We start from the raw sequence: 224,116 nt of genomic DNA, 5'->3' as shown, positions 1-224,116 counted from the left end.
GCGGTCGTCGCGGGTCGAATGGAAGACGCCAGCACCGCCATTGCCGTAGAGCGGCTTCAGGATGATATCGCCCATCTCGTCGCGGAAGCGGCGGATTTCGGCCGGATCCTTGGTGATCAGCGTCTTCGGCATCAGGTCGGCAAATTCGGTGACGAAGATCTTCTCCGGCGAATTGCGCACCCAGGCCGGATCGTTGACGACGAGCGTCTTCGGGTGGATACGCTCAAGCAGGTGCGTCGAGGTGATGTAGGCCATGTCGAAGGGCGGATCCTGGCGCAGCAGCACCACATCCATGGTCGAGAGATCGATGCGCTCGGGGGCACCGAGCTCGAAGTGATCGCCCTTGACGTCGCGCAGAACCATCGGCTCGACGCTGGCGAAGAGCTTGCCGTCGCGGAAGCTCAGGCGCTCGGGCGTGTAATGGAAAAGCCTGTAGCCGCGCGCCTGCGCCTCCAGGCTCATGGCGAAGGTGGAATCGCCTGCGATATTGATGCCGGCGACATGGTCCATCTGGACCGCTACATTGGTGATCTTGGCCATTTCCGTCCCTCGCTGAATGCCGGACAGATGTAGGTCGACCCGATATCAAACGCAACGGCCAATCGGGCTTCCGATCGGCCGTTGCCTACGCTCGCTCCCGCTGATCAACGCGTTTCGAGGATCCGCATCAACCGGCCGCGATAGCTGTCGAGAATGACGGCGAGCACGATGACGGCGCCGATGACGATCGGCTTGATGTTGTCGTCGGCGCCAAGCAGTTGCAGTCCCGTCGACAGCACCTGCAGAATGCAGGCGCCGACCAGCGTGCCAACGATCGAGCCCTTACCGCCAGAGAGGCTGGTGCCACCGATGATGACGGCGGCGATGGCATTCAGCTCGTAGCCGATGCCGGCGACCGGGCTGCCGACGTTGAGACGCAGCAGATAGACCATGGCGGCAATGCCTGCCGTCAGGCCGGAGATCGTGAAGACCGCGATCTTGTATCTCTTCGGCTGATGCCCCGACAGCCGGACAGCCTCTTCATTGGTGCCGATGGCGAAGACGAAGCGGCCGAAGACGGTATAGCGCAGCACGAACCAGCCGATGAGCACGACAACGATCGCGATCAGGAAGATCGAGGGAAATATGCCCCAGAAGATCAGGTTGCCGAAATCGACGAAAGGCTGCGGCAGGCCTGTGATCGTGGAATTGTCGCTGACGACGCGCGCCAGGCCGCTCGCAACGTTCAGCATGCCAAGGGTGACGATGAAGGAAGGCAGCTTCCACTTTTCGCAGATCCAGCCGTTGATGGCGCCAAGGGCAGCCCCCGTACCCATCGACGCCAGGCAGGCCAGAACGATCGCCTGCCAGGGGGAAAACTGCGGATCGATCATGATCGTCGCGCCGATGACCGTGCAAAGGGCAAGCAGCGATCCGACCGAAAGATCAATGCCGCCGATGAGGATGACGAAGGTCATGCCCGCAGCAAGCACGGTGTTTATGGCAATCTGCACGAAGATCTTGAGGAAGTTCTCCGGCGTTGCGAAGTACGGCGCGGTCGCCGAGAAAAACGCCAGGATCAGAACGAGGGCGATAGCCACGCCCGCTTCCTTCATCGAGATCCGGATAAGCTTGTCCCAGAAGCTCACCTCTTTCGCCTCGGTCTGTTTTTCAATGTTGGCGGACACGGCTATACTCCTTGTAGGCGAGCGAAAGGATCCTGCTCTCGTCGAATTGGTCCCGATGTATTTCACCAGCTATCTTGCCGTCGGAAAAGACGACGATGCGATGGCAGATGCCGATGAGTTCCGGCAGATCCGAAGAGACGACCAGAACACCTTTTCCTTCGGCCGCAAACTTCCACAGAAGCTCATAAATCTCGGCCTTCGCACCCACGTCGATCCCGCGCGTCGGCTCATCGAAAATCAAGACCTTCGGACCGCGGAACAGCCATTTTGCAATGACCACCTTCTGCTGGTTGCCGCCGGAAAAGGTCCTGACGGCCTGACGGATGGAGGGCGTCTTGATCCTGAGCTCACGCACGAGGCGCTGCGCGTGATCATCCTCGGTTTTGCCCATGATCAGGCCGTTGCGGGAAATCTTGGCGAGGTCGGTGATGGTGGTGTTTTCAGCGCAGCTCATGTCGAGCATCAAGCCCTGCATCTTGCGGTCTTCGGTCGCCAGGCACAGGCCGGCAGCAACCGCATCGCTGGGCGAACTGATCTCGACCGGCGCACCATCCACACGGATTTCGCCGGCAGCCTTGGCGTCGGCGCCGAATATGGCGCGGACCGCCTCCGTCCGGCCGCTGCCTACAAGGCCGGCAATACCGACGATTTCCCCCTTGGCGACGGAGAATGACAGTTCCGGGCTATTGCGCGTCACCTTCAGGCCGGAAACGCCGAGCGCCTCTCCCGACACTGCGCTGTCGCCACGGAAGTGGCCATGATCCGAAAGCTTTCGACCGACCATGAGTTCGACGATATCGGGAATAGCCAGTCCGGCCAGCGGACGGGTGATCACATGCTGGCCGTCGCGCAGCACGGTCACATCGTCACCGACCTCGAAGATCTCCTCCAGCCTGTGAGAGATATAGAGCGTGGTGACGCCGCGCCGCTTCAGCCGCTTCAGAATTTCAAATAGGCGATCGACCTCCTTGGAGGTCAGGGTCGCCGTCGGTTCGTCGAGAACAAGGAGCTTGCTTTCGTAGCAGAGCGCCTTGGCGATCTCGACCAGCTGAAGCTGGGCGACGCTGAGGCGGCTCGCCAGCATCGTCGGCGGTACGTCAAGGCCGACCTCTTCGAGGAGCTCGGCCGCCCTCTTATTCATTTCCTTATAGTTCACCAGGCCGTATCGGCGCGGCAGATGCTCAAAAAGGAGGTTTTCGGCAACCGTCAGATTGGAAAGCGGATGCAGTTCCTGGTGAATGACGCGGATGCCGGCCCTGAAAGCCTCCAACGGGGAACCCGGATGGTAAGGCTGGCCATCAAACAGGATGTGACCGTCATCCGGCCTGAAGACGCCGCCAAGCAGATTGATCAGGGTCGACTTTCCCGCACCGTTCTCACCAAGAAGAATATGCCCCTTGCCGCGGCCGATCCGCATGGACACATCCTTGAGTGCCACGACGCCGGGGAAGCGCTTGCCGATCCCTTCCAGTCTCAGGATGTCGTCATCTGGTGCGTCTGACACGTCAGCCTCATGCATCTGTTTAATTCGAAGTATTGCAGCGTTCTTTGCGCGCCTGAAAAGATGCGCGGCGAGAGCGCTCATCCGGCGCAATCAACGCTTAAAGCGATTGGCGCCGGCCGAAGCCGGCGCCTCCGTTACCTTGCGGTCGGTACCCGCGACTACTTGAGGTCGGCAGCCGTGACGAGCTTGACGTCGGTCTTGACCCAGCCGGTGAATTTTTCGCCGGCAAGTTCACGCAGGCCATAGTCGATGCCCATGACCGCCATCTGCGCGCCGTACTGCTCGACTGTCGCAAGCATCTTACCGTCCTTGATCAGCGGCTGCACCGGCGGAATGTTGTCGAAGCCCACGACCTTGATCTTGCCGGCCTGGCCGGCCGCATCGAGAGCCTTGACGACGCCGAGGGCCATGGAGTCGTTGGCGGCCATGACGCCCTGAATATCCTTATACTTGGTCAGGAAATTCGTCATGACGGTATTGGCTTCTTCCGTCTCCCAATGGGCCGTCTTGCTGTCGAGAAGCTCAAGCTTGCCCGACTTGACGGAATCCATGAAGCCTTCCTTGCGCTCCTTGGCATTGTCGGCCTCGGGGTTGCCCTCGAGGATGACGACCTTGGCGCCGGGGCCGAGATCCTTGGCCAGCGCATCGCCGGCAAGCTTCGCCCCTTCCTTATTGTCGGGACCGAAGAAAGCGAGATCGATCCCGGCCTTCTTCTTGGCGTCGGCATCGAGCGGCACGTCGATGTTGATGACCTTGACGCCTGCCTTCACGGCCTTTGCCAGCGGGGTCGCCATCGCCTTGGAATCGGCGGGCGCCACGACGATGATATCGTATTTCTGGGTGACGAAGTTTTCGACGGCGTCGACCTGCGCAGCGAAATCACGCTCGTCCTTCATGCCGACGGCCTTGAAGTCGAACTTGTCCTTGTTTTCGGCCGCATACTTATCAGCGCCAGCCTTCATCTGCTTGAAGAACTCATTGGACAGAGACTTCATGATCAGGCCGACCTTCGGCTTGCCGGCCGCAAAGGCAGGCGATACGCCGCAGGACAGCGCCAGCACCAACGTGCCGGCAAGCCCGAGCTTCAATGCAGCGCGACGGGGCGCACTGATGACGGATTCATGCTTCACAGAATTGGACATTTTTTCCTCCCGAACGGCTCTGGGCTCAGTTGCATCTGAGTTGCCCTCGGCAATGAACCGTTTCCAACACCATCTGGGTAGCACGCCGTCAGAAATTGTCAAGCAGCCAAAAACCTGCCAGACTGCATCCGGATTGACAGTGGTCGACGCATCGGAGAGGATTCATGATGAACCGTTTCCATCGCATATTTGCTGCGCTCATGTTGTGGAAGATGACCGTCTCCCTTGAAATGCAGCCCTTTGACTAGGGCCGTAAAGACCATTAGCTGGACGCCTCGATCGGACCTCGTCCGAAGGCGAAGATGAAGGGCCACTGTTTCTGTTATGTCAAAGGTCGGAATTAGAGACGTTGCCAAGCTCGCGGGCGTTTCCACAGGGACCGTTTCGAGAGTTCTGAACGATCATCCCTCCGTGACGAAGGAATTGCGGGCACGTGTCGGCGAGATCATCAGGGAACTCGGCTATATGCCCGATCCGTCCGCGAGAAGCATGCGCAGCAAGGTCAGCCGCCTCATCGGCATCGTCATTCCGGATCTCACCAATCCGTTCTTTGCGGAACTGGTCCAATCCGCGGAGCAGGCGGCGGCAAATCACGGATATAATATCATCGTCATGACCTCCTTCGATCATGCGGCCAAGGAGGCTGACCGCATCCGACAGCTGACGAGCCGGAAGGTGGACGGCATCATTCTCGTTCCCAGCAATGATTTTCACACGCTCAAGCTGCCGAAAGGACTGCCGATCGTTGTGGTCGACCGCCTCATGCCGGGATATTCCGGCATTGCCGCCGATCACCGCCATGGCGTTCGCCTTGGCGTCGAGCATCTCCTGAAGCTCGGGCACCGCCGCATCGGCTTCATCTCGGGGCCTGGACATTCCGTCCCCGCCAATGATCGTCTCCGGGGCTATCTTGACGCGATGGAGCAGGCGGGCGCCGACGCGGCAATGGCAGGATCGCCGCTGATCGCCGAGGCGGCTTTCGACTATGAGAGCGGCCGTTGGGCGGGCAACTATCTTCTGGCCCGTGCCCGCAACGAGCGACCAACGGCGATCTTTGCAAGTTCGGACCAGCAGGCGATCGGCTGCATGCGGGCGGCGCATGATCTGGGAATCCCGGTGCCGGCAGCCCTTTCCGTCGTCGGCTTCGACGGTATTCCGCTCGCAAGCATGACGACGCCACGCCTGACGACGGTGAAGCAGCCGATTCAGGACGTGGCGGCTGCGGCGGTGGCCGTTCTCTTGAACAAGCGAGCCGCCCCCGACCTCGACAATCCGATCCTGTTTGCCTGCGAGGTTTTAACCGGAGAAACGACCGCCCCGCCGCAGCCCGACTAAGCACATAGCAGCACTATCGGCAGCGAAAATCAGGCGGCGATGCCCTGGTTGGCGCCATTGCGCAGCATGTTGCGGAGACGATAGGCGATCGCCAAAGGCTTCGGGAAAGGCTTGCGCAGGAAGGCGACCTTGCGGACGTAGTTGTCGACTCGCCAGTTCGCCCAGGTTCCGCCCGCAAAAAAGGCGACGTCGCCCACGGCAAGGGTTCGCTGCGTACCGTCCTCGGCGGTGATATGCACCTCGCCTTCGAGGATCATCACGGTCTCGTCCCAGCCGAAATACCAGCGGAATTCGCCCGCCGTGCAATCCCAGATCGCCGTCAGCGATGCTTCGTCATGACCGCGCGAATGTTCGGCGGTACGCGCCTGTGGGTTACCTGCGACAATCCAATCCGGGTTGATCGGCGTTGATTTCAGCGGCAGGTGGTCGCTTGCATGCGCCACAAAGGATTTTCCGGCCGGCTTCTGCGCGATATAAGGCACAGAACGCGCAGCCATGGCGACCGCGCTTGCAAGCATCAGGTTCCAGGCCATGAAACAACCCCCAATTGTTATCCCTACCAAGGCCGTGGATAGCAGAGAGTCGTAAGGAGCTCGTTCAAGCCGGGACTAAAATTTTAACGATCCGAAAGCCGTGAAAAGCAGAGAGATATCAGAAGGCGTCGGGAAAGTGCCGGGGCAGCCGGCCCGGCATGACCGCCACGATATCATAACGCTGGGAAAGGCGGGGGTAGTCAGCCTGACGCGCAAGCCAGAGATCGCTTGCCGCCCTTATCCGCTTTTGCGCGACAACAGAGACAGCATCGACGGCCGCGCCCTCGTCATGACGTGCTTTGACTTCGACGAAGATGGCGAGATCGCCCTTGCGAGCGACGATATCGATTTCGCCGAGCCTGGTGCGGTGGCGCAGCGCCAGGATGCGATAGCCCTTCAGCATCAGGAAGACGGCCGCGACATATTCCGACACGCGACCCCAGCGCTGGGCCTTCCTCCTGATGGCGGTGAGATCGCTATCGGCCATCGGCGCCCTTCATCTCCAGCAGGCGCTGGTAGAGCACCTTGCGTGGCAGGCCGGTGAGCCGGGCCGCCTCGGTCGCGGCCTTGGCCGTCGGCATAGTTTTCGACAGATCCGCGAGCACGGCCTCGACATCGGCCTCATCAGTCTCGACCGGTTCCGGCGGACCGACGACGAGGACGATCTCGCCCTTGACGTTTTCCACCTGCTGATAATGGGCGGCAAGCTCTGCCAGCGTGCCGCGGCGGAACTCCTCATAGGTCTTGGTCAGTTCGCGGCAGACGGAGGCTTGGCGTGTGCCACCGAGCACATCGGCGGCGGCGAGAAGCGTTGCGCCGATGCGATGCGGCGATTCAAAGAAGATCAGCGTCGCCGATGCCGCGGCAAATTCACCCAGCCGGTCGCGGCGGGCCTTGTCCTTGACCGGCAGGAAACCGGCAAAGAGGAAGGCATCATTCGGCAGGCCGGAACCGACAAGAGCTGCGAGCGGCGCCGACGCCCCGGGGATGGGAACGACGCGATAACCCGCCGCGATCGCCTGCTGCGCCAGCCGGTAGCCGGGATCGGAAACGAGCGGTGTGCCGGCATCGGAAACCAGCGCCACCGACCGGCCCGCCTCCAGCGCCTGTAAAAGCCGGGGACCGGCCTCATCGGCATTGTGCTCGTGATAGGAAAAGGGACGGTTCTGGATACCGTAGCGATCGAGCAGCACGCGGGTGACGCGGGTATCCTCACAGGCGAGCACATCGGCGCCGGCGAGCGTTTCCAGCGCGCGCAGCGTGATGTCGCCGAGATTGCCGATAGGGGTCGCGACCAGATAGAGCGCCGGTTCCAGCGGCCGTGCCGGCACCGTTGCATTGTGCAGGCGGAAGCTTCGCCGGCCGGCGGTTTCCGCTGTCGTTTCCTCAGTCATGCCATTTGCTTTCGTCCCGCCGGCGCCGCGCCGGTTCATCGGCCTTTATGGGCGAGCGGCCCCGCTTCGGCAAGGGTTCGGATTTCTGTGAGGATTGCTCTGGAAAACCTGAAATGCACGCGCCCGGTCCTCCATGCCTCTTGCAATCCGATGCTGAAGTCTGCCATTTTGCCCGTCCACTCCCTCGATCTCACGGTCGGGAAAGCATTTCTTCGGGTGCTCGACGCGCCCGGACAGTCACGGTCGAAAGCGGTAGCATCCCATGCGTATTACTATTGAGCGGTCAAACCTGTTGAAATCGCTGAACCACGTCCACCGCGTGGTCGAACGTCGCAACACGATCCCGATCCTGTCCAACGTACTGCTCAAGGCCGACGGCCAGAACCTCGACATGAAGGCGACCGACCTCGACCTCGAAATTACCGAGGCGACGCCGGCAAGCGTCGAGCAGGCCGGCGCCACCACCGTTCCCGCCCATCTTCTCTACGACATCGTGCGCAAGCTTCCCGACGGTTCGGAAGTGCTGCTTGCCACCAGCACCGACGGCGGCTCGATGACCGTGCAGTCCGGCCGCTCGAAATTCTCGCTGCAGTGCCTGCCGGAATCCGACTTTCCGGATCTGACCGCCGGCACCTTCACGCATTCGTTCAAGCTGAAGGCGACCGATCTGAAGATGCTGATCGACCGCACGCAGTTTGCAATCTCGACGGAAGAGACGCGCTATTATCTCAACGGCATCTTCTTCCACACGATCGAAAGCAAGGGCGACCTGAAATTGCGGGCCGTTGCGACCGACGGCCACCGCCTGGCGCGCGCCGACGTCGATGCGCCTGCCGGCTCCGAGGGCATGCCCGGCATCATCATTCCGCGCAAGACGGTCGGCGAGCTGCAGAAGCTGGTCGACAATCCCGAGGCGGTCGTGACCGTCGAGGTTTCCGATGCCAAGATCCGCATGACGATCGGCTCGATCGTCCTGACCTCGAAGCTGATCGACGGCACTTTCCCGGATTACCAGCGCGTCATTCCCACAGGCAATGACAAGGAAATGCGCGTCGACTGCACGACCTTCGCGCAAGCCGTCGACCGCGTCTCCACGATCTCCTCCGAACGCGGCCGCGCCGTGAAGCTCGCGCTTTCCGAAGGGCAGCTGATGCTGACCGTCAACAATCCGGATTCCGGCAGTGCGACCGAGGAAGTCGCCGTCGGCTACGATACGGACGCAATGGAAATCGGCTTCAATGCCAAATACCTGCTCGACATCACCGCGCAGCTTTCCGGCGAGGAGGCGATCTTCCTGCTGGCCGATGCCGGCTCGCCGACGCTGATCCGCGATACGGCCGGCGACGACGCCCTCTACGTGCTGATGCCGATGCGCGTCTGACGGGAACGAAGGCGCCCGTTTCCGGTTTCCTCCCGTCAGGCCGGAGGAATTCAGGATGAAAAAGACGGGAGCGGTGCGCATTGGCATTTCAGGCTGGACCTATGCGCCTTGGCGCGGGCAATTCTATCCGGAGGATCTGCCGCAGAAGCAGGAGCTTTCCTACGCCGCCCGGCACTTCCGCTCGATCGAGATCAACGGCACTTTCTACGGCTTGCAGCGGCCTGAAAGCTTCGGCCGCTGGCGGGACGAAACGCCGGATGATTTCGTCTTCGCGGTCAAAGGGCCGCGCTTCCTTACGCATGTGCGGCGGCTGCAGGAGATCGTGGCGCCACTTGCCAATTTTTTCGGCTCCGGCCTGCTCAGGCTCGGCCCCAAACTCGGGCCGATCCTCTGGCAATTTCCGCCGAATATGGCCTTCGATCCGGCTCGTTACGAAAATTTCCTGTCACTGCTGCCGCATGATCACGATGCGGCGATAGCGCTTGCCAAGCGCCACGACGCGCGCCTCAAACACGCTTGGCTGAGAAGCGACGGGCATCAACCGATCCGCCATGCGCTGGAAATCCGCAACGACAGCTTCCGCTCAGCTGAATTCATCGAGATGCTTCGGCGACACAAGGTCGCTCTTGTCTGCGCCGATACGGTGAAATGGCCGCTATTGATGGATATCACCGCTGACTTTATCTATTGCCGCCTGCATGGTTCGGAGCAGCTTTATGTCAGCGGCTATGAGGACGAAGCGCTCGATCTATGGGCCGAACGCATTCGCGCCTGGGCAACGGGCGGAGAACCCGACGATGCGATGCGGGTGCTTGAACCCGTGCCGGCGCGCGCCACAGGCCGCGATGTCTATCTCTATTTCGACAACACGGATAAGAAGCTGCGCGCGCCTGTCGACGCCGAGCATCTGGCCGAAAGGCTTTCCGATCTCCCGCCTCGCTCCACCCGAAAGGCTGCATGAGCTGTTGATGCCGATGTTCCTGTTGCGAAAAACCTTGTCCCGGCAGCGACAACGCGCATATTAGAGCGTCAGGTCAATATGCAAATGGGTGGAGAATGAGCTTACGTGTCAGAGTGAAAGAGCGGCTGGGCAAGAGGTTCGACGACGAGATCCGCTTCTTCAGAGGCATGATGCAGGGACCAAAGACGGTCGGCTCCATCGTGCCGACCTCCTCGATCACCGCCAAACGCATGGCAAGCGTCATCAACCTCAATTCAGGGCTGCCGGTGCTGGAGCTCGGACCGGGCACAGGCGCCGTCACCAAGGCCATCCTCGGCCGCGGCGTGAAGCCGGAAAACCTCGTCGCGATCGAATATTCGACGGATTTCCATGAGCATCTGAAGCGGGCCTATCCCGGCGTACGCTTCATCAACGGCGACGCCTTCGATCTTCAGGCGACGCTCGGCGATTTCGGCGACCGGACATTCGATTCTGTCGTCTCGTGCATTCCGCTTCTGAACTTCCCGATGGCGATGCGCGTCTCGCTGCTCGAAAGCCTGCTCGATCGCCTGCCCGCCGGACGGCCGGTGGTGCAGATCTCGTATGGCGCGATCTCGCCGATCGCTGCCAATCCGGACCGCTACCACATCCAGCATTTCGATTTCGTGGTCCGCAACATTCCGCCGGCGCAGCTCTGGATCTACCGGCGCGGCTGAGATGTTCGGACTTTATATCACTCATCCGCAAGTCAAGATTGATGCGAATGTTCCCGTGCCGAAATGGGGGCTTTCCGATGTCGGCGCCGCGCGCGCCCTCAAAGCCGCCGAGAGCGGCTGGGCCAAGCAGCTGCGGCGCATCATCTCCAGCGACGAGACGAAGGCGATCGAGACGGCCGAGATCCTGGCCGAAGCCTCCGGCGCCAGGATAGAGATCGTCCATGGCATGCATGAGAACGATCGCTCGGCTACTGGCTTCCTGCCACCGCCACAGTTCGAAGAAGCCGCCAACTGGTTCTTTGCCAACCCGGAGGAAAGCTTCAAAGGTTGGGAACGGGCCATCGACGCCCAACGCCGCATCGTCGAGGCGGTGAATAGCGTTCTTGCGACGCATGATGCGGCAGCGCCGATCGCCTTCGTCGGCCATGGCGGCGTCGGCACGCTGCTCAAATGCCATTTGGCAGGCAGGCCGATCTCGCGCGACCGCGACCAGCCGGGCGGGGGCGGCAATCTCTATGCTTTCGACCTTGCGGATCGCCGCTTATCATGCGACTGGACACCCATCGAAGACTGGCGGGGGTGACTTCACATGGACGCACGCGAGCGGCTGATCGTCGGCCTGGATGTTCCAACGATCGGCGAGGCCGAAAGATTGGTTTCCACGCTCGGCGACGACGTTCTCTTCTATAAGATCGGCTACCAGCTGGTCTTCGCCGGCGGGCTGGAATTCGCCCGCGAACTCGCCGCAAGCGGCAAGAAGATCTTTCTCGACATGAAGCTACTCGACATCGACAACACGGTCGCCTCGGGCGTCGAGAACATCGCCAAGATGGGCATGTCGATGCTGACGCTGCATGCCTATCCCAAAGCAATGAAGGCTGCGGTCGCGGCCGCTGCCGGCTCCGGCCTCTGCCTTCTGGGTGTCACCGTGCTCACCTCGATGGATGCCGAAGACCTTGCCGAGGCCGGCTACAGCCAAGATCCGCATAGCCTAGTGCTGCGCCGCGCCGAACAGGCGCGCACGGCCGGCATGGGCGGCATTGTCTGCTCTGCGGCGGAAGCGGCCGAGGTGCGCGAGATCATCGGGCCCGACATGGCGATCGTGACACCCGGTATCCGCCCGACAGGCAGCGACAAGGGCGACCAGAAGCGGGTGATGACCCCGTTCGACGCGCTGAAGGCGGGAGCTACGCATCTCGTCGTTGCCCGGCCGATCGTCAAGGCGCCCGATCCGAAGGAGGCCGCCCGCGCCGTCCTCAACGAGATGGTGACGGCGCTCTGGCCGGCAAACCGCTGAGATTTAACGGCAAAAGGGAGAAGACCATGGCCAAGGGATACTGGATCGCCCGCGTCGACGTTCGCGATGCCGAGCGCTACAAGGATTATGTGGCGGCGGCCAAGCCGGCCTTCGAAAAATACGGCGCGAATTTCCTGGCGCGCGGCGGCGCCTTCACCGAACTCGAAGGCAAGGCGCGCGCCCGCAACGTCGTGATCGAATTCCCCTCGATGCAGCACGCCGTCGATTGCTACAATTCGCCGGAATACCAGATCGCCGCGAAAATCCGCCAGGAAGTGGCGGATGCGGAAATGGTCGTCGTCGAGGGCATCTGACCACCTTCGCATCCGCAAAACTCGCGGCGCGATAGGCCTTCCCGTCGCGCCGGGATTCGGCTAAGACGGAGCCGATACAGCATCCCGCACAGCCTTTCGAGGAGCCTGCCATGACCCTTGCCAACCTGCCCCCGCTCGTCACCGTGTTCGGAGGGTCCGGCTTCGTGGGCAGGCACGTGGTTCGCGCGCTTGCCAAGCGTGGCTATCGCATCCGCGTTGCCGTGCGCCGCCCCGATCTCGCCGGCTTCCTGCAGCCGCTCGGCAATGTTGGCCAGATCTCTTTCGTGCAAGCGAACCTGCGTTATCGCAATTCGATCGACCGCGCCGTCGAGGGTGCAAGCCATGTCATCAACTGCGTCGGCATTCTGCACGAAACCGGCCGCAATACCTTCGACGCAGTGCAGGAATTCGGCGGCCGCGCGGTCGCTGAAGCGGCACGCAACGCCGGCGCCGGCCTCGTCCATATTTCGGCGATCGGCGCCGACGCCAAATCCGTTTCGGATTATGGCCGCACCAAGGGCCGCGCCGAAGCCGCCATCCACTCCATCAAGCCCGATGCGGTGATCTTCCGCCCGTCGATCGTCTTCGGACCGGAGGACAGCTTCTTCAACAAGTTCGCCGACATGGCGCGCATGTCGCCGGTTCTGCCGCTGGTCGGCGGCGGCAAGACGAAATTCCAGCCTGTCTATGTCGAAGATATCGCCGAGGCCGTTGCCCGCGCCGTTGATGGCAAGGTGGCCGGCGGCAAGATCTATGAACTCGGCGGGCCCGAGGTACTGACCTTCCGCGAATGTCTCGAGATGATGCTGAAGGTGACGAACCGCAAGAACCCGCTGGTATCCCTGCCCTTCGGCATCGCCTCGATGATCGGCAGCATCGCTTCGATGATCCCCTTCATAACGCCGCCGATCACGCCGGATCAGGTGCGCCTGCTCAAGCACGACAATATCGTCTCCAGAGAAGCCGAGGCGGAAGGCCGCACGCTGAAAGGCCTCGGCATCACGCCCACCATGCCGGCATCGGTGCTCGGTTCCTACCTCGTGCAGTATCGCCCGCACGGCCAGTATACCGGCACCGGCAAGGCTGCCTGATCATATTTCAGACAATGGAAAACGCCGCCCGCGGATAACGCGTGCGGCGTTTTTTTCGTGTGGCATCCGGCAATCCTGGCGCAAGTTCGCCATGTTTTTCTGCCCGTCATCTCGATCGGCGTTGCATAAAAGACGCACCGGAAATTTTGTGGAATTAACACCAAATTTAGCAGGAACGTTTATTGCTATTTGTCATTCCACTGACTACCAAACCCCGCGCGTCTTCTGAAGGTTTCAACGCCTGCGATAGCGCGCGGCAATCACTGTGAAAGGCATTCTCGATGGGCAAGTCAATCGCGCTCCTGTTTGCGTGTGCGGCGCTGGTTATCCTTGCAGGCTCTTTCGTTGCGCCCGGTTCGGTCGCGGCGGTGAAGGGCGATTGCTCACCGGCCTACGGCGTCGATCCTTGCTCTACGGCTTCGATCAGCCACTGAAAGTGGCCGGCCGTCTGCGCCGGCGTTCTGCCTAAGACAACAGTCTAGAAACACCTGAAACAAGGTGTTTCATCAAAGCTCAGCCTGCCTTAAAAGCGGCAAGGCTATTTTCTCAATATCGCTATCTGAAAAATCGGCTTACCGCTCATCGCGTGCCCGCTTGCAGCGTCGGCCGGGCAATTGCATTCACGCCGGGAGTGACGCGAATGCAATGCGGCGGGGATGATCAGGCGATCAACCCGGTTGCGGCCATGCCAAGCAGCAAGACGCCGAGGATGATGCGGTAGATAGCAAACAGCGTGAAACGGTTGCTTCTGATATAGGCAAGGAGCCATTTGACCGCGATGAAGGCGACAACGGTGGAGACGACGAAGGCGATGCCAAGCGCGGTCCAGTCCTCGCCGGCCGCCCCGCCATCCTTGAACGTCTTCAGCAATTCATAGCCGCTGGCGGCATACATTGTGGGAATGCCGACGAGAAAGGCGAATTCGGTCGCCGCGGCGCGATTGCCGGTGCCTGCCAGCATGGCGACGAAGATGGTGGCGCCGGAACGCGACGTTCCCGGGAAGATGCCTGCGACGATCTGGGCGATGCCGACCAGAATGGCGACAAGCCAGGTGATCTCCTTGTGAGGGGCCTTACGCGCCGCAGCCCATTCGGCGAAGATCATCCAGATACCGCCGATAATCAGCGCCCAGGCGATAGGCGTTGCGGTCTCCGGAAGTTCGAAGCCGAGCTTCTTGACGATCAGCCCCAGAATTGCGGTGATGAGGAAGGCAACGATCAGCTTGGCCGCATAATCGCGATTCTCAGGCTGACGCCAGCCAAGCACCAGATCCAGCAGGCGACGCCAGTAAATGATGGTGACGGCAAGGATGGCGCCCGCTTGGATGACGATGTTGAACATGTCCGAACGGTGTCCGAGCCATTGCTCGGCAATGATCAGGTGGCCCGTGCTCGAGATCGGCAGGAATTCGGTAATCCCCTCGACGACGCCGAGGATTGCAGCATTTATATAGTCCATACATTGTCTCCGGTTTAAAGTTCGGTCTGGCCTGAGCGCTTGGGCCGATCAGGCTGCCGCTTCCATTCATTCGTTAGACCGTGTTTCGCCATTGCCAGATGACGAGAAATCCGATTCGCTTGTATTGGCGGGGCCAAGCTCCTATAGCTTCAACCAATGAGTCATGACTAGGGCGCTATAATTGAGCTGCCGCACAGTCCTGTAACAGCAATCACAAAGCCCGAGTATCGATGCCCACGCTTTATCATCATCCCATGTCATCCGCATCTCGCTTCGTCCGGCTGATCCTGGCGGAATACGGCTATCAGGCGGATCTGATCGAAGAGCAGACATGGGAGAAGCGCCGGGACTTCCTGGCCCTCAACCCCGCCGGCACGCTGCCGGTCTATGTCGACGACAGCATGCGCGCGCTGTGCGGGGCGACCGTCATTTCCGAATATCTGGACGAGACGCATGGCGTGTTGAAGCGCGACCGGCGGCTGCTCGCCGAGGACCCTTTCCAGCGGGCGGAAATCCGCCGGTTGACCGAGTGGTTCATGCAGAAGATGGAAAACGACGTGACGAAGCCGCTTGCCCGCGAGCGTGTCTATAAGTTGCAGATGACGGCTGATCAGGGCGGCGGAGCGCCGGATTCGAAGATTTTGCGCACGGCCCGCGCGAATATCCGACAGCATATGCGCTATCTCACCTGGCTTGCCGGCTCACGCCAATGGCTGGCGGGCGAGCGGATGAGCTATGCCGATCTTGCCGCTGCCGCCTCGATCTCGATCCTCGATTATCTGGGCGAGATCGAATGGGCGGACGCACCTGTCGTGAAGGACTGGTATCAGCGGCTGAAATCGCGCCCATCCTTCCGGCCGATGCTGACCGAGCGCGTGCGCGGCCTCACTCCGGTTTCGCACTACGCCGATCTGGATTTCTGACGAGGGCTCTTCATGCCCGAAGCTGATGACAAAGAGCGGCGACGCCGCGACAATTTGACCGACTTCGTCAAGGCGGAATCTGCCGCCAAGGGCTTCGATCTCTGCCGCATTACACGTCCGGATGCGATCCCGCAGGCGAAGGAGCGCCTCGGCCAGTTCATCGATGCCGGGCACCACGGGACGATGGACTGGATGGCGGAGACGCGCGAGCGGCGCGGCGACCCTCTGACGCTTTGGAGCGAGGTGCGATCCGTCGTCGTCTTCGGCCTCAATTATGGGCCGGAGGAAGATCCGCGCGGCATCCTCGACAAGCCAGACAAGGCGGCGATCTCGGTCTATGCGCGCAATCGCGATTATCACGATGTCATCAAGGGTCGGCTGAAGGAAATCGCAACGCGCTTTGCCGCGCGCGCCGGCGCCGATGTGAAGGTGTTCGTCGATACCGCACCCGTCATGGAAAAGCCGCTTGCGGCAGTGGCCGGCCTCGGCTGGCAGGGCAAACACACCAATCTCGTCAGCCGTACACACGGCTCCTGGCTGTTTCTCGGCTCGATGTTCACCACGGCCGATCTTGCCGTCGACGCGCCGGAGATCGATCATTGCGGCTCCTGCCGCGCCTGCATCGATATCTGCCCGACGGCCGCCTTTCCCGCGCCTTACCAGATCGATGCACGGCGCTGCATTTCCTACCTCACCATCGAGCATAAGGGATCGATCGATCCCGATCTGCGGGTGCTGATCGGCAACCGCATCTATGGCTGCGACGATTGTCTTGCCGTCTGTCCCTGGAACAAGTTCGCCAGCTCCGCCTCCGAGATGAAGCTGAAGGCAAGGGAAGACCTGCAGGAGCCGTCGATCGCCTTTCTGCTGACGCTCGATGACACCACCTTCCGCGCCTTCTTCAGCGGCTCGCCGGTGAAGCGGATCGGTCGCGACCGCTTCATCCGCAACGTGCTGATCGCCGCCGGTAATTCCGGCGACAGGGCTTTCGTCGCGCAATGTCTCGCGCTCGCTGGCGATGCCTCGCCGGTGGTGCGAGGGATGGCTGTATGGGCGCTTTCGCGGCTGATGGAGGCTGGCGAATTCTCGGCCTTTGCCGCACAAAGGGCTGATGAGAGCGATGACGACGTATTGAACGAATGGCGACTGGCGGGAGTGGGCTGATGCATGTGATGATCTTTGGCTGCGGTTTTTCCGGCACGGCGATCGCCAAGGCCTTCGCAGGCGGCGGCGTGCGCGTGTCCGGCACGACGCGCTCGGCGGAGAAGATGGAAGCGCTGAGCCGCGACGGCATCGAGGCATTCCTTTTCGACGGCGAGACCCTGGAAGACCGTCTGCGCGAGTCTTTGGCTGGCGTCACCCATCTCGTGCAGTCGATCGCGCCGGGGAAAGCCGACCCGCTGCTGCGGCTGCTCGGCGAAGATGACGCAGGCCTGCTGCCGCGGCTCGAGTGGATCGGTTACCTCTCCACCGTCGGCGTCTATGGCGATCACAAAGGCGCATGGATCAACGAGGAGACGCCCTGCGTGCCCGTTTCCGGACGGTCGAAGGAACGGCTCGAGGCCGAGGAAGGCTGGCTGGCGATGGGAGAAAGGCGTGGCGTGCCCGCCGCTATCTTGCGCCTTTCCGGCATTTACGGGCCGGGACGCAACGCGTTTTGCAACCTGGAAAAGGGCACGGCGCGACGTCTCATCAAGAAAGACCAGGTGTTCAACCGCATCCGCGTCGAAGATATTGGCTCGGCAGCGCGATTCCTCTCGGACCATCGCCTCGGCGGCATCTATAATGTCACGGACGATCGGCCCGGCCCGCCGCAGGATGTGATTGTCGAGGCAGCGCGACTGATGGGCGTCGAACCGCCACCGGAACAGGCCTTCGAAACCGCCGACCTCTCACCGATGGCGCGCTCCTTCTACGGCGAGAACAAGCGAGTGTCGAATGCGAAACTCAAAGCCGCCGGCTTCGAATTTTCCTTCCCTGACTACCCGATATCGCTTGCGCAATTGTGGCAGGACGAACGCTGGCGCGGTTAGATCAGGCCGTTGCCAGCGACCGGGGTTATCACCCAAAATGAGTAGGAAATTCCTACTTTCTGCATTTAGCAGAACAATTCTCGCCGCATATCATGGTTAACGGCCCCTGAATTTGCTCAAATGTGGCAGCAAATATGGCGAAGGCAGAAAAAATATTTCGTGATTTTTGTGAAGGCCTTGAGGTTTAAAACTTCCTCGGAAAAATCATTTGAATTTTAGCTGATTTCATTGCGTTTTTTCCACATCCTGCCACACGTGGCAAATTCTCATATTTTATCAATGGCCTCACAAATATTACAATCTGTAACATTCCGTGATCGGCCCCGGCACTTTTTTGCCATTTTTCGACGGATTTAAGCCCCGCCGCCTGCAAGGGCGTGAGTTCAATAGTTGAGGGACACTCCGTTTTGAAGAAAATCTGCCGTTCTATTATCGCTGCCACAACTATTGCAGCCTGCTCTTCCTTGCTTCCGGCGGAAGGTTTTGCTGCAAATGGCTGTGGCGGTGCTTCATGGTACGCACTTCGCTCCAAAACTGCTTCCGGGGAACGTATGAACCCTGCCGTCTTGACTGCCGCACATCGTTCGCTCGCATTCGGCACCAAGGTGAAGGTCACCAACAGCAACAATGGCCGCACCGTCGTCGTTCGCATCAACGATCGTGGTCCGTTCATCCGCGGCCGCGTGCTCGATCTGTCGCGCGCCGCCGCCCAGAATATCGGCATGGTGAGCTCCGGCACTGCGAAAGTCTGCTACCAGGTCATCAGCTGAGGCCTACCGAGCCTCTTGCAACCGGCTGCGCCTCAGCGGCGCTTGCTCTTGCCGTCAATCGCGGTTACCACGCGGTTGAGACTTGTGAACACTCCGCCCGCGACCGTCGCGCGATCGTTCACATGCCATGGCAACAGGAGACATGTGAATGCGTCTGGGCGGCCGCCTCGAAGGGGCGATTTCTGTGCTCGCGGACATCGATGCCCGCAAGCGCCCTGTCGCCGACGCGCTGAAGGACTGGGGCCTTGCGCATCGCTTCGCCGGCTCCGGCGATCGCGCCGCGATCGGCAACATCGTCTACGACGCATTGCGCATGCGGCTTTCCCATGCCTGGCTGATGGATGACGACAGCGCCTCGGCCATCGCTTACGCCGTCATGTTCCGCCAATGGGGTTTCACGTCAGACAGCCTTGCCGCCGAACTGGCGGACGACAAGTTTGCGCCGCCACCGCTTTCGCCCGAGGCCGTCTCGGCCTTCGAAAGCCGCTCGCTCGACGATGCGCCGCCGCACATCCGCGGCGATATTCCCGAATGGGTTCAATCCTCCTTCGAACAGGCCTTCGGTGCCGAATGGCTCGCCGAGGCACAGGCGCTTGCCGCCCGCCCGACGCTCGATCTGCGCGCCAACATTCTGAAAGCCTCCCGCGACAAGGCGGTCAAGGCACTCGAACGGGCCGGCGCGCATGCGGCGAAGATCGCCCGCTACGGCATCCGGATTGCCGCAGGCGAAGGCGCCTCGCGTCTTCCCAACGTGACAGCCGAGCTTTCGTTCCAGAAAGGCTGGTTCGAAGTTCAGGACGAAGGATCGCAGATCGTCGCCGACCTGGTGCTCGCGAAAGACGGCGAACAGATCCTCGACTATTGCGCCGGCGGGGGTGGCAAGACCCTGGCCATGGCGGCGGCCATGCAGAACAAGGGCCAGGTTCATGCCTATGACGCCGACCGCAAGCGGTTGGCGCCGATCATCGAGCGGCTGAAGCGGGCGGGCACGCGCAATGTCCAGGTGCATGACGACGCCAAAGGGCTATCCAGCCTTGCCGGACGCTGCGACAAGGTGCTGGTTGATGCCCCCTGCACCGGCACCGGCACGTGGCGGCGGCGGCCCGACACAAAATGGCGGCTGACCGCAAAAAACCTCGACGAGCGCACCGCCCAGCAGCAGGACGCGCTGGCGCAGGCGAGCGGCTTCGTCAAATCGGGCGGCGAGCTGATCTATGTCACTTGCTCGGTGCTGCCACGGGAAAACGAGGAACAGGTACGCCGCTTCACGGCTGACAATCCTGATTTCCAGATCGTCAGCGCCCTGCCCGCCTGGGACGCCCTGTTCGGCAAGGATGCCCCGCGCCCGCACTCTTCCGACGGCCTGACGGTGACGCTGACGCCGGCCTCCACCGATACGGACGGCTTCTTCTTCTGCCGCATGCAGCGGAAAGCCTGACTGGGGCGATTGCCGCCGATTTTCCAGGCGGATGCCTTGGCAACAAGCGCGTGTGCAGTGTTTTCCCATCTTAAAATCATTCCAAACTAGAGTATTTGACACCAGTTTGCTTTTGCGCGAAGAGACGGGGCCCGATTAGACGGAAAATCCGTCACAGGAGAGGATCATGAAACTCAACACATTCCGCGCAGCCGTGCTGGCGATTGCCCCCGCCGCCCTGCTCGCCCTACCCGCGCAGGCCGAGACCGACGCTAGCGCCGTGGTGAAACATTATGCCGACGTGGCGCACGCCAAATACGAGGACTCGCTGACGACGGCCAAGGCGCTCGACGCCGCCATCGACGCCTTCCTGAAAGCGCCGACCGACGAAACGCTCAAGACCGCAAGGGACGCCTGGATCAAGGCGCGCGTTCCCTACCAGCAGTCGGAAGTCTATCGCTTCGGCAATCCGATCGTCGACGACTGGGAAGGCAAGGTCAACGCATGGCCTCTCGACGAAGGCCTGATCGATTATGTCGACCCCTCCTACGGCACCGAAAGCGACGAAAATTCTCTCTATGTGGCGAACGTCATCGCCAACAAGACGATCAAGATCGACGGCAAGGACGTCGATGCTTCCAAGCTGACGCCTGAATTCCTCTCCGGCACGCTCGCCGAGGCCGGCGGCATCGAAGCCAATGTCGCGACCGGCTACCACGCCATCGAATTCCTGCTCTGGGGACAGGATCTGAACGGCACCGGACCCGGCGCCGGCAATCGCCCGGCAACAGATTACGACCTGAAGAACTGCACGCACGGCAATTGCGACCGCCGCGCCGAATATCTGAAGTCCGCATCCACGCTACTGGTTTCCGACCTGCAGGAAATGACCGACAACTGGAAGCCAGATGGCGCTGCGACGAAAAACGTCGAAGCCGATCCGAAAGCCGGTCTCGTCACGATCCTGACGGGCATGGGTTCGCTCTCCTATGGCGAGCTTGCCGGCGAGCGTATGAAGCTCGGCCTGCTGCTGCACGATCCCGAGGAAGAGCATGATTGCTTCTCCGACAATACCTACAACTCGCATCTCAACGACGCGATCGGCATCGCCGCCGCCTATACCGGCAACTATACCCGCGTCGACGGCACCAAGCTCAGTGGCCCGTCGCTGCACGATCTCGTCGCCGCTAAGGACAAGGCGGTCGATGCCGAGATGGAAGGCAAGCTCAACAAGACGCTCGACGCGATGAATGCCATGGCAAAGCGCGGCGAGACGGTCGAGAAGTACGACCAGATGATTGGCGAAGGCAACAAGGAAGGCAATGCCGTCGTCCAGGCCGCCATCGATGGGCTGATCGACCAAACGAAATCGATCCAGCGCGTTATTGCCGCACTCGATCTCGGCACGGTTCAGCTTGAAGGTTCCGACAGCTTGGATAATCCTAACGCCGTCTTCAAATAAGCAAAAGGCGGACCGCTCCGAAAGCCGGAGCGGTCCGAACCCTGAATGTCGCATGCCCCGGCCCGCCGATTGATCGCCAGCGCAACGCTCTGCGCCCTGCTTGCCGGTTTTTCCGTAGCTGTTGCCGCCGGTTTCGACCTGCCGACGAAACGCGCCGACCTTTCCGAAGCCGATATCAAGAGGGTCGCCGATGTGACGCGGCCGACGGCGGATTTTTCCAAGGCCGAACAATACGAGGCGATGCAGGCGGGGGCTACGACCTCGATCGATCCCGTAACCCAGGACAGTTTCTCGCATATCTCGGCCAATATCCCTTTCGAGGAAGAGCAGAATTTCAAGCTCGGCAATGCCCTCTTCCGCAAGCTCTGGGTTTCCGCCCCCTCTTCGACGCAGGCCTCCGATGGCCTCGGCCCGCTCTTCAACGCCCGCTCCTGCATGAGCTGCCATGTCAATGACGGTCGCGGCAAACCGCCGGAAGGAGGCCCGAGCGCCACTTCGATGCTGCTACGACTTTCGCGCGCCGCCACGACGCCGGAAGAGGAAAAAGCGATAGCGGCGGCCGATGTCCTTAATTTCCCCGACCCTGTCTATGGCCACCAGCTGCAGGATCTGGCCGTTCCAGGCCTTGCCGCCGAGGGCAAGATGGCGATCAGCTACCGCGAAGAACCGGTGACGCTCGGCGACGGCGAGACCGTGTCGCTGCGGCGGCCGACCTATGCGGTAGCGAACCTGGCTTACGGACCGCTCGATCCGGCGACGACGATTTCGCCGCGTGTCGCCTCCGCCATGATCGGCCTTGGGCTGATCGAAGCCATTCCGGAGGCCGACATCCTCGCCCACGCCGATCCCGATGATGCCGACGGCGACGGCATTTCGGGCAAGGCGGCGATCGTGCGCGACCACCGCAGCGGCAAGATCGCGCTCGGACGCTTCGGCTGGAAGGCGCAGAATGCCACGGTGCGCGACCAGAGTGCGGATGCTTTCGCCAACGATGTCGGTATCTCGACGCCCGACGAGCCGGATGCGCACGGCGATTGCACCAAGGCGGAAAAGAAATGCCTCGATATGCCGACCGGCGTGCAGAAGCGGCTGGGAGCGGAAGAAGCGCCGGGACCCATTCTCGACCTCGTAACCTTCTATTCGGAAAATCTCGCCGTTCCGGCGCGGCGCAAGGCGAGCTTCCCCGACACGCTGCGGGGCAAGCGGATTTTCTACGAAACCGGCTGCATTTCCTGCCATGTGCCGAAATTCGTTACCCGCCGCGATACGCCTGACAAGGCGCAGTCCTTCCAGCTGATCTGGCCCTATTCCGACTTTCTTCTGCACGACATGGGCGATGGTCTTGCCGACGGACAGCAGGTCGGTCTTGCAAGCGGACGTGAATGGCGCACGCCGCCGCTATGGGGTATAGGACTGACCCGGACTGTCAGCGGACACAGCTTTTTCCTGCATGACGGCCGTGCGCGGGATCTCACCGAGGCGATCCTCTGGCACGGCGGCGAAGCTGAAAAGGCCCGCAACGCTTTCTCCTCCCTGTCCAAAGACGACAGGGCGGCCCTTATTACATTCCTGGAGTCACTTTGATGCGCCTTTGGCACCCCCTGCTCTGCCTCACTCTGATCGGCTTTGCCACGTCGGCGGCCGCCCAGACCGCCGCTCCTGCGGCAGGGCTCAACGAGGATGCCGTTCCGGCCGTTATGCAGCGCGCCGTCGACGAGGTGATCCGCCCTGGCTACCGCAACATGCAACAATCGGCCGCCCGGCTGACGACGGCGATGAAGGACCTCTGCGATGGCGGCACGCAACAGATGCTCGACAAGGCGAAATCCGCCTTCGACGATACGATCCGCTATTGGTCGATCATCGAGATCGTCCAGACCGGACCTGTGACTCACGACAATCTTTTCGAGCACATCCTGTTTTATCCCGACCGCAAGGGCGTCGGCCTCAAGCAGGTACAGGCGCTGATCGCCAAGGCCGATCCCAAAGATGCGACCGTCGATGCGATCGCCGGCAAGAGCGTGGCGCTGCAGGGCCTGACGGCGCTGGAATATGTGCTTTACGGCAACGGCTCGGACGATCTCATCAAGCAGAAGGGCGGCTTCCGCTGCCTTTACGGCGCGGCGGTGGCCGGCAATATCCAGCGCGAGGCCGGCGAAGTCGTCGCCGCCTGGGAAAAGCCCGACGGGGTGCAGGCGAGCTGGAAACATCCGGGCGCGCAGAGCGACGATTTCATGGACAATAAGGAAGCCGTCACCGCGCTGCTCGGCATTCTCGTCCATGGTGCGGAGAATATCCGCGACCAGAGGTTGGAGCAGTTCTATAAGGGCAAGGATACTCAGCCGCGCCCGCGCATGGCGATCTACTGGCGCTCGAAAAACACCTGGAAATCGATGGCCGCCAATCTGGAGGGCCTGCGCACGCTGTGGCAGAAGGCTGGTATGGCCGAGCTTCTGCCGCCGGACAAACAGGCGGTCGCCGCCGCCATCGACGAAGATTTCAAGTCACTGCTCGACAGCATGCCGAAGCTCAACCCTGATATCGACGTCGCCACCAGCGATGCGGAGAAGGCCAAGCTCGATGCGCTGCTTTCCGAGAGCCGCGATCTTATCACCAAGATCAGCGACGAATATGGCGCGGCCATCGGGCTTTCTGCCGGCTTTTCCTTTTCGGACGGAGACTGAGATCATGATGCAAAGTGCCGCGATCCACCGACGCAGCTTTGTCAGGGCGGCGGGGCTCGGTTTCCTTACGGCCTTGACGCCAAAGTCGCTGATGGCGCTCGAACGGGCTGATGCGGTCTATGCCTCGGGCATTCGGACAGTGCACGGCACCTTTGCCGTCGCGACCGTGACGGAGAGCGGCGAGATCGTCGATCAGGTTGCCCTTCCCGCGCGCGCCCACGGCATGGCCTTCAGCGCCGCCACCGGCAAAACCGTCGCCTTTGCGCGCCGACCCGGCACCTATGCGATGATCTTCGATCCCAGGAACAAGGGCGAACCGGTCGTCATCAACTCCCGGGAGGACCGGCATTTCTATGGTCATGGTGCGTTCTCGCCCGATGGCCGCATCCTCTATGCCAGCGAGAACGACTTCGACGGCAATCGAGGCATGATCGGCCTCTACGACGCCACCGACCGTTTCGCCCGCATCGGCGAATTCGAGACCTATGGCATCGGCCCGCACGACATGACGGTTTCCGATGACGGGCGGCTTCTCATCGTCGCCAATGGCGGCATCGAGACGCATCCGGATTTCGGCCGGATAAAACTCAATCTCGGCGCGATGCAGCCGTCGCTTGTTCTAATCGATGCGGCGTCCGGCGCGCTGATCGAAAAACATATCCTACCTGCCGAATGGTCGGCACTCTCCACGCGCCATGTCGATCTCGACGACAAGGGCCGCATTTGGTTCGCCTGCCAGTATGAAGGCCACCGCAGGGATCTGCCGCCGCTCGTCGGCCATTTCGCCAAGGGCGAGGATCTTTCCTTCGTCGACCTGCCGGAGGAGACGACGCGCAGGCTTGCCAATTACGTCGGGGCGATCGCCGTCAATCGCCGCGAAGGCCTCGTCGGCGTCACCTCGCCGAAAGGCGGCGCTTCGGTGACCATCGATGCCAGGACGGGCAAGGTGCTGGCAGAGACGACCGTTTCCGATGCAGCCGGCATCGCGCCGGCAAGAGACGGCTTTGCCGTTTCCTCCTATGATGGCGATTTCCTGTCGACCCGCAGCGACGTCGCCTGGGATCAACATATCGTGCGGATATCTTAGTCGCTAGCGGGAGCGCGCATAGGCCTTCTGCTCGGCGCTGATGTTCGATGCCGCGGCCCTTGCCGCCTCATGCAGCCATTCGCTTCCGCGCACCCGCAGGTCCTCCAGGATGGCCGCCGCCGCCGGATCGTCGGAATGGCAATTGGCGATTTCGAAGCCCATCAATTCGAGCATCGTCGGCGCAAGCAGGATCTCCGGGTGCTTGTCGATCTCGATCTTGCGGCTGTTCGGCGAGAGCCGGCGCAGGAGGATGCGACCGGAGACGTTATAGCGGGGATCGGCCGAGCGCGCCCGGCCGCCCGCGATCTTGCCCGCATGGATCGCCACGTCCTTCGGTCTATGGCAAAGCGACCAAGCGGAGGGCAGCAGCGCCTTCGCCTCCCGCAACACCGGGCCGCCCCGCCATTCGGCATAGGCGACGAAACGCGGCCGGCCGAGGCTGCCCGTGCCGGCGCTGCGCGGCTTTGCCACGAAGGGACCAGACCCCGGCGGCAACGCGCCTGCCAACACCTCGATATAGGCCGATGGCGCCGGCTTCTCACCGGGAGCCAGGTTTTCATATTTCTCCCAAAATTCCCGGCGTTCGGAATTTGGCAGCACCAACGCCTTGCGCAGCCATTTGTAATCGCGCTCGAGGATGACAGGCAGCGGATTTTCGAGACCCCTGCGATAGCCGCCCAGGATCAGCTCGCCGATCATGCGGACCGAGGGACCATTGTCGCCGCGCGCCAGGATGGCGCTTGCCGCCAGACGCACGAGATCCAGTGCATAGGGCATCACCGCAGCGTCGTCGAAATCATTGACGCCCCAGACGAGCCGGCCCTCGACATCGCGCCAGGTGCCGAAATTCTCCAGGTGCGTGTCGCCGATCGCCAGCACTTCGGGCGCGCCTGCCAGTTCCGGGCAGATATCGAGGATGATTTCGCACCAGCGCCAATAGGTGGCGCGCAGGAAGACGAAGTCGTCGCTGCGCATCTTGTCGTGCTTGTCGCGCAGATCATCCTTGACGAGATCGTCGCCGAGTTCGCCGGCCAGCCAATTCTCGAAATTCCGGACCGATTGCGATATCGTCGTCATGTTTCCGATGCTCCCTTCCGAGACCGATGAAGAGAATACGCGCGGAACGAGAACCTGCAATCACTTCCTATCGGGACCGCCATGTCCCGCTGAACCAGGCCCACACGGCGATGGAAGGCGAAAGGTTGCCCCAGCGACACGGCCCCCGGTTTCCATCGCGGTCCCGGCTCGATTTCGGCAATGTCCAGCTTGTCGAATCCGGCGCGCCATGCCACTTTCGCCGCTTCAAGAGGGGCAGCCATGAGCGAGACTGACAGGGGCGATTTCCGCGCGCGAATCCGCCGTAATTTTGCGCGCCAGGCGGCGATGCAGACGATCGGCGCGGAACTGACACGCGTCGAACATGGCGTTGTCGAGATCGAGCTTCCCTTCGACGTCAAACTGACACAGCAGCACGGCATTCTGCATGCGGGTATCATTTCCGCAGCACTCGATTCGGCCTGCGGTTTTGCGGCCTACAGCGTCATCGACCCCGAAGCCTCGATCCTGACGATCGAATTCAAGGTCAATCTCATGTCGCCGGGGCGTGGCGATCGTTTCCTGTTCCGCGGGGAAATCACCAAACCCGGCTCCACCATCATTGTCGCCGACGGGCGAGGCTACGCAATCAGCGACGGGCCGGCGAAACTTATCGCCTCCATGACGGGAACGATGATGGTCATTCGCGGTAGAGAGGGAATTACTGGATGAAGTTCGAATTGAAATCGGTCGCAGGGAAATCCATCCTCTTCGTGATGGCCGCGGAGGCCGAATACGGGCCTTTCCTGCGCTCGCGTATCGAACCTTTGATGACCGGCGTCGGCCCGGTGGAAGCGGCCGTCGCGCTGACCAGGGCCCTGGCACGGCTCGATGCGGCCGACGACCTGCCGGATCTCGTCGTCTCCCTCGGCTCGGCCGGCTCCGCCAAACTCGAACAGACCGAAATCTATCAGGTCACCTCGGTTTCCTATCGCGACATGGACGCCTCGCCGCTCGGCTTCGAAAAAGGCCAGACGCCCTTCCTCGACCTGCCCGTGACGCTGGAACTGCCGTTGCGTATTCCCGGCATTCCGGAAGCCAGCCTTTCCACGGGCGGCAATGTCATCTCGGGTGCGGCCTATCACGGCATCGACGCGGATATGGTCGACATGGAGACTTATGCGGTTCTGCGCGCCTGCCAGGGCTACAAGCTGCCGCTGATCGGACTGCGCGGCATTTCCGACGGCGTTGTCGAACTGCAGCACATCTCGGGCTGGACCGAATATCTGCACATCGTCGACCGCAAGCTCTCCTACGGCGTCGACAGCCTGTTCACGGCGCTGGAGGACGGCGTTTTCTGGTTCTGAACCTGGCAAGGCCCCGCGCCTTTCAGACGCGCGGGGACAATCGGAACAATAAAAAGCCGATGCCGCCGATTTCCCGGATTGCAAGGCGAAGCGCTTTTCTTTAAAGCCTCGCCATGACCCAGACAGCACATCCCGACTCCGTTCTCATCGTCGATTTCGGCAGCCAGGTGACCCAGCTCATCGCGCGTCGCGTGCGCGAGGCCGGCGTCTATTGCGAGATCGTTCCCTTCCAATCAGCCGAAGAGGGCTTCAAGCGCCTGCAGCCGAAAGCCGTGATCCTTTCCGGCAGCCCGGCTTCCACGGTGGACGAGGGATCGCCGCGAGCGCCTCAGATCATCTTCGACAGCGGCCTGCCTGTCTTCGGCATCTGCTACGGTCAGCAGACGATGTGCATGCAGCTCGGCGGCAAGGTCGAGAGCGGCCATCACCGCGAATTCGGCCGCGCATTTCTGGATGTCGATAAGGATTGCCAGCTGTTCGAGGGCCTCTGGTCCTCCGGCTCGCGCCACCAGGTTTGGATGAGCCACGGCGACCGCGTCACGGCGCTGCCGGAGGGGTTCGAGGTCGTCGCCACCTCCTCCAACGCACCCTTCGCCTTTATCGCCGACGAGAAGCGCAAATATTACGGGGTGCAGTTCCATCCCGAAGTCGTGCACACGCCTGACGGCGCCAAGCTGATCGGCAACTTCATCCACAATATCGCCGGCATCAAAGGCGACTGGTCGATGTCGGCCTATCGCCAGAAGGCGGTTGACGAAATCCGCAAGCAGGTGGGCGACAAGCGCGTCATCTGCGCGCTTTCGGGTGGCGTCGACAGCTCCGTCGCAGCCCTCCTGATCCACGAGGCGGTCGGCGACCAGCTGACCTGCATTCTCGTCGACCACGGGCTGATGCGTAAGGACGAGGCGGCTGGTGTCGTCGCCATGTTCCGTGAGCACTACAATCTGCATCTCCTGCATGTCGACGCCTCCGACCGCTTCATCGGCGAGCTCGAAGGCGTCAGTGACCCGGAAACCAAGCGCAAGATCATCGGCCGTCTCTTCATCGAAACCTTCGAGGAAGAAGCGAAAAAGCTCGGCGGCGCCGATTTCCTCGGCCAGGGCACGCTCTATCCCGACGTGATTGAGAGCGTTTCCTTCACCGGCGGCCCCTCGGTGACGATCAAGTCGCACCACAATGTCGGCGGCCTACCGGAGCGCATGAACATGCAGCTCGTCGAGCCGCTGCGCGAGCTCTTCAAGGACGAAGTACGCGCGCTCGGCCGCGAACTCGGCCTTCCCGACAGCTTCATAGGTCGTCATCCCTTCCCGGGTCCTGGGCTTGCGATCCGCTGCCCCGGCGGCATCACCCGCGAGAAGCTCGAAATCCTGCGCGAAGCCGATGCGATCTATCTCGACGAAATCCGCAAGGCCGGTCTCTACGACGCCATCTGGCAGGCCTTCGCCGTTCTGCTTCCCGTCCAGACCGTCGGCGTCATGGGCGATGGACGCACCTATGAATTCGTCTGTGCGCTTCGCGCCGTCACGTCAGTCGACGGCATGACGGCGGATTTCTATCATTACGACATGGAATTCCTCGGCCGCGCCGCCACCCGCATCATCAACGAGGTGCGTGGCATCAACCGCGTGGTTTACGACGTCACGTCGAAGCCGCCGGGCACGATCGAGTGGGAATGATTTTCGCCCATCCGGGCGTATCCAAAACTACGCCAGAGTGCGATCTAACCCACTGATAAAAATAAATATTCGTGTCGGTGCCTATCGATACCTATCGATGGGCAGAGATCGGAGCCGTCGGCCCCGTTGACGGTCCTTGCCCATATTGATCGGCGTGAGATTTGAAAGTACCGTCAGGACAGATGAGGCTCCTGACGGTACTTTTTAAGCGCTAAACTGCTGACAATACGCAGATTTTTCCGACGAGAGCCCCCCAAAACCGCGCGACGGTACTTTTTTGGAGGTGGCGTACCATGTTGACGGATGCAGCGATCAAAGCGCTGAAACCCAAAGAGAAAATGTACAAGGTGACGGACCGCGACGGCATGTATGTGCGCGTCGCGCCATCTGGCGCGCTCTCGTTCAGGCTGGACTATCGGCTTAATGGCCGACGCGAGACGGTCTACCTGGGCAAATACGGGCGAGATGGAATCTCGTTGGCACGAGCCCGGGAGCTCTGCTTGGACGCGAGGCGAGCTATCGCTGAGGGCCGGTCGCCGGCCATTGAGAAGCAGCGCGAAAAGCGTCGCATCAAGGAGGCGAAGAGCTTTGGCGAGTTCGGCGAAAAATGGTTGGTGAACGCACCGATGGCTGACAGCACCCGAGCGATGCGTCGTTCCATCTTTGAACGAGAGCTATTGCCGGTTTGGCGCAACCGCCTGCTGACGGAGATCACGCCAGATGACCTTCGCGCCCAACGTGGGAAGATCGTCGATCGCGGCGCGCCAGCAACGGCGATCCACGTGCGGGACATCCTGAAGCAGATCTACGGGTTCGCCATTCTCCATGGCGAGAAGGTTGCAAATCCGGCCGACGACGTCGGGCCAGCATCAATCGCCACCTTCACGCCGAAGGATCGCTCGCTGTCTCCTACCGAGATCCGGATCATGCTTAGGCAGCTTGAGAACGTCGCGACCCTGCCGACGATCCGACTGGGGATGAAGCTCTATCTGCTGACGATGGTTCGAAAGAGCGAGTTGCAGGATGCGGTCTGGGACGAGGTGGATTTCGAGAACGCGGTCTGGACGATCCCGAAGGAGCGCATGAAGCGATCGAAGGCGCACAACGTGTATCTCTCGCGCCAAACCCTCGACATCATGATCGCGCTCAAGACCTGCGCCGGTAACTCACGATACTTGCTGCCGTCCAGGTATGATGCTGACGCACCGATGTCGCGCGCGACGTTCAATCGCGTGACCTATGCGGTTGTCGAGCAAGCGAAGAAGGAGGGGCTGCCGCTGGAGCCATTTACCGTCCATGACTTGCGCCGCACGGGTTCTACGCTGCTCAACGAGTTGGGTTTCAATAGCGATTGGATCGAGAAGTGCTTGGCGCATGAGGATGGCCGATCGTCGCGCGGCGTCTATAACAAGGCGGAGTACGAAGTTCAGCGCCGCCACATGATGCAGGAATGGTCAGATATCCTGGACGCGTGGGTGGAAGGACGTAAGCACACGCCCGTTCTCTTGCCACCGGCTATGCCTTTGATGGAGCTAGATCCAGCTCTTTGACCGGCCGCGTCCTGCGCTTAGTGACATCCGGGTGCTGAGCGCGGCGGATTGGCGCCGCACGCCGAGCCAGCAGCCATGCTTCGACTTCGGCTAGGTCCCATACGATGCATCTGGGAGAGAGCGCAAATCGCCGCGGGAATTCGCCTCGCTGCTCCATATCGTAAATCGTGCTGTCTGCCAGAGGCACGATCTCTCTCAGTTGTTTCCGGCGGATTGTTCTTCGGGTCGTCTGAGGTGCTTGGCTCATCTTTTCTCTCTTCATCAATTCTGACTGAGAGATAGAAGACGATAGATCGTGCGCGTTGGAAGACCCCAGCTCTGCCTGTGCGGCAGTAGCGTGCCATAGCGTGCAAATCGGATAAGTGATGACCGCTGCCAACTAGCTTGCATCGTATCGGACGCGAGCGTTTTGGATGTTCTCCTGATTGGTGTTCGCCCACGTAACGAGAGCCATTACTGGCGCAAGAAGCGTCCGTCCAACATCCGTTAACTCATAATCCACGCGCGGCGGAATAGTGGGGAACAATGTCCGCTTCACCAACCCGTCGCGTTCCAGTCCGCGCAAGGTGATCGTTAGCATCCGCTGCGAGATGCCGTCGATCTGACGCCTCAGCTCATTGAACCGAACTGGTCCATCTTTGAGCGTTGCGATGATGTACAGGCTCCATTTGTCGCCGACGAGATCAAGGATCTCCCGAACCATCCGACAGTCGTCACCTTTGCTCGGGGTGGGAAAATCAATGTCACTAAGTGTCATTGGAGTGCCTTCTTGCGAGGGACAGGATAGTCACCTTAATAGTGTTGGTATCAAGAGTTTACTACCCTGTTCACGTCGGAGCAACCATGTCCAACATCCTCCTCGTTACATCGAGCCCTCGTGGCGCCGAGAGCCTGTCCACTCGTTTCGCGACCGAGATCGCCGAAGGCTTCAAGGTTCGCTTGGGCGGCACCGTTTTGACTCGCGATCTGGCGGCTAACCCGCTCCCGCATATCGGCCAAGCGTACATTCAAGGCCGCGTCGCGGCCCCCGAGGCGCGCACACCCGAGCAGCTCAAGGCGATCGGCCTTGCGCAGGAACTCGTCGATGAGGTGAAGGCTGCTGACGTGATCGTCTTGGGTTCAGGCATGATCAATTTCGGTCTGTCGTCGCAGTTGAAGGCCTGGTTCGATCACATCACTTGGCCGCGCGTGACCTTTGGTTATAACGAAGCCGGCATGCCGCAGGGATTGTTGACCGGCAAGAAGGTCTATGTCGTCACGGCCGCAGGCGGCGTCTTCTCAGAAGGCGACTGGGCCGCCTTTGATTTCCAGACCGGCTATCTGCGCCACCTCCTGGGCTTCATAGGCCTGACCGACATCGAAATCGTTCGCGTGGAAGGCACTGTCTTCGGGCCTGAGGCGGCCAAGGCTGCCATCGACGCCGCCGAAGCCCAAGTGCAAGCGGTCCTTGAAAAGGCCGCCTGAAGGCGAGCCGGCCGACTGCTCAGGCTGCGGGCACGAATCTGCATGTCAGCAACCAGAGCAGTCACTCCCAGCGATAAGACAAAAAGGAACATGAAATGAAGATCGCTCTGTTTGGAGGGACCGGACCAACCGGAAGGCATATTATCGAAGAGGCGCTCCGGCAGGGCTATGTGCTGTCCGTCTACACGCGGGACGCCGGAAAGCTCTCGGCCTTTGATGGCAAGATCAAGGTCATCGTCGGCGACCTCAACGATCGCGAAGCGATCAAGGCATGCGTCGCGGGCGCGGACGCGGTGATCAGCGCGCTCGGCCCCAACAGTCTGAAAGCGCGCGAGAAGCGACCGATCATGCGCGGTGTCGGCACGATCATTTCTGTGATGGAAGAGCTGAGCGTTCGTCGCCTCATTCAGATCTCGACGGCCGTATATCGCGATCCGAAGGACGGTTTCGACCTCAAGTCGCAGGCATTCGTCCTGTTGTTCCGGATCATCGTTCACAACGCCTATGACGATATCAAAGCCACCGCTGAACTGGTGAGCAAATCCGGCCTCGACTGGACCCTGGTTCGGATTCCCAACCTCAAGGATGGGCCCGCAACAGGCCAAGTGGACGCTGGCTGGTACGGCAAGACGAAGCTCGGCATGAAGCTGTCCCGCGGGAACCTTGCGAAATTCCTGGTCGGTCAGGTCGCAGCCAAAGAATACGTGCGCGCCGCGCCGGGGATAGCCGATCACATCTGAGGGCGGATGGCTCATCAGACTTGTTTGGCGGACATGCGCTGCGACTGCCGCCGGTGCAGCACTCGATCCGGCATGGCGGCCCGTAACTTCCCAAACCCGCGTCGAGAGCGAGGAGAAATCTATGCCATCCAAGGGATTTACGACGGCCGATGTGCCCGATCAGTCAGGCAAGTGCTTCATCGTCACGGGGGCCAATACGGGCATAGGCTTCGAAGTGGCGAGCGCGCTGGCGGCGCGGCGCGCGCGGGTGTTGCTGGCGTGCCGCGACGAAGCGAAGGCGAGAGCCGCGATCAGCCGGATTCGTCAAAAGACTCCGGGAGCTGAGCTCGCGCTCCTGCCACTTGACCTGGCGGATTTGGCGAGCGTGCGACGGGCGGCTGAACTCGCCGCCAAGGAGCCGCGTGTCGACGTGCTGATCAACAATGCCGGCGTGCAGGGGCCGACGCTGAAGCACACAGCGCAGGGCTTCGAGCAGACGTTCGGCGTCAATCATCTTGGCTGCTTCGCGTTCACCACGCTCATGCTGCCGAAGCTCATGGAAACGCCCGGATCGCGCATCGTCGTCACGAGCAGCGGGCAGCATAAGGGCGCGAAGATCGAATGGGAGGACCTTAACGCTCAGAAGAGCTACCGGTGGCTTCCACGCTATGGCGCCAGCAAGCTCGCGAACCTGCTCTTCGTCTTCGAGCTGGATCGGCGGCTGAGGGCGGCGGGAGCGCCGGTAACAGCGGTGGCCTGCCACCCAGGTCTTGTCGGAACAAACCTCGCCCGCGGCAGCTGGTGGGGCAACATAGTGATGTCGCTGATCGGCTTTCTATTCGCCACGCCCGCCATGGGCGCCTGGGGCGCGCTGCACGCAGCGACCGGGCGGATAAAGCCCAGCGGCTACTATGGGCCGACGGGGTTTTCTGGACTGCGCGGTCCTTCCGGTGAAGGTCTTCCCTCAGAGGAGGCGAGGAACCCCCAGCTCGCCAAGCGACTGTGGGATGTGTCCGTCAAGATGACCGGTATCGACCCTGGCTTGCCCTCGGTCGATGGCGCGTCCTGACTTGGGGATGGAAGGCGTCGCGGTCGACGCGAAACGGCTCAGATTAATCCAAGACTGTCGGCTCAATGACCAGAAGGATGAGATAATGCTGCAAATCGATCTTTACACCGAGATCACCTGCCCATGGTGCATCATCGGGCATCACCGTCTCGACAAGGTCCTGGCGGAACGTTTCCCTGAGCTGGATGCCGATATACGCCAGCACCCGGTCCTTCTGCTTCCCGATGCGCCGGAGGAGGGCCTCTACATTCCCGATCTTCTCTTGTCGCGTTACGGCATGACGGATCCGAAGGCCTCCTTCGCCCGGCCCGAGGCGGAGGCTCGGGCGTCTGGCCTTGACCTCAACCTGAGCCGCCAACTCTGGACTTACAGAACACAGGCGGCCCACGGGTTAATCCTTGCGGCGCGCGCACGGGGCACGCAGCATCCGCTCGCCGTCGCGATCACTGATGCGCATTTTCTGGAAGCAAGGAACATCTCAGACGCCGATGTCCTTGCGGATATCGCCGTGGCCTACGGGTTCGAACGGGAAGAAGCTCGTGCGATAGCGCTTGACCCCGTGCAACATAGACGTGTCGAGCAGGAGGCGGCCCGATCGATGGCAACCGGGGTCAGGTCAGTTCCTCACTTCGTCTTCGGCGGGCGCATCGCTATCAACGGAGGACGCAGCGAAGACGAGATTGCATCAGCCATCCGTGAGGCTGCTGCTGTCGCTCCCGCACTGTGCGCGCAGGGTCGCTGGCCAGGTCGGTGTTGAGCGTTTGGAGCCGGGCCTCTTCGTCCGCCGTCAGGCCGGCGAGTTTCTCGACTGATTCCGGCTTGGTCTTGCCCGACAGACCGGCGATCAGCTTGCCGACCAGCGTGTCCGGCTTGCATTCGGGCTTCGACAGGATCGCAGGTGTTTGCTCCTGGAGCGCCTTTATCTCGGCGGCCAGTTTGGACTTCACATCCTGGCATGCCTGCGCGAGGCCGGCGAGGATCCGGAGCGGCAGCGGCGTATAGGCCAGATCGTTGGTGTTCTCGACATGGACGTTGGCGGTGCGCGAGTCGAAGACACTGACGGCAGACAGCATCGGATCAGGCGCTGAGCCCTGGGTCCAGGATGTGCTTCGCTTCTGTCCGCCGATGAAGAAGTCGACGCTGGCGGACGGCGTGCCTGATGAAGCGGCATAGATGTTCGGAAGAATTGCGTCGCCCTTTGGTGAGCGCGCGCGGCAGAGTTGCTTCAGGACGCGGGCATAGCCCGATTTGCCGGCACCGTTGTCACCGTAGATGACGGTGAGGCCCGATTTGCCGAAGGACAAGCGCTCGCCCGCCGCGAGCGCGTTGACATGCGAGAGGCCGTAGAGGGCGCCGAGGCTGACTACGGCATGGCTGGCTGCGGGATCCCTGACATGGCTCGCGTCGAGCGGCACGCCTGCGGCGTCGCCTTTGCAAATGCCGACGAAGGCTGTGATGTCGGCTGCTTCCAAATTGGATTGGCCGCACAGCCGCCGCAGCGCGTCGCGTTGCCAAGCCGGTAGGTCCGCCGACCATTTGAGGATGTCGGCGAGCGCTGCTGCCTCATTCGAGAGATCGTTCTCCTGTGCTTCCATTGTTTCGCCCCCTGATCGTGCCATGTCTGCTGCGGCCGGCTGTTTCCCATTGAAGCCTATGTTCGGTGGCCGCTGGTTCAGGTGCTGCCGATGATGCGGCGCTCCTCACCAAGCGGGATGATCCAGCCGCCGGCGCGATCCGGTCGCGCAAATTCATCCGGGCCCACCGTCTGCGTCAGGCGGGTACGAACGGTTTGCAGCTCCGCGTCGATAGCGGCACGGATGAGATCGCGCTCGATGCCGACGAAGACTGGCCGGAGGTTGAGGCGAGCGAGCGCCTCCTGATCGGCGGGCGCGACGTCAGTGTCGGCGACGGGCCCGGCGCGGGTGACGATCCCTCCGATCAGTCCGCCCATCGCCGTTGCCTTTTCCACTTCTCTTACCGGCACGGCATCCAGCAGTGACCGGGCGCGTTGGAGATCCCCTTGGAGCCTTCGCGCGAACGGCTGTTGGGTGAGGCCGCGAAGGGCGCTGGCGAGCTCCGCGTGCCCGAGCGACTTGATGAGATTGGCGATATGGAGGCGGAGAAGCCCGATGAAGAGCGCGTCTTTCTCCTCCGGCTTGATCGGCTCGCCTTCATCGACCGGATCGCGGACCGAGAGGTGGGCTTCGGTGGGACTTGGCGCCGCCATTCCCCAGCGTGTCGCGATGGCGATGCGCTTCACTGTGACCTTACTGCCTCCGGCGGTGATATCTATCCGTCCAGCCTGAGCCCAGGCGCGGTTCAACGCTTTGGCCGGGCCGCCACTGTCGTGGCAGCCTTTGGCCTCGGCCACGGTCAAGGATGACAGGTCGGATGCGCAGGCGATCCAGTCAGGCAGGTCGCCACGGAACAGGCGCGTAACTTTGACCTGCCGGCGACGATCGAGGTCGATGATGCGGCTGCCGAGATGCGCGAAGATCGAAAGGTTGAAGTAACGTTCGAGATAGGCGCGGGCCACGAAGCGGCCGAACAGGCCGGATAGTGCAACCTTCACTTCGCGGGCCTGTCCGAGCGGTTCTCGGAAGATGAAGGGTGTGCCCGCGCCGGTTGGCGTCAACAGCGCGTCGAGGATGGACCACGCGCCATATGCAGCCCCTGGCGTCTGCAACACTTCGCGAATACCGGCGTCCTCGATCTCCGAGACGTCGAGGTCGACGGTCGCGCCCGTGACAGGGCTGGATGCTGGCGGATCGAAACTGTGCAGGAAGGTTCTCGTCATAACGCCAGCGCCCGCTTGAGGTCGTCATGCTCGAAAGCGCTGGCCATGCGGTTGATCTCCGCCGACCGAGCGCCGACCGCCTTGGCGGCGTCGCGCCATGTCGCGGTCACCGCCGCGACTTCTTTGATGACGATGCGCGCTTGCGGCAGCGTGAGTGCGAAGAACTCCGAGGCGGCTTCCAGCAGGTCCAGCGAGCAGGTTCCTTCATCGAGATCGATGTTCGTCGTCAGAACCCGCGCCTTGAGGTCGGTGGGAACAGGGTTCAGGTCGTATGCTGGCGCGAGCGACCATCCGGCCTTTCCCAGCCACAGGAAACCGTGATTGCGCAGGTGATCATCGACGTTCGAGATCAGGACGTTGAAGACCACGCGCCGGTAAAGGGCATGGGCGTCGGTTTTTCCCTGGGCGCCGTGCTGCGCGAGGGCGTCGACGATCTCCGGGTAGCTGCCGCGCTCGCCATCCCTGGCGCCCATCATCGCCATCGCCGACAGAAACGGGATGCGGGTCGCGCCATCGCGGTCGAAGCGCCGTGAGAGCATGACTGCCTTGCCGGCGATATCGATCAGCTCATGATCGGGAGTGGCGATACCGGCCTGACCGGCGAGCCGCAGCGCGATCTCCTCCCAGGTCTCTATGCTGTAGTCGTCGGTCTCTTTCGGGAACTTGGCGATGGAGAGGCGACCATGTTGGTCGATGACCGACGCCTTCGGACGCGCGCCGCCAAGGGAGGAGCCGGGGGCAAAGATGAGTTGGAGATCTTCGTCAGTTTCCTCGTCGCGGAGAATCCGCTCGGTGATCTGGAGCAGTCTGCCAAGCTCGATCAGGGCGGGAACGCCATCGCGGATCGGCGCCTGAAAAACCTCGTCGCCGACCCAGCGGAAGCGGAGCGCGCCAAGCCTGGTCTCGTCGGCGACACCGAGCAGATAGTCGCTTTCCGCGAGGGTGCGAACGGCGCGAGCTTCGCGCTCCGCCAGGCGGCGTTCGGCACGCTGCATCAGGCGGCGACCCCAGGTATCGGGCGCCGAGTCGCCAATGGACCCGAAGGTTGCCAGTCCAGCAGGAGGGGCGAAGGCGCCGCGGGTCAGAGCAAGGGCGGGCTCGAGAGAGAAGCGGTCCGGGTCATCGAGCCACGTATCGTCATATTCGAAGAGGATCGTTTCCGTGCCGCGAACGCGATTGCTTCTCGCCACCCCAATCGAGCGTGTCCGGCCGTCCAGATCGATATGAACCTCGAAGTCAGCCATCGCGGGACGATCCGGATGGCCGCTTGAGATGAATGTGCTTGGGCAGATCGGCGCTGGCCAACGCCTGTCCGACGCTGTCGTTGCTGAGGTCGGCGACCTGGCTCAGGCCGTCGAGCAGGCCGAGGGCCTGCAGCACGCCGGCATAGATGCCTATGCTGACATTGGTGTCGCCGGCTTCGACCCTTTGTAGGGTCGACCGGGATGTGAAAGCACGCTCCGCCACGACCGCCATAGGCAGCTTGCGACGGCGGCGGGCGTCGTGGATATCCGCGCCGAGCTTCCGCAGGGCGCGGCGCACGGCCGCGGGAGGGGTATGTGGAGTAGGCATTTGCCACCTTCGCACTACAGATCGGCGGGATATGTAGCACCAAGATTACAATTTTTCCAGTCCCGACTGGAGTCGATCCCAGTGTCTACCGGCTGCGGGAACTGCCCGGTTCCGCCAGAAAGCTAGCGGTGAAGCGTAGGGGCGGTCGAGCGCGCCCGGGTCCACCCCCAGCAAGGCACCGCGCCGATGCGCGCTAGCGGCGCCTGAGGCCACCAAGAACCGCAGGCAGGAACTCTCGATCGGGCGTGTGAACTCTGCTATAGAGACATGACGGTACTTTTCGGTGGGCTCTGGAGCGACGCCAAGCAGCCGAAAATCAGTTCCGAGGGGCGATCGACCTCGATAGATACCGAAACCGCTCAAAATATTTTTTGTGCGATTTTTCCTTTGAAATCAACACCGTAACATTTTGACGGCCCGTGGGTCGGTTTTTCGCGCGTCAAACAAGAAAAAACCCAGCTAGATCAACGACCTAGATGGGCTTCGAACAATCGAGTGGGAGTGAGGGACACGAACGGGGGCAATAGCCTAGTTTCGGCGGCAATTTTCGTCGCCGTCTGAACCTCGTTCCCGTTCGCCCCTCAATATCTGAGGCGCGTCATGACCCTCCGGCGCTCGCGCCCAGGATGACGAGAAGCTCGTCCAACTGCTCGAACTGCTCGGGCAGGCCACCCTCCATCCCGGCGATGGCCTCGTCGAGAGCTTCCTTCGAGGGATAAAGTTCGTGCAGGACCAGCAGCGTCTTGTCGCCTTGTTCCTCGAAGGTCACCGTGGTTACGGCGCCACCGTCACTTTCCTCATTCGTCCAGACGAGGCGCACGTTCGGTATCACTTCGATGTACTTACCGAAGAATGCCCAAGCCTCCGAGGGATCGTGGCCGAACTCGATACGATACCCGCCTCCGGTACGAATATCCATCTCGCAGGAAAGTATGGGCACTCCCATCGACTTCGGCGCCCACCACCGCATGAACAGCTCGGGTTTGGTCCACGCTTCGAACACGATGCGCACCTGGCCGTTGAAGGTCCGCGTAACGACGAGCTCACGATCGGACTTCCGTTCGACTGTCGTGTCGCTACTCATGGGTTTGGATTCATTATCTCTTCCCTGGTCCATCGACTTTCTCCTTCCGTTTCAACTCCTCGACAATCTTGTCCAACTCATCGAAGCGTGCGTCCCAGAGCTGGCGATAGCTCTCGATCCACGCCGCCTCTTCCTCCAGTCCGCGTAGGCCGAGCTTGCAGGTCCGCACGCGCCCGACCTTCTCCGTAGTGACGAGTCCCGCCTGCTCCAAGACGCCGACGTGCTTCTTCATGCCCGTGAGGGTCATGTGGAACTTCTCGGCAAGCTCCGTGATCGAAGCGTCTGCACGTCCGAGTTGCTCCAACACGCCGCGTCGGGTGGCGTCCGACAGCGCAGCGAATGAGGCATCGAGACGGGGTCTAGAATACTGAACCATTTGGTTCAGTATGTAGCGCACGAATTGGCGGCATGCAAGGCAAGATTGCGGTCAGCCGCCCGCAATCTTGGCGCGCCAACGAGACGGAGATTTTTTTCGTCAACGCATTCAATGGCCCGTCGAACGAAGATCGAGAATCGACCGATCGGCGCCGACTATGGTTGCCCAGCACGCCGCGGATCGGCGAGGCGGGCAGCCGAAGTTCAACGACCCAATAACATTGCGGCCCCCGAGGCCAAAAGCCTTGCCATGAACCGCAAGGGGTAACCTCGATAGCTCGGGAGGTCATTCGGAAGGATGACGTCGTCGGGCTTGAACTTCGTGCAGATTCGCATCCGCAAGGGTGGCAGGTCTCCTCGGAACCGAGCCCTGTATGCCGAAACCCAGAACGGGCCCTTGTCGAAGCTCATGTACATTGCCGAATTGCAGCAGGTTGCGACAACCCTGTTGGTCGCCGAATTCTCTTTGAGCTTGTAGTTTTTTAAGAGCGCGCTCCCGGTTGAGCATTCGATGCGGTCTTTTCGGTAAAGGACATAGGCCGTTCCACCATCAGGATCGCCTACGGGGCCTGCACCAGGTAGTTCCTCGATTTGGTGCGAGCCCTTCTGACAATCGTCGCAGTAGCAGACGTTGCTGACGATTGGCGCGCCGAACACTTTGAGCTCGACCCTGCCACACGAACAAGACGCGGTCAGGTGGGGATTTGATATCATCGGCTGGCGATCATGATGCGGTTGCCTTCGCTGTCCCGAAATTCCGCAATGGTGCGTCCCGGTTGCCAAGGCGCCCTTTGTGGTTCTGACACGATTTCGACATTTCGCGATTTGAGTCTCTCGACGGTGGCCTCGACATCATCATCCACAAAGACAAGAACAGGCTCATTGGAACGAGCCTCATTCCCGCGTCTGAGGAAATGCAATGTCGTTTCCGCGCCAGCGAACCGGAGTTCGATCCACCTCCAGCCGTCCTTGCCCATGGGCTGGTCGGCGGCTACCTGGCAGTCAAAGGCATCCACGTAAAATGCCTTGGCTCGATCTTGGTCGAACACCGGAAGTTCGGCAAACTGGACGTACATGATTGATGCTCCTGTCGGATTTGCGCTTGAATCAAACTAGACCGTCCAGTACTGTGAGTCAACGGATAGGGGAACAAGCTTATGGCCACGGAAGGGCTCAAATCGTCGGACCGGTCAGCGCAGAAGCGGCAAGCCATCCTCAAAGCAGCCACGGAAACGTTTCTGCAAAAAGGCTACCTGGCCACCAACATGGACGAGATCGCAGCGCTTGCGGCAGTGTCGAAACAGACGGTCTACAAAAACTTTCCAAGCAAGGAGACGCTGTTCGTGGAGATCGTGAGCAGCATGACCAACCAGGCAAGCGACGGCGTCCACAATGAAACGCCTGATCTGGCTGAGGGCGAAGACGTTGCTGATTATCTCCAGCGTTATGCGAACCGGCAGCTTGCCATCGTGCTGACGCCGCGCGTGATGCAATTGCGTCGCCTGGTCATTGGCGAGGTCGACCGCTTCCCCGAATTGGCAAAGGCCCTCTTTGACGGCGGCCCCAAACGCGCAATGGCGGCGTTCGCCGTGACGCTCAAACGCCTGGCCGATCGCGGTTTGTTGACGATTGATGATCCGGGCGTTGCGGCTTCGCAATTCAACTGGTTAATCATGGGCGAACCGCTGAACCGTGCCATGCTCCTGGGCGACGGCGCCATTCCGAAACCGGCGGAGCTTCAACGTCATGCCGCAGCCGGCGTGCGCATGTTCCTCGCGTCATACGGTAGCGATGGTTCCCCCGAGCGTCATCGCCCCTCCACCTTCCGCAGGTAATCGACCAGCGCACGCAGCTTCAGCGGCTGCCTCTGGCGTCTGGGATAGTAGAGGTAAAAACCCGGAAAGGGCGGACAGAAATCTTCCAGCAGTGGCACGAGGTCCCCGCGATCGAAATAAGGCTGGAAGGTTTCCACCATGCCGAAGGTGATACCGGCTCCCGCACAGGCCATGCGGATCATCATTCCCATGTCGTTGGTCGTCACGGCCGGATCGACGGCGACGTCAAAGTCGCGGTCGTTTTCGGTGAATTCCCAGCGATAAGGCGCCGTGTCGGGGCGCGGCCGCCAGCCGATGCAGGCGTGGTTCTGCAGGTCACGGGGATGGGTGGGATGGCCGCGGCGCTTGAGATAAGCGGGAGACGCGACTGGGCATTGCCGCTGTGGCTTGGAGACTGAAATTGCGATCATGTCCTGCTCGATCACCTCGCCGAGCCGGACACCGGCATCGAAGCCGGCCTCCACGATATCGAATTCCTCATCGGTGATGGTGATATCGAGTTTGATGTCCGGGCAGGCTTCGATGAAGCCGGCGAGCAATGTGCCGGACAGGAAGCTTTCTGCGATCGAGGATACCGTGATCCGCAACAGGCCGCTTGGACGCGCCTGCATTTCCCGCACCGTCTGCATAGCATCCCTGACCTGCCGGACCGAGGGACGAACGGTATCGAGGAACACTTCGCCGGCTTCGGTGAGGTTGACGCTGCGCGTGGTGCGTTGGACCAGGGCGACGCCGAGCCGATCCTCGAGGCGCTGCAGGGCCTGACTGACGGCGGAGCGGGTGACGCCGAGCCGTTCGCCGGCCAGGCGGAAGTTCCGCGCCTCCGCCACGGCAAGGAAAACTGAAATGCCTTCGAGATCATCGGCCATTGGTTAGCACTTCTAACCAAGGCATCTCGGATTGGCAACTTAATCACGCGGATTGAGATCGCTATCTTCCTGTCGTCAGCGACACCATCCCTGCGAGGGAGCAGTAAGCGAGAACACCATGCAACAACATCCCTATATCGGCATGTGGGTCACGGACGACGGCCGCATCCGCCACGAACTTCTGCCCAGCGGCCGCTACGACGAGGCACGCGGCAGCCGAGAGAGCGCCCACCAAGGCCGCTACGAAGTCACCGGCAGCCACATCGAATACTGGGACGACACCGGCTTCACCGCCGACGGCAATACGCTCCATCACGCCGGTATGGTGCTTCGGCGCAAATAACATGCCGCCGGTGTGCAACATTACAGGCCGCACCTGGCGGCCGGAAAGGATGACGATCATGTCTTCCACGACACCCATCTGGTTCATCACCGGCGCATCGTCCGGCCTCGGCCGGGCACTTGCCGAAGCTGTTCTGGCACGCGGCTGGCGCGCCGCCATCACGGCGCGCAGGCACGAGACCCTGACGGATATGCAAACAGAGCACGGAGACCGTGCGCTTACCCTTGCGCTCGACGTGACCGATGCCCGCTCCATTGCCAATGCGGTTCACGACGCCGAGACGCATTTCGGCGCCATCGACGTCCTCGTCAACAATGCCGGCTATGGCTATCTCGCAGCCATCGAAGAGGGCGAGGATGCGGAAATACGCGCCCAATTCGAGACCAATGTCTTTGGACTGATCGGCGTTACCAAGCATGTGCTGCCGGGCATGCGGGCACGCCGGCGCGGGCATATCTTCAATATTTCTTCGCTCGGCGGGCTCATCGCCTTCGCTGCGACAGGGTACTACCATGCCACCAAGTTCGCGGTCGAAGCCTTGTCGGAATCCCTCTCCCATGAGGTCAAGCCGCTCGGCATCAAGGTGACGATCATCGAGCCGGGTGCCTTCCGCACGGATTGGGCCGGCCGGTCGATGGTAGAGTCCAGAATGATCATCGGCGATTACGCCGAGACATCTGGCAAGCGACGTCAGGCCACCCGTTCGGTCTCCGGCAATCAGCCCGGCGATCCCGCACGCGCGGCGACCGCCATCATTTCGGCGTTTGAGGCGGACGAGCCGCCGCTGCGCCTGCTGCTTGGAACAGCCGCCCTGAAGATCGCTCGCGAGCGGCTCGATGCGCTGCGCGCAAACTTCGACGCCTGGGCGGAAACGAGCCGCAGCACCGATTTTCCCACCTGAATCACCGAACCCTTAGCCTCGCGCCGCGGCGTCCGGCAACCACAGAAAAGGAGCTTGAAATGTCCGACATCAACGGAAAAGTCATTGCCATTACCGGCGCCAGCAGCGGCATTGGTGAGGCAGCGGCAAAGGTGCTGGCCGCCGCCGGCGCTCATCTCGTGATCGGCGCGCGCCGCACCGACCGCCTGGAAGCGCTCGCCGCTGAAATCGAGACCGGGGGCGGCAACGTACGCTTTCGAAAGCTCGACGTCACCGATTGCTCGCAGGTGGAGGCCTTCACCGGTTTCGCCAGATCCGAATTCGGCCGGCTCGATGTGATCGTCAACAATGCCGGCGTCATGCCGCTCTCTCCGCTTGACGCCCTCAAGGTCGACGAGTGGGACCGAATGGTCGACGTCAACATCAAGGGCGTTCTCTACGGTATCGCGGCGGCTCTTCCGATCATGAAGGCGCAGGGATCGGGGCAGATCGTCAACCTGTCTTCGATCGGCGGCCATAGCGTCTCTCCAACAGCCGCCGTCTATTGCGCGACAAAATTCGCCGTCCGCGCGATCTCGGACGGGCTGCGCCAGGAAACCGATCGCATCCGCGTGACCGTCATCTCTCCCGGCACCACAACATCGGAACTGGCCGACACGATCACCGATCCGACGGCGCGGGATGCGATGAAGGCATTCAGGGCGATCACGATCAGTGCCGAGGCCGTCGCCAAGTCGATCCTCTATGCCATCAGCCGGCCTGACGACGTCGATGTCAGCGAGATCATCATCCGGCCGACGGCCAGCCCGCATTGAGGATCAGCTATCGCCGTCGCCTAGAAGCCCAGCGACTGCTGGGCGGGCGGCGGCGGGCCGAGCTGGACGCCTTCGAGCTCCAGCATCCGGGCCTTCGACGACGAGCCGCCGGGAGCGGAGAAGCCGCCGATCTTGCCGCCGGCGGCCAGCACCCGGTGGCAGGGGATGATCAGGGCGACGGGGTTCTTCGCCATCGCCTGGCCAACATCACGGGCGGCTTCCGGCCCGACGCCGAGTTCTTTCGCCAGCGCGCCGTAGGTTGTCGTGTGGCCCCAGCCGACGCGCCGCGCGGCCGCATAAATATCCTTGAAGAAGGCATCCTGGCCGGCGAGATCGAGTTCGACCTCGGAAAAATCCGTTTCCTCACCCTGGAAGTAGCGTTTCACCGCCGCGACGGTCTTGAGAACCTGAGGCGTGGGCGCGCCCGGCTCACCATCGGGCAGACGGCGCAGAAGCAGCCGCTCGGTAGCCTCCGCCGTCTTTGTCGGCAGCTGGAAACGAACAATGCCGGCGTCGCTCCAGGCGATGCCGCAAAAGCCGCCCGCAATTTCGAAGATGAGATAGTGGTGCCTTGTCTCAGCCATGACATAGCCTCCGCGTTTCAAGTATCCTCAAAATCGTACGGGGCGGCTGCAGTTTCAACCCGTTTCTTGCGCGAACGTTCTATTTCTGTTCTTGATATTCCAGGCTTTCGGGATATCTTTCGTTGTTCTTTTGGAACGATGAGGCGGGCGACGACGACCTGACAGCCCATGAACCAGATTCCCTTCGACTTCGGCCATGGCCCAAGCCAGCCTGGACGGCGGAGCAGCGGCGGACATCGCGTTCTTCGCTCTCCGTCCTCCCTCGACCATCGAGCGGCAGGTGGCGGCGATCGCCGATGGCCATGGCGAAACTTTCTCCCTTTCCGCAAAACCGCGCCTTTCGACACTGCATGTGAGCGTTATCGCTGTCGGCGACTATGACGAACTGCCGGAGGACACAGTGTTTGCTGCACGCCAGGCAGGCGCCACGGTCGAGGGCGCGCCGATCGAGATCAGGTTCGACAGGATCATGAGCTTTCGACGGGAGGGCAAGGCACGGCCGCTCGTACTTTGCGGTGAAGGTGAGCGGAAGCCGCTTATGCGCCTGCATGTCCAGCTGGGCGTCGGCATGCACAATACGGGATTGCCACACAATATCAGCCGCAGCTTCACGCCGCATATGACGCTGCTCTACGACCGCAAGACCGTGCCGCCGACGACCCTCGACGCGCCGGTTTCATGGATGGCGCATGAATTCCTGCTGATCCACAGCCTGCTCGGAAAAACCGAACACCGGATCGTCGATCGCTGGCCGCTGCTCGGCTGAGCTTGCACTCGCGCAATTTCCGCGCATAAAGCTCGGAAGACCTGTTCGGAATTGCAGACGGGAGCGAAGACAGCATGGACGTTTCAGAGATCATCATCCCGGGCGATACGCCGGGAACGGAGTGGCGATTGCCGGTGCTGCGTTTTGCCGGCCGCGATCCGGAGGCGCCAAAGATCTATATCCAGGCGGCCCTTCATGCCGGCGAGCTGCCGGGAACGGCGCTCCTGCATTTCCTTAGCGAAAGGCTGCGGCAGGCGGAAAGCGAAGACGGGATCGCGGGCGATATCACCATCGTGCCGCAGGCCAATCCGATCGGCGCGGCGCAATGGCATTTCGGCGAGCTGCAGGGCCGTTTCGACCTTGGTTCTCGCACCAACTTCAATCGCGATTTCCCGCTGATCTCCATTGCCGACCGACGCATGCTGATCGAAGACCTCGATCGTTACCCAGCTACGGATAGGTTGAAGCGACAGCTCCTGCATATGGCGCTTGGGGCCGATCTGGTTCTCGACCTGCATTGCGACGACGAATCCCTGCAATATGCCTATATCGACGAGGCTTTCTGGCCGGAGGCGGGCGATCTCGCGGCTGCACTCGGCATGGAGGCCGTGCTGCTTTCGGATGGCGAAAGCTCGGCCTTCGAAGAGGCCGTCGGCTTTGCCTGGAAGTATGAAATTGCCGGCGAGCGCCGATCTCGACTGCCCGGCAAACTCTCCGTCACCGTCGAGTTGCGGGGCAAACGCGATGTGGATCCTGTGCTGGCAAAGAAGGATGCGGAAGGGCTCTGGCGTTTCCTCGCAGCACGCGGGATCGTTCACAGCGACGAAACCGCGGCAGTCGTATTCTCGGGTCCGGCCGTGCCGCTCGACAATGTCGAGATCATCCGCGCTCCCGAAGGCGGAGCCGTGCTCTTTCATCGCAATATCGGCGAGAGGATATTACAAGGCGACCTTCTGGCGACGATCGTCACCCGACCCGGGCAGCCGGGCGGCAGCATTGATCTCACCGCACCACAGGACGGCCTGATCCTGACCCGGACGTCCTACCGACTGGTGCGACGGCGCGGCGACCTCATGAAGATCGCTTCCTCCAGCCCCACCAAGGCCACGCGCAAGGCAGGCACGCTGGAGAATTGAGGCAGCAGGTTTTGCGCCGCGTTTTCGGCGCAGATCGAAAGGGACAAAACAGCGAACGGCGTTTGCGCTGGTCCGCGCGCATGTTATCCCGCTGTCATCACACGGAGATTATTGGGCATGGCCGTCACCATCTATGGCATCAAGAATTGCGACACGATGAAGAAGGCCCGCAGATGGCTGGAAGAGCACAACGTCGCTTATGAGTTTCACGATTATAAGGCGCTCGGCATCGACCGCGCGCATCTGGAAGCCTGGATCGACGAAGCCGGTCTCGATACGGTGCTCAACCGCGCCGGCACCACCTTCCGCAAGCTTCCCGATGCCGATCGGGAGAACCTGACCAGAGAGAAGGCGATCGCGCTGATGCTGGATCAGCCGTCGATGATCAAGCGGCCGGTGCTGGAGACGAAGGGCAAGCTGCTGATCGGTTTCAAGCCAGAGATGTATTCGGAAAAATTCGAGCGCTGAGCGATGTCCAAGACCACGCGTGCGACACAGGCTCTCACTCAGGCAGGCGTCGCCTTCACCGTCCACACTTATGATTACGACCCTGGCGCCGAGCGCGTCGGGCTGCAGGCGGCCGAGGCGCTCGGCGAAGCTCCGCACCGGGTGCTGAAGACGCTGATGGCGGAAGTGGACGGCAAGCCGGTCTGCGTCGTCGTGCCCTCGGACCGCGAGGTTAGCATGAAGAAGCTTGCGAGCGCGTTTCACGGCAAATCGGCCAATATGATGAAACCTGCCGATGCCGAGCGGCTGACGGGATATCATGTCGGCGGCATCAGCCCCTTCGGCCAGAAGAAGGCGGTGCCGACCGCGGTCGAGGAGGCCGCCCTCGCCGAGCCGCTCGTCTATATCAATGGCGGGCAACGCGGGCTACAGGTACGTCTCGATCCAAAGGATGCGTTGAGGGCGCTGAAAGCCGTCGCCGCGCCGCTGATTGCCTGATCTGAGCCTGATGCCGAAATGTGCAGGCGGTTTTCGGACGACATCATGCTCTAACTAGAGGAAGCGATCCAGCAGCCCGCTGATCGTCTTTGCCTCGCTTTCGGCAAGCTTGCAGCCGATATGGGTCTCGATTGATTTGCCATAGACGGCCCACATGCGCTCCCGAAGCTTTCGGCCGGCATCGGTGATCACCACCCAGCGGCCGCGCCCATCCCTAGCGAAGACCTCGCGCCGCACCAGGCCCTCTCTTTCCAGCCGGTCGAGCAGGCGGGAAAGGTTATATTGCGCGAGCAATGTCCGCTCCTCGATCTCATAGGGGCGCAGCCTGCCGTCTTCCGAGCGCACCAGTTCCCAAAGCACGTCATACCAGCCGAGCGGCGGCAGGTCCGCCGCCTTCAGGTCGGATTCGATCGCGCCGAGCAGCCGCTCGCGGGCGCGCATGATGCTCGTCCAGGCCGAGACGGCGGTTTCGTTTGGTTTGGGCATATTCTCTGACATAAATGCAATTACATCTATCTTGAATTTTACTGCAAGCAATATTAGATGCATTTGCATGGATCTCATTGCCGATCCTTTGCCAACCGCCAGGAGACTTTCATGAGCAAGCTGACCCTCATCAGTCATCATCTCTGCCCCTACGTGCAGCGCGCCGCGATCGCGCTTCTCGAAAAGGGTGTGCCGTTCGAGCGCATCAATATCGATCTCGCCAACAAGCCGGACTGGTTCCTGAAAATCTCGCCACTCGGCAAGGTGCCGCTGCTCCGGATACAAGAGGAGGGCGGGCGCGAAGAGATACTCTTCGAAAGCAGCGTTATCTGCGAATATCTGGAGGAAACGCAGGCGGGTGCCGCCCTGCATCCCGCCGACGCGCTGACCCGCGCGCGCCATCGCGGATGGATGGAATTCGGCTCCTCCGTGCTTTCCGATCTCTGGGGCTATGAGACGGCGCAGGATGCGGCGCAATTGAAGGCCAAGCGCGAGGCGCTCATTGCCAAATTCGCGACGATCGAGGGCGCATTGAAGGAAGGCCCCTATTTCGCCGGGACCAGCTTCACCCTCGTCGATGCCGTTTTTGGACCGATCTTTCGGTATTTCGATTTGTTCGATACGCTCGACGACAGCAGCATCTTCGACGGGTTCGATCGGGTCAAACGCTGGCGCAAGGCGCTGTCGGCGCGGGCGAGTGTCCGGAACGCCGTCGGCGAGGACTATCCGCAGCGCCTGACGGAATTCCTCGAGAAGCATAATTCGATCCTGCTGAGGATGCCGGCCGCCGCGTGACGCGCATCAGCGGCCGGACACGCATCCGGCCGCTCTCAAATCGGATGCAGCGCGCTTCATTTTCGCCGCAAACGGGTCTAAGTCTTCCAACCTCCCACCGTCGATGACAGAAGGCAGGTTGCCCCATGACTTTCATGCCCCAGAGCCAGAACCCTGTTGATCCCTTCAAGCTGGAAAAGCTTGCGGAAGTTGCCGTCAAGGTCGGCCTTCGGCTGCAGAAGGGCCAGGATCTGGTGATCACCGCACCTGTCGTGGCGCTGCCGCTCGTTCGCCTCATCACCGAACAGGCCTATCAGGCCGGCGCCGGGCTGGTGAGCGCCTTCTATTCCGACGAGGAAACGACGCTGGCACGCTATCGTTACGGCAACGAGGAGAGCTTTGACCGCGCCTCCGGCTGGCTCTACGAGGGCATGGCCAAGGCCTATGCCAACGGCGCGGCCCGTCTGGCGATTTCCGGCGACAATCCGATGCTGCTTTCCGAGCAGGATGCCGGCAAGGTCGGCCGCGCCAACCGCGCCATGTCCACCGCCTACAAGCCGGCGCTGGAAAAGATTTCGAATTTCGACATCAACTGGAACATCGTCTCCTATCCCAATCCGTCCTGGGCCAAGGTGGTCTTCCCCGACGACCCGGAACCGATCGCGATCGCCAAGCTCGCCAAGGCGATCTTTGCCGCTTCGCGCGTCGATGTCAGCGACCCGGTCGCCGCCTGGACCGAACACAATGCCAACCTCGCCAAACGCTCCGCCTGGCTGAACGGCGAGCGCTTCGCTTCGCTGCATTTCAAGGGCCCGGGCACGGATCTGAAGGTTGGCCTTGCCGATGGGCACGAATGGCATGGCGGTGCATCCACCGCCAAGAACGGCATTACCTGCAATCCGAACATACCGACCGAGGAAGTCTTCACCACGCCGCATGCGCTGCGCGTGGAGGGCCATGTGTCGAGCACCAAGCCGCTTTCGCATCAGGGCACGCTGATCGACAATATCCAGGTGCGTTTCGAGGGCGGGCGCATCGTTGAGGCCAAAGCCTCGCGCGGCGAAGAGGTGCTGAACAAGGTGCTCGATACGGACGAGGGCGCGCGCCGTCTCGGCGAAGTGGCGCTCGTGCCGCACTCCTCGCCGATCTCGGCCAGCGGCATCCTGTTTTACAACACGTTGTTCGACGAAAACGCTTCGTGCCACATCGCGCTCGGCCAGTGCTATTCCAAGTGCTTCCTCGATGGCGCTTCATTGAGCCAGGAGCAGATCAAGGCGCAGGGCGGCAATTCCAGCCTGATCCATATCGACTGGATGATCGGCTCCGACAAAGTCGACATCGACGGCGTCAAGCCTGACGGATCGCGGGTTGCGGTGATGCGGCAGGGCGAGTGGGCCTGACTGGCATCATCGTGCGCTGACTGAGCCAGACGCTGGCAAGGACCATGGCAAAGCCGGCAATCTGCGTCGGCGTCAGGCTCTGGCCGAGCGCCAGCCAGCCGAGCAGGGTCGCAACGACGGGGCTCAGGAAGCCGAGCGATGCCGCGGCCGAAGGTTCGATGCGAGACAGGCCGCGGAACCAGAGCAGGTAGGTGAAGGCCGCGCCGATAAGGCCGAGCCAGGCGATGCCGAGGATATTGGCTGTCGTCGGCACGGGAAGCGTGGGCTCCAGAAATAAGGCGAACGGTACGAGCAGAATGCCGCCTGCGGTCAATTGCCATGAGGTAAAGGTCAGGCTGGAAACGGGTGGCTGCCAATGGCGAGTCAGCACCGTGCCGAAGGCCATGGAGAGCGCGCCGGCTAGACCGGCTGTGACGCCAACGGGATCGAGTGCCGCATTCGGCGCCAGCACCAGCAGCGCGACGCCTGACATGCCGATCAAGCCGGCGACGACGGCAAGGAAGCGGATGGGCTTGCCGAGGAAGAGGCGCGACAACGCGATGACGATCAGCGGCTGCACGGCGCCGACCGTGGCCGCTACGCCGCCCGGCAGGCGATAGGCCGAAACGAAGAGCATTGCCCAGAAGAACGAAAAGTTCAGCCCGCCGAGAATGAAGGCGCGGCACCACCAGATCCCTGTCGGCAATTTCCGGACAATCAGCAACAGAAGCAGGCCCGCCGGCAGAGCGCGCAGCATGGCCACGGTCACCGGATAGCCGTGCGGCAGAAGGGATGTGGTGACGAAATAGGTGCTGCCCCAGATGGCGGGAGCGAGAGCGGTCGTCAGCACATCGGCGAAATAACGTGAATTTGTCTTCATATCAAGAATCTCTATATCAAGATAAATCCAGCATAGCGCATTTTATCTTGACGTCAAGATATCTACTGCTATCGATGAGACATGAATGAAGAGAAGCAAGATCACGTCGACAGGATCCTAGCGCAATGGCGGCGCGAGCGGCCGGATCTCGACGTCGAGCCGATGGGCATCCTCGGGCGCCTCAAACGTCTCGGAACCCATCTCGGCCGCGAAGTCGAAGCCGTTCTGCTGAAGCACGGGCTTTCCACCTCATCCTTCGACGTGCTGGCCACACTTCGCCGCTCCGGCGCGCCGCACCGACTTTCGCCGGGTGAGCTTCTGGAGATGACGATGGTGAGTTCCGGCACGATGACGAACCGGATCGACCAACTCGAAAAAGCCGGTTTCGTCGAGCGCTTGCTCAATCCCGGGGACAGGCGCAGCGTGCTGATCGCGCTGACCGCGAAAGGGCTTGCAACTGTGGAAGAGGCCGTTGGTGCCCACGTGGCCAACCAACAGCGGCTGACGCGCAGCCTGACCGCCGAAGACAAGGCCGAGTTCGATCGGCTGCTCAAGAAGTTCCTGTCGGATTTCGAGTAATCAGACGGCTGCGAGTGCCTTGCGGACGCGTTCCAGATGCGCCTTGCGCCTGGCCTCTGTCGCGCGATCCATGTCATGCAGGCTCAGCATGCGGAAGGCGAGCTTCTTCGAGCAGAAAGCGGCAATGCCGCGCTTCAGCAGGCGGCGAACGGGATCGCCCATATAGAGATGCACGAGCCACCAGGGCGAGCCTGTCGTCGTCAGCGCATAGAGCAGCCTGATATTGGTGAGCTGAGGGACGATGCGGCCACCGGCGGCATCATGGGTGAAGGCCACGCCGGGCGCGAAGATGCGATCGAAGAAGCCCTTCAGGATGGCCGGGAAATTGAACCACCACTGCGGAAAGACGAGGACGAGACCTTCGGCCACCTTCAGCCGGGCAACGATATCGGCGACAGCCGAGGTGTCGTAGGGCGTATCGAAATAGCCGCGACGCTCGGCTTCAGAGAGGCGCGGATCGAAATCCTCGGCGTAGAGATCGAGCAGATCGACGACATGGCCCGAGGCTTCCAGCGCTTCGCGGGCCGTGCGCGCCACCGAGGCGGCAAAACTTTCCGGCAGCGGATGGGCGAGCACCAGCAGGATCCGCATCGCTAGAACAGGCTTCCTTGCTTCGGCGGGTCTGCGGGTTTTGCACTGCGCTTCTTGGCGCCGGCGGGCGGGACGCCGCCTTCCGTAGTCATGGCGCCGACGCGGCCGTCGGCGAACTCGATGGCGATGCCCATGCCGGCAGAGAGAGCCGCCGCCTGGGAGACCGGCCTGTTGTCCTCATCGCGAATGACGGCATAGCCGCGCTTCAGCACGTTTTTATAGGAGAGCGACTGCAGCACGCGATCCTGCGCGGAAAGCTCGCCGCGCGCACGCGTCAGCTGATGGCGGATCGCCGTATCGGCATGGCGCGAAAGATTGCCAAGCCGCTCGCGGCCGCGGTCGGTCTGGGTCTTCAGCCGCGCGGGCAGCGAGGCGAGGATGGCCTCGGCGCGGTCGATGCGGGATTTCGAGCGATCGAGCAGGCGTTCGACGGTGCGTTCGGCCCGCGCTATCCGCTCGTTCAGAAGCTGGCGACGCTCGGCAATGCGATTGGAGAGCACATCAGGGCGTAGATGCGAGGCGACGCGCTCGAAGCCGCGTCGCTTGTTGATGGTGTTGAGCTCCAGCCCGCGGCCGAGGCCTGCAGCCGCCTCATCAAAACGCCGGCGCGGCAAAGCGAGAAGCTGATCGAGCGACGGCAATGCCCGCATCAGCGCGCGCACGGACTGACGACGCTGATCCATCTGCCGGTTCATGCAGCCCTGCAGGCGGGCAGCAAGAGCGGCCGCCTGTGCTTCGAGCTCGGCCTTGACAGGCACCGCCATTTCCGCAGCCCCTGTTGGGGTCGGCGCGCGCACGTCGGCGGCATAATCGATCAGCGTCCAGTCCGTCTCGTGGCCGACGGCCGAAATCAGCGGTATCCGGCTCTCTGCTGCCGCGCGCACCACGATCTCGTCGTTGAAGCTCCAGAGATCTTCCAGGCTGCCGCCACCGCGCGCGACGATCAGCACGTCAGGCCGCGGGATCGCGCCTGCCGGCTCCAGCGCGTTGAAGCCTCGGATAGCATTCGCCACCTCCTCGCCGGACCCCTCCCCCTGAACCTTCACCGGCCAGACGATGACATGGACCGGAAAACGATCGGAGATGCGATGCAGGATATCGCGGATGACGGCGCCGGTCGGCGAAGTGACGACGCCGATCACCTTGGGCATGAAAGGCAGCCGCTTCTTGCGGGCTGCGTCGAACAGGCCTTCCGCGCCGAGCTTGCGCTTGCGCTCCTCGATCAGCGCCATCAGCGCGCCGGCGCCGGCCGGCTCCAGCGTCTCGATGACGATCTGATATTTCGAAGAGCCCGGGAAGGTGGTGACCTTGCCGGTGGCGATCACTTCCATCCCCTCCTCCGGGCGGAACTTCAGGCGCGAGAAGGTGCCCTTCCAGATGACGGCGTCGATGCGGGCGCGATCGTCCTTCAGCGAGAAATAGGCATGTCCCGAGGAGTGCGGCCCGCGATAGCCTGAAATCTCGCCGCGCACGCGAACCTGGTCGAAAGCCGTTTCGACGGTGCGCTTGATGGAGCCGGAAAGTTCCGAAACCGAATATTCGGCAAGGTTGGTCGGCGAATCGCTGTCGAAGACGTTGCTCATCCCTTCTTTCTATGTCCATCCGCAGGAAACGGGAAGCTCGCCATGGGCATCGGAACGGGTTTTCCCGGCCACAGAGACTGGTGGCGGAAGGGATTCGCCACCATGCGTCGAGCGCGACCGTCTGCTGGCAGAACACACATGCGCTCGTTGCAGCCCGGAAAACAACAACAAAATCGAGTAAAATCGTTTTGTTGCGGAACCCATAGTTAGACTTTGCGTTTTACCCGAAAGAGATTGCTAACCACCGCTATACAAAGGCTTTTCGGCAAGGATGGCCGGTAAATCTTTGTTAGTTGGCGCTTCCTATGCTTCCCCTCGTTCTCTTCGGGAAGGTGCTGAAATGATTATTCTCACAGCAGCAGCATTGGGCATCAGCGCCGGGCAAATGCGCTCGGCCGCCGCGATCGCGTTGATCGCCGCGCTGATCGGGATGACGTTCGCGCTGGCGGCGATATGCTCGCCTGGACCGGTATCACTTCCGGCCCTTGTCTATGCGATCCTGGGCTACAATGGCGGCCTTATCCTCTTCGTGCTCGGGCTCTACGCCAGCGCGCGTCTTCGTGCGTTGCGCGTTTCTCAGTAACCAGCCCGCCATGAAAAACGCCGGCGTCAGTTCGCCGCCGGCCGATAGCGAAAGAACTGCACGCCTGCATCCGCCGCTTTCGGAAGCGGCTCCAGATAGGGCGGAATATTCCCCTTGCCGAGTTGCGCATAAAGGCCGTCCGGCTTCAGTTTGGCGAGCTCGCGCGTCTGCGGATCATCCGGGCAGAAGGCGAGCGTCGCGACACCCGCGCCCCTCAGAAAGGCTTCGGCCTCCTGTGGCTCCGCCATACCGATATGCAGCTCCGTCAGCATGCCGCCCTGATTGCGATGATAGGGTGCGGAAAGAACCCGGTTCTGCGTGAAGCGGAGAATTGAGACGCCCATCTCCGACGGAGCCGAGACCAGACCGACAGGTAGCCCGTCAAGGGGCGCCAGCGCCTGTTTCGATGCGCAGGAATGCTCTTTCGCCGGTTTCGCCGGCTTTTTCTGTGCGTCACTTTCCATCTGCAGCGAGAGAAGTCCGCCGCCGACCGCCCAGGCCGCGGGAACACTGGCAAGCACCGTCACCACATAGACGAAGGCAACGGCGACATTTTCGCTGTCGCTGTTGGAGATGCGCCTGATATCGATGATCAACAGGGTAAGCGGCAGGATGGAAAGCAGGTTCGAGAAAGTGGCCCCGCGCACCTGGAGCAGTGCGATCGCCCAACTGATGGCGAGCAGCAAGAACAGGATCAGATGGATCTGAGCGCGGTCGCGCTTGATGACCCGGAAGATACAGACGGCGATCCCGAATAGGCCTGCCGCATAGAAAGAGCCGATATCGAAGGGTTCGGTCCGCGCCAGAGCGAAAATCGACTTCGCTTCGGAAATGTTTCTCAGCCAGAGTTCGACCAGCATCGGATCGAGGCTGGCCAGCGGATCGCTCAGGCATTGCGGCGCGATCACTACGGCTGAACCGAGAACACCGGCGCCGACGACGGCGAGCGCCGCAAAGCGCAAGGGGCGGGTGAGCCGGCTTGCAAAAACCGCGGAAAACAGGAGAAGCCCACCGCCAATCGCCGCCAGGCTGTAATAGCCGAGCGAGAGATTGTCGCAGGTGACCATCGAATAGAGCCGGGGCGGCACTGTTGAGAAGAAGAGAATGCTGATCGTAATCGCCAGCGCCAACCCGAAAGACTGAGCGGCGACCGCGAAATCTTTCCCCTCCCACGCCCAGAGCAGAGCGACCGTCAGGCAGACGGCGGCGACGAAAGGTGTCGTTTCGGCGCCGATGGCGATGGCGACGGCTGCGGCGATGCCGGCAACCGCATAACTCCAGCCGCGGCGCCTGGGATCCAGCAGCATTGCCGTCATCGTCGCCACCAACGCCAGTTGCGCATTGTGATGATCGATGGCGCCCGGCGCGAAACGATTTCCGGTGTAGATCGCAAGCCCGGTCAGGACGAGGCTGATATGCATGCCGATAGCATCGCCGATACGCCGGCCGGCAACGGCCATAGCGAGCATCGCGGGCAGGACGAGCGATACCGGCCAGACAGCAAGCGCCAGCGCCTCGGCCGTCTCACGGGGCGCAAACAGGCCGAAGAACCGGATCAGGGAGGCGATCGGCAGGTCGATCAGCCGGGACCAGTGCATCAACGTCCCGCCGTCAAGGCCGAGACGGTACTGCATCAGATCGAACCAGCCCTGGCCGGCGAGGAAATCACGGACCTCGACGAGACGCATGCCGTCGTCATTGTCGGGGCCGACGTAGTCGGTCGCGGTGTAAAGCCTCGTGGCGACGATGACGGCAGCAAGGACAATGCTGTAGGTAATGACAACAGGCCACAGGCGCGTCAGCAGTCCGCGCAGACCGCCCCCGGGGACATCGGTCGCGGATGATGCAATGGCAATCGGCTGCACGGCGTTCATCTTGGTTAGCGGTCCGTTTCCAGATGGCCGAACCTTAGCCGTTGCCGATCAAGAAAGTGTAAAGCCGTTTGCGAAGGCCGCCGATTTTGCCTGCGTCATAGGGTCTTATTAACGCCGAGTGGTTTAGGCTCTGCGCGGCTTTTGTGTAACGAGTAAAGTCATGGCCCGATCGCGTACCGATAATCTTGCTATAGCCGTTCTGCTTCCCTGCTATAACGAGGCGTCGACCATCGGCGCTGTCGTGCGGGGTTTCCGGGCGACGCTGCCGGATGCCGCGATCCACGTCTACGACAACAATTCCACCGATGGGACCGCACTGCAGGCGATGCTTGCCGGCGCGCATGTTGTGCGCGAGCGGCGCCAAGGCAAGGGTCACGTCGTGCGCCGCATGTTTGCCGACATCGAGGCTGACATCTACATCATGGCCGACGGGGACGGGACCTATGCCCCTGCCGATGCCGAGGAACTGGTGCGCACGCTTCTGACGGAGCGCGCCGACATGGTTGTGGGAACGCGCCGCGGCGTGCATGCTGACGCCGGTCGCCAGGGCCATGCACTCGGCAACCGGCTTTTCAACCTTCTCTACCGAACGATATTCGGCCCTGATTTCAGCGACATCTTTTCCGGCTACCGCGCTTTTTCCCGCCGCTTCGTCAAGAGTTTCCCGGCTGTATCAGGCGGCTTCGAGATCGAAACCGAAATGTCCGTACACGCCTCCCGGCTGAAACTACCTGTCAGCGAGCTGGAGCTCGACTATGGGCGCCGGCCGGACGGATCGCATTCCAAGCTTTCGACTTTTCGTGACGGCGGCAAAATCCTCTGGATGTTTGCGATGCTGATGAAGGAAACACGGCCCTTCGCCTTCTTCAGCACGATCAGCGCCGCCTTCATGCTGGCAAGCCTCGGCTTCATGACGCCGGTGCTGGCGGAATATTTCCAGACGGGCCTCGTCAGCCGCATGCCGACCTGGGTGCTGTCGATGGCGCTGATGATGATCTCCTTCATGCTGTTTACCGCGGGCGTCATCCTCGATTCCGTGGCGCGCGCCCGCGCCGAGCAGCTGCGTATCCACTATATGAGCCTGGTGACGCCGAGCGCGGCAAAACCGCCGATCGGCGAAACCACGCCTGCACCCCGCACCGGCCGCGGCAAGGCGGATGCGGCATGAAGAAACTCGTCCGCTTCGCGATCGCCGGCGGCATCGGCTTCCTCATCGATGCCGGCCTCCTGTCGGCGCTGCTTGCGCTGACGCCGCTCGGGCCTTTCCTGGCGCGGCTCATCGCAATCGCCTTCGCCATGGCGGCGACCTGGGCTTTCAACCGGAGCTTCACCTTCGATCGCTCCGGCCGTTCGCTTGCTGCTGAAGGCTTCCGCTACGGTTCGGTCGGCGTGACGGCAGCCCTCGTCAATTACGGGCTTTATTCCGCCCTTCTGCTGTCGCTGCCGACACTTCAGCCGCTCGCGGCGATGGTGATCGCCACCTTCGCCTCGATGATTTTCAGCTTCTTCGGATATTCGCGCTTCGTCTTCCGCGCAGAATGAGCGGAATGATCAGACCGCCTCCCAGCCGTCCTTCTCGCTGGCCCGATAGATCGCGTCGATCACCTTCTGATTCAGCTTCGAATTTTCGAGCGTGACGATCTCTTCCTTGCCATTCTTCACCGCCCGGGCGAAGGCCTCGACCTCACGTCTGTACTGGCGGCTGTCCTGGAAGCGGAAGATGCGCGATTCATTGTGGCTGCGGTCCGCAAGCTCGATCTCTTCCGGTCCCCAGCGATTGGCATTGAACGGCGACTTCACCTCGATGTAGCCATCGGTGCCATGGAAGACCATGACCTGGCGGTTGGCCATCTGCGTAGAGATATAGAAGCTCAGCTCGAAATCGCCGAAATCGGCCTTGACGCTCGAATAGACATCCGTGCCGAAATCCGGATCGCGCTCGGTGATCGCCTGGACCCGGAGGGGCTCCTTGCCGGTGGAAAAGCGCGTGCTCATGACGGGATAGACGCCGATGTCCGGAAGGCCGCCGCCGCCGAGCTCGGGAACGTTGCGCATATTGGCGGGATCGCGGTTGAAATAGGTGAAGGCGCCCTGCACATGCCGGAGCGAACCGATCGTACCCTCGTCGATCAACGCACGCACCTTCTGCCAGACCGGCGAATAGGTGATCATATAGGCTTCGGTGACCACCACCTTGTTGCGGTCCCGGGCGGCGATCACGGCGTCGATATCGCTCGCCTTCAGCGCCAGCGGCTTCTCGCAGAGCACGTGCTTGCCGGCATCGGCTGCCTTGATCGACCATTCGATATGCTGCGAGGTGGGCAGCGGAATATAGACGGCGTCGATGGTGTCGGAGGCCAGCATCTCCTCATAGGAGCCGAAGGCATGCGGCACCGAGAAGCGGTCTGCCATCTCCCGTGCACGCGCCAGGTCGCGGCTGGCGATTGCGGTAACGACACAGTTTTCCGCGTCCTGAATTGCTGGAACGACGTTGTCGCGGCCGATCTTAGCCGTTGAAATGATACCGAAACGCAACATGATCCAATCTCCCAAAGCTGGTTTTCCGCGAACCATATTCAGGCCTCTGGTGCGGCGCAATGGCGCAAGCTGAAATCACGGAAACTTGGCTTCCCTCTTGTCTGGATCGCGCTAGGTTACGCTGAAATTGTCAGCGCATGATGCCGTCCGAAAACCCACTCACACTTTTCGGCATCATGCTGCGGGCCGGCGTTCTGCTGTATCCGCGATTTCACATAAGCAACGATTTTGGAGAGCGTCATGGAAATGCGCCGGCTTGGAAAAACAGGTCTTTCGATCTCGCCGATCGTCTTCGGCGGCAATGTCTTCGGCTGGACGGCCGATGAGAAAACATCCTTCGCCATTCTCGATGCCTTCTTCGATGCGGGCTTCAACACGATCGATACAGCCGACGTCTATTCCGCCTGGGTTCCCGGCAACAAGGGCGGCGATTCCGAGGAAATTATCGGGCGCTGGCTGAAGCAATCGGGGATTTCCCGCGACAAGGCCGTCATCATCACCAAGGTCGGTTCGGACATGGGACAGGGGAAGACGCTGAAGGAAAGCTATGTCCTGAAAGCTGTCGAGGATTCTCTGCGCCGGCTGCAAACGGATCACATCGACCTCTATCTCTCGCATTGGCCCGATGCAGATACGCCGCACGAGGAGACACTCGGCGCCTTTGCCAAGCTGAAGCAGCAGGGTAAGATCCGCGCTATCGGTTGCTCGAACTATGATGCGGCGCTGCTTCAAGCTTCCTTCGACGCCGCCGAGAAGGCCGGGCTGCCGCGATACGACGTGCTGCAGCCGGAATACAATCTTTACGAACGGGCGAGCTTCGAAGGGCCGCTTGCGGCGCTCTGCATCAGGCAGGATATCGGCGTCATCACCTATTTCAGCCTCGCAGCCGGTTTCCTCACGGGCAAATACCGCAGCAAGGCCGATACGGAAGGCCGCGCCCGCGAAGGCCGCGTTTCACAATATCTCGATGCAAAGGGCCTGCGCATTCTCGCCGCGCTTGATCAGGTTTCGGCCGAGACCGGCGCCAAGCCCGCGGAAATCTCGCTTGCCTGGCTCTTACGCAAAAAGGGCGTGACTGCGCCGATTGCCAGCGCGACCAGTCTTTCGCAGCTTGAAAGCCTGGTGAAATCGGCGACACTTTCCCTTTCTCAGGAAGCGATGGCGCTGCTCGATGAAGCCGGTGCCTGAAACAGGAAAGCCCATGACCGTAACGATACGCGATGCCCGCCCGGAAGACGAAGCCCGCTGGCGCGAACTCTGGGCGGCCTATCTTGCCTTTTACGAAGTGACTGTCGATGCCGATATCACCGATCAGACATGGCGCCGGGTCTTCGATCCGGCCTCGGCAATCGCCATGCGCGTCGCCGAAGTCGACGGCCGGGTGATCGGTTTTGCGCTCTACCTTACCCATGAGGGCACCTGGATCCGCGGCAGGGACTGCTATCTCGAAGATCTTTTCGTCGATCCCGATGCACGTGGAAAAGGCGTCGGGCGGGCGCTGATGGACGATCTCATCGCGCTCAGCAAGGCGAAGGGGTGGTCGCGGCTCTATTGGCATACGAGCGAAGGGAATAAGACGGCCCGGGCGCTCTACGACAGCTATGTCGAAAGCGACGGCCATATCCGCTACCGCATCAGCTTTTGAGTGTCGGAAACCCCTCGTAGAAAGCGGCGTGGTCGCCTTCCCAGTTCGCCATGCCGGGCTTAGTGAGGGTGCCGCGCGGCCTGACGTAACTCTGGATCACCCGCTTCGGCCGTTCGTGCCACTGGATATTGAAGGCCCATAGTTTCGGGAAGAAGCATATAGCGGCATAAGGCAGGTGGTCGTGGATCCACCAGGCGAGCCGTTGCCAATCGCTTTCGTCGCTATAGCGGTCGACCATCCACGGCACGACGATGCAGGCGGTCGCGCCCATGCAGCCGTCGAAATCACGCATGTCCCAGATATGATCGGCTGATGTGGCGGCGTTGGTCGAACAGTTGAGATTGTTCTCGTTGCCGAACCTGTTGACGTCAGGCGAGCGATAGCCGGAGCGGATGTGAAGGCGCCCAAACGTCGCCTGCAGCGGCTCCAGGAGTTCCTCGCAAAGTCTTTTGCCGGCTTCGATCGCCAGGTCGGGATCCTCGGGGATATTGGGAATGCGGTAGAAATCGGCGATTTCGGAATGCAGGAAATCGCGGAAGAAGAAATTCTGCGACAGCCGGACGCGGCCGAGATCCTCCAGACCCTTCATCGAACCCGGCTTTCGCATGGCGTCTCCTCTCTCCTTGTCGACGACAGGAGCATCGCCTGGAGCAGACTTCACGTCTACCCGAAATCGCTCGGAACAATTTCCGCGAAGTTCACTTCTTATAGTGTCGCCGCATTCGCGGCCGTTCCCAGAACAAGGATCGAGAAAATGGCCAAGGAAAAGACGTTGGAAGATCTCTTCTACGACACGCTGAAGGACATCTATTTTGCCGAACGGCAGATACTGCGCGCTCTGCCGAAGATGGCGCGCGCGGCGCAATCCTCCGAACTGAAGGCGGGCTTCGAGAAACACCGCGAGCAAACCGAAGGCCACGTCGAGCGCCTGCAGCAGGTTTTCGACAAGATCGGCAAACGCGCCCAGGGCAAGACCTGCGAGGCGATCCAGGGCATTATCGCCGAAGGCGAGGAAATCATCGATGAGTTCAAGGGCACGCAGGCGCTGGATGCCGGCCTGATCTCGGCTGCCCAGGCCGTCGAGCATTATGAAATCGCTCGCTACGGTACACTGAAGACCTGGGCCGCGACGCTCGGCCTCAAGGATGTCGTCGGCCTACTCGACCAGACCCTGCAGGAGGAAGCAGCGACCGACAAGATCCTCTCCCAGCTCGCCACCACGGCGGCAAACCAGAAGGCGAAGGCTGCCTGACGAAGAAGGATACGGGCGGCACTGTATTCCTTACCGGCCGCCCATCTCCCTTTCGGCATATCTGAAAAAATCGATAAAGGCGCGCAGCGCCGGCCGCATCTGCCGCCGGGTCGGATAATAGAGAAACGGCCCGGGATAGGGCGCGCACCAGTCCTCCAGCACTCGCACAAGCCTCCCGGCCGCCAGCTCGGTATGCACCCGCATGTCGAAGAGATAGGCAAGTCCGGCGCCATTCAGCGCCGCAAGAAGAGCCAGGCGATCCTCGCTAACAATCAGCGGCCCATCGATCGCGACGATCAGTTCCTGGCCGTCTTTTTCGAATTCCCAGCGATAGATGGAACCATTGGTGAAGCGTCGCTTGATGCAGCGGTGGCGGACGAGATCTCGGGGGTGCTCGGGTTTCGGATAGCGCTCGAAATATTCCGGCGAGGCGGCGATGACCGTCGTCAGATTGGGCGAGATCCTGACCGCGATCATATCAGCCTCCAGACTCTCCTCCAGCCGGATGCCGGCATCGAAACCTTCCTTGACTATATCGGTGAAGCCGTCCTCATTGGCGACCTCCAGCGTGATATCGGGATAGAGGTTGAGAAAATCGCCAAGCCGCGGTGCGAGGAGAATATCGGAGGCGAAGCGTGGCGCGGTGATGCGGAGGTTTCCCGCCGGTTTGCCGCGCGTATCGTTGACCGCCTCGATCGCAATGCCGATCTCCTCCAGCGCGGGGCGGAGCCTTTCGAGAAGCAGACGGCCTTCCTCGGTCGGCGCGACGCTGCGGGTCGTGCGCGCCAGAAGCCTGACACCAAGACTTTCTTCCAGGCTCGAGATTGCATGACTGACCGCCGAGGGGGCGACGAGAAGCTCCTTGGCCGCAGCCCGGAAACTGCGATGCTCCGAGACGGCGGCGAGAACGGCGAGTTGGGAAAGCTGTGTCCTGTTCATTGGTCGAAATGATAGAACAGCCTGTTAAAAACTGCACGGATTTTCTGATTGATGCTGCGCCGATATGGTCTGTCCGTACCGCAACGATCCCTCATGCGGTTCAGATCAGCTCAGCAAAGGCGCGCAGTATGAAAACCCGAAATCTCGGAAACGATCTCACCGTCTCTGCCGTCGGCCTTGGCTGCATGGGAATGAGCTTTGCCTATGGCGCCAGCGATGAAGCGGAATCCATCAGGACCCTGCATCGCGCCATCGATCTCGGCGTCACCTTCTTCGACACCGCCGAAGTCTACGGCCCATTCACCAACGAGATTCTCCTCGGAAGAGCGTTGAAGCCGTTCCGCGAGCGCGTGGTGATCGCCACCAAATTCGGTTTCAAGATCGATACCAGCCAGAAGGGTGCAGACGCCATCGCCGGCGTTGACAGCCGCCCCGAGCATGTGCGGGAAGTCGCCGAGGCCTCGTTGAAGCGCCTCGGCATCGAAACCATCGACTTGCTCTACCAGCACAGGGTCGACCCCAACGTGCCGATCGAGGAGACGGTCGGCGCCATGGCCGAACTGGTAAGAGAAGGCAAGGTCCGTGCGCTCGGCCTCTCGGAAGCCGGCAGCGCCACCATCCGCCGCGCGCATGCGGTCCATCCGATCGCTGCACTGCAGAGCGAATATTCGCTTTGGTCGCGCGATCCCGAAGAGGATGTGCTTGCCACCTGCCGTGAACTCGGCATCGGCTTCGTACCCTACAGTCCGCTCGGCCGCGGCTTCCTGACCGGGGCGATCCGCAAGGTCGACGATCTCGCCGCCGACGATTTCCGCCGGCAGGTGCCACGGTTCCAGGCCGAGAATTTCGACGCCAACGCGGCCCTCGTCATCGCACTCGAAGATCTTGCCGCCGAGAAAGGCGTGACGGCCGCGCAGCTGGCGCTGGCCTGGGTGCTGAGCCGAGGCGACGATACGGTTCCGATCCCCGGCGCCCGCAAGATCCATCATCTCGAACAGAATGCCGCCGCCGCCGATATCACGCTCAGCGCTGCGGAACTCGAGCAGCTCGATGAAGCGATTCCGGCAGCACAGGTGGCGGGAAAACGCTATTCGGACGCCTCGCTTGCCATGACGAACCTCTGAAACGGAAAAGCCCGGCCGTCGCAACCGGCCGGGCTTGCCTTCGCGGCCGGCGAAGCTATTTATCCCCATCGCAGATAACGGGATGAAAACATGTCGGACAGGCAGGCAGTCGAAAAGACGGTTCATCTCTATGTCGAAGGCATGGCCTTCGCCAATGAGGCAGCCTTGAAAAAGGCCTTTCACCCCAAAAGCTCGATCATCGGCTATTACCAGAATGCCGTCGAATGGCTGACGCGGGACGAATTCATCGCCGCGATCCTTGCCGAGGAGCCGGCTCCACCCGGCACGCAGCCCTTCATGGACATCCAGAGCGTCGATGTCGAAGGCGATGCGGCAAGCGTCAAAGTCACCGACGATTTCGCCGGAATGCGTTTTACCGATTATCTCTCGCTGCTGAAGATCGAAGGCCGATGGACGATCGTCAGCAAGCTCTACCATCTTCACATGTGAAAAGACCGGCCGCTTTGGCGACCGGTCCGCTATTTGCCAACGCTGATCGAGATCAGCTTCTGAGCACGCCGCCGGTGAATTTCGTGACGCTCGCCACGATCTTCTCAGTCAGCGCCTCGAAATCCTCGTCCGTCAGCGTGCGCTCGACCGGCTGGATCTGAACCTCGATCGCCACCGACTTCTTGCCCTCACCCACCGATGCGCCCTCGAAGATGTCGAAGACGTTGACGCCGGTGATCAGCTTGCGGTCAGCGCCGGTCGCGGCCTTGATGATGGCGCCGGCTTCCACCGTCCTGTCGACGACGAAGGCGAAATCGCGCCGGACCACCTGGAAGGGTGACAGTTCCAACGCCGGCTTGGTGCGCGTCGCCTTCCGTTTCGCTTCGGGCATGGCATCGACATAGACTTCGAAGCCGCACAGAGCGCCGGAGACATCGAGCGCTTCCAGCGTCAGCGGATGGAATTCGCCGAAATAGCCGAGCACGACTTTCGGTCCCATCTTGATCGTGCCGGAGCGGCCGGGATGATACCATTCGGGCCCCCCTGCTCGATCTGGATATTGGCCATCGGCAGGCCGCAGGCTTCAATGACGGCGAGAGCATCTGCCTTGGCGTCAAAGACATCGACCGGCTTGCCGCCGCCCTTGGCGGCGTTGGACCACATGCGGCCCGCACCAGATAGTGAGGCCGAACCGCGGCGGATACCGCCGGCAACCCGACGCTGGCCTTCCGGCCGGTCGTTCTCATAGGTACCCGAGACTTCGAAGATCGCCACATCGCCATAACCCTTGTCAGCATTGCGCTGGGCAGCTGTCAGCAGGCCCGGCAGCAGGGAGGGGCGCATATCAGACATTTCGGCAGCGATCGGGTTGGCAAGCTTGAGGGCCGCGGAACCGCCGCCGAAGAGCTTTGCCTGATCTTCCGGAATGAAGGACCAGGTGACGGCCTCCAGCATGCCGCGCGAGGCAAGGGCGCGCTTGGCCGCGCGGGTGCGGATCTGCAGCGTCGTCAGGATCCTGCCGTTGACGGCGGCATGGCCTTCAAGCGGCGCTGGCTTGATATTGTCGACGCCGTGGATGCGCATGACCTCCTCGACGAGATCGGCCTTGCCGTCGACATCGGGGCGCCAGGAAGGAACGGCGACAGAGCAAGACCCGATATCGCCGGCGCCCACAGTGAAGCCTAGCCGGCTTAGGATCTGCTTCATCTCCTCGACGGGAATCTCGAGACCGGTCAGACGCTTGACCTCGGAGAACGGAAACTCGACGATCTTCGGCTCATAGCCCTTGTAGCCGACGACTTCAGCCCTGGCGGCCGTGCCGCCGCAGAGTTCGAGCACCAGTTCCGTCGTGCGCTCGAGACCGGGGACCATATATTCCGGGTCAACGCCGCGTTCGAAGCGGTAGCGGGCATCGGTGATGATGCCAAGGCTGCGGCCCGATTTGGCGATGTTCATCGGGTCCCAGAGAGCGGACTCGATCAGCACGTCGATGGTGTTCTCGTCGCAGCCGGAATGTTCGCCGCCCATGATGCCGCCGATCGATTCGATTCCATCCTCATCGGAGATGACGACATTGTTCCGGCCGAGCTTGTATTCGCGCTGGTCGAGCGCCAGCACGGTCTCGCCTTCTCTGGCGCGGCGCACCGTCAGGCTGCCCTTGACCTTGGCGGCGTCGAAGACGTGCATCGGCCGGCCCTGATCGAAGGTCATGTAGTTGGTGATATCGACCAGTGCATTGATGGGGCGCAGGCCGATGGCGATGAGCCGCTGCTGCATCCAGCGCGGGCTCGGGCCGTTTCTCACGCCGCGCACGAGGCGCAGCGAGAAGCCGGGGCAGAGCTTCGGGTCATCGAGATCGAGCGTCAGCTTGACCGGCGTCTCGCCTTCGACGGCGAAGGAGGGAGCGGGGTGCGTTTTCAGTCTGCCGAGACCGGAGGCAGCGAGATCGCGGGCGATGCCGTGAATCGAGGTACAGTCCGGCCGGTTCGGCGTCAGATTGATCTCGATGACCGGGTCATCAAGATGGGCGTACGTCGCATAACTCGCTCCGACCGGCGCATCTTCGGGCAGATCGATGATGCCGTCGTGGCTGTCGGATATCTCAAGCTCCTTTTCGGAGCACATCATGCCACGGCTTTCGACACCGCGAATATTGCCGACGGCGAGCGTCACGTCGATGCCGGGAACATAGGTTCCGGGTGCAGCGAAGGCGCCGACGAGGCCGGTGCGCGCATTCGGGGCGCCGCAGACGACCTGAACCGGCGCGCCGGATCCGGTATCGACCATCAGCACCTTCAGACGGTCGGCCTGCGGATGTTTTTCCGCCGAGACAACCCTTGCGATGACGAAGGGCTTGAACGCCGCCTTGTCGTCGACATCCTCCACCTCCAGCCCGATCTCGGTGAGGCGCGCGCAGATTTCATCGAGGCCCGCATCGGTTTCCAGATGCTCTTTCAGCCAGGAGAGCGTGAATTTCATAGGTCCAATCCTCCCTTAAACGCTCAGGCCGCCGAACAGCGTCGGCATGTCGAGCGGGCGGAAGCCGTAATGCGTCATCCAGCGGACGTCGGCGTTGAAGAAGTCGCGCAGGTCAGGCATGCCGTATTTCAGCATGGCGATGCGGTCGAGGCCCATGCCCCAGGCAAAGCCCTGATATTCGTCCGGATCGAGCCCGCCGTAACGCAGCACGTTCGGATGGACCATGCCGCAACCGAGGATCTCCATCCAGTCCGTGCCTTCGCCGAACTTGACGATCGGACCGGAGCGGTCGCACTGGATATCGACCTCGAAAGAGGGCTCGGTGAAGGGGAAGAAGGACGGGCGGAAACGCATCGTCACGCTGTCGACCTCGAAGAAGGTCTTGCAGAATTCCTCGAGCACCCAGCGGATGTTGGCGACATTGGCCTTCTTGTCGATGACGAGGCCTTCGACCTGATGGAACATCGGCGAATGCGTCGCATCCGAGTCCTGGCGGTAGGTCTTGCCCGGGATGATGATGCGGATCGGCGGCTTCTGAGCTTCCATGGTGCGGATCTGCACCGGCGAGGTATGCGTGCGCAGCACCTTGCGCTCACCATTCTCATCCGGATTGAAGAAGAACGTGTCGTGCATCTCGCGAGCCGGGTGTCCTTCCGGGAAGTTCAGAGCCGTGAAATTGTAGTAATCGGTCTCGATATCGGGGCCTTCGGCGATCGAGAAACCCATGTCGGCGAAGATTGCGGTGATCTCGTCGACGATCTGGCTGATCGGATGAATGCGGCCGCGCTCGGCGGGCGAGGATCGCACTGGCAGGCTGACATCGACCGTTTCGGCCTTCAGACGTGCATTGACCGCTGCCATCTTCAGCACCGATTTGCGCTCGGCAATGGCGTCCGTCACCTCGTTCTTCAGGGCGTTGATCGCCGCGCCCCGGGTTTGGCGTTCCTCCGGCGTCATGGCGCCGAGCGTCTTCAGCAGTTCGGAGACCGAGCCCTTCTTGCCGAGCGCGGACACCCGCACGGCTTCGAGCGCGGGCTCATCACCGGCGGCGGAAATTTCGGCAAGCAAGGAGGATTTAAGCTGGTCGATATCTGACATTGTCTTCTTTCCGTCCAGATCAGGCGGCGTTCGAAAGGCAGGCTGGAGAGGCCGGCGCAAGGAGTATAGAGAAAGAAAAACCCGCGCTAGCCCAAACCAGCGCGGGTTTCCCAAAATTCAAAAAAGCGTCAAGCTTGGGAAGCGCTGGTTACCGAACCGCGCCTTCAAACTCGTTAGCCGTGCCGGTTTCCTTGAGGTACTCAAGGGCCTTCTTGGCAGCGTTCACAAGCGCGCCGAATGCTTCCGGCTCGTGGATCGCCATGTCGGAGAGAACCTTGCGGTCGACTTCGATGCCAGCCTTGTTCAGGCCGTCGATGAAGCGGCCGTAGGTCAGGCCGAATTCGCGCACAGCAGCGTTAATGCGCTGGATCCAGAGCGCACGGAAGTTGCGCTTGTTGACCTTGCGGTCGCGGTAAGCGTACTGCTTCGAACGGTCGACAGCAGCCTTTGCAGTACGGATGGTGTTCTTGCGGCGGCCGTAAAAGCCCTTTGCAGCCTTCAGAACCTTCTTGTGCTTGGCGTGGGCGGTGACGCCTCTTTTTACACGTGCCATGTCATGATCTCCTTAAATCTAGCGTTCGCGGACGAGTCTCAGAGACCGTTCGGCAGGTAATTCTTGATAACCTTGCGGCCATCCGGTTCTGCGAGAACCATGGTGCCACGTGCATCGCGAATGAACTTGTTGGTACGCTTGATCATGCCATGGCGCTTGCCGGCAGCGGCAGCCTTGACCTTGCCGGTTGCGGTGATCTTGAACCGCTTCTTGGCAGAGGACTTCGTCTTCATCTTGGGCATTTTGCTACTCCTTCTGTCCTCCCTGCGCGCTTCATCAAAAAGCCCTCCTCGCGAAGTCCGGTTCTCCGGCCGTCGCAACAAGGTGCGGGAGCGTTTGTTGTTGATCTGCGGGACCGGCGACGAACCGTCCCGCAAGCATTCGAAACTGCCACGGCATGCCCTGCCGGTCAGTTCGGACGCGCGCTTATAACCGCAGCGTCACAAAAGTGCAACGGGGCCGCGGGAGGAATCTTCACGTGGCCCGAAAGCACAAAAGCCGCCCTTGCGGACGGCCTTGGGCGCAAAGTGCCTGGCGCTCACTTCGGCGCCAGCACCATCATCATCTGGCGGCCTTCTAGCTTGGGCTCGGCTTCAACCTTGGCGATCTCGGTCGTATCGGCCTTGACCTGCTGCAGCAGTTTCATCCCGAGTTCCTGGTGGGCCATTTCACGGCCGCGGAACTTCAGCGTCACCTTCACCTTGTCGCCTTCGTCGAAGAAGCGGCCCATTGCCTTCATCTTCACCTCATAGTCATGGGTGTCGATGTTCGGGCGCATCTTGATTTCTTTGACTTCGACGATCTTCTGCTTCTTGCGCGCCTCGGCGGCCTTCTTCTGGTTGGCATATTTCAGCTTGCCCAGATCGAGGATCTTGCACACCGGCGGTTCGGCATTGGGGGAAATCTCGACAAGATCGAGGCCGGCTTCCTCAGCCATTCTCAAGGCCTGGTCGGTGGGCACGATGCCCATATTCTGTCCGTCAGCCGCGATCAGCTGAACTTTGGGAATGCGGATTTCACGGTTCGAGCGCGGGCCGTCCTTCACGGGCGCATCGGTCTTAAAAGGTCTGCGAATGGTCGTATTCTCCTCGCGTTGTTTCGGAATGTTGCAGCCTCGCGCTCCCCATATCAGGGTGCACAAACGTGTCGCGTCATCGCTGCAACGGAGTCGATATCATGCTTTAGCGGAAAAATCACCCGCTGTCAGCCTGCCAGAATCTGTTTTATAGGCCAAAACAACAGGAGTTTCGCCAATGTCCGATCAGATGCCCGATACCCACCCGCATTTCCTGACGGTCGGCGAGGGCGAGGCGGCGCGTGAGATCGCCATCCTCGTCCGCCCGGCAGAGGCCGGCAACGGCGGGCCGGCGCTCGTCTGGCTCTCCGGCTACCGATCCGACATGAGCGGCACCAAGGCATTGGAACTCGACAGGCTGGCGGGCGAACTTGGGCTCGCCTGCATCCGTCTCGATTATTCCGGCCATGGGCTTTCCGGCGGCAGCTTTCGCGACGGCACGATCTCGCGCTGGCTGGAGGAGGCGCTGGCCGTTATCGGCCACCTCGCGCCCGAGCGGGTGGTTCTCGTCGGCTCGTCGATGGGCGGCTGGATCGCGTTGCGGCTGGTGCAGGAACTTGCGCGCCACGGCGGGCCGAAACTCGAGGGCCCAAAGGTCGTAGGGATGGTGCTGATCGCGCCGGCGCCCGATTTCACCTCCGAACTGATCGAACCGAACCTGAAGGCCAAGGAGCGCAAGTCGCTGGCGGAGCGCGGCTATTTCGAAGAACGTTCGCAATACAGCCCCGAGCCGAACATCTATACCAGGGCTCTGATCGAGGATGGGCGCCGGAACCGCGTGCTCGACGGCATCATCGAAACCGGCTGCCCGGTGCATATTCTCCAAGGTATGAAGGATCCCGACGTGCCGCATGTGCATGCGATGAAGCTCGTCGAGCATCTTCCTGCCGACGACGTGGTGCTGACCCTCATCCGCGATGGCGACCACCGCCTTTCCCGTGCAGGCGATATCGCGCTCCTCGTCAGTGCTGTCAGGGGCATCATCCATTCATCGGCAAATATGGAGAAGCCCGCCTGAACGGCGCCCGTCGCGCATCCCGAACAGTTCCTGGCAACGTTGCATTTTAACCATGTCGGCGGGTTGCGGGACGCTCCCAAGAAGTAACGATTGACTCTTCTCGGCCCTCTCCGTTAACACTTTGTTAATAAATAAGGGGCGATGCGAGGAAGATCGGGCGTGCGGATCCAGGGTATCTTTGTGGCCATGATGGCCATGTTTGCGATGGCAACGGCCGCCATACCGGCCCCAAGCAGAAATGCTTCCATGGTAACAGGCAATGCCACCTCGCAGCCGATCGGCCACTACGATTTCTGTCAGATCCACCGCAATGAATGTGGCGCGAACCGCAACTCCGGCCCGGTCGAGATGACGCCGGCAAAATGGTCGCTGGTGCGTTCGGTCAACGCCACGGTCAACCGCACGATCACGCCGATGACCGACAAGGAAATCTACGGCAAGGACGAGGTCTGGGCCTATCCGACCACCGCAGGCGACTGCGAGGACTTCGCGCTCCTGAAGCGCCGCATGCTGATCCAGCGCGGCTTTTCGGCCGCCGACCTGCTGATGACCGTCGTGCGCAAACCTGACGGCGAAGGCCATGCCGTGCTGACGCTGCGCACCGCAGAGGGCGATTTCGTGCTCGACAATCTCGCCTCCGACGTGAAGCCGTGGTTTGCGACGCCTTATTCCTTCGTCAAGCGCCAGTCGAGCTACAATGCCGGCCGCTGGGTTACCATCGAGAACGGCCGCGACGTTCTGGTCGGCGCATTGCGCTAAGGATTTCCAGGGGGTGTGGGGAAAGGGCCGGCGAAAGCCGGCCTTTTTTGTTTTTGGGGGTCGTTATGTCTGCCGCTCAGGATGAGGGAGGTGGGCTTGGATGATATAAAATCGACGTGGAGATTGCGGCACTGTAAGTGGGTTGTGTTTGCCGCACCGTCTCCAGGCCCTTCGCATGGCTCCGGGCGTTCGTCGCTGCAATCGATTCACTGGATCGATTGCTCGGCTTCGCCGACCGCTCCTCACCCATTCCCGATCAGAATACCGGCGCCGAGGACCAGACCGCCGCCGAGGACCACCTGGAAGGCGGCGCGCAGGAAGGGTGTTTCCATGTAGCGGTTCTGAATGAAGGCAATTGCCCAGAGTTCGAAGAACACGATGATGGCGGCGGTGATCGTCGCCGTCCAGAAATGTGGGATCAGATAGGGCAGCGCGTGACCGAGGCCGCCGAGCGCCGTCATGATGCCGCAGGCAAGGCCGCGCTTGATCGGCGAGCCTCGGCCGGAGATCTTGCCGTCGTCATGAGCGGCTTCCGTGAAGCCCATCGAGATGCCGGCGCCGACGGAGGCGGAAAGGCCGACGAGAAAGGTCTGCCATGTATCCTGTGTGGCAAAGGCGGCGGCAAAGATCGGCGCCAGCGTCGAGACGGAGCCATCCATCAGCCCGGCAAGACCCGGCTGCACATAGGTCAGCACGAATTGCCGGCGCACCGTCTCGTCCTCGGCATGCTTGACGTCGTCGGGGGTATGCTTGTCGCCCAGCATCCGGGCGATATCCTCATGCCCCTGTTCGGCGAGCGCGAGATCGCCGAGAAGCTCGCGCGTCGAGGCGTCCGATGTCCGCTTTACCGCTTCGACGTAAAATCGGTAGGCCTGCTCCTCCATCGCTTCGGTTTCCTGCCGCATCGCATCAAGCGAAAGATTTGCCCTGAGCCAATCGGGCTTGCGCTCATAGAAGCCCTCTACATGCTCGCGCCGGATCAGAGGAATTCGTTCGCCGAAACGCTGGCGATGGATTTCGATCAGTGACTTGCGATGGGTATCCTCGACCTCGGCCATGTCCTCGAAGACTTTGGCAGAGGCCGGAAATTCGCCGCGGAGCCTGTCGGCATAAGCGAGATAGATGCGGGCATCGTCTTCCTCGGAGGCGATCGCAAGGGCAAGAATCTCCTGCTCGGACAGCGACTCAAAAGAACGCTTTGAGGATCTGAAAAATCGCGCCAACATGACCTGCTCCATAATTTAGAATAATTCTAAATCTAGAGAACGCGGCAATGGCGGTCAAGTGCTTGAGGCGCACCGTCTGACAGATTGCCGCAAGCGGCATGGATGTCTTTAGCGCACTGGCACGAAGACCTATATGTGGGAGCGCCGCATCACGCGGCGCCGGGGTTTACGATGGATAATGACATTCAGGGCCGTCCTGCCCATGTCGCGGCGATCCGCGAAAGGGCGGAGGCTGAGATGCGGGCTATGGGCGTCGATGACGCCTTTATCGGCAGGCTGGTCGAGACCTTCTATGGGCGAGTGCTGGCTCATCCCGATCTCGGCCCGGTGTTCGACGCCAGGCTGTCCGGCCGCTGGCCGGAGCATATGGAGAAGATGAAAAGCTTCTGGTCGGCCGTCGCCTTCCGCAGCGGCGCCTATGGCGGCAAGCCTGTGCAGGCGCATACGGGCGTTCAGAACGTGACTCCTGATCTCTTTCCGAAATGGCTTTCGCTGTTTTCCGAAACGCTTGAGGACATCGCCCCATCGAAGCAGGCCAAGGCCTGGTTCATGGCGACGGCCGAGCGGATCGCCAAGAGCCTGACGCTTTCGCTGTTCTACAATCCGGCACTCGACGATCCCGCGAAGAAATTAGGTTGAGCCTTCACTGCCCAGAGCATGATGCCGAAAAGGCCGACTCGACCTAAAATCATCCTGCCCTGGCCGAAAAGGTCGCGCCGGCGCTTGCGGCGACCACCAAGGCCGTTCCTGCCATCTGTAGGAGCGTCATGGGCTGGGTCAGGACGACGAAGCCGGCGAGTGCTGCGATGGCCGGCTCGAGGCTCATGAGGATGCCGAAGGAAGCTGTCGGCATCCGCCGTAGCGCGATCAGTTCCAGGGTGTAGGGCAGCAGCGGCACAAGAATGGCAAGGCCCGTCATCTCGACCAGCCCGTAAGTATCGAGCTTCGGCACGGCACTGGCGAAGCCGAAGGGTGTCCCGACCAGAGCGGCAACCATGAGCGACATGGAAAGCCCTTCCAGCCCCTTGAAGCTCGCGCCGATCTTCTTGGTCAGGACGATATAGATCCCCCAACCAGTTCCCGCGCCGGCCGCAAAAAGAACTCCCTCGATATTGCCAACCCAGCCATCGCCGTCATGCGCGAGAGCCAGTACTCCAAGCGCAGCCAGCAGGGGCCAGGCGAGACGCCGGCCGAGGCCGTAGCCGATGGTCGCCACGGAAAGCGGGCCGAGAAAATCGATCGCGACGGCAAGACCGAGCGGAATACGCTCGATCGCCGCGAAGAAACTCATCGTCATCAGCGCCGTCGTCGTGCCGAGAACCAGAGCACTCGTCCATTGCGCTCTGTTGTAGCTCAAGATGCGCGGCCGCACGACGACGGCCAGAATGGCGGCAGCGAAGGCGAGCCGCAACCAGCTGGCGCCGGCCGGTCCATATGTGGCGATGGCGGTGGAGGAAAGCGCGGCGCCGAACTGGATCGACGACATCGACATCAGGCACATCAAAGCGCCAGCCGCCACACCGCCGGATGGCGTTGATGCTGTTGCGGTCAGCGCGCCCGCCCCGGCATTGACTTTGTCTTCCATGCTCGCCTCCGATTGCGCGCCCTTCTTACGAAGAGGGCTTGCGAGCGACAAATTCAAACTTCTGATCCGGGCAACAAAAGGCTTTATGCAAGATCAGAGACGACCGGCAAGAATGACCTCTTCGGCGTCTTCGAAGCTCATGTCGAAGACCTTTCTGCCGACGTCGAAGCTGAAGCCGTTGCGGGCGAAAGCCGAAAGCTCCTTGGCCTTTCGCTTTTCATCGAGTTCGACCCGACGGAAGGGGCCGAAGGCACGCTTGCGGGCAAAGATCGCTGCGGCATAGAGATCGTCAGCCGCCTCGAGCGCAGCTTCGACCTTGTCGCTCGCAACACCCTTGGCAGCCAATTTCTGGGCGATGGCACGTTTTGACTTGCCGCCGCGCACGCCAGAGCGGGTGCTGATCTCGGCATAGGCGCTATCGTCGAGCACCTTGTTGTCATAGGCAAATCTTACGGCGAAATCGGCAACGGCCTTAAGCTGTGCCGCGCTGATGCCCTCGAATTTCTCCTTGGCCTTGCGGGTGATGGCGTCAAACAGCTGCTTTTCCGTCATCATCCGCCGCTCGAGACGATAAATGGCGGAGTTGCGCGCCCAGCTCAGCATGCGAGGTGTCGGGATGTCGGATTGAACGGTCTCGTCGGTCATATCAAGCGATCAGGCTTCCAGACCTTTGAGGACATTGGCAACGTTGAGTCCGATTTCCGGCACGCCGTAGCCGCCTTCCATGCAGGCGACGACCGGCAGCCGGGCGGCCGAGATCATCTCTCCCATGCGAATGAAATCTTCCGATTTCAGCCGGAAGAAGGAGATCGGGTCGCGCTCGAAAGTATCAACGCCAAGCGCCACGACGATCGCTTCAGCGCCGAAAGCCTTGATACCGGCAAGCGCATCGGCAAGGGTCGAAGACCAGACCTCCCAGGGCGTGTGGGGCGGCAACGGATAGTTGCGGTTGGCGCCAGCGCCCTCTCCCTCGCCCTCCTCGTCGGCATGGCCGAGGAAATAGGGAAAGGCATGCATGGGATCGCCATGCAGCGAGGCGGTGAAGACATCGCCTCTGTGATAGAAGAGATCCTGCGTGCCATTGCCATGATGGAAATCGACATCGAGCACGGCAACCTTTTTCGCGCCGTGATCGAGCAGACGCTGGGCGGCACTGCCTGAATTGTTGATGAAGCAATAACCGCCGAAGAGATCGATGCCGGCATGATGGCCGGGTGGGCGGCAGAGCGCGAAAGCGAAACGGTTGCCGGCATTCAGCCAATCCGCGCCGGTCAACGCGCAGCGCATCGAGGCGATCGCCGCTTCGTAAGAACCCTTGGTGACCGAGGTGTCGGCCGCGTTGGCATAGTGACCGATCGCGCCGACGATATTGTCTGGTACGCGCTGGCTGGTGCGGCGAACGGCGAAGGAGTTGGCAATCGCTTCACCTTCGAAGCCGGCCGCAACCCAGCGATCCCAGACGGTAGCGAGAAAATCCAGATAGGCGGGATCGTGCACCTTTCGGGCCGTTTCCAGCCCATGCGCATCTGGTGCCACGACATCCTGGAAACCCGCTTCCTTCACCGCCGCCAGAATCCACTCGGCGCGGAATGGCGCCTCGAAGGGCGTCACCAGCTGACCGGCATGGAGCTCGGTCCTGGCATCGCGCAGCTTATGGTCTTCGGAATAGATGACGCGCATTTCAGATCCTGCCTCTGTTGAACCCGAGATTTACACGACGCAGCGCCGACAAGAAAGCAATGCGGTCGAGAGCAATCAGGCGACCCGCTTGTAGAAAAACGTCGTCGCGCAAAGCCCGCCTTCCGGCCACAGAGCATAATCGGGGATGACGCCGACGCGCTCCCAGCCGAGGCGCGGATAGATCGCTTCGGCCTCGCTGCCGGTTGCCGTGTCGAGAACGAGGATCGTCTTGCCGCGACGGGCAGCCTCCTTTTCGGCCATCGCCATCAGCAGACGCGCCAGACCGTGACCACGAGCCGAGCGGTGAACGAGCAGCTTCTTCAGATCGCCGCGATGCGGCTGGTTCGGCATCTGGGCTGCGCCCACCTGTACGGTGCCGACAATTCTATCCTCCATTTCGGCGACGAGGAGCAAGGTAGCGCCGTCCGCCACAGCTTCGGCGACACCACGCCAATAAGATTCCGCATCCGCAGGTGCGTACGGCTGCATGAAGCCGACCGAAGCGCCGCCATTCACGCAATCGGCAAGCACCTCGCAAAGGTCGGGAATGGCGGCGTGGGCCTCTTCGGCGGAGAGAAGGCGGATCGACATGATGGTCTCCTGGAAAACAACGTGTGAATTAGCGGCCGGCGCGATTGAGCACGACGCAATAGCGTGCCGGCGCTTGGCCCGGATTATGAAAGACGTGGCCGTCGCCGACCGGCATGAAGAGGCAGTCGCCGGGCCTGAGGCAGTGAACGATTTCGCCAACAGTCATTTCCAGCTCGCCGTCAAAAAGCCAGACGTGCTGCGTCATGCCACGGCTTGCCGCATGTGGCGGGAAACTGACCCGCGCGCCGGCAGGGAATTCGACATCGACGATGTCGACATCCGATGCCGTGCCCGGTGGCGAGACGGCGCGTCTGAGATATCCGGTTTCGGGGTCGCGCCAAACCTGCTGCTGGTGGCGGCGGGCGAGCGGCGATGCCTGCTCCCCCTCTTCCGCGAAAAAGGCCGAAAGCGACAGGCCGAGCGCAGCGCAGACCCTTGCCAGCAGCGAGGCAGTCGGGCTCGCTTCCGCCCGCTCGATGCGCGAGATCATCGCCCTGCTCACGCCGGAAGCGGCGGCAAGCTCATCCAGCGTCTGGCCCTTTTCCAGCCGCAGGGTGCGGATGCGAATGCCGATCGCCTGTTCGAGTTCCTGTTCCATCTTGATGATCCGCGATTCTATTATATGAGAAATACAAGATCTGATGATGGAATCAAGTCTTCTTCGTGCAGTGGTGGACCGCCTTGCTTTCACCGCAACAGCGTCGATATATGACAGCGCAAAGGATGGAGAAATCGATGGACGGCGGCACTGAGAACACGGAACTGGCGGGAAGCTTCACGACCTCCGCCTGGCACAGGATCGCGCCCGTTATGGTCGAGATCCAGGCGTTGCCGCTTCTGACCCGCCTCTCGGACGGCACGCTGCCGCCGGAGATCTTCCGCCACTATATCCTGCAGGATGCGATCTACCTCAAGCATTATGCCCGATGCCTCGCCATCGTTGCGGCCAAGGCTCCCGACAACGCGCAGGTGCTGCGCTTCCTCGGTTCGGCGCAGAAGGCCATCATCGTCGAGCAGGGACTGCATGCCGGCTTCCTCACGCAGTTCGGCATTTCGAGCGCCGATGTGACTGCGGCCGAACCCTCGCCTTCCTGCTTCGCCTACACGAATTTCCTTCTGGCGACGGCCTATCACAGCTCTTATGCCGTTGCGCTATCCGCCATCCTGCCCTGCTTCTGGATCTACTGGCATGTCGGCGAAGGTATCAAGAGCAGGCCGCCAATCGAGGGCAATGTGTTCCAAGCCTGGATCAACACCTATGGCGATCCGCAATTTGCCGCCGGCGCCCGCGAGGTGATCGCGCTGACCGATATCGCCGCCCGCGCTGCATCGGAGACGGAACGCGCTCAGATGATGGACGTTTTCGTGCGCGCCTCTCAATATGAATGGATGTTCTGGGATTCGGCCTGGCGGCTGGAGGCGTGGCCGGTCTGACGCGCCTGCATCAGACCCGCAAAATAGCGTAAATTCCGGGATAATTACCGCTTTGCGGCGGGGGGCGGCGCTGCTATATGGCGCGCATGAGCACCAAATCGACCACTCCGCTGTCCCATATCCGCAACTTCTCGATCGTGGCCCATATCGACCACGGCAAATCGACGTTGGCCGACCGCCTGATCCAGACGACCGGTGGCCTTGCCGAGCGCGAAATGTCCGAGCAGGTGCTCGACAATATGGATATCGAGCGCGAGCGCGGCATTACCATCAAGGCCCAGACCGTGCGCCTGCATTACCAGGCAAACAACGGCGAGAAATATATCCTCAACCTGATCGACACGCCCGGCCACGTCGACTTCGCCTATGAAGTCTCGCGCTCGCTGTCGGCCTGCGAGGGCTCGCTGCTCGTTGTCGATGCCAGCCAGGGCGTGGAAGCGCAGACGCTTGCCAACGTCTATCAGGCGATCGACAACAACCACGAACTCGTCACCGTTCTCAACAAGATCGACCTGCCGGCGGCCGAACCCGACCGCATCAAGGAGCAGATCGAGGAAGTGATCGGCATCGACGCTTCAGAAGCTGTATTGATTTCGGCAAAGACCGGCCTCGGCATTCCCGACGTGCTGGAGGCGATCGTCCACAAGCTGCCGGCGCCGAAGAGCCCCGGCGGCGAGAAGGCCCCGCTGAAGGCCCTGCTCGTCGACAGCTGGTACGACACCTATCTCGGCGTCATGGTTCTCGTGCGCATCATCGACGGCGTCCTGACCAAGGGGCAGACGATCCGGATGATGGGCACGGATGCGAAGTACCAGGTGGAACGCGTCGGCGTGCTGACACCGAAGATGGTCAATGTGGACAGCCTCGGCCCCGGCGAGATCGGCTTCATCACCGCCTCGATCAAGGAAGTGGCCGATACGCGCGTCGGCGATACGATCACCGAGGACAAGCGCCCGACCGCCGAAGCCCTACCGGGCTTCAAGCCGGCGCAGCCGGTGGTCTTCTGCGGCCTGTTTCCGGTCGATGCCGCCGACTTCGAAGATCTGCGCGCCGCCATGGGCAAGCTTCGCCTCAACGACGCCTCCTTCTCCTTCGAGATGGAATCGTCTGCTGCTCTCGGCTTCGGCTTCCGCTGCGGCTTCCTCGGCCTCTTGCATCTTGAAATCATCCAGGAGCGGCTCGAGCGCGAATTCGACCTCGACCTGATCGCGACCGCACCTTCCGTCGTCTATCAGCTGACGATGACCGACGGCAGCGAGCGCGAACTCCACAATCCGGCCGACATGCCCGATGTCGTCAAGATCGCCGAGATCCGCGAGCCTTGGATCAAGGCGACAATCATGACGCCGGACGATTATCTCGGCGGCATCCTGAAGCTCTGCCAGGACCGCCGAGGCATCCAGACCGAACTGACCTATGTCGGCACCCGCGCAATGGTGACCTATGAGCTGCCGCTCAACGAAGTCGTCTTCGACTTCTACGACCGGCTGAAATCCATCTCGAAGGGCTATGCCTCCTTCGACTATCACATGGAAGGCTACCGCGAAGGCAACCTTGTGAAGATGTCGATCCTGGTCAACGGCGAGCCGGTCGATGCGCTCTCGATGCTCGTGCACCGCACCGCGGCCGAAAAGCGCGGCCGTGACATGTGCGAGCGGCTGAAGGAGCTGATTCCGAAGCACATGTTCAAGATCCCGATCCAGGCTGCGATCGGCGGCAACGTGATTGCCCGCGAAACCATCTCGGCGTTGCGCAAGGACGTGACGGCCAAGTGTTACGGCGGCGACGCCACCCGCAAGCGCAAACTTCTGGACAAGCAGAAGGAAGGCAAGAAGCGCATGCGCCAGTTCGGCAAGGTGGAGATTCCGCAGGAAGCCTTCATCGCCGCGCTCAAGATGGGCGACGAATAACGCTTCTCAATGACATCTCATGCGCATATGATCTGCGCATGAGATCAAGGAGACCGCTATGGCTCAACAGGCAAGGAAAGCAGCGAACCTTTCTCTGGACGAAGGTCTCGTCTCCCAGGCGCGTGAACTCAAGATCAACATATCGCGGGCGGCGGAGGATGGCATCGCCAAGGCGATAAAGGCGGAGCGCGAGCGGCTATGGCGGATTGAGAATGCCGAGGCTATCCGGCTGGAAAATGAATATGTTGAAAAACACGGCCTGCCGTTTGCCAAGTACCGTCAGTTTTAATGGCGCGCTTTCACGTCTATCGCCTTAAGAGCGGAGATGTCCTGGCCATCGATCTTCAAGCCAAACTGCTTGACGATCTGCCTACGCGAATCATGGTTCCGTTGTATCCGTTCCAGGAACTGAGCTGGTCGATCTCGCGACTAAACCCGCACTTTCCCATAGAAGGTGAAATCTATGTCATGGCCACTCAGCGCATGGCAACGATTCCGACCGCGGAAGTCGGAGAAGCCGTCGCAGATCTATCGGGCAAAAGCGATGCCGTCATCGGCGCCATGGACTTTCTCTTCCAAGGCTTCTGATATCAACTCTGCGTCATATACTCCTTCACCAGCACCTCATAGGCGTCCATCGCGGGCAGCGCCTGATAGCTGTGCACCGCACCCGTCTCGGCGAATGCCAGTTTCTCGCTCGTCCATGTCTCGATGAAAGGTGTAAACCAGCTCGGGTCGTCAAGCATGGTGACGCGCAGGTTGACGAACCAGTCCATGCCTTCCGGCCGAGTGAACATCCAGCTCATGCAATGCGGGCAAAAGTAATGTTTGGTGACGCCATGCAGGCCGCCGATGACGGGCTCGCCTTTGGTAACTTCGAAACCTTCGCTGGGGATGGCGGCGCTCAGCGAATAGGCGCTCGCGGTCATCCTCTGGCAGCCCGTGCAATGGCAGGCCATGGTCAGCAGCGGCGGGGCGCTGATCTTCAATCGCACCCGGCCGCAGCGGCAGCCGCCTTCCATGGGTAGTGTTCTCTTGCTCATGATTTTCCTCCCCGTTTCGCCTTCTCATCTAGCGGAGCTTTCGCCGCTGTCGAGATGGCAAGGCCATGAGTGAGATGGCCTTGCCAGGTTCCGTCAGGCTACGGCCTGGCGGTGGGAGCCGTCACGGCCGCGCAAGCCCGTCGCCATGACGAGCGCGCCAAGCGCAGCGGCGGCGAGCGGCACCAGAAGAGCCACGCGCAGGGATTCCAGCCGAGCTTCAGGAGAGACCGCATCACCCAGCATATAGGCGGCGATGGCGCTGACGCCGGAAAGGCCAAGTGCCGCTCCGAACTGGATCGCCGTGTTGACCAAGCCGCTGGCAAGCCCGTGCTCATCCTCGGCGATACCATCGGTCGCAACGATGGTCAGCGGGCCGTAGCCGAGCGCGAAAGCAAGGCCGAGCAGCAGCATCGACGGGAACATCGCGGCATAGGTCCAGTCGAAGCCCATGCGCGAGAACAGCCCATAGCAGCCGAGCGCGAGCAGAAAGCCTGCGAGGATGACGCGGACATTGCCGAAACGGTCGACGAGCCGCGGGGTCAGGATTGGCGCGACCACGGCATCGATACCGATTGCCATCAGCGCCAAGCTCGTCTGCATCGGCGTCCAGCCAAGCAATTCCTGCAGATAAAGCGAAGCGATGAACTGGAAGCCGAAAAACGAGCCGGCAAACAGCAAGGCGCCAAGATTGGCGCGGATCAGCGAGCCTGAACGTAGGATGCCGAGGCGTACCAGCGGGGCGGACGAGGCCCGCTCGATCAGGATGAAGGCAAGCCAGAGCAGCGCGCTTGCCGCAAAGACGGCGATCGTCCATTCCGTGCTCTCGCCCGGATGTTCGAGCCGAATGACGCCGTAGGCGGCGAGCAGCATGGCGCCGGTCAGCGCGATTGCGCCTGGAATATCGAATTTTCCGCGGTCAGTTCCCGCATTCCTGTCTGTGATGAGCCGCGGGCCGATGGCAAGGAGGATCGCAGCCAGCACCATCGGCGCGAAGAACACCCAGCGCCAGTCGATGGCGGCAAGCAGGCCGCCGGCGACGAGGCCGAGAGAGAAGCCAGCCGAGGCCGTCGACGCATAGATCATCACCGCCCGGTTGCGTTGCGGCCCCTCAGGGAAATTGGCGGTGATGAGCGCCAGCCCGGCCGGCGTCATGAAGGCGGAAGCGGCACCGGTGACGAAGCGGGCGAGAAGAAAGCATCCAGCCCTCGCTCGCAAAGCCGCCAAGGCCGGAAAAAGCGAGGAAGACGGCAAGTGCCGTCAGGAAGACGCGTTTCTTGCCGAAGATATCGGCGGCGCGGCCGCCGAGCAGCATGAAGCCGGCATAACCCAACACATAGGCGCTGACGACCGCGCTCAGCGTCGTCGTCGACAGGCCGACGTCGACGCGGATCGCCGGCAGTGCGATGTTGAGCATTGCGACATCAATGCCTTCAAGGAAGATCGCGCCGCAGAGCACGATCAGCGCCCCGGCTGCGCGGGCGCTCATGCGGCCTTCAGTTGCTTTGGTTGGGGAAGATGGGGTGGACATGGGATCCGTTCCTTCGGTTGACGCGCGGAAACAGCGGGGCCGAGGCGCAAAGTTACTTTTTATTCCTCAGTTCCTTCTTGTAACCAAGGCTTAGTTAGGACATGATCCGACGCCATGGAAGAAGGCACTTCAAACTCACCGAGTGACATTTGCAGCACCGACAGGGACTATGATGTCCTGCAATGGGATGCGCGCGAGGAGTGCGAGGTTCGGCAGATCCTCGACCGGATCGCCGACAAATGGTCGCTGCTCGTCATTGCGCTGCTCGAAAAGCGCACGCTTCGCTTCACCGAATTGAAGAGGAATATCGACGGCATCAGCCAGCGCATGCTGACGACGACGCTTAGGCACCTGGAGCGCGACGGCATCATCGAGCGCACTGTCTATCCCGTCGTGCCGCCGAAGGTCGATTATGCGTTGACCCCGCTTGGCTGCACGCTGCACGAGACGATCCGTTCGCTGGTGCAGTGGACCGAGCAGAACCAGGCGGACATCATCGCCGCGCGGCAACGCTACGATATGCGAGCCGGCGACGGCCTATAGCCGGCGAACGATATCCGTCCCGGTCCCGCATTGCGATGGAGGGCGTTACCTAATGCAGGCTGGATTGCCGACCACGGTAGCGCCAGCCGGTACACCCTTCGTCACGACCGCGCCGGCGCCGACGATCGCTCCATCGCCGATCGTCACCCCGCCAAGGATGATCGCGCCGCCGCCGATCCAGACGTCACGGCCGATGACGACAGGCCGGGCAATCTCGATGCCCGTGCTGCGAAGCGCCGGGTCCTTGTGATGTTCGGCGCAATAGATCTGCACGCCGGGGCCGAACATGCTGCGATCACCGATAGTCACCGAGCCGGAATCGAGAATGGTGCAGCCGGCATTGAAATAGACGCGTTCGCCGAGAGTGATATTGATGCCGTAGGAGCAGTGAAACGGCGCCTCGATGAAGATATCGGGCGCAGTCTGGGCAAAGAGCACCCTCAGGGCAGGCGCGATCGCGCCGCGTTCGTCCGGCGGCAGCGTGTTGTGTGCGTGGACGGCTAAACGCGCCTGCCGGCGCAAGAGATCGAGCTCGTCATCGAGGCAGCAATACCATTCGCCTGCCGCCATCTTTTCGCGCTCGGTTGCCGGCATGACATCGCCCCTCACGCAGAGGCCTGCGATAGCATTTGGACCTCTTGCCGCCCGATGAGGCTGACCCAGGCGCGGGCAATGGCAAGACCCGCGGCATCGGCGGCTCCGGCATATCTCGCCGCCAGTTCGGCGTGATTCTCCAGCCAGCCGGGCGCGATGCGCTCGATCGTCTCAGGGAATTCGGCCTTCCATTGCTCGACGACGGCTGAATTGGCCTCGAAATGGAACTGTGTGCCATAGACGGCGCGGTCGATGCGGAAGGCCTGGTTCTCGGCAACGGGGCTCGTGGCGAGACGCACTGCGCCCTCAGGCAGGGAAAACGTGTCGGCATGCCATTCGAAGATGGTGAACTCGCCGCCCAGTGCCGACAGCAGCGGATCGGCCCGCCCCTCGGCGGTGACGCCGATCCCGTGCCAGCCGAATTCGCGGGCGGCGCCTAAGAGATTGTCGGCGCCATAGGCGCGGGCAAGAATCTGGCTGCCGAGGCAGATGCCAAGCACGGCCTTGCCGGCATCGCCGAAGCGGCGCGTCAGCCGCACGAGTTCGGGCAGATAAGGATGCGTTTCGTCGTCCAGCGCGCTCTGCTCGCCGCCCAGAACGACCAGCGCGTCATGATCTGAAATGCCCGTGGGCAGGATGCCGTCCTGCCAAACCCGGAACCACTCAATCTCCGCTCCCGCCTCATCGAGTGCGACAGCAAGAACCCCGAGGCCGGTATTCCTCATGTTTTCGACGACTGCGACTCGCATAGGCTTTTCCCGATATGGCCGACGGCGGAAACAGACCATGCCGGGAAGCAGCGCGCAAGACGCTTCTGCGGGTGATTGCGCGGGCATGCGGCAGGGCTTAAACCAACTCAAACGGAAGGAAAACGCCATGACCGAAAAAGCCCGCGTCTCGATCCTCTACTGCACCCAGTGCAACTGGCTGCTGCGCGCCGCCTGGATGGCGCAGGAGCTGCTGCACACCTTTTCCGACAGTCTCGGCGAAGTGGCGCTGATCCCCGGTACCGGCGGAAATTTCGAAATCCGGGTCGACGGCGATCTCATCTGGGAGCGCAAGCGCGACGGCGGCTTTCCCGGGCCGAAGGAGCTGAAGCAGCGGGTCCGCGACATCGTCGAGCCCGGCCGCGATCTCGGCCACGTCGACCGCGCTTCGCTCGAAAGCTGACCGCACCTCAGCGATAGGGTGAGCGGCAGACCCTGTAGACGCCCTCATAGGTGAGAAAGTGGTCCGTCCGCGGGTTGTAGGAGCGGTATTCGTTGGTGCACCAGGCGATGTGCTTGTTCGGATCCTGCGGCTGCACACGGCGCACCGGCGGCGGATCATAGGTCAGCTGGGGGCGCCCCGCGGCACCCGGCAGATAATAGGTCGGCCCCGCGCCACTCGGCCGATAGTTCGGCTGGACATAGGCAGGGCGATGCCATTGCTGGGGCCCGAAACCGAAGCAGCCGCGAAAATCGCAGAGCGTCGACCCCGTATTGACCGGCCCGAGCCCCGGCTTGCCCAGTTTCAGCGAATCGGCTCCCGCCACGGCAGGCGCGAAAACAGCCAGAAGACCGGCGAGCAGAAGCGTGCAGGGAGCGAACATGATGCATTCCTTTCGGTATTTCCTTTATATAGGGCGTGCTGGGCGAAGCGCTATGCCGGCCCTGCGGCCCTCCCCGCGTGTGATCGGCTGCTTTTTCACCAACTGTCAGGAAAACTTCAAAAACCCAGTTGACAGTCAGGAGCCGCCCCCTTACATCGCTCTCCGTCGCCCAGATGGCGGAATTGGTAGACGCGCCAGCTTCAGGTGCTGGTACCCGAAAGGGTGTGGAGGTTCGAGTCCTCTTCTGGGCACCATTCCATTCTTGATCGCTACCGAGATCAAGGAGTTAAGTCTTTAACCAGGTTGCGCGGTTGGCACTTTGTAACAAAGGCCATGGACGACGCGCTTTGCCTGGATGCCTGGTTCCAAGCCTCCGATGGCGGAAGCCAAATTATCGCAAGGACACCTCGAACCATCGGCCGGCGCATGATCGTCTGGTCCAATGGCTTGTCACGCAGCCATGTGTGGTGTCGTCTTCCTGCTGTCTGAGATAACCGACAGAACCGCAATGCCGGCTTCTCTGGCGGCGCTGAGAAGCAATTCCCTCAACTCGTCCATTCCGGCCTGCCCTGTAATGGCGTCAGCGCAAGCCTTGACGGCCGTGACATATTCCTCTCCATCTTCGAGCGGCCAGTCCGTCATCAAAACTTCGGCTGCGTCTCGGAGCGTCCTGACGATCTTGTGCTGACGCCGGTCGCCGAGAAAGAAAACAAGAGGCGCAAAATCCGCCGGTGTGTTCCATTGCATGGCACTTTCTCCCCAAGGGTTAGAATATTAGTAACAATGCAAGAAGAATGCCAGGGCGGGCGGAGGCGGTTTCGTCATCCGATAGACCGCTCTCCATGAACGATCTCGGCAACGGCTGGATGACCGGTGCGGAAGCGGTGTTCAGCGCGACGGGGAAACGCGGCTGCCTATCCCGACACCCCGCAAGCCTCGCACAAGAACGAAATCGGATACCGGGACCAGGATGACCATACGGTCGTTCCGCCTGTAGAGAGCCCCGCATGTCGGACGGACTCGCCGGGCGCCGCGCGGAAACCGTAACCGTTTCCAAACACTCTGGAGTTCGCTTGGGATGAAAGTCGTAATTCTCGCCGGTGGTCTGGGATCGCGCCTCGCCGAGGAAACAACGGTGCGCCCCAAGCCACTAGTCGAGATTGGCGAAAAGCCGATCCTCTGGCACATCATGAACATCTATGCCCATCACGGCCTGAATGATTTCATCATCTGCGCCGGCTACAAGGGCTATATGCTGAAGGAATATTTCGTAAACCTTTTCCTTCATCACAGCGACATCACCGTCGATCTCGCCACCAACACGGTCGAGTATCACAAGGGCTCAAAGCCCAGCTGGCGCGTGACCGTCGTCGATACCGGCATGAGCTCCATGACGGGAGGCCGTCTCAGACGCATCCGCGACCATCTGAACCCGAACGAACCCTTCTGCATGACTTATGGCGACGGCGTCGCCGATATCGACATCACCGAGGAGATCGCATTCCATCGCAGCCACGGACTGAAGGCGACGATGTGTGCGGTGACGCCTCCGGGCCGCTTTGGCGCAACGAACATCGAGAACGACGTCGTGACCGCCTTCATTGAAAAGCCGAAGGACAACGGCCAACGTATCAATGGCGGCTTCTTCGTGCTTCACCCCTCGGTGATCGACCTCATCGAAGGTGACGACACGATCTGGGAAGCCGGTCCGATGCAGTGGCTGACGGCCAACAAGCAACTGGCCGCGTTCCGTCATAACGGCTTCTGGCAGCCAATGGATACGCTCCGCGAGCGCCATCAGCTCGAGGAGCTCTGGAGTTCCGGAAAGGCACCGTGGAAGATATGGGCCTGACGGACTTCTGGAATGGCCGGCGCGTGTTCCTGACGGGACACACGGGATTCAAGGGATCCTGGCTTTCGTTGTGGCTGGAAAAACTCGGGGCGGAAGTGGCCGCGGTTTCGCTCGAACCCGAAACCAGTCCCTCGCTCTATGAACGGCTCGCGCCCTGGAATCGGCGCGGCCATCACATCGCCGACATCCGCGATACGGCAGCTTTCAAGCCGTATTTCATCGATTTCGAGCCTGAAATCGTCATCCACATGGCAGCGCAGGCGCTGGTGCGGCGCTCCTACGAAAATCCGACCGAAACCTTCGCGACCAATGTGATGGGAACAGCGAACGTCCTTGACGCGGTGCGGGAAACGCCCTCGGTCAAGACGGTTCTCGTCGTCACCTCCGACAAGGTCTATGCCAATAACGGCAGCGGCATTCCTTTCGTCGAGACAGATACGATCGGCGGCAAGGACCCCTACTCCAACTCCAAGGCTTGCACCGAGCTCGTCGTGCAGAGCTATCGGGACAGTTTCTTCAAGGTGCGCGACATCAGCGTCGCGACGGTGCGCGCCGGCAATGTCATCGGCGGCGGCGACTGGTCGAAGGACCGGCTGATCCCGGATTTCATTCGCGCCTTCGAAAACGGCCAGCCGATCCTGCTGCGCTATCCGGAAGCGATCCGCCCCTGGCAACATGTGCTGGAGCCCCTCGGCGGTTACCTCGCCTTCGCTGAAGCACTGACGCTTTCGCGCCAAGAGGAATTGCCCGAAGCCCTCAATTTCGGCCCGGACCCTCAGAGTTTCGCGACGGTTTCCGAACTTGCGGAAGCGCTTGGCCTTGCCCACGGCGTGAACGACGTCTGGAAGCCGGCGCCGGGAGAACATCTGCCGGAAGCGCCTGCTCTTACCTTGAGTTCGGCTCTGGCATTCTCGGCCATCGGCTGGCGCCCACGCCTCAACCTGCAGCAGACAATCGACTGGACAGCCGCCTGGTACAAGGCCAACCGCGAGGACGCCGACATGCGCGCCTTCTCGCTCGGCCAGATCGCGGCTTATGAGGAAACATTATCATGACAGCGCATAATTGCCGGTTCTGCAACACTCCGCTTATGCATCGTTTTGTCGACCTGGGCTCGACGCCGCTCGCCAATGCCTATCTGACCGAGGAGCAGCTCAAGCAGCCCGAGCCGTCTTATCCGCTGCGGGCCTTCGTCTGCTCGCAATGCTGGCTGGTGCAGGCCGATGCCTTTGTCCCGCCGGAGGATATCTTCAGCCACTATGCCTATTTCTCCTCCTACAGCGACAGCTGGGTGGAGCACGCCCGCCAGTTTACCGTCATGGCGCGTCAGCGCTTCGGCCTCGATGAAGCATCGCAAGTGATCGAGGTAGCGAGCAATGATGGCTATCTGCTGAAGCATTTCGTCGAGGCAGGCGTACCGGTGCTCGGCATCGAGCCCGCAGAGAACGTCGCAGAAGTGGCACGACAGATTGGCGTTCCCACGGAAGCGCGCTTCTTCGGCAAGGAAACGGCGGCAGATCTCGTCTCTCGTGGCCTTGCCGCCGACATCGTCATCGGCAACAATGTGCTGGCGCATGTGCCCGACATCAACGACTTCGTTGGCGGGCTCTCGGCCGTATTAAAGCCGGATGGCGTCGTCAGCGTCGAATTCCCGCACCTGCTGCAACTGATAGAAAACATCCAGTTCGACACTGTCTACCACGAGCATTTCTACTATCTGTCGCTGCTGGCGGTCGAAAAAGTCTTTGCGGCGCACGGCCTCAAGGTCTTCGACGTGGAAGAACTGCCGACCCATGGCGGAAGTCTCCGTGTGCTTGCCTGCCGTGCGACGTCCACGACTCACGCAGTCGGCCACGGCCTTGCCAAGGTTCGCGCCGACGAGGCCGCGGCCGGCTTTGACAAGGTCGAGATTTACGAGGCTTTCCAGAGCCGCGTGGCGCCGATCAAGGATGGCCTACTCGCCTTCCTCGCGGACGCCAAACGCCGCGGCAAGAAGGTCGCTGCCTATGGCGCCGCCGCCAAAGGCAATACGCTCCTGAATTTCTGCGGAGTCGGCACCGACCTCATCGATTACGTCGTCGACCGCAACCCGCACAAGCAGGGCCATTTCCTGCCGGGCAGCAAGCTGCCGATCTACGCGCCGGAAAAGATGGACGAGACGCGGCCGGACTACATTCTCATCCTGCCCTGGAACATCAAGAACGAAGTAGTGGCGGCCAACAGCAGGGTCGGCGCCTGGGGCGGACGCTTTGCCGTGGCAGTGCCGGAACTGACGGTGATCGGATGAAGTTCGTTCCGACCGCGGTCTCGGGTGCCTTCGTCGTGGAAGTCGACGCGCGCGCCGACGAACGGGGTCTGTTTGCGCGGACATTCGACGCCAAGACGTTTGCAGACCATGGTCTCGTGCCTGTGTATCCGCAATGCAACGTCTCGCAGAACCACAAGCGCGGCACCTTGCGCGGCATGCACTACCAGGCCGCCCCCCGGCCGGAGATCAAGCTGGTGCGCGCCACGCGCGGCAAGGTTTTCGACGTGGCGCTCGATCTCAGACGGGATTCGCCGACCTATCTCAAATGGGCCTCGGCCGAACTCGATGCGACCCGCCGCAACGCCTTCTACATACCCGCCGGCTGCGCGCACGGCTTCCTGACGCTCGAAGACGATTGCGAACTCTTCTACCAGATGTCGGAAGTCTACGTACCGGAACTTGCCCGCGGTGTCCGCTGGGACGATCCCGCCTTTTCCATCGCCTGGCCGTTTATGCCGAGCGTCATCAGCGAGCGCGACGCCGCGCTTGAGAGCTACAGCCAGGAGACAAGCCTTTGAGCGGCATCAAACTCAGCATCTGCATCCCGACTTATAATCGCGAAGCCTATTTGCGAAACGCGCTCGAGCACTGCAAGACATATAATTTCAGCTTTCCATACGAGATCGTCATTTCGGACAACGCTTCGACTGACAATACGACCCAGCTCGTTGAGGAATTCATCGCCAAGGGGCTGCCGATCCACTATCACCGCCGCGCCGTTAATGGGGGCTCAGGCCCGAACCTCGCCTGCGCCTTTCATCATGCGGTCGGTGAATATTCGATCTACCTTGCCGACGACGATTTCCTGGTCCCGAGCGGCGTCGAGGCAGCGATGGCCTATCTGGACGCCAATCCCGATGTCGCCGCCTGCCACGCCCCTTGGTACTTCTACGACGAGGTCGCTGATCGCGATCTCCATCAATTCTATACAATCGATCAGAACATCAAGTTCGAGCAGCGCAATTTTGCGGCCGTGTTCCAGTTCATCTGCGAGCGCCATATCTTCCCGGAGATCGGCATCTATCGCGCCTCGGCGCTACGGTCTTCCTGGGTCCCACGCGATTTCTGCTTCTGGGCCTTCTCCTATCTCGCGCATTTCCTCGAGCAGGGGGCCGTCGCCTTCCTGAAACAGCCATTCTACCGCTCTGTCGCCGTTTCCTCTATCGCGCCGAACCGTCAGCAGGCCGGCAATGACGACGTCATGACCTCCTGGGACAAATATCGCGGCGGCCTCGAATATTTCCTCTACATCGGCTCCAAGCGCGGCAACCTTGCCACGACTCGCGAAGCCCGCGTCGTCTTCGAGGATCTCTGCAAGGTCTTCACGCTCAACCGCATGGCCGTCGCGTTCCGCTTCTGGGCGCAACGGAAGGATTTCATCAAGGCCTACGAGCTTTATACCCGCCTGGCGATCGGCGGCATGCCCGACCATCCCGAGGTCATTCATATCCGCGATTCGCTGCCGCTGATGGTGGCGATCCAGACACTTGCCTATCAAGTCGGCGCAACCGAGGGCGTCAGCCGGCTGATGCTGAGCGGCGTCGCCGACAGGCGCTCGATCGAGGAGATGCTGCGGGGTCTCGGCCTGCCGACGGAGGTTGATGTCATCGAGGAAGCGGCGGGCCATGATGCCGCACGCACGAAGCACACGGCTGTTTTTATCGCCGACGCGGCGCGCCACAGCGAATTCGTCGCACTCGGCTACAAGCCGAACCTTATCTTTAGCGAGCGGGACCTGATCCAGCACGTGATCATCTGAGGTGAATGCCCGCGCGGAGCGCTGCGGTGCCAACGCTAAGCCTCGCGCCAGTTTCACGCGTTAGTCAATTATAATGTGCCCCGGCTTTGCGAGTTCCAGGCCCTCATCTCAAGAGAATAAGGCATGACGAACAGGATATTCTACACCAAACCATCGATCACCGCGCTGGAAACCGGTTATGCCGCCGACGCGGCCGCAAACGGCTGGGGCGCGCGCTGCTACGATTACATCAATCGCTTCGAGCGGGAATTCGGCGCCTATCTCGGCAGCGGCTTTGCGATCGCGACATCGAGCTGCACCGGCGCGATGCATATGGGGCTTGCCGCACTCGGCATCGGCCCCGGCGACGAGGTGATCCTTGCCGATACAAACTGGGTAGCGACGGCGGCGCCCATCATGCATCTCGGCGCAAGCCCCGTCTTCGTCGACGTTCTGCCCGATACATGGTGCATCGATCCCGCTGCTGTCGAACACAGCATCACGCCGCGCACCAAGGCGATCATCGCCACGCACATCTACGGCAATCTCTGCAACATGGATGCACTGATCGAGATCGGCAAACGCACCGGTATCCCCGTGATCGAAGACGCGGCCGAGGCGATCGGTTCGGTCTGGCACGGCCGCCGCGCCGGCTCGATCGGCACCTTCGGCACCTTCTCCTTCCATGGCACCAAGACCCTGACGACTGGCGAAGGCGGCATGTTCGTCACCAGCGACGCCGATCTCTACGAAAAGGTGCTGACGCTCAGCAACCACGGCCGGGCCCGCAGTCAGAAGAAACAGTTCTGGCCGGACGCCATCGGATTCAAATACAAGATGTCTAACGTCCAGGCGGCGATCGGCTGCGCCCAGCTGGAGCGCATCGAGGAGCTCGTCGCCCGCAAGCGGGAAATTCTCGCCGCCTATATGGTGCGCCTCTCGACGCTTAACGGCATCAGCATGAACCCGGAATATACGGGCACGATCAACGGCGCGTGGATGCCGACGGCAGTCTTCCATCCTGCCACAGGCATCACCCGCGAAATGCTGCAGCAGGCCTTCGAAGCCGCCAATATCGATGCACGCGTCTTCTTCCACCCGCTTTCCAGCCTTTCGATGTTCGAAGAAAAGCCGGCCAACATCAACGCCTGGAGCATTCCGGAGCGAGCGATCAACCTGCCGAGCTACCATGACATGAGCGAGGCCGATATCGATCGCGTGGCGGAAACGCTGACCTCGGTGGTCCGCAGCCATCAGGACAACAGCGCCGTTCACCTCCGCCAGTCGGCCTGAGCGCAGAATAGACAGAAGGTTTCAGAGTTATGACCACCATGGACGATCGCCTCGAATTCGAAGCCCGCAAGCGCGAAATGGCTCTCGCGCTCGGCAAGGACGAAGATGCCTTCCAGCAGGCGCTGAACACGCTTGTGACACTCGACAAGTATGATTACGCCTATCTCTGGTCTTGGATGGGCGTTCCGATCATCCAGATGCCAGCCGACGTGATGGCCACCCAGGAAGTCATCTGGAATACCAAGCCCGACGTCATCATCGAGACGGGCGTAGCTCGCGGCGGCTCGATGATCTTCATGGCTTCGCTTTTGAAGGTGATCGGCAAGGGCAAGGTAATCGGAGTCGACATCGACATCCGCGCCCATAACCGCGATTCCATCGAGAAACACCCGCTCTCGCCGTTGATCACACTGATTGAAGGTCCGTCAACGACGGCCGAGACGCTTGCCAAGGTCAAGGCCGAAATCCCGGCCGGCGCCTCCGTCATGATCGTTCTCGACAGCGACCATAGCCGTGACCACGTGCTCGATGAGCTGCGCTGCTACGGTCCGCTGGTCACCGAGGGCCAGTATGTCGTCGTCGCCGATACGCTGCTCGGCCGCGGAGACATGTCGCAGACGCCGACCAAGCGTTCGAAGATCTGGTATCCGGGAGACGAGCCCTACGCGGCGCTCAATGCTTATCTCAAGGAAACCGACCGTTTCGAAACTGACGAAGTACTGAACGGCAAGCTGGTGCTTTCCAGCTCGCCGGGCGGTTACATCAGGTGTGTCCGGGGATGATGGAGAACCATCGCCATGCTCCGTGTCAGGCGTCGGTCCGACTGCGCCCAGTAACGGATGGCGACCGGCCGCTGCTCTTTTCGCTCCGGCGCGACAGCGCGCTCCAGTCGCTCCTGTTGACGGTGCCTGATGCGGTCGACGATGCGGCGCTCGACGCCTGGATCGAACGGCGGCGCACCGAGGCAGGCGGAGCATTTCTCATTGTCGAAAATCGGGACGGCGGCAAGGCTGCCGGTTATGTGCAGATTGCCCAAGTCCATCACCGGAACGCGTTCGGCTACGGCGGCATCGTCCTGGCGGAGGAGGCACGCGGCCTGGGGCTCGGACGCGCGGCGCTTGTCGAGCTTGGGCTCCATGCTTGCCGTGTGCTCGGCCTTCGCAAGCTGATGGCCGAAATCGACATCGGCAACGCCGCCTCCATCGGGCTGCATCTATCGCTCGGCTATCGCGAGGTGGGTGTTCTCGAAGCGCATTTCATCGACGCCAACGGCATGACGCACGACGTGATGCTGTTCGAGCGACGGCTGGAGGACGAGTGACATGACTGCCGTCGTCATTACCCAACCGATGCTGTTTCCGTGGCCGGGCTTCTTTGAGCAGCTGATGATCGCCGACGGCTATATTTATCTCGACGACACGCAGTTTTCGAAGGGCAGTTTCACCAACCGCATTCAGCTTCTGCACGGCAATGACCGTTGCTGGATGACGATCCCGCTTGCCGGCAAGGGTAGTTTTCAGAAGATTTCCGAACTCACTGCGGCGGGCGGTGACTGGAAAGCAAGCCACCGCGCGTTGCTGCGCCAATCGCTGCTTGGCGCACCCTACATCGACGACGCGCTTTCGATTTTCGACAGCGTCTATCGCCATTCCTCCCTACTTGAGCTGCTGATCGCCAGTATTGAGGAACCCGCCCGCTATCTCGGCATTGGCGAGAACCGGAAGATCGAGAAGACCAGCGAGATGAACGTCGAGGGCACCTCTTGGCAGCGGGTGCTCGATATCGTGCTGAAGGCCAGCGGCACCCGCTATCTCACAGGTCACGGCGCGGCGAATTATCTCGACCACACGGCCTTCGAACGCGCCGGGGTGCATGTGGAATACATGAACTATAGCCGCGCGCCCTGGCCTCAACCAATTGGCACGTTCACCCCCTATGTTTCCGTGCTTGATCTCATCGCCCGAGTGGGCCCAGAGGCGCGTAACTGTCTCATCCCGGCCACGGTAGCGTGGCAAGACTTCCTAAAGGAGGAAACGGTCACATCATGACAAACGCAAACGCAACGATCACTGAGAGCCTGCGCGCTGATTTTGGTACCCGGGGCTACCTCGTCATGCGGGGCTTCTATGATCCGGCCGCCGACATCGCGCCGATCCAGGAAGGCATCCGCCAGATCCTTGAAGTGATCTGCAGGAAGTACGGCGTCGACGCCCCGACCGAAACCACGCATGACGCCATGACAATCGCCTATCCGAAGCTGATTGCCAAAGACCGCTCATGGGGCGGCGAGGTCTATGACGCGATAAAGCAGATCCCCGCCTTCATGCGCCTCGTCACCAACATCGCCAATGACGAAGCCTTCAAGGCACTGCGTCCGGACAGCGTTCCGGGCATTGCCGCCGGCGGCTACGGCATCCGCATCGACAATCCGGGGGAAGAAAAGTTCCGCGCTCAATGGCATCAGGAATTTCCCGGCCAGCTGCGCAGCGTCGACGGCGTCGTCTTCTGGACGCCGCTTCTGCCGGTCACGCAGGACATGGGGCCGGTACAGATTGCCGAAGGCTCGCATGCTGAAGGTTTGGTTCCCGTTTACGAAGATGATGCCGGCGCCGGCAAAACGGGTGCCTATGCGCTGCATCTCGACCGCGCCGAAGAGCGCCTCGCCCGCTACAAACACGTCGCGCCGCTGACGAATCCTGGCGACCTCGTGCTGATGGACTTCCTGACGCTGCATCAGTCAGGCCACAACGTCTCGACCACGCCGCGCTGGAGCATCCAGTTCCGCTATTTCAACTACCTTGAGCCGGTCGGCATCCGCATCGGCTGGAAGGGCTCCTTTGCCGCCGGCGTGAAATTCGCCGACGTGCTTCCGGAGCTTTCCGTTCAGCGCGAGGCGGCGGAATGACGGCTTGCCGCGTCTGCGGTGGGAGGATTGCGGCGCCGGCCTATGAGACACCGGCGCCTGCCCTCACCTCCATCATGACCCTTCTCGATGTTCCGACACGCGTCTATGTCTGCAACGGATGCGGCCACGCGCAGTGCGACGAGATTCCCGATATCGATACCTTCTACGATACTGGCTACCGCATTTCGCTGAACAGCGAGAGCCATGACCAGATCTTTGCGGTCAAGCCCGACGGCGCCGTGATTTACCGGACGGACCATCAGGCCGAGATTGCACGCAGTCTGCTTGACCTTCCGCAGGGAGCGAAGCTTCTGGACTACGGCGCGGCAAAGGCCGATACGCTACGCAAGATCGTCGCCGCGAGGCCCGATATCGAGCCTCATGTTTTCGATGTTTCAACCGACTATGCTTCAGCCTGGAATGGCTGGATCGCGCCGGATGCACAGGCGGCTTATGAGGTACCGGAAGCATGGAACGACCGCTTCGATGCAGCGATGAGCCATTTCGTGATCGAGCACGTGGCCGATCCGGTCGGTTTCATTCGCGGGATACGCAAGCTGCTGAAGCCGCACGGCACGCTGCTGCTTTCGATGCCTGACGTTTCGGCCAATCCTGGCGACATGACGGTGGCGGACCACGTCAATCATTTCAGCGAAGCCTCGCTACGTCGAGCCCTTGCCGCTGGCGGCTTCGAAGTATCGCTGATCGACACGACGTCGTTTCCGGGCGCCTTCTTTGCAGTTGCGATACGTAGCGAGACGGCGGTCAGGCAGGAGCAGGATACCGCTCTCGTGCGGCAGGCTGTCGAGCGTGGGCTGGAGATCTGCGATTTCTGGCGGATCTCTGCCGCCAATCTCGAGAAACGAGCTGGCACCTTCCGCGGGCGCAAAGTGACGATCTATGGCGCCGGCTTCTATGGAAGCTGGATTTACAGCCGTATCGGCAATGATGTCGAGCTGACCGCTTTCCTTGACCAGAACCCGGGCTTACAGAATACGGAGCATTTCGGCTACCCCGTGATCGCGCCGAATGCAATCGCCGACGATGCGGAGGCGCTGTTCATCGGCCTCAACCCTCTAAAGGCTCGCGCCGCGATTGGCAGCATGCCTTATCTACAGAGGGCCGGCCTGGAATTGGTCTGGCTGGATCCCTGAGAGCGAACTGGCCGGCGGCGTTTTCGTACCCGGCTCTCACCGCACCGGCTGGTAATGACCGCGGAGCGGCACCTTCTCGCCTGCAGTAACGAAGCCGTCGCGGTCGCAGACATATACCAGCGTCGGCATGCCGCCCGAGCGGAAGATCTCGTCGTGGCGGCGGCGGATCTGGACGGTTTCGGTGCGGCAGTTATAGGATTCCTCTTCCTTCTTGTCCGGCTGCGCCTTGACGCCGGGAAGGCCTTTGTAGGGGTAGAGGGGTTGGACGTCCGATTTGACGGCTTTCGTCCAGTCGACGGCCGATGCGGACGCCGGGGCGAGACCGGACAGGGCGACGAGCGATATCAGAAGCATCATCAACGGCCGCATGGGAACTCTCCTGCCAGCGACAAACCGCCTCTCCTGGATGTAGGAAAACCGACGGCAGTCATCAAGCGGCCCGGGCGGACGATTTCCGGAAATAACTTCTAATGACGGGATGGCCGAAGAAGCCGGCGAGGATTGCAAAAGCTGCGCCGAGGAAGAAACCGGCGAGCGCGCCGCCGATGATGCCGGCGACCAGCAGGATCTTCTTTCCAGGCCCATCGGGCTTGACCGGCGACTCGGCCGGCGAGATGACGCGGATATTGCTTTGGCTGAGGCTCTGCTCCTCGCTCGTCTGGCTGGAGCGCTTCAGCACTGTCTCGTAAATATCGCGCGCCGCGGTGGCCTTGCGCTGCAATTCGTTCAATTCCACCTGCTTGTCCGAGATGCCAGCCTGCAGCGCCTTCTGAACGGCGAGCTCCTTGGCGACGCTGTCCTCGGCTGCCTTGGCCTGCTCATATTCACCTCTCGCCGAGGTGGCGAGACGCTGCAATTCGCCCCTGATTTCGCCTGATATGCTCTGGAGCGAGGAGCGAGCCGCCTGCAGGCGCGGATGCCGCGTGCCCATCTGGCTTTCGAGGCTGCCGACGGCGGCGGCCTGGGTGGCATATTGCTGACGCAGGCTGACGAGCGGCGAGGTGGCGCCCCCCTCCGTCTGGTTGCCGGCGACAATGTCTTCAACACGGAGATTGGCGACGGCATCGGCGCGCGCCTTCGCCTGAATGGTCTTTTCCTGCGCCGTCACCAAGAGCGCATTCAGCGAGGCGAGCCTTTGATCGGAGATCAGATTGCCTTCGGTCGCGGCCATGTCGTTGTCGGCGCGGAAGGTTTCGACGGCCTGTTCGGCTTCCAGCACCTTTTGGCGCAAATCATTGAGCCGTCCGTCGAGCGTCGAAGAGGTGTTTTCGTAGAGGCCGTTCGAAGCGCTGTTTTCCTCCTCGGTGAAGGAGGTGACGACCTGGTTGGCAAGTCTTGCGGATTTCTCCGGATCGTTCGTGGTGGCGGCTAGCGAGACGACATAGGTGCTGGCCTGGCGCGTGATCACAAGCGCCTTCTGCAGAGCACCGACCACGGCGGCGCCATCCGTCCTGCCGCCAGTGAATTCGGGATCCTGGTCGAGCTTCATGGTATCGACGACGCGGCGCAGCACATTGCCCGAAGTCAGGATCTGCACCTGGCTGTCGATCAGCGCTGAGATCATTTCCGGTGAAGGCCCCGAGGATTGCGTCCCGGCATCGGCAAGACCGACCTGGCGCGGGTCGAAATAAAGGCTGCTGACTGCAGTGTATTTCTGCGCGATGCGCGGCGCGACCACTGCGCCGCCGATAGCTCCGAGCAACGCCAGACCGAGCACGATCAGCCGGCGGCTCCAGATCGCGGCAATGCTGGAACGAAGATCGATCAGCGGCGCGACAGCTGCGGGCGCTGCGTTGGACGACGTATCCACGGCGGGCCGCTCAACCGGCTGAGGCGCCGGGCGCTCGTATCGGCGGGGCTCGGCAACACTTGCGGGCGAGACGAAGGGGGGCGGGGCAGGTTCGGGCGCCGGACGGGCGAAATCATCCGGACGGACGACGGGGCTGCGCATGCGCACGCCTTCCGGCGCAGTCTGAGACGGCTCATAACTGCGCCAGCCGGGAAGCCGGCTTACCCTGTTCCTGTCATACTGGTTCATACGCGCACTCGTGTCCCGCCCAGCGTGAAAGACTGAAGCCGAGGTGGCTGAGACTTTAGAAATTCTTAGCTAACGGACCGTTAAAATCAGATGGAGACGCTGATGTTGCATTTTGCCGCGATTGCGAGGATGGCCATGAGGACGACACGACATCTGATGGCGCTGCTGCTTGCGGCCGCCCTCGCCCCGTCGTCCGCGCTTGCGGCCGGCGCCCCCTGCTATCGCGGCGTCAATCTTTCCGGCGGCGAATATGGCGAGCGCGGCGGCACATACGGCACCAACTATACTTATCCCAGCGAGGAAACGATCCGCTATTTCGGCGAAAAGGGCATGACGATCATCCGGCTGCCTTTCCGCTGGGAGCGGCTGCAGCCAGCACTTGGCGGGCGGCTCGACGACGGCGAAATCAAGCGGCTCAAGGATGCCGTCGGCCTGATCCGCAAGCACGGCATGGCGGTGCTGCTCGACCCGCATAATTTCGGCTATTACGACAAGACTCAGCTCGGCACGGCGCCGGCGACGAATGGCGGATTCGCCGATTTTTGGGCGAGACTCGCCGTCGAATTCGCCAATCGGGACGGCATTCTCTTCGGCCTGATGAACGAGCCGCACGACATCAAGGCGACCGACTGGCTCAATGCCGCCAATGCGGCGATCCGCAGTATCCGCGCCACCGGCGCGCGCAATCTGATCCTCGTGCCTGGCACCGCGTGGAGCGGGGCCGCCAGCTGGGAAAAGGATGTGATCGGCGGCGCCAACGGCACCGTCATGCTCGGCGTTCGCGATCCGCTCGACTTCTACGCCTTCGAGGTCCACCAGTATCTCGACGCCGATTCTTCCGGCACCCACCCGACCTGCGAGGGTGCGGACGCGGCGGTCGAGGCGATCGCCGGGTTCACTGCCTGGCTGAAGCGCAACCACAAGCGTGGTTTTCTCGGGGAATTCGGGGCTTCGACCGACAAGGACTGCCTTGATGGGCTGACGAAGATCTATGCAACCATGTCCGGGAATAACGACGTCTGGCTCGGCTGGTCCTATTGGGCCGCCGGGGAATGGTGGCCTGCGGACGAACCCTTCAACATTCAGCCGCATGGCGGCGCCGAGCGGCCCCAGATGCGTCTTCTCGCTGAGGCGGTAAACGCCAAAGCCAAGGCGGGCGCGTGCACTGCCGTCAAACCGGCGGGGAACTGAGAATGGCTGTCAGCGACCACAAGACTGCGAGTTTCACAATCACCGGCACTGTAACCGGCCGGCTCGATGCGGCCGGCGAGGCATCGCGCGTCGATTATCCGGTGCTCTGGCTCGGTCTGCTTTCAGTGCTCTACAACGGCATTCTCGCCTTCATCAACCACAATATCGTTCAGCTTTCGATGACACATGTCGCCGCCAGCGAAGGCCTGATCATGGCGAGCGCTATCATCTACATCCTGCACAAGGGGATCTACGAAACGGACCTGCCGGCCTTCCTCTTCCTGCTGTTCACACTTGTCGTGACCATCTACATCAGCGTGCTTAACCGCATGCCGTTCATCGATCATTTCCGCAACGTGCTGATCATCTTCTGCTTTGCCGGGCTTGGAAGCTGGAGCAACGAGAAAACGATGAAGCTCGCCTTTCGCTGGGCAAGCCTCGTCGTGCTGGTCTTCCTGATCTTCGAGATCATCAGCGTGCCGTTCTATGTCAGCATCGTCCACCCGTCCGATTATTTCGCCAATACGCGCGGGCTGCTGCCGATGAGCTTCAACAAGACCGGCCTGTTCCAGAACGCGCTCGGCTTTCCCGAGCGCTTCTCCTTCGGCATCATCGACCACCGCTCGTCCTCGATCTTCCTGGAACAGGTGTCGCTCGCCAATTTCTGCGGCGTGATCGCAATCTATCTGGTTTCCACCTGGGAAAGGCTTGGCCGTTGGGACCGGCTGCTCTGCATCAGCACCGCCGTCCTGATCCTGGTGACGAACGACACCCGCACCATGCTGATTTTCTGCTTTGCCTGCATCGTCGGCTATTTCGTCTTTCCGAAGATCCCGAAGAATTTCAACCTGGCGCTCATGCCGCTGATCGTTGCCGCAGGTTTCCTCGTCTACGTGCTGAAGCCCAATGCGACGGGTGACAATTTCACCGGCCGCATCAACCTGACGATGAAGAAGATCATGGATCTCGATCCGCTCGCCGTTCTCGGGCTTTCAGTCGATCGCATCGCCGATTTCGCCGACAGCGGCTATGTCTACCTGATCTATGGGGCGACGATCTTCGGCGTCATCGCCTTCTGGCTGTTCGTCTGCCTCTTTCCGGCCGGACGCACGGCAGCACAGCGGCGCTGCGCCCATTCACTTTCTCTTTTCATTTTTCTGAATATGATGATCGGGGGAACCGCGGTCTTCTCGATGAAGATCGCAGGGCTCCTGTGGTTCGTCGTCGGATATATGCGCTTCCACGACAGCCCGCGCATCCGGCAGGGTCGTGCGGCAGATGTACTGAGTTGACCGCAGCGGCACGGGAAAGACCGGCGCCCGCGAGCCCGAGGGAGCAAGACGCTCGATGCTTGTCCAGCTTCAATATCTGCGCGCCGTCGCGGCGCTCATGGTCGTCTATTTCCATGCGATACTGCAGCTTGCCAAGGTCAATCCCGGGATCGACGCTACCGCTTTCATCTATGGCGAAACCGGCGTCGACATTTTCTTTGTGCTCAGCGGTTTCGTGATGTGGCTGACGACGAGCGGGCGTGCGATGAGCCCGGCCGATTTTGCCCGCCGGCGCATCAAAAGGATCGTGCCGCTCTATTGGCTGGCAACTTTGTTTTCAGCGGCTGTGGCCCTTGTCGCGCCGTCGCTCCTGAAATCCACGGTGTTCAACCTGCCGCATCTCGTCGCCTCGCTGTTCTTCCTGCCCTGGATCAATCCCGCCGATCCCACGATGATCGCTCCTGTCATCGTGCCGGGCTGGACGCTGAATTACGAAATGTTCTTCTACTTCGTGTTTGCGCTGCTGCTGCCGCTCCAGGAAGCGCGCCGCATCCCGGCAATGCTTGCCATATTCGCCGTGATCCTGATCGCCTGCCGGCTGCTGCCTGGTACTACGGCCACCCGCTTCTACGGCGAGCCGATCATCCTGGAATTTCTGGCCGGTGTCGTGCTCGGCTGGCTCTACGGACAGAAGATGCTGCTGCCGAGCCGCTGGGCGTGGGCCGCACTTGCCTTGGGCTTTGCGTTTCTCTTCATCAACGAGGCACTGATGCGCCCGGAAAGCCGGTTCTATGCCTGGGGCATCCCGGCAATCTTCATCATCTACGGCGCCGTTTCCATCGACTTCTCCAAACTGCCCGTCATCGGCTGGCTGAACTATCTCGGCGACTGCTCCTACAGCATCTATATCACCCACGCCTTCACGCTCGCGTTCCTCAGGATCGCCGCCGACCGACTGCCGATCGGCATCCTGCAGCAGCCGGTGCTCTTCGTGATCCTCTCGCTGGTGCTCTCGTCGATCGGCGGCGCGATCATCCACGAAATCACGACGCCGCGACGGAAAGTAGCGGTCGCGAGTCGTCCGCCCGCCTGACTTCAGTCGCCGAAGGCGAGAATACGCATGCCGGCGGCGCTGGCGGCACAGTCTTTCGCGCAACTTCTTCTAAGCTTCAGACTTGGCAATGAGAGAGCTTGCAGAAGCGTGATGGTTTCTCTTGCAATTTGTCGCATGAATGAAAGTGCGCCGGCCTATTCGCGGCCCGGGCTTTGATCTAAGCACGGCGGCGGCCTTGCAGAGGGAAGAGGAAAAGACATGAGAAGCTATGTATTGACGGTATCCTGCAAATCGACGCGCGGCATCGTGGCGGCGATTTCGAGTTATCTGGCCGAGAAGGGCTGCAACATCATCGACTCCAGCCAGTTCGACGATCTCGATACCGGCAAGTTCTTCATGCGCGTCAGCTTCATTTCCGAAGAGGGACTGTCCGGCGCCGAGATCAGCGCCGATTTTTCAGCCGTCGCCGCACCCTTCGAGATGGACTACGAATTCCACGACAGCGAGAAGCGCATGAAGGTGCTCTTGATGGTGTCGCGCTTCGGCCATTGTCTCAACGACCTGCTCTACCGCTGGAAGATCGGCGCCCTGCCGATCGACATCGTCGGCGTCGTCTCCAACCATTTCGACTACCAGAAGGTCGTCGTCAATCACGACATTCCCTTCCACCATATTCCCGTCACCAAGGCCAACAAGGTGCAGGCTGAGGCGCGGATCATGGAGGTGGCCGAGCAGACCGGCACCGAGCTGATCGTGCTTGCCCGCTACATGCAGATCCTGTCGGACGAAATGTGCCAGAAGATGTCGGGCAAGATCATCAACATCCACCACTCCTTCCTGCCGTCCTTCAAGGGCGCCAACCCTTACAAGCAGGCCTACGGCCGCGGCGTCAAGCTGATCGGGGCGACGGCCCATTACGTCACCGCCGATCTCGACGAAGGCCCGATCATCGAGCAGGACACGGCGCGCATCACCCATGCGCAGTCGCCCGACGACTATGTCTCGATCGGCCGCGATGTCGAAAGCCAGGTGCTGGCGCGCGCCATCCACGCCCATATCCACCACCGCACCTTCATCAACGGCAACCGCACCGTGGTCTTCCCGGCAAGCCCCGGAAGCTACGCATCCGAACGCATGGGCTGAAGGCGGCCAGACCTCGCATCTCTTTTGCTGGCAAATGACAATCTCCCGTTGCCTGCCAGCGGCAAGTATTTGATTATCTCGCCCAATAGGTAATCGAATCATGCTGCGGGGGTGTCATGACCGACGAGGCGCTTGTTGATCGCATGGCGCTGCCGCGTCCCGACGTTACCGTCGCGGACGCGGAAGAGATTCTCCTTGCCCATTACGGAATAGCCGGCACTCTCGCGGAACTCGGCAGCCAGCAGGATCGAAACTACCGCGTCGATACCGATCACGGCCGCTACGTGCTGAAGATCTGCCATGCCGCCTACGAGACCCGCGAGTTGGAAGCCCAGAATGCGGCGATCCACCATCTCAAAGGCAAGCAAGACGCGCCGCGCGTTCCTGATGTGATCGCCGCCAATGACGGTCGGGAGATCGTCACCGTCACCGTGCGCGAGCAGGATTATCTGGTCCGGCTGCTGGAATATCTGGAAGGCCAGGGGCTAACAGAATTGGCATATGTGGCGCCGGCTTCCGTCGCCGCCCTCGGCGCGCTCTGCGCGCGGCTGGCGCAGGCACTTGCCGATTTCAGCCATCCCGGTCTCGACCGCAGCCTGCAATGGGATCTCCGGCGCGCCGGGCCGGTCGCGGTGCAGCTGCTATCCGCCATCACCGACAGCGCCGCGCGTGACCGGATCGCCAAGACCATGGTGATGGCCGTTCGCCGCATCCAGCCCCTGGCGCCGTCGCTTCGCCTGCAGGCTGTGCATCACGACGTCACCGGCGACAATGTCGTCGGCCATCGCGACACCCGGGGCCACACGATCCCCGACGGGGTGATCGATTTCGGCGATATCATTCGCGGCTGGCTGGTCGGCGACCTCGCCGTCACATGCGCGGCGCTGCTGCATCAGGCCGACGGCGACCCTTTTCATATCCTGCCCGCCGTCACGGCCTATCAGGCGATCTATCCGCTGATCGAGGAGGAGCTGAAAGCGCTCTGGCCGTTGATCGTCGCACGCGCGGTCATTCTCGTCGCAAGCGGCGAGCAGCAGCTTTCGATCGATCCCGAGAATGATTACGTCCGCGGCAATCTCCACCACGAGCGGACAATCTTCGATACGGCAATGTCTGTCCCCTTCGAACTCATGGAAGCAGCGATCCTCAAGGCGGCCGGCGCCAATGTTGCCGTTCCGGAAACATCGGGGTGGCTGCCATTGCTGCCCGACATCGATCCCGAGGGGATCGCCTACGTCGATCTCGGGGTGCGGAGCCCCTATTTTTCCGCCGGCAACTGGCTGAATGCGGACATGGACTGGAGGCTGCTTGCGCGCGCCGCAAGCGAAAACGGCACGGCCGCGACGCGCTACGGCGAATATCGGCTTTCCCGCGCCGGCCTGGGTGCCGCGAAGGGGCAGGCGACCTGCGCCCTCCATGTCGACATTTGCCTTGCCGCGGGAAGCGCGATTGCCGCCCCCTTTGCCGGCCGTATCGGCTGGAAGGATCAGCATCTGACCCTCGCTGGCGAAAACGTGACCTTGCATCTCGACGGGCTGCACCCCGCGGTCGAGGATGGGGCCGAGGTCGCCGCCGGCGATCCGCTCGGTGCGGTTTTCGGCGAAGCTTTCTCGCTCGGCGGACTGCGCGTCCAGCTTTGCAGCGTCGCGGGCCTTGAACCGCCGCTCTTTGCCACGCCGCGCGAGGCCGCAGCCTGGTCAGTGATCTGCCCCTCACCGTCGCAGCTTCTCGGCCGGGACGGGGATGCGCCGCATCCGGCAGCTGCCGAGCTGTTCGCCAGGCGGCAGGCGCATCTTGCAAGGCCGCAGAAGAACTACTACGCAGCGCCGCCTCAGATCGAACGTGGTTGGAGGGAGCATTTGTTCGATGTCGAGGGCCGCGCCTATCTCGACATGGTCAACAACGTTACCATTCTCGGCCATGGCCATCCGAGACTTGCGGCGGCGATCAATGCGCAATGGCTGCGGCTCAACACCAATTCCCGTTTTCACTATGCCGCGATCACCGAATTTTCCGAACGTCTCGCGGCGCTCGCGCCGGACGGGCTCGACACGGTCTTTCTCGTCAACAGCGGCTCGGAGGCGAACGATCTGGCAATCCGGCTGGCGCAGGCTCACAGCGGCACCCGCAACATGCTCTGCTTGCTCGAAGCCTATCATGGCTGGTCGGCGGCGAGTGACGCCGTCTCGACCTCGATTGCCGACAACCCTCAGGCGCTAACCACGCGGCCTGGCTGGGTGCACACCGTCGTTTCGCCGAATACCTATCGCGGGCTGTTCCGCGGCCCCGATACCGCGGTGAGCTATCTCGACGCTGCTGCGCCGGTGCTGGAAGCGATCGACGCTGGCGGCGAAGGCCTTGCCGGCTTCATCTGCGAATCGGTCTACGGCAATGCCGGCGGCATTCCGCTGCCGGAAGGTTATATCAGGGAGATTTACGCACAGGTGCGCGCCCGCGGCGGTCTCTGCATCGCCGATGAAGTGCAGGTCGGCTATGGCAGGCTCGGCCATTATTTCTGGGGCTTCGAGCAGCAGGGAGTGGTGCCTGATATCATCACCATCGCCAAGGGCGTGGGCAATGGCCATCCGCTCGGCGCCGTCATCACCACGCGCGAGATTGCGCAATCGCTGGAAAAGGAAGGCAGCTTCTTTTCCTCGACCGGCGGCAGCCCGGTCAGCTGCGTCGCCGGCATGACCGTGCTCGACATCATGGCCGAGGAGAGGCTGCAGGAAAATGCCCGGACGGTGGGCGATCATCTGAAGGCGCGGCTTGCGGCGCTGATCGACCGCCATCCGATTGCCGGCGCCGTACATGGTATGGGGCTTTATCTCGGCCTTGAATTCGTCCGCGACAGAACGACGCTCACGCCGGCGACGGAAGAGACGGCGGCGATCTGCGACAGGCTTCTCGAACTTGGCGTCATCATGCAGCCGACCGGCGATCACCAAAATGTGCTGAAGATCAAACCGCCGCTTTGCCTCAGCATCGAAAGCGCGGATTTCTTCGCCGACATGCTGGAAAAGGTGCTTGATGAAGGCTGGTGACGCGAGACTTGCGGCGTTAACCAAATCGGTCATTTTGCGGCATTCCGGTTTTTAACGATGAAGCCCATTGCCTGAATCACACAGGCTTCCTATCTCTGCTGCGACGATCGATCGATTGCGATTCTGTCATGCGAATTTTACGAAGAGCTGATATGTTTCTTTCTGTAAGTTCGACTGAGACGGAATGAATTTTTTCGGATCGTCGATATTTTGACACGTTTCGGAATATGTTTCTGACAGGCTATCGGGTAATCTCTACTAAGTTAGTAGATATTGAAGACAGCCATCGCCGGCCCCGGGCTTTTCCGGGACCCTTCAAGCACAACGCCAACGCAAGGAACGAGACATGACAGACATCGATATTCTCGCCACTCTCCTTGGGCGATCCGTGCTTGGCAATGACCGTCCGGGCGCCCTCTCCCGCCCGAACTGTCGAATGTGACGTTCGTCCTCCTTTCAACGGTACCAGACAAGTCAATTCGCCATGGCTGCGCATGTCGCGCGGCAGGAGTTCTATCTATGAAGAAGCAAGTTATCGAATATGCAGGCGTTCCCGTTGGGATCGTCATTCCCGATGAAGATCGGCTGAAGTTCATCGCCGTGAAATTCCATGTCCACGACCTCGACGAGCAACGTTTCCGCTCGCCCGACGAGGTGCGGCTGGCCATCCATGACCTGATGACCCGCCGTCATCCAAAGCCGCTTCATGCCTGACGGCATGAGGCCTCTACCGACTTTCGCGGCTTATCTGATGTGACCGGTCCTGCAAAAAGGGCCGGTCTTGTTTTTTGAGGGCAATTGCAGTCCTATCGGCCGAATTAGCGCCACCAGGATCAATCCTTGCCCGATCTTCTCAATCTGCTCACCGACATTGAAGGCGTCTCCGTCGGCCATGCCACCGACCTCGTGCTCGGTTCCGGCGTCACCGCGATCGTCTTCGACGAACCGGCCGTCGCCTCCGGCACGGTGCTCGGCGGCGCACCGGGCGGGCGCGACACTGGCCTGCTCGACCCCTCCATGACCGTCAGTGCGGTGGATGCCTTCGTGCTCTCGGGCGGCTCCGCCTTCGGGCTTGATGCCGCAGGCGGCGTACAGACGGGCCTGCGTGAACTCGGTCGCGGCTTTGCGGTCGGACCGGTCAATATCCCGATCGTACCGCAAGCGATCCTGATGGATCTGCTGAACGGCGGCGACAAGGATTGGGGACTTCACTCCCCCTATCGCGATTTGGGCTATGCAGCATTGAAGACCGCCGCCAAGGGCGCATTCGCGCTCGGCACGGTTGGCGCCGGCACCGGGGCGACGACCGCCACCTTCAAGGGCGGGGTCGGTTCGGCGAGCGCAATCACCAGCACCGGGCATTGCGTCGCGGCGATCGTCGCGGTCAATGCGCTCGGCTCGGCAACGATCGGCGAGGGACCGCATTTCTGGGCGGCACCCTTCGAAAAGGACGGCGAATTCGGTGGGCTCGGCATGCCTGCGGCGGCTGATCACAGGATGCGACTTAAGGGGATGAGCGGACCTGCGACGACGATCGGCGCTGTCGTGACCGACGCGCAACTGACGAAGGCCGAAGCGCACCGGCTGTCGCTTGCCGGCCATGACGGTCTCGCTCGGGCGCTGCTGCCGGCGCACCTCCCGCTCGACGGTGATACCCTCTTTGCCGCTTCGACGGCCAAACATCGAAGAGACGACATGGCGAGCCTGATGGAGCTTTGCCATCTCGCCACCATCGTCATGGCGCGGGCGATCGCCCGCGGGGTCTACGAGGCAACCGCCCTACCGGTCGAGGGCGCGCAGATGGCATGGCGCGACCGCTACCCGAACAGCGGCTGATTGAATAAGGTTCGCTCGAAAAGATCGAATATGCCGAATGACGGAGAGACGTGAATGCAGATCCGGGCGCTGATGTATTTCGACGAGCTGGTCAGGACCAACTCGATGCGCCAGGCGGCCGAAAACCTCAATGTGGCGCCGACGGCGATCAGCCGACAGATCGAGAACCTCGAATCTCTTTTCGGCGCACCCCTCGTCGAGCGCAGCGCCCGCGGCGTCAAGCTGACGGCAGCCGGCGAGCTGCTCGCCGACCGTGCCGGCCGTACGCTGCGCGAACTCGATCATGTGCGGCAGCTGATCGAAGACCTGAAGGGCTTGGAGCGCGGCCATGTCAGCATCTATGCCAATGGCGCCACCGTCACCAATCTGCTGGCGCCGGCGCTAGCCGAATTCAGCCTGAAATATCCGAAGCTGCGCTTTACGGTGACGATCGCCAGTGCGCGGCAGGCAGTTGATGCGGTGAGCAGTGCGGAGGCGGATATTGCGGTGACGCTGTTTGCTCCCGCCATATCCGGCACCAAGGTGCGGCTGCGTTCGGAGATCGCCTATGATCTCATCGTGACACCGCATCACCCGGCGGCAGCATATGACGAAATCCCACTCAGGAAGCTTGTCGATTACCCGCTGGCGCTGCCGGATCACTCCTTCGGCTTCCGCCAGGCTTTTGACGCGCTGATTACGAAGGAGGGGCTAAGCCTCGATCCCATCTTCGTCACGAGCTCGATGGAGATGCTGAAGGAACTCGTGCTCGGCGGCGCCGCGGCGACCTTGCTGCCCGCGCTGAGCGTTCGCCGGGAGATCGAAGCGGGCCAACTCCGCGCCATTCCGCTCGCCGGCAAGAAAGGCATCCGCACCCATGTCGATCTCTGCGTCGCCCCGGATCGGCAGCTGTCCTTTGCCGCGGCTACGCTGCTCGACTTCATCGAGAGCTTCATACGCGAGCGCACCGGCGGCCAGGCGCAAATGAAAGACTGATGTTTCCAGCTTGCATTGGCGGCGGATTTGCTGTGTAGCTATTTCGGCTACACCAGACGCATTATATCGTCATTATGTGTGCACTCATCCGTTAGAGGTCTTCGCCTTTTCGCGCGACCAGACAGGGAACATGATGATCAAGCTTTCGTTGGTGACTTCGGCACGCCTCGCCCGGCTTTCCCTCAGTGCTACAGTTTCGGCGGTGCTGATGATGGCGGCGATGACGCCGGCCGAAGCGACGAAAACCACCCTCAATCTCGGCATGAGCGTCGAACCGACCGGCCTCGACCCGACGATCGCCGCACCGGTGGCGATCGGCCAGGTAACCTGGCAGAACGTGTTCGAAGGCCTCGTGACGATCGACCAGGCCGGCAAGGTTCAGCCGCAGTTGGCGAAAAGCTGGGAGATTTCGCCCGACGGCCTGACCTATACGTTCAAGCTGCAGACGGGTGTCAAATTCCACGACGGCGAGATCTTCGATGCCGCAGCCGCCAAATTCTCGCTCGACCGTGCCCGCGGGGAGGATTCGGTCAATCCGCAGAAACGCTTCTTCGCCTCGATCGCCTCGATCGATACGCCGGATGCTGAAACCCTGGTGCTGCATCTCTCGGCGCCGACCGGCAGCCTGATCTACTGGCTCGGCTGGCCGGCTTCGGTGATGATCGGGCCGAAGACGGCCGCGGACGACAAAGTGACGCCGATCGGCACCGGACCATTCAAATTCGCAAACTGGGCGAAGGGCGACAAGGTCGAACTCGCCAGGAACGCCGATTACTGGAACAAGAATGCGGCCGCCAAGCTCGACAAGGTCACCTTCCGCTTCATCGCCGATCCTCAAGCCCAGGCCGCGGCGCTGAAATCAGGCAATCTCGATGCCTTCCCCGAATTTGCCGCACCCGAACTGATGAGTTCCTTCGACGGCGATGCAAGGCTGGTTACAAGGATCGGCAACACCGAACTCAAGGTCGTCGCCGGCATGAACAATGCCAAGAAGCCCTTCAACGACAAACGCGTCCGCCAGGCGCTGATGATGGCGATCGACCGCAAGACCCTGATCGACGGCGCATGGTCCGGCCTCGGCACGCCGATCGGCAGCCACTATACGCCGAACGATCCGGGCTATCAGGACATGACCGGCGTGCTGCCCTACAATGTCGAGAAGGCAAAGGCGCTGCTGACTGAGTCCGGCTACCCCAACGGCTTCAGCTTCACGATCAAATCGCCGCAGATGGCCTATGCGCCGCGCAGCGCTGAGGTGATGCAGGCGATGTTTGCCGAGATCGGAGTGACGATGAATATCGAGCCGACGGAATTTCCGGCGAAATGGGTCCAGGACATCATGAAGGACCGCAACTTCGACATGACGATCATCGCCCATGCCGAGCCGCTCGACATCGATATCTATTCGCGGGATCCCTATTATTTCAATTACAAGAACCCTGTTGTCAGCGCCTTGATGAGGAAGGTCCAGGAGACGACCGATCCCGCGCAACAGAATGCGATCTACGGCGAAGCACAGAAGATCCTCGCCGAGGACGTGCCAGCGCTCTACCTCTTCGTCATGCCGAAACTCGGCGTCTGGGACAGCAAGTTGAAGGGACTGTGGGAGAACGAGCCGATTCCTTCCAATGTGCTGTCTGGGGTTTCCTGGGGGGAGTGAGAGGCATGGGGATGAGCGACGGGAGGCCGGACAGTTTGCCGTTCAAAACCAGTCGCGTCACTTCGAGAGCTTGGCGAGGAGGCTACCACGCAGTCTTAAAAGCTGCCTCGGCAGCGTGGCGCACATGATCACACTCCTCGCCCGCCGCTTCGCCGATCTCGTCATCACTCTTCTCATCGTCTCCTTTCTAATTTTCGCCGTCATGGACCTCCTCCCCGGCGATCCGGCCTCGATCATGCTTGGCACTTCCGCAAGCCCGGAGACGCTGGCGGCACTGCGTCACGATCTCGGGCTCGACCAGCCGCTGATCCTCCGTTACGGGCAGTGGCTGGCCGGCGTATTTTCAGGCGATCTCGGGCAGTCCTATACCTATGGAGTGCCGGTAGCGGAGCTGATCGTCGAGCGGCTGGCGGTGACGCTGCCGCTGGCGCTGATGGCGATCATGCTTTCGGTGGCGATCGCCTTGCCGCTCGGCGCACTGGCTGCTGCGCGACGTGGCGGTATCTTCGGCGTCGGCGCAACCTTCTTTTCGCAAATCAGCATCGCCGTGCCCGCCTTCTGGGTGGCGCTACTATTGATCATCCTGTTCTCGACGATGCTCGGTCTGATGCCGGCGGGCGGCTTTCCGGGCTGGAGCGCCGGCCTTCTGCCGGCATTGCAGGCGCTTGTTATGCCAGCCGTGGCACTGGCCATGCCGCAGGCGGGCGTGTTGACGCGGGTGGCGCGTTCTGCCGTGCTCGAAGTAATACATGAAGATTTTGCCCGCACCGCAGTGGCCAAGGGGCTTTCGCGCAACGCTGTGCTGTGGCGGCATATCGTGCCGAATGCGCTGATTCCGATCCTCACGGTGATTGGGCTGCAATTCACCTTTCTCGTCGCCGGCGCGGTGCTGGTGGAAAACGTCTTCAACCTGCCCGGCCTCGGGCGGCTTGCTCTTCAGGCGCTTTCGCAGCGCGATATTATCGTGATGCAGGACGTCGTGCTGCTTTTCGCAAGCCTCGTCATCGTGATGAATTTCATCGTCGATCTCTCCTACCTCGCGATCGATCCCAGATTGAGAAGGACGCGGTGAAGCATGGCGCCCTTCGTCTCCTCCTCAATCGCCAGCCGACGCCGGCGCTCTAAATTTAGCCGGCGAATGAGCCTGATCGCTGGAGCAGTCATCATCGGCTTGCTGATCGGCGTCGCATTGTTGTCACTTGTCTGGACACCGCTGCCGCCTGCGAAAATGCAGATCATCCATAAATTACAGCCCCCGCTTGCCTTCGGTCTGCTCGGCACGGATCAGTTCGGCCGCGACGTGCTTTCGATGCTGATGGTGGGGTGTTGGAATTCGTTGTCGATCGCCATCACCGCGGTTGCGATCGGCGGGACGCTCGGCTCCATCGCCGGCGTTTCGGCGGCGGCGGTCCGCGGTCCTTTCGAGATGCTGCTGATGCGCATCTGCGACATCATCTTCGCCTTGCCGCCGATCCTGTCGGCGATGGTGCTCGGCGCCTTTCTCGGGCCTGGCCGGTTCACCGCGATCACCGCGATCGCCGTCTTCATGATCCCGGTCTTTGCCCGAGTGACGCTCGCAACCGCATTGCAGAGCTGGAGCCGCGACTATGTGATGGCGGCACTGGCGATCGGCAACACGCGCCTGGCCATTTCGCTGCGCCATGTTCTGCCCAATATCACGAGCCAGATCATCGTGCATGGCTCTATCCAGCTCGGGCTGGCAATCCTCACCGAAGCCGGTCTCAGCTTCCTCGGGCTCGGCATGGCGCCGCCGACGCCCACCTGGGGGCGGATGCTTGCCGACGCGCAGACCTATCTGGCACTGGCGCCGTGGCTGGCGATCCTGCCCGGCCTTGCCATCGGGTTTACCGTCTTCGGCTTCAACATGCTCGGCGATGGATTGCGCGATCTTCTCGACCCACGCGAGGCGAGCCGCTGATCAGCCGATCGGACGGCGGTAGCCGGTCGGCTGTTCGTAGAGCCAACCGATGCGCTTGACGGCGGCTTCGAAATTCTCGCGCGCCACCGTCATGCTGTGGCCGTTGGCGTGGAGGATCGTTTCCGGATCCTCGAAGACGGCCACATGTCCCTTCCAGAACACCAGATCGCCGCGGCGGATTTCGGCGCGGTCGATCGGCTCGCCGAGGCTTGCTGCCTGCATGTCGGTATCGCGCGGCGCCTTTCTGCCCGTCATCAGCATTGAAAGCTGGACGAGGCCGGAGCAATCGATGCCGAGGCCGGAACGCCCGCCCCAGAGATAGGGCGTCTCCAGGAAACGGGCGGCGATGGCAACGTAATCGGTGCCGTCGAGGGCGCCGATCGGCTGCACATGCCTGGAAAAGAGCGCTGTTCCATCCTCAAGTACGACATAGTGGTTGCCGCGCGCTTCCGCTTCGCCCGCAACATGAACACGGCTCCCCATCGACAGGATCGCCTGATGAGGCTTGCGCAGTTCCGGTTCGGGATAGACGAAACTGCGCTGCACGGTGACGATATGGGTCGGTGCCGGCTTGCCTTGGGAGAGCGTGTCCGCCGGGAGATAGCCGACATAGCCATCGGAAACCGCCTTCACCCAGCACCAGCCATCAGCGCGATCGAAAACCGTCACATCTTCGCCGAAAAGCAGCTCCGTATCGATGCCGCGGGCCAGGTTTGGTTCGGGGCGCAAAGCCACGACGGCGACGGCGACGCGGGCCGGGGTGCCTTTGACGAAGCGCGACGCCTCGATCTTGCCTTCAAGCTCCGCTTCCGCGAGATCAGGCCGATAGGCATGCAGGCGGCGGTCGAGCATCGTCATTCGCATCCTTTCAGATCGGTAGCCGGCGGCCCTGATCGCGGACGAGATCACCGAGCTTTTCGAGGTAAAGCGCACCGCTGACGGTGCGCTTGATGATTACGCTGCGCCGATCGGCATCGTCGCGCACGCGGTCGACCAGACCCATCTCGCCCATCGTATCCAGGGCGCGCGTGATGACCGGCTTGGTGACACCAAGCGTGGCTGCGAGCCCACGCACCGTATGCGGCGGCGGCACCAGATAAATATGCAGCAGGATCGCCATCTGGCGCAACGTCAAATCACGGTCATCATGGCGAACCTGATCGAGCGCCACGCCATGCCAGAGCCCCAGCGCCTGCGAGGCGGTCAGTTCGATCGGCACGGCCCCTCCGGAGATCGTTACGCTAACGTTTCATTTTCCGGCAGTTACCATGCACATGCAAGGGGCGGCAGGAACTGCCGCCCGGCAGGGTGAATAAAATTTTAACGATCAGATTCAGCGCACACTCTGGCGAATATGGTGGAAGAGCGCGCGGATCGCCTGCGCCTCCCCGCCGCCCGGCGAATGCGGCCGCTCCGACTGGGCCCAGCCGTAAATGTCAAAATGCGCCCAGCTTTTCGTCTTGCTGACGAAACGCTTGAGGAAAAGTGCGGCCGTGATCGCACCTGCCATGCCGCCGACCGGTGCATTGGTGAGGTCGGCGAACTTGGTACGGATGTCCTTTTCGTAGCCGGAATAGAGCGGCAGGCGCCAGAGCGGATCATCCGTTTCCAGGCTCGCTTCAGTGAGATCATGCGCCAGATTGTCATCGTCGGTGAAGAAAGGCGGGAGATCCGGGCCGAGCGCGACGCGGGCAGCGCCTGTCAGCGTCGCCATGTCGATCAGCAGTTCGGGCTCTTCTTCGTCGGCATAGGCGAGCGCGTCGGCAAGAATCAGACGGCCTTCGGCATCGGTATTGTCGATCTGGACGGTCAGGCCCTTTCGGCTGCGATAGATGTCGCCGGGACGGAAGGCATTGGACGAGATCGCATTCTCGACGACCGGGATGATGACACGCAGATCGACTTTCAACTTGGCATCCATGATCATCAGGGCAAGGCCCATGACATTCGCCGCGCCGCCCATATCCTTCTTCATCAGCAGCATGGAGGCGGCCGGCTTGATATCGAGACCACCGGTATCGAAGCAGACACCCTTGCCGACCAGCGTCACCTTGCGATGGCCCTTCTTGCCCCAGCGCAATTCGAGAAGGCGCGGCGCATCGGCGCTGGCGCGGCCGACGGTGTGGACAAGCGGGAAGTTCTGCTTCAGCAGTTCGTCGCCAGCGATGACCGATACTTCCGCCTTGTAATGCTGGGCGAGGCCCCGGAACGCGGCTTCGAGCTGTTCCGGCCCCATGTCGTTCGTCGGCGTGTTGATGAGGTCGCGGGCAAGAAAGACGCCGGCGAGCTGCCGCTTGATGTCGGCGCCGTCGGCATCGCGGGGGATCATCAGCGTCGCCATCGGAGATTTTTCCGACTTGTAGCGGTCGAAGCGGTAGCTGCCGAGGCCGAAACCGAGGGAGAGGCGATTTGCCGTCAGCGGCGCGGTCTCGATGTGCCAGTCGCCGGCCGGCAGCGTACGGGCGAGCCTGCCGGTGATGAAAGGCTGCTCGGACGGATTGGCGCCGAGGCCGTAGAGCGCGCCGCCAAGATGGCCGTCGGCTGTCGGGATCAGCAGCAGCGATCCGCTTTCGGCCTTGTAGCCAGCCTTGCGCGCCCAATCGAGCGCGATCGGATCGATCGTTGCGGTCTCGATATGAGCAGGGGTGACTGCAAAAATAGGCAGCGTCGAGCCGCCCTTCGTGTTGAAAGGGGTGGGTCTCTCGATGAACTGATAGGGGGCCATGATTGTCCTTCGGCGCTCGCCAGGAATCGTTCCTTAACGGTCTGTTAGGGTTAACAGACTATTGCTGGAGTGAAGATTGCGTCAAACCTTTCCCTGTTCCGCGTTCGAGGTCAGGCGCCGATTTCGGAATTCAGGAACGCGTCATGCCTGCCTCGCCCACCACCATATTCACGAATCGCCTCCTGCAGGGTGCCGCGGCATCGCTGATCGTGCTTGCCCTTGCCGGGTGCTCGACGACCAAGGACCGGATGACGACCGGTTCGGTGCCGAAGATCACCAAGCCCGTCGAAGAGATGGACGCGACCGAGCTGCGCACGGCAACGGACCGACTCGGCCAAGCTTATGAAAAGAACCCGCGCGATCCGGTCAACGGCGTCAACTATGCCAATCTGCTGCGCATGAACGGACGCGACGCTCAGGCGCTCGCCGTGATGCAGCAGGTGGCGATCTCCAATCCCAGCGATCGCAACGTGCTGGCCGCCTACGGCAAGGCGCAGGCAGCCGCGGGGCAGTTCCAGCAGGCGCTCGACACGATCGGCCGCGCGCAGACACCGGACCGTCCGGACTGGAGGCTGATCTCGGCCGAGGGCGCAATTCTCGATCAGATGGGCAAGGCAAGCGACGCCAGACAGCGCTATCGCGATGCGCTCGACATCCAGCCGAACGAGCCCTCCATCCTTTCCAATCTCGGAATGTCTTACGTGCTGACCGGCGACCTGCGCACCGCCGAAACCTATCTGCGCTCCGCCGCCAGCCAGCCGACCGCCGACAGCCGCGTCAGGCAGAACCTTGCCCTCGTCGTCGGCCTGCAGGGACGCTTCCCGGAAGCCGAGCAGATCGCCAGGCGCGAGCTTTCGCCACAGCAGGCCGATGCCAATGTCGCCTATCTCAGAGGCATGCTCTCGCAGCAGAATTCCTGGCAGAAGCTCGCCGCCAAGGACAAGGCGCCGGGAACGGCAGATGGCAGCAACACCAACTGACAAGACCATGCTGCCGAACGGCTTACGCCTTCGGGCAAAGTGACCTTAGCGGAGGCTGAGGCCCGAAAGAATAAGACGCAGACCAAGGCCGCCCATGACGGCGCCTGCGACCCTGTCGATCCAGCCCTTGGCATGGAGATAGAGGCGCCGCGGATGGCGTGCCGAGAAAACCAGCGCCACAATCGAATACCATCCTGCCTCCACCGCAAAGACGCCGAGCGGTAGCGCGACGATGAGATCGAGAGGCACGCTTCTCGGCAGAAGCGCTGCAAAAAGGCTGGCATAGACGATGATGGTCTTCGGGTTGCTGAGCTGAGTCAGCAATGCGGTCAGGAAGCTGCGCGCTGGCGCGCGGCGGTCGCGGACGGCATTGGAAACTTCCAGCGGCCGTGCGGCGCCCTTCCAGATATTGACGGCGATATAGACGAGATAGGCGCCGCCTGCGACTTTGAGCAGGATATAGAGCCATTCGAACTCAGACAACAGCGCCGTCAGCCCGGCGAGCGCCAGCCCGGCGAAAACGACGCCACCGACTCCCATTCCGACCGCGGCGGCAAGGCCATCCAGCCTCGAACGTGAGATCGCGATCCTGGAGACGACCACGAAGCTCGGGCCGGGGCTCATTGCGCCGACGACCAGGGCTGCCATGATGCTGATGAAAATGCCTGCGGTAGACATTCGGAAACCCTCATTTTGAGATCGAAGGCTAGCCTCTTTCCAAAACGACGGCAACCGTCAGAACCTGTCGGCCACCTGAATGCCGGCCGGGCCGAGGATGACGGCGATCAGCACCGGCAGGAAGAACAGAATCATCGGCACCGTCAGTTTCGGCGGCAGGGCGGCCGCCTTCTTTTCCGCTTCGTTCATGCGCTCGTCGCGCCCTTCCTGGGCGAGAACGCGCAGCGCCTGCGCGACCGGCGTGCCGTAACGATCGGCCTGGATCAGCGCCTGGGTCACCGAGCGCACCAGTTCGAGCTGCGTGCGCGTGGCGAGATTTTCGAGCGCCACGCGGCGATCAGGCAGGAAGGAAAGTTCCGCCGTGGTCAGCACCATCTCCTCGGCAAGCGGCGGCGACTGCTCGCCGAGCTCTTCTGACACGCGGCGCATCGCGGCCTCGATCGAAATGCCGGATTCGACGCAGATCAGCATCAGGTCCAGCGCATCCGGCCAGGCGCGCTTGATCGAGTGCTGACGCTTGCCGATGCGGTTCGAGATATAGATGTTCGGCGCGTAGAAGCCGATATAGGCGATGCCGATGACGGCGAGGAAGCGAATGGCCGTGCCCCGTCCGGCAAGGCCGCCGAGGCCGAAGACCCAGAAGGCGGCAAGCGCGAGAAAGAGAAACGGCAGCAGGAAACGCGCCGCGAGGAAGGTATTCAGCGCATTTTCAGAGCGGAAACCTGCGGCCCTGAGCTTGTTGACCGTATTGTCGTCGACGAGCGCCTTACGCAGGTTGAAGCGTTCGACGATCTGGCGGACCGGGCGGTTGTTCTGGGTCCTCAGCGAGGCCTTGCCGGGTTCCGCGTTCATGCGGGCGCGTTCGCGGGCGCGGATCTGCTCACGCTCGGTCGAAACCGCCTTCATGCGCTTGTTGAGATCGCCGCGCTCGAAGAAGGGAATAGCGATCGTATAGAACGTCGCGAAGACCGCGATCGCCACGAAGACGGCGATCAGCATGCTTGGATTGGTCAGAGTTGCGGCAAGATCCTGCGACATGGTGCTTCCTTCCCGCTAGATGTCAAAATTGACCATGTTGCGCATGACGAAGATGCCGATCGACATCCAGAGCGCCGAGCAACCCATGATGAAATGGCCGCGCGGATCGGTGAAAAGGATCATCATGTAGTTCGGCGAGGTGAGGTAGACGAGGGTCGCGACGATAAAAGGCAGAGCGCCGATGATAACGGCGGACGCCTTGGCTTCCATCGAGAGCGCCGAAACCTTGGCTTTCATCTTCCTGCGATCGCGCAGAACCTTGGACAGGTTGCCGATCGCTTCCGAGAGATTGCCGCCGGCCTGCGACTGGATAGCGATCACGATGGCGAAGAAATTGACTTCCTGAAGCGGCATGTTCAGCGTCATGCGGGCGCAGGCGTCGGGAATGCTGAGACCCACCTGCTGCGCCTCGATCACGCGGCGGAATTCGCTCTTGACGGGCTCAGTGCCCTCGGTCGCGATAAGACGGATGGCGTCGTTGAGCGGCAGGCCCGATTTGATCGAGCGCGTGATGACGTCGAGCGCATTGGGGAGTTCGTTGAGGAACTTGTTCTGGCGGCGCTTGACCAGGAAGCCGACGACCCAGCGCGGCAGGCCGAGGCCTGCAACGACGACGATGCCGATCATGACTATCAACGATGCGCCGGCGATGAAGGCGACGAGCAGCAGTACGGCGGCGAAGATGGCGCTGAAGAGAGAAAATTGTGTCAGCGTGATCGCCAGACCGGCCTGCGCCAGCCGGGATTTCAACGACAGGTTCTTCCTGGCCTTTTCGTGCTGACGCTTTTCCAGATCCTTCAGATTGTCCTGCACTGACTTGCGGCGCTTCGACAATTCCTGCTTCCGATCGCGGGCGGCCTTGACCTTCACCCGGTCGACATCAGTGGATTTGACGCGGTTGATGCGGTTCGCCGATTTCTTGTCGGCCTCCATCCGGGAAAACATCAAGGCATAGGCAACCGCCGCCGCGGAGACGGCGGCGAGAACGACGATTGCCAGGACTACCGGATCGAACCCGAACATCACCTCTATTCCTTCGTTTTCGCTTCCATCGAGTCGAGGGCGGCGGCAAGGCGCTTTTCCTCGTTGAAGTAACGAGCCCGGTCCCAGAAATGCGGCTTGCCGACGCCGGTCGACATGTGCCGGCCGATCAGGCGACCGCTCGCATCCTCACCTTCGATCTCATAGCGCATCAGGTCCTGGGTGATGATGACGTCGCCTTCCATGCCGATCACCTCGGTGATCTGGGTGATGCGGCGCGAGCCGTCGCGAAGACGCGCTGCCTGGATGATGACGTCGACCGAGGTGGAGATGATCTCGCGTACCGTCTTGGCCGGCAGCGTGAAACCACCCATGGCGATCATTGATTCGATACGGCTCAGGCATTCGCGCGGCGTGTTGGCGTGGATCGTGCCCATCGAGCCGTCGTGACCGGTGTTCATCGCCTGCAGGAGGTCGAAAACCTCAGGTCCGCGCACTTCGCCGACGATGATGCGTTCGGGGCGCATGCGAAGGCAGTTCTTGACGAGATCGCGCATGGTGATCTCACCCTCGCCTTCGATGTTCGGCGGGCGCGTTTCCAGGCGCACGACGTGCGGCTGCTGAAGCTGCAGTTCGGCCGTATCCTCGCAGGTGATGACGCGCTCGTCCCTGTCGATATAATTGGTAAGGCAGTTCAGCAGCGTCGTCTTACCCGAACCCGTGCCGCCCGAGATGATGACGTTGCAGCGTACGCGTCCGATGATCTGCAGAACGGTGGCACCTTCCGGGGTGATCGCGCCGAAACGGACGAGCTGATCGAGCGTCAGCTTGTCCTTCTTGAATTTGCGGATGGTGAGCGCGGGCCCATCGATCGACAGCGGCGGGGCGATGACGTTGACGCGCGAACCGTCGGGCAGACGGGCGTCGCAAATCGGGCTCGATTCGTCGACGCGGCGGCCGACCTGGCTGACGATGCGCTGGCAGATGGAGAGAAGCTGCGCGTTGTCGCGGAAGCGGATCTCGGATTCGATCGTCTTACCGCCGACTTCGATGAAGGTCTGGCCGGCGCCGTTGACCATGATGTCGGCGATATCGTCGCGCGCCAGCAGCGGCTCCAGCGGACCATAGCCCAGAACGTCGTTGCAGATATCCTCGAGCAGCTCTTCCTGCTCGGAGATCGACATCGCAAAGTTCTTGATGGTGATGATGTCGTTGACGATGTCGCGGATTTCTTCACGCGCGCTTTCGCCGTCGAGCTTGGAAAGCTGCGACAGATCGATTGTGTCGATCAGCGCCGAAAAGACCTGCGCCTTGGTGTCGTAATATTCGTCGGTGCGGACCGGGCGCTTGCGCTGCGGCGTCTGCATCGGCGGCGGCGTTACCTGCTGGCGCGCGGGCTCGCGGGAAGGTTCGACCAGAATCGAGGGGGAAGAGGCCGCGGGGGCGGCCGGTGCCGGCGGTGGGGGAGCGATTGCGCCTCCAGCCTTTCCGAAACCTTCGTTTCCGCGTTTTCCAAACATGCCGCTCGATCCAATCTGCTCTATCTTTTTGTTTTCACGCATTTCCCGGCAAAAGCACTTTGCGCTTTGCCTGGCAAAACCGCTGCAAGCTTTTGCCGGAATTGCTCACCATCTACTTGCGCTTCAGGAGGCCCAGCAAGCCACCCTTCTTCGCCTTCTTGATCGCGACACGGCCGGTGACGATGTGCGATATCTGCGAAAAGGTCTCGGCCGTCGGCGACTTCGGATCGACTTCGGAAATCATCCGGCCACTGTTGGCGGCATTGCCGAAAAGATTGATGTCGAAGGGAATGATCGCAATCGGATCGATCTCCAGCGGTTCGCAGAAGTCCGACGGCGAAATCTCCGGGCGCTTCGGCATGCCGACCTGATTGAGAATGAGATGCGGCGGCTTGTCGTTCGGCCGCATCTTGCGCAGGGCGTCGAGCATGTTCTTGGCGTTGCGCAGGTTAGCGAGATCGGGAACCGCACACAGAACCACCTCGTCGACGCTCGACAGAACCGAGCGTGTCCATTCCGACCATGCATGCGGAATATCGAGCACGGTGACGGGCGCGCTGCGCTGCAGGACGTCGAGCACCGGCTGGAAAGCCTGGCCGTCGAAATCATAGGCGCGGTCGAGCAGCGACGGTGCGGCGAGCAGAGAAAGATGCTCGGAGCATTTCGTCAGCAAGCGATCAAGGAAGACCTCGTCGAGACGATCGGGCGCGAAGACCGCCTCGGCGATGCCCTGGGCCGGATCCTGGTCGAAATCGATGTTCGCCGTGCCATAGGGCAGGTCGAGATCGGCCAGGATCGTCTCGGTGGAGAACAGATTGGAAATGCCGAAGGCGCAATTATGCGCGATGGTCGAGGCGCCCGTGCCGCCCTTCGAGCCGATGAAGGCGATGCTGCGGCCAAGCGGCTCGGCTTCCGGATCGACGAATATCGAGGCCATTGCCGTGAGGACATCGGGCATGGCAACGGGCTGGACCATATATTCGGAAATGCCGTTGCGAATGAGTTCGCGATAGAGGCCGATGTCGTTGTAATAACCGACGATGACCACCTTGGTGCTGGGATCGCAGACGGCGGCAAGCGGCGTCAGTTCATTCAAGAGGTTCGCGGCATTCGCCTTGGTCTCGAGGATGATGAGGTTCGGCGTCGGGGTGCTTGCAAACATGTTGGCGGCAGCCGCGATGCCGCCGCTGGTGATGCGCATGCTGACCTTCGCCACACGCCGATCGTTGGCGCAACGTTCCATGACGCGCTGCAGAGCTTCGCTCTCGCAGAAGGCGTGAACGGAGATGCGCGGCAACGGCCGCATGCTTTCCAGATCCGCCATGCGCACCGCCTCCTCGGCGTGACGAAGCTCGCTGGGATTGTTGATTTCGTATTCGACCGCGCTCATCGTTCCGTTCCGCTTCAGAAGCCGCTACTGCTGCTGTTGGCGACGTCTTCGATCGTCGACGTCGTCGTCCGGTATTCCTGGATCGCATTGTTGCGCCGTTGCGCATCGATCGGCGTCATACCGCGGGGCGCCACCAGATCCTCCGGATTGGCGATCTGGGCGGCAAGGTTGTTCTGCGAGGCGCAGCCGAAATTATAATAATTCTGGTTGGTGAAGTCGTCCGAGATGTCTTTCGGCCACTGACCGCATTGCGTTGTGATCGCGGTGGTGCCGGTAAAGCTCAGCCGGATCGGCGCCGCGTCGCCGGCGCCGGCTGCTGCATAGGACGTGTTGACGATCTTCGAGCTTGCAATCCCCCTCGCCGCCAGTTCGGCGCGGACCTGATTGCGCAACTGATAAGCGGCCGCCGAATTGGGCGAGCCTTGCGGTGACAGGACATAAACCGGCCCCGAGGCGCGTGAGATGTAGTTCGCGGCAAAGCCCCGGATCAGGTCGCGCTGGGCGATGGTCAGGCGGCGGTCGGTCGAGGCTACGGGTATATCCACAGTCTGCTCCGCCTCCGTCACGATGATCGGATGGCGGGCGCGATAGTCGTCGGGGATGCCGCCCGTCGTCAGCTGGTCGTGCGGACCGGCGCATCCGGTAAGGGCCGCCGCCGAAATGATGGCCGCGGCAAAAAGCGCCCTGGAGACTCCGAGGCGGGGTGTCGTCGCATTCATATGGGCCATCGCCTGATCTCTGTTTTGTGCCATTTCTGCCGATCGCGCCCCGCTCATTTGTAGATGAACCCGATCGAGCCGTGGAACTGCGCGTCTGCGACCGGCGCCTCGCGGCGGCCGTAGACCTTGTTGACACGGTTGAGGAAGAAGGTTGGACCGTCGTTCTCGGGGCTGAAATTATCGTCCGGCCGGTTGAGCTGGTTGCGCGCCACCGGGCGCACCAGATAGGGCGTGGCGATGATAACAAGCTCGGTTTCCTGCCGCTCGAAACCCTTCTGGCGGAAGAGCGTGCCGAGCAGCGGGATCTTCGAAACGCCAGGCGTACCGCCCATCGTCTGGGAAACGTTGTCGCGGATCAGGCCAGCCAGCGCGATCGAACCGCCCGAGGGCAGTTCCACCGAGGTCTCCGCCGAGCGGCGCTGATAGGTAGCGTTACCGGCGCCAGCCACCGGTTCGGAGACATTGGTCTTGATCTGCAGGCTGATGCGGCCCGATGACAAGACGACCGGCTTGAAGGCGAGGTTGATGCCGTAGTTGAACGGCACCACGGTGACGTTGCCGTTATTGTCGGTCGTCGAATAGAGCTGCTGACCGCCGGAATTGAAGGTCGCGGCCTGGCCCGATATCGCCGTCAGTGTCGGCTCTGCGAGGGTCTTGACGACTTTGGCCTGCTCCAGTGCGTTGAGGTAGGTCGAAATATCGTACTTGCCGATCGAACTCTTGAAGAGCGCCGCCAGGCCCCTCCAACCGTCGATGTGGCGCTGTCGGCGCTTGGAGTACCGAGCTGGGCAACCGTCATGCCGGAGGAATTGGAGACGAGATTGTCGAAGCCAAGCTGCTTCAAGACCTCGCGGCGGACTTCGGCGATCGTCACCTTGAGGGTAACCTGATCCTCGCCTTGGATCTGCAGGAGGTTGACGACCTGCGAGGTCTGACGGCCTTCGGCAAAGAGCGCCACCGAGCTATCGCCGCCGCTGCCGGATGCCGTTTCGGTTCTCGTCGTCGCCTCGCCGCCCTTCAGGAAGACCTGCGCCAGATCGGCTGCCTGGGTGGCGTCCTGCGGGGTGCGCACGGTGCCGGTCAGCACGATATTGTCCGAGACAATCTCGACATTGATGTTGGAGTCGGGGATAAAGCGGCGGAGATTGACTTCGAGGCCGGAGACGTCGCGCTCGATCTCGATGTCGAGATTGACGATCTCCTGCCCATTGCCGCCGAAGACGAAGATGTTCGTCTGGCCGACCTTCTTGCCGAACAGATAGATGCGCCGCGAGGTACGGGTCACGGCATCGGCCATGGTCGGATCGGACACGAGGATATCATGCGCATCCTCCGGCAGGTCGACGACGACAGCCTTGTTGAGCCCGAGCTTCAGCCGGCGATGGGCGTTTGGGCCAATCTGCGAGATGCGGACCAGATTTTCGGAATCGGCGCGTGCCTCGCCTGTGCCGAGAAGCGGCCCCAAAGGCGCCGGCACCATGCCGGAGACGCCGACTGCCAGCGAGAGGCAGCCTGTCAGGAGAATCCCGGCGCGCCGCGTTGAATTGCTCATTTGCACGTCCTTTTACTCCGCCTTCGGCGTTGCGCTGGCATCCGTGACGATGGCGCCCGATTTGATGACCTGGATGATCGCACTGCCGTTGTCGCCGCTCAGAAGATAGTCCGCGGCACTGGTATCCTGCTCCTGCGCGTCCGCGACCGAGCGCAGCGCGAGCGACAGCCGGTCTGCCATCTGCTGGGCGACGGCGAGAACCTTGGTTTGATCGGGGGTGAGCTCGAGTGTCGCCGTCGTGCCGACCACCGACTTCGAGCCGTCATCCTTTTCCTGGATCTGCTGATCGATGGCGAGAACGCGGACATTGCTCAGCACGGTTTCGGTGATGAGCTTGTTGGCTTCGGTGCCCTTGCGGACCATGATGACGTCGACTCGGTCGTTCGGCAGGATGAAGCCGCCCGCACCCGTCGCCACCGAGATCTCGGTCGCGACGGCGCGCTTGCCGGCCGGCAGCAGCGAGGAGAGAATGCGGCTGTTGGAATCGGCAACCTTTTCAGGCCGGATCGGTTCGCCCTCGAAGATCGGAAGACGCACGACCGCACCCTGCAGGTCCTTGATCGCCTCCGGTTTGTCGGCTTCGGTGATGAAGCCCTGGACGACGCCGCCCTTCGGCCAAGCCATCCACTGCACCGACTTCTCGTCCAGCCTCGCGCCGACCGGCAGATTACCGCTGGAGACGAGGATATTGACGGTCGGCTCCTTCTCGATGACCGACTGGACCTCGGTGACGACACCGGGATTGCCCGCCATGCGCATCGCCAGGAGACCGGCGAGGCCCGCCGCCACCACGGCGACACCTAGAATTATAACGCGGGCCGGTTTCATCGATCATTCCTCAGGGCACGATATGTTTGCCCTGCAGAATGCTCAGCAATTGGTATAATTATGGTTAATGGAAAGCTTACATTTTAAGTTAACGGGCAATTAAAATGCCGTTATTTCAGGCCTTCCAGCGCGGCGAGGAACAGCGGCGAGGACGGGAAGGCCATGAAGCCGCCGATCGCGATGGCGATGCCATAGGGGATCTTCTTGGCGAACAGGACCGAGTTGGGCACCGGCAGGCCGATGGCAAGAATGGTATCCGATTGCGCTCTCACCACTAGGATCAGCAAGGTAACAAGGCCGCCGATCATAGCGACGTCGGTCGTCAGGAAAAGCAGGGATTCGTTCAGACCGAACCAGAGGGCAGTCGCGCTCAACAACTTGGCGTCTCCGCCACCCATCACATTGAAGGCGAAAAGGGCGAAGCAGGCGGTAAAGACGATAGCGCCGGCCGCAAGATGCATGCCGACCATCTGCAGGTCAAAGCCTGAAAGCGGCGCGAGAACGAAGAAGGAGACGATGAGGATCAGGGAAATGCGGTTCGGGATCGTCATGGTGAACAGATCCGAGAAGGCCGCCATGGCAAGGCAGAGTGGCAGTATCACGAAAACTGCAGCTGCGATCATGCGTATACCCGATCATAACATGATGCGAAAAGGCTCACGGCCTTTCAGCCTGTGAGCCCACTCGGTAGTTCGGCCGAGGCAAATCCGGCCGGCATTATCCGGCCGATGCCCGACTTAGCCGCCACTCGCGGTAACGGCAGTGTTCATCTTGTTGCTCAGGCCGTTGAACGTGTCGCCGATCTTGCCGCCGAGGGTCGTTGCGCCAGCAATGAGCGCTACGGAAATGAGGGCTGCGATCAGGCCGTATTCGATTGCGGTCGCGCCGGATTCGTCCTTCAGAAAACGGCTAAAAAGCTTGGTCATGGCTACTCCTAACTCCAGTTGATGTTCAGCACGTCCGCCAACTGTTGCCGTTGATCGGATGACTGCAACCTAACGAATGGGCGTTTCCATCGGCTTAAGGAAAAGAGTTAACAAGGTGTGAATGAGACAACAGGCCCTTGTAAGGTAAGTATTTTCTTACCCGCGCTCCTCAATATCGACCGATACTCCAAAGTGAAAGGAATGATGATTGCGACAATCATCCAGAAATGGAACGCACGTTGCTTCATCTCGTGTCAACTGCCGATTGCGGTCGCCTCAAATCGGACCACCATGCCCCATTGCCGAACATACAGCGGCGACCTTAAGGCTTCGTTCACCATTCTTTTCCATTCTATAGGCATATTGCGCTGTGATCGTGAAAGAGGACCAGATGTCATCGAGCGGCAAAACCATTTTCTTTGCCGGCATGATCGCCGTTTTCGGTGTTTCGGGAATTTCCGCGGCCGCAGACGATGAGATGCTGCGCGTCTACATGGATCACGCGCGCGTATTGAAACTCGACCGCCCCGTCAGCAAGGTGATCGTCGGCAATGCCAAGGTTGCCGATGCGACAGTCGCCGACGCCAAGACCATCGTGCTGACAGGACGCAGCTTCGGCACCACCAATCTGGTTCTTCTCGATGCCGACGGCAATGCGATCCTCGACGAGCGCATCCTGGTATCGATCGACGAGGGCAATACCGTACGCGTCTACCGGCAGACGGAGCGCTCGGTGCTGTCCTGCACGCCGAACTGTGAGCAGCATGCCCAGCAGGCGACGGCCACCACCTCGCCCTGATCGGCACAAAGTCAGCTTCTTCGGCCATTCGTTAAAATCGTCGTATCAAGCTGAAACGGAAAATCAACGAACGGTCCCTAGTGTGACGGCAGGAAAATGTCGTTCGGGTCCAGGCAATGACGGTGATTGATCAGAAGACGGATAAGGCGCGCTCTTTCGCGCCGTTCCGTTTTTCACGGCTTCGCGCGCTGGCCCGCTCGCGCGACGGTGCTGCAGCGATCGAATTCGCGATGCTCGCCATCCCTTATTTCATGGTGATCTTCGCAATCCTCGAAACCTTCGTCGCCTTCGCCGCCGAGGAACTGGTCTCCAACGCGGTCGATACGATGAGCCGCCGGATGCGGACCGGGCAGATCACCTATAATCTCGGCCGCACGACCGATATGAACCAGACCCAATTTCGCCAAGCCTTCTGCGACGAGATATCGATCCTGATCAGTTGCTCGGCCGGCGAAGTCACCACACCGAGCAAGCTCTACCTCGATGTGCAGACGTTCACCACGTTCTCGGCGATTCCGACGACGATCCCCAAGCTTTCCACCGACCGATATGCCGACATCAATACGGCGGCCTTCAAATATACACCGGGCGGCGCCGGCACCATCAACATGCTGCGCGCTTACTACCGTTGGGAAATCATCACGGATCTGATCCGGCCTTACATTACGACGATACGGCCCTCCAACGGCTCGATGCCGACGCAATATCTGATCGTCGCGACCACTGCCTTCCAGAATGAGCAGTATCCATAATGACGCTGCGCAACCCGTTCGCAAGACTGGTATTGACGGCGCGGCGGCTGGCGCGGGAGCGCAAGGGCGCCGGAGCGATCGAATTCGCGATCCTCTTTCCCGTGCTCATCATGCTCTATATCGGCGCTTTCGAGATCACGATCGGCCTCAGTGTCAGCAAGCGCGTGACGCGCGCCGCAGGGTCGATCGCCGACATCGTGACCCAGCAGCAATCCGTCACCAAGACGGTGCTTGCGCAGATGCCCTCGGTCGCAACCTCAATCTTCGTGCCTTACAACTCGACGTCGCTGACGTTGAAGATCACCGGGATCACCATCGACGCCGGCGCCAATGCGAAAGTGCTTTGGTCCTGGGCGCAGGATGGGACGGCGCCCTACGCCAAGAACACCGCCGTAAGCGACGTGCCGGCGGATATGAAAACGGCGAACAGCTTCCTGGTGCGCACCGAACTCAGCATTCCCTATACGATGTTCCTGTTCGCGCCGAACTTCATGCCGGATGGCATGCGCACGATCACCATCAGCCGCAGCTATTTCTACCGCCAGCGGCAAGGCGACTCGATCCCCTGCGGCGACTGCTGACGGCTCTTTCTCTCCTCTCGAATTTGCCAAGCCAGCCATGGCATTATATGGCTGGAACCGTGCCGCCTCCGACGTCCTCAGAGGCCGGCGATCGACTGTTTCGGGTGTAAAATGGCGCGTGCGTTTCTTTTCGTTCTGGATTCTTTCGGCGTCGGCGGCGCGCCGGATGCGGCGACCTATGGAGACGAGGGCGCCGATACGCTCGGCCATGTCGCCGAATTCTGCGCGGCCGGAGCCGGAGACCGCGCCGGATTGCGCGAGGGACCGCTTTCTCTGCCGAACATGTCGGAACTCGGACTGATGCACATTGCGCGGTCTGCCTCAGGCCAGTTTCCGGCCGGAATGCCCGTGCCGGAAAGAGTCTACGGCATCTACGGCGCCGCCACGGAAATTTCCCGCGGTAAGGATACGCCGTCAGGCCATTGGGAGATCGCGGGAACACCTGTCAGTTTCGACTGGGGCTATTTCCCGACAGAGGGCGACGCCTTTCCGCCGGAGCTTATTGAAGCGCTCTGCACGGCGGCTGATGTGCCCGGCATTCTCGGCAACTGCCATGCCTCGGGAACCGATATCATCGCCCGACTCGGCGAGGAACATATCCGCACCGGCAAGCCGATCTGCTACACTTCCTCGGATTCGGTCTTCCAGGTCGCAGCGCATGAAGTGCATTTCGGCCTTGAGCGTCTGATCGCCTTCTGCCAGATCGCCCGCGGGCTGCTCGATCGCTACAATATCGGCCGTGTCATCGCCCGGCCCTTCGTCGGTCAGTCTGCCTCTAGCTTCCAGCGCACCGGAAACCGGCGCGACTTCTCCGTGCTGCCGCCGGAGCCGACGCTGCTCGACCGGCTTGTCGAGCATGGGCGGCATGTACATGCGGTGGGAAAGATCGGCGACATCTTCGCGCATCAGGGCGTGTCGCGGGTCATCAAGGCGAACGGCAACAAAGCGCTGATGAATGCCTCGCTCTCGGCCATCGACGAGGCCGGGGACGGCGATCTCGTCTTCACCAATTTCGTCGATTTTGACATGATTTACGGCCATCGCCGCGACGTGCCGGGTTATGCCGCGGCCCTCGAAGCCTTCGATGCCCGCCTGCCCGAGGTCCACAAGAAGCTGAAGCCCGGCGATCTCGTCGTGCTGACCGCCGACCATGGCTGCGATCCGACCTGGCGCGGCACCGACCACACGCGCGAACGGGTGCCGGTCATCGCTTATGGCCCCGGCATCCGGTCGCGATCGATCGGCGTGCGCCGCACCTATGCCGATATCGGCGAGAGCATCGCGCGGCACCTCGGCATTCCGGCCGGTCCGCACGGAAGGAGTTTTTTGTGACATCGCACTTGAAGAAAGTCGAACTGCACTGCCATCTGGAAGGCGCAGCTCCGCCTGCCCTGACGGAAGCTCAAGCGCGGAAATACGGCATCGACATCAGCGGGCAGCTTCGCGACGGCGCCTATGTTTGGCATGATTTCGCAAGCTTCCTCGAATGTTACGACAAGGTTTCCGAGGTCTACAAGACCGAGGAGGACTATGCGCTTCTGACCGAAACCTATCTCGACGAACTCGCCGGGATCAATACGATCTACAGCGAGCTCATCGTCTCGCCCGACCACGGCAAGCGCATCGGGCTCGGCGCCGACGCCTATATATCAGGTGTCTGCGAAGGCATACGGCGGGCTAGGGAAAAGAGCGGCATCGAGGCCCGGCTGATCGTCACGGGCGAACGGCATTTTGGCCCGGAAAGCGTGATCGGCGCGGCCGAATATGCGGCAAAGGCCGACAACCCCCTGATCACCGGCTTCAACCTTGCCGGCGAAGAGCGCATGGGCCGCGTGGCCGATTATATCAGGGCCTTCGATATCGCCCGCGATGCGGGCCTTGGGCTCACCATCCATGCCGGCGAGGTCTGCGGTGCCTTCAGCGTCGCCGATGCGCTCGATGCGGTGCGCCCTTCCCGCATCGGCCATGGCGTGCGCGCCATCGAGGATATCGATCTGGTCAAGCGGCTTGCCGATCTCGGCACTGTGCTCGAAGTCTGCCCTGGCTCCAACATCGCGCTTCGGGTCTTTCCCGATTTCGCTTCCCATCCGCTGCGCCGGCTGAAAGAGGCCGGCGTTCGGGTGACGATCAGCTCGGACGATCCGCCTTTCTTCCATACTTCGCTCAAGCGGGAATATGAGCTGGCCGCCGAGGCTTTTGGCTTCGACGACGCGGAGATCGACGCCATGACGCGCACTTCGATCGAAGCAGCCTTCGTCGACGATAAGACACGGAAGGCCCTGCTCGCCCTGATCTGAAGGCGAGAGGCTGGGGATGATCGGCGCAAATTTGCCGCCACTCTTGCGGTCGGGCCGATTTCCGTGAAAGAAACATTCGACAGAAAGAATGAAAGGCTTCCCCATGGACGGCGTCACGGTCATCGATCATCCGCTTGTGCAGCACAAGCTCACCATCATGCGGCGCAAGGAGACATCGACAGGAAGTTTCCGGCGCCTGCTGCGCGAAATCTCCACGCTGCTCTGCTACGAGGTGACCCGCGATCTCGAGCTGACGATGTCAACGATCGAGACGCCGCTGCAGACCATGGAGTCGCCGATCCTGGAAGGCAAGAAGCTGGTCTTCGCCTCGATCCTGCGCGCCGGCAACGGGTTGCTCGAAGGCATGCTCGACCTCGTGCCCTCCGCCCGCGTCTCGCACATCGGCGTCTATCGCGACCACGAAACGCTGCAGCCGGTCGAATATTACTTCAAGGCGCCGGAGGATGTCGCCGAGCGCCTGATCATCGTCGTCGATCCGATGCTTGCAACCGGCAACTCTTCGATCGCGGCGATCGACAAGCTCAAGGAGCGGGGCGCTCACAATATCCGCTTCCTCTGCCTGCTTGCAGCTCCGGAAGGCATCCGCAATTTCCGGACGGCGCACCCCGATGTTCCCGTCTTCACCGCGGCGATCGACAGCCATCTCAACGAGAAGGGCTATATCATGCCCGGCCTCGGCGATGCCGGCGACCGCATGTACGGCACCAAATAGTTTCAGCTTTCTTTTACCAAATCGAAAGACTTCAAGGCCCGGAGGTTCAATCCGGGCCTTTTTGCTGTGGGTATTAGCAACTTATCAGCACTTGAGGCTTAGCAAGCTTGAGAGATGAGGCCCTGCATGAAGCGGGGTTTATACAGGAAGGATTTCTGTTTCATGCTCGTGCGTACCGTCATATTCGCCAGCATCGCCGCGGTGGTGGCCACACAGGTGCCTTCCTTCTTCGGAAGCGCCAGCCAGCAGCCTGCTGACGCTCTCTCCGCCAACTACGTCTCGACCGACAGCGACAAGCCCACGGCAGCCCCGCCCGTCTATGGCAGCAATACCATCCACCTGCAGGCCGACGCGCAGGGCCACTATACCGGCGGCTTCAAGATCAACGGCAAGCCCGTGCAGGGCCTGATCGACACCGGCGCTACCTATGTCGCGCTCAACGAGACGCTCGCCCGGCGGCTTGGCTATACCGCCAACCAGCTTGATTTCCGCTATGGGGTCAACACGGCGAACGGTCAGACGAAGGCCGCACATGTGATGCTCGACCGTGTGGAAATTGGCGGCATCCGTGTGCGGGATGTCGAAGCCTTCGTTCTCAAGGATGAAGCACTGACGACGACGCTCGTCGGCATGAGCTTCCTGCAGAAGCTCGCCTCCTATTCCGTTGCAGACGGCTCGCTCAGCCTCAAGCAATAAATCGGGTCAGATAAGACCCGCAATGACAGGGCTGAGCGTCGGCTCGTCCTCCGTGATGCGATAGTGCGCGGCAAGTGCTGCGACCGCCCGCTCCGCCGCCGCTTCGTCGGCGGCATGAACGAGGGCGATCGGATCGCCCGCATTGACACGGGAGCCGAGCGGCAGCAATTCGGAGAAGCCGACGCGGTGGTCGATGCGGTCCGCGGGATGGCGTCTTCCGCCGCCGAGATCGATGACGCTGACGCCGATGCCGCGCGCATCGCAGGCGGCAAGCCAACCGGACCGGGGGGCCGGGACAGACTTTGCGACAGGCGCTTTGGCCAGATATCTATCGGGCTTTTCGATGAGATCGGAAGGACCGCCGAGCATGGACACCATGCGTGCGAAGACCTCGGCCGCCTTTCCCGATGACAGGGCCTGGCGCGCCATCCTCTCCCCCTCATCGGGTGATGCTGCAACGCCTGATTTCACCAGCATCTCGGCGGCGAAGGCGAGTACGACGGTATCGAGCCGCGTCTGCTCTTTCCTGCCCGCCAGGAAATCCAGGCAGTTGCGCATCTCGACCGCGTTACCGGCACTATCGGCGAGCGGTTCATTCATGTCGGTAATCAGCGCCGAAGTCTTCACGCCCGCACCATTGGCAACTTCGACCAAGGAGCGCGCCAGGATCTCTGCCTGGTCGCGATCAGCCATGAAGGCGCCGTTGCCGACCTTGACATCAAGCACCAGTGTCTGAAGCCCGGCCGCAAGCTTCTTCGAGAGGATCGAGGCGGTAATGAGAGGAATGGAATCGACGGTGGCCGTCACGTCGCGCACGGCATAGAGCCTGCCGTCGGCGGGTGCCAAGGCGCCGGTCTGGCCGATGATGGCGCATCCCGCCTCCTTTACGACCCTGCGGAAGAGGTCCGCATCCGGGGTGATCGTATAGCCTGGAATGGACTCGAGCTTATCCAGCGTGCCGCCGGTATGGCCGAGGCCGCGTCCCGATATCATCGGAACGGCGAGGCCGCAGGCGGCGGCGATCGGCGCCAGCATCAGCGAAACATTGTCGCCGACGCCTCCGGTCGAATGTTTGTCGGCGATCGGGCGGTCGATATCGGCCCATTCCAGCCTGTCGCCGGAGTTGGCCATCGCCAGCGTCAGGGCCACGATCTCAGCCCGCGACATGCCCTTGAACCAGACAGCCATGGCAAATGCGCCAATCTGGCCTTCCGACAGTCGACCTGCAGCGAGCGCCTCGATGAAGGAGCCGATATCGGCGGCGGCGAGTTCCTCGCCGTCGCGCTTGCGCCGGATGATCTCCTGAGGGATCATTTCAATAGCTCGACGCCGCAGCGGGTGCCGACTGCGCTCCACTCAGAACCACCAGAATATCGTCGAGCAGGCCGGAGGCGCCGAAGCGGAAGGTTGAGGGCATCGCCCAGTCCGGCGTCATGATGGTTTCGGCAAGGCTCAGATAAAGGGCCGCATCGGCCACCGAGCCGATGCCCCCGGCCGGTTTGAAGCCGACCCTGCGGCCGCTCTCGCGGATCGCCCGGATCATGATGTCGGCGGCTTCGAGCGTTGCGTTGACGGCGACCTTGCCGGTGGAAGTCTTGATGAAATCCGCGCCGGCTTCGATGGCGAGCTCGGAGGCCCGGCGGATCAACGCCGCATCCTTCAATTCGCCAGTTTCGATGATGACCTTCAGGAGGACGGGACCAGTGCATTCGGCGCGTACTGCCTTGACCATGTCGGTCACCGCCTTCTCATCGCCGGCCATCAGCTTGCGATAAGGAATAACCAGATCGATCTCGTCGGCGCCGTCGGCGATGGCCTCGCGCGTTTCGGCGGCGACATCGGCCACCTCCATCTCACCGGAGGGGAAGTTGACGACGGTCGCGATACGCACGGTATGGCCGGTGCCGAGAATATTGCGGGCATGGGCAACGAAGCGCGGCCAGATGCAGATCGCGGCACTGTTGCCATAGGGCGTCTGCGCACGGGCGCAGAGCGTATCGATCTGTGCCTCGGTGCAATCGTCTTTCAAATTGGTAAGATCGAGAAGGGAAAGGGCAACGGCCGCCGTTTCCCGGATCGAATGGCTATTCATCTTCATTTCCTCCGGCCGCAATCATGTCTTTCAATATGGCGGCGAGACGGGCGCCGCCGACAGGCGCCATGTCCTTGGTTTCTTCATGGCTGAGCTCATTGCCGGTCATGCCTGCCCCATAGTTGGTGATAACCGAGGCGGCTGCAACCCTCAGGCCCAGCATTCTTGCAATGATGACTTCGGGCACGGTCGACATGCCGACGGCATCGGCGCCAAGGACGCGCGCCATGCGGATTTCGGCCGGCGTTTCGAAACTCGGTCCGGAGAACCACATGTAGACGCCTTGCGCCAGCCCGATCTTGAGCTTTGCCGCCGCCTTCTGCATCGCTGCGGCGAGGCCGGCATCATAGGCATTGGTCATGCCGACGAAGCGATGGTCGCTTTCCTCGCCGATCAGCGGGTTCATGCCGGAATAGTTGATGTGATCGGTAATCTGCATCACCGAACCGGGCGGCATGTCGTTACGCAGCGATCCGGCCGAATTCGTCAGGATCATCGCCTCGACGCCGAGCGCCTTCAAGACCTCTATCGGCAGGCGCATGGCACCGGCATCGCCCTTCTCGTAATAATGCACCCGGCCGGAGAGCATCACCACGGGCACGCCGCCGAGACGGCCGGCAACGACTTCGCCGGCATGGCCGGAGACGGCGCTGACGGGAAAACCCGGCAGATCCTTGTAGGGAACACGGACGGCGCCCTCCAGCTCTCCGACGAGCGAGCCGAGACCGGAGCCAAGCACGATGCCGTGGCGTGGCTTGATGCCGCCGAGCAATGCCGCGAGCAGGCTGACCGTGGCTTTCATCCGAGTTCAGTCTCGAAGCTGAAGGGAAGGAGCTCTTCCATCGTCATGGTCTTCTGCACACCGGCCTCATCGCACAGATAGATCTTCGTGCCCTTGGAGGCGAATTCGGAGATCTTCTGCCGGCAGCCACCACAGGGCGGGCAGAGCGGCAGTTTCTCGGCGATGACCGCCATTTCGACGATCTTCCTCGCTCCGCCCATGATCATGGCGCTGATCGCCGTCGGCTCGGCGCACCATCCTTGCGGGAAGGAGAGGTTCTCGATGTTGGCGCCGGTATAGACCTTACCGTCCTCGGCGCGGATCGCCGCGCCGACGGGAAATTTCGAATAGGGCGCATGAGCAAAGGCCATGGCGCCGCGGGCGGCTTCGAACAGATCGTGAGACATGATCAACGCTCCTTGGTATAGGGCACGCCGCCGGCCTTCGGCGGGATCGCAACGCCGATGAAGCCGGCAAGCAGCACGCAGGTGAGGATATAGGGCAGCGCCTGGAAGACCTGTACCGGCACTTCGCCGACCAGCGGCACCTGCTTGCCCTGCATGAAATTCGCCAGCGCATCGAGGAAGCCGAAAAGCAGGCAGGCGAACATCACGGGCACCGGCTTCCACTTGGCGAAGACGAGGGCGGCGAGCGCGATATAGCCTTTGCCTGCCGACATGTCCTTGATGAAGGCGGCGGACTGGGCGATCGCGAGATAAGTGCCGGAAAAGCCACAGAGGATGCCGGCGCACATGACCGCGCGGTAGCGCAGCCATGCGACCGAGATGCCGGCGGTGTCGACCGCGCCCGGATTTTCGCCGACGGCGCGAAGCCTGAGGCCGAAGCGGGTGCGGTAAAGCACCCACCAGGAGAAGGGCACGGCGAGGAAGGCGAGATAGGTGAGAATGTTGTTGCCCGATATGACGCCCGCATAAAGCGGCCCGATGATCGGCACATCACGGATGGCATCGGCGCCCGGCAGGATGATCGGCGCGAAACGTGCATCCGGCGGCAGCTGCGGCGTTCGCCCGCCCTGGCCGAACCAAGCCTGGCCGAGCACAATGGTGATGCCGGCGATGAAGAAGTTGATCGCCACGCCCGACACGATCTGGTTGCCGCGGTTGGTGATCGAGGCAAAGCCGTGGACCAGGCTGAGCGCCACCGAACAGATAACGCCGGCGCCGAGCCCGAGCCAGGCCGAATCGGTGAGATAGGCGACACAGGCTGCGGCAAAGGCCGAGCCGAGCATCTTGCCCTCGAGACCGATATCGAAAATGCCGGCGCGTTCCGAAAACAGCCCGGCAAGAGCGGTGAAGATCAGCGGGATCGACAGCCGGATGGTGGAGCTCAGAACGCTGATGAAAATTTCATAATATTCCATCGTCCGCTCCTCAGGCCCGCACGAACTGTTGATAGAGGTGCACCATCGCCGGCCGGAACATATATTCCAGCGCGCCGGCGAACAGGATCACCAGACCCTGGATGACGAGGATCATTTCGCGGGTGATGTTCGGCATTTCGAAGGAGATCCAGTCGCCGCCCTGATAAAGAGTGCCGAAAAGGATTGCTGCGAAAATAATGCCGAGCGGATGGTTTCGGCCCATCAGCGAGACGGCGATACCGACGAAGCCGGCGCCGCCGACGAACTCAACCTGCAGACGGGCGGAAGACCCCATGACGGGATTGAGCGCCATCATGCCGGCGAGCGCCCCGGAAAGCAGCATGGCGATGATGACGATCCGCGCATAGGGAATGCCGGCATAGGCGGCTGCCGTCGAGCTTACGCCGAGCGTGCGCATCTCGAAGCCGAGCTTGGTGCGCCAGATAAGGATCCAGACAAACCAAGCTGCAAGAAGGGCGATGATGAAGGAGACGTTGAAGGGTGCGGCACCCAGCTTGGCTCCGAAGATGCTCATGACCCAGCCAAGCTTCGGAAGCTGTCCGCCCTCGAGGAAGGTGCGGGTTTCCGGCGCCATCTTGCCCGGCACGATCAGCACATGCACCAGGAGATAGACCATGAGGGCGGCCGCGATATAGTTGAACATGATCGTCGTGATGACGATGTGGCTGCCGCGCTTGGCCTGAAGGAAAGCGGGTATGAAGGCCCAGGCCGCACCGAAGATGCCTGCCCCGACGATGGCGATCGGCATCGTTACATACCAGGGCATGTAATTGTCGAGCGCGAGCGCTACGAGCGCGCAGCCGAGGCCACCGATATAGGCCTGGCCTTCCGAGCCGATGTTGAAGAGGCCAGCATGGATGGCGACGGCCACGGAGAGACCAGTGAAGATGAAACTCGTCGCATAATAGAGCGTGAAGCCGATACCCTCACCGCTGCCGAAGGCGCCCTCGATCAGCAGCGAGAGGGCGGCAAGCGGGCTTTCGCCGATCAGCCAGACGACGAAGCCTGATATCAGGAAGGCGACGATGAGGTTCAGAAGGGGGATCAGACCGTAGTTGATCCAGTTTGGCAACGGAACGGAAGCAGTGCTCATAAAGGCCTCACGCGGCAATGCCGGCCATCATCAGGCCGAGGGTCTGTTCACCGGCATCGGGCGTCTTCTCGCCGACGACATGGCCGGCGAACATGACAAGGATACGGTCTGAAAGGGCGCGGATTTCATCGAGTTCGACGGAGACGAGCAGGATCGCCTTGCCCGCGTCGCGCATTTCGATGATCCGGCGGTGGATGAATTCGATAGCGCCGATATCGACGCCGCGCGTCGGCTGGCCGATGATCAGCATCTTCGGATCGCGTTCGATCTCACGGGCGACCACGATCTTCTGCTGGTTGCCGCCGGAGAAATTCGCCGTCTTCAGCCGCGGATTCGGCGGGCGGATGTCGTATTTCTCGATCTTCTCCATCGCATCCTTACGGATCGCTTCGAGATCGAGCAGCGGGCCGCGGCTGTAGCCTGGACGGCGGTGATAGCCGAGCACTGAATTTTCATATTCCTCGAATTTCAGGACCAGGCCCATGTGGTGGCGGTCCTCGGGAATATGGGCGAGGCCGAGATCGCGCAGGCGGGCGGGATCGGCCCTGTCGATCGTCTGACCGTCGAGAAGGATCTCGCCGGAGGTAGGCTTGCGGATGCCGGCAATCGCCTCCAGCAATTCGGACTGGCCATTGCCGGCAACGCCGGCAATGCCAACGATCTCGCCGGCGCGCACCTCGAAGGAGACGTTGTCGACCATGGTGACGCCGCGATTGTCCTTGACCGTGAGGTTGCGGACGGAGAGCACAGCGGCGCCCGGGTTTGCCTCGCCCTTTTGCACACGCAGCAGAACGCGGCGGCCGACCATCAGTTCGGCAAGCTCCTCCACCGTCGTTTCGGCTGTCTTGCGGGTTGCGACCATCTCGCCGCGGCGCATGACGGAGACCGTATCGGTGATCGCCATGATCTCGCGCAGCTTGTGGGTGATGAGGATGATCGTCTTGCCCTGATCGCGCAGCACCTTGAGGATGCGGAAGAGATGATCGGCTTCAGCAGGCGTCAGCACGCCCGTGGGCTCGTCGAGGATCAGGATCTCGGCGCCGCGATACATGGCTTTCAGGATTTCGACGCGCTGCTGCAGGCCGACCGGAAGCTCTTCGATCAGTGCATCGGGGTCGACCTCGAGGCCGTATTCCGTTTCGAGCCGCTTGAGCTCGGCGCGGGCCGAGGCGACGCCCCTCGCCAGCAGCATACCGCCTTCAGCGCCGAGCATGATGTTTTCGAGCACCGTGAAATTATCGACCAGCATGAAATGCTGGTGCACCATGCCGATGCCGGCGGCGATCGCCGCCTGGCTGTCCCGGATGGCGACTGGACTGCCGTTGACGCGGATCTCGCCGCTGTCGGCGTGGTAAAAACCGTAAATGATCGACATCAGGGTCGATTTGCCGGCGCCGTTTTCACCGATGATGCCGTGGATCGTCCCCTTGGCAACGGTGAGGTTTATGTCCTTGTTGGCATGGACGGCACCGAATTTCTTATCGATGCCGACAAGCTCGATAGCGGGCTTATCTGTCACTGCAGGCTCCAAATAAGAAAAGGGCGTATGGCGAAAATCCCCTCCGCCATACGCCCGATCTCAATCGTCGATTACATCAGGGCGCGGATCACTTCGGGCAGGCGTTGTCCGAGGTATAATCGTGAACCTTGACGGTCCCGGCAATGATATCGGCCTTGGCCTTGTCGACGGCGGCCTTCATCTCCGGCGTGATCAGCGACTTGTTGTTGTCGTCCATCGCAGCGCCGACACCGTCTTCCTTGACGCCGAGCGCCTGAACGCCAGCGGTGAACTTGTCGTTCTTGGTATCGGTATAGGCGTTGTAGACGGCAAGATCGACGCGCTTGACCATCGAGGTCAGGACCGAGCCCGGATGCAGATGATTCTGGTTGGAGTCGACGCCGATCGAAAGCTTCTTGTTGTCTGCGGCGGTCTGGAGAACGCCGAGCCCGGTAGCGCCAGCTGCCGCGTAGATGACGTCAGCGCCCTGGTCGATCTGGTTCTTGGTGAGTTCGCCGCCGCGAACCGGGTCGTTCCAGGCAGCACCCGTCGTGCCGGTCATGTTCTGGAAGACTTCGACATTGGCCTTGGCAGCGCGCGCGCCCTGCTCGTAGCCGCATTCGAACTTGCGGATCAGCGGAATGTCCATGCCGCCGACGAAGCCGACCTTGCCGGTCTTCGAAGCCATGCCGGCGAGAACGCCGACGAGGTAGGAGCCCTCTTCTTCCTTGTAGACGACGGAGCGGACGTTCGGCTTGTCGACGACGGAGTCGACGATGATGAACTTGGTGTCAGGGAATTCGGCTGCGACCTTTTCGATGGCCGAGGTCCAGGCGAAAGAAACGGCAACCACCGGATTGAAGCCGCGGCTTGCGAAGTTGCGGATGGCCTGTTCGCCCTGGGTGTCGCCGGTGGGCTCGAAATCGCGATAGGCAATGCCGGTCTCGGCCTTGAACTTCTCGGCGCCGTTGTAGGCCGCTTCGTTAAAAGACTTATCGAACTTCCCGCCAGTGCCGTAGACCAGCGCCGGCTTGACATCGGCGGCAAGCGCCGTCGTCGACATCGCAGCCATGGCAAGGAGGGTAAGAAGGGATTTTTTCATTGTGCAGCCCTGTTGTTGCTATTCGTTAGGGGTCCTCCCGCAAGCCCATTTCGGGCATGTCTGCGGAACCACCGACCTCCCCCCGGAGGCCTGGCTGCGCGCATCCTTGCATGGCTCACGGAAAAATTCACCAGAAATTTTTCGACTGGTAAAGATTTGCAGCGATTGCCGAAAATCCGCTCGCCGGGCTGATTTTTTGGACGCTCGCCTTGCCGGAATGCGGATTTTCTAACCAGTCCGCCGGCAAATACTGGCGTCACGGAGGCGGCGACAAGCGCACGAATTCTGATCGGGCCTTGCCGACAAAACCGACTTTCTATGCGGAGAAACGGCCGGCAACCGGCGGCTTCTTGTAGCCGATCATCCAGAGCAGCAGCGCGATCACCAGGAAAACGGCAAAGGCCGGCTGCAGCATCAGCCACTGGAAGATGAAAGCGTAGAAACGCGGATGGACATAATAGGAAAGGGAGGATTGCAACGAGGTCAGCGTCGCCGGGCTCACATCCTGCCAGGCGTCAGAGATCGGCGTCATCACCACGGCGGAGGCGGCAACCGACTGTATCGAATCGATGGTCCCGGCAATAACGGCCGCCGCAAGCGCGACAAGACTCGCCAGACGCAACAGGAAACGCATCAATTCCTCCGACGCTTCGATTTGCCGGACAATTCCGGCAGGCCGCGCCATTCTCCACCTTGAGAACTACATAATCATCGCTGAAGTGAAGCACAATGGGATGGGCCGAGGGGAGTTTTATCGGAAGAAGTCAAAAAACTGTTAGATTTGGGTTGATCGGCAAAAATTCATCGGTATATATCGCGCCGTTCCGACGATTTGCTCCTATCCGGGCGCGAACGCCAAAAAAGGACAGGTGGCCGAGTGGTTTAAGGCGCACGCCTGGAACGCGTGTGTACGTGAAAGCGTACCGTGGGTTCGAATCCCACCCTGTCCGCCATTTCAGTCCGCTTCCGGGCACGGCAATCGCCGCCGAATCGCTTCGTCCGCGACCTCGACGCGCTGCACCAGCGCGCGCAGATGATCCCGCCGATAGCCCCCTTCGCCGCCTCGGATGCGCTCGCGAGCGTGGGGCTTTCGACCGTCCTTACCTTGTGTCGGTCAGCTTTGTGGACAGCAATCCCTCGCAACCATGTTCCTTGAGAGCAACAGTCAGGGCTGCTTCGTAATCGGGTTGCGCGCTTTCGAGGCGTAAACGCCCTTTGTCGGTAAGGACAGTATAGACTCCGCGCTTGTCGTCCGGGCAAAGATCGCGAACGGACAGCCCGCCACGTTCCAAACGCTCGACCATTCGCGAAATTGAACTTTGATTGAGCTGCAGATGCAAGGCCAACTCTTGCATCCGAAGCTCGGAATCCGGGGATCGCGACAATATCTCGAGCGCACGGTAGTCCGACAGTCCAAGCCCGTGCCGCTCTTGCAAAACTTTGCCTAGATCGGCTTCGATATTGGCCACCACATGAATCAGCTTGAGCCATGAATCGCTTCTCTTTGACATGACTGATGCAGACTCCTCTTGAGCAACCGGCGGGACCTTCTCCATATGTATGTCCATACAAGCACTGACTCAAGGGAGACGCACCGCTAGGACGCGCGCAGCCCTGAACGAAATTCCAGAAATGGGCGCAGCCCTTCCGAAACGGCAAGTTTGCTCACGGCAGGCGACCGCCAGGTTTTCGGATCATCGGCAAAGAGTGGATACATGCCGCGATAGTCGAAGCCATGCGCGGCTGCCTCGTTGCGATCAGCGGCAAAGAATATCTGCGAAATGCCCGCATAGACCGCGCTCGTGCCAGCACATCGCACACGGCTCTCCTGACGCTAGCAGCGTCGTTCCCTGCAGATGCGTTGTGCCGTGAGTGCGGCAAGCATCGCGTCTTGCCTCGACCTCGGCATGGGCAGTTGGATCGTGATGCTCCCGAACGCGGTTGACGCCGCGTTCGGGAATAACGCCCTTCTGATCGACGACAAGCGCCGTGAATGGAATACCGCCATCGTGGACATGATCCATGGAGAAGGCGACCCCCTCCTCCATGAGTTGCGTGTAGCGGGTCGAGCGATCAGCGATCATCGCGCTTATCCCTGGAGTTTGGCGCTGTCGGCGAGCTTCAACCAGACGACGCCGACGATAATAACCGCCAGCCAAAATGCCTGGATCAGCGTCAGCGGCTGATCGAGAAGAACGCTCCCGAAGGCCGCGGCTCCGACGGAACCGATACCCGCCCAAACAGCGTAGCCGATCCCCACATCAATCGTCCGCAAGGCTACGCTCAAGAAGTAGAGCGTCAGCAGGAAAAACACCAAGGCAGCGACCGACCAGTTCAGAACCGTAAAGGCGTGGCTGCCTCCGACACTGAGTGCGTAGCCAATTTCAAAAGCGCCAGCGAACATCAACATCGTCCATGCACGCCCGCTGTTTTCCTTCTTCTCATGTGTTGTCGTCATGTCAGGTTCCTTTCGGATCAGAGGGAGAGAATAAGGGCGGCGGTTTTTTATGCCGCGCCGCTAAGACGCAGGCCGACGACGCCGCCAATGACGACAGCGATCCCGAGGACCTTCTTCCAGTTCAGTTGTTGGCCAAAGAACAGCGCGCCTAGGACGACGATCCCGACACCTGCAACGGAGGTCCAGATCGCGTAACCAACGCCAACATCGAAAGTGAGAAGTGCAAGACTAAGGAAGTAGGTGGCGATAGCGCCGCTAACGAGGGTGACGACAGTCCACGCAAAGTTCGTGAATCCCTTTGCTTTGCCTGCGCTGATTGCAACCGTGATCTCGAATATCACGGCAATTCCAAGATAGAGCCAGTTCATCCTACGTCCTTTCATTGCTGGTTGGGCTTGTGAGAGCATGTGCCTGGTGTTCGTGACGTTCTGCGACGATGCCGAAACGTCCGAACTGGTCCATTGCTTGTCGCAAATCGTCCAATGGCGGCGTTCCCCGGAGAAACCGTTCGCCGATGTCGGTCAAGACTTGCTCTGCGAGCAGGCAGAAGGGACAAACATAGTCGGTATAGACGGTTACGGCACTCATCGGCCTCTCTCAAATTACTTGTATGCACATGCAATATCTTGGATGTTTTCGTAAGTCAATATCTTTGCATGTGCAAGCAATTATTTGGGTGGGGTCGCCTCGTGCGCGTAGGGTCATACCAGTCCAACAAACAACTGGAGCCTCTTATGACCGACACCCGACGACAGGGATGCTGACCTGATTGCAGAGATGATGATGTAAACGCGTCGGAACAGCATCCCGATGTCAGGACGAGGTCATGTCGGCGCCTGCCAACGCATCGCAAGATTCCTGAATTTTTACCACGCTGCTTCACCGCGTCTTTGCACGTTTGGGTTTAGGTTCTGCCAAACTAAAAAACAGAGGTAAAACAGGTGGAAGAACTTTCGGTAAAGTCGAAGATCATCAAATCGGTCTATTTCAGCCAGGAAGACGGGCGGCTCAGGATTTGCTTCAAGAACGGCGAGGAGCGTCTGTTCGAAGGTGTGCCGTCCTCGGAAGCGCTCGCTATGACGGCGGCGCAATCTCCGGGCCACTACTATCTCGACCGGATCAGAACGCGGTTTCGCAGGCTGGCTGCCTAAAGCTGAGGATCCTCGCCAGCCTATGCTGGAGATTGTATCGGATTGAGACCAAGCCGGTGGATATTAACCCTCGGCTAACTATCTCGTGCATCACCATTGGATCAGCCCGAGCGGAAAGCGGCAGTTTATCGGGGCTGCCGGCATTCAGAAGATTCGGACAGCCGGGAGGCTCGGTGGCGGACCCCAGCCAGGAAGCCGGGCCTCCCCGTCACGCCGCGTCCGTCAATCGCGACCGGTCGGCCCGAGCCGGTTTCCACTGCCTTCCTCCTTGAAATAACGAATCGGGGCTAATCCTGTGAAAAACCGGAATGCTCACATCCGGACTCGACAATGCTTAATTAGCATGATTGCATAAACCCATGGAACGGGAGGGCCCCGGGGATGACGATGTTCGAGAATCTGCTTGAGATGCAGGAGCGTGGTGTGCGGGATCGCGCGCTTGGCCGCAGCCTGGCCGACAATCCGATGTCGAAACCGGATGTGTTGCCGATCACCGATTTCCAGGAATGGTATTCGATGTTCGACGCCTGGCGCTTCGGCTGGTCGATCGAGGATGCGATGGCGGGGCATGCCGATGCGCCACGGGACGGCCGCGCCGTACCCGGGGATGGCGGCGTCCGGCCTCGGAGTTACACCAGGACGGTCTGATCGATCCTGTCTTCGGCACCAAAGAATTTCAGATAACGCTCGACCTCGGCCGGCTCTCCAGTCGCCTTCTGCGGGTTGTCGGAGAGTTTTACCGCCGGGCGGCCGTTGGCGTCGCTGACCTTGCAGACGACGGAGATCGGGTTGAGGCCCGATATCTCGGTCGGCGCGCAGCCGGAAAAATCGTTCGTCAGGTTCGTGCCCCAGCCGAAGCTCATGCGCACCCGACCCTCGAAATGCCGGTAGGTGTCGATGATGGCATCCACATCGAGACCGTCGGAAAAGATCAAGAGCTTCTGGCGCGGATCGCGGCCCATCTTCTTCCACCAGTCGATGATCTTCTCGCCGCCTTCGATCGGCGGGGCGCTGTCCGGGCGGAAGCCGGTCCAATCGGCGACCCATTCCGGTGCATCGCGCAGGAAGGCGGCGGTGCCGAAGGCGTCCGGCAGGACGATCAGCAGGTTACCGCCGTATAGCTTGTTCCAGTCGCGCAGGATCTTGTAGGGCGCGTTGCGCAGTTGCTCGCCGGTTTCCGCAAGGGCGGCGGCCACCATCGGCAGCTCGTGGGCGTTGGTGCCGACGGCTTCGAGATCGGAATCCATCGCCAGCAATACATTGCTGGTGCCGGTAAAAGCCGGGCCGATGCCTTCCTTCAGCGCCTCGACGCACCAGCGCTGCCAGAGGAAACTGTGACGCCGACGGGTGCCGAAATCGGAGATGCGCAAACCCGGCAGCTCCCTCAGCCGCTCGACCTTAGACCACATCTTCGCCTTGGCGCGGGCATAGAGCACGTCGAGGGTGAACGGACCGAGCGCCCTCATCGCCGAGCGCGAGCGTAGCTCGTTGACGATGGCAAGTGCGGGGATCTCCCACATGGTGGTTTCTTTCCAGGACCCGTGGAAATCCAGGACATATTGCCCGTCCTTCTTCGACAGCTCGTATTCGGGGAGCTGGAAATTGGAAAGCCAGGCCAGGAATTCCGGTTCGAAGATCTGCGCACGGCCATAGAAACTGTTACCCGCAAGCCAGATCATCTCTTTCTTCGAGAGCCGGAGCGTACGGGCATGGTCGAGCTGTTCGCGCAATTCGCCCTCGTCAATCTCCTCGGCGAGATGCACGCGCTTGGTGCGGTTGATGAGCGTGAAGGAAGCGTTGACCTCGGGATAGAGCTTCCAGATCATCTGCAGCATCAGGAGCTTATAGAAGTCGGTATCGATCAGACTGCGGATGATCGGGTCGAGTTTCCAAGCGTGATTGTAGACGCGTCTGGCGATATCAGTCTTGGCCATGATTCCTGCCCCTGTCCACTCCGGTCAGGCGCTGCCAAGTTTTCAGGGGCTCAAAAGCTCCGGCCGGCCGCACGAAACCGGCTCGTGCGCCTTCTTATCGAAAAATCGACAGAGAAAGTCCAGACAAAACAATAAACATCCCGCCGCAGTACGGCGGCGGGATGCGAGAGGTCATTGGCCGAACGCTCATTGGGCCGGTGTTGCCGGCTGGGCTGGTGCTGCAGGGGCGGCCGGCGTCGTGTTCTGGGTCTCCGTCGGAATCGCCTTACCGTTCTGCAGGCTCGGCGCGGTTGAAACGTCAGGCTGCTGCGACTGGAGCTGCTGACCGGGCTGTTGCGGCGCCACTTCATCCGCCTCGCGACTGCCCCAGATCTCGACGGGAATCCAGACCACGAAAGCAAGCACCAGAGCGGCAAGCAGGACCATCAGGATACGATAACCCATCCGCCCCTGCCTCGCCCTCACCGGCGGGATCAGCTCTTCCTTATGAAGCTTGCCATCGGACTTTTCCCAGCGTGTTTCCGTCTGATGTGCCATCACCGTCTCCTTCCGCCGTCATGACCGGTATAACCGGCCCGCGAAGAATCTCAGCAGAGGAAACGGGTGGCTGTCTGGAAGGTTCCCGAGCGTTCAATAGCCGACGGCGCGGTCGACGACGAATTGCAGCGGTTCGCCACGCTCGAAACGGGCAATCTGCGCCTCGACATGACGGAACAGTGCATTCTCTTCGGAAACGGCCGCATCATGCGGCGTGATGAAGACGTTCTCCAGGTCCCATAAGGGGTTGTCTGATGCAAGCGGCTCCACTTCGAAGACATCGAGGGAAGCGCCGCCAAGGGTGCCGTCCCGGATGGCTGACACGATATCGGCCTCGACCTGGCTCTTGCCGCGGCCGGCATTGACGAAGACCGGCTGTCCAAGCGCACCGTTACGGCCGAGCTTTTTGAACAGCCCGCTATCGTAAAAACCCGTCGTCTCCGGCGTCAGCGGCAGCAGGCCGACGAGAATGTCCGTCTTTGCGAGGAAGCTGTCCAGCTCGCTCGCATCGAAAGTTTCGACGCCACCGATCTCTTTGCGGGTGCGCGACCAGCCGATGACATTGAAACCCATCACCTTCAGCTTGGCGACCGCATCCTGGCCGAGAATGCCGAGTCCCATGACACCGACCGTAACCTCTGCTGCCTCAGGCGCGATCAATTTTGCCCATTCACGCCGGCGCTGGTGGATATCATGGGCGTATTGCCCACGCAGATGCATCAGGCACTGCATGACGACCCATTCGCTCATGCGGGTCGTCAGGCTGCGATCGACGAAGCGGACGATCGGGATCTCGGGCAGACCGTCCATGCCGATGATATGGTCGACGCCGGCGCCGCCCGAAAAGATCACCTTGAGGTTCGGCGCCCGCTGGAAGAGGTCTGCATCCGGCTTCCAGAGAAGTGCGTATTCGAGATCGCAGAGATCACGTTCGCGGTTGGCCGGATCGGCGAGATTGACGCTGCCGCGATCGGCAAAGGCCGTCTTCAGCACCCGGACGACGCCTTCGGGATTGAACTTGATATCGACGAGAACGGGAGAGTGCGCGGACATGATCTTCTTTTACTGCTGCACGGCGGGCGTCGGCACCGCCTCGATGTTGAACGCGGCTGCCATGAGCGCCTTGGTGTAATCGTCCTTCGGCGCGCGGAAGATTTCCGCTGATGGTCCCTGCTCCACCACCTTGCCGAATCGCATGACGATGACGTCGTTAGCGAGCGCCTTCACCACCTTCAGGTCATGGCTGATGAAGAGATAGGCGAGATCGTGCTTCTTCTGCAGATCGCGCAGCAGATCCACCACCTGGGCCTGCACGCTCATATCGAGCGCCGAGGTCGGCTCGTCGAGCATGACGAAGCGCGGCTTCAGGACCATGGCGCGGGCAATCGCGATGCGCTGGCGCTGGCCGCCGGAAAATTCATGCGGATAGCGCCAGCGGGTCAGGGGATCGAGGCCCACTTCCTCCAGCGCCCAACAGACGCGCTGGTCGCGCTCTTCAGCGCCCAACGAGCGCTCATGCACCTTCAGCCCTTCGGCGATGATATCGCCGACCGACATGCGGGGGCTGAGCGAGCCATAGGGATCCTGGAAGACGATCTGCAGCTGGTTGCGCAGCGGCCGCATCTCGCCGAACGAATAGCCTGCAATATCCCTTCCGACAAAGGCGATCCGGCCTTGCGAGGAGATCAGCCGGGTGAGCGCCAGGCCGAGCGTGGTCTTGCCGGAACCGGATTCGCCGACGACGCCGAGCGTCTGCCCGGCGCGCAGCGAAAGATCGATGCCGTCGACCGCCTTCACATGATCGACGACGCGGCGCATCAGCCCGGCCTTGATCGGAAACCAGACGCGGATATCGGAGCCTTCCATCACCACCGGTTTCGACGGATCGGCAAGCGGCGGCTCGCCGCGCGGCTCAGAGGCGAGAAGGTGGCGGGTATAGTCGTGCTTCGGTTTGGCGAAGACTTCTTCGACGGTTCCGGTTTCGACGATCCTGCCCTTGGTCATGACGCAGACGCGATCGGCGAATTTGCGCACGATGCCGAGATCATGGGTGATGAACAGCAGTGACATGCCGTGCGCCGCCTTCAACTGCCGCAGCAGCTCAAGAATCTGCGCCTGCACCGTGACGTCGAGTGCGGTGGTCGGCTCGTCGGCAATCAGCAATTCCGGCCGGTTGGCGAGCGCCATGGCGATCATGACACGCTGGCGCTGACCACCTGACAGTTCGTGCGGATAGGCCTTCAACCGCTTCTCCGGCTCGCGGATACCGACCTGGTTCAACAATTCCAGCACGCGCTCACGAGCCGCCTGGCCGGTCAACCCCTGGTGCAGGGCCAGGATCTCGGCGATCTGCTTCTCGATCGTGTGAAGCGGATTGAGCGAGGTCATCGGCTCCTGGAAGATCATGGTGATGTCGTTGCCGCGCACTTCCCGCAAGGCCCGCTCCGACGCCTTCAGGAGATCCTTGCCCTTGAACAGGATTTCGCCGGAAGGATGACTTGCAGAGGGATAGGGCAGAAGGCGCAGGATCGAGTTGGCCGAAACCGATTTTCCGGAGCCGGATTCGCCGACGAGCGCCACGACCTCGCCCTTGGAGATATCGAAGGAGATGCGATCGACGGCGAGCGAGGTCTCGCCGCCCTGGTGAAAGGCAACCGAGAGGTTGCGGACGGAAAGGAGCGGTTCTGTCATGTCACTCATTGAAACGTCTTCCTCGGATCGAAGGCGTCGCGCACGGCTTCGCCGATGAAGATCAGCAGGGAAAGCATGATCGACATGGCGAAGAAGGCCGTCAGTCCCAGCCAGGGCGCCTGCAGGTTGGTCTTGCCCTGGGCGATCATTTCGCCGAGCGAGGGAGAGCCCGGCGGCATGCCGAAGCCGAGGAAATCAAGCGATGTCAGCGTCGTGATCGAGCCGGAGAGGATGAAGGGCAGGAAGGTGAGCGTCGCCACCATGGCGTTCGGCAGCAGGTGACGCCACATGATGGTGCGGTTGTTGACGCCGAGCGCGCGTGCGGCGCGGACATATTCGAAATTACGGGCGCGCAGGAATTCGGCGCGCACGACACCGACGAAGCTGACCCATGAAAAGAGCAGCATGATGCCGAGCAGCACGAAGAAGCCGGGCGGCAGAATGGCGGCGATAATGAGCAAGATGTAAAGCACCGGCATCGACGACCAGATCTCGATGAAGCGCTGCAGCAAGAGATCGGTCAAGCCGCCGAAATAACCCTGCACCGCGCCTGCCGTCACGCCGATGATCGCCGAGCAGATGGTCAGCGCCAGGCCGAAAAGCACCGATATGCGGAAGCCGTAGATGACGCGCGCCAGCACGTCGCGGGCCTGGTCATCGGTGCCAAGCCAGTTGAGATTGCCGAGCGTACAGCCGGGATCGTTCACTCCCTGGGGGTAAGCGGAGCAGCGCTCCTCCTTCGTCATCAGCCAGAAGGGGGCGGTCGGCGCCGAATGCGGGATGTTCGAATTGACCGAGCGATAGGAATAACGGATCGGCGGCCAGATCATCCAGCCATTGGCATTGATCTCATCCGCGATCACCGAAGAGCGGTAGTCGGTTTCGGCAAGGAAGCCGCCGAACTTCTCCTCGGGATAATCGATCAGCACGGGAAACAGGATCTCGCCCTTGTAGGAGGCGACGATCGGCCGGTCGTTGGCGAGGAACTCGGCAAACATGCTGAGCACGAAGAGCAGCAGGAACAGCCACAACGACCAGTAACCGCGGCCGTTCGCCCGGAAATTTTTCCAGCGGCGGATATTGGTCGGCGACAGCAGCCCCTTGCGCGGCGGCTTGACCGGGGTTGTGGTGGCGGGATTTGCGGCGGCGTCCATCAGACATCCCTCCGCTCGAAATCGATGCGCGGATCGATCCAGGTGTAGATCAGGTCGGAAATCAGGCTGACGAAGAGACCAAGCAGCGAGAAGATGTAGAGTGTCGCGAAAACGATCGGATAATCCCGGTTGACGACCGAGAGATAGCCGAGGCGGCCGAGGCCATCGAGCGAGAAGATGTTCTCGATCAGCAGCGAGCCGGTGAAGAAAGCGGAGATGAAGGCGCCGGGAAAACCGGCGATGATGATCAGCATGGCATTGCGGAAGACATGGCCGTAGAGCACCTGGCGCTCATTCAGGCCCTTGGCCCGAGCTGTGACGACATATTGCTTCTTGATCTCCTCGATGAAGGAGTTCTTGGTCAAAAGCGTCGTCGTCGCGAAGGCGGCAAGGGAAAGGGAGATCAGGGGCAGGGTGAGGTGCCAGAAGTAATCGAGCGGCTTCTGCCACCAGGCGAGCTGGTCGAAATTGTCGGAGACGAGGCCGCGCAACGGGAACCAGTCGTAGAAGGAGCCGCCGGCGAAAAGCACGATCAGCAGGATGCCGAAGAGGAAGCTCGGCACGGCGTAGCCGATGACGATGACGCCCGACGTCCAGACGTCGAAGGTCGATCCATCCTTGACCGCCTTGCGGATGCCGAGCGGAATGGAAATGGCGTAAGAGAAGATCAGGATCCAGATGCCGAGCGAGATCGACACCGGCAGCTTTTCCTTGATGAGATCGAGCACCGTGGTGTTGCGGAAGAAGCTCTCGCCGAAATCGAAGCGGATGTAATTCCACATCATCTCACCGAACCGCGTCAGCGGCGGCTTGTCGAAGCCGAACTGCTTTTCAAGCTTGGCGATCAATTCCGGATCGAGCCCCTGGGCACCACGATATTTGGAGCCTTCGTCGCTGCCGCCACCTCCCAAGAGATCGCCGCCGCCGGACAGGCGCTGGTCGGCGCTATCGGCCTGGCCGGTCAATTGGGCGATCACCTGCTCGACAGGGCCACCGGGCGCAAATTGAATGACGATGAAGGAAATCGCCATGATGCCAACGATGGTCGGTATCATCAGAAGCAGGCGGCGAATGACATAGGCGCCCATCAGCCTTCAGCCTCCGGAAATGTTCTTCTTGTCTGCCTGCCGTCCAGTCTTATGCCGCTCAATCCGCCAGCCTTCCCTTGCCGGCCCTGCCGGCTTGTCGTGATTCGCTTGCGCCATTTGGAGCCGAGGCCCCCTGCAATGCAAGCCCGGTCATTTTGCCGCGGCGGACCACCAGGCGTCGGGGAAGCCCAGGCCGTAGGCCGGAAACTCCGCCGGATGCGTGATCGTGTTCCAATAGGCAATGTTGTAAGTATCGCGGTAGAACAGCGGAATGACGTAATGGTTTGCGAGCAATACCCGGTCCATCGCCTTGATCGCCGCAACCTGTTCATCGCGGTTAGGCGCGAAGATGATCATGCGGATGAGCTCATCCACCGCCGGATTGGCGATGCCCGCATAGTTGCGAGAGCCCTGCTGATCAACCGAGCCGGATCCCCAATAATCGGCCTGTTCGTTGCCAGGGTTCATCGTCTGCGCCCAGACATTCCATATCATGTCGTAGTCGAAGCTGCGTTCGCGATTGACAGCTTGCGATGCGTCGACCGTGCGCACCCGCGCATCTATGCCGATTTTCTTTAGATTGTTGGCATAGGGCACCGCCCAGCGCTCCAGTATGGGGCTCGACAGCAGGATCTCGAAACTCATCGGCTGGCCGGTCTTGGTATTGACCATGCGATTGCCCTTGAGATCCCAACCGGCTTCCTTCAGCAGGGCAATCGCCTTGCGGAGGTTGTCGCGGCTTTTCTGCGGGTCGCCGCCGACAGGATTGGTATAGGGCGTCGTGAAGACCTCGGGCGGAACCTTGTCCTTCATGCCCTGCAGTATTTCCAGTTCACGCCCCTGCGGCAGGCCGGATGAAGCGAGCTCGGTATTCCAGAAGTAGCTGTCGATGCGCTTGTAGCTGTTGAAGGCAACCGTGCGATTCAATTCCTCGAAGTCCAAACCGTAGTTCAGTGCCTCGCGGACCCGCTCGTCCTTAAAAAGGTCGCGCCGCATATTGGGCACGAGGGCCTGCATGATACCGGTGGCGCGCAACGGATTTGCAACTTCTTCCTTCTTGAGGCGTCCTTCCTTCACCGCAGGGAAATCATATCCCGTCGCCCAGCGGGAAGCTGTTGTCTCCTGCAAATAGTCGCTATTGCCGGCGCGAAATGCTTCGAATTCGACATCCCGATCGCCGAAATAGGTATAGATGACGTTGCGGAAATTGTTCTGGCCGATATTCACATTGAGGTCTTTGCCCCAATAGTCATCGCGCAGTTCATAACGGATCGTCGCACCGGGCGAAAAGGATGCGATTTTATAAGGTCCAGAACCCATGACAGGCTCAAGCGTCGTCTTTGAGATGTCGCGCGGCTTGCCGTCCGGTCCCTGCCCTTCCCACCAATGTTTCGGCACGACCACCAACTGGCCGAGAATATTCGGGAGCTCCCGATCGTTCTTCTCGTCGAAGGTGAAGGTAACATCGCGGTCGCCGGTCTTTTCGGCCTTTACCACGTGGCGATAATAGTTCGCGTTGACGGGATTGAGTTCCTTGGTCTTATCAAGGCTGAAGATGACGTCCTCGGGCGTTACCGGCTGACCATCCGCCCATTTCGCTTCCTTGCGCAGGCGAAAGGTCGCGCTCGAGACGTCAGCGGGAAAGGACAACCCCTCGGCAAGCAGGCCGTAGGAGACAAGCAGCTCGTCATCGGCCGACTTCATCAAAGTGTCGTATACGCGCGCCAGGCCGACCGCTACCTGGCCTTTGGCAAGCAGCGGGTTGAAGGTATCGAAGGCGCCGCTGGCGGAGAGGCGCAGATCACCGCCCTTTGGAGCATCGGGATTGACATAGTCGAAATGAGCGAAACCCGGCTTGTACTTCATCTCGCTGATGACCGAGCTTCCGATCTGAAACGGCTGCTCCTCAGCCAGCGCCGTCAGCGGCGCCAAAGCACCCGCAAGCGACAGAAACAGACCAATTTTCGACCATAGAACCGGCATTCACGCTTTCCCCTGATTATTAATGGATTCGACAATACGAGAAATACTGGCGAAAAACAGGAGAGAGTAGGTTTTTTGCCAGGCTCGCAAAGTTTTGACTGTCGGCTTTTGCCCGGATTTCACCAATACCCGAGCCGCTGCGGCGATCCGCCACCGTCTGATCCTAAGTTCGCCTGCCAAAACATCGATTCACCAAAATCGCTTTTCACGATAAATTCGACGCAAATCACTTCGGCAGCGATTCAAGGAAATAGCATGGCTTTCGGCTTCGCTCAGGCTTTCAAGACATTCGGCAGACTGGCGCTTGCCGGTGCAATCGGCGCGAGCCTCGCCGCCGGCGACGTCGGCGCGGAGCAGAAGACCCCGAGCCCGGGCAGTGCAAAGGGGCGGTTCGGCGCCGTCGGCCTGCCGACACAGGGACCGGCGCAGCCGATCGGCTTTTACGCAAAGGGCTGCATGACGGGTGCCGTGGCGCTGCCGGCCGACGGGCCGACCTGGCAGGCGATGCGGCTTTCGCGCAATCGCCGCTGGGGCAATCCGGCGATGATCACGTTGCTCGAACGTCTTTCGCAGGACGGGGCCCAATATGCCGGCTGGCCTGGCATTCTCGTCGGCGACATCGCGCAGCCGCGCGGCGGGCCGATGTTCAACGGCCATGCCTCGCACCAGATCGGCCTCGACGCCGACGTCTGGTTTACGCCGATGCCCGCGCGTCGCATGACGGCCGAGGAGCGCGAGGACCTGCCTTTCACGACCATGCTGCAGAAGGATAAATTCCTGACTGTCGATCCCAAGGTTTGGACGCAGTCGCGGGCGCGGCTGTTGATGCTGGCGGCAAGCTATCCCGAGGTGGAGCGCATCTTCGTCAACCCGGCGATCAAGAAGAAGATGTGCGACACTTGGACGGGCGACCGCACCAATCTCGGCAAGCTTCGGCCGGAATACGGCCACGACTCGCATTTCCATATCCGCATCAAATGCCCGCCGGGTGCCGCGGGATGCACGCCGCAGGCGCCCGTCGCCGCCGGCGACGGCTGCGACAAGTCGCTCGCCTGGTGGTTCACACCGGCGCCCTGGGCGCCGCCGAAACCGCCCAAACCCGGTGCCAAGCCGCCGAAGCCGCCGCGCGAGATGATGGTCTCCGACCTGCCGAAGGCCTGCGCCGCCGTGCTCGACGCCGCTCCCGCCGCCTCGATGCAGGCCGCCACCTATGGCGGGCCTTCCGCCGCAAGCGCCCTCACCGCCGCTCCCGCCGCAGAACCGGCCGCCGATGCCGAAGGCGCTCTGCCCAATCTCGGCCCGGTTCCGAACGACAAACCGGCGATGCAGTGACGAAGGCCCTGGATTTGCGCTGTCTTTCAAATCGCAAATTCTTGGTATAGAAGCGGTCAAATCGATTGAATTGTTGGGGCGGAGATTGGGTTCATGGCCGGCGGTAAATGCCTTGCATTGATTGCGCATGACCAGAAAAAGGACGACATGGCGGAATTCGCCCGCGCCAACAGGGACATTCTTTCCCGTTGGAAGATCGTCGCCACCGGAACGACCGGCGGGCGGGTGCTCGACGCCGCTCCCGATCTCGACGTCACCAGGCTGAAAAGCGGGCCGCTCGGCGGCGACCAGCAGATCGGCGCGCTGATCTCGACCGGTGAGGTCGACGCCCTGATTTTCTTTGTCGACCCGCTGACGCCGATGCCGCATGATGTCGACGTGAAGGCGCTGATGCGGCTGGCGATCGTCTACGACATTCCGATGGCGCTCAACCACGCGACCGCCATAAAGCTCCTTCCCACACTCGAAGCCTGATCAGCACGGAACCGGCCATGCCAAAACTCAACCACAGCTCCGCGCCGCTGCCCTTCCCGATCCTGATCGGCGATATCGGCGGCACCAATGCCCGCTTTTCCATCCTGTCTGATGCCTATGCCGAGCCGAAGCAGTTTCCGAACGTACGCACGGCGGATTTCGCCACGATCGACGAAGCGATCCAAAAGGGCGTGCTCGACAAAACCGCGGTGCAGCCGCGCTCGGCGATCCTTGCCGTCGCCGGTCCGATCAACGACGACGAGATTCCGCTGACCAATTGCGATTGGGTGGTGCGACCAAAGACGATGATCGAAGGCCTCGGCATGGAGGATGTGCTCGTCGTCAATGATTTCGAGGCGCAGGCGCTGGCAATCGCCGCCCTTTCGGATGAAAATCGCGAACGCATCGGCGACGCCGCCGGCGACATGATCGCTTCCCGCGTCGTGCTCGGACCCGGCACCGGCCTCGGCGTCGGCGGGCTCGTGCATGCGCAGCATAGCTGGATCCCCGTTCCCGGCGAAGGCGGCCATATCGATCTCGGGCCGCGCAGCAAGCGCGACTATGACATCTTCCCGCATATCGAGACGATCGAAGGCCGCGTCTCGGCCGAACAGATCCTCTGCGGACGCGGCCTCGTCAACCTCTACAACGCCATCTGCGTCGTCGACGGCATTCAGCCGACGATGAAGGACCCGGCCGACATCACCTCGCATGCGCTTGCCGGCAGCGACAAGGCGGCTGTCGAAACCGTCTCGCTGTTTGCCACCTATCTCGGCCGTGTGGCCGGCGATTTGGCGATGGTGTTCATGGCGCGCGGCGGCGTCTATCTCTCCGGCGGCATCTCGCAGAAGATCATCCCGGCGCTGAAGAAGCCGGAATTCCGTCTGGCCTTCGAGGACAAGGCGCCGCATAGCGCGCTGCTACGCACCATACCGACCTATGTGGTGACGCATCCGCTCGCAGCCCTTGCCGGGCTTTCCTCCTATGCGCGCATGCCGGCGAATTTCGGCGTCTCGACGGAGGGCCGGCGCTGGCGGCGCTGAGCCCAGCGCGCGTCCCACCCGGACGCGCGCGCTCTAGCCAAACCGGTCCCGACTCTTTATAGACCCCGGCAAAAGCGCGCGTCGCCTTCGCGGTGCGCCTGGTCCGAGACAGGAAGCCTCATTTTTGGAAGCTGCGGAAAGCAAAAAGCAGAGCGTCAACAGCGATACCGTGACCGGCATCCTGAAGCGCATCATCGCTGAAAACGGCCGCGACCACCTCTGGGGCTACGTCTTCGCGATCGCCTGCCTCGTGATCGTGGCGCTTTCGACGGCGTTCACGGCCTGGATCATGCGGTCGATCATCGACGAGGCTTTCGCCAACCGGCGCGCCGATGTCGTCTGGATCATCTGTCTTTCGATCTTTATCGCTTTCGTGCTGCGCGGTTTTGCGAGTTACGGCCAGGCGGTGGCGCTTTCCAGGGTCGGCAACGACATCGTCGCCCGATATCAGCGCCGCCTCTATGCGCATCTGATGACGCTTTCCGTCGGTTTCTTCAGCGAGGCCCGCTCGGCCCATATCGCCGCGCAGGTGAGCCAGAACGTCAGCGGCGTCCGAGACGTGCTCAACCTGACGATCACCTCGACCGTGCGCGATCTCCTGACCTTCGTTTCGCTGATCGGGGTGATGGTCCTCCAGGACCCGCTGCTCAGCCTTGCGGTTTTCATCATGGCGCCGCCGCTGCTCTATGCGCTGCGTTACGTTTCCAAGCGGTTGCGCTCGGCAACACGCGAGGCCGTGCATCTGAACAGCCACGTGCTGGGCGCCATGCAGGAAACGATCCAGGGTATTGCCATCGTGAAGGCCTTCACGATGGAAGAAGAGCTGGAGCGCAAGGTCAACAAGCTCATCAAGGCCGCCGAAAGCCGCGCGAACCGGATTGCCCGCCTTTCCGAACGGACTTCTCCGCTGACGGAGAGCTTCGCGGGGTTTGCCGTCGCCAGCGTGCTTGCCTATGCGGCTTACCGCTCGATCTACTACAATGTGCCGCCGGGCGCCTTCTTCTCCTTCGTGACCGCGCTGCTGCTCGCCTATGATCCGGCCCGCCGGCTTGCCCGCCTGCAGGTGCAGATGGAGCGCGCCGTCGTCAATGCCCGGATGATCTACGAACTGCTCGACATGGAGCCGCGCCAGCGCGACCTGCCGGATGCCCGGCCGCTTGTTGTGACGCAGGCACGGATCGAATTCCGCAACGTTTCCTTCGCCTATGGCAACGACAGCGTGCTGAGCGGCGTCAGTTTCGTTGCCGAGGGCGGGGCGACCACGGCGCTGGTCGGTCCCTCGGGTGCGGGCAAATCCACGGTCATCAGCCTTATCCCGCGCTTCTACGATCCGCGCGAAGGCGAAATCCTGATCGACGGCCAGGATATCGCCCACATTACCAAGAAGTCGCTGCGCCAGCAGCTCGCCTATGTCTCACAGCAGCCTTACCTGTTCGAAGGCACGATCCGCGACAATATCCGCTATGGCCGGCCGGAAGCGACCGATGCCGAGGTGGAAGAGGCGGCCCGACTTGCCTATGCGCATGATTTCATCTCAGCGCAGCCGCAGGGTTACGATACGCCGGTCGGCGAAAACGGCGTGACGCTTTCGGGCGGCCAGCGCCAGCGACTGTCGATCGCGCGCGCTTTGGTGCGCAACGCGCCGATCCTGCTTCTCGACGAGGCGACCTCCGCCCTCGACACCGAATCCGAAGCCGCCGTGCAGAAGGCATTGGACGAGGCGATGACCGGACGCACCGTCGTCGTGATCGCCCATCGGCTTTCGACCGTGGTGCGCGCCGACAAGATCGTTGTCATGCAGCAGGGCCGGGTCGTCGAGGAAGGCAATCACGAGACGCTTGCGAAGGTCAGCGACGGTCTTTACGCTCGCCTCAACAATCTGCAGAGGCCTTCGGCCTCCGATTCAAACTGACCGGATCAAGAGACCGACATGAGCGATGCTGCGATGAAACTGGTGGTGGTCGGCGCAGCAGGGCGCATGGGGCAGACGCTGATCCGGCTGATCCATTCCATCGAGGGCGCCACACTTCATGCCGCGGTCGAGCGTCCCGGCTCGTCCTTCCTGGGCAAGGATGCCGGCGAGATCGCCGGTCTCGGGCCGAACGGCATCATCATCGGCGACGATCCGCTCCAGGCCTTCCTGCATGCCGAGGGCGTGCTCGACTTCACCTCGCCCGTCGCAACAGTGGAATTCTCCGGCCTTGCCGCACAGGCCCGCATCGTCCATGTCATCGGGACGACCGGCTGCTCTGCAGACGACGATGCTAAGATCGCCGCGGCGGCCCGTCATGCCCGCATCGTCAAGTCGGGCAATATGAGCCTCGGCGTCAATCTGCTCAGCGTGCTGACCCAGCAGGCAGCGCGAGCGCTTGAGCCTGTTGATTGGGATATCGAGATCCTGGAAATGCACCACAAACACAAGGTGGACGCACCGTCCGGCACAGCGCTTCTCCTCGGCGAGGCCGCAGCCAAGGGCCGCAATATCGATCTCGCCTCGAAATCGGTCAGGGTCCGCGACGGCCATACCGGTGCCCGCGAAGCCGGTACGATCGGTTTTGCGACGTTGCGCGGCGGCTCCGTCATCGGCGAACATTCCGTGCTTTTTGCCGGCGAAGGTGAAATCGTCACTTTGTCGCACAGTGCTGCCGACCGCTCGATCTTCGCGCGCGGCGCCATCAAGGCGGCGCTTTGGGCGCGCGACAAGAAGCCGGGTCTCTATTCCATGCTCGACGTGCTCGGGCTTTCTTCCCAATAAGGATATTACGGAGGCATATTCATGAGCGGTACCCTCGTCCTCGTTCGCCACGGCCAGAGCGATTGGAACCTGAAGAATCTCTTCACCGGCTGGAAGGATCCCGATCTGACCGAGCTCGGCATCCAGGAAGCCAATGCCGGCGGCACCGCACTTGCCGAATACGGGATCAAATTCGACGTCGCCTATACCTCGGCGCTGGTGCGCGCGCAGCACACGCTAAAACTCATCCTCGACAAGGTCGGCCAGCCTGATCTCGAGACGATCCGCGACCAGGCGCTGAACGAACGCGACTACGGCGACCTTTCCGGCCTCAACAAGGACGATGCGCGCGCAAAATGGGGCGAGGAACAGGTGCATATCTGGCGCCGTTCCTATGACGTGCCGCCTCCGGGTGGTGAAAGCCTGCGCGACACCGGCGCCCGCGTCTGGCCCTACTATCTCACCGAGATCCTGCCGCGCGTGCTGCGTGGCGAAAAGGTGCTGGTCGCCGCCCACGGCAATTCGCTGCGCTCGCTGGTCATGGTGCTCGACAAGCTGAGCAAAGAAGGCATCCTCGCCCTCAACCTCGCGACCGGCGTTCCGATGGTCTACAAGCTGAACGCGGATTCGACTGTAGCTTCCAAGGAAGTGCTCGGCGATATGTCGGGCGCACACTGAGTCCGGTGAGGCGTGTCGCCGGACCGGTCGGCACGCCCTGCCTCAATTCCGAGCCTCAGCTCTCGATGGTGAACTGCACTCGGTCGGCGGCAAAGCGGCTGATCGAATATTGCACCGGCATGCCGTCGAGATCGGTATTCATCGCCTTGGCGATCAGCAGGATCGCGCCGGGGGTGAGTCCCAGATCAGCGAGATCTGATGTGCCCGCATGGGCGGCCGTCACCTCGGTCGTGGCCCTGACATAGTCCGACAGGCCGAGTTCTGCGAAAGCCTTGGTGATCGATTCGTGCTTGCGGTAGGCCTCGCCGATCCCAGTGAATCGTGCAGCGGGAAACCAGCTTGTCGCTTTTGAAACCGGCCGTCTGTCGGCATGGCGCAAGGTTTCCAACCTGATCACCTGCTCGCCCTGTTTCAGGCCCAGCCAGCGGGCAACCTCGGCGCTCGCCTCCTCCTCTGTCTCGTCGAGCAGAAGGCTTCGCATCTCGCGCGCCTGATCGCCGATGCCGGCGGTGAAGCGCGTGCGCCGGGTGATCGGGAAATTCAGCCGCTCCTTGCGCTCGATCAGCGTGCCGCGACCTTGTACCGCACGCACGATGCCTTCCTGGGCCAGCGCTGCGAGCGCGCTGCGCACCGTATGCCTGTTGACGCCGAACTGCAGCGCCAGAACCGTTTCCGGCGGCACCATTCCCGTTTCGTCATAGGCTCCCGCGCTGATCCCCTCGCGAATCCGGTCGGCGATCTGGCGCCAGAGCGCCACGCCGGTTTGCCTCTGCACCTGCTTCAGTCCTGCCATTCCGCCCCTGCCCTGCGCACGACGTCACACGCTTGTCACGACACCGATTTAAGAGTAAGTATAGCTTGTATAATTGTCTATATCAATAGACATTTAAAGGAAAGCGGCGATGATATCAGCGGACAGGAATGACGCTGCGTCACAGACGGAATCCGGGCGCAAACGCGCCGCCGATCTGCTGGCGCGGGCGGAACGGAGCGAACTCTCGGCGGTCTGGGATGCATTGCCGGAAAAGCCCGCGGCACATCCGGTCCGCGGGCCGGAGACCGGTCTGGTGATGGTGCGCGGCCGCATCGGCGGTGGTGGGGCTCCCTTCAATCTCGGAGAAGTGACGGTGACGCGCGCCACGGTGCGGCTCGAGTCAGGCTCCATCGGCCATGCGCAGGCGCTCGGTACGGATCGTGAGAAGGCGCGGCTCGCGGCGATCTTCGATGCGCTCTGGCAGGAGGAAGCGACGAAGGACTTCGTCGAGCAGGCGCTGCTTTCGCCAATCGCCCAACGCATCGCCGCCGCCGACCGCCGCAAGGCGGACGAGACGGCCGCGACGCGGGTCGATTTCTTCACCATGGTGCGGGGAGACAACTGATGGGTCTCAGGACAGAAGCCCTGACCGGCGGCTTTGCGGAGCCGGTCTTCCATGCCCAGAGCGTCTTCAAGATGCTGATGGACGGCATGGCCCGTCCCGGTACAATCCAGACCGTTCAGCCCGATGTCGCGCCGCCAGTGCCGCTCGGCATTGCCGCCGGCGCGATCGCGCTCACACTTTGCGACCACGACACGCCAGTCTGGCTTTCCCAGGGGCTGACAAAATCCGCCGTGCCGGAGTGGCTCGGCTTCCACACCGGCGCGCCGCTGACCACGGAGAAGGCCGAGGCGCGCTTCGCCTTTACGGAAACCGGCACTGCGCTTTGCCCCTTCGGCCTCTTTGCCTCAGGCACGCAGGAATATCCCGACCGCTCGACGACGCTCATCATCGAACTCGCCGAGCTCGACGGCGGGCGCGGGCTGGCGCTGATCGGTCCCGGCATCCAGAGCGTGACCGAGATCGCGCCGGTCGGCCTGCCGGAGACCTTCCTGCGGCTCTGGACCGAGAACCGCGCGCTGTTTCCGCGTGGCATCGACATCGTGCTGACATCGGGCGAACGTTTCCTCTGCCTGCCGCGCACCACCAAGATCACAGCAACGGAGATCTGAGCTCATGTATGTTGCCGTCAAGGGTGGCGAAGCCGCCATCGCCAATGCTCATCGCCTGCTTGCAGACCGCCGCCGCGGCGACCGTTCGCTGCCGGCGATCGGCATCGACCAGATCGTGGCGCAGCTGGCGCTCGCCGTCGACCGCGTCATGGCCGAGGCCTCGCTTTTCGACCGTGCGCTCGCAGCGCTGGCCATCCGCCAGTCGCGCGGCGATATGATCGAGGCGATTTTCCTGCTGCGCGCCTATCGCACGACGCTGCCGCGCTTCGGCTATTCCAAGCCGCTAGACACGGCTGATATGACGATCGAACGCCGCATCTCGGCAACCTACAAGGACCTGCCGGGCGGCCAGCTGCTTGGACCGACCTTCGACTATACCCACCGGCTGCTCGATCCCTCGTTGCTTCAGGATGAGGCGGTCGATGCGCCGGCTCAGCGTCCGGCCGAGACCGGCCGCGTCATGCGCGTCTCCGAGATCCTCGGCGAGGAAGGCCTGATCGAGGCCGACGGCGACATGCCCGAAGATCACGAGATCGGCGATCTCACCCGCGAGCCGATGGAATTCCCGATGACCCGGGATCTGCGCCTGCAGGCGCTTGCCCGCGGCGACGAGGGTTTCCTGCTGGCGCTCGGCTATTCCACCCAGCGCGGCTACGGCCGCAACCACCCCTTCACCGGTGAAATCCGCATCGGCGATGTCGAGGTGGAATTCGACGTGCCGGAGCTCGGTTTCGCCATCTCGCTCGGCACCATCCAGATCACCGAATGCCAGATGGTCAACCAGTTCAAAGGCTCCGCCAAGGCGCCGCCGCAATTCACCCGCGGCTACGGCTTGGTCTTCGGCCAGAGCGAGCGCAAGGCGATGGCGATGTCGCTGGTCGATCGCGCGCTTCGCGCCGAAGAGCTCGGCGAGGACATCACCGCGCCGGCACAGGACGAGGAATTCGTCATTTCCCATTCCGACAACGTCCAGGCGACAGGCTTCGTCGAGCACCTGAAGCTTCCGCATTATGTGGACTTCCAGGCCGAGCTCGATCTCGTCCGCCGCATGCGCCGCGAATTCGAAGCCGCCCGCAACGGCAGCGAAGACATGAAGGAAGCCGCCGAATGACCGATCTCGCCAGCTACAACTTCGCCTATCTCGACGAACAGACCAAGCGGATGATCCGCCGCGCCATACTGAAGGCGATCGCCATTCCCGGCTACCAGGTGCCCTTCGCCTCGCGTGAAATGCCGATGCCCTATGGCTGGGGCACCGGCGGCGTGCAGGTGACGGCTTCGATCATCGGGCCTGATGACGTGCTGAAGGTCATTGACCAGGGCGCCGATGACACGACCAACGCCGTTTCCATCCGCGCCTTCTTCCAGAAGGTCGCCCAGGTCGCGGTGACGACGCATACAAAAGAGGCGACGATCATCCAGACGCGCCACCGCATTCCGGAAGAGAAGCTCGGGCCAGGCCAGGTGCTCGTCTATCAGGTGCCGATCCCGGAGCCGCTGCGCTTCCTCGAGCCGCGCGAGACCGAGACGCGCAAGATGCATGCGCTTGAGGAATACGGCCTCATGCATGTGAAGCTCTACGAAGATATCGCCCGCAACGGCCGCATCGCCACGACCTACGCCTATCCGGTCAAGGTGCATGGTCGCTACGTCATGGATCCCTCGCCGACGCCGAAATTCGACAATCCGAAGATGCACAAGTCGGAAGCGCTGCAGCTCTTCGGCGCCGGACGCGAAAAGCGCATCTATGCCGTGCCGCCCCATACCGACGTCGTCAGCCTGGATTTTGAAGATCATCCCTTCGAGATCCAGCGCTTCGGCAAGCCCTGCGCGCTCTGCAGCGCAGAGGACGTCTACCTTGATGAGGTCATTCTCGACGACAAGGGCGGGCGCATGTTCGTCTGCTCCGACACCGATCATTGCGAAGACCGCCGGGCGCAAGGGCATGCCGGCGAAATGCTGGCCCGGGAGGCTGCAGAATGACCGATATACCGCTTCTCAAGGTCAACGACCTCTCGAAATTCTACGGCAACCGCATCGGCTGCAGGAACGTCTCCTTTGAGCTCTGGCCCGGTGAAGTGCTCGCCATCGTCGGCGAATCCGGCTCGGGCAAGACGACGCTGCTGAACTGCATCTCCACCCGGCTGATGCCGACCACCGGCAGCGTCGAATATCACATGCGCGACGGCAACTACCGCGACCTCTACCATATGAACGAGGCCGAGCGGCGCTTCCTGATGCGCACCGACTGGGGCTTCGTCCACCAGAACCCGGCTGACGGGCTGCGCATGACGGTATCGGCGGGCGCCAATGTCGGCGAACGGCTGATGGCGATCGGTGACCGGCATTACGGCAAGATCCGCGGTTCGGCGATCGATTGGCTCGAGCGCGTCGAAATCGACGCCGACCGCATCGACGACCAGCCGCGCGCCTTTTCCGGCGGCATGCGCCAGCGCCTGCAGATCGCCCGCAATCTCGTCACCGGCCCGCGCCTCGTCTTCATGGACGAGCCGACCGGCGGTCTCGACGTCTCGGTGCAGGCCCGTCTGCTCGACCTCGTGCGCGGCCTCGTCAACGATCTTGGCCTCTCGGTCATCATCGTCACCCACGATCTCGCCGTCGCCCGCCTGCTCTCGCACCGCATGATGGTGATGAAGGACGGCTACGTCATCGAACAGGGGCTCACCGACCGCGTGCTCGACGATCCCAGAGAGCCTTACACGCAGCTGCTCGTCTCCTCGATCCTGCAGGTCTGAGGTCCGGAACAAGGAAGAATAATCATGCCAACGCCCCTCGTCGTTTCCGAAGTCTCGAAGAGCTTCACCATGCACCTGCGCGACGGCATCAGGCTGCCTGTCGTTTCCGATGTCGCCTTCTCGGTTGCGTCAGGCGAATGTGTCGTGCTCGGCGGTCCCTCGGGCATAGGGAAGAGTTCGCTGCTCAAGATGATCTACGGCAATTATGCCGTCGACACGGGCCAGATCCTCATCCGCCATGACGGGCGCATTGTCGATCTTGCCTCCGCCGATCCGCGCACAGTGCTCAACGTGCGGCGCAATACGCTCGGCTATGTCAGCCAGTTCCTGCGCACCGTACCGCGCGTGGCGGCGATCGACGTCGTTGCCGAGCCGCTTGTGGCGCGCGGCGAGGAAGCCGCCGTTGCGCGGGAAAAGGCGGGCGCACTGCTCGCCAAGCTCAACCTGCCGGAGGCGCTCTGGCAGCTTCCACCCGCCACCTTCTCCGGCGGCGAACAGCAGCGCGTCAATATCGCCCGCGGCTTCATCACCGATCACACGATCCTGCTCCTCGATGAACCCACAGCCTCGCTCGACGCCAGGAACCGCGCCGTCGTCGTCGACATGATCGCGGAGAAGAAGAGCGCCGGCGTCGCCCTTCTCGGCATCTTCCACGACGACGAAGTGCGCGAGGCGGTCGCCGACCGCATCCTCGACGTCCAGCAATTCTCGCCTCGAAAGATCGCCGCATGAGCCGCAAGCTGGGCATCGAGCCCGACATCCACGAGACGGCATCCGTCAGCGAAACCACCTTCGGGCGTTATACGGAGGTCTCGGAACGTTGCCGGATCAGCGAAGCCACGGTCGGCGACTATTCTTACATCATGCAGGATGGCTCCGTCTGGTGCGCGACGATCGGCAAGTTCGTCAATATCGCCGCCGCCGTGCGCATCAATGCCACCAACCATCCGACCTGGCGCGCGACGCTGCATCACTTCACCTATCGCGCCGCCGATTACTGGCCGGATGCCGACATGGAGACGGACTTCTTTGCCTGGCGGCGCGCAAACCGCGTGACCATCGGCAACGATGTCTGGATCGGCCACGGCGCGACCATCCTGCCGGGCGTCACCGTCGGCAACGGCGCGGTCATCGGGGCCGGCGCCGTCGTGTCGAAGGACGTCGCGCCCTATACGATCGTCGGCGGCGTACCGGCCAAGCTCATTCGCGAGCGCTTTCCGAAAGAGATCGGCGAGCGCATGGACAAGCTTGCCTGGTGGGATTGGGAGCACGACCGTTTGCGCCTGGCTTTGCAGGATTTCCGCAACCTGAGCGCGGAAGATTTCCTGGCCCGATACGGTGGTTAAACCTGCGATATAGGCCGGGAGAATTGTGACACCACTTACACAAATATGACATTGGAGGTTCATGAAGCAGGACTAATGCGATGCTGACCACGGCCTGGAATGCAAGGAAAGAGCATGATGTTCGAGCTGAAGGATGTCACACGTCGTTTCGCAAAAAAGCTCGCCGTCGATGCCGTTTCGCTCTCCATTCCCCAGGGCCAGATGGTCGGCATCATCGGCCGCTCCGGCGCCGGCAAGTCGACGCTCCTGCGCATGATCAACCGCCTTCAGGAGCCGAGTTCCGGCTCCATTCATTTTGCCGGCGTCGAGGTTTCCGGGCTTCGCGGCCGGGCGCTGCGCAACTGGCAGCGCGATTGCGCGATGATCTTCCAGCAGTTCAACTTGGTACCGCGCCTCGACGTTTTGACCAATGTCATGCTTGGCCGCCTCAACCACCGCTCGACGCTTCTGAGCCTGCTCAACATCTTCACGCGCGAAGAGCGCGTGCATGCGATCGCCGCACTCGAACGCCTCGGCATCGAGCAGACGGCACTGCAGCCGGCGGGTACGCTTTCCGGCGGCCAGCAGCAGCGCGTGGCGATCGCCCGCGCACTGATGCAGAACCCCAAGATGGTGCTTGCCGACGAGCCGATCGCCTCGCTCGACCCGCTGAACGCCAAGATCGTCATGGATGCGCTGCGCGATATCAACGAGCGCGAGGGCATCACCGTCATCACCAACCTCCACACGCTCGATACCGCCCGTAATTATTGCGAGCGCATCGTCGGCATGGCCGGCGGCCGTGTCGTCTTCGACGGCAAGCCCTCGGAGCTGACGGCCGAAGCGGTGAAGGAAATCTACGGCACGGGCAAGGACGGCGCCGGCATCGACGAAACGATGACCTCGACCTCAATCAATATCGCTCCCGAGAGCGCCGACAATCAATCCGCCGGCGTCCAACCGCTGGCATTGGCCGGTCTCTGACAGAGGCGGCCGCGATCGAACGCCCGCGTCAAGGGCACACTTCTTCGTAACGGAAAGCCGGGGACACCGGTCAACAGGAGAGAACGCATGTTGAAGAAAGCACTCTTTGCGGCAACGGCGCTGTTCGCGCTCGCCGGCGCCGCCAATGCTGCAGACCTCAAGGAATTCCGCATCGGCATCCTCGGCGGCGAGAACGAAACCGACCGCCTGCGCAACTATGCCTGCCTCGCCGACCATCTGAAGCAGGAATTCGGCTTCGAGAAGGTTTCGCTATTCCCGGCCGCCGACTATGACGGCGTCATCCAGGGCCTGCTCGGCGGAACGCTCGATTTCGCCGAACTCGGCGCTTCCGGCTACGCAGCCGTCTACATCAAGGATCCGAAGGCCGTTACGCCGATCCTGACGACGCAGCAGAAGGACGGCTCGACGGGCTACCACTCGATCGGCCTCGCTCTCAAGTCTTCCGGCATCAAGACCATCCAGGACGCCAAGGGCAAGAAGCTCGGCTACGCCGATCCGGACTCCACCTCGGGCTATCTCGTTCCGCTGACGCAGATCCCGAAGGACACGGGCATGCCGAACGACAAGTTCTTCGCCTCGACCCAGTTCAACGGCGGCCATGAGAACAACCTTCTTGCCGCTTACGACGGCAAGGTCGATGTCGCCGTCGACGATTCCTCGGGCATCGGCGATTTCAAGGACGGCTACACCTCCGGTACCTTCCGCAAGGAAGTCGACAAGGGCGCCGTCGATCCGAACAAGCTGGTCGAAGTCTGGCGTTCGCCGCTGATCCCGAACGGCCCGCTCGTTGTTCGCAACGCTCTCGGCCAGGACTGGCAGACGAAGCTCGCAGCCTTCTTCACGGCCCTGCCGGAAAAGGATCACAAGTGCTTCGCAGCCATCGAAGGCGGCGATTACAAGGGCTACGCTCCCGTCAAGCACGACTTCTACAACACCGTCGTCGAAGTCCGTAAGGCTGCCATCGGCGGCTGATCGGCCTTTGGAATGCGGGGGGCGGCCGGAAAACGGCCGCCCTTTCTTTGTAACCGGGCGGGGCGTCCATGACTATTGCCGATACACAGCCGCACATGCAGAGCACTGAGGAGATCGGCACCGCCTGGGGCCGGATGGTCGCCAAGCGCCGCTTCTATACCGTGCTCGGCCTGGTTATCCTCATTGCGGCTTTCGTGAGCTCCGTCCGCTTCGCCGACGAGAGCAATGCCGGCCATTTCTTCGAGCGCCTGCCGCATCTCTTCGATTTCCTGAGCTGGCTCATTCCCAAGGATTGGAACGACGTCTGGCGCGCGCTGTTCGACATGGCGAGCGTCAACGACAAGGGCGGAGAGGAATTCAATTTCGACAAGGGCCGTGTCTATATCTGGGGCGCCTTCTACATTCCCGAATATTTCGAGCTGATGATCGTCACGATCAACGTGGCGCTGATCTCGACGATCATCGCCTTCGTCTTTGCCGTTCCCCTGAGCTTCTTTGCCGCCCGCAACCTGACGAATTCATGGCCGCTGCGCGTCTTGACCAAGCGCCTGATGGAATTCCTGCGCGCCTTCCCCGAGATCGTCATCGCCGGCCTGTTTTCGGCGATCCTGTCGATCGGGCCGGTCGCCGCGATCATCGCCATCACCCTGCATACGATCGGCGCGCTCGGCAAACTCTTCTACGAAGTGGCCGAGAATATCGACATGAAGCCGCATGAGGGCATGAAAGCCGTCGGCGCCAACTGGTGGGAGCGTGTGCGTTTCGCCGCCCTGCCGCAGGTGCTGCCGAATTTCACCTCCTATGCGCTGTTGCGGCTCGAGATCAATGTGCGCGCTTCGACCATCATCGGCGCCGTCGGCGGCGGCGGCATCGGCGAGGAGCTGAAGCTTTCGATCTCGCGCGGCTTCGGCGCCAAGACGATGGCGCTCGTTCTCCTGCTCTTCGTGACGATCGTCGCCGTCGACCAGTTCTCCGCATGGCTGCGCCGCCGCCTGGTCGGCGAGCAGGCCTTCCTTCTGCAACATTGAGGCTGCCATGACGGTGATCGACGCAAACCGCATGAACGAGATCGAAGCGCGCTATCCGGAATATTTCCACCGGTCGTTCCGCCAGCGTTTCGGCGGGTTGATGATCCTCATCGCGACGCTGCTCTACGGCCTCTATGCCGTCTGGTTCTTCGACCTGCCCAAGCTCTTCGCCGAAGCTCATTGGGAGCGCGTCGGCATCTATCTCAGCCAATGGGTGAGCTACGACGTTAAGCCGGATTTCCGCATCCAGGACGACGGCTCGATCGAGGTGCGCTATCCCCGTTTCTCGCCGCTCGGCGACAATCCGCACCCGGACTGGGTGGTCAACAATCCCGATGGCAGCATCACCGTCTCCATCAGCGGCACCGGCCGCAGCGTCACCGTTTCGAAAAGCGAAACGATCGTGACCGCGCACGGCCTCAGCGTTCCCGTCGAAGTTTCAGGCGGCGCGCCGAAAGTCGTCGGCCCGGTGCCGAGCTGGATGACGGTCTACGATGACAACGTGCTCGCCGATCTCGGCTTTGCCGGCGACGTCAGCATTTCCGTCGACCGCGTGAAGGTCCGCAAGCGTTTCCTCGGCTGGGCAAATTTCGTCTTCGACACGCAATCGTCCTTCTTCGACAAGCCGGCAAGCGAAGTCCTCAGCCTCATCGTTTCCGGCCCGCGCATCAAGCCCGACCAGTCCAACCTGTCGCTCGCCTTCGACGACATCTGGAACAACAGCGAATGGCAGCATGGCGACGTCTGGACCAAGCTTTTCCAGACGATCGTCATGGCTTTCCTCGGCACGCTGCTTGGCTCGCTCGCCGCCTTCCCACTTGCCTTCATGGCAGCGCGCAACATCACGCCGAACCGCTTCCTGAACCAGGTTCTGAAGCGCTTCTTCGATTTCCTGCGCTCGGTCGACATGCTGATCTGGGCGCTGTTCCTGACGCGCGCCTTCGGTCCCGGCCCGCTTGCCGGCAGCGGTGCGATCTTCCTGACCGAGACGGGCACGCTCGGCAAGCTCTATTCCGAAGGGCTTGAAAACATCGACAACAAGCCGCGGGAAGGCATCAAATCGACCGGCGCTGAGACCGTACTCGTCCATCGTTACGGCATTATGCCGCAGATCGTTCCCGTCATCGTCAGCCAGACGCTCTACCAATGGGAATCGAACGTGCGCGGCGCTACCATCATCGGCGCCGTCGGCGCGGGCGGCATCGGCCTCAAACTCTGGGAGGCGATGCGCACCAATGCCAACTGGGAAAACGTCGCCTACATGGTCATTCTGATCCTGATCGTCGTCTTCCTTTTCGACGCCGCCTCGAATGCGCTGCGCCATCGGCTGATGGGCACAAAAGCGCACTGATCCGCCCGCCAAAAGGCGATGGCGGCGCTGCCGTCATCATCATTCTGTCACGGAAATCTTTTAGCCGGGAACCTGCTTGCGGTACGCCGCCAAATCACTGCACATTGCGCTCCCCGTCTCGACGATCCCCAGGATAAAAGCCTTGCGCTACGCTCTCTATTTTTCGCCGCCGCAGGATGATCCCCTGGTCGGCGCGGCCTCGCTTTGGCTCGGCCGCGACGCTTTCACCGGCGAGACTTATCCCGCGCCGGAACACGAGAAGCTCGGCGCGGCGGAGCAGTTCGAACTGACCGCCGACCCTCGCCGTTACGGTTTTCACGCCACGATCAAGGCGCCATTTTCGCTCGCAGCTTCCGTCACCGAGAAAGATCTCATGACCGTTGCCGAGGATTTTGCCGCCCGTACGCCGGCCTTCGAGATCCCTAAGCTGGTGCTCGGCCAGCTCGGCCGTTTTTTTGCCCTTGTTCCCGGTTCTCTTCATCAACCTCTTCAGGATTTCGCCGCGAAGGTGGTAAAGTCCTTCGAGCCGTTCCGTGCAGCGCTTTCCGAGGCCGATTTAGCGCGGCGCAACCCGGAGAAGCTTAGCGACAGCCAGCGCGCCAATCTGCTGCGCTGGGGTTATCCTTACGTCATGGGGGATTTCGGCTTTCACATGACGCTGAGCGGCCAGGTGCCCGAGACGCGCGCCGAGGTGATGAGAGAAATTCTGGCCAAGCGTTTTGCCGATTTCACCGGCCGGCCACTTTCGATTTCCGGCCTTGCCGTCTTCACCGAGGAGGCGCGCGGCGCCCCATTCAAAGTTCATTCCTGGCTGCCGCTTGCCGGCGCCAAACGCTGAAAGACCTTACGCTATGAGCAAAGAGACCGTGTTTTCCAACGCCCGCATCGTTCTTGAGGATGACATCCTGTCAGGATCGATCCTCATTCGCGACGGCAAGATTGCCGACATCTCGGAGGGCAATTCGGTAGCCGGCGAAGATTTCGAGGGCGATTACATCATTCCCGGCCTCGTGGAATTGCATACCGACCATCTCGAAGGCCATTACCAGCCGCGTCCGGGCATCCGCTGGAACAAGACCGCCGCAGTCCAGGCGCACGACGCTCAGATCGTGACCTCAGGCATTACCACGGTCTTCGACTGCCTGCGCATGGGCGCAGACGAGGACGGCGGCTTCGAACATGGCGAGATGCGCGAGATGGCGGACGCCATCCAGGCGGCGGAGAAGGAAGGCAGGCTGCGCGCCGAACACCTGCTCCATCTGCGCTGCGAGGTTTCGGCGGATAATGTGCTCGAACATTTCGCCGATTTCGAAAACGACCGGCATGTGCGGCTCGTCTCGCTGATGGATCATGCGCCCGGCCAGCGGCAATTCCAGACGATGGATCAATATATCTTCTATTACCAGAAGAAGCGGGGCTTGAGCGACGAGGTGTTTGCCCGTTTCGTCGCCAAACGCCAGGCGGAATCGGCGCGCAATTCGACGCCGCATCGCAATGCCATCGCCAAGGTCTGCGCCGAGCGCGGCATCACGGTCGCAAGCCATGACGACGCGACGCTGTCGCATGTCGACGAGGCGATCGAAAACGGCGTGCGCCTTGCCGAATTCCCGACCAGCTTCGACGCCGCCCGGGCCTCACACGAGCACGGCATGAGCGTGCTGATGGGCGCGCCGAACATCGTGCGCGGCAAATCCCACTCCGGCAACATCGCCGCCCGCGACTTGGCCGAAATGGGCGTGCTCGACGTGCTTTCCTCAGACTACGTGCCGCTCAGCCTGTTACATGCACCGTTCATCCTCGCCGACGAGGTGGAAAGCATCACGCTGCCGAAGGCGATCGCCATGGTGACGTCGACGCCCGCGCGCACCGTCAGCCTCGACGATCGCGGCCGGATCGCAACCGGCCTGCGCGCCGATCTCGTCCGCGTTCATCGCTCGCATGGCGTGCCGGTAACACGCTCCGTCTGGCGCCAGGGACGCCGTGTCGCATGATGCCGTACGAACCCCATCCCGGAGCAGGAGCCGAACGTGGCATCATGGTCGTCGTCGTCGGGCCGAGCGGCGCCGGCAAGGACACGCTGATGAACCTTGCCGCTCGGCATTTCGCCGGCCGCGCCGACGTTCATTTCACCCGCCGCGTCATCACTCGTCACCGGGACGCCGGCGGCGAGGATCATCTCTCCGTCTCCCTCGAAGGCTTTGCGGCCATGGAGCAATCAGGCTCCTTCGCCGTCTGGTGGGAAGCGCACGGCCTGAAATACGGCATTCCGGCCGAAGTCTCGGTGGCGCTGTCGCGAGGCCATGTCGTCGTCGCCAACGGTTCGCGTTCCGCGCTTCACCGTTTCCAGGCGGCCTTCCCACGACTCAAGGTCATCAATGTCACTGCAAGCGCAGAGGTGCTGGCCGGCCGGCTGGAGGCGCGCGGACGTGAAACGCATGAGGACATCATGGCACGGCTTGCCCGCGGTCCGCTGACGGTGCGTGGCGACTACGATGTGACGGAGCTCGACAATAGCGGCTCGCTCGAAGAGGCCGAGAAGAAGATGGTCGCGATCCTCGACGGACTGCTGGCCGAGGTGCACTGACCAAGAGGAAGCAAATGCGCGCCATCAAAGTGGTCGACTATGATCCCTCCTGGCCGCGGCTCTTTGCCCAAATCAGTACCGAGGTCGCTGCCTTGCTCGGCAGCTTCGTGCTTTCCATCGACCACATCGGCAGCACGTCGGTCCCCGGCCTCGCCGCCAAGCCGAAGATCGACCTCGATGTCGTCGCGATCTCCGATGAGGTTCTGCCGATGGCGATCGACGCGGTCAGCGCTACCGATTTCGTCTTCCATGGCGATATGGGGGAGAAACGCTGGGCCTTTACTCGAAATCACGACGCTTATGGCCTCAGGCTCTATCTTTGCGGCCCCAATAATCGCGCCCATGGGGAGCGGATCGTGTTTCGCGACTATCTCCGGGATCACCCCGAAAGGGCCACAGCCTACGCCGAGCTGAAACGCCGGCTGGCTGCGGAAGCAGGCGGCGATTGGGATTCCTACACGGGCGGCAAAACCGCATTCGTCAGCGAGACGCTGCGATTGGCAAGCTTGAGGACGTGAGATCAGCGCCGCTTATCGACCCGGATTACCGCTTTCATGAGAGGCGTGACCTCCGGTGGTTTCGGCGATCGACTGCTGCAGCCATGCTCGGAAACGGGCCGACGTCACCTCATTCCAGCGCTCACGCGGCCCGACCAAATAATAGCCGCCGAGCCGGACGTCGGTTTCCAGCAGTTCGACGAGACGGCCGGCACGCAGGTCATCCGCGGCGATCAGGCGGGTGGCCAGTGCTATGCCTTGGCCTGCCACCGCCGCGTCGACCGTCAGGTTGGCCGACCATAGCCGCGGGCCATTCAGGGTCACTTCATGCTCGAAGCCGGCCTTGCGAAACCATTGCCGCCATTGATCGCGGCTTTCCTCGTGGATCAGCGGCTGGCGCACCAGATCATCGAGGGTCCGTATCGGAGCGTTTCTGCTGATCCATTCGGGGCTGGTGACCGGGAACATGCGCGGCCTTTCCAACAGGATCCAGCGGACATTTCCCCTCGGCTCCTCGGAATAGCGGATGTCGACATCGGCCTCATAACGGCTGAAATCCGGTTCGAGATCGGTCGCGCGCATCACGAAATCGATGCCGGGCAAGGCAAGCTGGAGTTGATTGAAGCGCGGCGTCAGCCAACGTGTCGCGAAACCGGGCACGCACCAGATGCGCAAGACCGTGCGGTTGACTGCCGGGCGCAGTTCCGCTGTCGATTTGGCGATGAGGTCGAAAGCCGCTCCCACCGTTTCGGCAAAAACTCTGCCTTCCGCCGTCAGCCTGATGCCGCGCGGTCCGGCATCGACAAGCCGCGTGCCAAACCAGGCTTCGAGATTGCGGACGTGGCGGGATATGACGGTGTGACTAAGATTGAGATCGTCCGCAGCTCTGCGCATCGAGCCCAGGCGGCTGACCGCCTCGAAGGCGCGCACCATGGAAAGCGGCGGTAAACGTCCGCGTTTTTGAACACCTTCCTGTTCATCTGACGATGATTTCCCTCTGCGCAATCCTGTCTCCCAGAACGGAAATTGGTTCCGCCGAACCAAGATCGGAATGCTGTTTTCCCTTCATATGCCATGGAATTGGCGATTTCGGCGTAACGAAGAGTGGTGCACGGTGGTGCATATGATGCACCACTCATCTACCGGCTGACAATCGGGTTTTTCGCCTTTCGCAAGCGAAACCATTAAATTTGCGGGGTAGTGGGACCACCTGCCTGGAAAGACTGGTCGGGAGCGGTGCATCCATGTGTCCACCGCGGTCAACAAAAAGCGCCTTCCCGCCCTACCGGACATCCGCCAGCATTGCCCGCAACACGCCGCTCGGCCTTTTGGAGATGACGGCAAAGTTCGCTGCACAGGCCGGCTTTGCCCATCTCTTGCAAGCGGCCGCGATTGCCAACGATCCCAAGGATCGTGGCTGTCACCGGCGTCAGACGGACGCTCAACAAACAGGGGAAAGCGAATGAAATTCAAGAACACTTCGACGATTACGGCTCTCGGGCTGCTATCGCTGGCGCTTGCTGCGGTGCCGGGCGCGGCCCGGGATCTCACCATAGCGTCCTGGGGCGGGAATTTTCAGGATGCGCAGCGGGAGATCTATTTCAAGCCATTCTCCAAGGTTGCCGGCAAGCCCCTGCTCGACGAAGGCTGGGACGGAGGCATCGGCGTCCTTCAGGCAAAGGTCAAGGCGGGTAATCCCTCCTGGGATGCCGTGGAGGTCGAAGCCGATGAACTCTCGCTCGGCTGCGCCGACGGGCTTTTTGAGAAGGTGGACTGGAGCAAGCTTGGCGGCAAGGATGCGTTTCTGCCTTCCGCGGTGAGCGATTGCGGCGTCGGCGCCATCGTCTGGTCGACCGCCATCGCCTATGACGGCGCCAAGATTGCCGATGGCCCCAAGTCCTGGGCCGATTTCTGGGACGTGAAGAAATTCCCCGGCAAGCGCGCCCTGCGCAAGGGACCGAAATATACGCTCGAATTCGCGCTGATGGCCGACGGCGTGCCGGCGGACAAAGTTTATGAAGTCCTGGCGACGCCGGAAGGCATCGACCGCGCCTTCGCCAAGCTTGATGCGTTGAAACCGAACCTTGTCTGGTGGACCTCGGGCGCGCAGCCGCTGCAACTGCTTGCTTCCGGCGAAGTGGCCATGACCAGTGCCTATAATGGCCGCATCACCGGCATCAACCGATCGGAAGGCCGCCAGTTCAAAGTTGTCTGGCCGGGCAGCATCTATGCCGTCGACAGTTGGGTCGTTCTGAAGGGCGCTGAAAACAAGGATACGGCCTTTGATTTCATCGCCTTCGCCAGCAAAGCGGAAAACCAGGCAAAACTGCCGCAATATATCGCCTACGGCCTCCCGAACAAGGAAGCCGGCAAGAGCCTGCCGCCGGACCAGCTGGCCGACTTGCCCACCACCCAGGCCAATATGCAGGAAGCAGTCAGCCTTGATACGGACTTCTGGATCGACAATTCGGAAGCGCTGACCAAAAGGTTTGACGCCTGGCTGGCACAATAACCTAAGGAATATCGCCCCCGCGGATCGCTTCTGCCGATCGACCCGTGGGGGCTTCCGCACATCTTCGTCACTTCGTCTGCCCAAGAGCCGACTATCCGAACGGAGGGCCGCCATGGCTGCGCCGCGCATACGCTTTGAAAAAATCTCCAAATCCTTTGGCCTGCATCAGGTCGTCAAAGACCTGTCGCTCGACATCGAGAGGGGCGAATTCGTCAGCCTTCTGGGACCGTCGGGTTCAGGCAAGACGACTTTGCTGATGATGCTGGCGGGTTTCGAAAACCCGACCGCCGGCGGCATTTTTCTCGACGGCCGCCGCATCGACCGCCTGCCTCCGCATCGGCGCGAAATGGGCGTCGTCTTCCAGAACTATGCGCTCTTTCCGCATATGTCGATCGCCGACAACATCGCCTTTCCTCTCAGGATGCGCGGTGTCGGTCGCGGCGAGATCGAAGAACGCGTGAAGCGCGCCCTCGAGATGGTGCAGCTGTCGGCCATGAGCGGCCGCAAGCCCGCCCAGCTTTCCGGCGGTCAGCAGCAGCGCGTGGCGCTTGCCCGCTCCCTGGTGTTCGAGCCGACAGTGGTGCTGATGGACGAGCCGCTCGGGGCACTGGACAAACAGTTGCGCGAACAGATGCAACTCGACATCCGCGCCCTTCACAAGCGCCTGGAACTGACTGTGGTGTTCGTGACCCATGATCAATCCGAGGCGCTGACCATGTCGGACCGAATTGCGGTCTTCAACCGCGGCAACATCGAGCAGATCGGTACGCCGCGCGATATCTACGACCGCCCGCAGACACGGGCGGTCGCCGAATTCATCGGCGAAACCAATCTGATAGAGGGAACGGTCAAGATGACGGGCGCGGACGGTACCTCGGTCGAGATCGCCGACGGACGGCATGTGATCGTGCCTGGCAGTAACTCCCTCGCTGTCGGCAGCCGTGTCCATATCTCCGTTCGCCCCGAGCGCATTTGCTTGGCGGCTCGCGGCATCAGCGCGGCGGCGAACGCCCTGCCGGGAAAAATACTCGATAGCGTCTATCAGGGCGACCATTTGCGGGTGCAGCTCGATGAGGATGCCTTTCGCTTCGTGGTCCGGACCGACATGCGATCGGCGGAGTGGCCGGTCGGAGCCGATGTGGTGGCGCACTTCACGCCGGACGATTGCTGGGTGATCGCGGCATGAATGCTTTCCGTCGACATACCGGCACCTTTGCCCTCATCCTTCCCCTGACCCTGTTCCTGGGTGTGTTCTTCATCTGGCCGCTTCTGACCGTCCTGCAACAGGCGGTGTCCGATCCAGTCGTCAGCAAAAACCTGCCGCGGACGACGGCTGCAATTTCAGCCTGGAACCCTGTTTCCGAACCCTCCGACGTCATGCGGACCGCCCTTGTCGACGACCTGAAATCGCTCGACGACGACCAGAATCTGGGAGAGGTGGTGCGAAGACTGAACAGCGCCCAGCCGGGTTTCCGCACATTGATGCGAAAGACCGTCGCAGCCGTGAGAGATAGCACCGGGCCGATAAGCCTCCCGGAGATCGACACCCGGTGGAACGACGCTGCCTTCTGGCGGGCGATCGCCGAAGCCACCGAGCCCTACACCGATCGCAACCTGCTTGCCGCAGTCGATCTTCAGCATGACGCGTCGGGCAGGATCGTGGCGATGCCGGCCGGAGAGTCGGCCAATCAGGCGATTCTTCTGAGAACATTCGCCGTGGCCGCCGTCGTCACGCTGGCGACCTGTCTCATCGGCCTGCCTTACGCGATGCTGGCCGCCGCCGCGAGCGGCTGGCGGCGGCAGCTCCTCCTTGCTGCGGTGCTCCTGCCATTGTGGACATCGCTGCTGGTGCGCACCGCGGCCTGGTACGTCCTCCTTCAGGACAAGGGGCTCATCAACTCCCTTCTCGTGTCGCTCGGCCTCCTCAACGCTCCCTTGCCGCTTCTTTTCAACCGGACGGGTGTCGTTATCGCCATGACCCATGTGCTGCTGCCGTTCATGGTTCTGCCGATCTACAGCGTCCTCATCGCGATCCCGCGAAATCTCATGCCGGCAGCCGCCTCTCTCGGCGCGAGGCCGATCCGGGCCTTTCTGCATATCCTGCTGCCCCTGGCCCTGCGTGGCATCGCCTCGGGCGGACTGCTCGTGTTCATGGCAGCGCTCGGTTACTACATCACGCCGGCGCTCATCGGCGGGCCGAAGGACCAGATGATCAGTTCGGTGATCGCCTTCTACGCCACGGGCTCCGCCAATTGGGGCATGGCCGGTGCGCTCGGCATGGTGCTGCTCGCCGTGACGATCGTGCTCTACGGCATTTACGGCCGGCTTTCCATGAAGACGACGGGGGCATGACATGACAATTCGGTTGCTAAAATTTCTGTTCGGCGCGGCAACGGTGATTTTTCTGCTGGCTCCGCTTTTGGCGATCCTTCCGATCGCATTTACCTCCAGCAGTTTCCTGGCCTACCCCATTCCGTCTTTTTCGACTCGCTGGTTTGCGGAGCTGGCTACCGAGGACGCCTGGCGGCGGTCCATCGTCAACAGCTTGCAGATCGGGGCGGGAACCACCTTGCTGTCAACCGTGCTCGGCATTCTGGCCGCACTGGCTTTGCGCCGGCGCGTTGTTTTTGCCGCGGCGCTGAGGACGATATTCCTCCTGCCGATGGTCGTTCCCGCCGTGGTGCTCGGCGTCGGGCTGCAGATCCTGTTTGCCGGCCTCGGATTTCCAAACACATTTGCAGCCGTCATTGTGGCGCATACGGTTGTCGCCGTGCCCTTTGTCCTGGTCAGCATCACCGCCTCGCTCGAGGGCATCGACTATCGGACCGAGCGTGCGGCCGCGAGCCTGGGGGGCTTCTCCGGCGAAGGTCTTCTGGAAAGTGACGCTGCCGCTCGCCATGCCCGGCGTCCTTTCCGGCGCCGTGCTTGCTTTTGCCACATCGCTGGATGAAGTCGTCCTGACCCTGTTCGTCGCCGGACCAAACCAGCTGACGCTCGCCCGCCAGATGTTCTCGTCGATTCGCGAGAACATCAGCCCGGCCATCGTGGCGGCGGCGTTTCTATTTATCGTGGGGACGATCCTTCTCGGAGGCCTGCTCGCGGTGGTGCACAAACGCGCCGCCCGTTCCACAATCGCGGGATGATGTCCGAGGCTATGAGTGCAGCGCCTCACGTCGAGCCGTGACGGCGCTGCTCATGCCGATCAATCGCCGTCGCCCCGCCCCGATACGATCTCGCGCTTGCCGACGTGATTGGCCGGACCGACCAGGCCTTCCTTCTCCATCCGTTCGACCAATGAGGCGGCTCTGTTGTAACCGATGCCGAGGCGGCGCTGGATGTAGGAGGTCGAGCACTTCTTGTCGCGCATGACGACCTTGACCGCCTGCTCGTAGAGTTCATTACCGTCTTCCGAGGCCATGGCGCTCTTGTCGAAGACGGCGCCGGCTTCTTCCTCTTCCGCCTCTTCCTCTTCATCGGCCGTGACGGTGTCGAGATATTCGGGGCGCCCTTGCGTTTTCAGATGGGCAACGACCTTTTCGACCTCGAGATCGGAAACGAAGGGACCGTGGACGCGGGCAATGCGCCCGCCGCCCTGCATATGCAGCATGTCGCCCTGGCCAAGCAGTTGTTCAGCGCCCTGTTCGCCGAGGATCGTGCGGCTATCGATCTTCGATGTCACCTGGAAGGAGATGCGGGTCGGGAAGTTCGCCTTGATCGTGCCGGTGATGACGTCGACCGAAGGACGCTGTGTCGCCATGATCAGATGGATGCCGGCGGCGCGCGCCATTTGCGCCAAACGCTGGATTGCGCCTTCGATTTCCTTGCCGGCGACCATCATCAGGTCGGCCATCTCGTCGACGATGACGACGATATAGGGCATCGGCGCAAGATCCAGCTCCTGGCTCTCCTCGATCGGCGCGCCGGTCTGCCGGTCGAAGCCGACCTGGACCATGATATGGATGGTCTCGCCCTTTTCACGGGCCTGGGAGACGCGGCCGTTGTAACCGTCGATATTTCGCACGCCGAGGCGCGACATCTTGCGATAGCGCTCCTCCATTTCGCGCACCGCCCATTTCAGCGCCATGACGGCTTTCTTCGGATCGGTGACGACGGGTGTCAGGAGATGTGGAATGCCGTCATAGACGGACAGTTCGAGCATCTTGGGATCGACCATGATGAGACGGCACTGTTCCGGTGTCATCCGGTAGAGCAGCGACAGGATCATCGTGTTGATGGCGACCGATTTACCCGAGCCGGTGGTGCCGGCGACGAGCAGATGCGGCATCTTGGCAAGCTCGGCGATGACGGGCTCGCCGCCGATCGTCTTGCCGAGGCCAAGCGCCAGCTTGTAGCCGCTCTTTTCGAAATCGTCGCTTTCGATCATCTCGCGGAAATAGACGGTTTCACGGGTGACATTCGGCAACTCGATGCCGATGACGTTGCGTCCGGGCACGACGGCAACGCGGGCCGAAAGCGCCGACATCGAACGGGCGATGTCATCTGCGAGGCCGATGACACGGGACGATTTCACGCCCGGGGCCGGCTCGAATTCATAAAGGGTGACGACAGGGCCGGGACGGACATGGATGATCTCGCCCTTGATGCCGAAATCCTCGAGCACGCTTTCCAGAAGGCCGGCATTCTGTTCCAGCGTCTCCTGCGACATGATCTCCCCGAGACGCTCCGGCGGCTCCTGCAAGAGCGCGCGCGGCGGGAATTCATAGCCCGACGGATCGACCTTTTCCGGCCTCGCCAAGCGCGGCGACGGCAGCACCGCGGCGACAGGCGGCGTCGGCCTCGGCGCAGGTGGGGGCGGAGGCTCGATGGCCGCCGGTGGCACGACTACGGCGTCAGGCACGACTACGGCCCGAGGTGCTGGGGCGACGGCCGCTTCCGGAACAGCCTCGGGCCTCGTCCTGGATATCGCAGCCGGAGGACGAACGGCAGGCCGGGCAGGCGCTGCAACGGCCGGCTGAACCGGGCGTGATGCGGCGGGGGCATGCTTCGGTGCGCCCGGACGCCATTCCATGACGCGGAACAGCGAAGTGATCGATTCGGGCGTGGTTTCGATCTTCGGCAGGACGATCGCAGGCGTGCGGATCGGCTCGCCTTCCTCGAAGGCCATGACTTCCCAAAAGGCGAAATCCGAAATCGAAGACAGTTCGGATGCGGCGCGCAGGCTCGGCGCAACAGTCCGATCGGCAAGAGGCAACTGCTGCGGCTCGACCATCTGGACAGAGGCTGCGGGAATCTCGTCCGCCTCGGGCAGGTAGATGTCGAATGGCACGTCGACGGCGACCGGCTCTATCCGTATCGCCTGCTGTGCAATCTGCGAATCGTCGCGCGCAGGCTCGTTCGGGGCGCGGCGCTTGCTGATCAGCGTTTCCGGCGTGCGGGTGAAGCGAACGTTCGGCGCGAGGGAAAAGTTGCTCTGCCAGATAGGCGCAGCCGGCTTTTCGCCCACAATTTCCTCCTGAATTTCCGTTTCAAGCCCGCTGGAAAAATCCGCGGCATCCGTCAAATTGGTTCTGGGAAAACGCATGCGTCCGATACTCACTCATGCTTGGCAAACTACGACCCTACCGGGATAGAAAAGGAAGGTTAATAAGTTCCTTCCGCCCGTATCGTTGCGATACGGGCTTGGGAGTTAAATCGGTTGGATTTCAGAGACTTGCGTAAAGCGGAAAAATCTTCGCTTTTTTAAGGACGCGGCTAGTGCGCCTCGTCCCAATTGGTGGCGGCGCGCGCGTCGACCTTGAGCGGGACGCGCATTTCGAGCGCCGGCATGGTGGCGTTTTCCATGACCGAGACGATGATGGGCATCGCCTTTTCGACATCCTCGTCCTCGACCTCGAAGATGAGTTCGTCATGCACCTGCAGCAGCATGCGGACGCGCTCGGCAAGACCCGCTTCAGCGAGCGCCGGCTCCATCTTGATCATCGCCCGGCGGATGACGTCGGCAGCCGAGCCCTGAATCGGCGCGTTGATCGCGGCGCGTTCGTTGAAGGCGCGCACCGACGGGTTGGAAGAACGGATTTCCGGATAGTTGATTCGCCTACCGAAGATCGTCTCGACATAACCCTTGTCGCGCGCCATCGCCTTGCGGCTTTCCATATAGTCGCGGATGCCGGGGAAACGCTCGAAATATTTCTTGATGTAGTCGCCCGCCTCCGAGCGCTCGATCGAAAGCTGATTGGCAAGGCCGAAGGCCGAGATGCCGTAGATGATACCGAAATTGATCGCCTTGGCGCGGCGGCGCACTTCACTCGGCATGCCTTCAACAGGCACGCCGAACATTTCCGAGGCGGTCATCGCATGAATGTCGACGCCTTCCTCGAAGGCTCTGGTGAGCTGCGGGATCTCGGCGACATGGGCAAGCACCCGCAGCTCGATCTGGCTGTAGTCGGCCGAGATCAGCTTGTGGCCCTGTGTCGAGATGAAGGCCGTGCGGATCTTGCGGCCTTCGGCGGTGCGCACGGGAATATTCTGCAGGTTCGGCTCGGAGGAGGACAGGCGTCCCGTCGTCGTCGATGCCAGTGAATAGGAGGTGTGGACGCGCCTGGTCTCCGGGTGGACATAGCCGGGAAGCGCGTCGGTATAGGTGGATTTCAGCTTGGTGAGCTGGCGCCAGTCGACGATCTTGCGCGGCAGCTCGAAGCCGGCCGCGGCGAGATCCTCGAGCACCTGCGCGGAGGTCGACCATTGTCCGGTCTTCGTCTTGCTGCCGCCGGCAAGGCCCATCTTGCCGAACAGGATATCGCCGAGCTGCTTCGGTGAGCCGATATTGAAGCGCTCGCCGGCCAGCCGGTAGATTTCGTCTTCCAGGCCAGCGGCACCCTGAGCCAGTTCGCCGGAGAGGCGCGACAGGATCTGCCGGTCGACGGTGATGCCGCGCGATTCCATGCGCGCCAGCACCGGCAGCAGCGGCCGCTCCAGACGTTCGTAGACACTGGTCAACCCTGCCGCAGCGAGCCGGGGCTTCAGCACCAGCCAGAGGCGTAGCGTAACGTCTGCATCCTCGGCCGCATAATGGGTGGCGCGATCGATATCGACCAGATCAAAGGTAACGTTTGCTTTGCCGCTGCCGGCCACGTCCTTATAGGGGATGGGCGTATGGCTGAGGAATTTTTCCGAGAGCGGGTCCATTCCGTGCGCGCCGGTGCCGGCGTCGAGCACGTAGGAAATCAGCATCGTGTCGTCGAAACTTCTGGTCTCGACGCCATAGCGCTTCATCAGGAGATAATCATATTTCAGGTTCTGCGCGACCTTCAGAACCGATTCGTCCTCCAGCAGCGCTTTGAGCCGCGGAAGAGCATCGCGCATCGGGATCTGGTTTTCGGCAAGGCCGCCGCCGAGCAGATCGCCGACACCGTTCTTGTGGGCCAGCGGCACATAGGCGGCGCGGATCTTCGTGCCCGTGGGATCGGCCACGTTGTCGGCGATCGCCATCGAGAAGCCGACAAGCTCGGCCTGCATCGCATCGAGCGAGGTCGTCTCGGTATCGAAGGCAACGAGGCCGGTATCGCGGGCATCAGCAATCCAGCGGTCGAGTGTGGCGAGGTCACGGATCGTGACATAGGCCGAATGATCGAAGGGCAAGTTCACGAAGGCCTCGGCCCGCGCCTTGGCAAGATCAACAGGCGAAAAGGCGCCTTCGACGGCTGCCTTCGGCTTCGCGCGCGGCGGCACGGGCACGGCATCGCCCGAAACGTCGGGAATGCCGCCGGCGACCGGCTCCGGCTGCGCCGCATCGAGATCGGGGCCGTGGGCGGCCTCGCCCCATTCGATGCGGATGACTGCCGGCTCGATGGCGCTCGCGTCGCAATCGCAGACTTCGGCGACACGGCGCGTCAGCGTTGTGAATTCCATCGCCTTGAGGAAGCCGATCAGTTTCGGCCCGTTCTGCGGCTCCAGCACCAGCGCATCGAGATCGAGGTCGAGCGGCACATCGGTGCGCAGCCGCACGAGCTCGCGCGAAAGCTTTGCCATGTCGATATTGGCAAGGATCGTCTCGCGGCGCTTGACCTGCTTGATCTCGGTGGCACGCTCGAGCAGCGTGTCGAGGTCCCCATATTCCTCAAGAAGTTGAGCAGCGGTTTTCGGGCCGATGCCGGGAATGCCGGGAACGTTGTCGACGGAATCGCCGGTCATCGCCTGCAGGTCGATCATCTTTTCCGGCGGCACGCCCCATTTCTCGATGACATCGGGAATGCCGATCTGCTTGTCCTTCATGCTGTCGTACATGTGGACATTGGAGGTGACGAGCTGCATCAGATCCTTGTCGGAGGAGACGACGGTGACGTCGGCGCCAATCGCCTCGGCCTTACGAGCATACGTCGCGATGATGTCGTCGGCTTCGAAGCCTTCGGTCTCGATGCAGGGCAGATTGAAGGCGCGGGTCGCCTCTCTGATAAGGCCGAACTGCGGAACGAGCTCTTCGGGCGGGGCCGAGCGGTTCGCCTTGTAGGCGTCGTAGAGATCCTTGCGAAAGGTCTTGGCGGAATAGTCGAAAATGACGGCGAGATGCGTCGGCGTGACGCCGACATCGGTGTTGCGCGCATCCCTCAACAGCTTCCACAGCATGTTGCAGAAACCGGAGACGGCGCCGACCGGCAGGCCGTCAGTCTTGCGCGTCAGCGGCGGCAGCGCATGAAATGCCCGGAAGATGAATCCCGAACCATCGACTAGGAAGAGGTGATCGCCTTTTTTCATGCGTGCATGGATAGCGCGGGCACGGGGCGAGGTCCATACAAAGTTCGGCACGCGAACGGATTATGGCGGGCGCAGCGCTGGGAGTCCGGCTCACCAAACTGTTACCGATTTGTAACGTGCCTTCTCCCTTGAAAAACCACATTCGCAGCCACAAATCTTTCTCACCGGCGCTTGATCGCGCCGCGGGTCTGATTACCGGCTTGTCCCCCGCCGCATCAGGCTTGGACAAAGGCCTTATCCCCCTCTCCGGGCCTTTGTCCCCATTTTAAGGTCGCCATGGCCAACCTCCAGGCCATGGCGACTTTGTTTTCTCGTAATACTCGAAATTCGATCGCCGCCTGTATGTTTTGGAGCATGGTCTGCGATTGCTGCATTGTCTCCGTCATGCTTTTGAGCCAACTTGCAATCATGGGATTTAACCGCATGGATTCGGGAGCCTACCTTGCCAGCCAGTTGGCGAAGGGTTTTGCCCGCTCGCTGCATCAGCGCGCGGTCGGACTCGGTTTTTCTCCGGGCCAGTTTCCCATTCTGCTGGAACTCTGGGCCGAGGACGGGCTGACCCAGAAACAGCTTCTCGAGCGAGTCGATATCGAGCAGGCGACCATGGCCAATACGCTTTCGCGTATGGTCCGCGACGGGCTGATCGAACGCCGGCCGCATCCATCGGACAAACGGGCGCAACTGATCTTCCTGACACCCAAGGCCCGCGCCATGGAGGCCGAGGCGATCGAAACCGCGCGCGAGGCCGATCTTGCGCTGTTCAAGGGTTTTCGGGTTTTCGAGCGCGAACTGACGCTCGAATATATTCGCCGGCTTCTGGAAAACGCCAAGGCGCTCTGACCGCTGCATAATTCCTTAAATCGGAATCGATATAAGGATAAAATTATCCAGCAATTCAAAGTGTTACAGCGTCCTTGGCGCGTCTGAAAAGACGCGCGGCGCTGTAAGATCACTCGCCGGCTTCGAACTGAGCGGTCAGGATCTTTGCGTGAGTGGCAAGCTTGGCGCTCGGCTCGATATCCGGCCTGCCGAGTAAAAGACCCTGCACTTGCGTGCAGCCTTCCTCGACGACGATCCGGCGCTGCATCTCGGTTTCGACACCCTCGGTCACGACGGGCATGCCGAGGCTGTGGCCAAGGCCGATGATGGCCCGCACGATCGAGCGTGCCGCCGCGTCATGTTCCAGCACACCGGTGAAACTGCGATCGACCTTGATCTTGTCGAAGGGAAATGAACGCAGGTTGGAAAGCGAGGAAAAGCCGGTGCCGAAGTCATCCATGACGATGTGCGCGCCGAGCCTGTGCAGCCGCAGCAGCGTCGTCATCACCCGGTCGCGATCGCGGATGAGGGCCGCTTCGGTGATCTCGAGCTCCAGCCGGCCGGGCGCAAGCCCGGTTTCAGCGAGGATGGCCTCGATCCGCTCGCAGAGGTTCGGCAGCATGAATTGCACCGGCGAAAGATTGACGGCAATCCTCAACGGGAGCGGCCAGCGCACCGCCTCCATGCAGGCCTGCCGCAACACCCATTCGCCGAGTTGGACGATCGAGCCGCTTTCCTCGGCGATCGGGATGAAGATTTCGGGCTCGGTCAAGCCGTGACCCGGCCGGTTCCAGCGCATCAGGGCCTCGTAGCCGCCGATCTCGCCGCTCAGCGCATCGAGGATCGGCTGATAGCTGACATGGATCTGGTTACGGGTGATCGCATGGCGCAATTCGCTTTCGATCTGGCGGCGGTTCCGTGCTGCCTTGTCCATTTCCGCGTCGAAGAAACAGACCTTGCCGCGACCGTCATGCTTGACGCGGTAAAGCGCAGTATCGGCATTGTTGCAGAGTTCTTCGGCGGCAGCCCCATCCGTGGGATAGAGCGCAATGCCGACGCTGACGCCGACGGCTGTGGGGTCACGCGCGGTGTCCATTTCGGCGGCGAATTCGTCGAGGATCGCCGCGGCAAGCCTTTGCGCTGCTGCCGGCTGCTGCCCGGCGGGCTGGATGACGGCGAATTCATCACCGCCGAGGCGGGCGATCGTGTCGCTGTCATCGACCACGTGGCGCAGGATCGAGGCGACCTTGCCAAGAATGCGGTCGCCTTCGGCATGGCCGAAGATATCGTTGACGGCCTTGAAGCGATCGAGGTCGAGATAGAAGAGGGCGACCTGGCTGTTCTTTCGTTCGGCCATCTGCAGGGCTTGCCGGATGCGGGTATCGAACAGCGACCTGTTCGGCAGATCGGTGAGCACGTCATGATGGGCGAGATGTTCGATCATCTCCTCAGCCTGCCTGCGCTCGGTGAGATCACGCACCGCCAGCACCTCGCAATTGTGCCCGCGATAGACGATCCTGCTCACGGTCACTTCGACGGCGATCTCCCGGCCGGTCCTGGTGTTGAGCAGCGTCTCGCCGGGCCTGTTCTGTCCGGTCGCCTGAATAGCGGTCAAGACAACCGAGGGCGCCTTGCCCGAGAGATCGGCAAGCTTCCAGCCGGAAAGCCCCTGGAAGCGTTCATTGGCATCGATGACCCGGCCTTCGCGCAGGATCAACAGCCCTTCCTGCGAGGCGTTCGCCAGTCCCTTCAGGTCCGTCAGGTGGCTTTCGATAAAGGCCACCGCCAGCGCAATCAGAATGAGCGTCGTCGCCGCCACCACGACGATCGCCGCAAGCAGCCTGGTGTCGAGCACCGTTGCCGGTACCTGTTTGCCGGGATCCGGCACGAGCGTGATACTGGCCATCGAGATGAAGTGGAGAGCACAGATCGCCAGGACGAAGGTGATTGACGAGACGAGGAGCCGCCTTGGTCCCTTCAATTGGAAAAAGGCGTGGAATGCGGTGCTCGACAGCAGCGCTCCGGCGAGAAGCGCGCTCAGCGTCATGAGGGGGTTATAAAGGATTACCGCCTGTGCTTCGATCGCCTGCATGCCGGTCAGGTGCATGGAGGCGATGCCGAGCGCCATCAGCACGCCGCCGCGGATGTGGGAAAACCTGCCGCGGCGTTCCGAAGCGACGAGGATCGCCGCCCACGAACCGACAACCGACAGGAGGAAGGAAAGCGCTGTCAGGCCGAGCTCGTAGCCGATCGGCATGCCGCCGTCATAGGCGAGCATCGCGATGAAGTGCGTTGCCCATACGCCGGTGCCGAAAGCGAAAGCCGAGGCGCCGATCCAGAGTTTGCGCCGCCCGGCATCGCATTCCTGGGCTCGGGAAAGCGGCAACATCGCCGCCATCGCGCCGACCAGGCAGACCGCGGCCGCCGCAAGCACTAGCCGCCAGTCGTGGTTGTCCCGAATACATGCAATGACCGAAAACATTTGCCCCTCCTGCAGCTGAATTCGGTCAGGCTATTTAGGTTGTACTAAATAACTGTAAATTGAATTAGGATTCTCTTCTATATTATCCAGCAAATCTTCTTGATATTGTTCAGCGCCCCGCCGCTCTTTCGCGCCGCCGATTTTTGCTTTTTCCGCCTCGCCTGCCTTTCTGGTTTGGTCTATCGTCCGGCCGAATTTCAAAAGGAGTCGAAAATGACCGATATCAATCAGGTGCTTGCGCGCGCGGACCAGAATCTTCCATCGAGCCTGGACAAGTTATTCGAACTTCTGCGCATCCGGTCGATTTCCACCGATCCCGCCTATAAGGCCGAATGCCGAAAGGCCGCAGAATGGCTCGTCGCCTATCTTGAAGGGCTAGGCTTCACAGCCTCGGTGCGCGACACACCAGGCCATCCGATGGTGGTCGCCCATCACGCCGGCGCTTCTGCCGATGCGCCGCATGTCCTCTTCTACGGCCACTACGACGTTCAGCCGGTCGATCCGCTCGAACTCTGGGAAAATGACCCCTTCGAGCCGTCGATCAAGGATGTCGGCGAAGGCCGCAAGATCCTGACCGGCCGCGGCACCTCCGACGACAAGGGCCAGTTGATGACCTTTGTCGAGGCCTGCCGCGCCTATAAGGAGATCAACGGCGCGCTTCCCTGCCGCATCACCATCCTCTTCGAGGGCGAAGAGGAATCCGGTTCCCCGTCGCTGAAGCCCTTCCTCGAAGCCAATGCCGCCGAACTCAAGGCCGATTATGCGCTCGTCTGCGATACCGGCATGTGGGACCGCGATACGCCGGCGATCGCCGCAGCGCTGCGCGGTCTCGTCGGCGAGGAAGTCGTTGTGACGGCCGCTGATCGCGACCTGCATTCCGGTCTCTTCGGTGGTGCTGCGGCAAATCCGATTCACATCCTCGTCGAGGCCCTTGCCGGCCTGCACGACGAGACCGGCCGCATCACGCTCGACGGTTTCTACGATGGTGTCGAGGAAACGCCTGACAACATCAAGGCATCCTGGGAGACGCTCGGCAAGACCGCAGAAAGCTTCCTCGGCGAAGTTGGCCTTTCCATTCCGTCCGGCGAAAAGGGCCGCTCGGTGCTGGAGCTCACCTGGGCGCGACCGACCGCCGAAATCAACGGCATCTGGGGCGGGTATACCGGCGAAGGCTTCAAGACGGTGATCGCCGCCAAGGCTTCGGCAAAGGTTTCGTTCCGCCTTGTCGGTACCCAGGACCCGGCCGCCATCCGCGAGGCCTTCCGCAGCTATATAAGCTCGAAGATTCCGGCCGACTGCTCGGTCGAGTTCCATCCGCATGGCGGCTCGCCAGCGATCCATCTTTCCTATGATTCACCTGTCCTGACCAAGGCGAAGACGGCGCTTTCCGACGAGTGGCCAAAACCTGCCATCGTCATCGGGATGGGCGGCTCGATCCCGATTGTCGGGGACTTCCAGAAGATGCTCGGCATGGAATCGCTGCTCGTCGGCTTCGGCCTCAGCGACGACCGCATCCATTCGCCGAACGAGAAATACGAACTCGTCTCCTACCACAAGGGCATCCGCTCGTGGGTGCGGATCCTTCAGGCGCTCGCTGCCTGACGGGTATGGCGCATCCCGCAATCGAAGACGCGCGCCAGCGACATCGCAGATAACAAAAAGGCCGGTTCAACCCGGCCTTTCGTCATCCGCTCGCCTCAGTGCCAGTTCATCCGTGGTCAAGGAGAAAGCGGGTATTTGCAGCCAGACTGGCCTCGAAACGTTAACAAGCCGTTAACCTTGCCGCAGATGGCCTGTCTTCCCCGTTCAAGCTGCGTTCATCGCCGCCGACATATAAGCCATTGAAAGACAAGGCGAATAATAACGCCCGAGCGAGTACAGCCGGCGCTGCCGAAAAGCGTTTATCAGGAGTGAGAAAAGCGTGAAAAATCTGTTTTCCAAGATCGTTGTGGCCGGTCTGCTCATGCTGGCTCCCGTCGTCGCGCAAGCGGCCGAGGGTTATTCGACGGCGAACGTCAACATGCGTGCGGGTCCGAGCACCCGGTATCCTGCCGTTGCCGTCATACCCGCCGGCTCTTCCGTCGAAATCCGTGGATGCCTTTCCGATGTCAACTGGTGCGACGTCGAATTCTACGGCGGCCGCGGCTGGGTTGCCGGCCAATATGTGCAGGCTCTCTACCAGCAACGCCGCGTCTATGTCGGCCCGCAATATTATCGTCCGCTCGGCATTCCGATGATTCGATTCAGCGTCGACAATTACTGGGACCGCTATTATCGCAACCGCGATTTTTATCGCGAGCGTGATCGCTGGAGCCGCGGACCGGACTACTACTACCGCGATCGGGACAACCGGGATCGGGACCGTGACTGGCGCGACCGGGACGGTGACAGGAATTGGCGCGGCGACGACCAAAGAAGCGATTGGAGAGATGGTGAGCGCAGATCGGACCGCAGAGAACGGTCTTTCGATTGCCGCCCCGGTGATCCCTCCTGCGACGAAGAATGAAACCGGATCAGGGACGGCGACGACGCCGTCCCCTTTTCAATGTTGCTCCGCCAGGCTTGAAAGAAAAAAGCCCGGCGCTCCCGTGAAGGGATGCACCGAGCCTGATGTCGATCGGCGCGTGTTGAGGGGAGACGGCCGATCATTCGCGGGACGTGAGGGGTTGTCCCGCTTCTCCATAAACAATCGCGAAGCCTATTGGTTCCACCGACCAGACAGAAGATATGCGGCGAGCACCGAAATTGCAGCAGGCACATTTCAGTGCTCCGCCTGTAAAACATCTTCAGACGGCGTTTCTCCATCCGGTCGAGCCCAGATTATGTTCGTTAATACCCCGTTAAATCGCCGCAATTACAGTTCAAGCGGATGATCGCGTCGCCTGCGGTAGAAGAGCGCCGTTATGCGAAGTCGGCTTCGCGATCGAACATTAGGATACGACCGGTCCGCGATGGCAGGCAGAGGCAGATCAGGCGACAGAATCGAACCGTCCTTCAGCGGCCGCCCGGCACGCGACGATGACGCGTTTTCGCTGGATGCGGACGATCGCGTCGTCACAAACAGATCGGCCCGGCGCGGCAGCTCCAGACCTCCGCCATCCCAGCGTCCTGCCCCCCGGCGGCGGCGCGAGCCGCGCGAGCGCGAAGGCGGCGGCTTTTTCCGATTTATGCGCCGCGTGGTTTACTGGTGCCTCGTGCTTTTCATCTGGGCCGGCATCGGCGTTGCCGGGCTCGTGCTCTATTACGGCTCTCGCATGCCGAGCGCCAGCACATGGGCGATCCCGGAACGGCCGCCGAACGTCAAGATCACAGCCGTCGACGGCAGCGTCATCGCCAATCGTGGCGCCACCGGCGGCGAGGCGCTGTCGCTCGAAAACATGTCGCCCTACATTCCGGAAGCCGTCATCGCCATCGAGGACCGCCGCTTCTATTCGCATTTCGGCGTCGACCCGCTTGGCCTCGGCCGGGCGATCGTGACCAACTTCACGGCCGGCCACATGGTGCAGGGTGGCTCGACGCTGACGCAGCAGCTTGCCAAGAACCTCTTCCTCTCCCCCGAGAGGACACTGGAACGTAAGGTACAGGAGGTTCTGCTCGCGCTCTGGCTGGAGCAGAAATACACCAAGGACCAGATCCTTGCGATGTATCTCAACCGCGTATTCTTCGGGTCTAACGCCTATGGCGTCGAGGCGGCTTCTCGCCGCTACTTCAACAAATCGGCGCGCGACGTGAATCTCGGCGAGGCAGCGGTGCTGGCGGGCCTGCTCAAGGCGCCGTCGCGGCTTTCGCCGGCCCGCGACGCGGAGGCAGCGAATGCGCGCGCCCAGCTCGTGCTCGCGGCGATGCGCGAGCAGGGCTTCATCACCGATTCCGAAGTCAAGACCGCGATGTCACAGACGCCGGCGTCGGCCAAGAGCTATTGGACGGGCGCCGGGCACTATGTCGCCGACATGGTGATGGATGAATTGCCGGGCCTGATCGGCGACGTCAAGGAGGACGTCATCGTCGATACCACCATTGACAAGTCGCTGGAAAAGAAGGCCGAGCAATCGCTGGTCGACGTGCTCGACAAGGAGGGCGACAAGCTTGATGCCTCGCAGGCGGCGCTCGTCTCGATCGACGGCACCGGCGCGATCCGCGCGCTCGTCGGCGGCAGGGATTATGCGGCGAGCCAATTCAATCGCGCCGTCAAGGCGAAGCGCCAGCCGGGGTCTTCGTTCAAGCCCTTCGTCTATGCCGCGGCACTGGAAAAGGGGCTGACCCCCTTTTCGGTGTTCAACGACGCGCCGATCCGCATCGGCGACTGGACGCCTGAGAATTACGAAAAGAAATACAACGGCGAAGTGACGCTTGCGACCGCGCTTGCCAAATCGCTGAACACGGTCGCCGCGCAATTGGTGATGTATGACGGGCCGGATCAGGTGATCAAGCTCGCCCACCGGCTCGGCATCGAAAGCGAGCTGCAGCCCAACGCCTCGATCGCGCTCGGCACCTCCGAAGTCTCGCTGATGGAACTGACCGCCTCTTATGCCGCCTTCATGAACGGCGGCTACAAGGCGACGCCGCACGTCATCCGCCGGGTGACGACCGCGGAGGGCAAGGTTCTCTACGAAAACACCTATGACAGTCCGCCGCGGGTGCTCTCCGAGCAGATCGCCGCCCAGATGGATGCGATGATGATGGGCGTCATCGACAACGGCACCGGCAAGAGCGCCAAGATCCCCGGCTGGCAGGCAGCGGGAAAGACCGGCACGACGCAGAATTCGCGCGATGCGCTCTTCGTCGGCTTTACCAGCAACCTCACCACCGGCGTCTGGTTCGGCAATGACGACGGCAAGCCAATGAAGAAGGTGACCGGGGGCGGCTTGCCCGCAAAGGCCTGGAAGGAATTCATGATCGCCGCCCATAAGGGGCTTTCGCCGGCGCCGCTCTTCGGCAACGGCCAGTTGATCGACAATCCGAACAGCAGCCAGCCGATGGCGCAGGCCGCGCCCGACGGTGGGCAGCCGGTGACGGCCGAAGTGCCGCCATCGACGACGATCGGCGGCATCATTTCCGGCGTCTTCGGCGGCGACGCCAACGCCAACCGCTATCCGCAGGCACCTGTCCGGCAGCAAACCGCAACGTCAGGAAACGGCCCTGTCCCGCCTGCTGACGTTGCCGAAGGCGGCGGGGCGGGTTATGGAAACGTCGTGCCGCCCGGCGATGTCGGAACGCCGCAGACGACCTCTTCCGTGCAGCCGAGGCGCACGACGCTGCTCGATCTGATCATGGGCCAATGAGATCATTGCTGCGCCCCCTGCGACAAGCTGAGGAGACTCTTTTCCGGCTGCCGTCAAAATTGAATGCAACACATTCGTTTTGCTGGATTCCGGGGCATTTCTCGCCTTGCAGTCCAGAAAACCGCTCCTTATATACGCCGCATCACCGCAATCACGATTGCGTAATCTCAAGTAGACCCATCCCGTAAGGGGCTGTCAGGGAAATGCCTTCTCGGGGTTCCGACAGCTTGCTTCAAGGAGAGAATGACATGGCAAAAGTAATTGGTATCGACCTTGGAACGACGAATTCCTGCGTCGCAGTCATGGACGGCAAGGACGCGAAGGTCATCGAGAATGCGGAAGGTGCGCGCACGACCCCTTCCATGGTGGCATTTTCCGATGATGGCGAACGCCTCGTCGGCCAGCCGGCCAAGCGCCAGGCAGTCACCAACCCGACGAACACGCTCTTTGCGGTCAAGCGCCTGATCGGCCGCCGCTACGAAGATCCGACCGTCGAGAAGGACAAGCATCTCGTTCCCTTCACCATCGTCAAGGGCGACAATGGCGACGCCTGGGTCGAAGCCAATGGCAAGGGCTACTCGCCCGCACAGATCTCCGCGATGATCCTTCAGAAGATGAAGGAAACCGCCGAATCCTATCTCGGCGAAAAGGTCGAGAAAGCCGTCATCACCGTTCCCGCATACTTCAACGACGCTCAGCGCCAGGCAACCAAGGATGCCGGTAGGATCGCCGGTCTTGAAGTGCTCCGCATCATCAACGAGCCGACCGCTGCTGCTCTCGCCTACGGCCTCGACAAGAAGGACGGCAAGACGATCGCCGTCTACGACCTTGGCGGCGGCACGTTCGATATTTCGATCCTCGAAATCGGCGACGGCGTCTTCGAAGTGAAGTCGACCAACGGCGATACCTTCCTCGGCGGTGAAGACTTCGACATGCGTCTCGTCGAATATCTCGTTGCCGAGTTCAAGAAGGACAACGGCATCGACCTGAAGAACGACAAGCTCGCCCTGCAGCGCCTCAAGGAAGCCGCTGAAAAGGCCAAGATCGAGCTGTCCTCTTCGCAGCAGACCGAAATCAACCTGCCGTTCATCACGGCTGATGCTTCCGGTCCGAAGCACCTGACGCTGAAGCTGACCCGCGCCAAGCTCGAAAGCCTGGTCGATGATCTCGTTCAGCGCACGATCGCGCCTTGCAAGGCGGCCCTCAAGGATGCCGGCGTCACCGCTGCAGAAATCGACGAAGTCGTTCTGGTCGGCGGCATGAGCCGCATGCCGAAGGTCCAGGAAGTCGTCAAGCAGCTGTTCGGCAAGGAGCCGCACAAGGGCGTCAACCCGGATGAAGTCGTCGCTCTCGGCGCCGCCATCCAGGCCGGCGTTCTCCAGGGCGACGTCAAGGACGTCCTGCTCCTCGACGTCACCCCGCTGTCGCTCGGCATCGAGACCCTCGGCGGTGTCTTCACCCGTCTGATCGAGCGCAACACGACGATCCCGACGAAGAAGAGCCAGACCTTCTCGACCGCGGAAGACAACCAGCAGGCCGTCACCATCCGCGTGTCGCAGGGCGAACGCGAAATGGCTGCCGACAACAAGCTGCTCGGCCAGTTCGACCTCGTCGGCCTGCCGCCATCGCCGCGCGGCGTTCCGCAGATCGAAGTCACTTTCGATATCGACGCAAACGGCATTGTCCAGGTTTCGGCCAAGGACAAGGGCACCGGCAAGGAACAGCAGATCCGCATCCAGGCTTCCGGCGGCCTTTCCGACGCCGACATCGAAAAGATGGTCAAGGATGCTGAGTCGCATGCTGCCGAAGACAAGAAGCGCCGCGAGGCTGTGGAAGCCAAGAACCAGGCCGAAAGCCTGATCCACTCCACGGAAAAGTCGCTGAAGGATTACGGCGACAAGGTCTCTGAAGCCGACCGCACCGCGATCTCGGATGCGATTGCTGCGCTGAAGTCCGCGACCGAGGCAACCGAAGCCGACGCCGAAGACATCAAGGCCAAGACCCAGACGCTCATGGAAGTTTCCATGAAGCTCGGCCAGGCGATCTATGAAGCACAGCAGGCCGAAGGCGGCGCTGCTGCCGATGCCTCCGCGGAAGGCGGCGACAATGTCGTCGATGCCGACTACGAGGAAATCAAGGACGACGATCGTAAGAAGTCCGCGTAATCCGCGGCGGCGTGGTTATGCTTCAACACTTGATCCGGCTGCTCACCATGGCAGCCGGAAATCCATTTCCGGGGTTTAATCCTTAATGGCAAAAGCGGACTTTTACGAAACTCTGGGTGTAGCCAAGTCGGCGGACGAGAAAGAGCTGAAGAGCGCCTTCCGCAAACTGGCGATGAAATACCATCCGGACAAGAACCCGGATGACAAGGACGCCGAACGGAAGTTCAAGGAAATCAACGAAGCCTACGAGATGCTCAAGGACCCGCAGAAGCGGGCAGCCTATGATCGTTATGGCCATGCGGCCTTCGAGCAGGGCGGCATGGGCGGCGGTGGCGGCGGATTTGCCGGCGGTGGCTTCTCCGATATCTTCGAGGATATCTTCGGCGAGATGATGGGTGGCGGCCGCGCCCGCCAACGCTCATCGGGCGGCCGCGAACGCGGCGCCGATCTCCGCTACAACATGGAAATAACGCTGGAAGAGGCTTTTTCCGGCAAGACGGCGCAGATCCGCGTTCCCACGTCGATCACCTGCGACGTCTGCTCGGGCTCGGGCGCCAAGCCCGGCACGCAGCCAAAGAACTGCGGCACCTGCCAGGGAACGGGGCGCGTACGCGCCGCACAGGGCTTCTTCTCGATCGAGCGGACCTGTCCGACCTGCCATGGTCGCGGCCAGATCATTCCCGATCCCTGCCCGAAATGCCATGGCCAGGGCCGGGTGACGGAAGAGCGCTCGCTTTCGGTCAACATTCCCTCGGGCATCGAGGACGGTACGCGCATCCGCCTGCAGGGCGAAGGCGAAGCCGGCGCCCGCGGCGGGCCGGCCGGCGATCTCTATATCTTCCTGTCGGTGAAGCCGCATGAATTCTACCAGCGTGACGGGGCCGACCTCTATTGCGCCGTTCCGATCTCGATGACGACGGCCGCTCTCGGCGGAACCTTCGACGTCGCGACGCTCGACGGCACCAAGTCGCGCGTGAGCGTGCCCGAAGGCACGCAGGCCGGCAAACAGTTCCGTCTCAAGGGCAAGGGCATGCCGGTACTGCGTTCGGCGCAGACAGGCGACCTTTACATCCAGATCCAGATCGAGACGCCGCAAAAGCTCACCAAGCGCCAGCGCGAGCTGCTGCAGGAGTTCGAACAGCTCTCGTCCAAGGAGAACAATCCGGAATCGACGGGCTTCTTCGCCAGGATGAAGGAATTCTTCGAAGGCTGAACCGCCGGTCGACAGATCAATCTCGAAAGCCGGGGGCGGAAACGTCTCCGGTTTTTTTGTTCCGCGAATCCCGATTTGCTACACCCCCCACCCGCTTCGGACGACCTGTTCCAGATCGATACGGCGGCGGACGGAAGACGACTTGCGTTAACGCAGCCACATGATGCCGCTTGCAAGTTTTCCAAATGAATTCAGTCTCTGCCGTCAGCGCTTAATCTCGAAAACCGGAATCGATACCGGGACTATGCGTCAATCCAAAGGGACAGAGTGCCCGTAGCGCGTCGCATTGGATGCGCAGCGCTCTGGCGGAAACAACCAAAACAGGGGTATCTATCATGGCGCCAGCCTTTTCTTCCCAGTCCGAAGATGTCGACGTTCTTGCCGGCGCCATCTACACATGGTGTGCCGAGCGCAACATCAAGCTTCGCAGCCAGCAGGGCCTTTCCATCGCCAGTATCGCGATCGACCTCTATCATGCCGGCCACCAGACGCAGGACGATCTGCTAACCGCGCTGCACCAGAGCGAGATTCACTGAAGCCTGTGGCGATCCTTCAGATTGCCTGGGCTGTGCGACAGGCCCGATGGCGGTTCCCCAATTTTCGATTCCGAAAACGCATCCTCCTCTGCGGATATGCAGATATTCAAGGTCCGGACATTGTCCATGCCTTGAGGGCGCCGCGCTTTTTCTGAAATAGGCTAGGCCGTTCCGGCGGAATCAAGCCGCGCTTTCGACCGCTTCGCCGCTCATGAGAGTGAGGATGGTCTTGACCGCTTCCTTGCCGGCGGTCGAATTCAGCTTGTCATAGCTCACCGCAAGCGCATAGGCGTCGGGGCTGAGTTCGATACGGCTGCCGAATTGCGATATGCTGGTTCCTTCGAAAAGAGCAGAGATCTCAACATCGAGAAAAACCGCGATCTGATGCAGCTTGCTCGCGGAAACGCGGTTCGTTCCCTTTTCGTATTTCTGGACCTGCTGAAAGGTCAGTCCGAGTGCTTCACCGAGCTCGAGCTGGGAAACACGACGAAGGGCGCGCAGCTGTCTTACATTGCGACCAACGATAATATCAACCGGATCTGGCACTTCACTACTCTCTTGTACATAAACACTTTATTCACCATATCGTTTTCGGCGAATAACTCAACTCTAAAGTTGCAAAATTCAACCGACTTTTTTTGGACTTTACGTAACGTCAGGAATCTTGAGGAAACGTGCCAAAACCTCTGATATCCGGGCTTCGCGGGCAGCAAGTCATGATGTCCGCAATATCGGCCGGCAGCATCGAGCCATGGTCTCCGAGGTTGTATTTTTTCAGGGATCAAACCGCGGCCGGCATGCCTCACGACGGATTTCCGGCAGTGCGGGTGACACGTGATCCACGACAGGCAAGCAGCGTGCTTGCCATCAGGGCTGCTTCGGCTTAGCTGTCACGCTTAACGATTCCGGACATCCGATGCCGCACAAGGTTTCCCTTTCCCGCCTGAAGCTGACCGACTTCCGCAATTATGCAGCGGCGGTGCTTGCGCTTGACGGCCGGCACGTCGTGCTGACGGGCGACAACGGCGCGGGCAAGACCAATCTCATGGAGGCGGTTTCGCTGCTTTCGCCCGGCCGCGGCCTGCGCCGCGCGGCCTATGGCGATATTACCCGCGTCGGTGCGCCGGGTGGCTTTTCGATCTTCGCCGTGCTCGACGGCATAGAGGGTGAAGTCGAGATCGGCACGGGTATCGAAACGGACGAAGAAACCACCGCCCGCAGGCTGCGCATCAACGGCACGCCAGCCAAGACCGCCGACGAGTTGACGGATCACCTGCGTCTTCTCTGGCTGACGCCGGCGATGGACGGCCTGTTTACCGGTACCTCTTCCGACCGGCGCCGCTTTCTCGACCGGCTGGTTCTGTCGCTCGATCCTGCCCATGGCCGCCGCGCCAGCGATTTCGAGCGCGCCATGCGCAGCCGCAACAAATTGCTGGACGAAGGCCGCTTCGACCCCTCCTGGCTTGCCGGCATCGAAGAGCAGATGGCAAGCCTCGGCATCGCCATGGCGCTCGCGCGCCAGGAGATGCTTGGCCTTCTGACCCGGCTGATCGATGAAACACGGGAGAGTTCGCCCTTCCCTTCGGCATCGCTGCAGCTTGCGGGTTTCATGGATGGCCAGTTTTCGCGCCCCTCGGTCGATCTAGAGGATGAATATGCCGCGATGCTTGCCGAGAGCCGTTACCGCGATGCCGGAGCCGGACGCACGCTCGAGGGGCCGCACCGGGCCGATCTCATCGTCCATCACCGCGAGAAAGCGATGGAGGCGGAGCGTTGTTCGACCGGCGAGCAGAAAGCGCTGCTCGTCGGACTGGTGCTCGCGCATGCACGGCTCGTCGGCAATCTCACCGGCCATGCGCCGATCCTGCTGCTCGACGAGATCGCGGCGCATCTCGACGAGAACAGGCGCGCGGCGCTGTTCGACCTCATCGACGGGCTCGGCGGTCAGGCCTTCATGACCGGAACGGACCGTTCAATGTTTTCGGCGCTCGGCGACAGGGCACAGGTCTTCACGGTGGCTGACGGAAGGGTGTTCGAATGACCGGAATGTCTTTTCCCGGCGTCGGCCGCCATGATAAAGTCGGCGCCATGGAACCGCTCAGCCCTGATGAAATCGCGCGCTATCACCGCCACATCCTGCTCCCCGAAATCGGCGGCGCAGGCCAGCAGAAACTGAAAGCTGCCAGGGTGCTGGTGATCGGCGCCGGCGGCCTCGGCGCGCCGATCCTGCAATATCTGGCCGCAGCCGGCGTCGGCACGCTCGGAATCGTCGACGACGACCGGGTATCGCTCTCGAACCTGCAGCGCCAGGTCATCCACGATTCCGGCACGATCGGGGAGCTGAAGACAGAGAGCGCTGCCCTCGCCATTGCAAGACTCAACCCACATGTCCGGCTCATTCGCTTCGAGGAACGCTTTTCCCCGGAGGCTGCCCAACGGCAACTGTCCGGCTTCGATTTGCTGATCGACGGCTCCGACAATTTCGATACGCGCTATGCCGCCGCCGATGCGGCGGAAGATGCCCGCATTCCGCTCGTCACCGGCGCCGTCGGGCGCTTTGATGGTTCGCTGACGGTTCTCAAACCCTATGAGACGGCCGAGGACGGGACACCCAACCCTCGATATCGCGACCTGTTTCCGGAAGCGCCGCCGGCGGGGCTCATTCCCTCCTGCGCCGAGGCCGGCATCATCGGCGCGCTGACCGGCGTCATCGGCACGATGATGGCGATGGAGGCGATCAAGCTCGTCACCGGCAGCGGCGAGGCGCTGATCGGGCGGCTGCTGCTCTACGACGCGCTGTCGGCCCGATTCGAAACGGTCCGCTATAAACGCCGCCGCGCAAGGCAGGCGGGATGACGATCATCCCCCTCGACCGAAGCTTCACGCGCTGGGACGAACTGCTCGCACTCATCCTGACCGCCTTCGCCTCGATGAACGGCAGGATCGACCCGCCGTCCTCGGCGCTCCGCCTGACGGCGCAGGCGCTGGCCGAGAAGGCCGAAGCCGAGATCGGCCACGTCGCAATCGAGCAGGGAAAGCTGACCGCCTGCCTGTTTCTACGGCCGGAGGCCGATTGTCTCTATGTCGGAAAGCTCGCCGTTCTCCCGGCTGCGCAAGGCAAAGGCCTCGGCAGACGGCTGCTAGCGGTTGCCGAAGAGACGGCCGCAGCGCTTGGCCTTGCCGCCCTGCGGCTGGAAACACGCATCGAACTGACGGACAATCACGCCGTCTTCGCCGCCTGGGGATTTGAAAGAACCGCCGAGAAGGCGCATCCCGGTTTTACCAGGACGACCTTCATCGAGATGCGGAAGATCCTTGCTCGCTGACGAACCTGGACCGCTTCGATCCGGGCTCCTCAACGGCCGGGCAGCACCCGGTTCGGCGGCCTGTGGCCGTCGATGAAGGTGCGGATGTTGATGATGACCTTGTCGCCCATGTCGATCCGGCCCTCGATCGTTGCGGAACTCATATGCGGCAGCAGCACGACTTTGCCCTCATTGGCGAGCTTGACGAGCCTCGGATTGACGGCCGGCTCGTTTTCGAAGACGTCGAGGCCGGCGCCGGCGATCTTGCCCTCCCTCAGGCACTTGATCAGCGCGGCTTCGTCGACCACGTCGCCGCGCGCAGTGTTGACGAGATAGGCCGTCGGCTGCAGCAGCGCCAGGCGGCGCGCCGAGATCAAGTGAAAGGTCGCAGGCGTCGAAGGGCAATTGATCGAGACGATGTCGACGCGGGCGAGCATCTGGTCGAGGCTTTCCCAATAGGTTGCCTCCAGCTCGTCCTCGACAGCCGGATTGACGCGCTTGCGGTTATGGTAGTGGATCGAAAGTCCGAAAGCCTTGGCGCGGCGGGCCACCGCCGTGCCGATGCGGCCCATGCCGACGATGCCGACGCGTTTGCCGTGAATGCGCCGGCCAAGCATCCAGGTCGGAGACCAACCGGCCCATTCGCCCGGCTTGTCGGTCAGCACGCGCGCACCTTCGCCGAGCCTTCTCGGCACCGCGAGAATCAGTGCCATCGTCATGTCGGCGGTGTCCTCGGTCAGGACGTTCGGCGTGTTGGTGACGGTGATGCCCTTGCGCGCAGCCGCCTCGACGTCGATATGGTCGGTGCCGTTGGAGAAGCTCGCAATCAGCTTCATCTGCGGCCCCGCCTCATCGATCAACGCCGCATCGATGCGATCGGTGACGGTGGGTACCAGCACATCGGCGGTCCTGACGGCGGCGATCAGTTCGGGAACGGAGCGCGGCGTATCGTCGATGTTCAACTCGGCGTCGAACAGCTCGCGCATGCGGGTTTCGACGGCATCCGGCAATTTCCGGGTGATGTAGACCTTCGGTTTTTTCTTCGCTGTCATGGCTGCCTGTGGTGCCTTGTTCAGAGGTCTTTAACCAAGATGGGTGATAATTTTCCCATTCCGGGCATTTTCTACCAGACCCGCACGCGAAGACAAACAAAACTCGTGGTGCAGCCGGGGTATGTCAGTGCCCGGACAGCGAGCAGGCCGGGCCTGCCCGCCGATTCGAGCAAACGGAAGCTTCCATGCGCAGCAAAGTCCTGAAGTCCTGCCTCGCCGTCGCGATCGCTCTGGCCGCATCCCTCGGCGCTGTCGAATTTGCCCATGCTCAGGCGGCCAAAGGGCCGAGCGGACTGCCGCTGCCGCGTTTCGTCACACTGAAATCCAAGCGCGTCAACCTGCGCATCGGCCCAGGAACGGATTACGCCGTTTCATGGATGTACCTGAAATCCGGCCTGCCGGTGGAGATCATCCAGGAATACGACAACTGGCGCCGCATCCGCGACGCGGACGGCACCGAGGGCTGGGTCAACCAGTCGCTGCTATCAGGTCAGCGCGCAGCGATCGCTGCCCCGTGGATGAAGACAAAGGGCAAAGGGATCTTCGTCAATCTGCGCCGCGAAGCGCAGCCCTCCGCCTCGATCGTCGCCAAGCTGGAACCGGGCGTGATGCTGACGATCGGCGAATGCAATGGCGACTGGTGCCGCGCCGAAACCGACGGCGCCAAGGGTTGGGTGGCGCAGTCGGAGATCTGGGGCGCCTATCCCGGCGAAGCCTTCAAATAAGCCCTGCTTCCCTGGCGGCCTCGGAAAGCGAGGTCATCGGGCGCGGACCGATCTGCTGGATGACGATGCCGGCGGCGAGGCAGCCGAGCTTGCCGCAATCCTCAAGCGACCGTCCCTGCGTGTAGCCATAGAGGAAGCCGGAGGCGAAGAGATCGCCGGCGCCCGTCGTATCCACAACTTCCCTAATCTTGATCGCGTCGACGTAATAACGCTCCCGCCCCTTCAAGATGACGGCGCCATCCTCGCTCATCGTCACGGCGGCGATCTTGCAGTCGGCGGCGATCTTGTTCAGCGCCTCTTCGAAATCGTCCGTTTCGTAGAGCGACAGCGCTTCCTGGCGATTGGCGAAGACGATATCGACCTTGCCGGAACGCATCAGATCGAGGAATTCGCCGCGATAGCGGCCAACGCAGAAACTGTCGGACAGCGTCATCGACATTTCGCGGCCGTTTTCATGGGCGATGCGGGCGCAATCGAGAATCGCTTCCTTGGCGCGTGGTGGATCCCAGAGATAGCCTTCGAAATAGGTGACCTTGGCGTCGGCCACGACATCGACCTCGACATCCTCGGGGCCGAGTTCGACGCAAGCGCCGAGATAGGTGTTCATCGAGCGTTCGCCGTCCTCGGTGACGAAGATCATCGAACGCGCCGTCGGCGGGAAAGTGCCCTTCGGCTTCGTCTGGTAGTGAACGCCCTGGGCGCGGATATCATGCGTGAAGATTTCGCCGAGCTGATCTGCGGCGACATTGCCGAAATAGGCGGCCTTGCCGCCGAGGTTCGCCACACCAGCCGCCGTATTGCCGGCGCTGCCGCCCGAGGCTTCGAGCGCCGGTCCCATGCGCGAATACAGGAGTTCGGCGCGTTCGGCATCGATGAGGTTCATCGCCGCCTTGGTGATCTGGTTGTCAATGAGGAACTGGTCGTCGCAACGGGCAATAATATCCACGATTGCGTTGCCGACTGTCAGAACATCGAATTTTGTCATGAAATGGGGAGCCCCGGATTTTGTGATAGCCGGGGTTCGGTCTTAGCGAAATTTCTGCGGTTTGGAAGTTAAATGGTGAATGGCGCGGCTATTTCTTCGTAAAAGTGCCGCTTATTCGTCATGGCGCTGTCACTTTCCGAATCTAGAAATACTCGCAACAAGACCGGCATGAGCAGCTTTCAGTTGCAGCCGGATGCGTGAGGGATGATCCCTTCGATCTTGCCGGCGCGATGCTGACCACGGATGAACTGGCAGCTTCGTGATCCGGATATCCGGCGGAGCCGGAGCGGAAAGGCGGGCCGTGCCCGCTTTTTTTGCATTGCGGATGCCCGAGCAGCCGGAGCAGGTTGCGTTTATCTTTTCAATCCAGGCGATTTGCTGTTAGAGATCGGACACTCCCTCCGCGCAAAGCAGCCTCCCCCATGTCAGCCATCATTCTCGATGTCCTCCCCATTTTCATCCTGATTCTCATCGGCTGGGTGATCGTTCGCAGCGGCTTGATGGCGTCGAATGTCGGCGACGGGCTCAGCGAATTCGTCTTCAAGATCGCCGTGCCGCTTCTGCTTTTCCGCACCATCGCCGAGGCGGATTTCCACGGCGCTTCGCCTTTCCGTCTCTGGATCGTCTATTTCTCCGGCGTCGCCATCACCTGGACGGCCGGGCATATCGCCGCCACCCGCTTGTTCGGCCGCGACGAACGGATCGGCGTGCTGGCCGGCGTTTCCTCGGCCTTCGCCAACAATGTCTTCATCGGTCTGCCGCTCGTCCAGCGCACCGTCGGCGACGAAGGGCTGGTGGCGTTGTCGATCCTGCTCGCCGTGCATCTGCCTGTCATGATGGTCGCCGGCACGGTGCTGATGGAGCACGCGGAGCGAAAGATCGCAGGCAAGAGCGACCGCAGCATGGTGTTCGTGCTTCGCCAGATCGCCATCAATCTCATCCGCAATCCGCTGGTGATCGGCCTTGCTGCCGGCATGGCCATGCATCTTTCCGGCCTGACAATGCCGACAGCGGTCAAGACGGTCGTCGGGCAGATCGCCGGCATTGCCGGACCGGCAGCGCTGATCTCTCTCGGCATGGCATTGGAGAGATACGGCGTCTCCGGCAATCTTGGCATCGCCAGCGTGACCTCGAGCCTCAAGCTGCTGCTGTTGCCCGGCTGCGTCTGGACGGCGAGCCGTCTCCTCGGCCTGAGCCCCGAATGGACGGCGGCGATCGTGCTGACCTCTTCGGTGCCGACGGGCGTCAACGCCTGGCTGATCGCCAATCGCTTCGGCGTCGGCCACAGCCTCGCCGCCTCGACGATCTCGGTGACGACGGCGCTCGGCGCCATCACGGTTTCACTCTGGGCCTACTTCCTCGGCGCGTGAACCTGCGCCATGAACAGCAAAAAGCCCGGCTTGCGGCCGGGCTTCCATCGCATGTGATGATGCTGTCGCCTTATTGCGTTGCCGTCTTCGGATCCGGTAGCGGCACCGGCGAATCAGCGAGCGTGTGCAGATAGAGGATGACGTTGGCGCGATCCTGATCCTTCGGCAGGCCTGCAAAGCCCATGGCGGTGCCGGGAACGTCCTTCTTCGGCGCCGTCAGGAACTTGTTGAGATTTTCGAAGGTCCACTTTTCCGAGCTGCCCTTGGAGAAATCCTTTATGGCGGCAGAATAGGCGAAGCCTTCATGCGAGGCGATCGGGCGATCTACGACACCAAAGAGGTTGGGACCGACCTTGTTCGGTCCCCCTTTGGTGCCGTCATGACAGGCCTGACACTTCTTGAAAACCGTTTCACCAGCCTTGGCATCTGCAGAAGCGAGCAATTGCGCGATCGGAACGGCAGCAGCGGCAGGCGCAGCTTCACCGCCAGCGGCAGGCGCCTCTTCGGCAACGATCGCAAAACCTTCCTTCTCCGGCGCTTCGGAATGGAAGATCCCTTCGGACGCGATAGAGACCGACATCAGAACGAAAATCGTTCCGAGCAGTGCCCCCACGGCCGTATTGACGTATGAATTCATCTGCAATGCTCCCCTTGCAGCCGGCAGACCATAAACCGGACCATCTTGAAATCGCGCGGAACCTATGTCTTTTGACGGATCGTTGCAACTGTCTAAATGGTCTTGTGCGTGAGACTTTTTGACACTTTTCAGCCCGGAATAGAAGGCCCGAACAATGAGTGACTCAAATTTAGACGGCGTGCTCGTATTGATCCCGGCACGGATGGCCTCCACGCGGCTTCCGGGCAAACCGCTCGCCGATATTTGCGGCCTGCCGATGATCGTCCAGGTGGCATTGCGCGCCAGGGAGGCGGCCATCGGCCGCGTCGTCGTCGCCGTCGACGATGCCCAAGTGTTCGATACGGTGGCCGCTGCCGGCTTCGAGGTCGTTATGACCAGCAAGGATCATCAATCGGGTTCGGATCGGATCTTCGAAGCGCTGACGAAAGTCGATCCCGACGGAAAGGCGAAAATCATCGTCAATGTCCAGGGCGATCTGCCCACGATCGATCCGGATACCGTGCGGGCAGCGCTGCGCCCTCTTGAGAACGAGGCTGTCGATATCGGCACGCTGACGACCGAGATCGACAATGAAGAGGACAAGACCGCGCCGCACATCGTCAAGATCGTCGGTTCGCCGGTCTCCGAGACCCGCCTTCACGCACTCTACTTCACACGCGCGACGGCACCCTACGGCCACGGGCCGCTCTATCATCATATCGGCCTTTATGCCTATCGGCGCGCGGCATTGGAGCGGTTCGTCACGCTCGGCCCTTCGACACTCGAAAAGCGCGAAGCGCTGGAGCAGCTCAGGGCGTTGGAAGCCGGCATGCGCATCGACGCCGAGATCGTTGACACCATTCCGCTCGGTGTCGATACTCCCGCTGACCTCGAAAAAGCGCGGCATATTCTCACCGCAAAGTCGAACTGACGGAATCACCATGAACATCAAGACCAACAGGATCGCCTTCCAAGGTGAATTCGGCGCCAATTCCGACATGGCCTGCCGCGACATGTTTCCGACCATGGAACCGCTGCCCTGCCAGACCTTCGAGGATGCCTTCACGGCGGTCGACAACGGCGATGCCGATATCGCGATGATCCCGATCGAGAACACGATTGCCGGACGCGTCGCCGATATCCACCATCTGCTGCCAGAATCGCGGCTGCACATTATCGGCGAATATTTCATGCCGATCCGCTTCCAGCTGATGGTGCTGCCGGGTGTTACCAAGGACGAGATCCGCACGGTGCACAGCCATATTCACGCGCTCGGCCAGTGCCGCAAGATCGTTCGCGCTCACGGCTGGAAGCCTGTTATCGCCGGCGATACGGCGGGGGCGGCAAAACTCGTGAAGGAAACCGGCGACCGCTCGATGGCGGCACTCGCGCCGCGCCTTGCCGCCGATCTCTACGGGCTGGAGATCGTCGCCGAAAATGTCGAGGATACGGAAAACAACGTCACCCGTTTCGTGATCCTGTCCCGCGACGAGGAATGGGCGCAACGCATTTCGGCTGAGGAAAAGGTCGTCACCACCTTCGTCTTCAACGTCCGCAACATTCCGGCAGCGCTCTACAAAGCACTCGGCGGATTCGCCACCAACAACATCAATATGACGAAGCTCGAAAGCTACCAGCTCGGCGGAAAATTCGTCGCAACACAGTTCTACGCCGATATCGAGGGCCATCCGAACGATCCGAACGTTCGCCGGGCCTTGGAGGAACTGCGTTTCTTCTCCGAGAAGGTGCGCATCCTCGGCGTCTACAAGGGGCATGCGATGCGAGGCCTGCTTTAGCAGACCTCGCGCTTAGGCATTATTTATCCGGCTCACAAACGCGCAGCCGATGCCCATCGGGATCGAGCACGACGAAGGTCGGACCGAAATCGAGTTCGGTCAGTTCCTGGGCGATCGGCAGGCCGCGCTGCCGCCAGTCCTCATATTGCCTGGCGACGGCATTTTCCCCCGCCACCATGAAGGCCACTTCGCCTCGGTTGCCGATTGCGGAGGGCTGCGGTTCGACCTTGCTGCGCCGCCAGAGACCGAGCGTGAAGCCGCCGTCGAGCGGGAAGGCGACGAAATTTGGCGCTTCCACGGCCGGCTCGCGGTTCAGGAGGTTGCGGTAGAAGCTGGCGCTTTCGGCCGGATCCTTGACGTAGAGGATTATCAGGTTGGGGCTGGTCATTTCGGTTCTCCCGTTGCTGTCAGTTGGGTCTGCGAGAGATCTACTGCTGCCAATTTGTGGCAGCAGGAAACAAAAGGCGCTGCGAAAGCAACGCCTGTTCTCGTCAGGGGGATGAGTTGGACAATCAGATGGCTTAGAGCGGGCACCGGTTCTGGTGGCGCGGGTTGCGCCCGTCCATGAAGCCGAGGTCGCGCTTCATGTAGTCGGGTGCCGCTTCAACATCGAGTTTCGAGTGGCTTTGCCCGGAGATCCGGAAAAGGCTCATGGCCAGGCGCAGCAGGCCGGAGTGCGCCGACTGCCGGACGTCTGCAAAGGTTTCGGCCGAAATAATATCTGCAAAACTATCGGAGGCGAAGCGATCGCCGGCCTGTTGAATGACTGGAGGCGTTACCATGATCAGTGCTCCTTCCTGGTGGATTGAGACTGATAATAGCGCTACCTGCTGACAGTTTATGGCAGCAGCGTTCAGGTCTCCAGCTGCACGTCCTGCGTCTCGCGCCATTCCTTGAGAAGCGCGGTGCGGCGGCGCGGATAGCGCATCTCATGGACCGCCATATCGATGATGCGATCGGTGCGGAAATGGCGGAAATCCTGGCGCAGCTCGCACCACGCCATGATGATGCGCACATGCTCGAAATAACCGAGCGCGAAAGGCCAGACGCGGCGGCGGGAGATCTTGCCTTGCTCGTCGCCATAATGCAGTTCGAGCACTCGTTCCAGGCGGATCGCCTTGCGGATAGCCGAAACATCAGCCTTGTCCTCGTCCTGGCGCTTGCGGCCAACGAAGAGTGTCGCCGAATCGACCATTTCACGCATGTCGGACGGAAGCACGGCGACGATCTTGGCGAGCGCATCGGCGCCGGCGCCGGCAAGGCGCGGCTCGGCGGCGCGGGCCACCCAGCGCGAGCCGAGCACCAAGGCTTCCAGCTCTTCCTCGGAAAACATCATCGGCGGCAGCATGAAGCCGGGCTTCAGCACATAACCGATGCCAGCTTCGCCCTCGATCATCGCGCCCTGGGCCTGCAGGCTGGCGATATCGCGATAAAGCGTACGCAGGCTGACGCCGGTCTCCTGGGCAAGCACATTGCCGGTCACCGGTCGCCGGTAACGCCGAAGCGTCTGAAGCAGCGTCAGCAGCCGTTCGGAGCGGGCGACCGGCATGGCACTAGCGCTTCCACTCCACCCAGTCGCGCATCAGGCGGTGGGCGATCGCCCCTTTCGGCGGCGGGGCCTTGCCGGTTGCGCCGGGGCGCTCCAGCATCTCGAGCGTCTCTTCGCGGGTAAACCAGCGGCAATCCTCCAGTTCCGCCTCGTCACGGTTGATTTCGGTGGATTTCGCCTCGGCGTAACAGCCGATCATCAGCGAATGCGGCATCGGCCAGGGCTGAGAGGCGTGATAGCGGATGCGGCCGGTGCGGATACCCGATTCCTCCAGCGTTTCGCGGCGCACGGCGTTCTCGATGGTTTCGCCAGGTTCGAGGAAGCCGGCGAGACAGGAATACATACCGGGCGCGAAATGCGGGCTGCGGCCGAGCAGGCAGAGGTCGCGCGTCTCGTCGATCGTCAGCATAATGACGACGGGATCGGTGCGCGGGAAAATCATGTGCTCGCAGGCTGTGCAGACACGCTTGTAGCCGCCGATATGGATCTCCATCGCCGAGCCGCAGCGGCCGCAGAAGCGGTTGTCGCCATTCCAGCGGATGAGGCTTGCGGCCTGGGCGAATTCGCCGAGCAGCACCTCGTCGATCAGCATTTCGCGGAATAGGGTGCGACCGTCGGCGGGCTTGTACTGGCTGGCGAGGTCCTCGACGTCGACGCCGACGGGAACCGCAAGACGCGGCTCCCCCGTCTTGCGGTAGCCGAGAAGCACCGTCTCGTCCCAATCCGGCTGCAATTCCTTGAGTTCGTAACGGGCAAAGAGCGGATCGAGCACTTGGCCGTCATGCTTCAGCACCAGCTTGTCTTTAGCAAAGGCGAAGATATGCGTGCCTTCCCTCGCCAGCGCCTTTTCCACGGATTGCTCGTCGCGATGTTCGGAATCGCGATTAAGATCGTTGGCTGCAAAGGCAGTGAGGTTGCTGGGTTCCGGATGCGGCACATCCGAATCGAAAAGCGAATGACTCATGATGAAAGGGCTTCCCGCAGCTTCGCCGTGAACTCGTCTCTCTTTCCGTCCTCGTAAGGCTCCGCGCGGCCGAAGCCCCAGACGGGACCCGGCCAGTTGGCATCGCCTTCGAAGCGGGCAATGACATGAACATGAAGCTGGCGGACGATATTGCCAAGAGCCCCGATATTGATTTTTGTCGCTCCGGTGATCTCCTTCAGAGCGCTGGCGACCATCTCCGTCTCGAAGGTGAGTAGGACCTGGTCGAGCGGTGTCAGCTCGAAGATTTCGGTGATATCAGCCCTGCGCGGCACGAGAATGAGCCAGGGCCAGCGGGCGTCCTTGGACAATCTCAGGTCACACAAGCCGGTCACCATAATGCTGACGCTGTCGTTTTCCAGCCGGGGGTCGAGCTCGAAGGCTTGCAAGGGTATTCCTCCTGTCTTTTCCTACGACTAGCAGTTTTTTATCATGTTGGCTTGCTTTTGATGACGATATTGCCGATATGTGCATCCGGGAGGTTGGTGGTGGACGAGCCACTCGCCAACCGGGTCAGGTCCGGAAGGAAGCAGCCCTAACGAGCCCGGCACGGGTCATCGTGCCAGCCTCCCACCTTCTCTCCACGAAATGCCCGACGATCCCGGGCGACAAGCAGGGCGATGAGCGACACCGAGCGACAGTCAAAAGATGCCGCCTCGACGGGCACCGGATACCGGGTGCTGGCTCGCAAATACCGCCCCAAGGATTTTACGGACCTGATGGTCGGCCAGGAGCCGATGGTCCGCACGCTGACCAACGCTTTCGAGACCGGCCGCATCGCCCAAGCCTATATGCTGACCGGCGTGCGCGGCGTCGGCAAGACGACGACGGCGCGCATCCTGGCGCGAGCGCTGAACTACAAGACGGCTGACGTAGACAAGCCGACGATCGACCTTCGCGTGCCCGGCGAACACTGCCAGGCAATCATGGAGGGCCGGCATGTCGACGTGATCGAGATGGACGCCGCCTCCCATACCGGCATCGACGATATAAGAGAGATCATCGAGCAGGTGCGCTACCGGCCGGTATCGGCGCGCTACAAGGTCTATATCATCGACGAAGTGCACATGCTGTCGACGCAGGCCTTCAATGGCCTGTTGAAGACGCTCGAAGAGCCGCCGGAGCATGTGAAGTTCATCTTCGCCACCACCGAAATCCGCAAAGTGCCGATCACGGTGCTGTCGCGCTGCCAGCGCTTCGACCTGCGCCGCATCAGCGCCTCCGATCTCGTCGGGCTGTTCTCGACGATCGCAGCCAAGGAAGGCATCGATGCGGAACCCGATGCGCTGGCGATGATCGCGCGCGCCGCCGAGGGCTCGGCGCGCGACGGCCTGTCGCTGCTCGACCAGGCGATCGCCCATGGCGCAGGCGCCGTGCAGGCGGAAGCCGTGCGCGGCATGCTCGGCCTTGCCGACCGCGCCCGGATCGTCGATCTCTTCCAGCATGTCGTCAAAGGCGATGTGGCCGCTGCACTCGGCGAATTCCAGAGCCAGTACGAGGCGGGCGCCAATCCGGTAGTGGTGCTGACCGATCTTGCCGATTTCACTCATCTGGTCACACGGCTGAAATATGTGCCGGATGCCGCTAACGATCCGTCGCTCAGCGAAATCGAGCGCACCAAGGCAGCGGAGTTTGCCAAGGGCGTTGCGGTGACGACGCTGTCGCGCATCTGGCAGATGCTGCTGAAAGGCATCCCGGAAACGGAAGGCTCGTCGCGGACGGCAGGTGCTGCCGAAATGGTGCTCATCCGGCTTGCGCACGCGGCGCATCTGCCTGCGCCCGAGGATGCGGCGCGGCGGCTTGCCGAATTCTCCGGCGACAGTGCCGGCCAGCGCCCCTCTTCCCCTTCCGGCAATGGCGGCGGCAACGGAACGCGGGTCCCCTATCAGAGCAGCGTTACGGCGCGCGCGGTCGAGCCCACACCACGGCCGCAGCCCTCGGGACCGACTGCGATGCTGCGCGCCGTGCCCAATCCGGAGCCGCAGAACATCGGCCGTATCGAGGCCAAGCCCGCAGAGGCTCCGAAGCCGCTCGTGCGTGTCAATTCCATCGCCGATATCGTCGACCTTGCCGGCGAGAAGCGCGACGTCAAGTTGAAGGCACTGGTGCGCAACTTCGTGCGGCCGGTCCGTCTTGAGCCCGGCCGACTGGACGTGAACCTCACGGAAGGCGCTCCGAACACGCTGCTCAACGAACTTGCCGTCAAGCTCAAGGAATGGACTGGAATCCATTGGATCGTCAGCACCAGCCGCGAAGAAGGCGGGCCGACGATGGTGGAAGCAGAGGCCAGGACCCGCGAACAGCACGTGATCGACGCGCGGCAGGATCCTGACGTCGCGGCGATCCTGGCGCATTTTCCGGGCGCGAAGATCATCGACGTGCGGGTGCGGGCGCCCGAACCGGAGGAGGAAGGCGAGGCAAAGCCCCCGGCTGCCGCCGAATCCGAGGAAGGTGACATCCTGCCCGGCGACGACATAGAATTCTGACGTTTCAAGAAGGAGCGAGACGATGCGCGACATCATGGGCATGATGGGCAAAGTCAAGGAAATGCAGGCCAAGATGGAGCAGATGCAGGCGGAAATCGCCGAGCTGACCGCCGAAGGCAAGGCAGGCGGCGGCCTCGTCACCGTCATCATCTCTGGCAAGGGCGAGCTCAAGAGCCTAAAGATCGATCCGTCGCTCTTCAAGGAAGACGATGTCGAGATCCTCGAGGACCTGATCGTCGCCGCTCACAAGGACGCCAAGGACAAGGCCGAAGCCCTCGCTGCCGAAAAGACCAAGGCGCTCACCGCCGGCCTGCCGATCCCGCCCGGCTTCAAGCTGCCGTTTTAATAGCAGGCAATCGATCTTCTTTTAACCACGCTCGATAGCCTATGCGACTATCGAGCCGCGATGCATACTAGACATCGCTCTTAAGGCTGCGCTTCCAGCATCCCACGCAGCTTGTAGTGAATAGGGGCGGCGAGATATCGCGACCGGTCCGCCTCCGAAAGCTGCCGGCCGAATGTTTTCATCAGCTCTGGCATTGTCACTTTTTCTCCTGGAAAAGGCTGGTGTTCGATTGCCATTCCGACCCTGGCCACGCCTCCGCGAATAACGCGACAGTAAATGCCGGGACGCGCGGCCACGGTATAGCGTTTAACGAATCTAGGATCGTTCATCCTGGCGGCAAAGGTCGCGCAGGGGATGCGGCACGCGGTGACTTCGAGGATGAGATCTTCGGCGACGAAGCGGTCGCCGACGGCGACGGCGCGGTTGTCGAGGTTTGAGATCACCATGTTTTCGCCGAAGGTGCCTGGCTCGAGCGTCCGGCGCAATTCCTGCGCCCACCAGTCGAGCGTCAGCGATCCTTCAATATAAACCGCCTGATCGACACCACCATGGTGTTTGCGGTTGCAGATCGCGTCGCCGACCAGTCCTTCGGCATCGATCATCACCACGCCATTGACGGCATGCTTGAAGATGCCGGACTTGTAACTCTTGCCGGCCAGCCTTTCCGGATTGCCGATGCAGAGGGCCAGGATTTTCATGGGACAGCCAATCCTTCCGCGATTCCGTTTTCGCTGCATATCAGCTAAGAACGGCGCATGGCAAAACGAGTCACCGGCCCCGAAATCGAAAAACTCATCCAGCTTCTGGCGAAGGTGCCGGGCCTCGGGCCGCGCTCGGCCCGCCGGGCCGCACTGCATCTGATCAAGAAGAAAGACCAACTGCTCGGCCCGCTGTCGAATGCGATGGGCGAAGCCTATGACAAGGTGAAGATCTGCTCACGCTGCGGCAATGTCGATACGGTCGACCCCTGCACCGTCTGCACCGACACACAGCGAGATCAATCCGTCATCATCGTCGTCGAGGACGTCTCCGATCTCTGGGCGCTGGAGCGCGCCGGCGCGCTGAACGCCGCCTATCACGTGCTCGGCGGCACGCTGTCGCCGCTCGATGGGGTCGGACCCGACGATCTCAATATCCGCGGGCTGATCGACCGGGTCGGCGAAGGCGGCATCCGGGAACTGATCATCGCGGTCAACGCCACCGTCGAGGGACAGACGACGGCGCACTACATCACCGACCAGTTGCAGGGGCTTGACGTGAAGATCACGCGGCTGGCGCATGGCGTGCCGGTCGGTGGCGAACTCGACTATCTCGACGAGGGCACGCTTGCCGCGGCGCTCCGGGCACGGACGGTGATATGAGAGGGTTTTTTATTCTGCGGATACTCGCGCTCGCGACGACGGCCGCTCTCCTGCCCCTCCCCTCATATGCTGTCCCTTCGAAAGCCGATGTCGAGGCGCAGTTCGAGACGTGGGTGCAGAAGGATCTCTGGCCGGAGGCAAAGGCGAACGGTATTTCGGAGAAGACCTTCCAGGCAGCCTTCTCCGGCGTCACGTTGAACTGGAACCTGCCCGATCTCGCCCCGCCCGGCTTCCCGCCGCCGAAGGAGCAGAAGCAGACGCAGGCCGAATTTTCCTCGCCCGGTCCCTATTTCAACGAGGACCGGCTGAAGAAGCTCGCCGCGACAGGGCGAAGTTTTGCCGCGCAATACGGCTCGACGTTGAAGCGGATCGAGAAGACCTATGGCGTGCCGGGCTCGATCGTGCTTGCCATCTGGGGCCGGGAGACGGGCTTCGGCGTGGCGAAGATCCCGAATTCGGCGATCGAGGTGCTGGCGACCAAAGCCTTCATGTCGACGCGCAAGGAGATGTTCCGCACCGAACTGGTGGCGGCGCTGCATATTCTCGACGGCGGCGACGTCACGCCTGCCGATTTCAAGGGTTCGTCGGCGGGCGCGCTGGGACAGCCGCAATTCATGCCGACGAGCTATCTGAAATATGCCGTCGATTTCGACGGCGACGGCCACCGCAACATCTGGGCCTCGGTGCCGGATTCACTCGCCTCGATCGCCAATTTCCTGGTCAAGAAGGGCTGGCAGCGCGATCGCGACTGGGGCTTCGAAGTGTCGATACCGGAAGCGGTTTCCTGCGCCCAGGAGGGACCTGATCTCGCAAAGCCGCTTTCGCACTGGGCCTCGCTCGGCATCGCGCGCATCTCCGGCAAGGGTTTTCCCACAGGCGAGATGAAGGCCGAAAGCATGATGCTGGTGCCGGCCGGCCGCGACGGGCCTGAGTTCATCGTCACGCCGAATTTCTACACCATCAAGGAATATAATAATTCCGATCTCTATGCGCTCTATATCGGCAACCTCGCCGATCGGATCGCCTATAATGGCGGCGCCTTCGAAGGCAGATGGGGCGATGTCGGCAAGATGCTGCGCTCGGATGTCTCGGCCATGCAGAAGGCGCTGGAGCGGCAAGGCTACGATGTCGGCGGTTCCGACGGTCTGCCGGGCTACAAAACACGGCGTTCGATCGGCCAGTGGCAGGTAAAGAACGGCATGAAGCCAACCTGCTTTCCCGAGGCCACGATGAAGGCCAAGCTGAAGTAACCGCTTCAGAGAGGGCGCTTCAGCCCTTCATGGCTCGCGACGAAGCCGAGCTTCTCGTAAAAGCGGATCGAATCTCCCCGCATCTTGTCGGACGTCAGCTGCACGAGGCCGCAACCGCGCTCGACGCATTGGGCGATCGCCCATTCGATGAATTGCGTTCCGAGAGCCGAGCCGCGAAGATCGCGGGCGATACGCACACTTTCAATCTGCCCGCGCCACATGCCGGCCCGGGAAAGGCCGGGAAGAAAACTCAGCTGCAGGCAGCCGACGACCTCGTCGGCCGCATCGACGGCGACGGCCAGAAGCTGATTGGCATCTGCTTCGATCGAGGCGAAAGCCGAGAGATAACGCGCATCGACCGGATCGGAGACGATTTCTCTGGTGGCGCCGAGGTCGTCGTCGGCTAGAAGCCGGACGATGGCGGCAAGATCGGAAAGGCGGGCGAGCCTGAAATTATGCATCCCTATCCTCAATGATGCAGATCGATCGGCGCCTTGTGAAAGACGTCGTCGCCGGGCGGAATGGCCTGGCGCTCGATCATGCGGTGAACATGAGGCAGGCCTTCGCCGCGGTGAAGCGCGCGAAGCCTGTCGATGTTTTCGGCATCGGCCTGCGTGCGCCGCTGGTTGTGCCTTATATATTCGACCCAGGTCGGCGTATGGTAGCTTTCCGTCCAGAGTCCGGGATTTTCGAGATCGCGCATCAGCGCCCAATGGCGGGCGCCATCGCGGATGCGGATGCGGCGGCGCTCCACCATCAGCGTCATGAATTCGGCCAGGTCGGCATCGGCGATCTCGTAATCGACCTGGATGACGATCGGGCCGCTGCGCGGCGTGATGTCGAGGCTCAAGGCCGGCGCGGTGAAGCGGTTCAGCGGATCGAGATTGAGCGAGGCGAAAGCCGGCATAGAAAAACGCAGGCCGATCACGATGCCGACCAACAGGACGACTGACGACATCAGCAGCGCATTTGAGACGCCATAACGATCGGCGGCAACACCCCAGAGCCAGCTGCCGCCGGCAATGCCGCCGAAGGTGACGGTCTGATAAAGCGACAGCGCGCGGCCGACCACCCAGCGCGGCGTAGAAAGCTGGACGATGGTGTTGAAAAGCGAGAGCGCCGAAACCCAGCAGGCGCCGGAGAGGAGCAGTCCGGTAGAGGTGAGGACGGCGCTCGGACTCAGGGCGGCGATCACGGCGCTCAGCGCAAAGCCGGCAAAGGCCAGGCGAATGATGATCTCGCTGGACAGCATCTGGCGAAGCCTCGCATTCAGCACTGCGCCACCGATCGCACCGATGCCGAAAGCGCCGAGCATGAAGCCGTAGGTCAGCGGGCCGCCGGCAACCAGATCAAGGGCGACGATCGGCAGCAGCGCCAGGATCGAGCTCGCGCCGATGCCGAAGACGAGGCCCCTGACGAGAACCTTTTCGAGATTGGGCGACATGGAGACATAACGCAGGCCGGCGAAGATGGCGCTGCCGAGCGCTTCGCGCGGAAGGGTCGAGACCGGCGTGCCCGGGCGCCAGCGCAGCAGGGCATAGATCAATGGGAGGTAACTCAGGGTGTTCACCGCGAAAGCCGCGGCAGCGCCGGCCGCCGCCACGATGGCGCCGCCGATCGCGGGGCCGACGCTTCGGGTGATGTTGAAGCCCATGCTGTTCAGCGTGACGGCGCCCGGCAGATCGGCGCGCGGCACCATGTCGCCGACCGAAGCCTGCCAGGAGGGATTGTTGAGCGCGGTGCCGCAGCCGATCAGGAAGGTGAAGAAGAGCAGGAGCCAGGGCGTCATCCAGCCGAGAAGCGCAGAGATCGTCAGCAGCGCAGAGACGCCAAGCATCATGCCTTGCGCCGTCAGCATGACCCGGCGGCGGTCGTAATTGTCGGCAAGCGCGCCCGATACCAGCGAAAACAGCATGATCGGCAGCGCCGTCGAGGTCTGCACCAGCGCGACCATATCCTCCGAGGCGGTGATCGTCGTCATCATCCAGGCAGCGCCCACGGCCTGGATCAGGCCACCGAAATTCGAGGAAAGGCTGGCAAACCAGATGGCGCGGTAGGTCTCGTGCCGCAAAGGCGCCAATGTCGAGGAAGTGTACGCCACGATATCTCCCGCTTATGTCATTGCGCCCCACGGCAATATATGCGCAAGACGGACGCTGGCCATAGGCCTCTCCACATTGCGACAGGCGAATCGGCGGATTGGGCCGCAGATCTTGCAATTTCGGAAAAAGCCGACTATATGGCTCTCAAATTCTTGATCGCTTGATGAAGAGTGGGCCGCAAGGACCCGCTCTTTTTTATTACCGCGATCGCCCGAAAAGCATGAAATTGCGAGGAGCGAACCGCTTGTCGGACCTGACAAACGCAGACAACGAACTTGAGCCGCGGCTGATTACCGAAACCGGGCTCGACCAGCGTCTTGCCGATATCATCGAACCCGTTCTCATTGGCATGGGCTTCAGGCTCATCCGCGTGCGTATGCTGAACCAGAACGGCGCGACGATGCAGGTCATGGCCGAACGCAACGACGGCACGATGACGGTTCAGGACTGCGAAGAGGTCTCGATGGCGATTTCTCCGGTCCTCGATGTGGAAGATCCCATCGATAAAGAGTATCATCTTGAGGTGTCTTCGCCCGGCATCGACCGTCCGATGGTTCGGAAATCCGATTTCGTCCGCTGGCAGGGTCACCTTGTGAAATGCGAGACGTCGATCATGGTCGGCAATCGCAAACGCTTCCGTGGCAAGATCCTCGAAGCAGACGCAGATGGTTTCACGCTTGAGCGCGACCAGGTTGCCTATGGAGAAGAACTGAAGGTCATCATTCCCTTCACGGCGCTCAGCGAGGCGAAGCTCATTCTGACCGACGATCTGATCCGCGACGCATTGCGCGCCGACAAGCTGGCGAAAGCGCAGGCCGCCAACCAGAACGAAGCGGACGACCAGGAATAACCGATCAACAGACCGCTTCAGGGACGGGAACCCCGGAGTAAAGACGGAGAAACAAGACAATGGCAGTCAGTGCGAACCGGCTCGAACTTCTGCAGATCGCAGATGCAGTGGCGCGCGAAAAGGTCATCGACCGCGAGATCGTGCTTGCCGCAATGGCCGATGCCATTCAGAAGGCGGCACGCTCGCGTTACGGCACCGAGTCCAACATCCGGGCCGATATCAACCCGAAGACCGGCGAAATCCGGCTGCAGCGCCTGCTCGAGGTCGTCGACAAGGCCGAGGATTATTCGACGCAGATCCCGCTGGAACTCGCCCGCGACCGGAACCCGGATGCCGCTCTCGGTGATTTCATCGCCGATCCGCTGCCGCCGATGGATTTCGGCCGCATCGCTGCACAGTCCGCCAAGCAGGTGATCGTGCAGAAGGTGCGTGAAGCCGAGCGTGACCGCCAGTTCGACGAATTCAAGGATCGCACCGGCGAAATCGTCAACGGCACCGTCAAGCGCGTCGAATATGGCAACGTCATCGTCGACCTCGGTCGTGGCGAAGGCATCATCCGCCGCGACGAAATGATCCCACGCGAGAATGTCCGCTATGGCGATCGCGTCCGCGCATACGTATATGATGTCCGTCGCGAGCAGCGCGGCCCGCAGATCTTCCTGTCGCGCACGCATCCGCAGTTCATGGTGAAGCTCTTCACCATGGAAGTGCCTGAAATCTACGACGGCATCATCCAGGTGAAGTCGGTCGCCCGCGATCCGGGCTCGCGCGCCAAGATCGCCGTGATCTCGAACGACAGTTCGATCGATCCGGTCGGCGCCTGCGTCGGTATGCGCGGTTCGCGCGTCCAGGCGGTCGTCGGCGAGCTTCAGGGCGAGAAGATCGACATCATTCCGTGGTCGCAGGACCCGGCGACCTTCGTCGTCAACGCCCTGCAGCCGGCCGAAGTCGCCAAGGTCGTTCTCGACGAGGATGCCGAGCGTATCGAAGTGGTCGTTCCCGACGAGCAGCTGTCGCTTGCGATCGGCCGTCGCGGCCAGAACGTCCGCCTCGCCTCGCAGCTGACCGGCTGGGACATCGACATCATGACGGAAGCCGAAGAGTCCGAGCGCCGTCAGAAGGAATTCAACGAGCGCACCAACCTCTTCATGGACTCGCTCGATGTCGACGAGATGGTCGGCCAGGTACTGGCGTCTGAAGGTTTTGCCGCCGTCGAGGAACTCGCTTACGTCGATCTCGACGAAATCTCCTCGATCGACGGTTTCGACGAAGATACGGCGCAGGAAATCCAGACCCGCGCCCGCGAATTCCTCGAGCGTCTCGAAGCCGAGATGGACGAAAAGCGCAAGGCGCTTGGCGTTCAGGACGAGCTGCGCGAGATCGACGGCATGACCGCCCAGATGATGGTCGCGCTTGGCGAAGACGGCATCAAGACGATCGAAGACTTCGCCGGCTGCGCCGCCGACGACCTCGTCGGCTGGACGGAACGCAAGAACGGCGAAACGAAGAAATTCGAAGGCCTGTTCTCGAAGTTCGACGTCTCGCGCGTCGAGGCTGAGCAGATGATCGTCCAGGCCCGTCTTGCGGCCGGCTGGATCACGGAAGAGGACCTGGCGAAGGGGACCGAAGAAGAGGTCACCGAAGCCGAACAGGAAGCATGATGACCGCGCATGAGCCGGACGCTCTCCCCGAGAACGACGATCTCGCAGGTTATGACGTGAACGGACGCATGTGCATCGTGACGCGCGAAAGCGGATCGCCGGATGAGCTGATCCGCTTCGTCGCGGCTCCCGACGGAACCGTCGTCGCCGACCTGAAGCGTGAGCTTCCGGGACGCGGATGCTGGGTGAAAGCCGACCGGTCGCTGGTCGACAAGGCGGTGGCGAAGAAGCTCTTCGCCCGCGCCCTGAAGAGCGACGTCAAGGCGGCGGACGATCTCGGCGCGGGCGTCGACAGGCTGCTGGCGGCGCAATTGATGCAGATGATGAACATGGCGCGCAAAGCCGGCCAGTTCATCAGCGGCTCCTCGAAAGTGGACGCCGCGGTGAGAAGCGGAGCAGCCCTTGCGGTGTTCCACGCGACTGAAGCAGCGGACGATGGCGTCCGGAAAATCGACCAGGCCCGCAAGGCCTGGCACCTCGGAATGGAGACCGAGGAGGAGATACCTTCCTTCCGTCTCTTCTCGGAGAGCGAAATGGAAGGCCTGATGGGCCAGAATGCTTTTATCCATGCCGCAGTGCTTGCAGGGCAGGCGGGTGAGGGTGTAGTGAAGCGCGCAAAGATGCTCGAACAGTACCGTATTGGCGGTCAGTCCCGGGCAGCGGGCGGCGCTGGCCGGCAAAAGCAATGATACGGTCACCGGCATCGGCCGGTCCCGTCATCATTGATCGACAGTATTTGAACGACAGGGGTGTGATCTAGTCATCGCTCCCTGTCCGAAGGAACGGGAACGAATGACCGATAGTAATGACGACAAGACACTCAGCGTAACGGGCAAGAAGACGCTTACCCTGAAACCATCAGGGATGAGCCAGGGCACCGTTCGCCAGGATATGGGTCGGGGTCGCACCAAGGCGGTCGTCGTCGAGACCCGCAAGCGGCGTCCGATGCGCCCGGAAGACGAAAAGCCGATTACACCTGCCGCCCCGGTGGCCCCGGTCCGCGCCGCCGAACCGGCACCCGCGCCTGCGCAGGCGCGTCCGCAGCAGCCGACGCCGGCGCCGCGCGTCCACCAGCCCGGCGGCAGCCAGACCAATCAGCGTCCGCAGCAGTCCTATCAGCAGCCGCGCTCGAACGATCGTCCGCGCCCTGTCGTGCTGAACCATCTGTCGCCTGAGGAAATGGATGCGCGCCGCCGTGCGCTCGCCGAATCCCAGGCGCGTGACGCTCAGGATGCGATCCGCCGCGCCGAGGAAGAGAAGCTTCGCGCCGCCGAAGAGGCTATCCGCAAGGCAGCCGAGGCGGAAGAAGCGGCCCGCAGGGCCGCCGAAGAGGCAACCCGGCAGGCGGAAGCCGCTGCTGCCGCCGTTGCCGAACCGGCAGCCACTGCCGCAGCACCGGCTCCGGTTGTGGCCGAAGCTCGCCCCAACGCTCCGCGGCCGGCATCGTCGGCGCCGGCTGCCCGCCGGCCCGATAGCGCCGCACCCGCTGCCGCCCGTCCGGCCCCCGGCGCCGCCGCACCGGCCGGCGTCCGTGGCCGCCGCGATGACGATGGCGACGACGATCGGGGCGCTGCGCGCGGCGGTCCGGTGCGTGGCCGTGTCGTTCGCCCGGAACCGGCAAAGCCGGTAACGACCCGCCCGAAGACGGAAGACGAGCGCCGCCGCGGCAAGCTGACGATCACCACAGCCGATGTGGATGGCGAAGACGCCGGCCGCAGCCGTTCGCTTTCGGCGATGCGCCGCCGGCAGGAGAAGTTCCGCCGCAGCCAGATGCAGGAAACGCGCGAGAAGATTTCCCGCGAAGTCGTTCTGCCCGAGACCATCACCATTCAGGAACTGTCGCAGCGCATGTCCGAACGCGCCGTCGACGTCATCAAGTACCTGATGAAGGAAGGCCAGATGATGAAGCCGGGCGACGTCATCGACGCCGACCTTGCCGAACTTATCGCCGGCGAATTCGGCCATACGGTCAAGCGTGTTTCTGAATCCGACGTCGAACTCGGCATCTTCAACATTGCCGACGTCGAAGGCGATCGCGTTTCGCGTCCGCCTGTCGTCACGATCATGGGTCACGTCGACCACGGCAAGACCTCGCTGCTCGACGCCATCCGCCATGCCAACGTGGTTGCCGGCGAAGCCGGTGGCATCACGCAGCATATCGGCGCCTATCAGGTGGAGCAGAACGGCCAGAAGATCACCTTCATCGACACTCCCGGTCACGCCGCCTTCACGGCGATGCGTGCCCGCGGCGCGCAGGCGACCGACATCGCGATCCTGGTCGTAGCAGCTGACGACAGCGTCATGCCGCAGACGATCGAATCGATCAATCACGCCAAGGCGGCCGGTGTTCCGATCATCGTGGCGATCAACAAGATCGACAAGCACGAAGCCGATCCGCAGAAGGTGCGCAACCAGCTTCTGCAGCACGAAGTGTTTGTGGAATCGATGGGCGGTGAAACGCTTGACGTCGAAGTTTCGGCCAAAACAGGCAAGAACCTCGACAAGCTGCTCGAAGCCGTTCTGCTGCAGGCGGAAATCCTTGACCTCAAGGCCAATCCGAACCGCACAGCGGAGGGTACCGTCATCGAAGCTCAGCTCGACCGCGGTCGCGGCTCGGTTGCCACGGTTCTCGTCCAGAACGGTACGCTGAAACCAGGCCAGATCATCGTCGCAGGCGACGTCTGGGGCCGTGTACGCGCCCTCGTCAACGACAAGGGCGAGCATATGAAGGAAGCGCCGCCGGCCATGCCCGTCGAGGTGCTCGGCCTTTCCGGCACGCCGCAGGCGGGCGACAAGTTCGCCGTCGTCGAAAGCGAGAGCCGCGCCCGCGAAATCTCCGAATACCGTCAGCGTCTTGCCCGCGACAAGGCGGCTGCCCGTCAGTCGGGACAGCGCGGCTCGCTGGAGCAGATGATGACGCAGATGCAGAGCACCGGCATCAAGGAGTTCCCGCTCGTCATCAAGGGCGACGTGCAGGGTTCGATCGAAGCGATTGCCGGCGCTCTGGAAAAGCTCGGCACCGACGAAGTCCGCGCCCGCATCGTGCATTCGGGTGCAGGCGGCATCACCGAGTCGGATATGTCGCTCGCCGAAGCTTCGAACGCGGCCATCATCGGCTTCAACGTTCGCGCCAATGCGCAGGCTCGCCAGTTCGCCGAGCGCCAGGGCATCGAAATCCGCTACTACAACATCATCTACGACCTCGTGGATGACGTGAAGGCAGCGATGTCGGGCCTCCTGTCTCCGGAACGGCGCGAGACCTTCATCGGTAACGCCGAAATCCTGGAAGTGTTCAACATCACCAAGGTCGGCAAGGTCGCCGGCTGCCGTGTCGTCGAAGGCAAGGTCGAGCGTGGAGCGGGCGTCCGCCTCATCCGCAACGACGTCGTCGTTCACGAAGGCAAGCTCAAGACCCTCAAGCGCTTCAAGGACGAAGTCTCCGAGGTGCCGATGGGCCAGGAATGCGGCATGGCCTTCGAAAACTACGAGGACATGCGCGTCGGCGACATCATCGAGTGCTTCCGCGTGGAACATATCACGCGCACGCTCTAATCCCTGGCGTCACAGCAACTTTGCAAAAGCCATCCGCCACCCGGCGGATGGCTTTTGTACCTGCCGGCTTGACCTTTTCGGCCAAAAGAGTCATGGACGCTCTCCTTTGACGGGTTCGATTCCCAGCCGCATCGGCAAATAGAGATAACAATGACCAGACCAACTTCTTCCGCGCCTTCGCAGCGCATGCTGCGCGTTGGCGAACAGGTCCGCGCCGCGATCACCCAGGTGCTTCAGCGCGGCGAGGTGCGCGACGACATCATCGAGGCGACCGTGATCTCGATCTCGGAAGTGCGCATGTCGCCTGACCTCAAGATCGCCACGGCCTACGTGACGCCGCTCGGCGTTTCCGACCATAGCATCGTCATCGAGGCGTTGAACCGCCATGCGAAATTCATCCGTGGCCGGCTGGGACCACAGCTTCGCCAGATGAAATACATGCCAGAGGTGCGCTTCCGCGACGACACCAGCTTCGACAATTACAAGAAGATCGACGAGCTGCTGCGTTCGCCCGAGGTCCAACGCGACCTCGACGGCGATAATGACGAACAATAATAGAAGAGACTGATGTCCAAACCACGCAAACCCAAGGGCCGGCCGATTTCCGGCTGGCTGATCCTCGACAAGCCGGTGGATTTCGGCTCGACGGAAGCCGTTTCCAAGATCAAGTGGCTCTACAAGGCACAGAAGGCCGGCCATGCCGGTACGCTCGATCCGCTCGCCTCCGGCATGCTGCCGATCGCGCTCGGCGATGCGACGAAGACCGTTCCCTATGTCATGGATGGCCGCAAGATCTATGAATTTACGGTGAGCTGGGGCGAGGAGCGGGCAACGGACGATCTCGAGGGCGAGGTCACCCAAAGCTCGGACAAGCGTCCGAGCGAACAGCAAATCCGCGATATCCTGCCTCGGTATATCGGCACTATCAATCAGGTGCCTCCGCAGTTTTCGGCGATCAAGATATCGGGCGAACGCGCCTATGATCTGGCGCGCGACGGCGAAGCCGTCGAAATACCCTCGCGCGAAGTCGAGATCTTCCGGCTGACCTTGCTCGCCTGCCCGGATGCAAACACGGCGCATTTCGAAGTGGAATGCGGCAAGGGCACTTATGTCCGGGCGCTCGCCCGCGATTTCGGCCGCGAGCTCGGCTGCTACGGCCATGTTTCCGGCCTGCGGCGCACCTTCGTCGCGCCCTTCGCCGAAGAGGCCATGGTGCCGCTCGCAGACCTCGTGGCGCTCGAAGCGATCGAAGGCATGGACGAGCGGCTCGCCGCCCTCGATGCGCTCCTGATCGACACTTGCGAGGCGCTTTCCGCCCTGCCCCACCTCGTCATCAACGACGACCAGGCGCACCGGCTGAAAATGGGCAATCCGATCCTTGTGCGCGGCCGCGATGCGCCGATCGCCGAAAGCGAGGCCTATGCGACGGCCCGCGGAAGGCTGATCGCCATCGGCGAAATCGGCCAGGGCGAATTTCGCCCGAAACGGGTTTTTGCCTGAACCTGCCCGTTTTATGACGGCAATGGCGATTGCCAGCCGGTAACGATAGAATATCCTTTCCCTTGGGCCATGGCGGCCCGAGGGGAAAATCATGCGCAGAATTGCGAAAATACTGACGTTCTTTTCGTTGTTCCTGATCGTTGCCGGCGCGCAGGCCGCCGAACGCTGG

The 224,116-nt window shown here is 61.6% G+C and carries 232 protein-coding genes, 2 tRNA genes, 1 other RNA gene and 5 pseudogenes (2 of these 240 cut by a window edge); 140 read left to right on the top strand and 100 right to left on the bottom strand.

Going from position 1 to position 224,116, the window contains the following annotated elements; all coding sequences use genetic code 11:
* From gshB to NE852_RS23535, 4 genes are all read right to left on the bottom strand, one after another.
* Positions 1-540, bottom strand: partial view of a glutathione synthase gene (gene gshB, locus NE852_RS23550; RefSeq protein WP_008524835.1) — the 5' portion only. 408 nt of this gene lie to the left of the window's left edge; 540 of the gene's 948 nt are visible here — the first part of the coding sequence; the start codon lies at positions 538-540; its stop codon lies off the left edge, out of view.
* A 104-nt stretch (positions 541-644) separates the two neighbouring features.
* Positions 645-1,667 carry an ABC transporter permease gene (locus tag NE852_RS23545; protein WP_008524838.1) on the bottom strand — a complete coding sequence of 341 codons (1,023 nt, stop codon included), beginning with the start codon at positions 1,665-1,667 and terminating at the stop codon, positions 645-647.
* Positions 1,651-3,186, bottom strand: a complete 1,536-nt coding sequence (locus NE852_RS23540) for a sugar ABC transporter ATP-binding protein (RefSeq protein ID WP_258156147.1) — start codon at positions 3,184-3,186, stop codon at positions 1,651-1,653. Before NE852_RS23540 ends, NE852_RS23545 begins: the two co-directional genes overlap by 17 nt.
* Positions 3,187-3,329: 143 nt before the next feature.
* Positions 3,330-4,313 carry a sugar ABC transporter substrate-binding protein gene (locus NE852_RS23535; protein WP_008524846.1) on the bottom strand — a complete coding sequence of 328 codons (984 nt, stop codon included), beginning with the start codon at positions 4,311-4,313 and terminating at the stop codon, positions 3,330-3,332.
* Between the two features lie 324 nt (positions 4,314-4,637).
* Here NE852_RS23535 and NE852_RS23530 point away from each other — a divergent pair, with 324 nt between their 5' ends.
* A complete protein-coding gene (locus NE852_RS23530) occupies positions 4,638-5,648 on the top strand; it encodes a LacI family DNA-binding transcriptional regulator (protein WP_258156146.1) in 1,011 nt (336 codons plus the stop codon).
* Positions 5,649-5,677: 29 nt separating this feature from the next.
* On the opposite strand, the gene NE852_RS23525 is transcribed toward NE852_RS23530, so the two are convergent.
* From NE852_RS23525 to rsmI, 3 genes are all read right to left on the bottom strand, one after another.
* Complete coding sequence (locus NE852_RS23525) at positions 5,678-6,181, bottom strand: cupin domain-containing protein (protein ID WP_008524854.1); 504 nt, start codon at positions 6,179-6,181, stop codon at positions 5,678-5,680.
* A 118-nt stretch (positions 6,182-6,299) separates the two neighbouring features.
* On the bottom strand, positions 6,300-6,668 hold the full coding sequence (locus tag NE852_RS23520) for a YraN family protein (protein WP_008524856.1): 369 nt from the start codon (positions 6,666-6,668) through the stop codon (positions 6,300-6,302).
* Positions 6,658-7,575: a 16S rRNA (cytidine(1402)-2'-O)-methyltransferase gene (gene rsmI / locus NE852_RS23515; RefSeq protein ID WP_037170949.1), complete on the bottom strand. Its 918-nt coding sequence runs from the start codon at positions 7,573-7,575 to the stop codon at positions 6,658-6,660. The genes NE852_RS23520 and rsmI overlap by 11 nt, the downstream gene beginning before the upstream one ends.
* Positions 7,576-7,837: 262 nt before the next feature.
* On the opposite strand from rsmI, the gene dnaN reads away from it, so the two are divergent.
* The 8 genes from dnaN to NE852_RS23475 all read left to right on the top strand — a co-directional run bounded on the left by dnaN (position 7,838) and on the right by NE852_RS23475 (position 13,748).
* Positions 7,838-8,956, top strand: a complete 1,119-nt coding sequence (gene dnaN, locus NE852_RS23510) for a DNA polymerase III subunit beta (protein WP_258156145.1) — start codon at positions 7,838-7,840, stop codon at positions 8,954-8,956.
* A gap of 55 nt (positions 8,957-9,011) precedes the next feature.
* The gene (locus NE852_RS23505; protein WP_008524870.1) at positions 9,012-9,917 is read left to right on the top strand and encodes a DUF72 domain-containing protein; all 906 of its coding nucleotides are present in this window, start codon (positions 9,012-9,014) and stop codon (positions 9,915-9,917) included.
* Positions 9,918-10,012: 95 nt separating this feature from the next.
* A complete protein-coding gene (pmtA, locus tag NE852_RS23500; protein WP_008524871.1) occupies positions 10,013-10,612 on the top strand; it encodes a phospholipid N-methyltransferase PmtA in 600 nt (199 codons plus the stop codon).
* Between the two features lies 1 nt (position 10,613).
* Positions 10,614-11,195, top strand: a complete 582-nt coding sequence (locus NE852_RS23495) for a histidine phosphatase family protein (protein ID WP_008524872.1) — start codon at positions 10,614-10,616, stop codon at positions 11,193-11,195.
* A 6-nt stretch (positions 11,196-11,201) separates the two neighbouring features.
* Entirely contained in the window at positions 11,202-11,909 is a 708-nt protein-coding gene (pyrF, locus tag NE852_RS23490; protein ID WP_008524873.1) for an orotidine-5'-phosphate decarboxylase, read from the top strand.
* Between the two features lie 26 nt (positions 11,910-11,935).
* A complete protein-coding gene (locus NE852_RS23485; protein WP_258156144.1) occupies positions 11,936-12,223 on the top strand; it encodes a DUF1330 domain-containing protein in 288 nt (95 codons plus the stop codon).
* A gap of 110 nt (positions 12,224-12,333) precedes the next feature.
* On the top strand, positions 12,334-13,314 hold the full coding sequence (locus NE852_RS23480) for a complex I NDUFA9 subunit family protein (RefSeq protein WP_008524875.1): 981 nt from the start codon (positions 12,334-12,336) through the stop codon (positions 13,312-13,314).
* 281 nt (positions 13,315-13,595) lie between these two features.
* Entirely contained in the window at positions 13,596-13,748 is a 153-nt protein-coding gene (locus tag NE852_RS23475; protein WP_008524876.1) for a hypothetical protein, read from the top strand.
* A 226-nt stretch (positions 13,749-13,974) separates the two neighbouring features.
* Here NE852_RS23475 and NE852_RS23470 read toward each other — a convergent pair whose 3' ends face one another.
* Positions 13,975-14,772 (bottom strand): undecaprenyl-diphosphate phosphatase, encoded by a 798-nt coding sequence (locus tag NE852_RS23470; protein WP_008524877.1) that lies wholly within the window; start codon positions 14,770-14,772, stop codon positions 13,975-13,977.
* Between the two features lie 230 nt (positions 14,773-15,002).
* On the opposite strand from NE852_RS23470, the gene NE852_RS23465 reads away from it, so the two are divergent.
* Genes NE852_RS23465 through NE852_RS23455 form a run of 3 tightly spaced genes read left to right on the top strand, consistent with a single transcriptional unit; the run spans position 15,003 to position 17,728 of the window.
* Positions 15,003-15,695, top strand: coding sequence for a glutathione S-transferase family protein (locus NE852_RS23465; RefSeq protein WP_008524879.1), 693 nt, complete (start codon positions 15,003-15,005; stop codon positions 15,693-15,695).
* Between the two features lie 12 nt (positions 15,696-15,707).
* The gene (gene queG, locus NE852_RS23460; RefSeq protein ID WP_258156143.1) at positions 15,708-16,859 is read left to right on the top strand and encodes a tRNA epoxyqueuosine(34) reductase QueG; all 1,152 of its coding nucleotides are present in this window, start codon (positions 15,708-15,710) and stop codon (positions 16,857-16,859) included.
* A complete protein-coding gene (locus NE852_RS23455) occupies positions 16,859-17,728 on the top strand; it encodes an SDR family oxidoreductase (RefSeq protein WP_008524883.1) in 870 nt (289 codons plus the stop codon). The genes queG and NE852_RS23455 overlap by 1 nt, the downstream gene beginning before the upstream one ends.
* Positions 17,729-17,912: 184 nt before the next feature.
* Here NE852_RS23455 and NE852_RS23450 read toward each other — a convergent pair whose 3' ends face one another.
* On the bottom strand, positions 17,913-18,260 hold the full coding sequence (locus NE852_RS23450) for a hypothetical protein (protein WP_245270548.1): 348 nt from the start codon (positions 18,258-18,260) through the stop codon (positions 17,913-17,915).
* Between NE852_RS23450 and NE852_RS23445 the strand changes: the two genes are divergently transcribed.
* From NE852_RS23445 to NE852_RS23420, 6 genes are all read left to right on the top strand, one after another.
* Positions 18,145-18,498, top strand: coding sequence for a septal ring lytic transglycosylase RlpA family protein (locus tag NE852_RS23445; RefSeq protein ID WP_245270547.1), 354 nt, complete (start codon positions 18,145-18,147; stop codon positions 18,496-18,498). The genes NE852_RS23450 and NE852_RS23445 overlap by 116 nt on opposite strands.
* 148 nt (positions 18,499-18,646) lie before the next feature.
* A complete protein-coding gene (locus tag NE852_RS23440; protein ID WP_258156142.1) occupies positions 18,647-19,936 on the top strand; it encodes an RsmB/NOP family class I SAM-dependent RNA methyltransferase in 1,290 nt (429 codons plus the stop codon).
* Positions 19,937-20,102: 166 nt separating this feature from the next.
* Positions 20,103-21,377, top strand: a complete 1,275-nt coding sequence (locus tag NE852_RS23435) for an imelysin family protein (RefSeq protein ID WP_008524899.1) — start codon at positions 20,103-20,105, stop codon at positions 21,375-21,377.
* 45 nt (positions 21,378-21,422) lie between these two features.
* Positions 21,423-22,961, top strand: coding sequence for a di-heme oxidoredictase family protein (locus tag NE852_RS23430; protein WP_008524901.1), 1,539 nt, complete (start codon positions 21,423-21,425; stop codon positions 22,959-22,961).
* A complete protein-coding gene (locus NE852_RS23425; RefSeq protein ID WP_008524904.1) occupies positions 22,961-24,061 on the top strand; it encodes an imelysin family protein in 1,101 nt (366 codons plus the stop codon). The genes NE852_RS23430 and NE852_RS23425 overlap by 1 nt, the downstream gene beginning before the upstream one ends.
* Positions 24,062-24,065: 4 nt before the next feature.
* Entirely contained in the window at positions 24,066-25,148 is a 1,083-nt protein-coding gene (locus NE852_RS23420; protein ID WP_008524906.1) for a DUF1513 domain-containing protein, read from the top strand.
* Between the two features lie 3 nt (positions 25,149-25,151).
* On the opposite strand, the gene NE852_RS23415 is transcribed toward NE852_RS23420, so the two are convergent.
* The gene (locus NE852_RS23415; RefSeq protein WP_258156141.1) at positions 25,152-26,225 is read right to left on the bottom strand and encodes a DUF2252 domain-containing protein; all 1,074 of its coding nucleotides are present in this window, start codon (positions 26,223-26,225) and stop codon (positions 25,152-25,154) included.
* 240 nt (positions 26,226-26,465) lie between these two features.
* Here NE852_RS23415 and NE852_RS23410 point away from each other — a divergent pair, with 240 nt between their 5' ends.
* The 4 genes from NE852_RS23410 to NE852_RS23395 all read left to right on the top strand — a co-directional run bounded on the left by NE852_RS23410 (position 26,466) and on the right by NE852_RS23395 (position 30,776).
* Positions 26,466-26,915, top strand: a complete 450-nt coding sequence (locus NE852_RS23410) for a PaaI family thioesterase (protein WP_003583690.1) — start codon at positions 26,466-26,468, stop codon at positions 26,913-26,915.
* Complete coding sequence (locus tag NE852_RS23405; protein WP_008524927.1) at positions 26,912-27,550, top strand: 5'-methylthioadenosine/S-adenosylhomocysteine nucleosidase; 639 nt, start codon at positions 26,912-26,914, stop codon at positions 27,548-27,550. Before NE852_RS23410 ends, NE852_RS23405 begins: the two co-directional genes overlap by 4 nt.
* A 113-nt stretch (positions 27,551-27,663) precedes the next feature.
* Positions 27,664-29,226, top strand: a complete 1,563-nt coding sequence (gene guaA, locus NE852_RS23400; protein WP_008524928.1) for a glutamine-hydrolyzing GMP synthase — start codon at positions 27,664-27,666, stop codon at positions 29,224-29,226.
* 293 nt (positions 29,227-29,519) lie between these two features.
* Positions 29,520-30,776: a site-specific integrase gene (locus NE852_RS23395; protein ID WP_008524930.1), complete on the top strand. Its 1,257-nt coding sequence runs from the start codon at positions 29,520-29,522 to the stop codon at positions 30,774-30,776.
* Here the strand turns inward: NE852_RS23395 and NE852_RS23390 are convergent.
* Positions 30,742-31,023, bottom strand: a complete 282-nt coding sequence (locus NE852_RS23390) for an AlpA family transcriptional regulator (RefSeq protein WP_037170961.1) — start codon at positions 31,021-31,023, stop codon at positions 30,742-30,744. The two genes, NE852_RS23395 and NE852_RS23390, sit on opposite strands and share 35 nt — an antisense overlap.
* A 132-nt stretch (positions 31,024-31,155) precedes the next feature.
* A complete protein-coding gene (locus NE852_RS23385; RefSeq protein WP_008524933.1) occupies positions 31,156-31,533 on the bottom strand; it encodes a helix-turn-helix domain-containing protein in 378 nt (125 codons plus the stop codon).
* A gap of 86 nt (positions 31,534-31,619) precedes the next feature.
* Here NE852_RS23385 and NE852_RS23380 point away from each other — a divergent pair, with 86 nt between their 5' ends.
* The 4 genes from NE852_RS23380 to NE852_RS23365 all read left to right on the top strand — a co-directional run bounded on the left by NE852_RS23380 (position 31,620) and on the right by NE852_RS23365 (position 34,785).
* Entirely contained in the window at positions 31,620-32,240 is a 621-nt protein-coding gene (locus NE852_RS23380) for an FMN-dependent NADH-azoreductase (protein ID WP_008524935.1), read from the top strand.
* 95 nt (positions 32,241-32,335) lie between these two features.
* On the top strand, positions 32,336-32,980 hold the full coding sequence (locus NE852_RS23375; RefSeq protein ID WP_008524936.1) for an NAD(P)-dependent oxidoreductase: 645 nt from the start codon (positions 32,336-32,338) through the stop codon (positions 32,978-32,980).
* Between the two features lie 121 nt (positions 32,981-33,101).
* Positions 33,102-34,028, top strand: a complete 927-nt coding sequence (locus NE852_RS23370; protein ID WP_008524938.1) for an oxidoreductase — start codon at positions 33,102-33,104, stop codon at positions 34,026-34,028.
* A gap of 85 nt (positions 34,029-34,113) precedes the next feature.
* Positions 34,114-34,785 (top strand): DsbA family oxidoreductase, encoded by a 672-nt coding sequence (locus NE852_RS23365; protein WP_008524940.1) that lies wholly within the window; start codon positions 34,114-34,116, stop codon positions 34,783-34,785.
* Here the strand turns inward: NE852_RS23365 and NE852_RS23360 are convergent.
* From NE852_RS23360 to NE852_RS23335, 6 genes are all read right to left on the bottom strand, one after another.
* A complete protein-coding gene (locus tag NE852_RS23360) occupies positions 34,682-35,623 on the bottom strand; it encodes an ATP-binding protein (RefSeq protein WP_008524942.1) in 942 nt (313 codons plus the stop codon). The genes NE852_RS23365 and NE852_RS23360 overlap by 104 nt on opposite strands.
* Before the next feature lie 77 nt (positions 35,624-35,700).
* On the bottom strand, positions 35,701-36,825 hold the full coding sequence (locus NE852_RS23355) for a hypothetical protein (RefSeq protein ID WP_008524944.1): 1,125 nt from the start codon (positions 36,823-36,825) through the stop codon (positions 35,701-35,703).
* Positions 36,822-38,069 carry a type II toxin-antitoxin system HipA family toxin gene (locus NE852_RS23350; protein WP_008524946.1) on the bottom strand — a complete coding sequence of 416 codons (1,248 nt, stop codon included), beginning with the start codon at positions 38,067-38,069 and terminating at the stop codon, positions 36,822-36,824. Before NE852_RS23350 ends, NE852_RS23355 begins: the two co-directional genes overlap by 4 nt.
* Positions 38,062-38,397: a helix-turn-helix domain-containing protein gene (locus NE852_RS23345; RefSeq protein ID WP_008524947.1), complete on the bottom strand. Its 336-nt coding sequence runs from the start codon at positions 38,395-38,397 to the stop codon at positions 38,062-38,064. Before NE852_RS23345 ends, NE852_RS23350 begins: the two co-directional genes overlap by 8 nt.
* A gap of 598 nt (positions 38,398-38,995) precedes the next feature.
* Positions 38,996-39,514 carry an SRPBCC family protein gene (locus NE852_RS23340; RefSeq protein ID WP_008524957.1) on the bottom strand — a complete coding sequence of 173 codons (519 nt, stop codon included), beginning with the start codon at positions 39,512-39,514 and terminating at the stop codon, positions 38,996-38,998.
* Positions 39,495-39,857 (bottom strand): helix-turn-helix transcriptional regulator, encoded by a 363-nt coding sequence (locus NE852_RS23335; RefSeq protein ID WP_008524958.1) that lies wholly within the window; start codon positions 39,855-39,857, stop codon positions 39,495-39,497. The genes NE852_RS23340 and NE852_RS23335 overlap by 20 nt, the downstream gene beginning before the upstream one ends.
* Positions 39,858-39,889: 32 nt before the next feature.
* Here NE852_RS23335 and NE852_RS23330 point away from each other — a divergent pair, with 32 nt between their 5' ends.
* Positions 39,890-40,075: a hypothetical protein gene (locus tag NE852_RS23330; RefSeq protein ID WP_008524959.1), complete on the top strand. Its 186-nt coding sequence runs from the start codon at positions 39,890-39,892 to the stop codon at positions 40,073-40,075.
* 491 nt (positions 40,076-40,566) lie between these two features.
* On the opposite strand, the gene NE852_RS23325 is transcribed toward NE852_RS23330, so the two are convergent.
* Complete coding sequence (locus NE852_RS23325; protein WP_008524961.1) at positions 40,567-40,932, bottom strand: VOC family protein; 366 nt, start codon at positions 40,930-40,932, stop codon at positions 40,567-40,569.
* An 81-nt stretch (positions 40,933-41,013) separates the two neighbouring features.
* On the opposite strand from NE852_RS23325, the gene NE852_RS23320 reads away from it, so the two are divergent.
* Positions 41,014-41,691: a TetR/AcrR family transcriptional regulator gene (locus NE852_RS23320; RefSeq protein WP_008524962.1), complete on the top strand. Its 678-nt coding sequence runs from the start codon at positions 41,014-41,016 to the stop codon at positions 41,689-41,691.
* On the opposite strand, the gene NE852_RS23315 is transcribed toward NE852_RS23320, so the two are convergent.
* The gene (locus NE852_RS23315; protein WP_008524963.1) at positions 41,664-42,560 is read right to left on the bottom strand and encodes a LysR family transcriptional regulator; all 897 of its coding nucleotides are present in this window, start codon (positions 42,558-42,560) and stop codon (positions 41,664-41,666) included. The two genes, NE852_RS23320 and NE852_RS23315, sit on opposite strands and share 28 nt — an antisense overlap.
* 106 nt (positions 42,561-42,666) lie before the next feature.
* Between NE852_RS23315 and NE852_RS23310 the strand changes: the two are divergent.
* The 3 genes and pseudogenes from NE852_RS23310 to NE852_RS23300 form a co-directional block, all read left to right on the top strand.
* A pseudogene (locus tag NE852_RS23310) lies at positions 42,667-42,903 on the top strand (Atu4866 domain-containing protein); the annotation flags it as partial.
* A gap of 49 nt (positions 42,904-42,952) precedes the next feature.
* Positions 42,953-43,804 (top strand): oxidoreductase, encoded by an 852-nt coding sequence (locus NE852_RS23305; RefSeq protein WP_008524965.1) that lies wholly within the window; start codon positions 42,953-42,955, stop codon positions 43,802-43,804.
* A gap of 59 nt (positions 43,805-43,863) precedes the next feature.
* Positions 43,864-44,598 (top strand): SDR family oxidoreductase, encoded by a 735-nt coding sequence (locus tag NE852_RS23300; RefSeq protein WP_008524966.1) that lies wholly within the window; start codon positions 43,864-43,866, stop codon positions 44,596-44,598.
* 20 nt (positions 44,599-44,618) lie between these two features.
* On the opposite strand, the gene NE852_RS23295 is transcribed toward NE852_RS23300, so the two are convergent.
* On the bottom strand, positions 44,619-45,182 hold the full coding sequence (locus NE852_RS23295; protein WP_258156140.1) for a methylated-DNA--[protein]-cysteine S-methyltransferase: 564 nt from the start codon (positions 45,180-45,182) through the stop codon (positions 44,619-44,621).
* Positions 45,183-45,350: 168 nt separating this feature from the next.
* Here NE852_RS23295 and NE852_RS23290 point away from each other — a divergent pair.
* The 4 genes and pseudogenes from NE852_RS23290 (at position 45,351) to ybaK (ending at position 48,029) form a co-directional block, all read left to right on the top strand.
* Positions 45,351-45,948, top strand: a pseudogene (locus NE852_RS23290) (2'-5' RNA ligase family protein).
* Between the two features lie 74 nt (positions 45,949-46,022).
* Complete coding sequence (locus NE852_RS23285; protein WP_008524982.1) at positions 46,023-47,084, top strand: succinylglutamate desuccinylase/aspartoacylase family protein; 1,062 nt, start codon at positions 46,023-46,025, stop codon at positions 47,082-47,084.
* Positions 47,085-47,201: 117 nt separating this feature from the next.
* Complete coding sequence (locus NE852_RS23280; RefSeq protein ID WP_258156139.1) at positions 47,202-47,552, top strand: ArsC family reductase; 351 nt, start codon at positions 47,202-47,204, stop codon at positions 47,550-47,552.
* A 3-nt stretch (positions 47,553-47,555) separates the two neighbouring features.
* Positions 47,556-48,029, top strand: a complete 474-nt coding sequence (gene ybaK / locus NE852_RS23275; protein WP_008524993.1) for a Cys-tRNA(Pro) deacylase — start codon at positions 47,556-47,558, stop codon at positions 48,027-48,029.
* A 54-nt stretch (positions 48,030-48,083) separates the two neighbouring features.
* Here the strand turns inward: ybaK and NE852_RS23270 are convergent, their stop codons facing one another.
* Complete coding sequence (locus NE852_RS23270; RefSeq protein ID WP_037170974.1) at positions 48,084-48,527, bottom strand: MarR family winged helix-turn-helix transcriptional regulator; 444 nt, start codon at positions 48,525-48,527, stop codon at positions 48,084-48,086.
* 99 nt (positions 48,528-48,626) lie between these two features.
* Here NE852_RS23270 and NE852_RS23265 point away from each other — a divergent pair, with 99 nt between their 5' ends.
* Both NE852_RS23265 and NE852_RS23260 read left to right on the top strand, forming a co-directional pair.
* A complete protein-coding gene (locus NE852_RS23265) occupies positions 48,627-49,310 on the top strand; it encodes a glutathione S-transferase family protein (protein WP_008524997.1) in 684 nt (227 codons plus the stop codon).
* Positions 49,311-49,435: 125 nt separating this feature from the next.
* Complete coding sequence (locus NE852_RS23260) at positions 49,436-50,689, top strand: aminopeptidase (RefSeq protein WP_008536681.1); 1,254 nt, start codon at positions 49,436-49,438, stop codon at positions 50,687-50,689.
* Here the strand turns inward: NE852_RS23260 and NE852_RS23255 are convergent.
* A complete protein-coding gene (locus NE852_RS23255; RefSeq protein WP_258156138.1) occupies positions 50,637-51,548 on the bottom strand; it encodes an EamA family transporter in 912 nt (303 codons plus the stop codon). The genes NE852_RS23260 and NE852_RS23255 overlap by 53 nt on opposite strands.
* A gap of 81 nt (positions 51,549-51,629) precedes the next feature.
* On the opposite strand from NE852_RS23255, the gene NE852_RS23250 reads away from it, so the two are divergent.
* Positions 51,630-52,127 carry a MarR family winged helix-turn-helix transcriptional regulator gene (locus NE852_RS23250; RefSeq protein ID WP_008525008.1) on the top strand — a complete coding sequence of 166 codons (498 nt, stop codon included), beginning with the start codon at positions 51,630-51,632 and terminating at the stop codon, positions 52,125-52,127.
* Here the strand turns inward: NE852_RS23250 and NE852_RS23245 are convergent, their stop codons facing one another.
* Together NE852_RS23245 and xseA are read right to left on the bottom strand one after the other, a co-directional pair.
* Entirely contained in the window at positions 52,128-52,718 is a 591-nt protein-coding gene (locus NE852_RS23245; protein WP_008525009.1) for an NAD(P)H-dependent oxidoreductase, read from the bottom strand. It abuts the gene before it with no gap.
* A gap of 2 nt (positions 52,719-52,720) precedes the next feature.
* A complete protein-coding gene (xseA, locus tag NE852_RS23240) occupies positions 52,721-54,301 on the bottom strand; it encodes an exodeoxyribonuclease VII large subunit (protein WP_258156137.1) in 1,581 nt (526 codons plus the stop codon).
* 340 nt (positions 54,302-54,641) lie between these two features.
* On the opposite strand from xseA, the gene NE852_RS23235 reads away from it, so the two are divergent.
* Entirely contained in the window at positions 54,642-54,884 is a 243-nt protein-coding gene (locus NE852_RS23235) for a hypothetical protein (RefSeq protein WP_008525023.1), read from the top strand.
* Between the two features lie 26 nt (positions 54,885-54,910).
* Here NE852_RS23235 and NE852_RS23230 read toward each other — a convergent pair whose 3' ends face one another.
* The gene (locus NE852_RS23230; protein WP_008525024.1) at positions 54,911-56,758 is read right to left on the bottom strand and encodes a hypothetical protein; all 1,848 of its coding nucleotides are present in this window, start codon (positions 56,756-56,758) and stop codon (positions 54,911-54,913) included.
* 160 nt (positions 56,759-56,918) lie between these two features.
* On the opposite strand from NE852_RS23230, the gene NE852_RS23225 reads away from it, so the two are divergent.
* Both NE852_RS23225 and NE852_RS23220 read left to right on the top strand, forming a co-directional pair.
* Positions 56,919-57,926, top strand: a complete 1,008-nt coding sequence (locus NE852_RS23225; RefSeq protein ID WP_008525027.1) for a glycosyltransferase — start codon at positions 56,919-56,921, stop codon at positions 57,924-57,926.
* Positions 57,923-58,300, top strand: a complete 378-nt coding sequence (locus NE852_RS23220; protein WP_008525029.1) for a GtrA family protein — start codon at positions 57,923-57,925, stop codon at positions 58,298-58,300. Before NE852_RS23225 ends, NE852_RS23220 begins: the two co-directional genes overlap by 4 nt.
* Before the next feature lie 9 nt (positions 58,301-58,309).
* Here the strand turns inward: NE852_RS23220 and NE852_RS23215 are convergent, their stop codons facing one another.
* A complete protein-coding gene (locus tag NE852_RS23215) occupies positions 58,310-59,296 on the bottom strand; it encodes a Gfo/Idh/MocA family protein (protein ID WP_008525031.1) in 987 nt (328 codons plus the stop codon).
* A 240-nt stretch (positions 59,297-59,536) separates the two neighbouring features.
* On the opposite strand from NE852_RS23215, the gene NE852_RS23210 reads away from it, so the two are divergent.
* Positions 59,537-60,484, top strand: a complete 948-nt coding sequence (locus NE852_RS23210; protein ID WP_008525032.1) for an aldo/keto reductase — start codon at positions 59,537-59,539, stop codon at positions 60,482-60,484.
* A 13-nt stretch (positions 60,485-60,497) separates the two neighbouring features.
* Entirely contained in the window at positions 60,498-60,941 is a 444-nt protein-coding gene (locus tag NE852_RS23205) for a GNAT family N-acetyltransferase (protein ID WP_008525034.1), read from the top strand.
* Here the strand turns inward: NE852_RS23205 and NE852_RS23200 are convergent.
* Positions 60,931-61,548, bottom strand: coding sequence for a hypothetical protein (locus NE852_RS23200; RefSeq protein ID WP_008525036.1), 618 nt, complete (start codon positions 61,546-61,548; stop codon positions 60,931-60,933). The genes NE852_RS23205 and NE852_RS23200 overlap by 11 nt on opposite strands.
* 147 nt (positions 61,549-61,695) lie before the next feature.
* Here NE852_RS23200 and NE852_RS23195 point away from each other — a divergent pair, with 147 nt between their 5' ends.
* On the top strand, positions 61,696-62,193 hold the full coding sequence (locus NE852_RS23195) for a ferritin-like domain-containing protein (RefSeq protein WP_008525038.1): 498 nt from the start codon (positions 61,696-61,698) through the stop codon (positions 62,191-62,193).
* 30 nt (positions 62,194-62,223) lie between these two features.
* On the opposite strand, the gene NE852_RS23190 is transcribed toward NE852_RS23195, so the two are convergent.
* Positions 62,224-63,132, bottom strand: coding sequence for a LysR family transcriptional regulator (locus NE852_RS23190; RefSeq protein ID WP_008525041.1), 909 nt, complete (start codon positions 63,130-63,132; stop codon positions 62,224-62,226).
* A gap of 128 nt (positions 63,133-63,260) precedes the next feature.
* Here NE852_RS23190 and NE852_RS23185 point away from each other — a divergent pair, with 128 nt between their 5' ends.
* Positions 63,261-64,256, top strand: coding sequence for an aldo/keto reductase (locus NE852_RS23185; RefSeq protein WP_008525044.1), 996 nt, complete (start codon positions 63,261-63,263; stop codon positions 64,254-64,256).
* 90 nt (positions 64,257-64,346) lie between these two features.
* Positions 64,347-64,706: a nuclear transport factor 2 family protein gene (locus tag NE852_RS23180; protein WP_008525045.1), complete on the top strand. Its 360-nt coding sequence runs from the start codon at positions 64,347-64,349 to the stop codon at positions 64,704-64,706.
* Positions 64,707-64,758: 52 nt separating this feature from the next.
* Here the strand turns inward: NE852_RS23180 and pheT are convergent.
* The 5 genes and pseudogenes from pheT to infC form a co-directional block, all read right to left on the bottom strand.
* A pseudogene (gene pheT / locus NE852_RS23175) lies at positions 64,759-67,184 on the bottom strand (phenylalanine--tRNA ligase subunit beta).
* A 15-nt stretch (positions 67,185-67,199) separates the two neighbouring features.
* Positions 67,200-68,282, bottom strand: coding sequence for a phenylalanine--tRNA ligase subunit alpha (gene pheS, locus NE852_RS23170; RefSeq protein WP_008525059.1), 1,083 nt, complete (start codon positions 68,280-68,282; stop codon positions 67,200-67,202).
* 148 nt (positions 68,283-68,430) lie between these two features.
* Positions 68,431-68,835 carry a 50S ribosomal protein L20 gene (gene rplT / locus NE852_RS23165; protein WP_008525061.1) on the bottom strand — a complete coding sequence of 135 codons (405 nt, stop codon included), beginning with the start codon at positions 68,833-68,835 and terminating at the stop codon, positions 68,431-68,433.
* 38 nt (positions 68,836-68,873) lie between these two features.
* Complete coding sequence (gene rpmI, locus NE852_RS23160; protein WP_003570998.1) at positions 68,874-69,077, bottom strand: 50S ribosomal protein L35; 204 nt, start codon at positions 69,075-69,077, stop codon at positions 68,874-68,876.
* 296 nt (positions 69,078-69,373) lie between these two features.
* Positions 69,374-69,910, bottom strand: coding sequence for a translation initiation factor IF-3 (gene infC, locus NE852_RS23155; RefSeq protein WP_077991295.1), 537 nt, complete (start codon positions 69,908-69,910; stop codon positions 69,374-69,376).
* Positions 69,911-70,088: 178 nt separating this feature from the next.
* On the opposite strand from infC, the gene NE852_RS23150 reads away from it, so the two are divergent.
* Together NE852_RS23150 and NE852_RS23145 are read left to right on the top strand one after the other, a co-directional pair.
* On the top strand, positions 70,089-70,928 hold the full coding sequence (locus tag NE852_RS23150) for a carboxylesterase (RefSeq protein WP_008525071.1): 840 nt from the start codon (positions 70,089-70,091) through the stop codon (positions 70,926-70,928).
* Between the two features lie 159 nt (positions 70,929-71,087).
* A complete protein-coding gene (locus tag NE852_RS23145) occupies positions 71,088-71,687 on the top strand; it encodes a transglutaminase-like cysteine peptidase (RefSeq protein WP_008525074.1) in 600 nt (199 codons plus the stop codon).
* 242 nt (positions 71,688-71,929) lie between these two features.
* On the opposite strand, the gene mbfA is transcribed toward NE852_RS23145, so the two are convergent.
* A complete protein-coding gene (gene mbfA / locus NE852_RS23140) occupies positions 71,930-72,913 on the bottom strand; it encodes an iron exporter MbfA (RefSeq protein ID WP_008525076.1) in 984 nt (327 codons plus the stop codon).
* A gap of 171 nt (positions 72,914-73,084) precedes the next feature.
* Between mbfA and NE852_RS23135 the strand changes: the two genes are divergently transcribed.
* Positions 73,085-73,552 carry a group III truncated hemoglobin gene (locus tag NE852_RS23135; RefSeq protein ID WP_008525079.1) on the top strand — a complete coding sequence of 156 codons (468 nt, stop codon included), beginning with the start codon at positions 73,085-73,087 and terminating at the stop codon, positions 73,550-73,552.
* A gap of 49 nt (positions 73,553-73,601) precedes the next feature.
* Here the strand turns inward: NE852_RS23135 and NE852_RS23130 are convergent, their stop codons facing one another.
* The 5 genes from NE852_RS23130 to NE852_RS23110 all read right to left on the bottom strand — a co-directional run bounded on the left by NE852_RS23130 (position 73,602) and on the right by NE852_RS23110 (position 77,367).
* Positions 73,602-74,498: a DMT family transporter gene (locus NE852_RS23130; protein WP_008525081.1), complete on the bottom strand. Its 897-nt coding sequence runs from the start codon at positions 74,496-74,498 to the stop codon at positions 73,602-73,604.
* Between the two features lie 93 nt (positions 74,499-74,591).
* Positions 74,592-75,143 carry a recombination regulator RecX gene (recX, locus tag NE852_RS23125; RefSeq protein WP_008525083.1) on the bottom strand — a complete coding sequence of 184 codons (552 nt, stop codon included), beginning with the start codon at positions 75,141-75,143 and terminating at the stop codon, positions 74,592-74,594.
* 9 nt (positions 75,144-75,152) lie between these two features.
* Positions 75,153-76,178 (bottom strand): histone deacetylase family protein, encoded by a 1,026-nt coding sequence (locus NE852_RS23120; protein ID WP_008525085.1) that lies wholly within the window; start codon positions 76,176-76,178, stop codon positions 75,153-75,155.
* Positions 76,179-76,253: 75 nt separating this feature from the next.
* Positions 76,254-76,772: a GNAT family N-acetyltransferase gene (locus NE852_RS23115; RefSeq protein WP_164841420.1), complete on the bottom strand. Its 519-nt coding sequence runs from the start codon at positions 76,770-76,772 to the stop codon at positions 76,254-76,256.
* Positions 76,773-76,797: 25 nt separating this feature from the next.
* Entirely contained in the window at positions 76,798-77,367 is a 570-nt protein-coding gene (locus tag NE852_RS23110) for a helix-turn-helix domain-containing protein (protein ID WP_008525088.1), read from the bottom strand.
* 137 nt (positions 77,368-77,504) lie between these two features.
* On the opposite strand from NE852_RS23110, the gene tenA reads away from it, so the two are divergent.
* The 4 genes from tenA to NE852_RS23090 all read left to right on the top strand — a co-directional run bounded on the left by tenA (position 77,505) and on the right by NE852_RS23090 (position 80,701).
* Positions 77,505-78,203 carry a thiaminase II gene (gene tenA, locus NE852_RS23105; RefSeq protein WP_008525090.1) on the top strand — a complete coding sequence of 233 codons (699 nt, stop codon included), beginning with the start codon at positions 77,505-77,507 and terminating at the stop codon, positions 78,201-78,203.
* Between the two features lie 77 nt (positions 78,204-78,280).
* Positions 78,281-80,113, top strand: a complete 1,833-nt coding sequence (gene lepA, locus NE852_RS23100) for a translation elongation factor 4 (RefSeq protein WP_258156136.1) — start codon at positions 78,281-78,283, stop codon at positions 80,111-80,113.
* A 58-nt stretch (positions 80,114-80,171) separates the two neighbouring features.
* Entirely contained in the window at positions 80,172-80,402 is a 231-nt protein-coding gene (locus tag NE852_RS23095; protein ID WP_007634006.1) for a type II toxin-antitoxin system CcdA family antitoxin, read from the top strand.
* On the top strand, positions 80,402-80,701 hold the full coding sequence (locus NE852_RS23090; protein WP_008525105.1) for a CcdB family protein: 300 nt from the start codon (positions 80,402-80,404) through the stop codon (positions 80,699-80,701). Before NE852_RS23095 ends, NE852_RS23090 begins: the two co-directional genes overlap by 1 nt.
* 2 nt (positions 80,702-80,703) lie before the next feature.
* Here NE852_RS23090 and NE852_RS23085 read toward each other — a convergent pair whose 3' ends face one another.
* The 3 genes from NE852_RS23085 to NE852_RS23075 form a co-directional block, all read right to left on the bottom strand.
* The gene (locus tag NE852_RS23085; RefSeq protein WP_037170986.1) at positions 80,704-81,156 is read right to left on the bottom strand and encodes a GFA family protein; all 453 of its coding nucleotides are present in this window, start codon (positions 81,154-81,156) and stop codon (positions 80,704-80,706) included.
* Between the two features lie 93 nt (positions 81,157-81,249).
* Positions 81,250-82,308, bottom strand: coding sequence for an MFS transporter (locus NE852_RS23080; RefSeq protein WP_245270549.1), 1,059 nt, complete (start codon positions 82,306-82,308; stop codon positions 81,250-81,252).
* Positions 82,265-82,642, bottom strand: a complete 378-nt coding sequence (locus NE852_RS23075; RefSeq protein WP_245270550.1) for an MFS transporter — start codon at positions 82,640-82,642, stop codon at positions 82,265-82,267. Before NE852_RS23075 ends, NE852_RS23080 begins: the two co-directional genes overlap by 44 nt.
* A gap of 156 nt (positions 82,643-82,798) precedes the next feature.
* Between NE852_RS23075 and NE852_RS23070 the strand changes: the two genes are divergently transcribed.
* Complete coding sequence (locus NE852_RS23070) at positions 82,799-83,227, top strand: helix-turn-helix domain-containing protein (protein ID WP_008525108.1); 429 nt, start codon at positions 82,799-82,801, stop codon at positions 83,225-83,227.
* 45 nt (positions 83,228-83,272) lie between these two features.
* Here NE852_RS23070 and NE852_RS23065 read toward each other — a convergent pair whose 3' ends face one another.
* Together NE852_RS23065 and NE852_RS23060 are read right to left on the bottom strand one after the other, a co-directional pair.
* Complete coding sequence (locus NE852_RS23065) at positions 83,273-83,821, bottom strand: sugar O-acetyltransferase (protein ID WP_008525109.1); 549 nt, start codon at positions 83,819-83,821, stop codon at positions 83,273-83,275.
* Between the two features lie 11 nt (positions 83,822-83,832).
* Positions 83,833-84,570 carry a type 1 glutamine amidotransferase gene (locus tag NE852_RS23060; RefSeq protein ID WP_008525110.1) on the bottom strand — a complete coding sequence of 246 codons (738 nt, stop codon included), beginning with the start codon at positions 84,568-84,570 and terminating at the stop codon, positions 83,833-83,835.
* Positions 84,571-84,697: 127 nt separating this feature from the next.
* Here NE852_RS23060 and NE852_RS23055 point away from each other — a divergent pair, with 127 nt between their 5' ends.
* On the top strand, positions 84,698-84,991 hold the full coding sequence (locus tag NE852_RS23055) for a SelT/SelW/SelH family protein (protein ID WP_258156135.1): 294 nt from the start codon (positions 84,698-84,700) through the stop codon (positions 84,989-84,991).
* 7 nt (positions 84,992-84,998) lie between these two features.
* On the opposite strand, the gene NE852_RS23050 is transcribed toward NE852_RS23055, so the two are convergent.
* On the bottom strand, positions 84,999-85,412 hold the full coding sequence (locus NE852_RS23050; protein WP_008525114.1) for a BA14K family protein: 414 nt from the start codon (positions 85,410-85,412) through the stop codon (positions 84,999-85,001).
* Positions 85,413-85,579: 167 nt separating this feature from the next.
* Here NE852_RS23050 and NE852_RS23045 point away from each other — a divergent pair.
* Positions 85,580-85,666: transfer RNA gene (locus tag NE852_RS23045), tRNA-Leu, on the top strand.
* Between the two features lie 196 nt (positions 85,667-85,862).
* Here NE852_RS23045 and NE852_RS23040 read toward each other — a convergent pair.
* On the bottom strand, positions 85,863-86,159 hold the full coding sequence (locus NE852_RS23040; RefSeq protein ID WP_008525116.1) for a DUF982 domain-containing protein: 297 nt from the start codon (positions 86,157-86,159) through the stop codon (positions 85,863-85,865).
* Positions 86,160-86,490: 331 nt separating this feature from the next.
* Here NE852_RS23040 and rfbF point away from each other — a divergent pair, with 331 nt between their 5' ends.
* From rfbF to NE852_RS22985, 11 genes are all read left to right on the top strand, one after another.
* On the top strand, positions 86,491-87,264 hold the full coding sequence (gene rfbF / locus NE852_RS23035; protein WP_008525118.1) for a glucose-1-phosphate cytidylyltransferase: 774 nt from the start codon (positions 86,491-86,493) through the stop codon (positions 87,262-87,264).
* Positions 87,255-88,319 carry a CDP-glucose 4,6-dehydratase gene (gene rfbG / locus NE852_RS23030; protein WP_008525120.1) on the top strand — a complete coding sequence of 355 codons (1,065 nt, stop codon included), beginning with the start codon at positions 87,255-87,257 and terminating at the stop codon, positions 88,317-88,319. The genes rfbF and rfbG overlap by 10 nt, the downstream gene beginning before the upstream one ends.
* Positions 88,316-89,551 carry a class I SAM-dependent methyltransferase gene (locus NE852_RS23025; RefSeq protein ID WP_008525122.1) on the top strand — a complete coding sequence of 412 codons (1,236 nt, stop codon included), beginning with the start codon at positions 88,316-88,318 and terminating at the stop codon, positions 89,549-89,551. The genes rfbG and NE852_RS23025 overlap by 4 nt, the downstream gene beginning before the upstream one ends.
* The gene (rfbC, locus tag NE852_RS23020; RefSeq protein ID WP_008525123.1) at positions 89,548-90,090 is read left to right on the top strand and encodes a dTDP-4-dehydrorhamnose 3,5-epimerase; all 543 of its coding nucleotides are present in this window, start codon (positions 89,548-89,550) and stop codon (positions 90,088-90,090) included. Before NE852_RS23025 ends, rfbC begins: the two co-directional genes overlap by 4 nt.
* Positions 90,087-91,331, top strand: coding sequence for a glycosyltransferase family 2 protein (locus tag NE852_RS23015; RefSeq protein ID WP_008525125.1), 1,245 nt, complete (start codon positions 90,087-90,089; stop codon positions 91,329-91,331). The genes rfbC and NE852_RS23015 overlap by 4 nt, the downstream gene beginning before the upstream one ends.
* Positions 91,332-91,454: 123 nt before the next feature.
* On the top strand, positions 91,455-92,603 hold the full coding sequence (locus tag NE852_RS23010; RefSeq protein ID WP_258156134.1) for a DegT/DnrJ/EryC1/StrS family aminotransferase: 1,149 nt from the start codon (positions 91,455-91,457) through the stop codon (positions 92,601-92,603).
* A 29-nt stretch (positions 92,604-92,632) separates the two neighbouring features.
* Positions 92,633-93,385 carry a cephalosporin hydroxylase family protein gene (locus tag NE852_RS23005; RefSeq protein WP_008525139.1) on the top strand — a complete coding sequence of 251 codons (753 nt, stop codon included), beginning with the start codon at positions 92,633-92,635 and terminating at the stop codon, positions 93,383-93,385.
* Positions 93,382-93,924: a GNAT family N-acetyltransferase gene (locus tag NE852_RS23000; RefSeq protein WP_128623527.1), complete on the top strand. Its 543-nt coding sequence runs from the start codon at positions 93,382-93,384 to the stop codon at positions 93,922-93,924. Before NE852_RS23005 ends, NE852_RS23000 begins: the two co-directional genes overlap by 4 nt.
* Before the next feature lies 1 nt (position 93,925).
* The gene (locus NE852_RS22995) at positions 93,926-94,651 is read left to right on the top strand and encodes a WbqC family protein (RefSeq protein WP_008525141.1); all 726 of its coding nucleotides are present in this window, start codon (positions 93,926-93,928) and stop codon (positions 94,649-94,651) included.
* Positions 94,648-95,508 (top strand): phytanoyl-CoA dioxygenase family protein, encoded by an 861-nt coding sequence (locus NE852_RS22990; RefSeq protein ID WP_008525142.1) that lies wholly within the window; start codon positions 94,648-94,650, stop codon positions 95,506-95,508. The genes NE852_RS22995 and NE852_RS22990 overlap by 4 nt, the downstream gene beginning before the upstream one ends.
* Complete coding sequence (locus NE852_RS22985) at positions 95,505-96,662, top strand: class I SAM-dependent methyltransferase (RefSeq protein ID WP_008525143.1); 1,158 nt, start codon at positions 95,505-95,507, stop codon at positions 96,660-96,662. The genes NE852_RS22990 and NE852_RS22985 overlap by 4 nt, the downstream gene beginning before the upstream one ends.
* Positions 96,663-96,698: 36 nt before the next feature.
* Here the strand turns inward: NE852_RS22985 and NE852_RS22980 are convergent, their stop codons facing one another.
* Positions 96,699-97,031, bottom strand: coding sequence for a hypothetical protein (locus NE852_RS22980; RefSeq protein ID WP_008525144.1), 333 nt, complete (start codon positions 97,029-97,031; stop codon positions 96,699-96,701).
* Between the two features lie 61 nt (positions 97,032-97,092).
* The gene (locus tag NE852_RS22975) at positions 97,093-98,700 is read right to left on the bottom strand and encodes a GumC family protein (protein WP_258156133.1); all 1,608 of its coding nucleotides are present in this window, start codon (positions 98,698-98,700) and stop codon (positions 97,093-97,095) included.
* A 135-nt stretch (positions 98,701-98,835) separates the two neighbouring features.
* Here NE852_RS22975 and NE852_RS22970 point away from each other — a divergent pair, with 135 nt between their 5' ends.
* From NE852_RS22970 to NE852_RS22920, 11 genes are all read left to right on the top strand, one after another.
* Entirely contained in the window at positions 98,836-99,891 is a 1,056-nt protein-coding gene (locus NE852_RS22970) for a glycoside hydrolase family 5 protein (protein ID WP_037170999.1), read from the top strand.
* A 2-nt stretch (positions 99,892-99,893) separates the two neighbouring features.
* Positions 99,894-101,183: a hypothetical protein gene (locus NE852_RS22965; protein WP_008525155.1), complete on the top strand. Its 1,290-nt coding sequence runs from the start codon at positions 99,894-99,896 to the stop codon at positions 101,181-101,183.
* Positions 101,184-101,238: 55 nt separating this feature from the next.
* A complete protein-coding gene (locus NE852_RS22960) occupies positions 101,239-102,255 on the top strand; it encodes an acyltransferase (RefSeq protein ID WP_008525157.1) in 1,017 nt (338 codons plus the stop codon).
* A gap of 219 nt (positions 102,256-102,474) precedes the next feature.
* Complete coding sequence (purU, locus tag NE852_RS22955; protein ID WP_258156132.1) at positions 102,475-103,359, top strand: formyltetrahydrofolate deformylase; 885 nt, start codon at positions 102,475-102,477, stop codon at positions 103,357-103,359.
* 116 nt (positions 103,360-103,475) lie between these two features.
* Positions 103,476-106,403 carry an aminotransferase gene (locus NE852_RS22950; RefSeq protein WP_008525167.1) on the top strand — a complete coding sequence of 976 codons (2,928 nt, stop codon included), beginning with the start codon at positions 103,476-103,478 and terminating at the stop codon, positions 106,401-106,403.
* Positions 106,404-106,922: 519 nt separating this feature from the next.
* Positions 106,923-107,117 carry a hypothetical protein gene (locus NE852_RS22945; protein WP_008525170.1) on the top strand — a complete coding sequence of 65 codons (195 nt, stop codon included), beginning with the start codon at positions 106,923-106,925 and terminating at the stop codon, positions 107,115-107,117.
* 126 nt (positions 107,118-107,243) lie between these two features.
* On the top strand, positions 107,244-108,239 hold the full coding sequence (locus tag NE852_RS22940) for a P1 family peptidase (protein ID WP_008525172.1): 996 nt from the start codon (positions 107,244-107,246) through the stop codon (positions 108,237-108,239).
* Between the two features lie 54 nt (positions 108,240-108,293).
* Positions 108,294-109,214, top strand: a complete 921-nt coding sequence (locus NE852_RS22935) for a LysR family transcriptional regulator (RefSeq protein ID WP_008525173.1) — start codon at positions 108,294-108,296, stop codon at positions 109,212-109,214.
* 133 nt (positions 109,215-109,347) lie between these two features.
* Positions 109,348-110,874, top strand: a complete 1,527-nt coding sequence (locus NE852_RS22930; protein ID WP_008525175.1) for an ABC transporter substrate-binding protein — start codon at positions 109,348-109,350, stop codon at positions 110,872-110,874.
* Positions 110,875-110,998: 124 nt separating this feature from the next.
* On the top strand, positions 110,999-111,946 hold the full coding sequence (locus NE852_RS22925) for an ABC transporter permease (RefSeq protein ID WP_008525177.1): 948 nt from the start codon (positions 110,999-111,001) through the stop codon (positions 111,944-111,946).
* Between the two features lie 3 nt (positions 111,947-111,949).
* Positions 111,950-112,813 carry an ABC transporter permease gene (locus NE852_RS22920; RefSeq protein ID WP_037171001.1) on the top strand — a complete coding sequence of 288 codons (864 nt, stop codon included), beginning with the start codon at positions 111,950-111,952 and terminating at the stop codon, positions 112,811-112,813.
* Here NE852_RS22920 and NE852_RS22915 read toward each other — a convergent pair whose 3' ends face one another.
* From NE852_RS22915 to NE852_RS22905, 3 genes are all read right to left on the bottom strand, one after another.
* Entirely contained in the window at positions 112,814-113,671 is an 858-nt protein-coding gene (locus NE852_RS22915; RefSeq protein WP_008525182.1) for an NlpC/P60 family protein, read from the bottom strand.
* 10 nt (positions 113,672-113,681) lie between these two features.
* Entirely contained in the window at positions 113,682-114,032 is a 351-nt protein-coding gene (locus NE852_RS22910; RefSeq protein WP_258156131.1) for a helix-turn-helix domain-containing protein, read from the bottom strand.
* Positions 114,033-114,146: 114 nt separating this feature from the next.
* Positions 114,147-115,538, bottom strand: a complete 1,392-nt coding sequence (locus NE852_RS22905) for a M17 family metallopeptidase (RefSeq protein WP_258156130.1) — start codon at positions 115,536-115,538, stop codon at positions 114,147-114,149.
* 143 nt (positions 115,539-115,681) lie between these two features.
* On the opposite strand from NE852_RS22905, the gene NE852_RS22900 reads away from it, so the two are divergent.
* The gene (locus tag NE852_RS22900; RefSeq protein ID WP_008525196.1) at positions 115,682-116,518 is read left to right on the top strand and encodes a tetratricopeptide repeat protein; all 837 of its coding nucleotides are present in this window, start codon (positions 115,682-115,684) and stop codon (positions 116,516-116,518) included.
* A gap of 45 nt (positions 116,519-116,563) precedes the next feature.
* Here the strand turns inward: NE852_RS22900 and NE852_RS22895 are convergent, their stop codons facing one another.
* The 10 genes and pseudogenes from NE852_RS22895 to NE852_RS22850 form a co-directional block, all read right to left on the bottom strand.
* A complete protein-coding gene (locus NE852_RS22895) occupies positions 116,564-117,196 on the bottom strand; it encodes a LysE family translocator (RefSeq protein ID WP_008525197.1) in 633 nt (210 codons plus the stop codon).
* Between the two features lie 57 nt (positions 117,197-117,253).
* Entirely contained in the window at positions 117,254-118,234 is a 981-nt protein-coding gene (locus NE852_RS22890; protein ID WP_008525199.1) for a type II secretion system F family protein, read from the bottom strand.
* A 15-nt stretch (positions 118,235-118,249) separates the two neighbouring features.
* Positions 118,250-119,257: a type II secretion system F family protein gene (locus NE852_RS22885; RefSeq protein ID WP_008525201.1), complete on the bottom strand. Its 1,008-nt coding sequence runs from the start codon at positions 119,255-119,257 to the stop codon at positions 118,250-118,252.
* A 5-nt stretch (positions 119,258-119,262) separates the two neighbouring features.
* Positions 119,263-120,735, bottom strand: coding sequence for a CpaF family protein (locus NE852_RS22880; protein WP_008525202.1), 1,473 nt, complete (start codon positions 120,733-120,735; stop codon positions 119,263-119,265).
* Between the two features lie 112 nt (positions 120,736-120,847).
* A complete protein-coding gene (locus tag NE852_RS22875) occupies positions 120,848-122,125 on the bottom strand; it encodes a CpaE family protein (protein WP_008525205.1) in 1,278 nt (425 codons plus the stop codon).
* Positions 122,126-122,139: 14 nt separating this feature from the next.
* On the bottom strand, positions 122,140-122,901 hold the full coding sequence (locus tag NE852_RS22870) for a CpaD family pilus assembly protein (RefSeq protein ID WP_037171005.1): 762 nt from the start codon (positions 122,899-122,901) through the stop codon (positions 122,140-122,142).
* Positions 122,898-124,396, bottom strand: a pseudogene (locus NE852_RS22865) (type II and III secretion system protein family protein). Before NE852_RS22865 ends, NE852_RS22870 begins: the two are co-directional and overlap by 4 nt.
* 12 nt (positions 124,397-124,408) lie before the next feature.
* Positions 124,409-125,224, bottom strand: a complete 816-nt coding sequence (gene cpaB / locus NE852_RS22860; RefSeq protein WP_008525212.1) for a Flp pilus assembly protein CpaB — start codon at positions 125,222-125,224, stop codon at positions 124,409-124,411.
* Positions 125,225-125,334: 110 nt separating this feature from the next.
* Positions 125,335-125,847 carry a prepilin peptidase gene (locus NE852_RS22855; protein ID WP_008525214.1) on the bottom strand — a complete coding sequence of 171 codons (513 nt, stop codon included), beginning with the start codon at positions 125,845-125,847 and terminating at the stop codon, positions 125,335-125,337.
* Positions 125,848-125,961: 114 nt separating this feature from the next.
* Positions 125,962-126,150, bottom strand: coding sequence for a Flp family type IVb pilin (locus NE852_RS22850; protein WP_008525217.1), 189 nt, complete (start codon positions 126,148-126,150; stop codon positions 125,962-125,964).
* A 391-nt stretch (positions 126,151-126,541) separates the two neighbouring features.
* Between NE852_RS22850 and NE852_RS22845 the strand changes: the two genes are divergently transcribed.
* From NE852_RS22845 to NE852_RS22815, 7 genes are all read left to right on the top strand, one after another.
* Positions 126,542-126,949 carry a pilus assembly protein N-terminal domain-containing protein gene (locus tag NE852_RS22845; RefSeq protein ID WP_008525219.1) on the top strand — a complete coding sequence of 136 codons (408 nt, stop codon included), beginning with the start codon at positions 126,542-126,544 and terminating at the stop codon, positions 126,947-126,949.
* A gap of 116 nt (positions 126,950-127,065) precedes the next feature.
* Positions 127,066-127,701 carry a TadE/TadG family type IV pilus assembly protein gene (locus tag NE852_RS22840; RefSeq protein WP_008525222.1) on the top strand — a complete coding sequence of 212 codons (636 nt, stop codon included), beginning with the start codon at positions 127,066-127,068 and terminating at the stop codon, positions 127,699-127,701.
* On the top strand, positions 127,701-128,282 hold the full coding sequence (locus NE852_RS22835; protein WP_008525224.1) for a TadE/TadG family type IV pilus assembly protein: 582 nt from the start codon (positions 127,701-127,703) through the stop codon (positions 128,280-128,282). The genes NE852_RS22840 and NE852_RS22835 overlap by 1 nt, the downstream gene beginning before the upstream one ends.
* A gap of 111 nt (positions 128,283-128,393) precedes the next feature.
* Positions 128,394-129,614, top strand: coding sequence for a phosphopentomutase (locus tag NE852_RS22830; protein WP_008525227.1), 1,221 nt, complete (start codon positions 128,394-128,396; stop codon positions 129,612-129,614).
* Complete coding sequence (locus tag NE852_RS22825; RefSeq protein ID WP_008525229.1) at positions 129,611-130,579, top strand: adenosine deaminase; 969 nt, start codon at positions 129,611-129,613, stop codon at positions 130,577-130,579. The genes NE852_RS22830 and NE852_RS22825 overlap by 4 nt, the downstream gene beginning before the upstream one ends.
* Before the next feature lie 103 nt (positions 130,580-130,682).
* On the top strand, positions 130,683-131,312 hold the full coding sequence (upp, locus tag NE852_RS22820; RefSeq protein ID WP_008525231.1) for a uracil phosphoribosyltransferase: 630 nt from the start codon (positions 130,683-130,685) through the stop codon (positions 131,310-131,312).
* Between the two features lie 126 nt (positions 131,313-131,438).
* Complete coding sequence (locus NE852_RS22815; RefSeq protein ID WP_037171006.1) at positions 131,439-132,008, top strand: TIGR02281 family clan AA aspartic protease; 570 nt, start codon at positions 131,439-131,441, stop codon at positions 132,006-132,008.
* Positions 132,009-132,014: 6 nt separating this feature from the next.
* Here the strand turns inward: NE852_RS22815 and deoA are convergent, their stop codons facing one another.
* The 9 genes from deoA to NE852_RS22770 all read right to left on the bottom strand — a co-directional run bounded on the left by deoA (position 132,015) and on the right by NE852_RS22770 (position 140,610).
* Positions 132,015-133,322 carry a thymidine phosphorylase gene (gene deoA / locus NE852_RS22810; RefSeq protein WP_008525235.1) on the bottom strand — a complete coding sequence of 436 codons (1,308 nt, stop codon included), beginning with the start codon at positions 133,320-133,322 and terminating at the stop codon, positions 132,015-132,017.
* 1 nt (position 133,323) lies between these two features.
* A complete protein-coding gene (gene deoC / locus NE852_RS22805) occupies positions 133,324-134,100 on the bottom strand; it encodes a deoxyribose-phosphate aldolase (RefSeq protein WP_008525237.1) in 777 nt (258 codons plus the stop codon).
* The gene (locus tag NE852_RS22800) at positions 134,093-134,902 is read right to left on the bottom strand and encodes a purine-nucleoside phosphorylase (protein ID WP_008525239.1); all 810 of its coding nucleotides are present in this window, start codon (positions 134,900-134,902) and stop codon (positions 134,093-134,095) included. The genes deoC and NE852_RS22800 overlap by 8 nt, the downstream gene beginning before the upstream one ends.
* Positions 134,899-135,288, bottom strand: a complete 390-nt coding sequence (locus NE852_RS22795) for a cytidine deaminase (RefSeq protein WP_008525241.1) — start codon at positions 135,286-135,288, stop codon at positions 134,899-134,901. The genes NE852_RS22800 and NE852_RS22795 overlap by 4 nt, the downstream gene beginning before the upstream one ends.
* 2 nt (positions 135,289-135,290) lie before the next feature.
* The gene (locus NE852_RS22790; protein ID WP_008525243.1) at positions 135,291-136,262 is read right to left on the bottom strand and encodes an ABC transporter permease; all 972 of its coding nucleotides are present in this window, start codon (positions 136,260-136,262) and stop codon (positions 135,291-135,293) included.
* Between the two features lie 10 nt (positions 136,263-136,272).
* Complete coding sequence (locus NE852_RS22785; protein WP_008525246.1) at positions 136,273-137,376, bottom strand: ABC transporter permease; 1,104 nt, start codon at positions 137,374-137,376, stop codon at positions 136,273-136,275.
* Between the two features lie 7 nt (positions 137,377-137,383).
* Positions 137,384-138,895 carry an ABC transporter ATP-binding protein gene (locus tag NE852_RS22780; protein WP_008525248.1) on the bottom strand — a complete coding sequence of 504 codons (1,512 nt, stop codon included), beginning with the start codon at positions 138,893-138,895 and terminating at the stop codon, positions 137,384-137,386.
* A gap of 88 nt (positions 138,896-138,983) precedes the next feature.
* Positions 138,984-139,976: a BMP family protein gene (locus NE852_RS22775; RefSeq protein ID WP_008525249.1), complete on the bottom strand. Its 993-nt coding sequence runs from the start codon at positions 139,974-139,976 to the stop codon at positions 138,984-138,986.
* A 316-nt stretch (positions 139,977-140,292) separates the two neighbouring features.
* On the bottom strand, positions 140,293-140,610 hold the full coding sequence (locus NE852_RS22770) for a hypothetical protein (protein ID WP_008525252.1): 318 nt from the start codon (positions 140,608-140,610) through the stop codon (positions 140,293-140,295).
* A 229-nt stretch (positions 140,611-140,839) separates the two neighbouring features.
* Between NE852_RS22770 and NE852_RS22765 the strand changes: the two genes are divergently transcribed.
* A tRNA-Ser gene (locus tag NE852_RS22765) sits at positions 140,840-140,929 on the top strand.
* A gap of 147 nt (positions 140,930-141,076) precedes the next feature.
* Here NE852_RS22765 and NE852_RS22760 read toward each other — a convergent pair.
* The 5 genes from NE852_RS22760 to NE852_RS22740 form a co-directional block, all read right to left on the bottom strand.
* A complete protein-coding gene (locus tag NE852_RS22760; RefSeq protein ID WP_008525254.1) occupies positions 141,077-141,532 on the bottom strand; it encodes a MarR family winged helix-turn-helix transcriptional regulator in 456 nt (151 codons plus the stop codon).
* Positions 141,533-141,733: 201 nt separating this feature from the next.
* Positions 141,734-142,060: a nucleoside deaminase gene (locus tag NE852_RS22755; protein ID WP_008525258.1), complete on the bottom strand. Its 327-nt coding sequence runs from the start codon at positions 142,058-142,060 to the stop codon at positions 141,734-141,736.
* A gap of 5 nt (positions 142,061-142,065) precedes the next feature.
* Positions 142,066-142,434, bottom strand: a complete 369-nt coding sequence (locus tag NE852_RS22750) for a multidrug efflux SMR transporter (RefSeq protein ID WP_008525260.1) — start codon at positions 142,432-142,434, stop codon at positions 142,066-142,068.
* A 47-nt stretch (positions 142,435-142,481) separates the two neighbouring features.
* Positions 142,482-142,802: a multidrug efflux SMR transporter gene (locus tag NE852_RS22745; RefSeq protein ID WP_008525263.1), complete on the bottom strand. Its 321-nt coding sequence runs from the start codon at positions 142,800-142,802 to the stop codon at positions 142,482-142,484.
* Position 142,803: 1 nt separating this feature from the next.
* Positions 142,804-143,022: a DsbA family protein gene (locus tag NE852_RS22740; RefSeq protein WP_037171008.1), complete on the bottom strand. Its 219-nt coding sequence runs from the start codon at positions 143,020-143,022 to the stop codon at positions 142,804-142,806.
* 353 nt (positions 143,023-143,375) lie between these two features.
* On the opposite strand from NE852_RS22740, the gene NE852_RS22735 reads away from it, so the two are divergent.
* Positions 143,376-143,585, top strand: a complete 210-nt coding sequence (locus tag NE852_RS22735) for a KTSC domain-containing protein (RefSeq protein ID WP_008525265.1) — start codon at positions 143,376-143,378, stop codon at positions 143,583-143,585.
* Between the two features lie 387 nt (positions 143,586-143,972).
* Positions 143,973-144,233, top strand: a complete 261-nt coding sequence (locus NE852_RS22730; protein ID WP_037171012.1) for a CrpP-related protein — start codon at positions 143,973-143,975, stop codon at positions 144,231-144,233.
* On the opposite strand, the gene pncB is transcribed toward NE852_RS22730, so the two are convergent.
* From pncB to NE852_RS22695, 7 genes are all read right to left on the bottom strand, one after another.
* On the bottom strand, positions 144,215-145,519 hold the full coding sequence (gene pncB / locus NE852_RS22725; RefSeq protein ID WP_008525270.1) for a nicotinate phosphoribosyltransferase: 1,305 nt from the start codon (positions 145,517-145,519) through the stop codon (positions 144,215-144,217). The genes NE852_RS22730 and pncB overlap by 19 nt on opposite strands.
* A gap of 186 nt (positions 145,520-145,705) precedes the next feature.
* Positions 145,706-146,056 (bottom strand): hypothetical protein, encoded by a 351-nt coding sequence (locus tag NE852_RS22720; RefSeq protein ID WP_008525272.1) that lies wholly within the window; start codon positions 146,054-146,056, stop codon positions 145,706-145,708.
* 93 nt (positions 146,057-146,149) lie between these two features.
* Positions 146,150-147,109, bottom strand: coding sequence for a glyoxylate/hydroxypyruvate reductase A (locus NE852_RS22715; RefSeq protein WP_008525274.1), 960 nt, complete (start codon positions 147,107-147,109; stop codon positions 146,150-146,152).
* A 9-nt stretch (positions 147,110-147,118) separates the two neighbouring features.
* Positions 147,119-148,756 carry an ABC transporter ATP-binding protein gene (locus tag NE852_RS22710; protein ID WP_037171009.1) on the bottom strand — a complete coding sequence of 546 codons (1,638 nt, stop codon included), beginning with the start codon at positions 148,754-148,756 and terminating at the stop codon, positions 147,119-147,121.
* Entirely contained in the window at positions 148,753-149,901 is a 1,149-nt protein-coding gene (locus tag NE852_RS22705; RefSeq protein WP_008525279.1) for an ABC transporter permease, read from the bottom strand. Before NE852_RS22705 ends, NE852_RS22710 begins: the two co-directional genes overlap by 4 nt.
* Positions 149,901-150,989, bottom strand: a complete 1,089-nt coding sequence (locus tag NE852_RS22700) for a microcin C ABC transporter permease YejB (protein ID WP_008525281.1) — start codon at positions 150,987-150,989, stop codon at positions 149,901-149,903. Before NE852_RS22700 ends, NE852_RS22705 begins: the two co-directional genes overlap by 1 nt.
* Before the next feature lie 150 nt (positions 150,990-151,139).
* Positions 151,140-152,972, bottom strand: a complete 1,833-nt coding sequence (locus NE852_RS22695; protein WP_258156129.1) for an extracellular solute-binding protein — start codon at positions 152,970-152,972, stop codon at positions 151,140-151,142.
* A 255-nt stretch (positions 152,973-153,227) separates the two neighbouring features.
* Between NE852_RS22695 and mepA the strand changes: the two genes are divergently transcribed.
* The 6 genes from mepA (at position 153,228) to NE852_RS22665 (ending at position 159,233) form a co-directional block, all read left to right on the top strand.
* Positions 153,228-154,304, top strand: a complete 1,077-nt coding sequence (gene mepA, locus NE852_RS22690) for a penicillin-insensitive murein endopeptidase (protein WP_258156128.1) — start codon at positions 153,228-153,230, stop codon at positions 154,302-154,304.
* Between the two features lie 93 nt (positions 154,305-154,397).
* Positions 154,398-154,778, top strand: a complete 381-nt coding sequence (locus NE852_RS22685) for a methylglyoxal synthase (protein WP_008536683.1) — start codon at positions 154,398-154,400, stop codon at positions 154,776-154,778.
* Between the two features lie 17 nt (positions 154,779-154,795).
* Positions 154,796-155,821, top strand: coding sequence for a glucokinase (locus NE852_RS22680; RefSeq protein ID WP_258156127.1), 1,026 nt, complete (start codon positions 154,796-154,798; stop codon positions 155,819-155,821).
* A gap of 124 nt (positions 155,822-155,945) precedes the next feature.
* On the top strand, positions 155,946-157,733 hold the full coding sequence (locus tag NE852_RS22675; RefSeq protein WP_008525306.1) for an ABC transporter ATP-binding protein: 1,788 nt from the start codon (positions 155,946-155,948) through the stop codon (positions 157,731-157,733).
* Between the two features lie 18 nt (positions 157,734-157,751).
* Positions 157,752-158,576, top strand: a complete 825-nt coding sequence (gene dapB / locus NE852_RS22670) for a 4-hydroxy-tetrahydrodipicolinate reductase (RefSeq protein WP_258156126.1) — start codon at positions 157,752-157,754, stop codon at positions 158,574-158,576.
* A gap of 21 nt (positions 158,577-158,597) precedes the next feature.
* Entirely contained in the window at positions 158,598-159,233 is a 636-nt protein-coding gene (locus tag NE852_RS22665; protein ID WP_008525320.1) for a 2,3-bisphosphoglycerate-dependent phosphoglycerate mutase, read from the top strand.
* Positions 159,234-159,288: 55 nt separating this feature from the next.
* Here the strand turns inward: NE852_RS22665 and phnF are convergent, their stop codons facing one another.
* On the bottom strand, positions 159,289-160,026 hold the full coding sequence (phnF, locus tag NE852_RS22660; protein ID WP_008525322.1) for a phosphonate metabolism transcriptional regulator PhnF: 738 nt from the start codon (positions 160,024-160,026) through the stop codon (positions 159,289-159,291).
* 109 nt (positions 160,027-160,135) lie between these two features.
* Here phnF and phnG point away from each other — a divergent pair, with 109 nt between their 5' ends.
* The 15 genes from phnG (at position 160,136) to NE852_RS22585 (ending at position 172,759) form a co-directional block, all read left to right on the top strand.
* Positions 160,136-160,612 (top strand): phosphonate C-P lyase system protein PhnG, encoded by a 477-nt coding sequence (gene phnG, locus NE852_RS22655; protein WP_258156125.1) that lies wholly within the window; start codon positions 160,136-160,138, stop codon positions 160,610-160,612.
* Entirely contained in the window at positions 160,612-161,220 is a 609-nt protein-coding gene (phnH, locus tag NE852_RS22650; RefSeq protein ID WP_258156124.1) for a phosphonate C-P lyase system protein PhnH, read from the top strand. The genes phnG and phnH overlap by 1 nt, the downstream gene beginning before the upstream one ends.
* A gap of 4 nt (positions 161,221-161,224) precedes the next feature.
* Positions 161,225-162,331, top strand: coding sequence for a carbon-phosphorus lyase complex subunit PhnI (locus tag NE852_RS22645; RefSeq protein WP_258156123.1), 1,107 nt, complete (start codon positions 161,225-161,227; stop codon positions 162,329-162,331).
* On the top strand, positions 162,328-163,203 hold the full coding sequence (locus NE852_RS22640) for an alpha-D-ribose 1-methylphosphonate 5-phosphate C-P-lyase PhnJ (protein WP_008525342.1): 876 nt from the start codon (positions 162,328-162,330) through the stop codon (positions 163,201-163,203). Before NE852_RS22645 ends, NE852_RS22640 begins: the two co-directional genes overlap by 4 nt.
* Positions 163,200-163,976 (top strand): phosphonate C-P lyase system protein PhnK, encoded by a 777-nt coding sequence (gene phnK / locus NE852_RS22635; RefSeq protein WP_008525344.1) that lies wholly within the window; start codon positions 163,200-163,202, stop codon positions 163,974-163,976. The genes NE852_RS22640 and phnK overlap by 4 nt, the downstream gene beginning before the upstream one ends.
* A gap of 24 nt (positions 163,977-164,000) precedes the next feature.
* Positions 164,001-164,708 (top strand): phosphonate C-P lyase system protein PhnL, encoded by a 708-nt coding sequence (phnL, locus tag NE852_RS22630; RefSeq protein WP_258156122.1) that lies wholly within the window; start codon positions 164,001-164,003, stop codon positions 164,706-164,708.
* A complete protein-coding gene (locus NE852_RS22625) occupies positions 164,705-165,322 on the top strand; it encodes a DapH/DapD/GlmU-related protein (RefSeq protein ID WP_037171023.1) in 618 nt (205 codons plus the stop codon). The genes phnL and NE852_RS22625 overlap by 4 nt, the downstream gene beginning before the upstream one ends.
* A gap of 117 nt (positions 165,323-165,439) precedes the next feature.
* The gene (gene phnC, locus NE852_RS22620) at positions 165,440-166,285 is read left to right on the top strand and encodes a phosphonate ABC transporter ATP-binding protein (RefSeq protein ID WP_008525358.1); all 846 of its coding nucleotides are present in this window, start codon (positions 165,440-165,442) and stop codon (positions 166,283-166,285) included.
* A gap of 87 nt (positions 166,286-166,372) precedes the next feature.
* Positions 166,373-167,278, top strand: a complete 906-nt coding sequence (gene phnD / locus NE852_RS22615) for a phosphonate ABC transporter substrate-binding protein (protein WP_008525359.1) — start codon at positions 166,373-166,375, stop codon at positions 167,276-167,278.
* Between the two features lie 68 nt (positions 167,279-167,346).
* The gene (gene phnE / locus NE852_RS22610) at positions 167,347-168,306 is read left to right on the top strand and encodes a phosphonate ABC transporter, permease protein PhnE (RefSeq protein ID WP_008525362.1); all 960 of its coding nucleotides are present in this window, start codon (positions 167,347-167,349) and stop codon (positions 168,304-168,306) included.
* 7 nt (positions 168,307-168,313) lie between these two features.
* Positions 168,314-169,657, top strand: coding sequence for a phosphonate ABC transporter, permease protein PhnE (gene phnE, locus NE852_RS22605; protein ID WP_008525363.1), 1,344 nt, complete (start codon positions 168,314-168,316; stop codon positions 169,655-169,657).
* Positions 169,658-169,799: 142 nt separating this feature from the next.
* Entirely contained in the window at positions 169,800-170,495 is a 696-nt protein-coding gene (locus NE852_RS22600; protein WP_008525365.1) for a DUF1045 domain-containing protein, read from the top strand.
* Positions 170,496-170,508: 13 nt separating this feature from the next.
* Complete coding sequence (locus tag NE852_RS22595; RefSeq protein ID WP_258156121.1) at positions 170,509-171,648, top strand: alpha-D-ribose 1-methylphosphonate 5-triphosphate diphosphatase; 1,140 nt, start codon at positions 170,509-170,511, stop codon at positions 171,646-171,648.
* Positions 171,648-172,241, top strand: coding sequence for a phosphonate metabolism protein/1,5-bisphosphokinase (PRPP-forming) PhnN (gene phnN / locus NE852_RS22590; protein WP_205621935.1), 594 nt, complete (start codon positions 171,648-171,650; stop codon positions 172,239-172,241). Before NE852_RS22595 ends, phnN begins: the two co-directional genes overlap by 1 nt.
* 14 nt (positions 172,242-172,255) lie before the next feature.
* A complete protein-coding gene (locus NE852_RS22585; RefSeq protein ID WP_008525380.1) occupies positions 172,256-172,759 on the top strand; it encodes a GrpB family protein in 504 nt (167 codons plus the stop codon).
* Positions 172,760-172,771: 12 nt separating this feature from the next.
* On the opposite strand, the gene NE852_RS22580 is transcribed toward NE852_RS22585, so the two are convergent.
* Positions 172,772-173,743 carry a LysR substrate-binding domain-containing protein gene (locus NE852_RS22580; RefSeq protein WP_225881675.1) on the bottom strand — a complete coding sequence of 324 codons (972 nt, stop codon included), beginning with the start codon at positions 173,741-173,743 and terminating at the stop codon, positions 172,772-172,774.
* A gap of 457 nt (positions 173,744-174,200) precedes the next feature.
* Between NE852_RS22580 and NE852_RS22575 the strand changes: the two genes are divergently transcribed.
* From NE852_RS22575 to NE852_RS22560, 4 genes and pseudogenes are all read left to right on the top strand, one after another.
* Complete coding sequence (locus NE852_RS22575) at positions 174,201-175,250, top strand: ABC transporter substrate-binding protein (protein WP_008525395.1); 1,050 nt, start codon at positions 174,201-174,203, stop codon at positions 175,248-175,250.
* Positions 175,251-175,362: 112 nt separating this feature from the next.
* A complete protein-coding gene (locus tag NE852_RS22570) occupies positions 175,363-176,436 on the top strand; it encodes an ABC transporter ATP-binding protein (protein WP_258156120.1) in 1,074 nt (357 codons plus the stop codon).
* Positions 176,433-177,602 carry an ABC transporter permease gene (locus NE852_RS22565; protein ID WP_258156119.1) on the top strand — a complete coding sequence of 390 codons (1,170 nt, stop codon included), beginning with the start codon at positions 176,433-176,435 and terminating at the stop codon, positions 177,600-177,602. Before NE852_RS22570 ends, NE852_RS22565 begins: the two co-directional genes overlap by 4 nt.
* Position 177,603: 1 nt before the next feature.
* A pseudogene (locus tag NE852_RS22560) lies at positions 177,604-178,393 on the top strand (ABC transporter permease).
* Positions 178,394-178,452: 59 nt separating this feature from the next.
* Here the strand turns inward: NE852_RS22560 and NE852_RS22555 are convergent.
* Entirely contained in the window at positions 178,453-180,792 is a 2,340-nt protein-coding gene (locus NE852_RS22555) for a DNA translocase FtsK (protein ID WP_258156118.1), read from the bottom strand.
* A 170-nt stretch (positions 180,793-180,962) separates the two neighbouring features.
* Positions 180,963-183,962: a DNA polymerase I gene (polA, locus tag NE852_RS22550; protein ID WP_008525420.1), complete on the bottom strand. Its 3,000-nt coding sequence runs from the start codon at positions 183,960-183,962 to the stop codon at positions 180,963-180,965.
* A 423-nt stretch (positions 183,963-184,385) separates the two neighbouring features.
* Between polA and NE852_RS22545 the strand changes: the two genes are divergently transcribed.
* Positions 184,386-184,802 carry a MarR family winged helix-turn-helix transcriptional regulator gene (locus NE852_RS22545; RefSeq protein WP_008525424.1) on the top strand — a complete coding sequence of 139 codons (417 nt, stop codon included), beginning with the start codon at positions 184,386-184,388 and terminating at the stop codon, positions 184,800-184,802.
* 109 nt (positions 184,803-184,911) lie between these two features.
* Here NE852_RS22545 and NE852_RS22540 read toward each other — a convergent pair whose 3' ends face one another.
* Positions 184,912-187,263: an EAL domain-containing protein gene (locus NE852_RS22540; protein ID WP_258156117.1), complete on the bottom strand. Its 2,352-nt coding sequence runs from the start codon at positions 187,261-187,263 to the stop codon at positions 184,912-184,914.
* Positions 187,264-187,476: 213 nt separating this feature from the next.
* Between NE852_RS22540 and NE852_RS22535 the strand changes: the two genes are divergently transcribed.
* The 6 genes from NE852_RS22535 to NE852_RS22510 all read left to right on the top strand — a co-directional run bounded on the left by NE852_RS22535 (position 187,477) and on the right by NE852_RS22510 (position 196,459).
* Positions 187,477-188,865 (top strand): dipeptidase, encoded by a 1,389-nt coding sequence (locus NE852_RS22535; RefSeq protein ID WP_008525438.1) that lies wholly within the window; start codon positions 187,477-187,479, stop codon positions 188,863-188,865.
* Positions 188,866-189,184: 319 nt separating this feature from the next.
* The gene (locus tag NE852_RS22530) at positions 189,185-189,769 is read left to right on the top strand and encodes an SH3 domain-containing protein (protein WP_008525440.1); all 585 of its coding nucleotides are present in this window, start codon (positions 189,185-189,187) and stop codon (positions 189,767-189,769) included.
* Positions 189,770-190,214: 445 nt separating this feature from the next.
* Positions 190,215-192,545: a transglycosylase domain-containing protein gene (locus NE852_RS22525; RefSeq protein WP_258156116.1), complete on the top strand. Its 2,331-nt coding sequence runs from the start codon at positions 190,215-190,217 to the stop codon at positions 192,543-192,545.
* Between the two features lie 248 nt (positions 192,546-192,793).
* The gene (gene dnaK / locus NE852_RS22520; RefSeq protein ID WP_008525454.1) at positions 192,794-194,710 is read left to right on the top strand and encodes a molecular chaperone DnaK; all 1,917 of its coding nucleotides are present in this window, start codon (positions 192,794-192,796) and stop codon (positions 194,708-194,710) included.
* An 85-nt stretch (positions 194,711-194,795) separates the two neighbouring features.
* Positions 194,796-195,923: a molecular chaperone DnaJ gene (dnaJ, locus tag NE852_RS22515; RefSeq protein ID WP_008525455.1), complete on the top strand. Its 1,128-nt coding sequence runs from the start codon at positions 194,796-194,798 to the stop codon at positions 195,921-195,923.
* A gap of 335 nt (positions 195,924-196,258) precedes the next feature.
* Complete coding sequence (locus NE852_RS22510) at positions 196,259-196,459, top strand: hypothetical protein (RefSeq protein ID WP_008525456.1); 201 nt, start codon at positions 196,259-196,261, stop codon at positions 196,457-196,459.
* A gap of 180 nt (positions 196,460-196,639) precedes the next feature.
* On the opposite strand, the gene NE852_RS22505 is transcribed toward NE852_RS22510, so the two are convergent.
* Positions 196,640-197,005, bottom strand: a complete 366-nt coding sequence (locus tag NE852_RS22505) for a helix-turn-helix domain-containing protein (RefSeq protein ID WP_008525457.1) — start codon at positions 197,003-197,005, stop codon at positions 196,640-196,642.
* A 370-nt stretch (positions 197,006-197,375) separates the two neighbouring features.
* On the opposite strand from NE852_RS22505, the gene recF reads away from it, so the two are divergent.
* Genes recF through NE852_RS22490 form a run of 3 tightly spaced genes read left to right on the top strand, consistent with a single transcriptional unit; the run spans position 197,376 to position 199,785 of the window.
* The gene (gene recF / locus NE852_RS22500; RefSeq protein ID WP_258156115.1) at positions 197,376-198,500 is read left to right on the top strand and encodes a DNA replication/repair protein RecF; all 1,125 of its coding nucleotides are present in this window, start codon (positions 197,376-197,378) and stop codon (positions 198,498-198,500) included.
* Positions 198,497-199,315: a molybdopterin-synthase adenylyltransferase MoeB gene (locus NE852_RS22495; RefSeq protein WP_008536789.1), complete on the top strand. Its 819-nt coding sequence runs from the start codon at positions 198,497-198,499 to the stop codon at positions 199,313-199,315. Before recF ends, NE852_RS22495 begins: the two co-directional genes overlap by 4 nt.
* On the top strand, positions 199,312-199,785 hold the full coding sequence (locus tag NE852_RS22490) for a GNAT family N-acetyltransferase (protein ID WP_258156114.1): 474 nt from the start codon (positions 199,312-199,314) through the stop codon (positions 199,783-199,785). The genes NE852_RS22495 and NE852_RS22490 overlap by 4 nt, the downstream gene beginning before the upstream one ends.
* Before the next feature lie 29 nt (positions 199,786-199,814).
* On the opposite strand, the gene NE852_RS22485 is transcribed toward NE852_RS22490, so the two are convergent.
* The gene (locus tag NE852_RS22485) at positions 199,815-200,816 is read right to left on the bottom strand and encodes a D-glycerate dehydrogenase (RefSeq protein ID WP_258156113.1); all 1,002 of its coding nucleotides are present in this window, start codon (positions 200,814-200,816) and stop codon (positions 199,815-199,817) included.
* A 185-nt stretch (positions 200,817-201,001) separates the two neighbouring features.
* On the opposite strand from NE852_RS22485, the gene NE852_RS22480 reads away from it, so the two are divergent.
* Positions 201,002-201,541 carry an SH3 domain-containing protein gene (locus tag NE852_RS22480; RefSeq protein ID WP_008537083.1) on the top strand — a complete coding sequence of 180 codons (540 nt, stop codon included), beginning with the start codon at positions 201,002-201,004 and terminating at the stop codon, positions 201,539-201,541.
* On the opposite strand, the gene NE852_RS22475 is transcribed toward NE852_RS22480, so the two are convergent.
* Complete coding sequence (locus tag NE852_RS22475; RefSeq protein WP_258156112.1) at positions 201,534-202,526, bottom strand: adenosine kinase; 993 nt, start codon at positions 202,524-202,526, stop codon at positions 201,534-201,536. The two genes, NE852_RS22480 and NE852_RS22475, sit on opposite strands and share 8 nt — an antisense overlap.
* Before the next feature lie 422 nt (positions 202,527-202,948).
* Between NE852_RS22475 and NE852_RS22470 the strand changes: the two genes are divergently transcribed.
* On the top strand, positions 202,949-203,896 hold the full coding sequence (locus NE852_RS22470; protein WP_008536099.1) for an AEC family transporter: 948 nt from the start codon (positions 202,949-202,951) through the stop codon (positions 203,894-203,896).
* 70 nt (positions 203,897-203,966) lie between these two features.
* Here NE852_RS22470 and NE852_RS22465 read toward each other — a convergent pair whose 3' ends face one another.
* Positions 203,967-204,533 (bottom strand): cytochrome c family protein, encoded by a 567-nt coding sequence (locus tag NE852_RS22465; RefSeq protein ID WP_008536100.1) that lies wholly within the window; start codon positions 204,531-204,533, stop codon positions 203,967-203,969.
* A gap of 154 nt (positions 204,534-204,687) precedes the next feature.
* Here NE852_RS22465 and NE852_RS22460 point away from each other — a divergent pair, with 154 nt between their 5' ends.
* Complete coding sequence (locus NE852_RS22460) at positions 204,688-205,443, top strand: 3-deoxy-manno-octulosonate cytidylyltransferase (RefSeq protein WP_008536102.1); 756 nt, start codon at positions 204,688-204,690, stop codon at positions 205,441-205,443.
* A gap of 10 nt (positions 205,444-205,453) precedes the next feature.
* Positions 205,454-206,308: a prephenate dehydratase gene (locus NE852_RS22455; RefSeq protein WP_008536103.1), complete on the top strand. Its 855-nt coding sequence runs from the start codon at positions 205,454-205,456 to the stop codon at positions 206,306-206,308.
* Positions 206,309-206,327: 19 nt separating this feature from the next.
* On the opposite strand, the gene NE852_RS22450 is transcribed toward NE852_RS22455, so the two are convergent.
* From NE852_RS22450 to NE852_RS22430, 5 genes are all read right to left on the bottom strand, one after another.
* Positions 206,328-206,696 (bottom strand): VOC family protein, encoded by a 369-nt coding sequence (locus NE852_RS22450; RefSeq protein WP_008536105.1) that lies wholly within the window; start codon positions 206,694-206,696, stop codon positions 206,328-206,330.
* Between the two features lie 133 nt (positions 206,697-206,829).
* The gene (locus NE852_RS22445) at positions 206,830-207,090 is read right to left on the bottom strand and encodes a hypothetical protein (protein ID WP_008536107.1); all 261 of its coding nucleotides are present in this window, start codon (positions 207,088-207,090) and stop codon (positions 206,830-206,832) included.
* A gap of 71 nt (positions 207,091-207,161) precedes the next feature.
* Positions 207,162-207,857, bottom strand: coding sequence for a YafY family protein (locus NE852_RS22440; protein ID WP_008536108.1), 696 nt, complete (start codon positions 207,855-207,857; stop codon positions 207,162-207,164).
* Positions 207,858-207,861: 4 nt separating this feature from the next.
* Complete coding sequence (nudC, locus tag NE852_RS22435) at positions 207,862-208,821, bottom strand: NAD(+) diphosphatase (RefSeq protein WP_008536110.1); 960 nt, start codon at positions 208,819-208,821, stop codon at positions 207,862-207,864.
* Positions 208,818-209,228: an HIT domain-containing protein gene (locus tag NE852_RS22430; protein WP_008536112.1), complete on the bottom strand. Its 411-nt coding sequence runs from the start codon at positions 209,226-209,228 to the stop codon at positions 208,818-208,820. Before NE852_RS22430 ends, nudC begins: the two co-directional genes overlap by 4 nt.
* An 88-nt stretch (positions 209,229-209,316) precedes the next feature.
* Between NE852_RS22430 and ffs the strand changes: the two genes are divergently transcribed.
* The 3 genes from ffs (at position 209,317) to NE852_RS22415 (ending at position 211,671) form a co-directional block, all read left to right on the top strand.
* Positions 209,317-209,413: signal recognition particle sRNA small type (ffs, locus tag NE852_RS22425), an RNA gene on the top strand.
* Between the two features lie 46 nt (positions 209,414-209,459).
* Entirely contained in the window at positions 209,460-211,325 is a 1,866-nt protein-coding gene (locus tag NE852_RS22420) for a DNA polymerase III subunit gamma/tau (protein ID WP_008536114.1), read from the top strand.
* 22 nt (positions 211,326-211,347) lie between these two features.
* Complete coding sequence (locus NE852_RS22415) at positions 211,348-211,671, top strand: YbaB/EbfC family nucleoid-associated protein (RefSeq protein WP_003571208.1); 324 nt, start codon at positions 211,348-211,350, stop codon at positions 211,669-211,671.
* Positions 211,672-211,751: 80 nt separating this feature from the next.
* On the opposite strand, the gene NE852_RS22410 is transcribed toward NE852_RS22415, so the two are convergent.
* Entirely contained in the window at positions 211,752-212,408 is a 657-nt protein-coding gene (locus NE852_RS22410) for an MOSC domain-containing protein (RefSeq protein ID WP_128623689.1), read from the bottom strand.
* Between the two features lie 18 nt (positions 212,409-212,426).
* Here NE852_RS22410 and recR point away from each other — a divergent pair, with 18 nt between their 5' ends.
* Positions 212,427-213,032 carry a recombination mediator RecR gene (gene recR / locus NE852_RS22405; protein WP_008536119.1) on the top strand — a complete coding sequence of 202 codons (606 nt, stop codon included), beginning with the start codon at positions 212,427-212,429 and terminating at the stop codon, positions 213,030-213,032.
* Positions 213,029-214,282, top strand: a complete 1,254-nt coding sequence (locus NE852_RS22400) for a lytic murein transglycosylase (RefSeq protein ID WP_008536121.1) — start codon at positions 213,029-213,031, stop codon at positions 214,280-214,282. The genes recR and NE852_RS22400 overlap by 4 nt, the downstream gene beginning before the upstream one ends.
* Positions 214,283-214,287: 5 nt before the next feature.
* On the opposite strand, the gene NE852_RS22395 is transcribed toward NE852_RS22400, so the two are convergent.
* Positions 214,288-214,743, bottom strand: a complete 456-nt coding sequence (locus tag NE852_RS22395; RefSeq protein ID WP_008536122.1) for a GNAT family N-acetyltransferase — start codon at positions 214,741-214,743, stop codon at positions 214,288-214,290.
* Positions 214,744-214,751: 8 nt separating this feature from the next.
* Entirely contained in the window at positions 214,752-216,383 is a 1,632-nt protein-coding gene (locus NE852_RS22390; RefSeq protein WP_008536124.1) for an MFS transporter, read from the bottom strand.
* A 245-nt stretch (positions 216,384-216,628) separates the two neighbouring features.
* On the opposite strand from NE852_RS22390, the gene rimP reads away from it, so the two are divergent.
* The 7 genes from rimP to NE852_RS22355 form a co-directional block, all read left to right on the top strand.
* Complete coding sequence (gene rimP / locus NE852_RS22385) at positions 216,629-217,234, top strand: ribosome maturation factor RimP (protein WP_037175447.1); 606 nt, start codon at positions 216,629-216,631, stop codon at positions 217,232-217,234.
* 59 nt (positions 217,235-217,293) lie between these two features.
* On the top strand, positions 217,294-218,895 hold the full coding sequence (gene nusA / locus NE852_RS22380) for a transcription termination factor NusA (RefSeq protein ID WP_258156111.1): 1,602 nt from the start codon (positions 217,294-217,296) through the stop codon (positions 218,893-218,895).
* Positions 218,892-219,584, top strand: coding sequence for an RNA-binding protein (locus NE852_RS22375; protein WP_008536127.1), 693 nt, complete (start codon positions 218,892-218,894; stop codon positions 219,582-219,584). Before nusA ends, NE852_RS22375 begins: the two co-directional genes overlap by 4 nt.
* Before the next feature lie 103 nt (positions 219,585-219,687).
* The gene (infB, locus tag NE852_RS22370) at positions 219,688-222,447 is read left to right on the top strand and encodes a translation initiation factor IF-2 (RefSeq protein ID WP_258156110.1); all 2,760 of its coding nucleotides are present in this window, start codon (positions 219,688-219,690) and stop codon (positions 222,445-222,447) included.
* A gap of 150 nt (positions 222,448-222,597) precedes the next feature.
* Positions 222,598-223,002, top strand: a complete 405-nt coding sequence (gene rbfA, locus NE852_RS22365) for a 30S ribosome-binding factor RbfA (protein ID WP_008536141.1) — start codon at positions 222,598-222,600, stop codon at positions 223,000-223,002.
* Between the two features lie 12 nt (positions 223,003-223,014).
* Positions 223,015-223,947: a tRNA pseudouridine(55) synthase TruB gene (truB, locus tag NE852_RS22360; protein ID WP_008536142.1), complete on the top strand. Its 933-nt coding sequence runs from the start codon at positions 223,015-223,017 to the stop codon at positions 223,945-223,947.
* A gap of 91 nt (positions 223,948-224,038) precedes the next feature.
* Positions 224,039-224,116, top strand: partial view of an alpha/beta fold hydrolase gene (locus NE852_RS22355; protein ID WP_008536144.1) — the start only. Its footprint extends 771 nt past the window's final position; only the first 78 of its 849 coding nucleotides appear in the window; its start codon is at positions 224,039-224,041; the stop codon falls past the right edge of the window.

Origin of the sequence: Rhizobium sp. Pop5, assembly GCF_024721175.1 — a bacterium.
Classification (GTDB): domain Bacteria; phylum Pseudomonadota; class Alphaproteobacteria; order Rhizobiales; family Rhizobiaceae; genus Rhizobium.
The sequence above is the reverse complement of the archived record's forward strand: the minus strand, read 5'-3'. Positions and strand labels throughout refer to the sequence as shown.

Bases quoted from the DNA above. Each gene is read 5' to 3' on its own strand.
- NE852_RS22830 (WP_008525227.1), top strand. From the start codon at position 128,394: ATGGCGCGTGCGTTTCTTTTCGTTCTGGATTCTTTCGGCGTCGGCGGC.
- rfbG (WP_008525120.1), top strand. From the start codon at position 87,255: ATGGGCCTGACGGACTTCTGGAATGGCCGGCGCGTGTTCCTGACGGGA.
- NE852_RS22790 (WP_008525243.1), bottom strand. From the start codon at position 136,262: ATGGAATATTATGAAATTTTCATCAGCGTTCTGAGCTCCACCATCCGG.
- NE852_RS23305 (WP_008524965.1), top strand. From the start codon at position 42,953: ATGACGATCATGTCTTCCACGACACCCATCTGGTTCATCACCGGCGCA.
- NE852_RS23150 (WP_008525071.1), top strand. From the start codon at position 70,089: ATGTCCGATCAGATGCCCGATACCCACCCGCATTTCCTGACGGTCGGC.
- NE852_RS23530 (WP_258156146.1), top strand. From the start codon at position 4,638: ATGTCAAAGGTCGGAATTAGAGACGTTGCCAAGCTCGCGGGCGTTTCC.
- NE852_RS22840 (WP_008525222.1), top strand. From the start codon at position 127,066: ATGACGGTGATTGATCAGAAGACGGATAAGGCGCGCTCTTTCGCGCCG.
- NE852_RS23430 (WP_008524901.1), top strand. From the start codon at position 21,423: ATGTCGCATGCCCCGGCCCGCCGATTGATCGCCAGCGCAACGCTCTGC.
- NE852_RS23040 (WP_008525116.1), bottom strand. From the start codon at position 86,159: ATGCAATGGAACACACCGGCGGATTTTGCGCCTCTTGTTTTCTTTCTC.
- NE852_RS22375 (WP_008536127.1), top strand. From the start codon at position 218,892: ATGATGACCGCGCATGAGCCGGACGCTCTCCCCGAGAACGACGATCTC.
- NE852_RS23415 (WP_258156141.1), bottom strand. From the start codon at position 26,225: ATGACGACGATATCGCAATCGGTCCGGAATTTCGAGAATTGGCTGGCC.
- NE852_RS22750 (WP_008525260.1), bottom strand. From the start codon at position 142,434: ATGACGACAACACATGAGAAGAAGGAAAACAGCGGGCGTGCATGGACG.
- NE852_RS22985 (WP_008525143.1), top strand. From the start codon at position 95,505: ATGACGGCTTGCCGCGTCTGCGGTGGGAGGATTGCGGCGCCGGCCTAT.
- NE852_RS22905 (WP_258156130.1), bottom strand. From the start codon at position 115,538: ATGGCCCCCTATCAGTTCATCGAGAGACCCACCCCTTTCAACACGAAG.
- NE852_RS23280 (WP_258156139.1), top strand. From the start codon at position 47,202: ATGGCCGTCACCATCTATGGCATCAAGAATTGCGACACGATGAAGAAG.
- phnG (WP_258156125.1), top strand. From the start codon at position 160,136: ATGATATCAGCGGACAGGAATGACGCTGCGTCACAGACGGAATCCGGG.
- NE852_RS23390 (WP_037170961.1), bottom strand. From the start codon at position 31,023: ATGAGCCAAGCACCTCAGACGACCCGAAGAACAATCCGCCGGAAACAA.
- NE852_RS22595 (WP_258156121.1), top strand. From the start codon at position 170,509: ATGAGCAAAGAGACCGTGTTTTCCAACGCCCGCATCGTTCTTGAGGAT.
- NE852_RS22715 (WP_008525274.1), bottom strand. From the start codon at position 147,109: ATGTCCGCGCACTCTCCCGTTCTCGTCGATATCAAGTTCAATCCCGAA.
- NE852_RS22925 (WP_008525177.1), top strand. From the start codon at position 110,999: ATGATCACACTCCTCGCCCGCCGCTTCGCCGATCTCGTCATCACTCTT.
- NE852_RS23330 (WP_008524959.1), top strand. From the start codon at position 39,890: ATGCAAGGCAAGATTGCGGTCAGCCGCCCGCAATCTTGGCGCGCCAAC.
- NE852_RS23200 (WP_008525036.1), bottom strand. From the start codon at position 61,548: ATGCGAAAGCCGGGTTCGATGAAGGGTCTGGAGGATCTCGGCCGCGTC.
- NE852_RS22585 (WP_008525380.1), top strand. From the start codon at position 172,256: ATGCGCGCCATCAAAGTGGTCGACTATGATCCCTCCTGGCCGCGGCTC.
- NE852_RS23420 (WP_008524906.1), top strand. From the start codon at position 24,066: ATGATGCAAAGTGCCGCGATCCACCGACGCAGCTTTGTCAGGGCGGCG.
- NE852_RS23220 (WP_008525029.1), top strand. From the start codon at position 57,923: ATGAAGAAACTCGTCCGCTTCGCGATCGCCGGCGGCATCGGCTTCCTC.
- guaA (WP_008524928.1), top strand. From the start codon at position 27,664: ATGACCCAGACAGCACATCCCGACTCCGTTCTCATCGTCGATTTCGGC.
- NE852_RS23285 (WP_008524982.1), top strand. From the start codon at position 46,023: ATGGACGTTTCAGAGATCATCATCCCGGGCGATACGCCGGGAACGGAG.
- NE852_RS23190 (WP_008525041.1), bottom strand. From the start codon at position 63,132: ATGAACAGGACACAGCTTTCCCAACTCGCCGTTCTCGCCGCCGTCTCG.
- NE852_RS23405 (WP_008524927.1), top strand. From the start codon at position 26,912: ATGAAGTTCGAATTGAAATCGGTCGCAGGGAAATCCATCCTCTTCGTG.
- phnN (WP_205621935.1), top strand. From the start codon at position 171,648: ATGCCGTACGAACCCCATCCCGGAGCAGGAGCCGAACGTGGCATCATG.
- NE852_RS22680 (WP_258156127.1), top strand. From the start codon at position 154,796: ATGCCAAAACTCAACCACAGCTCCGCGCCGCTGCCCTTCCCGATCCTG.
- NE852_RS22950 (WP_008525167.1), top strand. From the start codon at position 103,476: ATGACCGACGAGGCGCTTGTTGATCGCATGGCGCTGCCGCGTCCCGAC.
- NE852_RS22465 (WP_008536100.1), bottom strand. From the start codon at position 204,533: ATGAATTCATACGTCAATACGGCCGTGGGGGCACTGCTCGGAACGATT.
- NE852_RS22395 (WP_008536122.1), bottom strand. From the start codon at position 214,743: ATGCATAATTTCAGGCTCGCCCGCCTTTCCGATCTTGCCGCCATCGTC.
- NE852_RS22960 (WP_008525157.1), top strand. From the start codon at position 101,239: ATGCTTGTCCAGCTTCAATATCTGCGCGCCGTCGCGGCGCTCATGGTC.
- NE852_RS23210 (WP_008525032.1), top strand. From the start codon at position 59,537: ATGGAAATGCGCCGGCTTGGAAAAACAGGTCTTTCGATCTCGCCGATC.
- NE852_RS22575 (WP_008525395.1), top strand. From the start codon at position 174,201: ATGAAATTCAAGAACACTTCGACGATTACGGCTCTCGGGCTGCTATCG.
- NE852_RS23360 (WP_008524942.1), bottom strand. From the start codon at position 35,623: ATGGAAGCACAGGAGAACGATCTCTCGAATGAGGCAGCAGCGCTCGCC.
- NE852_RS22695 (WP_258156129.1), bottom strand. From the start codon at position 152,972: ATGCCGGTTCTATGGTCGAAAATTGGTCTGTTTCTGTCGCTTGCGGGT.
- NE852_RS23060 (WP_008525110.1), bottom strand. From the start codon at position 84,570: ATGCGAGTCGCAGTCGTCGAAAACATGAGGAATACCGGCCTCGGGGTT.
- NE852_RS22470 (WP_008536099.1), top strand. From the start codon at position 202,949: ATGTCAGCCATCATTCTCGATGTCCTCCCCATTTTCATCCTGATTCTC.
- NE852_RS22920 (WP_037171001.1), top strand. From the start codon at position 111,950: ATGGCGCCCTTCGTCTCCTCCTCAATCGCCAGCCGACGCCGGCGCTCT.
- NE852_RS22845 (WP_008525219.1), top strand. From the start codon at position 126,542: ATGTCATCGAGCGGCAAAACCATTTTCTTTGCCGGCATGATCGCCGTT.
- recR (WP_008536119.1), top strand. From the start codon at position 212,427: ATGGCAAAACGAGTCACCGGCCCCGAAATCGAAAAACTCATCCAGCTT.
- NE852_RS23395 (WP_008524930.1), top strand. From the start codon at position 29,520: ATGTTGACGGATGCAGCGATCAAAGCGCTGAAACCCAAAGAGAAAATG.
- NE852_RS23475 (WP_008524876.1), top strand. From the start codon at position 13,596: ATGGGCAAGTCAATCGCGCTCCTGTTTGCGTGTGCGGCGCTGGTTATC.
- NE852_RS23225 (WP_008525027.1), top strand. From the start codon at position 56,919: ATGGCCCGATCGCGTACCGATAATCTTGCTATAGCCGTTCTGCTTCCC.
- NE852_RS22460 (WP_008536102.1), top strand. From the start codon at position 204,688: ATGAGTGACTCAAATTTAGACGGCGTGCTCGTATTGATCCCGGCACGG.
- NE852_RS22665 (WP_008525320.1), top strand. From the start codon at position 158,598: ATGAGCGGTACCCTCGTCCTCGTTCGCCACGGCCAGAGCGATTGGAAC.
- NE852_RS23000 (WP_128623527.1), top strand. From the start codon at position 93,382: ATGATGGAGAACCATCGCCATGCTCCGTGTCAGGCGTCGGTCCGACTG.
- phnE (WP_008525362.1), top strand. From the start codon at position 167,347: ATGACTATTGCCGATACACAGCCGCACATGCAGAGCACTGAGGAGATC.
- NE852_RS22785 (WP_008525246.1), bottom strand. From the start codon at position 137,376: ATGAGCACTGCTTCCGTTCCGTTGCCAAACTGGATCAACTACGGTCTG.
- NE852_RS23255 (WP_258156138.1), bottom strand. From the start codon at position 51,548: ATGAAGACAAATTCACGTTATTTCGCCGATGTGCTGACGACCGCTCTC.
- NE852_RS22775 (WP_008525249.1), bottom strand. From the start codon at position 139,976: ATGAAAAAATCCCTTCTTACCCTCCTTGCCATGGCTGCGATGTCGACG.
- pyrF (WP_008524873.1), top strand. From the start codon at position 11,202: ATGGACGCACGCGAGCGGCTGATCGTCGGCCTGGATGTTCCAACGATC.
- NE852_RS23435 (WP_008524899.1), top strand. From the start codon at position 20,103: ATGAAACTCAACACATTCCGCGCAGCCGTGCTGGCGATTGCCCCCGCC.
- NE852_RS22455 (WP_008536103.1), top strand. From the start codon at position 205,454: ATGAACATCAAGACCAACAGGATCGCCTTCCAAGGTGAATTCGGCGCC.
- rsmI (WP_037170949.1), bottom strand. From the start codon at position 7,575: ATGACTGAGGAAACGACAGCGGAAACCGCCGGCCGGCGAAGCTTCCGC.
- rplT (WP_008525061.1), bottom strand. From the start codon at position 68,835: ATGGCACGTGTAAAAAGAGGCGTCACCGCCCACGCCAAGCACAAGAAG.
- NE852_RS22880 (WP_008525202.1), bottom strand. From the start codon at position 120,735: ATGTTTGGAAAACGCGGAAACGAAGGTTTCGGAAAGGCTGGAGGCGCA.
- NE852_RS23340 (WP_008524957.1), bottom strand. From the start codon at position 39,514: ATGGACCAGGGAAGAGATAATGAATCCAAACCCATGAGTAGCGACACG.
- NE852_RS22705 (WP_008525279.1), bottom strand. From the start codon at position 149,901: ATGGACGCCGCCGCAAATCCCGCCACCACAACCCCGGTCAAGCCGCCG.
- NE852_RS23470 (WP_008524877.1), bottom strand. From the start codon at position 14,772: ATGGACTATATAAATGCTGCAATCCTCGGCGTCGTCGAGGGGATTACC.
- NE852_RS23350 (WP_008524946.1), bottom strand. From the start codon at position 38,069: ATGGCTGACTTCGAGGTTCATATCGATCTGGACGGCCGGACACGCTCG.
- NE852_RS23455 (WP_008524883.1), top strand. From the start codon at position 16,859: ATGCATGTGATGATCTTTGGCTGCGGTTTTTCCGGCACGGCGATCGCC.
- NE852_RS22930 (WP_008525175.1), top strand. From the start codon at position 109,348: ATGATCAAGCTTTCGTTGGTGACTTCGGCACGCCTCGCCCGGCTTTCC.
- phnE (WP_008525363.1), top strand. From the start codon at position 168,314: ATGACGGTGATCGACGCAAACCGCATGAACGAGATCGAAGCGCGCTAT.
- NE852_RS23365 (WP_008524940.1), top strand. From the start codon at position 34,114: ATGCTGCAAATCGATCTTTACACCGAGATCACCTGCCCATGGTGCATC.
- NE852_RS23055 (WP_258156135.1), top strand. From the start codon at position 84,698: ATGACCGAAAAAGCCCGCGTCTCGATCCTCTACTGCACCCAGTGCAAC.
- NE852_RS23180 (WP_008525045.1), top strand. From the start codon at position 64,347: ATGTCGGACAGGCAGGCAGTCGAAAAGACGGTTCATCTCTATGTCGAA.
- NE852_RS23370 (WP_008524938.1), top strand. From the start codon at position 33,102: ATGCCATCCAAGGGATTTACGACGGCCGATGTGCCCGATCAGTCAGGC.
- lepA (WP_258156136.1), top strand. From the start codon at position 78,281: ATGGCGCGCATGAGCACCAAATCGACCACTCCGCTGTCCCATATCCGC.
- NE852_RS22895 (WP_008525197.1), bottom strand. From the start codon at position 117,196: ATGTCTACCGCAGGCATTTTCATCAGCATCATGGCAGCCCTGGTCGTC.
- NE852_RS23110 (WP_008525088.1), bottom strand. From the start codon at position 77,367: ATGGAACAGGAACTCGAACAGGCGATCGGCATTCGCATCCGCACCCTG.
- NE852_RS23245 (WP_008525009.1), bottom strand. From the start codon at position 52,718: ATGCGGATCCTGCTGGTGCTCGCCCATCCGCTGCCGGAAAGTTTTGCC.
- NE852_RS22700 (WP_008525281.1), bottom strand. From the start codon at position 150,989: ATGGGCGCCTATGTCATTCGCCGCCTGCTTCTGATGATACCGACCATC.
- recX (WP_008525083.1), bottom strand. From the start codon at position 75,143: ATGACCGACGAGACCGTTCAATCCGACATCCCGACACCTCGCATGCTG.
- NE852_RS23505 (WP_008524870.1), top strand. From the start codon at position 9,012: ATGAAAAAGACGGGAGCGGTGCGCATTGGCATTTCAGGCTGGACCTAT.
- NE852_RS22890 (WP_008525199.1), bottom strand. From the start codon at position 118,234: ATGTCGCAGGATCTTGCCGCAACTCTGACCAATCCAAGCATGCTGATC.
- NE852_RS22645 (WP_258156123.1), top strand. From the start codon at position 161,225: ATGTATGTTGCCGTCAAGGGTGGCGAAGCCGCCATCGCCAATGCTCAT.
- ybaK (WP_008524993.1), top strand. From the start codon at position 47,556: ATGTCCAAGACCACGCGTGCGACACAGGCTCTCACTCAGGCAGGCGTC.
- NE852_RS22420 (WP_008536114.1), top strand. From the start codon at position 209,460: ATGAGCGACACCGAGCGACAGTCAAAAGATGCCGCCTCGACGGGCACC.
- tenA (WP_008525090.1), top strand. From the start codon at position 77,505: ATGGACGGCGGCACTGAGAACACGGAACTGGCGGGAAGCTTCACGACC.
- NE852_RS23135 (WP_008525079.1), top strand. From the start codon at position 73,085: ATGGATAATGACATTCAGGGCCGTCCTGCCCATGTCGCGGCGATCCGC.
- pncB (WP_008525270.1), bottom strand. From the start codon at position 145,519: ATGGCCAAGACTGATATCGCCAGACGCGTCTACAATCACGCTTGGAAA.
- NE852_RS22795 (WP_008525241.1), bottom strand. From the start codon at position 135,288: ATGTCTCACGATCTGTTCGAAGCCGCCCGCGGCGCCATGGCCTTTGCT.
- NE852_RS23385 (WP_008524933.1), bottom strand. From the start codon at position 31,533: ATGACACTTAGTGACATTGATTTTCCCACCCCGAGCAAAGGTGACGAC.
- NE852_RS22730 (WP_037171012.1), top strand. From the start codon at position 143,973: ATGTTCGAGAATCTGCTTGAGATGCAGGAGCGTGGTGTGCGGGATCGC.
- phnK (WP_008525344.1), top strand. From the start codon at position 163,200: ATGACCGATATACCGCTTCTCAAGGTCAACGACCTCTCGAAATTCTAC.
- NE852_RS22815 (WP_037171006.1), top strand. From the start codon at position 131,439: ATGAAGCGGGGTTTATACAGGAAGGATTTCTGTTTCATGCTCGTGCGT.
- NE852_RS22640 (WP_008525342.1), top strand. From the start codon at position 162,328: ATGACCGATCTCGCCAGCTACAACTTCGCCTATCTCGACGAACAGACC.
- NE852_RS23345 (WP_008524947.1), bottom strand. From the start codon at position 38,397: ATGCCTACTCCACATACCCCTCCCGCGGCCGTGCGCCGCGCCCTGCGG.
- NE852_RS22490 (WP_258156114.1), top strand. From the start codon at position 199,312: ATGACGATCATCCCCCTCGACCGAAGCTTCACGCGCTGGGACGAACTG.
- NE852_RS23265 (WP_008524997.1), top strand. From the start codon at position 48,627: ATGAGCAAGCTGACCCTCATCAGTCATCATCTCTGCCCCTACGTGCAG.
- deoA (WP_008525235.1), bottom strand. From the start codon at position 133,322: ATGATCCCTCAGGAGATCATCCGGCGCAAGCGCGACGGCGAGGAACTC.
- NE852_RS22800 (WP_008525239.1), bottom strand. From the start codon at position 134,902: ATGAAAGCCACGGTCAGCCTGCTCGCGGCATTGCTCGGCGGCATCAAG.
- rfbF (WP_008525118.1), top strand. From the start codon at position 86,491: ATGAAAGTCGTAATTCTCGCCGGTGGTCTGGGATCGCGCCTCGCCGAG.
- NE852_RS23325 (WP_008524961.1), bottom strand. From the start codon at position 40,932: ATGTACGTCCAGTTTGCCGAACTTCCGGTGTTCGACCAAGATCGAGCC.
- NE852_RS22445 (WP_008536107.1), bottom strand. From the start codon at position 207,090: ATGGTAACGCCTCCAGTCATTCAACAGGCCGGCGATCGCTTCGCCTCC.
- NE852_RS23520 (WP_008524856.1), bottom strand. From the start codon at position 6,668: ATGGCCGATAGCGATCTCACCGCCATCAGGAGGAAGGCCCAGCGCTGG.
- NE852_RS22850 (WP_008525217.1), bottom strand. From the start codon at position 126,150: ATGACCAAGCTTTTTAGCCGTTTTCTGAAGGACGAATCCGGCGCGACC.
- NE852_RS22555 (WP_258156118.1), bottom strand. From the start codon at position 180,792: ATGCGTTTTCCCAGAACCAATTTGACGGATGCCGCGGATTTTTCCAGC.
- NE852_RS22450 (WP_008536105.1), bottom strand. From the start codon at position 206,696: ATGACCAGCCCCAACCTGATAATCCTCTACGTCAAGGATCCGGCCGAA.
- NE852_RS23295 (WP_258156140.1), bottom strand. From the start codon at position 45,182: ATGGCTGAGACAAGGCACCACTATCTCATCTTCGAAATTGCGGGCGGC.
- NE852_RS22400 (WP_008536121.1), top strand. From the start codon at position 213,029: ATGAGAGGGTTTTTTATTCTGCGGATACTCGCGCTCGCGACGACGGCC.
- NE852_RS22870 (WP_037171005.1), bottom strand. From the start codon at position 122,901: ATGAGCGGGGCGCGATCGGCAGAAATGGCACAAAACAGAGATCAGGCG.
- NE852_RS22885 (WP_008525201.1), bottom strand. From the start codon at position 119,257: ATGTTCGGGTTCGATCCGGTAGTCCTGGCAATCGTCGTTCTCGCCGCC.
- NE852_RS23075 (WP_245270550.1), bottom strand. From the start codon at position 82,642: ATGAGCGCCCGCGCAGCCGGGGCGCTGATCGTGCTCTGCGGCGCGATC.
- NE852_RS22990 (WP_008525142.1), top strand. From the start codon at position 94,648: ATGACAAACGCAAACGCAACGATCACTGAGAGCCTGCGCGCTGATTTT.
- NE852_RS22980 (WP_008525144.1), bottom strand. From the start codon at position 97,031: ATGCGGCCGTTGATGATGCTTCTGATATCGCTCGTCGCCCTGTCCGGT.
- dapB (WP_258156126.1), top strand. From the start codon at position 157,752: ATGAGCGATGCTGCGATGAAACTGGTGGTGGTCGGCGCAGCAGGGCGC.
- dnaN (WP_258156145.1), top strand. From the start codon at position 7,838: ATGCGTATTACTATTGAGCGGTCAAACCTGTTGAAATCGCTGAACCAC.
- NE852_RS22945 (WP_008525170.1), top strand. From the start codon at position 106,923: ATGAAGAAGCAAGTTATCGAATATGCAGGCGTTCCCGTTGGGATCGTC.
- NE852_RS23440 (WP_258156142.1), top strand. From the start codon at position 18,647: ATGCGTCTGGGCGGCCGCCTCGAAGGGGCGATTTCTGTGCTCGCGGAC.
- NE852_RS22625 (WP_037171023.1), top strand. From the start codon at position 164,705: ATGAGCCGCAAGCTGGGCATCGAGCCCGACATCCACGAGACGGCATCC.
- NE852_RS23485 (WP_258156144.1), top strand. From the start codon at position 11,936: ATGGCCAAGGGATACTGGATCGCCCGCGTCGACGTTCGCGATGCCGAG.
- pheS (WP_008525059.1), bottom strand. From the start codon at position 68,282: ATGTCAGATATCGACCAGCTTAAATCCTCCTTGCTTGCCGAAATTTCC.
- NE852_RS23185 (WP_008525044.1), top strand. From the start codon at position 63,261: ATGAAAACCCGAAATCTCGGAAACGATCTCACCGTCTCTGCCGTCGGC.
- NE852_RS22965 (WP_008525155.1), top strand. From the start codon at position 99,894: ATGGCTGTCAGCGACCACAAGACTGCGAGTTTCACAATCACCGGCACT.
- NE852_RS23230 (WP_008525024.1), bottom strand. From the start codon at position 56,758: ATGAACGCCGTGCAGCCGATTGCCATTGCATCATCCGCGACCGATGTC.
- NE852_RS23535 (WP_008524846.1), bottom strand. From the start codon at position 4,313: ATGTCCAATTCTGTGAAGCATGAATCCGTCATCAGTGCGCCCCGTCGC.
- NE852_RS22410 (WP_128623689.1), bottom strand. From the start codon at position 212,408: ATGCAGCGAAAACGGAATCGCGGAAGGATTGGCTGTCCCATGAAAATC.
- NE852_RS23120 (WP_008525085.1), bottom strand. From the start codon at position 76,178: ATGCGCGTCATCTATTCCGAAGACCATAAGCTGCGCGATGCCAGGACC.
- truB (WP_008536142.1), top strand. From the start codon at position 223,015: ATGTCCAAACCACGCAAACCCAAGGGCCGGCCGATTTCCGGCTGGCTG.
- NE852_RS23005 (WP_008525139.1), top strand. From the start codon at position 92,633: ATGACCACCATGGACGATCGCCTCGAATTCGAAGCCCGCAAGCGCGAA.
- NE852_RS22510 (WP_008525456.1), top strand. From the start codon at position 196,259: ATGGCGCCAGCCTTTTCTTCCCAGTCCGAAGATGTCGACGTTCTTGCC.
- NE852_RS23380 (WP_008524935.1), top strand. From the start codon at position 31,620: ATGTCCAACATCCTCCTCGTTACATCGAGCCCTCGTGGCGCCGAGAGC.
- NE852_RS22745 (WP_008525263.1), bottom strand. From the start codon at position 142,802: ATGAACTGGCTCTATCTTGGAATTGCCGTGATATTCGAGATCACGGTT.
- NE852_RS22525 (WP_258156116.1), top strand. From the start codon at position 190,215: ATGGCAGGCAGAGGCAGATCAGGCGACAGAATCGAACCGTCCTTCAGC.
- NE852_RS23525 (WP_008524854.1), bottom strand. From the start codon at position 6,181: ATGGCCTGGAACCTGATGCTTGCAAGCGCGGTCGCCATGGCTGCGCGT.
- NE852_RS23320 (WP_008524962.1), top strand. From the start codon at position 41,014: ATGGCCACGGAAGGGCTCAAATCGTCGGACCGGTCAGCGCAGAAGCGG.
- NE852_RS23215 (WP_008525031.1), bottom strand. From the start codon at position 59,296: ATGTTGCGTTTCGGTATCATTTCAACGGCTAAGATCGGCCGCGACAAC.
- upp (WP_008525231.1), top strand. From the start codon at position 130,683: ATGGACGGCGTCACGGTCATCGATCATCCGCTTGTGCAGCACAAGCTC.
- purU (WP_258156132.1), top strand. From the start codon at position 102,475: ATGAGAAGCTATGTATTGACGGTATCCTGCAAATCGACGCGCGGCATC.
- deoC (WP_008525237.1), bottom strand. From the start codon at position 134,100: ATGAATAGCCATTCGATCCGGGAAACGGCGGCCGTTGCCCTTTCCCTT.
- xseA (WP_258156137.1), bottom strand. From the start codon at position 54,301: ATGAGCAACGTCTTCGACAGCGATTCGCCGACCAACCTTGCCGAATAT.
- NE852_RS23195 (WP_008525038.1), top strand. From the start codon at position 61,696: ATGGCCAAGGAAAAGACGTTGGAAGATCTCTTCTACGACACGCTGAAG.
- NE852_RS22480 (WP_008537083.1), top strand. From the start codon at position 201,002: ATGCGCAGCAAAGTCCTGAAGTCCTGCCTCGCCGTCGCGATCGCTCTG.
- recF (WP_258156115.1), top strand. From the start codon at position 197,376: ATGCCGCACAAGGTTTCCCTTTCCCGCCTGAAGCTGACCGACTTCCGC.
- NE852_RS22975 (WP_258156133.1), bottom strand. From the start codon at position 98,700: ATGAACCAGTATGACAGGAACAGGGTAAGCCGGCTTCCCGGCTGGCGC.
- rbfA (WP_008536141.1), top strand. From the start codon at position 222,598: ATGACCAGACCAACTTCTTCCGCGCCTTCGCAGCGCATGCTGCGCGTT.
- NE852_RS23070 (WP_008525108.1), top strand. From the start codon at position 82,799: ATGGAAGAAGGCACTTCAAACTCACCGAGTGACATTTGCAGCACCGAC.
- nudC (WP_008536110.1), bottom strand. From the start codon at position 208,821: ATGAGTCATTCGCTTTTCGATTCGGATGTGCCGCATCCGGAACCCAGC.
- rpmI (WP_003570998.1), bottom strand. From the start codon at position 69,077: ATGCCCAAGATGAAGACGAAGTCCTCTGCCAAGAAGCGGTTCAAGATC.
- NE852_RS22685 (WP_008536683.1), top strand. From the start codon at position 154,398: ATGGCCGGCGGTAAATGCCTTGCATTGATTGCGCATGACCAGAAAAAG.
- NE852_RS23095 (WP_007634006.1), top strand. From the start codon at position 80,172: ATGGCTCAACAGGCAAGGAAAGCAGCGAACCTTTCTCTGGACGAAGGT.
- dnaK (WP_008525454.1), top strand. From the start codon at position 192,794: ATGGCAAAAGTAATTGGTATCGACCTTGGAACGACGAATTCCTGCGTC.
- NE852_RS23065 (WP_008525109.1), bottom strand. From the start codon at position 83,821: ATGCCGGCAACCGAGCGCGAAAAGATGGCGGCAGGCGAATGGTATTGC.
- NE852_RS23480 (WP_008524875.1), top strand. From the start codon at position 12,334: ATGACCCTTGCCAACCTGCCCCCGCTCGTCACCGTGTTCGGAGGGTCC.
- NE852_RS22875 (WP_008525205.1), bottom strand. From the start codon at position 122,125: ATGAGCGCGGTCGAATACGAAATCAACAATCCCAGCGAGCTTCGTCAC.
- NE852_RS23085 (WP_037170986.1), bottom strand. From the start codon at position 81,156: ATGAGCAAGAGAACACTACCCATGGAAGGCGGCTGCCGCTGCGGCCGG.
- NE852_RS23540 (WP_258156147.1), bottom strand. From the start codon at position 3,186: ATGCATGAGGCTGACGTGTCAGACGCACCAGATGACGACATCCTGAGA.
- mepA (WP_258156128.1), top strand. From the start codon at position 153,228: ATGGCTTTCGGCTTCGCTCAGGCTTTCAAGACATTCGGCAGACTGGCG.
- NE852_RS22720 (WP_008525272.1), bottom strand. From the start codon at position 146,056: ATGGCACATCAGACGGAAACACGCTGGGAAAAGTCCGATGGCAAGCTT.
- NE852_RS23050 (WP_008525114.1), bottom strand. From the start codon at position 85,412: ATGTTCGCTCCCTGCACGCTTCTGCTCGCCGGTCTTCTGGCTGTTTTC.
- NE852_RS23010 (WP_258156134.1), top strand. From the start codon at position 91,455: ATGACGAACAGGATATTCTACACCAAACCATCGATCACCGCGCTGGAA.
- NE852_RS22935 (WP_008525173.1), top strand. From the start codon at position 108,294: ATGCAGATCCGGGCGCTGATGTATTTCGACGAGCTGGTCAGGACCAAC.
- NE852_RS22755 (WP_008525258.1), bottom strand. From the start codon at position 142,060: ATGATCGCTGATCGCTCGACCCGCTACACGCAACTCATGGAGGAGGGG.
- NE852_RS22855 (WP_008525214.1), bottom strand. From the start codon at position 125,847: ATGATCGCAGCTGCAGTTTTCGTGATACTGCCACTCTGCCTTGCCATG.
- NE852_RS23260 (WP_008536681.1), top strand. From the start codon at position 49,436: ATGACTTTCATGCCCCAGAGCCAGAACCCTGTTGATCCCTTCAAGCTG.
- NE852_RS22535 (WP_008525438.1), top strand. From the start codon at position 187,477: ATGACCGATATCAATCAGGTGCTTGCGCGCGCGGACCAGAATCTTCCA.
- NE852_RS23300 (WP_008524966.1), top strand. From the start codon at position 43,864: ATGTCCGACATCAACGGAAAAGTCATTGCCATTACCGGCGCCAGCAGC.
- NE852_RS23090 (WP_008525105.1), top strand. From the start codon at position 80,402: ATGGCGCGCTTTCACGTCTATCGCCTTAAGAGCGGAGATGTCCTGGCC.
- NE852_RS23080 (WP_245270549.1), bottom strand. From the start codon at position 82,308: ATGACGCCGGCCGGGCTGGCGCTCATCACCGCCAATTTCCCTGAGGGG.
- NE852_RS22970 (WP_037170999.1), top strand. From the start codon at position 98,836: ATGAGGACGACACGACATCTGATGGCGCTGCTGCTTGCGGCCGCCCTC.
- NE852_RS22900 (WP_008525196.1), top strand. From the start codon at position 115,682: ATGCCTGCCTCGCCCACCACCATATTCACGAATCGCCTCCTGCAGGGT.
- NE852_RS23130 (WP_008525081.1), bottom strand. From the start codon at position 74,498: ATGGAAGACAAAGTCAATGCCGGGGCGGGCGCGCTGACCGCAACAGCA.
- queG (WP_258156143.1), top strand. From the start codon at position 15,708: ATGCCCGAAGCTGATGACAAAGAGCGGCGACGCCGCGACAATTTGACC.
- NE852_RS22770 (WP_008525252.1), bottom strand. From the start codon at position 140,610: ATGCGTTTCCTGTTGCGTCTGGCGAGTCTTGTCGCGCTTGCGGCGGCC.
- NE852_RS22710 (WP_037171009.1), bottom strand. From the start codon at position 148,756: ATGAGTGACATGACAGAACCGCTCCTTTCCGTCCGCAACCTCTCGGTT.
- NE852_RS23270 (WP_037170974.1), bottom strand. From the start codon at position 48,527: ATGTCAGAGAATATGCCCAAACCAAACGAAACCGCCGTCTCGGCCTGG.
- NE852_RS23425 (WP_008524904.1), top strand. From the start codon at position 22,961: ATGCGCCTTTGGCACCCCCTGCTCTGCCTCACTCTGATCGGCTTTGCC.
- NE852_RS22540 (WP_258156117.1), bottom strand. From the start codon at position 187,263: ATGTTTTCGGTCATTGCATGTATTCGGGACAACCACGACTGGCGGCTA.
- NE852_RS22995 (WP_008525141.1), top strand. From the start codon at position 93,926: ATGACTGCCGTCGTCATTACCCAACCGATGCTGTTTCCGTGGCCGGGC.
- NE852_RS23465 (WP_008524879.1), top strand. From the start codon at position 15,003: ATGCCCACGCTTTATCATCATCCCATGTCATCCGCATCTCGCTTCGTC.
- NE852_RS23355 (WP_008524944.1), bottom strand. From the start codon at position 36,825: ATGACGAGAACCTTCCTGCACAGTTTCGATCCGCCAGCATCCAGCCCT.
- NE852_RS22485 (WP_258156113.1), bottom strand. From the start codon at position 200,816: ATGACAGCGAAGAAAAAACCGAAGGTCTACATCACCCGGAAATTGCCG.
- NE852_RS23375 (WP_008524936.1), top strand. From the start codon at position 32,336: ATGAAGATCGCTCTGTTTGGAGGGACCGGACCAACCGGAAGGCATATT.
- NE852_RS23335 (WP_008524958.1), bottom strand. From the start codon at position 39,857: ATGGTTCAGTATTCTAGACCCCGTCTCGATGCCTCATTCGCTGCGCTG.
- cpaB (WP_008525212.1), bottom strand. From the start codon at position 125,224: ATGAAACCGGCCCGCGTTATAATTCTAGGTGTCGCCGTGGTGGCGGCG.
- NE852_RS22915 (WP_008525182.1), bottom strand. From the start codon at position 113,671: ATGACGATGCTCGACCGCCGCCTGCATGCCTATCGGCCTGATCTCGCG.
- NE852_RS23235 (WP_008525023.1), top strand. From the start codon at position 54,642: ATGATTATTCTCACAGCAGCAGCATTGGGCATCAGCGCCGGGCAAATG.
- NE852_RS23025 (WP_008525122.1), top strand. From the start codon at position 88,316: ATGACAGCGCATAATTGCCGGTTCTGCAACACTCCGCTTATGCATCGT.
- dnaJ (WP_008525455.1), top strand. From the start codon at position 194,796: ATGGCAAAAGCGGACTTTTACGAAACTCTGGGTGTAGCCAAGTCGGCG.
- NE852_RS23250 (WP_008525008.1), top strand. From the start codon at position 51,630: ATGAATGAAGAGAAGCAAGATCACGTCGACAGGATCCTAGCGCAATGG.
- phnL (WP_258156122.1), top strand. From the start codon at position 164,001: ATGCCAACGCCCCTCGTCGTTTCCGAAGTCTCGAAGAGCTTCACCATG.
- rfbC (WP_008525123.1), top strand. From the start codon at position 89,548: ATGAAGTTCGTTCCGACCGCGGTCTCGGGTGCCTTCGTCGTGGAAGTC.
- phnH (WP_258156124.1), top strand. From the start codon at position 160,612: ATGGGTCTCAGGACAGAAGCCCTGACCGGCGGCTTTGCGGAGCCGGTC.
- NE852_RS23495 (WP_008524872.1), top strand. From the start codon at position 10,614: ATGTTCGGACTTTATATCACTCATCCGCAAGTCAAGATTGATGCGAAT.
- phnD (WP_008525359.1), top strand. From the start codon at position 166,373: ATGTTGAAGAAAGCACTCTTTGCGGCAACGGCGCTGTTCGCGCTCGCC.
- NE852_RS23205 (WP_008525034.1), top strand. From the start codon at position 60,498: ATGACCGTAACGATACGCGATGCCCGCCCGGAAGACGAAGCCCGCTGG.
- NE852_RS22570 (WP_258156120.1), top strand. From the start codon at position 175,363: ATGGCTGCGCCGCGCATACGCTTTGAAAAAATCTCCAAATCCTTTGGC.
- NE852_RS22440 (WP_008536108.1), bottom strand. From the start codon at position 207,857: ATGCCGGTCGCCCGCTCCGAACGGCTGCTGACGCTGCTTCAGACGCTT.
- NE852_RS22760 (WP_008525254.1), bottom strand. From the start codon at position 141,532: ATGGAGAAGGTCCCGCCGGTTGCTCAAGAGGAGTCTGCATCAGTCATG.
- NE852_RS22545 (WP_008525424.1), top strand. From the start codon at position 184,386: ATGGATTCGGGAGCCTACCTTGCCAGCCAGTTGGCGAAGGGTTTTGCC.
- phnC (WP_008525358.1), top strand. From the start codon at position 165,440: ATGTTCGAGCTGAAGGATGTCACACGTCGTTTCGCAAAAAAGCTCGCC.
- pmtA (WP_008524871.1), top strand. From the start codon at position 10,013: ATGAGCTTACGTGTCAGAGTGAAAGAGCGGCTGGGCAAGAGGTTCGAC.
- NE852_RS22495 (WP_008536789.1), top strand. From the start codon at position 198,497: ATGACCGGAATGTCTTTTCCCGGCGTCGGCCGCCATGATAAAGTCGGC.
- NE852_RS22835 (WP_008525224.1), top strand. From the start codon at position 127,701: ATGACGCTGCGCAACCCGTTCGCAAGACTGGTATTGACGGCGCGGCGG.
- NE852_RS23410 (WP_003583690.1), top strand. From the start codon at position 26,466: ATGAGCGAGACTGACAGGGGCGATTTCCGCGCGCGAATCCGCCGTAAT.
- mbfA (WP_008525076.1), bottom strand. From the start codon at position 72,913: ATGTTGGCGCGATTTTTCAGATCCTCAAAGCGTTCTTTTGAGTCGCTG.
- NE852_RS22740 (WP_037171008.1), bottom strand. From the start codon at position 143,022: ATGAGTGCCGTAACCGTCTATACCGACTATGTTTGTCCCTTCTGCCTG.
- NE852_RS22565 (WP_258156119.1), top strand. From the start codon at position 176,433: ATGAATGCTTTCCGTCGACATACCGGCACCTTTGCCCTCATCCTTCCC.
- polA (WP_008525420.1), bottom strand. From the start codon at position 183,962: ATGAAAAAAGGCGATCACCTCTTCCTAGTCGATGGTTCGGGATTCATC.
- phnF (WP_008525322.1), bottom strand. From the start codon at position 160,026: ATGGCAGGACTGAAGCAGGTGCAGAGGCAAACCGGCGTGGCGCTCTGG.
- NE852_RS22415 (WP_003571208.1), top strand. From the start codon at position 211,348: ATGCGCGACATCATGGGCATGATGGGCAAAGTCAAGGAAATGCAGGCC.
- nusA (WP_258156111.1), top strand. From the start codon at position 217,294: ATGGCAGTCAGTGCGAACCGGCTCGAACTTCTGCAGATCGCAGATGCA.
- NE852_RS22475 (WP_258156112.1), bottom strand. From the start codon at position 202,526: ATGACAAAATTCGATGTTCTGACAGTCGGCAACGCAATCGTGGATATT.
- infB (WP_258156110.1), top strand. From the start codon at position 219,688: ATGACCGATAGTAATGACGACAAGACACTCAGCGTAACGGGCAAGAAG.
- NE852_RS23315 (WP_008524963.1), bottom strand. From the start codon at position 42,560: ATGGCCGATGATCTCGAAGGCATTTCAGTTTTCCTTGCCGTGGCGGAG.